Origin of the sequence: Flavobacterium algoritolerans (assembly GCF_030010385.1) — a bacterium.
Lineage (GTDB): Bacteria > Bacteroidota > Bacteroidia > Flavobacteriales > Flavobacteriaceae > Flavobacterium > Flavobacterium algoritolerans.
In genome coordinates, this window is record NZ_JASCRZ010000001.1 from 1 (window position 1) to 230686 (window position 230686).

At 34.4% G+C, this 230686-nt stretch carries 188 protein-coding genes and 1 tRNA gene (1 of these 189 cut by a window edge); 95 read left to right on the top strand and 94 right to left on the bottom strand.

Features of this window, described 5'->3' with window-relative positions:
• Nucleotides 1–597: 597 nt before the first annotated feature.
• Nucleotides 598–1179: a DNA polymerase ligase N-terminal domain-containing protein gene (locus QLS65_RS00005; protein ID WP_282714394.1), complete on the bottom strand. Its 582-nt coding sequence runs from the start codon at nucleotides 1177–1179 to the stop codon at nucleotides 598–600.
• Nucleotides 1180–1222: 43 nt separating this feature from the next.
• Nucleotides 1223–1588, bottom strand: a complete 366-nt coding sequence (locus QLS65_RS00010) for a hypothetical protein (protein WP_282714395.1) — start codon at nucleotides 1586–1588, stop codon at nucleotides 1223–1225.
• A gap of 162 nt (nucleotides 1589–1750) precedes the next feature.
• On the opposite strand from QLS65_RS00010, the gene QLS65_RS00015 reads away from it, so the two are divergent.
• The 8 genes from QLS65_RS00015 (at nucleotide 1751) to QLS65_RS00050 (ending at nucleotide 10071) form a co-directional block, all read left to right on the top strand.
• Complete coding sequence (locus tag QLS65_RS00015) at nucleotides 1751–2011, top strand: heavy-metal-associated domain-containing protein (protein WP_282714396.1); 261 nt, start codon at nucleotides 1751–1753, stop codon at nucleotides 2009–2011.
• Nucleotides 2012–2116: 105 nt separating this feature from the next.
• Nucleotides 2117–2500: a hypothetical protein gene (locus tag QLS65_RS00020; protein WP_282713592.1), complete on the top strand. Its 384-nt coding sequence runs from the start codon at nucleotides 2117–2119 to the stop codon at nucleotides 2498–2500.
• Between the two features lie 253 nt (nucleotides 2501–2753).
• A complete protein-coding gene (locus tag QLS65_RS00025) occupies nucleotides 2754–3086 on the top strand; it encodes an ArsR/SmtB family transcription factor (protein WP_282714398.1) in 333 nt (110 codons plus the stop codon).
• Nucleotides 3087–3195: 109 nt separating this feature from the next.
• A complete protein-coding gene (locus tag QLS65_RS00030) occupies nucleotides 3196–3666 on the top strand; it encodes a DUF6428 family protein (RefSeq protein ID WP_282714400.1) in 471 nt (156 codons plus the stop codon).
• 14 nt (nucleotides 3667–3680) lie between these two features.
• Nucleotides 3681–4316: an arsenate-mycothiol transferase ArsC gene (locus QLS65_RS00035; protein WP_282714402.1), complete on the top strand. Its 636-nt coding sequence runs from the start codon at nucleotides 3681–3683 to the stop codon at nucleotides 4314–4316.
• Nucleotides 4316–5365 (top strand): ACR3 family arsenite efflux transporter, encoded by a 1050-nt coding sequence (gene arsB / locus QLS65_RS00040; RefSeq protein ID WP_282713588.1) that lies wholly within the window; start codon nucleotides 4316–4318, stop codon nucleotides 5363–5365. Before QLS65_RS00035 ends, arsB begins: the two co-directional genes overlap by 1 nt.
• Nucleotides 5366–5680: 315 nt before the next feature.
• Nucleotides 5681–8668 carry a SusC/RagA family TonB-linked outer membrane protein gene (locus QLS65_RS00045; protein ID WP_282714404.1) on the top strand — a complete coding sequence of 996 codons (2988 nt, stop codon included), beginning with the start codon at nucleotides 5681–5683 and terminating at the stop codon, nucleotides 8666–8668.
• A gap of 11 nt (nucleotides 8669–8679) precedes the next feature.
• The gene (locus tag QLS65_RS00050; RefSeq protein ID WP_282714406.1) at nucleotides 8680–10071 is read left to right on the top strand and encodes a RagB/SusD family nutrient uptake outer membrane protein; all 1392 of its coding nucleotides are present in this window, start codon (nucleotides 8680–8682) and stop codon (nucleotides 10069–10071) included.
• Between the two features lie 93 nt (nucleotides 10072–10164).
• On the opposite strand, the gene QLS65_RS00055 is transcribed toward QLS65_RS00050, so the two are convergent.
• Nucleotides 10165–11127: an arginase gene (locus QLS65_RS00055; RefSeq protein WP_282714408.1), complete on the bottom strand. Its 963-nt coding sequence runs from the start codon at nucleotides 11125–11127 to the stop codon at nucleotides 10165–10167.
• 11 nt (nucleotides 11128–11138) lie between these two features.
• Nucleotides 11139–12422 carry an ornithine--oxo-acid transaminase gene (gene rocD / locus QLS65_RS00060; protein ID WP_282713584.1) on the bottom strand — a complete coding sequence of 428 codons (1284 nt, stop codon included), beginning with the start codon at nucleotides 12420–12422 and terminating at the stop codon, nucleotides 11139–11141.
• A gap of 229 nt (nucleotides 12423–12651) precedes the next feature.
• Here rocD and QLS65_RS00065 point away from each other — a divergent pair, with 229 nt between their 5' ends.
• The 5 genes from QLS65_RS00065 (at nucleotide 12652) to QLS65_RS00085 (ending at nucleotide 18337) form a co-directional block, all read left to right on the top strand.
• Nucleotides 12652–13104, top strand: a complete 453-nt coding sequence (locus QLS65_RS00065; RefSeq protein ID WP_282713583.1) for an Lrp/AsnC family transcriptional regulator — start codon at nucleotides 12652–12654, stop codon at nucleotides 13102–13104.
• Nucleotides 13105–13119: 15 nt separating this feature from the next.
• Nucleotides 13120–15321, top strand: coding sequence for a penicillin acylase family protein (locus tag QLS65_RS00070; protein ID WP_282714411.1), 2202 nt, complete (start codon nucleotides 13120–13122; stop codon nucleotides 15319–15321).
• A gap of 112 nt (nucleotides 15322–15433) precedes the next feature.
• Nucleotides 15434–16204, top strand: coding sequence for a dienelactone hydrolase family protein (locus QLS65_RS00075; RefSeq protein WP_282713581.1), 771 nt, complete (start codon nucleotides 15434–15436; stop codon nucleotides 16202–16204).
• 100 nt (nucleotides 16205–16304) lie between these two features.
• Nucleotides 16305–17318: a DUF3667 domain-containing protein gene (locus QLS65_RS00080; RefSeq protein WP_282714413.1), complete on the top strand. Its 1014-nt coding sequence runs from the start codon at nucleotides 16305–16307 to the stop codon at nucleotides 17316–17318.
• 5 nt (nucleotides 17319–17323) lie between these two features.
• The gene (locus QLS65_RS00085) at nucleotides 17324–18337 is read left to right on the top strand and encodes a M28 family metallopeptidase (RefSeq protein WP_282714415.1); all 1014 of its coding nucleotides are present in this window, start codon (nucleotides 17324–17326) and stop codon (nucleotides 18335–18337) included.
• A gap of 185 nt (nucleotides 18338–18522) precedes the next feature.
• On the opposite strand, the gene QLS65_RS00090 is transcribed toward QLS65_RS00085, so the two are convergent.
• The 5 genes from QLS65_RS00090 to QLS65_RS00110 all read right to left on the bottom strand — a co-directional run bounded on the left by QLS65_RS00090 (nucleotide 18523) and on the right by QLS65_RS00110 (nucleotide 22594).
• The gene (locus QLS65_RS00090; protein ID WP_282714417.1) at nucleotides 18523–19719 is read right to left on the bottom strand and encodes a PAS domain-containing sensor histidine kinase; all 1197 of its coding nucleotides are present in this window, start codon (nucleotides 19717–19719) and stop codon (nucleotides 18523–18525) included.
• Nucleotides 19720–20026: 307 nt separating this feature from the next.
• Nucleotides 20027–20102, bottom strand: a tRNA-His gene (locus QLS65_RS00095).
• Between the two features lie 74 nt (nucleotides 20103–20176).
• Nucleotides 20177–20893: a bacillithiol biosynthesis deacetylase BshB1 gene (gene bshB1, locus QLS65_RS00100; protein ID WP_282713577.1), complete on the bottom strand. Its 717-nt coding sequence runs from the start codon at nucleotides 20891–20893 to the stop codon at nucleotides 20177–20179.
• 48 nt (nucleotides 20894–20941) lie between these two features.
• The gene (locus QLS65_RS00105) at nucleotides 20942–22030 is read right to left on the bottom strand and encodes a chorismate-binding protein (protein WP_282713576.1); all 1089 of its coding nucleotides are present in this window, start codon (nucleotides 22028–22030) and stop codon (nucleotides 20942–20944) included.
• 126 nt (nucleotides 22031–22156) lie between these two features.
• Entirely contained in the window at nucleotides 22157–22594 is a 438-nt protein-coding gene (locus QLS65_RS00110; protein ID WP_282713575.1) for a PaaI family thioesterase, read from the bottom strand.
• 116 nt (nucleotides 22595–22710) lie between these two features.
• Here QLS65_RS00110 and QLS65_RS00115 point away from each other — a divergent pair, with 116 nt between their 5' ends.
• The 4 genes from QLS65_RS00115 to purL all read left to right on the top strand — a co-directional run bounded on the left by QLS65_RS00115 (nucleotide 22711) and on the right by purL (nucleotide 32805).
• The gene (locus QLS65_RS00115; protein WP_282714423.1) at nucleotides 22711–24237 is read left to right on the top strand and encodes a hypothetical protein; all 1527 of its coding nucleotides are present in this window, start codon (nucleotides 22711–22713) and stop codon (nucleotides 24235–24237) included.
• Between the two features lie 162 nt (nucleotides 24238–24399).
• Nucleotides 24400–26169: an endonuclease gene (locus tag QLS65_RS00120; RefSeq protein ID WP_282713573.1), complete on the top strand. Its 1770-nt coding sequence runs from the start codon at nucleotides 24400–24402 to the stop codon at nucleotides 26167–26169.
• 314 nt (nucleotides 26170–26483) lie between these two features.
• Nucleotides 26484–29039 (top strand): endonuclease, encoded by a 2556-nt coding sequence (locus QLS65_RS00125; protein WP_282714426.1) that lies wholly within the window; start codon nucleotides 26484–26486, stop codon nucleotides 29037–29039.
• A 91-nt stretch (nucleotides 29040–29130) separates the two neighbouring features.
• Complete coding sequence (gene purL / locus QLS65_RS00130) at nucleotides 29131–32805, top strand: phosphoribosylformylglycinamidine synthase (RefSeq protein ID WP_282714428.1); 3675 nt, start codon at nucleotides 29131–29133, stop codon at nucleotides 32803–32805.
• A 319-nt stretch (nucleotides 32806–33124) separates the two neighbouring features.
• Here purL and QLS65_RS00135 read toward each other — a convergent pair whose 3' ends face one another.
• Entirely contained in the window at nucleotides 33125–33292 is a 168-nt protein-coding gene (locus tag QLS65_RS00135; RefSeq protein WP_282714430.1) for a hypothetical protein, read from the bottom strand.
• A gap of 390 nt (nucleotides 33293–33682) precedes the next feature.
• Between QLS65_RS00135 and QLS65_RS00140 the strand changes: the two genes are divergently transcribed.
• From QLS65_RS00140 to QLS65_RS00175, 8 genes are all read left to right on the top strand, one after another.
• Entirely contained in the window at nucleotides 33683–34123 is a 441-nt protein-coding gene (locus QLS65_RS00140) for a hypothetical protein (protein WP_282714432.1), read from the top strand.
• A 185-nt stretch (nucleotides 34124–34308) separates the two neighbouring features.
• Nucleotides 34309–35403 carry a DUF695 domain-containing protein gene (locus QLS65_RS00145; protein WP_282714434.1) on the top strand — a complete coding sequence of 365 codons (1095 nt, stop codon included), beginning with the start codon at nucleotides 34309–34311 and terminating at the stop codon, nucleotides 35401–35403.
• Between the two features lie 163 nt (nucleotides 35404–35566).
• Nucleotides 35567–36088: a hypothetical protein gene (locus tag QLS65_RS00150; protein WP_282714436.1), complete on the top strand. Its 522-nt coding sequence runs from the start codon at nucleotides 35567–35569 to the stop codon at nucleotides 36086–36088.
• 149 nt (nucleotides 36089–36237) lie between these two features.
• The gene (locus QLS65_RS00155) at nucleotides 36238–36876 is read left to right on the top strand and encodes a hypothetical protein (protein WP_282714438.1); all 639 of its coding nucleotides are present in this window, start codon (nucleotides 36238–36240) and stop codon (nucleotides 36874–36876) included.
• Between the two features lie 188 nt (nucleotides 36877–37064).
• Complete coding sequence (locus QLS65_RS00160) at nucleotides 37065–37610, top strand: hypothetical protein (RefSeq protein WP_282714440.1); 546 nt, start codon at nucleotides 37065–37067, stop codon at nucleotides 37608–37610.
• Between the two features lie 161 nt (nucleotides 37611–37771).
• Nucleotides 37772–38170: an NUDIX hydrolase gene (locus QLS65_RS00165; protein ID WP_282714441.1), complete on the top strand. Its 399-nt coding sequence runs from the start codon at nucleotides 37772–37774 to the stop codon at nucleotides 38168–38170.
• 284 nt (nucleotides 38171–38454) lie between these two features.
• Nucleotides 38455–38904: a VOC family protein gene (locus QLS65_RS00170; RefSeq protein WP_282714443.1), complete on the top strand. Its 450-nt coding sequence runs from the start codon at nucleotides 38455–38457 to the stop codon at nucleotides 38902–38904.
• Between the two features lie 345 nt (nucleotides 38905–39249).
• Nucleotides 39250–41403, top strand: coding sequence for a PAS domain S-box protein (locus QLS65_RS00175; protein ID WP_282714444.1), 2154 nt, complete (start codon nucleotides 39250–39252; stop codon nucleotides 41401–41403).
• Nucleotides 41404–41418: 15 nt separating this feature from the next.
• Here the strand turns inward: QLS65_RS00175 and QLS65_RS00180 are convergent, their stop codons facing one another.
• Nucleotides 41419–42015, bottom strand: coding sequence for a GNAT family N-acetyltransferase (locus tag QLS65_RS00180; RefSeq protein ID WP_282714446.1), 597 nt, complete (start codon nucleotides 42013–42015; stop codon nucleotides 41419–41421).
• Nucleotides 42016–42254: 239 nt separating this feature from the next.
• On the opposite strand from QLS65_RS00180, the gene QLS65_RS00185 reads away from it, so the two are divergent.
• Complete coding sequence (locus QLS65_RS00185; protein WP_282714448.1) at nucleotides 42255–45095, top strand: M16 family metallopeptidase; 2841 nt, start codon at nucleotides 42255–42257, stop codon at nucleotides 45093–45095.
• Nucleotides 45096–45280: 185 nt separating this feature from the next.
• On the opposite strand, the gene QLS65_RS00190 is transcribed toward QLS65_RS00185, so the two are convergent.
• Both QLS65_RS00190 and QLS65_RS00195 read right to left on the bottom strand, forming a co-directional pair.
• Nucleotides 45281–45637, bottom strand: a complete 357-nt coding sequence (locus QLS65_RS00190) for a hypothetical protein (protein ID WP_282714450.1) — start codon at nucleotides 45635–45637, stop codon at nucleotides 45281–45283.
• A gap of 61 nt (nucleotides 45638–45698) precedes the next feature.
• Nucleotides 45699–46877 (bottom strand): AIR synthase related protein, encoded by a 1179-nt coding sequence (locus tag QLS65_RS00195; RefSeq protein WP_099716288.1) that lies wholly within the window; start codon nucleotides 46875–46877, stop codon nucleotides 45699–45701.
• A 386-nt stretch (nucleotides 46878–47263) separates the two neighbouring features.
• On the opposite strand from QLS65_RS00195, the gene QLS65_RS00200 reads away from it, so the two are divergent.
• Nucleotides 47264–47545: a DUF4242 domain-containing protein gene (locus tag QLS65_RS00200; protein ID WP_282714452.1), complete on the top strand. Its 282-nt coding sequence runs from the start codon at nucleotides 47264–47266 to the stop codon at nucleotides 47543–47545.
• 97 nt (nucleotides 47546–47642) lie between these two features.
• Here QLS65_RS00200 and QLS65_RS00205 read toward each other — a convergent pair whose 3' ends face one another.
• Nucleotides 47643–48485 carry an OmpA family protein gene (locus tag QLS65_RS00205; RefSeq protein WP_282710266.1) on the bottom strand — a complete coding sequence of 281 codons (843 nt, stop codon included), beginning with the start codon at nucleotides 48483–48485 and terminating at the stop codon, nucleotides 47643–47645.
• Nucleotides 48486–48594: 109 nt separating this feature from the next.
• Nucleotides 48595–50784, bottom strand: coding sequence for a glutamine synthetase III family protein (locus QLS65_RS00210; RefSeq protein WP_099714689.1), 2190 nt, complete (start codon nucleotides 50782–50784; stop codon nucleotides 48595–48597).
• 260 nt (nucleotides 50785–51044) lie between these two features.
• Here QLS65_RS00210 and QLS65_RS00215 point away from each other — a divergent pair, with 260 nt between their 5' ends.
• Both QLS65_RS00215 and QLS65_RS00220 read left to right on the top strand, forming a co-directional pair.
• A complete protein-coding gene (locus tag QLS65_RS00215; protein ID WP_282710268.1) occupies nucleotides 51045–52079 on the top strand; it encodes a glutamine synthetase beta-grasp domain-containing protein in 1035 nt (344 codons plus the stop codon).
• Between the two features lie 167 nt (nucleotides 52080–52246).
• Nucleotides 52247–53194, top strand: coding sequence for a TerC family protein (locus QLS65_RS00220; protein ID WP_282710270.1), 948 nt, complete (start codon nucleotides 52247–52249; stop codon nucleotides 53192–53194).
• 74 nt (nucleotides 53195–53268) lie between these two features.
• On the opposite strand, the gene QLS65_RS00225 is transcribed toward QLS65_RS00220, so the two are convergent.
• The 5 genes from QLS65_RS00225 to QLS65_RS00245 all read right to left on the bottom strand — a co-directional run bounded on the left by QLS65_RS00225 (nucleotide 53269) and on the right by QLS65_RS00245 (nucleotide 56855).
• Entirely contained in the window at nucleotides 53269–53769 is a 501-nt protein-coding gene (locus tag QLS65_RS00225) for a hypothetical protein (RefSeq protein ID WP_099714686.1), read from the bottom strand.
• A 497-nt stretch (nucleotides 53770–54266) separates the two neighbouring features.
• Complete coding sequence (locus QLS65_RS00230; RefSeq protein WP_282714456.1) at nucleotides 54267–54731, bottom strand: cyclophilin-like fold protein; 465 nt, start codon at nucleotides 54729–54731, stop codon at nucleotides 54267–54269.
• Between the two features lie 10 nt (nucleotides 54732–54741).
• A complete protein-coding gene (locus QLS65_RS00235; protein ID WP_282714458.1) occupies nucleotides 54742–55785 on the bottom strand; it encodes an alpha/beta hydrolase in 1044 nt (347 codons plus the stop codon).
• 4 nt (nucleotides 55786–55789) lie between these two features.
• Nucleotides 55790–56212: a cupin domain-containing protein gene (locus QLS65_RS00240; RefSeq protein ID WP_282714459.1), complete on the bottom strand. Its 423-nt coding sequence runs from the start codon at nucleotides 56210–56212 to the stop codon at nucleotides 55790–55792.
• 76 nt (nucleotides 56213–56288) lie between these two features.
• The gene (locus QLS65_RS00245; RefSeq protein ID WP_282714461.1) at nucleotides 56289–56855 is read right to left on the bottom strand and encodes a sugar O-acetyltransferase; all 567 of its coding nucleotides are present in this window, start codon (nucleotides 56853–56855) and stop codon (nucleotides 56289–56291) included.
• Between the two features lie 125 nt (nucleotides 56856–56980).
• Here QLS65_RS00245 and QLS65_RS00250 point away from each other — a divergent pair, with 125 nt between their 5' ends.
• Nucleotides 56981–57796 carry an AraC family transcriptional regulator gene (locus QLS65_RS00250; RefSeq protein WP_233550029.1) on the top strand — a complete coding sequence of 272 codons (816 nt, stop codon included), beginning with the start codon at nucleotides 56981–56983 and terminating at the stop codon, nucleotides 57794–57796.
• Nucleotides 57797–58277: 481 nt separating this feature from the next.
• Here the strand turns inward: QLS65_RS00250 and QLS65_RS00260 are convergent, their stop codons facing one another.
• From QLS65_RS00260 to QLS65_RS00270, 3 genes are all read right to left on the bottom strand, one after another.
• Nucleotides 58278–60812 carry a T9SS type A sorting domain-containing protein gene (locus QLS65_RS00260; protein ID WP_282714465.1) on the bottom strand — a complete coding sequence of 845 codons (2535 nt, stop codon included), beginning with the start codon at nucleotides 60810–60812 and terminating at the stop codon, nucleotides 58278–58280.
• 302 nt (nucleotides 60813–61114) lie between these two features.
• Entirely contained in the window at nucleotides 61115–67630 is a 6516-nt protein-coding gene (locus QLS65_RS00265; protein WP_282714467.1) for a T9SS type A sorting domain-containing protein, read from the bottom strand.
• Between the two features lie 947 nt (nucleotides 67631–68577).
• On the bottom strand, nucleotides 68578–69444 hold the full coding sequence (locus QLS65_RS00270) for an alpha/beta hydrolase (protein ID WP_099714683.1): 867 nt from the start codon (nucleotides 69442–69444) through the stop codon (nucleotides 68578–68580).
• 381 nt (nucleotides 69445–69825) lie between these two features.
• Between QLS65_RS00270 and QLS65_RS00275 the strand changes: the two genes are divergently transcribed.
• Nucleotides 69826–70224, top strand: a complete 399-nt coding sequence (locus QLS65_RS00275; protein ID WP_282714469.1) for a FimB/Mfa2 family fimbrial subunit — start codon at nucleotides 69826–69828, stop codon at nucleotides 70222–70224.
• 76 nt (nucleotides 70225–70300) lie between these two features.
• On the opposite strand, the gene QLS65_RS00280 is transcribed toward QLS65_RS00275, so the two are convergent.
• Nucleotides 70301–73753, bottom strand: a complete 3453-nt coding sequence (locus QLS65_RS00280) for a methylmalonyl-CoA mutase family protein (protein ID WP_282714471.1) — start codon at nucleotides 73751–73753, stop codon at nucleotides 70301–70303.
• 319 nt (nucleotides 73754–74072) lie between these two features.
• Here QLS65_RS00280 and QLS65_RS00285 point away from each other — a divergent pair, with 319 nt between their 5' ends.
• Nucleotides 74073–74780 carry a DUF4197 domain-containing protein gene (locus QLS65_RS00285; protein WP_282714473.1) on the top strand — a complete coding sequence of 236 codons (708 nt, stop codon included), beginning with the start codon at nucleotides 74073–74075 and terminating at the stop codon, nucleotides 74778–74780.
• Nucleotides 74781–74905: 125 nt separating this feature from the next.
• A complete protein-coding gene (gene purU, locus QLS65_RS00290; RefSeq protein ID WP_099714679.1) occupies nucleotides 74906–75760 on the top strand; it encodes a formyltetrahydrofolate deformylase in 855 nt (284 codons plus the stop codon).
• Nucleotides 75761–75862: 102 nt separating this feature from the next.
• Here the strand turns inward: purU and QLS65_RS00295 are convergent, their stop codons facing one another.
• From QLS65_RS00295 to pyrF, 4 genes are all read right to left on the bottom strand, one after another.
• Nucleotides 75863–76519, bottom strand: coding sequence for a VOC family protein (locus QLS65_RS00295; protein ID WP_282714476.1), 657 nt, complete (start codon nucleotides 76517–76519; stop codon nucleotides 75863–75865).
• Nucleotides 76520–76828: 309 nt separating this feature from the next.
• Complete coding sequence (locus tag QLS65_RS00300; protein ID WP_099714677.1) at nucleotides 76829–77614, bottom strand: alpha/beta fold hydrolase; 786 nt, start codon at nucleotides 77612–77614, stop codon at nucleotides 76829–76831.
• Between the two features lie 251 nt (nucleotides 77615–77865).
• Entirely contained in the window at nucleotides 77866–78666 is an 801-nt protein-coding gene (locus QLS65_RS00305; RefSeq protein ID WP_282714479.1) for an ABC transporter substrate-binding protein, read from the bottom strand.
• A gap of 192 nt (nucleotides 78667–78858) precedes the next feature.
• Complete coding sequence (pyrF, locus tag QLS65_RS00310) at nucleotides 78859–79689, bottom strand: orotidine-5'-phosphate decarboxylase (RefSeq protein ID WP_282714481.1); 831 nt, start codon at nucleotides 79687–79689, stop codon at nucleotides 78859–78861.
• Nucleotides 79690–79981: 292 nt separating this feature from the next.
• On the opposite strand from pyrF, the gene QLS65_RS00315 reads away from it, so the two are divergent.
• Nucleotides 79982–80251 carry a hypothetical protein gene (locus QLS65_RS00315; protein ID WP_282710299.1) on the top strand — a complete coding sequence of 90 codons (270 nt, stop codon included), beginning with the start codon at nucleotides 79982–79984 and terminating at the stop codon, nucleotides 80249–80251.
• A 107-nt stretch (nucleotides 80252–80358) separates the two neighbouring features.
• Here QLS65_RS00315 and prfA read toward each other — a convergent pair whose 3' ends face one another.
• Nucleotides 80359–81435, bottom strand: coding sequence for a peptide chain release factor 1 (gene prfA / locus QLS65_RS00320; RefSeq protein ID WP_282710301.1), 1077 nt, complete (start codon nucleotides 81433–81435; stop codon nucleotides 80359–80361).
• Nucleotides 81436–81945: 510 nt separating this feature from the next.
• Here prfA and QLS65_RS00325 point away from each other — a divergent pair.
• From QLS65_RS00325 to QLS65_RS00385, 13 genes are all read left to right on the top strand, one after another.
• Nucleotides 81946–82506, top strand: coding sequence for a hypothetical protein (locus QLS65_RS00325; RefSeq protein ID WP_282714484.1), 561 nt, complete (start codon nucleotides 81946–81948; stop codon nucleotides 82504–82506).
• A gap of 742 nt (nucleotides 82507–83248) precedes the next feature.
• On the top strand, nucleotides 83249–84598 hold the full coding sequence (locus QLS65_RS00330) for an ATP-binding protein (RefSeq protein ID WP_282714486.1): 1350 nt from the start codon (nucleotides 83249–83251) through the stop codon (nucleotides 84596–84598).
• 246 nt (nucleotides 84599–84844) lie between these two features.
• Complete coding sequence (locus tag QLS65_RS00335) at nucleotides 84845–85273, top strand: copper resistance protein NlpE N-terminal domain-containing protein (RefSeq protein WP_282714488.1); 429 nt, start codon at nucleotides 84845–84847, stop codon at nucleotides 85271–85273.
• Between the two features lie 243 nt (nucleotides 85274–85516).
• Nucleotides 85517–86101 (top strand): fasciclin domain-containing protein, encoded by a 585-nt coding sequence (locus QLS65_RS00340; RefSeq protein ID WP_282714490.1) that lies wholly within the window; start codon nucleotides 85517–85519, stop codon nucleotides 86099–86101.
• Between the two features lie 325 nt (nucleotides 86102–86426).
• Nucleotides 86427–88727, top strand: coding sequence for a DNA topoisomerase 3 (locus QLS65_RS00345; protein WP_282714492.1), 2301 nt, complete (start codon nucleotides 86427–86429; stop codon nucleotides 88725–88727).
• 124 nt (nucleotides 88728–88851) lie between these two features.
• Nucleotides 88852–89331 (top strand): DUF6265 family protein, encoded by a 480-nt coding sequence (locus tag QLS65_RS00350; RefSeq protein ID WP_282714494.1) that lies wholly within the window; start codon nucleotides 88852–88854, stop codon nucleotides 89329–89331.
• Between the two features lie 189 nt (nucleotides 89332–89520).
• Nucleotides 89521–91668 (top strand): TonB-dependent siderophore receptor, encoded by a 2148-nt coding sequence (locus QLS65_RS00355; RefSeq protein ID WP_282714495.1) that lies wholly within the window; start codon nucleotides 89521–89523, stop codon nucleotides 91666–91668.
• 63 nt (nucleotides 91669–91731) lie between these two features.
• Nucleotides 91732–92877: a PepSY-associated TM helix domain-containing protein gene (locus tag QLS65_RS00360; RefSeq protein WP_282710316.1), complete on the top strand. Its 1146-nt coding sequence runs from the start codon at nucleotides 91732–91734 to the stop codon at nucleotides 92875–92877.
• Between the two features lie 290 nt (nucleotides 92878–93167).
• Entirely contained in the window at nucleotides 93168–94673 is a 1506-nt protein-coding gene (locus QLS65_RS00365) for an ankyrin repeat domain-containing protein (protein WP_282714497.1), read from the top strand.
• A gap of 86 nt (nucleotides 94674–94759) precedes the next feature.
• Nucleotides 94760–95242, top strand: coding sequence for a DUF2271 domain-containing protein (locus tag QLS65_RS00370; RefSeq protein ID WP_121342626.1), 483 nt, complete (start codon nucleotides 94760–94762; stop codon nucleotides 95240–95242).
• A gap of 92 nt (nucleotides 95243–95334) precedes the next feature.
• Nucleotides 95335–97533: a PepSY domain-containing protein gene (locus tag QLS65_RS00375; RefSeq protein WP_282714500.1), complete on the top strand. Its 2199-nt coding sequence runs from the start codon at nucleotides 95335–95337 to the stop codon at nucleotides 97531–97533.
• Between the two features lie 117 nt (nucleotides 97534–97650).
• Nucleotides 97651–98646: an FAD:protein FMN transferase gene (locus QLS65_RS00380; RefSeq protein ID WP_282714502.1), complete on the top strand. Its 996-nt coding sequence runs from the start codon at nucleotides 97651–97653 to the stop codon at nucleotides 98644–98646.
• Between the two features lie 476 nt (nucleotides 98647–99122).
• Nucleotides 99123–101339: a TonB-dependent siderophore receptor gene (locus QLS65_RS00385; protein ID WP_282714504.1), complete on the top strand. Its 2217-nt coding sequence runs from the start codon at nucleotides 99123–99125 to the stop codon at nucleotides 101337–101339.
• 222 nt (nucleotides 101340–101561) lie between these two features.
• On the opposite strand, the gene QLS65_RS00390 is transcribed toward QLS65_RS00385, so the two are convergent.
• Nucleotides 101562–101939: a hypothetical protein gene (locus tag QLS65_RS00390; RefSeq protein ID WP_282710325.1), complete on the bottom strand. Its 378-nt coding sequence runs from the start codon at nucleotides 101937–101939 to the stop codon at nucleotides 101562–101564.
• Nucleotides 101940–102197: 258 nt separating this feature from the next.
• A complete protein-coding gene (locus QLS65_RS00395) occupies nucleotides 102198–104831 on the bottom strand; it encodes a valine--tRNA ligase (protein ID WP_282714506.1) in 2634 nt (877 codons plus the stop codon).
• 160 nt (nucleotides 104832–104991) lie between these two features.
• Between QLS65_RS00395 and QLS65_RS00400 the strand changes: the two genes are divergently transcribed.
• Nucleotides 104992–105378 carry a DUF1573 domain-containing protein gene (locus QLS65_RS00400; RefSeq protein ID WP_282710329.1) on the top strand — a complete coding sequence of 129 codons (387 nt, stop codon included), beginning with the start codon at nucleotides 104992–104994 and terminating at the stop codon, nucleotides 105376–105378.
• Between the two features lie 61 nt (nucleotides 105379–105439).
• Here the strand turns inward: QLS65_RS00400 and QLS65_RS00405 are convergent, their stop codons facing one another.
• Nucleotides 105440–106771: a PDZ domain-containing protein gene (locus tag QLS65_RS00405; protein ID WP_282714508.1), complete on the bottom strand. Its 1332-nt coding sequence runs from the start codon at nucleotides 106769–106771 to the stop codon at nucleotides 105440–105442.
• A gap of 127 nt (nucleotides 106772–106898) precedes the next feature.
• On the opposite strand from QLS65_RS00405, the gene QLS65_RS00410 reads away from it, so the two are divergent.
• From QLS65_RS00410 to lgt, 5 genes are all read left to right on the top strand, one after another.
• Entirely contained in the window at nucleotides 106899–108104 is a 1206-nt protein-coding gene (locus QLS65_RS00410; RefSeq protein WP_282714510.1) for a pyridoxal phosphate-dependent aminotransferase, read from the top strand.
• A gap of 226 nt (nucleotides 108105–108330) precedes the next feature.
• Nucleotides 108331–109002, top strand: a complete 672-nt coding sequence (folE, locus tag QLS65_RS00415; RefSeq protein WP_282710335.1) for a GTP cyclohydrolase I FolE — start codon at nucleotides 108331–108333, stop codon at nucleotides 109000–109002.
• 142 nt (nucleotides 109003–109144) lie between these two features.
• Complete coding sequence (cysS, locus tag QLS65_RS00420) at nucleotides 109145–110623, top strand: cysteine--tRNA ligase (protein ID WP_282714512.1); 1479 nt, start codon at nucleotides 109145–109147, stop codon at nucleotides 110621–110623.
• A gap of 88 nt (nucleotides 110624–110711) precedes the next feature.
• Entirely contained in the window at nucleotides 110712–110960 is a 249-nt protein-coding gene (gene yidD, locus QLS65_RS00425; protein WP_282714515.1) for a membrane protein insertion efficiency factor YidD, read from the top strand.
• Between the two features lie 68 nt (nucleotides 110961–111028).
• On the top strand, nucleotides 111029–111955 hold the full coding sequence (gene lgt / locus QLS65_RS00430) for a prolipoprotein diacylglyceryl transferase (RefSeq protein ID WP_282714517.1): 927 nt from the start codon (nucleotides 111029–111031) through the stop codon (nucleotides 111953–111955).
• 60 nt (nucleotides 111956–112015) lie between these two features.
• Here the strand turns inward: lgt and QLS65_RS00435 are convergent, their stop codons facing one another.
• From QLS65_RS00435 to QLS65_RS00490, 12 genes are all read right to left on the bottom strand, one after another.
• The gene (locus QLS65_RS00435; protein ID WP_282714519.1) at nucleotides 112016–114283 is read right to left on the bottom strand and encodes a T9SS type B sorting domain-containing protein; all 2268 of its coding nucleotides are present in this window, start codon (nucleotides 114281–114283) and stop codon (nucleotides 112016–112018) included.
• Between the two features lie 141 nt (nucleotides 114284–114424).
• Nucleotides 114425–115039, bottom strand: coding sequence for an acyloxyacyl hydrolase (locus QLS65_RS00440; protein ID WP_282714521.1), 615 nt, complete (start codon nucleotides 115037–115039; stop codon nucleotides 114425–114427).
• Between the two features lie 136 nt (nucleotides 115040–115175).
• Complete coding sequence (secDF, locus tag QLS65_RS00445; protein WP_282714523.1) at nucleotides 115176–118148, bottom strand: protein translocase subunit SecDF; 2973 nt, start codon at nucleotides 118146–118148, stop codon at nucleotides 115176–115178.
• Nucleotides 118149–118374: 226 nt separating this feature from the next.
• Nucleotides 118375–119310: a malate dehydrogenase gene (gene mdh / locus QLS65_RS00450; RefSeq protein ID WP_282714525.1), complete on the bottom strand. Its 936-nt coding sequence runs from the start codon at nucleotides 119308–119310 to the stop codon at nucleotides 118375–118377.
• 93 nt (nucleotides 119311–119403) lie between these two features.
• Nucleotides 119404–121347 (bottom strand): DNA topoisomerase (ATP-hydrolyzing) subunit B, encoded by a 1944-nt coding sequence (gyrB, locus tag QLS65_RS00455; RefSeq protein ID WP_282714527.1) that lies wholly within the window; start codon nucleotides 121345–121347, stop codon nucleotides 119404–119406.
• A gap of 181 nt (nucleotides 121348–121528) precedes the next feature.
• The gene (asnB, locus tag QLS65_RS00460) at nucleotides 121529–123145 is read right to left on the bottom strand and encodes an asparagine synthase B (RefSeq protein ID WP_282714529.1); all 1617 of its coding nucleotides are present in this window, start codon (nucleotides 123143–123145) and stop codon (nucleotides 121529–121531) included.
• A 194-nt stretch (nucleotides 123146–123339) separates the two neighbouring features.
• Nucleotides 123340–124965, bottom strand: coding sequence for an amidohydrolase (locus tag QLS65_RS00465; protein WP_282714531.1), 1626 nt, complete (start codon nucleotides 124963–124965; stop codon nucleotides 123340–123342).
• Between the two features lie 175 nt (nucleotides 124966–125140).
• Nucleotides 125141–126817 carry an asparagine synthase B gene (asnB, locus tag QLS65_RS00470; RefSeq protein WP_282714533.1) on the bottom strand — a complete coding sequence of 559 codons (1677 nt, stop codon included), beginning with the start codon at nucleotides 126815–126817 and terminating at the stop codon, nucleotides 125141–125143.
• A 221-nt stretch (nucleotides 126818–127038) separates the two neighbouring features.
• Nucleotides 127039–127488 (bottom strand): hypothetical protein, encoded by a 450-nt coding sequence (locus QLS65_RS00475; RefSeq protein WP_282714535.1) that lies wholly within the window; start codon nucleotides 127486–127488, stop codon nucleotides 127039–127041.
• Nucleotides 127489–127667: 179 nt separating this feature from the next.
• On the bottom strand, nucleotides 127668–129476 hold the full coding sequence (locus tag QLS65_RS00480) for a TonB-dependent receptor (RefSeq protein WP_282714537.1): 1809 nt from the start codon (nucleotides 129474–129476) through the stop codon (nucleotides 127668–127670).
• A gap of 47 nt (nucleotides 129477–129523) precedes the next feature.
• Nucleotides 129524–130387: a PhzF family phenazine biosynthesis protein gene (locus tag QLS65_RS00485; protein WP_282710361.1), complete on the bottom strand. Its 864-nt coding sequence runs from the start codon at nucleotides 130385–130387 to the stop codon at nucleotides 129524–129526.
• Nucleotides 130388–130469: 82 nt separating this feature from the next.
• Nucleotides 130470–133484, bottom strand: coding sequence for a tetratricopeptide repeat protein (locus tag QLS65_RS00490; protein ID WP_282714539.1), 3015 nt, complete (start codon nucleotides 133482–133484; stop codon nucleotides 130470–130472).
• A gap of 236 nt (nucleotides 133485–133720) precedes the next feature.
• On the opposite strand from QLS65_RS00490, the gene QLS65_RS00495 reads away from it, so the two are divergent.
• On the top strand, nucleotides 133721–134404 hold the full coding sequence (locus tag QLS65_RS00495) for a cell division ATP-binding protein FtsE (protein ID WP_099714636.1): 684 nt from the start codon (nucleotides 133721–133723) through the stop codon (nucleotides 134402–134404).
• Nucleotides 134404–135294, top strand: a complete 891-nt coding sequence (locus QLS65_RS00500; RefSeq protein ID WP_282714541.1) for a glycosyltransferase family 2 protein — start codon at nucleotides 134404–134406, stop codon at nucleotides 135292–135294. The genes QLS65_RS00495 and QLS65_RS00500 overlap by 1 nt, the downstream gene beginning before the upstream one ends.
• On the opposite strand, the gene QLS65_RS00505 is transcribed toward QLS65_RS00500, so the two are convergent.
• The 3 genes from QLS65_RS00505 to QLS65_RS00515 are packed head-to-tail and all read right to left on the bottom strand — an operon-like array spanning nucleotide 135291 to nucleotide 137616.
• Nucleotides 135291–136391 (bottom strand): glycosyltransferase family 4 protein, encoded by a 1101-nt coding sequence (locus QLS65_RS00505; protein WP_282714543.1) that lies wholly within the window; start codon nucleotides 136389–136391, stop codon nucleotides 135291–135293. The two genes, QLS65_RS00500 and QLS65_RS00505, sit on opposite strands and share 4 nt — an antisense overlap.
• Complete coding sequence (locus QLS65_RS00510) at nucleotides 136388–136795, bottom strand: sugar 3,4-ketoisomerase (RefSeq protein WP_282714545.1); 408 nt, start codon at nucleotides 136793–136795, stop codon at nucleotides 136388–136390. The genes QLS65_RS00505 and QLS65_RS00510 overlap by 4 nt, the downstream gene beginning before the upstream one ends.
• Nucleotides 136792–137616, bottom strand: coding sequence for a glycosyltransferase family 2 protein (locus QLS65_RS00515; RefSeq protein ID WP_282714547.1), 825 nt, complete (start codon nucleotides 137614–137616; stop codon nucleotides 136792–136794). Before QLS65_RS00515 ends, QLS65_RS00510 begins: the two co-directional genes overlap by 4 nt.
• Nucleotides 137617–137660: 44 nt before the next feature.
• Between QLS65_RS00515 and QLS65_RS00520 the strand changes: the two genes are divergently transcribed.
• On the top strand, nucleotides 137661–138812 hold the full coding sequence (locus QLS65_RS00520) for a glycosyltransferase family protein (protein ID WP_282714549.1): 1152 nt from the start codon (nucleotides 137661–137663) through the stop codon (nucleotides 138810–138812).
• Here the strand turns inward: QLS65_RS00520 and QLS65_RS00525 are convergent.
• Genes QLS65_RS00525 through QLS65_RS00545 form a run of 5 tightly spaced genes read right to left on the bottom strand, consistent with a single transcriptional unit; the run spans nucleotide 138760 to nucleotide 143325 of the window.
• Entirely contained in the window at nucleotides 138760–140058 is a 1299-nt protein-coding gene (locus QLS65_RS00525) for an O-antigen translocase (RefSeq protein ID WP_282714551.1), read from the bottom strand. The genes QLS65_RS00520 and QLS65_RS00525 overlap by 53 nt on opposite strands.
• Nucleotides 140058–140627 carry an acyltransferase gene (locus QLS65_RS00530; protein ID WP_099714629.1) on the bottom strand — a complete coding sequence of 190 codons (570 nt, stop codon included), beginning with the start codon at nucleotides 140625–140627 and terminating at the stop codon, nucleotides 140058–140060. The genes QLS65_RS00525 and QLS65_RS00530 overlap by 1 nt, the downstream gene beginning before the upstream one ends.
• Nucleotides 140628–141740 (bottom strand): DegT/DnrJ/EryC1/StrS family aminotransferase, encoded by a 1113-nt coding sequence (locus tag QLS65_RS00535; RefSeq protein ID WP_282714553.1) that lies wholly within the window; start codon nucleotides 141738–141740, stop codon nucleotides 140628–140630. It abuts the gene before it with no gap.
• The gene (locus tag QLS65_RS00540; RefSeq protein ID WP_282714555.1) at nucleotides 141737–142687 is read right to left on the bottom strand and encodes a FemAB family protein; all 951 of its coding nucleotides are present in this window, start codon (nucleotides 142685–142687) and stop codon (nucleotides 141737–141739) included. The genes QLS65_RS00535 and QLS65_RS00540 overlap by 4 nt, the downstream gene beginning before the upstream one ends.
• A gap of 35 nt (nucleotides 142688–142722) precedes the next feature.
• Nucleotides 142723–143325: a trimeric intracellular cation channel family protein gene (locus QLS65_RS00545; RefSeq protein WP_282714557.1), complete on the bottom strand. Its 603-nt coding sequence runs from the start codon at nucleotides 143323–143325 to the stop codon at nucleotides 142723–142725.
• Between the two features lie 209 nt (nucleotides 143326–143534).
• Between QLS65_RS00545 and QLS65_RS00550 the strand changes: the two genes are divergently transcribed.
• The 7 genes from QLS65_RS00550 (at nucleotide 143535) to QLS65_RS00580 (ending at nucleotide 151655) form a co-directional block, all read left to right on the top strand.
• Nucleotides 143535–144320: a TrmH family RNA methyltransferase gene (locus tag QLS65_RS00550; protein ID WP_282714559.1), complete on the top strand. Its 786-nt coding sequence runs from the start codon at nucleotides 143535–143537 to the stop codon at nucleotides 144318–144320.
• 48 nt (nucleotides 144321–144368) lie between these two features.
• Nucleotides 144369–145916, top strand: coding sequence for a serine hydrolase (locus QLS65_RS00555; RefSeq protein WP_282714560.1), 1548 nt, complete (start codon nucleotides 144369–144371; stop codon nucleotides 145914–145916).
• 91 nt (nucleotides 145917–146007) lie between these two features.
• Entirely contained in the window at nucleotides 146008–148227 is a 2220-nt protein-coding gene (locus QLS65_RS00560) for a RelA/SpoT family protein (RefSeq protein WP_282714562.1), read from the top strand.
• A gap of 118 nt (nucleotides 148228–148345) precedes the next feature.
• Nucleotides 148346–148801, top strand: a complete 456-nt coding sequence (locus tag QLS65_RS00565) for a Fur family transcriptional regulator (protein WP_035670620.1) — start codon at nucleotides 148346–148348, stop codon at nucleotides 148799–148801.
• A gap of 59 nt (nucleotides 148802–148860) precedes the next feature.
• Nucleotides 148861–150132, top strand: a complete 1272-nt coding sequence (locus QLS65_RS00570) for an adenylosuccinate synthase (protein WP_121364626.1) — start codon at nucleotides 148861–148863, stop codon at nucleotides 150130–150132.
• A 60-nt stretch (nucleotides 150133–150192) separates the two neighbouring features.
• Nucleotides 150193–150774 carry a GDP-mannose pyrophosphatase NudK gene (gene nudK, locus QLS65_RS00575; protein WP_282710391.1) on the top strand — a complete coding sequence of 194 codons (582 nt, stop codon included), beginning with the start codon at nucleotides 150193–150195 and terminating at the stop codon, nucleotides 150772–150774.
• Entirely contained in the window at nucleotides 150774–151655 is an 882-nt protein-coding gene (locus QLS65_RS00580; RefSeq protein ID WP_282714567.1) for a DMT family transporter, read from the top strand. The genes nudK and QLS65_RS00580 overlap by 1 nt, the downstream gene beginning before the upstream one ends.
• A gap of 83 nt (nucleotides 151656–151738) precedes the next feature.
• Here QLS65_RS00580 and QLS65_RS00585 read toward each other — a convergent pair whose 3' ends face one another.
• The 3 genes from QLS65_RS00585 to QLS65_RS00595 form a co-directional block, all read right to left on the bottom strand.
• A complete protein-coding gene (locus QLS65_RS00585) occupies nucleotides 151739–152377 on the bottom strand; it encodes a peroxiredoxin (RefSeq protein WP_099714621.1) in 639 nt (212 codons plus the stop codon).
• A 274-nt stretch (nucleotides 152378–152651) separates the two neighbouring features.
• Complete coding sequence (locus QLS65_RS00590) at nucleotides 152652–153863, bottom strand: MFS transporter (protein WP_282714570.1); 1212 nt, start codon at nucleotides 153861–153863, stop codon at nucleotides 152652–152654.
• Nucleotides 153864–153915: 52 nt separating this feature from the next.
• Nucleotides 153916–154827, bottom strand: coding sequence for an AEC family transporter (locus QLS65_RS00595; RefSeq protein WP_282714571.1), 912 nt, complete (start codon nucleotides 154825–154827; stop codon nucleotides 153916–153918).
• A gap of 144 nt (nucleotides 154828–154971) precedes the next feature.
• On the opposite strand from QLS65_RS00595, the gene QLS65_RS00600 reads away from it, so the two are divergent.
• From QLS65_RS00600 to meaB, 3 genes are all read left to right on the top strand, one after another.
• The gene (locus QLS65_RS00600) at nucleotides 154972–155379 is read left to right on the top strand and encodes an Rrf2 family transcriptional regulator (protein WP_282714573.1); all 408 of its coding nucleotides are present in this window, start codon (nucleotides 154972–154974) and stop codon (nucleotides 155377–155379) included.
• Nucleotides 155380–155436: 57 nt separating this feature from the next.
• Nucleotides 155437–156084, top strand: coding sequence for an NAD(P)-dependent oxidoreductase (locus QLS65_RS00605; RefSeq protein ID WP_282714575.1), 648 nt, complete (start codon nucleotides 155437–155439; stop codon nucleotides 156082–156084).
• Between the two features lie 95 nt (nucleotides 156085–156179).
• A complete protein-coding gene (gene meaB / locus QLS65_RS00610) occupies nucleotides 156180–157271 on the top strand; it encodes a methylmalonyl Co-A mutase-associated GTPase MeaB (protein WP_428831864.1) in 1092 nt (363 codons plus the stop codon).
• A gap of 1 nt (nucleotide 157272) precedes the next feature.
• Here the strand turns inward: meaB and QLS65_RS00615 are convergent, their stop codons facing one another.
• The 3 genes from QLS65_RS00615 to QLS65_RS00625 are packed head-to-tail and all read right to left on the bottom strand — an operon-like array spanning nucleotide 157273 to nucleotide 159176.
• Complete coding sequence (locus QLS65_RS00615) at nucleotides 157273–157506, bottom strand: hypothetical protein (protein ID WP_282714577.1); 234 nt, start codon at nucleotides 157504–157506, stop codon at nucleotides 157273–157275.
• A gap of 32 nt (nucleotides 157507–157538) precedes the next feature.
• Nucleotides 157539–157766, bottom strand: coding sequence for a hypothetical protein (locus tag QLS65_RS00620; protein WP_091204000.1), 228 nt, complete (start codon nucleotides 157764–157766; stop codon nucleotides 157539–157541).
• Between the two features lie 27 nt (nucleotides 157767–157793).
• Nucleotides 157794–159176 carry an MATE family efflux transporter gene (locus tag QLS65_RS00625; RefSeq protein WP_282714579.1) on the bottom strand — a complete coding sequence of 461 codons (1383 nt, stop codon included), beginning with the start codon at nucleotides 159174–159176 and terminating at the stop codon, nucleotides 157794–157796.
• Nucleotides 159177–159410: 234 nt separating this feature from the next.
• Here QLS65_RS00625 and QLS65_RS00630 point away from each other — a divergent pair, with 234 nt between their 5' ends.
• Entirely contained in the window at nucleotides 159411–159995 is a 585-nt protein-coding gene (locus QLS65_RS00630; RefSeq protein ID WP_282714581.1) for a hypothetical protein, read from the top strand.
• Between the two features lie 55 nt (nucleotides 159996–160050).
• Here the strand turns inward: QLS65_RS00630 and QLS65_RS00635 are convergent, their stop codons facing one another.
• The 3 genes from QLS65_RS00635 to QLS65_RS00645 form a co-directional block, all read right to left on the bottom strand.
• On the bottom strand, nucleotides 160051–161826 hold the full coding sequence (locus QLS65_RS00635) for a cytochrome-c peroxidase (RefSeq protein WP_282714584.1): 1776 nt from the start codon (nucleotides 161824–161826) through the stop codon (nucleotides 160051–160053).
• 94 nt (nucleotides 161827–161920) lie between these two features.
• The gene (locus QLS65_RS00640; protein WP_282714586.1) at nucleotides 161921–163369 is read right to left on the bottom strand and encodes a PhoX family protein; all 1449 of its coding nucleotides are present in this window, start codon (nucleotides 163367–163369) and stop codon (nucleotides 161921–161923) included.
• Nucleotides 163370–163555: 186 nt separating this feature from the next.
• Entirely contained in the window at nucleotides 163556–164437 is an 882-nt protein-coding gene (locus QLS65_RS00645; protein WP_282714588.1) for a PPK2 family polyphosphate kinase, read from the bottom strand.
• 151 nt (nucleotides 164438–164588) lie between these two features.
• Between QLS65_RS00645 and QLS65_RS00650 the strand changes: the two genes are divergently transcribed.
• Both QLS65_RS00650 and QLS65_RS00655 read left to right on the top strand, forming a co-directional pair.
• On the top strand, nucleotides 164589–165425 hold the full coding sequence (locus QLS65_RS00650) for a DUF6929 family protein (RefSeq protein ID WP_282710417.1): 837 nt from the start codon (nucleotides 164589–164591) through the stop codon (nucleotides 165423–165425).
• A 146-nt stretch (nucleotides 165426–165571) separates the two neighbouring features.
• Nucleotides 165572–166288, top strand: coding sequence for a 3-ketoacyl-ACP reductase (locus tag QLS65_RS00655; RefSeq protein ID WP_121342660.1), 717 nt, complete (start codon nucleotides 165572–165574; stop codon nucleotides 166286–166288).
• Between the two features lie 133 nt (nucleotides 166289–166421).
• Here the strand turns inward: QLS65_RS00655 and mtaB are convergent, their stop codons facing one another.
• Complete coding sequence (gene mtaB, locus QLS65_RS00660) at nucleotides 166422–167750, bottom strand: tRNA (N(6)-L-threonylcarbamoyladenosine(37)-C(2))-methylthiotransferase MtaB (protein WP_282714591.1); 1329 nt, start codon at nucleotides 167748–167750, stop codon at nucleotides 166422–166424.
• A gap of 131 nt (nucleotides 167751–167881) precedes the next feature.
• Here mtaB and QLS65_RS00665 point away from each other — a divergent pair, with 131 nt between their 5' ends.
• The gene (locus tag QLS65_RS00665; protein ID WP_282714592.1) at nucleotides 167882–168463 is read left to right on the top strand and encodes a hypothetical protein; all 582 of its coding nucleotides are present in this window, start codon (nucleotides 167882–167884) and stop codon (nucleotides 168461–168463) included.
• Nucleotides 168464–168650: 187 nt separating this feature from the next.
• On the opposite strand, the gene QLS65_RS00670 is transcribed toward QLS65_RS00665, so the two are convergent.
• From QLS65_RS00670 to hisS, 9 genes are all read right to left on the bottom strand, one after another.
• Complete coding sequence (locus QLS65_RS00670) at nucleotides 168651–169448, bottom strand: Cof-type HAD-IIB family hydrolase (RefSeq protein WP_282710423.1); 798 nt, start codon at nucleotides 169446–169448, stop codon at nucleotides 168651–168653.
• Between the two features lie 22 nt (nucleotides 169449–169470).
• Nucleotides 169471–169689 (bottom strand): putative signal transducing protein, encoded by a 219-nt coding sequence (locus QLS65_RS00675; protein WP_091164573.1) that lies wholly within the window; start codon nucleotides 169687–169689, stop codon nucleotides 169471–169473.
• A gap of 16 nt (nucleotides 169690–169705) precedes the next feature.
• Nucleotides 169706–170419 carry a DEAD/DEAH box helicase gene (locus QLS65_RS00680; protein WP_282710426.1) on the bottom strand — a complete coding sequence of 238 codons (714 nt, stop codon included), beginning with the start codon at nucleotides 170417–170419 and terminating at the stop codon, nucleotides 169706–169708.
• Between the two features lie 86 nt (nucleotides 170420–170505).
• A complete protein-coding gene (locus tag QLS65_RS00685; protein WP_099714603.1) occupies nucleotides 170506–171669 on the bottom strand; it encodes a sigma-54-dependent transcriptional regulator in 1164 nt (387 codons plus the stop codon).
• Nucleotides 171670–171742: 73 nt separating this feature from the next.
• Entirely contained in the window at nucleotides 171743–173059 is a 1317-nt protein-coding gene (locus QLS65_RS00690) for an ABC transporter permease (protein WP_282714597.1), read from the bottom strand.
• 86 nt (nucleotides 173060–173145) lie between these two features.
• Complete coding sequence (locus QLS65_RS00695) at nucleotides 173146–174066, bottom strand: ABC transporter ATP-binding protein (RefSeq protein ID WP_282714599.1); 921 nt, start codon at nucleotides 174064–174066, stop codon at nucleotides 173146–173148.
• Between the two features lie 281 nt (nucleotides 174067–174347).
• Nucleotides 174348–175463, bottom strand: a complete 1116-nt coding sequence (dnaJ, locus tag QLS65_RS00700) for a molecular chaperone DnaJ (RefSeq protein ID WP_099714600.1) — start codon at nucleotides 175461–175463, stop codon at nucleotides 174348–174350.
• A 78-nt stretch (nucleotides 175464–175541) separates the two neighbouring features.
• Nucleotides 175542–176120, bottom strand: a complete 579-nt coding sequence (locus tag QLS65_RS00705; RefSeq protein WP_282714601.1) for a nucleotide exchange factor GrpE — start codon at nucleotides 176118–176120, stop codon at nucleotides 175542–175544.
• Nucleotides 176121–176429: 309 nt separating this feature from the next.
• Nucleotides 176430–177800 carry a histidine--tRNA ligase gene (gene hisS, locus QLS65_RS00710; protein WP_282714603.1) on the bottom strand — a complete coding sequence of 457 codons (1371 nt, stop codon included), beginning with the start codon at nucleotides 177798–177800 and terminating at the stop codon, nucleotides 176430–176432.
• A 343-nt stretch (nucleotides 177801–178143) separates the two neighbouring features.
• Here hisS and QLS65_RS00715 point away from each other — a divergent pair, with 343 nt between their 5' ends.
• Nucleotides 178144–179388, top strand: a complete 1245-nt coding sequence (locus QLS65_RS00715) for an ABC transporter permease (RefSeq protein ID WP_199074771.1) — start codon at nucleotides 178144–178146, stop codon at nucleotides 179386–179388.
• Nucleotides 179389–179608: 220 nt separating this feature from the next.
• Here QLS65_RS00715 and prmC read toward each other — a convergent pair whose 3' ends face one another.
• A complete protein-coding gene (prmC, locus tag QLS65_RS00720) occupies nucleotides 179609–180499 on the bottom strand; it encodes a peptide chain release factor N(5)-glutamine methyltransferase (RefSeq protein ID WP_282714605.1) in 891 nt (296 codons plus the stop codon).
• A 21-nt stretch (nucleotides 180500–180520) separates the two neighbouring features.
• The gene (locus QLS65_RS00725) at nucleotides 180521–181006 is read right to left on the bottom strand and encodes a GNAT family N-acetyltransferase (protein WP_282714607.1); all 486 of its coding nucleotides are present in this window, start codon (nucleotides 181004–181006) and stop codon (nucleotides 180521–180523) included.
• A 139-nt stretch (nucleotides 181007–181145) separates the two neighbouring features.
• Here QLS65_RS00725 and ribD point away from each other — a divergent pair, with 139 nt between their 5' ends.
• From ribD to QLS65_RS00740, 3 genes are read left to right on the top strand one after another with little or no spacing between them, the layout of a single operon-like run.
• Nucleotides 181146–182189 carry a bifunctional diaminohydroxyphosphoribosylaminopyrimidine deaminase/5-amino-6-(5-phosphoribosylamino)uracil reductase RibD gene (gene ribD, locus QLS65_RS00730; RefSeq protein WP_282714608.1) on the top strand — a complete coding sequence of 348 codons (1044 nt, stop codon included), beginning with the start codon at nucleotides 181146–181148 and terminating at the stop codon, nucleotides 182187–182189.
• On the top strand, nucleotides 182182–182784 hold the full coding sequence (locus QLS65_RS00735; RefSeq protein WP_282710443.1) for an HAD family hydrolase: 603 nt from the start codon (nucleotides 182182–182184) through the stop codon (nucleotides 182782–182784). The genes ribD and QLS65_RS00735 overlap by 8 nt, the downstream gene beginning before the upstream one ends.
• 11 nt (nucleotides 182785–182795) lie before the next feature.
• Complete coding sequence (locus QLS65_RS00740; RefSeq protein WP_282714610.1) at nucleotides 182796–183425, top strand: IMPACT family protein; 630 nt, start codon at nucleotides 182796–182798, stop codon at nucleotides 183423–183425.
• A 29-nt stretch (nucleotides 183426–183454) separates the two neighbouring features.
• Here the strand turns inward: QLS65_RS00740 and QLS65_RS00745 are convergent, their stop codons facing one another.
• Entirely contained in the window at nucleotides 183455–183859 is a 405-nt protein-coding gene (locus QLS65_RS00745) for an acyl-CoA thioesterase (RefSeq protein WP_282710446.1), read from the bottom strand.
• Between the two features lie 184 nt (nucleotides 183860–184043).
• Between QLS65_RS00745 and dnaA the strand changes: the two genes are divergently transcribed.
• The 6 genes from dnaA (at nucleotide 184044) to QLS65_RS00775 (ending at nucleotide 190037) form a co-directional block, all read left to right on the top strand.
• Nucleotides 184044–185471: a chromosomal replication initiator protein DnaA gene (gene dnaA / locus QLS65_RS00750; protein WP_035674283.1), complete on the top strand. Its 1428-nt coding sequence runs from the start codon at nucleotides 184044–184046 to the stop codon at nucleotides 185469–185471.
• A gap of 7 nt (nucleotides 185472–185478) precedes the next feature.
• Nucleotides 185479–185946: a low molecular weight protein-tyrosine-phosphatase gene (locus QLS65_RS00755; RefSeq protein WP_099714590.1), complete on the top strand. Its 468-nt coding sequence runs from the start codon at nucleotides 185479–185481 to the stop codon at nucleotides 185944–185946.
• A gap of 67 nt (nucleotides 185947–186013) precedes the next feature.
• Nucleotides 186014–186736: an SAM-dependent methyltransferase gene (locus QLS65_RS00760; protein WP_121342674.1), complete on the top strand. Its 723-nt coding sequence runs from the start codon at nucleotides 186014–186016 to the stop codon at nucleotides 186734–186736.
• A gap of 507 nt (nucleotides 186737–187243) precedes the next feature.
• Complete coding sequence (locus QLS65_RS00765; protein ID WP_099714588.1) at nucleotides 187244–187777, top strand: hypothetical protein; 534 nt, start codon at nucleotides 187244–187246, stop codon at nucleotides 187775–187777.
• 174 nt (nucleotides 187778–187951) lie between these two features.
• The gene (locus QLS65_RS00770) at nucleotides 187952–189079 is read left to right on the top strand and encodes a methionine aminotransferase (RefSeq protein ID WP_282714614.1); all 1128 of its coding nucleotides are present in this window, start codon (nucleotides 187952–187954) and stop codon (nucleotides 189077–189079) included.
• Between the two features lie 76 nt (nucleotides 189080–189155).
• Nucleotides 189156–190037 carry an SDR family oxidoreductase gene (locus QLS65_RS00775; RefSeq protein WP_167547431.1) on the top strand — a complete coding sequence of 294 codons (882 nt, stop codon included), beginning with the start codon at nucleotides 189156–189158 and terminating at the stop codon, nucleotides 190035–190037.
• Nucleotides 190038–190166: 129 nt separating this feature from the next.
• Here the strand turns inward: QLS65_RS00775 and QLS65_RS00780 are convergent, their stop codons facing one another.
• From QLS65_RS00780 to QLS65_RS00795, 4 genes are all read right to left on the bottom strand, one after another.
• Entirely contained in the window at nucleotides 190167–190478 is a 312-nt protein-coding gene (locus QLS65_RS00780; protein ID WP_282714618.1) for a hypothetical protein, read from the bottom strand.
• Between the two features lie 73 nt (nucleotides 190479–190551).
• Nucleotides 190552–191082, bottom strand: coding sequence for a YceI family protein (locus tag QLS65_RS00785; RefSeq protein ID WP_282714620.1), 531 nt, complete (start codon nucleotides 191080–191082; stop codon nucleotides 190552–190554).
• A 48-nt stretch (nucleotides 191083–191130) separates the two neighbouring features.
• On the bottom strand, nucleotides 191131–191883 hold the full coding sequence (locus QLS65_RS00790) for a pirin family protein (RefSeq protein WP_282714622.1): 753 nt from the start codon (nucleotides 191881–191883) through the stop codon (nucleotides 191131–191133).
• A 90-nt stretch (nucleotides 191884–191973) separates the two neighbouring features.
• Nucleotides 191974–192555, bottom strand: coding sequence for a Crp/Fnr family transcriptional regulator (locus tag QLS65_RS00795; protein ID WP_282714624.1), 582 nt, complete (start codon nucleotides 192553–192555; stop codon nucleotides 191974–191976).
• Between the two features lie 151 nt (nucleotides 192556–192706).
• On the opposite strand from QLS65_RS00795, the gene udk reads away from it, so the two are divergent.
• From udk to QLS65_RS00820, 5 genes are all read left to right on the top strand, one after another.
• Nucleotides 192707–193315: a uridine kinase gene (gene udk / locus QLS65_RS00800; protein ID WP_282714625.1), complete on the top strand. Its 609-nt coding sequence runs from the start codon at nucleotides 192707–192709 to the stop codon at nucleotides 193313–193315.
• 140 nt (nucleotides 193316–193455) lie between these two features.
• Complete coding sequence (locus QLS65_RS00805; protein ID WP_099714581.1) at nucleotides 193456–193776, top strand: FtsB family cell division protein; 321 nt, start codon at nucleotides 193456–193458, stop codon at nucleotides 193774–193776.
• 62 nt (nucleotides 193777–193838) lie between these two features.
• Nucleotides 193839–195203, top strand: a complete 1365-nt coding sequence (locus tag QLS65_RS00810) for a methylmalonyl-CoA mutase subunit beta (RefSeq protein WP_282714628.1) — start codon at nucleotides 193839–193841, stop codon at nucleotides 195201–195203.
• 67 nt (nucleotides 195204–195270) lie between these two features.
• Nucleotides 195271–197409 carry a methylmalonyl-CoA mutase gene (gene scpA / locus QLS65_RS00815; protein WP_282714630.1) on the top strand — a complete coding sequence of 713 codons (2139 nt, stop codon included), beginning with the start codon at nucleotides 195271–195273 and terminating at the stop codon, nucleotides 197407–197409.
• A 341-nt stretch (nucleotides 197410–197750) separates the two neighbouring features.
• Nucleotides 197751–198269, top strand: a complete 519-nt coding sequence (locus QLS65_RS00820) for a hypothetical protein (protein ID WP_099714578.1) — start codon at nucleotides 197751–197753, stop codon at nucleotides 198267–198269.
• 70 nt (nucleotides 198270–198339) lie between these two features.
• Here QLS65_RS00820 and QLS65_RS00825 read toward each other — a convergent pair whose 3' ends face one another.
• The 5 genes from QLS65_RS00825 to dapF all read right to left on the bottom strand — a co-directional run bounded on the left by QLS65_RS00825 (nucleotide 198340) and on the right by dapF (nucleotide 202472).
• Entirely contained in the window at nucleotides 198340–198987 is a 648-nt protein-coding gene (locus tag QLS65_RS00825) for a peptidoglycan-binding protein LysM (RefSeq protein ID WP_099714577.1), read from the bottom strand.
• A 97-nt stretch (nucleotides 198988–199084) separates the two neighbouring features.
• On the bottom strand, nucleotides 199085–199963 hold the full coding sequence (locus QLS65_RS00830) for a DUF2279 domain-containing protein (protein ID WP_282715740.1): 879 nt from the start codon (nucleotides 199961–199963) through the stop codon (nucleotides 199085–199087).
• A 44-nt stretch (nucleotides 199964–200007) separates the two neighbouring features.
• A complete protein-coding gene (mltG, locus tag QLS65_RS00835) occupies nucleotides 200008–201048 on the bottom strand; it encodes an endolytic transglycosylase MltG (RefSeq protein ID WP_099714575.1) in 1041 nt (346 codons plus the stop codon).
• An 89-nt stretch (nucleotides 201049–201137) separates the two neighbouring features.
• Complete coding sequence (locus QLS65_RS00840; RefSeq protein ID WP_282714632.1) at nucleotides 201138–201671, bottom strand: GNAT family N-acetyltransferase; 534 nt, start codon at nucleotides 201669–201671, stop codon at nucleotides 201138–201140.
• A gap of 18 nt (nucleotides 201672–201689) precedes the next feature.
• On the bottom strand, nucleotides 201690–202472 hold the full coding sequence (gene dapF, locus QLS65_RS00845; RefSeq protein WP_282714633.1) for a diaminopimelate epimerase: 783 nt from the start codon (nucleotides 202470–202472) through the stop codon (nucleotides 201690–201692).
• Between the two features lie 137 nt (nucleotides 202473–202609).
• Between dapF and QLS65_RS00850 the strand changes: the two genes are divergently transcribed.
• Both QLS65_RS00850 and QLS65_RS00855 read left to right on the top strand, forming a co-directional pair.
• A complete protein-coding gene (locus QLS65_RS00850) occupies nucleotides 202610–204010 on the top strand; it encodes a S1C family serine protease (protein WP_282714634.1) in 1401 nt (466 codons plus the stop codon).
• Nucleotides 204011–204168: 158 nt separating this feature from the next.
• Complete coding sequence (locus QLS65_RS00855; protein ID WP_121342684.1) at nucleotides 204169–205617, top strand: glyceraldehyde-3-phosphate dehydrogenase; 1449 nt, start codon at nucleotides 204169–204171, stop codon at nucleotides 205615–205617.
• Nucleotides 205618–205884: 267 nt separating this feature from the next.
• Here the strand turns inward: QLS65_RS00855 and QLS65_RS00860 are convergent, their stop codons facing one another.
• Entirely contained in the window at nucleotides 205885–207291 is a 1407-nt protein-coding gene (locus QLS65_RS00860) for an APC family permease (protein WP_121342685.1), read from the bottom strand.
• 497 nt (nucleotides 207292–207788) lie between these two features.
• Here QLS65_RS00860 and QLS65_RS00865 point away from each other — a divergent pair, with 497 nt between their 5' ends.
• The 4 genes from QLS65_RS00865 to QLS65_RS00880 all read left to right on the top strand — a co-directional run bounded on the left by QLS65_RS00865 (nucleotide 207789) and on the right by QLS65_RS00880 (nucleotide 210812).
• Complete coding sequence (locus QLS65_RS00865) at nucleotides 207789–208358, top strand: hypothetical protein (protein WP_282714638.1); 570 nt, start codon at nucleotides 207789–207791, stop codon at nucleotides 208356–208358.
• A 109-nt stretch (nucleotides 208359–208467) separates the two neighbouring features.
• On the top strand, nucleotides 208468–209295 hold the full coding sequence (locus tag QLS65_RS00870; RefSeq protein ID WP_282710478.1) for a hypothetical protein: 828 nt from the start codon (nucleotides 208468–208470) through the stop codon (nucleotides 209293–209295).
• A 95-nt stretch (nucleotides 209296–209390) separates the two neighbouring features.
• On the top strand, nucleotides 209391–209786 hold the full coding sequence (locus QLS65_RS00875; RefSeq protein WP_282710480.1) for a hypothetical protein: 396 nt from the start codon (nucleotides 209391–209393) through the stop codon (nucleotides 209784–209786).
• A gap of 165 nt (nucleotides 209787–209951) precedes the next feature.
• Nucleotides 209952–210812, top strand: a complete 861-nt coding sequence (locus QLS65_RS00880) for an NAD(P)-dependent oxidoreductase (protein WP_282714640.1) — start codon at nucleotides 209952–209954, stop codon at nucleotides 210810–210812.
• 119 nt (nucleotides 210813–210931) lie between these two features.
• Here the strand turns inward: QLS65_RS00880 and QLS65_RS00885 are convergent, their stop codons facing one another.
• The gene (locus QLS65_RS00885) at nucleotides 210932–211159 is read right to left on the bottom strand and encodes a CDGSH iron-sulfur domain-containing protein (RefSeq protein ID WP_091164708.1); all 228 of its coding nucleotides are present in this window, start codon (nucleotides 211157–211159) and stop codon (nucleotides 210932–210934) included.
• 488 nt (nucleotides 211160–211647) lie between these two features.
• Between QLS65_RS00885 and QLS65_RS00890 the strand changes: the two genes are divergently transcribed.
• Both QLS65_RS00890 and QLS65_RS00895 read left to right on the top strand, forming a co-directional pair.
• The gene (locus QLS65_RS00890; RefSeq protein WP_282714643.1) at nucleotides 211648–212703 is read left to right on the top strand and encodes a glycosyltransferase family 9 protein; all 1056 of its coding nucleotides are present in this window, start codon (nucleotides 211648–211650) and stop codon (nucleotides 212701–212703) included.
• Nucleotides 212704–212769: 66 nt separating this feature from the next.
• The gene (locus tag QLS65_RS00895) at nucleotides 212770–213228 is read left to right on the top strand and encodes a VOC family protein (protein ID WP_282710485.1); all 459 of its coding nucleotides are present in this window, start codon (nucleotides 212770–212772) and stop codon (nucleotides 213226–213228) included.
• Nucleotides 213229–213319: 91 nt separating this feature from the next.
• Here the strand turns inward: QLS65_RS00895 and QLS65_RS00900 are convergent, their stop codons facing one another.
• From QLS65_RS00900 to QLS65_RS00925, 6 genes are all read right to left on the bottom strand, one after another.
• Nucleotides 213320–214819: a peptidoglycan endopeptidase gene (locus QLS65_RS00900; RefSeq protein WP_282714645.1), complete on the bottom strand. Its 1500-nt coding sequence runs from the start codon at nucleotides 214817–214819 to the stop codon at nucleotides 213320–213322.
• Nucleotides 214820–215522: 703 nt separating this feature from the next.
• Nucleotides 215523–215843, bottom strand: coding sequence for a panthothenate synthetase (locus QLS65_RS00905; RefSeq protein WP_099714555.1), 321 nt, complete (start codon nucleotides 215841–215843; stop codon nucleotides 215523–215525).
• A 201-nt stretch (nucleotides 215844–216044) separates the two neighbouring features.
• Nucleotides 216045–218312 (bottom strand): aconitate hydratase, encoded by a 2268-nt coding sequence (locus QLS65_RS00910; protein WP_282714647.1) that lies wholly within the window; start codon nucleotides 218310–218312, stop codon nucleotides 216045–216047.
• A gap of 121 nt (nucleotides 218313–218433) precedes the next feature.
• On the bottom strand, nucleotides 218434–221205 hold the full coding sequence (locus tag QLS65_RS00915; protein WP_282714649.1) for a bifunctional aconitate hydratase 2/2-methylisocitrate dehydratase: 2772 nt from the start codon (nucleotides 221203–221205) through the stop codon (nucleotides 218434–218436).
• A 397-nt stretch (nucleotides 221206–221602) separates the two neighbouring features.
• Nucleotides 221603–222556 (bottom strand): AAA family ATPase, encoded by a 954-nt coding sequence (locus tag QLS65_RS00920; protein ID WP_099714552.1) that lies wholly within the window; start codon nucleotides 222554–222556, stop codon nucleotides 221603–221605.
• A 118-nt stretch (nucleotides 222557–222674) separates the two neighbouring features.
• Entirely contained in the window at nucleotides 222675–224105 is a 1431-nt protein-coding gene (locus QLS65_RS00925; RefSeq protein ID WP_282710490.1) for a peptidylprolyl isomerase, read from the bottom strand.
• 760 nt (nucleotides 224106–224865) lie between these two features.
• Here QLS65_RS00925 and QLS65_RS00930 point away from each other — a divergent pair.
• Together QLS65_RS00930 and QLS65_RS00935 are read left to right on the top strand one after the other, a co-directional pair.
• Nucleotides 224866–226308 carry an alpha-amylase gene (locus QLS65_RS00930; RefSeq protein WP_282714652.1) on the top strand — a complete coding sequence of 481 codons (1443 nt, stop codon included), beginning with the start codon at nucleotides 224866–224868 and terminating at the stop codon, nucleotides 226306–226308.
• Between the two features lie 187 nt (nucleotides 226309–226495).
• Nucleotides 226496–228085 (top strand): peptide chain release factor 3, encoded by a 1590-nt coding sequence (locus QLS65_RS00935; RefSeq protein WP_099714549.1) that lies wholly within the window; start codon nucleotides 226496–226498, stop codon nucleotides 228083–228085.
• Nucleotides 228086–228169: 84 nt separating this feature from the next.
• Here QLS65_RS00935 and QLS65_RS00940 read toward each other — a convergent pair whose 3' ends face one another.
• From QLS65_RS00940 to rpoC, 3 genes are all read right to left on the bottom strand, one after another.
• The gene (locus QLS65_RS00940) at nucleotides 228170–228529 is read right to left on the bottom strand and encodes a hypothetical protein (protein ID WP_099714548.1); all 360 of its coding nucleotides are present in this window, start codon (nucleotides 228527–228529) and stop codon (nucleotides 228170–228172) included.
• Nucleotides 228530–228877: 348 nt separating this feature from the next.
• Entirely contained in the window at nucleotides 228878–229189 is a 312-nt protein-coding gene (locus QLS65_RS00945; RefSeq protein ID WP_073354716.1) for a DUF3467 domain-containing protein, read from the bottom strand.
• A 3-nt stretch (nucleotides 229190–229192) separates the two neighbouring features.
• A protein-coding gene (gene rpoC, locus QLS65_RS00950) for a DNA-directed RNA polymerase subunit beta' (RefSeq protein ID WP_282710496.1) crosses the window boundary here: on the bottom strand, nucleotides 229193–230686 show its end. 2820 nt of this gene lie beyond the right edge of the window; 1494 of the gene's 4314 nt are visible here — the last part of the coding sequence; its start codon lies off the right edge, out of view; its stop codon occupies nucleotides 229193–229195.

A 230686-nucleotide genomic window follows, 5' to 3' on the forward strand; every position in this document is an offset into this window, starting at 1 on the left:
AACTACATCCTTTATTCGCTTTTACAAGCTTTTCTAAACCTTTTTTTTCATGTTTTCTTAACCTATCCTTTAACTCGCTGAAAACATGATTCTTGAAACACAAAGTTTTTTATGATAAACTGCCTTTTAACTTCCGATGAATGTGATTTTAAATCAAAACCACCTATTCCAATAAGAATGGGCAACTTTCAACTGCCTTTCCCTTCTTTATAAAATCTTAGGAAATTATCGCTTTATTGCCTTTTATACAGCTTACAGCTTCGATTTGTGCACTAAAAAACAGCTCCACTTGCCAGAATACCTACAAAAGAACACAACAGGTTAAATATTTTGTCTCTTACCTTATATAGTATCAAACTTCACTTTCCCATTCTATCCTATATATAAGGTCACAAAATATACATCAAAACAACAAAAAGATCTACTTATCCAAAGTTCGCGTTAGGGATAGCAGCGAAAAGCCCACAGTCCCGCCTTTTTTTTTGGCGGAACGAGGACTTGTAGCACATAGCCCGACTCCATAATATAAAGAAAGGCGACTCTCCACTAAGAGAATCGCCTTTCTTTATATTATGGAGGAACGCACAAATTGTTTTATTAACCACTCTTCTTTTCCATGCTTTCTAATGTCTTATTAGAAAGTACAGATTTATCTTGTTGCAAAACATCTTCATCATTTGCATATTGATCTTTTGACTTTATCAAAAGCCATGTATTCTCCTGTTTGGTTTTTAATTTTACTAAAGCAAATTCACCTTTCAATTTTTTCCCATTAAGAATAAAACTAAGATGTCCTTTTTGTAAATCGGATTGTAATTTATGTTCGTCGATATCTAACCTATCTTCATCAGCTAAAATATACGTTCCATTGTCCCAAACAATAACATTCCCTGCGCCGTAATTTCCCTCCGGAATAGTACCCTCAAAATCTCTGTAACTGTAAGGATGATCTTCTACCATAATAGCCAATCTTTTATCAGCCGGATTCATAGACGGTCCTTTGGGTATCGTCCAACTTTTTAGCACTCCATCCATTTCCAATCTAAAATCATAATGCAAATGGGAGGCTGCATGCTTTTGTACTACGAAAATCAATTCGGTCGATGACTGCCTGATTTTTCCTTCAGGCTCTAAAGTGGAATTAAAATTACGCTTTTGATTGTATTCACTCAAAGACATGATTAATAGGATTAGTATTTAAAACTTACAACAAACGCTTTGATTACATTTTATCTTCAGAATTTTCCTCTAAATCATTATGATTATCTCCACCTATACTATAATGGTTGTTTTCTTCATCTTCATTTCCGGAGTTTTCCGTTTCCTCATCTAATTCTGAGCCAGGAATGTCTAAATCTCCTCCAGAAACATCCTCTTCGAAACTTTTCTCATTCAATTCCCGGATATTATTTATTTCAACAGGAGACTTTTTTTTCGAAAGATCTTCTGGATCTATTTCCATCTCTTTATGGAATTGGTTATAAATATCTTCACTTGGAGGATATAAAAGAGAATCCGGAATTGCATTTTTATCTTTCTTACCCGGTTTTCTTTTGTCAAAATTCAATTTATTGCTTCTATTATTCATATTACACTTATTTAATTGATTTTCAACACACTAAGTTAAACATTTTTAAATAAAACCAACCTAAATTATTTAAATTATTCAAGATAAATCACTAACTTTAAACTACTTAACCCATAAATACAACAATTTATTATCCTATTCCTAATCTTAAAAAATAAAAACATGAGTATACTAACTGATAATGTAATCCCAGGTAATCATGGTAAAATTTTTGGAACAAATGCTATTGAAGACATTGATTTAATAGAAATAAAATCCAGCTTACTAGAACTAGACGGAATAAAAGAGGTTTTATTGAATACTGAAATTTTTCCAAGAGAATTTACCGTTCACACTTCGAAAATGATACCTATAAGCGATATTGAAAATCGAGTTAAACTAGTCGGATTTCATGCTATTCCAAAAGAAATATTTAAACTTTGATGCTTTGTAATAAACTTCCATTAATACATTGCTTTTTGCTATTTCTATCAAATTAAAAATGACTCAAGCTCAATTAATTTCAAATTATTAAAAAAGACAGAAAAAATGGAAACTAAAAAAACAATTTATCAATTACACGAAGAACACAAAACGTGGTTAAACAAACTTTTGTTTTATAAAGACGAACTTAAAATTATGGGTAATCGGATTACAGAAGTCGCGGAAAAGAATACTTCTAAAGAGTTACGTTCCTTAGCCGATCATTTCCATAATCAACTGATTATTCAAAAGGAACAGATAGACATCTTAAATCATGATATTAAAAGTCACGAATCCTATCTTAAGGCTGCCGTGCGAAAAAATCCCAATGCTGTTGATCATGAAAAATTTTCAGACCATAAAAAACACCGAGAAAGCATCGCCGTATTTGAAAAATTATTTAGAGAATTAAGAGAAGACTTGATTGATTTTTTATCAAAATGGATGTGAATCAGATGATTTATAAAAATTAGAAGCTTATTTTTCGAAAACAAATTAGAAACCATTGCTTCATAGGATTTTATTATCCATTAAATTTCACTTAAAAACCATTTTCTATTGCAAGCATAAACTTCAGGATGACTGTTAAACTATCACCTTAACATAAACCAAAAAGGTAATTGAAGAACTTAAGCAAAAAATATACTCCAATATTTGGTTTTTATTTATCTATATCGTAATATTGCAATATAAATATATAACGATGGGAATTACTAAATCAGATCATTTTACAGACGAGCAAAACGAATTGGCAACTTTGGCGAAAGCCATAGGTCATCCCGCTCGAATTGCCATTATTCAGCACCTCATCAAAGTGAACAGTTGTATATGCGGTGACATCGTAAACGAGCTGCCTCTAGCCCAACCTACCGTTTCCCAACACTTGAAAGAGCTTAAAAATGCCGGACTTATAAAAGGTAATTTTGAAGGGAATGCTATTTGTTATTGCCTCAACGAAGAAGGTTTTAATAAAATTAAGGGCTTTTTTCAGCACATCAATACCTATTTAGAAAGCAAGAAGAATCAATGCTGTTAATTTTTAAATTGTAAGAATTATGAAATCGCCAGGACTCAAAAAAAAAAAAAACAATATAATTTAGGAATGGCGATACCATATTCCTTTAAAAAACAAATATTATACTCATATGAAACTATCAGAAATTAAAAAAGAGTTGAGCACGCTTGAAAACGTTGCTTTTGTATTACCAAACGGCAGTTATGTTCCAGAACATTTTCACGTAACTGAGGTGGGTTTAATCACCAAAAACTTTATTGACTGCGGTGGAAAAGTAAGAAAAGAAACTGTAGTAAATTTCCAATTATGGGATGCTAATGATTTCGAACACCGATTAAAGCCAAAAAAACTTTTGGATATTATCGCTCTTTCAGAGAAAGTATTAGGAATCGAAGATTACGAAATTGAAGTAGAATACCAAGCAGAAACGATTGGTAAATATGACTTAGGTTTCAATGGAAAAGTATTCACTCTTTTGAATAAACAAACAGCTTGTTTAGCCCAAGACCAATGTGGCATTCCAGTAGAAAAACAAAAAGTAAAATTATCTGAAATTTCAAGCCAAACTAATAGCTGTACTCCCGGCGGAGGCTGTTGCTAATTTTAAAACTATAAATGACACTAACCAAAACCATTCTATTTCCAGAAATTGAAAAAATAATCTCTGCTTTTGATTTTGAAAGTATATCATCAGAGCGAAAAATTATTTTGCAACCACTGATTGATTTTATTCAAGCAAAAACATCCAATCAGCAAGAAATCAGGCTAAACTTGATTTGCACCCATAATTCCAGAAGAAGTCATTTATCACAGGTTTGGGCACAAACTGCAGCCGCACATTTCAATATAAAAAATGTATTTTGTTATTCTGGCGGAACCGAAGCCACGGCATTATTTCCTATAGCTGCCAAAACATTGGAACAATCTGGCTTTAAAATCAAAATCATTGCAGCAGGTAATAATCCCATTTATGCCATAAAATATGCGGAGAATGAACATCCTATTATTGGTTTTTCAAAAACCTATGATGATGATTTTAATCCCCAAAGTGAATTTGCAGCGATATTGACTTGTTCGCAAGCAGACGGTGGTTGCCCATTTATTGCTGGTGCTGAAATACGTATTCCAATCACTTTTGAAGATCCAAAAGCTTTTGATAATACTCCTCAACAAGCAGAAAAATATCAGGAACGCAGTTTACAAATTGCAACCGAAATGTTTTATGTATTCTCCAAAATAAAATCATACTAATGGCATTACATAAAAAAAGATTAAACTTCCTTGATAGTTACTTGACACTTTGGATATTTCTGGCAATGATAATTGGGGTTTCCATTGGCTATTTTATACCTTCTAGCAGCGGCTTTATCAATTCCTTTTCAAGTGGAACGACCAATGTTCCTCTGGCAATTGGATTAATAGTGATGATGTATCCACCTTTGACTAAAATTGATTTTTCAAAAATTTCTTTAATGTTTGAAAAGCCAAAATTACTCACCGCCTCTTTCTTCATCACTTGGATTATTGGTCCGTTTTTAATGTTTTCATTGGCAACATTCTTTTTAAAAGATTATCCGGAATACATGACGGGTTTAATCATAATTGGGATTGCTCCTTGCATAGCCATGGTGATTGTCTGGAATGAATTAGCCGAAGGAAATAGGGAATTAACAGCGGGCTTAATCGGAATTAATAGTTTGCTTCAAGTGTTCTTTTTTGGATTGTATGCGTATTTTTATTTGGAAATCATGCTGCCATTATTTGGAATTAAAGGCCTGGAATTAAATATTACGGTTGCCCAAATTGCCACAACAGTTGGGATTTATTTAGGCATTCCATTTGCATTAGCGATAATTAGCCGCTTTGCCATCAAGAAATTCATTGGCGATAAATGGTTCAATCAAAAATTTATTCCGTTTGTTTCTCCCATTACTTTGATTGCTTTGCTTTTTACAATAGTTGTCATGTTCAGTCTAAAAGGCGAAATGATTGTTGATTTACCTTTGGATGTGGTTAGAATCGCCGTTCCACTTGTGATTTTCTTTGCTATTATGTTTTTCCTGATGTTTTTTGTTTCCAAAAAAATTGGAGCCAATTATAGAGATGCCGTTGCGCTTTCCTTCACCGCATCCGGAAATAATTTTGAATTGGCAATTGCAGTTTCTATTGGCGTTTTCGGAATCAATAGCGGACAGGCATTTGCAGGAGTTATTGGTCCATTAGTAGAAGTTCCAGCTTTGATTATTCTAGTAAATGTAGCCTTTTGGTTGAAGAAAAAATATTACACTAAAACTGCTTAACCAAAAATTGCAATACATAAAATCTTTCAAACTGAAATAATAATTCGTTTCAATAATTTTATACAAAGCTTAAACTTCTCATTTATTCTCACCTGATATTACAGTACACAAAATACCTTCAAATCTGATTTACTAAAAATAATGCAGTCCAATATTGAACGCACTAAACCGATATTTTTACGAATACCATTTTTTTAGATTTTAAATTTTAAATTATTGACAAAAAACATCAAAACAAGAGATTTTTAATACAAAAACTTCGTTAATTAACATTTTATTTAGATATTTGACTAACTAATCTTAAATAATCCAAAAATGAAAATTAATTTGAAGCATTTTTTGAGTTTACTCATTGTACTGACTGTACAATTGACATTTGCTCAAGAAAGTACATTGTCGGGTAAAGTTACTGACATGGGTGGACTGCCCGTTCCAGGTGCAAATATCATTGTAAAAGGGACCAACATTAGTACCCAAACTGGATTTGATGGTGATTTTACCATTACTGCTAAAAAAGGTCAACTATTGATTGTCAGTTTTGTAGGAATGAAAACTATTGAGGTTCCTGCATCTTCTTCGATGTTATTTAAATTGAGTGATGCCTCAAATCAATTAGAAACAGTTGTTGTAGTAGGTTACGGTACTCAAAGTAAAAAGAAATTAACCGATAATATTGCCCGCGTTACAGCAAAAGACATCCAACAAATTCCGGTATCCAATGTTCAAAATGCCTTAGTTGGTAAATTAGCCGGAGTACAAATCACACAGACAAATGGTAAAGTTGATGGAGGAATAAATATTCGTGTTCGTGGTGCTGCAAGTATCAGCGCTGGAACACAACCTTTATATGTATTAGATGGAATTCCTTTAGTTACTTCAAACGAATCAAGTAATGGAGCGCCAACTAACCCATTATTGACTTTAAGTACTAACGAAATTGAATCTATTGATGTCCTTAAAGACGCATCTTCTGCCGCAATTTACGGTGCTAGAGGTGCAAATGGAGTTGTTTTGATTACTACCAAAAGAGGAAAAGAAGGAAAAGGAACGTTTTCTATCAACCTTTCACAAGGCGTTAGTCAAGCTACTAACAAAAGAAAATGGTTGAATGCAGATCAATATGTAGAGTTATTCACTGAAGCATCTATTAATGGACTTGGTGATGCCGCTGAAGCTGAAGATACTTTTGATTTCTTAGCTCAAGGTACAGATTGGAGAAACAGAGAAGTAGATACTGACTGGCAAGAAACTGCATTCCAAGACGGATTCAACACCGATGCTGATTTTTCAGTATCCGGAGGTGATGCCAACACAAAATATTTCTTTTCTGGAGCTTATAACAATACAACTGGTATTATAAACAGTAATGCATTAGAAAGAGTTACCGCAAGAACAAACGTGTCACACAAAATATCGGATCGTTTTACTGCTGGTATGAATTTAAGTTTCTCCAGATCAGAAATTGATCGTGTGCAGGATGACAACTCCTTTACTACTCCTTTACAGGCTGTCGCACAATCCCCATTATCTCCTGCTCGTTTAGATGACGGAACGGCAAATCCAAATACATTGTACGCTAACTTTTTATTGGCTATTGACAATTCGTTCTGGAAAACAATTATGAGAAGAGTTACCGGTAAAGCATATGGAGAATTTAAAATCATTCCTTCTTTAAAAGTAAATTCTGATTTCTCCTATGACTTATTATCACAAACGGAGGATGCTTGGTATGGTAAAAACTCCCCTTTTATGGCAACTGACGGAGAAGTTTTTGCTACTTCTGTAAACAATGAAACTTATATTTACAGTAATTACCTGACTTTCGACAAAACCTTTGGTGAAAAACATGACGTAAATGCGGTTGCTGGTATGGAGTTTAATAAATTCAACCGTAGGTTTCAAAGTGTAACTAGTATCTATTTCCCAAATGATTCTTTCCAAACTGTTGATGGAGGTGCTGAAGTATCTGGTGGTTCCGGAAATGAAACTGATTATACATTTGTATCGCAATTTGGTAGAGTTACCTATTCATATGATGACAAATACATCTTCAAAGCGAGTATCCGTCGTGATGGTTCTTCCCGTTTTGGTAAAAACAATAGATTTGGTACTTTTCCGGCATTTTCTGCAGGATGGATCATGTCTGAAGAAAGCTTCTTAAAAGATAATCCTACTTTGACTTTCTTAAAATTAAAAGGAAGCTGGGGTAAATTAGGTAATGCCGAATTGGGTAATTTTGCTTCACGCCAATTGTACGGATCAAATCCTTATAACTTAAAATCAGGACTTTCTTTCTCTCAAGCTGGGAACGATGATCTTACTTGGGAAAAATCTACTCAAGTTGATTTTGGTGTTGAATTTGGTTTGCTAAACCGCATCAGCATTGAAGCCGATTATTACAAAAAAAATACGGATGGCTTACTTTTTAGTGTTCCATTATCAATAAGTTCCGGAGCAACTACAATCAACCAAAATATTGGAGAAGTACAAAGTAGCGGAGTTGAATTTACATTGAATACAAAAAATATTGATTCAGATAATTTAAAATGGAATACTAGCTTTAATGTAACTACCAACCAATCTGAAGTATTGTCAATGCCAAATAACAATCAAGATATTGTGAGCTCATTTACGATTAACAGAGTGGGAGAAAATATCTCTTCCTTTTACTTAGTAGAATATGCTGGAGTAGATCCTGCGAATGGAGATGCCCTTTTTGTAAAAAATACCGCTAACGCTGATGGATCTTTGGATAAATCAACAACTAACGATTACTCTGAAGCAAAAAGAGTGGTTTCAGGAAATCCTTTCCCTACATTGATGGCTGGTTTAACCAATACAATTAATTATAAAGGACTTGATTTTTCTTTTACATTCCAAGGAGAATGGGGAGCTAGTATTTACAACTCTGCAGGTAAATACCAATCGGTTGCAGCTGACTATTTTGACAATCAAACCATAGACCAATTAAACCGTTGGCAAAATCCGGGTGATATTACTAATGTTCCTCAAGCCAGATTATACGGAAGTAACGGAACACAAGAATCAACTCGATTTTTAGACAAATCTGATTTTGTTCGTTTAAGAAACTTAACAATAGGATATTCTTTACCAGGTAACACGGTAAAAGATTTAGGAATGAGTAGTGTACGCTTTTACGCTACAGGAGTTAACTTACTTACTTTTACAAATTATTCTGGTTATGACCCAGAAGCAAGAAGAGATGATACAGGTATTGGAGAAGAATTTTACTCAGCTCCACCATCCAGAACTATTGCTTTAGGAGTAAATATTAATTTTTAAAAATTAGAAAAATGAAATCAAATAAATTAATCCTATTTATTCTCTTCGCTACTTTTTTTGCAAGTTGTGACAATGAATTAGAAATAGATCCCAAACAAAATGAAGATGCTACAGTAACATTAACTACTGAAACCGGCATCATTAACATATTAACAGGTGCCTATGCTACAGCTGCAGATGGTGATGTATATGGCGGTAGAATATTGACCTCTGCCGATTTATTGGCACAAACTGGTATAACAGCGACAACTGATTTTAGATGGAGAGGTACTTTTGGCGAATGCCGACAAATGTATTCTAAAACAATTTTAGTTAACAATACTTTTGTTCAGCAAATTTATACTCGAAACTATCAAATAATCAATGCTGCCAATACAGTTATTGAAAACATAGATAAAGTTCAAGATCCCGAAAGACAAACTACAATGATTGCCGAGGCTACTTTTTTAAAGTCAATGGCATACTTTGATTTGGTTCGATTTTTTGCAAAACCATATGAAGCAGGTCAAGCTAATACCCAATTAGGTGTTGTTATCAGACCAAATGCAATTTATGATTTCACTATTGATTTAGCAAAAGAAAGAAGCACTGTAGATGAAGTTTATGCGCTAATAATTTCAGGTTTAAACTTGGCTTACAATGATCTTCCGGAAGACAATAGTTTTTATGCTGATAAATATGCAGCCAAAGCTTTATTGGCGAGAGTATATTTGCAACAAGGAAATTATCCTGCTGCCAGAGATGCTGCCCATGATGTAATTGAAAATAGCGGACGTACTTTATCTCCTAAATATGCAAATGCTTTCAATCATGATGTCAATCAAAGTGAGGATATTTTTGCTATACAAATCACTAAACAAACAGGAGAAAATGAAGTGACAAATTTATATGCTTCCGAAGACAATGGTGGACGTGGTGGCGATATCGAAATAAGATCTACTTATTTAGCAAAATTTACTGACCCAGCTGACGAAAGACGTAATTTTAATTACATCAACCCGGACAACGGAAGAAGATTGACTTCTAAATACACCGATCAATTTGGAGATGTTCCTTTAATTCGTTTGGCTGAGATGTACCTTATTAGAGCCGAAGCAAATTTCAGAGCTGGAACTTTTGTTGGTAACACTCCGGTGGCTGACATCAATTTACTGAGAACACGTGCAAGTGCGACAAATTTCATAACTGTTACCCTAGCTACTATTTTAAGAGAACGCGAATTGGAATTAGCAATGGAAGGCTTTGCAATTCATGATTTAAAAAGAACAAAAGGTTCTATTGATGTTTTTGCTGATGGATCAGAGTTGATTCCATATAATGATAACACTTTAGTATTCCCAATTCCATTAAGAGAAACGGATACAAATAGTAAAATCACGCAAAATCCTGGATATGGAAGTTAATCCTTTTAAAATATCCTTTTAAAAAACCATTAAATAAAAAGCCCGAAATCTAAAATTTGATTTCGGGCTTTTCTATGTATTAAAAAAAATAAACTATTCAATAGGAAGAACAAGTGTTGTTGTTATAGCTTCCAAAACCTCAAAAGCAGTTTCTGCCATTTTATTTCCTTTGGTGTCCAATAAAGGATTTACCTCCACAAATTCAATGCAAACAACTTTTTTTGTTTGGATAATTTGATTGATAATTGCTATGATTTCGTATTGATCAAAACCTTTGGGAACCGGTGTACCTGTTCCATAAGAAATCATATCACAATCCATGGAATCCACATCAAAAGAAATATACAAAACTTCACAATGCGTTAATTTTGACAAAGCTTCAGCGACACACGTTTCCAATCCTCTGTAACGCACTTCATCAACCTTATAATTCTTGATATTCAATTTTTCAATTTGCTTATCTTCCTCTTCTTCGGTATCACGAACTCCAAAATATATCAAGTTTTCTGCCAAAACTTTCGGTCCCTTATAGCCTATATTTTTCATGTCCTCCCAATGTTGTTGGGTTTCTGGAGCTACATCATTATTCTGACAACTCAAATTATCATCGCCAAGAGCCGCTGACAATGGCATTCCGTGAATATTTCCAGATGGTGAAGTGTAAGGCGAATGCAAATCAGCATGGGCATCAATCCAAAACACGCCAATATTTTGCTCCGGAAAAGTTGCTTTTATTCCACTTAAAGTCCCTAATGCAGAAGAATGATCTCCTGATAAAACAATTGGAAAATAATTCCCTGCTAAATTTTTCTTTACCGCATTACAAACTCTGGTGCACTGCTCTACAACATGCTCAATTCTTTTGGCAGACGTACTTCGATTTTTATCATAAATGGATTCGTTGTGTGTTTTTACATCTTCAAATTCAAATTGATTAAAATAATCACTATTGTTATTAATAGCAGCAATTTCGATAGCATCAATCCCTAGGTCAGATCCTCGCGTACCAGCACCTATGTCAGATCTATTTTTTATTAATTTTATCGCTTTTTCCATTATCGTTTAAATTACCTAAAATCGTTTAAAGCTCTCTCGATAATACCTAAACATTCCTGAATTTGAGATTCAGTAATTACTAATGGTGGTGCTAAACGAATTTTATTACCATGTGTTGGTTTTGCCAATAATCCGTATTCGCTGAATTTCATACAAATATTCCAAGCCAAATCAGATTCTTCATCACAATTGATAACAATGGCATTCAATAATCCTTTTCCTCTAACTAATGTAATCAAAGGATTTCTAGAGGCAATTTCATTAAGTCCTGTCCTTAAAACTTCGCCTAAGTAAGCCGCATTTTGTGCCAAATTTTCCTCTTTTACTACTTCAAGCGCAGCAATAGCAACAGCAGCAGCAATTGGATTTCCTCCAAAAGTAGAGCCGTGTTGTCCAGGCTTAATGACATTCATAATGTGATCATTCGCTAAAACTGCTGAAACAGGATACACACCACCAGAAATTGCTTTCCCTAGAATAAGGATATCGGGTTTAACTTCAGGATTATTTTCACATCCCTTTTTACACTCACAATTTCCGCAAGTTGCCAGTAATCTTCCGGTACGGGCAATTCCTGTTTGCACTTCATCAGCAATAAATAAAACATTGTGTGCTGCACAAAGTGCTTTAGTTCTTGCCAAATACCCTTCGGTAGGAACATAAACTCCAGCTTCTCCTTGAATAGGTTCCACTAAAAAACCTGCTATATTTTTAGTTGATTTTAATACGTTTTCCAAAGCTTCAACGTCATCATATGGAATTTTAATAAATCCGGCAGTGAATGGTCCAAAGCTTTTACGGGCGGTTTCATCATTTGAAAATGAAATGATTGTTGTTGTTCTTCCGTGGAAATTATTTTCACAAACGATGATTTGCGCTTGATTTTCAGGAATTCCTTTTACTTCATATGCCCATTTTCTACATAATTTCAAAGCAGTTTCCACTGCTTCTGCACCAGTATTCATGGGTAATACTTTATCAAAACCAAAATACTTGGTTACATATTCTTCATACGGTCCTAATTGATCATTATGGAAAGCACGTGAAGTCAAAGTCAATGTTTGCGCTTGTTTTATCATGGCTCCAACAATTTTTGGATGACAATGTCCTTGATTTACGGCAGAATATGCCGATAAAAAATCATAATATTTTTTTCCATCCACATCCCAAACATAAACACCTTCGCCTCTTTCTAAAACTACAGGTAAAGGATGGTAATTGTGAGCTCCGTATTGATTCTCTTTTGCTATCAACGCTTCAGATTTTGAAGAAAGATTTTGTTCTGTATGAGTCATGATATTTCTTTTTAATATAATAAAGTACAAAATTACTATTTTTTTTTAATTTACCAATAAAAATAATTTTTTTGACTTTTATAAAGATATTATTTGAAAATATTTTCTTAATTTAGATTAAAAATAAGTCATTTTTAAATTAACAATTCATTTTACAGATGCATTTCAAAATAAATAAAAATAAGTACTTTTATACAAATACAAAAGCATCATTTATAATTAAACCAACATGGATATATTAGACGAATTCGACATCAATATTATCAAAGAATTAGAAAAAGACGGAAGAATGGCCTATTCAGCCATTGCATCCAATTTAAAAATATCAAACACCATGGTGCATCAACGCATCAACCGATTAATAGAACAAGGAATACTCACTGGAATAAAACCGGTAATCAATGAAAAAAAAGTAGGTTACGATTGGGGATCATTTACCGGAATTACTTTAAATAAAGATCAAGATTCTGACAGGATTATTGAAGAACTCAAAAACATTCCAGAAATAACAGAATGCTACTACATCACAGGATCTTTTACCCTTTACATAAAAATTATTGCCAGGGATCATGAACACATGCGAAAAGTTCTATACGAAAAAATAGATACTATTCCAGGTATAGCCAAAACCGATTCTATAATCGAATTGGGTTGCGCATTTAAACGAAATGTAAGTCTCTAATATAATCTCAATAAAATGAAATATTTCAAGAATCATTTGCCGCTTACAATTTTAGTTTTTTGTTTTAGTTTTTCCATGTTTTCACAAAAGTTATCAAACCAAGAAATAGTCAGACTAAAAAAACTCTCACGACAAGTAACCATTATCAGAGACAATTGGGGAATTGCACACGTGTATGGCAAAACCGATGCAGATGCAGTTTTTGGAATGCTATACGCACAATGTGAAGACGATTTTAAACGGGTAGAACTAAATTACATTGAAAAACTAGGACGCCTTTCAGAAATTAAAGGACAGTCGGTTTTATATAATGACTTAGAAATTAAAATTTTAATTGACACCGAAGAAGCAAAAGCCGATTATAAAAAAGCAGCGCCTTGGTTGAAAAAATTATTAAACAGTTATGCGGACGGAATCAACTTTTACCTATACAATCACCCCGAAGTAAAACCCGCTTTATTGACTCATTTTGAACCTTGGTTTCCATTACTTTGGACAGACGGAAGTATCGGGGCAATCAGTACCGCTGATCTTTCAACCGGAGAATTGAAAGCTTTTTATTCCGGAAACACGGATAAAGTGGCCTACATAGAACGTGAAAAAGACGTACAAACTGGTTCCAACGGATTTGCAATTGCTCCTTCTAAAACAGCATCGGGAAGTGCAGTTTTATACATTAATCCACATACCTCGTTTTATTTTCGACCAGAAATACAAATGAGCAGTGAAGAAGGATTGAATGCCTACGGAGCAGTAACATGGGGACAATTTTTTATATACCAAGGATTTAATGAAAACTGCGGTTGGATGCATACCTCTTCAAATGTGGATGTAGCCGATATGTATGCCGAGAAAATCGTAACCAAAAACAACAAACTATTTTACGAATACGATAATAAATTAGTTCCGGTTATCGAAAAAAAAATAACCATCAAGTATCTTGAAAACGGGAAACTGGTCCCTAAAACATTCAACACCTATTACACCAATCACGGTCCAATCATGGCCAAAAGAGACGGAAAATGGATTAGCTTGAAATCGAATAATCGCTCGATGAAAAGTCTGGAACAAAGCTGGGTGAGAACAAAATCAAAAAGTTTTGAAGACTATAAAACGGCAATGAATTTGAAAGCCAATACCTCAAACAATACTGTTTATGCGGATAAAGAAGGGAATATTGCCTACTGGCATGGGAATTTTATTCCTATTCGAGACAAAAAACTGAATTGGTCAAAAGTGATGGACGGCACAACACCGGCAACGCAATGGAAAGGATTACACGAAGTTTCAGAAACAGTTCATTCCTATAATCCCATAAACGGCTGGTTACAAAACTGTAATTCGACGCCCTATACCGTGGCTGGTGACAATAGTCCAAAAGAGGAAAACTATTTGCCTTACATGGCGCCAGATGGAGAAAGTTTCAGAGGATTGAATGCGGTTCGATTATTAAGTAAAGGCAATACCTATACATTAGACAAAGTAATTACCGACGGTTATGACACGAAACTGACCGCTTTCGAATTTTTAATTCCAGCTTTAATTTCCAGCTTCGAAAAAAACATCAGTGCCAATAATCCGCTTTACACAGAACTGTCAGAACCAATAACGATATTGAAAAATTGGGATTATTATGCCAAAGAGAATTCTGTTGCGACAACCTTAGCTGTGGAATGGGCTTATAGATTAAACCCAATTATTCAAAAAGTATATACTAATGAAGGCGAAATGGACCAAGTGGAAAACACGCGTAATTTTGTAAAAAATGCAACACCAGACCAATTGCTTCCTCAACTACTAACAGTTATAAACGAATTGAAAATGAAATTTGGAACCTGGCAAATTCCTTGGGGAGAAATCAATCGTTTCCAGAGAACTTCCGGCGAGATTGCTATGAATTATAATGATGCCTTGGAGAGCTTACCTATTGGATACGGACCCGCACTTTGGGGAAGTTTACCCGCTTATAAAAGCAATTATCAAAAAGATACCAAAAAGCGCTACGGGACTAACGGTAATAGTTTTGTATGCGCAGTAGAATTTGGAACAAAAATAAAAGCAAAATCTTTACTGGCAGGCGGAAACAGTGGAGATCCAAAATCGAAACATTTTTATGATCAGGCTGAAATGTACCGAAAAGGACAATTTAAGGATGTATTATTTTATAAAGATGATGTTCAAAAAAATGCCGAAAAAACGTATCATCCCGGCGAATAGTTTTTTAACTCCTCATCATAAAGATTAAATATACAGTTATAAATTAAAAAAATCAAAGCCCTAATTTTTGGACTAATTAATTGAGACATTTGTAAAAATAAAAACACCCAATATGAAAAATATCTTCTTTGCTTTATTAGGATTTCTATTGCTTTCCAATGGCGCATTTGCACAATTGAAAGCAGTAAAGTACACGGATGGAAATCAAAAATTAAATGGTTTGTCAATTGCACCTAAAAAAGGAGGCAAAACTAAACCTGGAATCTTAATCCTTCCCGCTTGGAAAGGAATTGATACGCATTCCAAACAATCTGCAGAAAAATTGTCAAACATGGGCTATTATGCTTTTGTAGCTGATATTTATGGTGAAGGAAACTACCCAACAAACACGCAAGAAGCTGGAAAGCAAGCTGGTATTTACAAAAATAATGTAGCTGATTATCAAAGACGCATTCAACTTGCTTTAGACCAATTAGTGAAAGCAGGTGCAAATCCAGATAATATTGTTGTCATAGGTTATTGTTTTGGGGGAACTGGCGTACTTGAAGCTGCAAGAGCAGGAATGAAAATCCAAGGAGCAGTTTCTTTTCATGGTGGTTTAGGACGAGATGCTGCACGAGTAAACAACCCAATTGCTGCAAAAATTTTAGTGCTTCACGGTGCTGATGACCCTTATGTTCCAGCTGCAGAAGTAACTGCTTTTCAACAAGAAATGAGAGATACAAAAGCGGATTGGGAAATGATTTATTACGCTAATTCAGTACATGCTTTTACAGAACCTGAAGCTGGGAATGATAATTCTAAAGGAGCCGCTTACAACGAAAAAGCTGCTAAACGTTCATGGGAACGTATGAATTCTTTCTTAAAAGAAGTTTTGAAATAATTTTTTAAATATATTTTTTAAAAACAGTATAAGTTCGGTTTTTTTGTTAGTTTTATAGATTAAAATTTAACAAAATTCTAGAATTTATACTGTTTTTTTTATGTCAAAAAGTAAAATCAGAAACGACAAAACGTGTCTTAATTGCAGATATGTGGTTGAAAATAGATTCTGCCCTAATTGTGGGCAAGAAAATACTGATACCCGAAAGACGTTTCATCACCTCTTTGTTCATTTTTTTGAGGATTTAACACATTATGAAAACGCTTTTTGGAGAACCATAAAAAATCTTTTATTCAAGCCTTCTGCACTAACTAAAGAATACCTTTCCGGAAAACGATTGTCTTATTTGGCTCCTGTCAGATTGTACATTTTTATAAGTTTTATTACGTTTCTATTGATTGCCATTTTTCCTAGTGAAATCAATTCTTCAGAAAAAACTACCGAAAAGGAAGCTATCTTTACCACCAAAAACAAATCATTTCAAAATACTATATCCAAAAATGATTCCGTTAAAAAAAGTAAAACTGCTTCAAATGAAGAGGATGAATTGATCAATTTTGGATATGATTCCGTCGAACAATTAGACTCTATTCAAAAGCATGCTCCTGAGTCAGAAAAATTATCTGATTTTAGTTATTGGATGAATAAAAAAATCCAAATCGTTAAAGAAAATAATACCCAAAGCGAAATTATTGAAAAATTCATAAGTTCCTTTACCCATAATTTGCCCAAAGTTCTGTTTGTATTCATGCCAATTTTTGCTTTTTTTCTGTGGCTTTTCCACAACAAGAAACGCTGGTATTACTTTGATCATGGGATTTTCACCTTACATTACTTTTCCTTTTTGTTATTGCTGTTTTTGTTATTATTTCTTATGAACAAAGGATTGACTCCATTTTCAGAACTAGGTCTTGTAACTTTCATACAGGTAATCACTAATTTCGTAGGAATTGGCTGGATGGTTTATTATTTCTTTCCGGCGCACCATCGTTTTTATGGAGAAACCCGCTTTATCTCCTTTCTAAAAAGTAGTTTACTATTTTTCATCAACTTCATATTAATCATTATTATATTATCAATTTTTGCCATTTATACATTTATCAATTTACATTAAAAAACATGAAAAAAATCCCTTTATTAGGTCTAATGGTTGTTTTAACCATGAGCTGTACCACTCAAAAAGTCAGTATAGCAAATACCGACCCTACAAAATATATGAATACAATTACTGCTGACGAATTAAAAACACACCTTTACATTGTCGCTTCGGATGAAATGGAAGGCCGTGAAACAGGATCTTCAGGACAAAAGAAAGCAGGTGTTTACCTCATCGATCAATACAAGAAAAACGCCGTTCCTTTTCCAACTGCCGCTTCTGACTATTACCAAAAAATCCCGGCAGCTTTCTTAAATGCCAAACGCAATGAAAACTTACCGGATTCCGAAAACATTTGGGCCTATATCGAAGGTTCTGAAAAACCAAATGAAGTTATTGTAATTTCTGCCCATTACGATCACGTAGGTGCAAAAAATGGAGAAATTTACAACGGTGCTGATGATGATGGCTCAGGAACAGTTGCGCTACTTGAAATTGCACAAGCATTCCAAATCGCTAAAAAAGAAGGTCACGGTCCAAAACGCTCTATCCTGTTTCTTCACGTTACCGGCGAGGAACACGGTTTGCATGGTTCCAGATATTACTCAGAAAACCCTTTATTTCCATTAGCAAACACCATTACCGACATCAATATTGACATGATAGGCCGTCGTGATGAAGCACATGCGGGCAGCAACAATTATGTATACGTTATTGGCGCAAACCGCTTATCGACTGATTTAGATAATATTTGCACCATTGCAAACGCTAAATACACTAATTTGGATTTAGATTATAAATACAATGATCCTAAAGATCCAAACCATTTCTATGAGCGTTCTGACCATTACAATTTTGCTAAAAATGGCGTTCCGTCTGTATTCCTTTTCAACGGAGTTCATGCTGATTATCACAAACCAACAGATAGTCCTGACAAAATTGAATACGATGCGTTAACAAAAAGAGCCAAATTTGCATTTGTAACCGCTTGGGAACTGGCAAACCGTACCGAAAGACCTATTGTAGATAAAAAATAGATAGAGCATTTGGGCACATCCACGCTTTCGCTAGCGCTACAGTTTGGTCGGGCTATACGTTACAATCTTTATAGTCACGTTAAAAAACGAGACTATTAAGGATTTCTACTGCTATCCCTTGTGTAAACCTCATAAAAAAAGAGCTTCGAAGTAATTCGAAGCTCTTTTTTTTATCATTTAATCAATTAAACCCTTTCGTCAAATTCTATTTTATCAACGCTATCAATTTTATGCAAAGGTTCCTCAAGAGGCAATGTGAAATAAAAAGATGAACCAATTCCTTCCACACTTTCAACCCATATTTCCCCATCATTTTTCTCTACAAATCCTTTGACTAATAACAGCCCAATTCCAGCACCTTTGTTATCTTTCCTTGCTTTAGAAAGCGTACTCATTTGAGGTGTAAAGAGTTTGCTTTGCACGTCTTTTGACATTCCAATTCCAGAATCCTTTATTTGAATTAATACTCTTTCGGCTTCAATTTTTGCCAAAACAATAATTTCTCCTCCAGGTAAAGAATGCTTAATAGCATTAGAAATTATATTTTGAAAAACAGAAAGTAACATTTTACCATCTGCAAAAACACTGATATTAGGTCCTATTTCATTACGGAGATTTATGGAATTCAAAGCAGCTGCGTCATGCAATGATTCAAAAACTTTTTGTGCATAATCAAAAAGCTCAATTTTTGCTGGAGAGAACACTTCCGATGCATATTTTATTCTGGCCCATTCCACTAAATTGTCCAGCATGTTTAACTCATCTACTGCCGTTTTATGAAGTAAATCAAGCATTTCTTTTGCCTTTGTGGATTCCAATCTGTCCAGATTTGTTTTCAAATATTCTGCCGTTCCGATAATTCCGGATAACGGACTTCTTAAATCATGAGAAACAATTGCAAGAACATTCTCTTTATGTGTATTAAGGTCTTCCAGTTCTTTTACATATTTCTTTATGGCATCTTCTGATTTCTTTCTCTCAGTCAAATCTCGTAAGATTTTAACATAACCCAACATCTCACCATCAATTCCAGTAAGTGGAAAAACCAAACCATAAGCATAAAAAATACTTCTGTCTTTACAAATGTGCCATCTGTTATCCGTAGCTCTTCCCTCTACTAATGCAGCTTGAATTTCTGTTTGCGGAATACCATTTTGTATGTCTTCTTCCGTAAAAATCACATCAAAATGCTGTCCTATAATTTCGTCTGGTTCATATCCAAATATTTTGGTTGAACCTGAACTCCAGCTATTAATTACAAATTCATTGTCAAGAGTAAAAATTGAATAATCTTGTAAACTATCAATTATTTGGCTATAAAACTCGGCTGTTGGAATGTAATTACTTTTAAGAATTTTAGAATTGATCTTCTCGTTTTCCATTAAATTATATAAATAATATTTAAAATTTTGAAAGCTTACTTTAGGTTGATTTAATTATACAATGCGTCCAAAGATACACAAAAGAAAATACGATATATGTAAAACAAATAATATAACTCTTAACAGTAATTTATATCCGAAAAGTTATCTACTTAATTCGTTTAATCCTAAATTTCCAGATGACTTCTTCATTTCCTCTAATACGATTTCCCTTTTACAATTTTCAAGCCAATAAAATTGTGTTATAATCTCACGAAACTTTACCCCACAAAAAAAGCCTCGAATTTCTTCGAAGCTTTTGCTTTCTGGGTGGGAGACGGGGCTCGAACCCGCGACCCTCGGTACCACAAACCGATGCTCTAACCAACTGAGCTACAACCACCATTTGCTTAGCGGTGGCAAATATACGACATAAGTTTACTTCTGCAAATATTTTTTTTAAAAAATTACATGAAATTTACATCAAATCTCCTAAGCTATTGACTGCCAAATATCTTTCCACGGTAAAACCTTCAGCATGATCTATTCCTGTGAGCCTTCCTAAATCTCTAGAACGGTAATTCAGGCTTTCTAAGAAGTTTTTACTAGTTATAGGCGACTCCGGTTCATTTGAATTTGCATCATAAAACTGAGAACCGTAAGCCAAGATTGACTCGATTTTTTTATCGGTGAAACCTGTAATGTCAACCACAAAATCTGGCTCTATATTTTTCCACTGAATGTAATGGTAGACTAATTTCGGTCGCCAAGTCGTTTGTCGCTCTCCTTCTAAGGTAGTTTCAATTTTCATTAATCCAGATAAAAAACAAGCATCAGATACCAATTTACTTCCTTTTGCATGATCAATATGACGATCATCAATTGCATTACACAAAACAATTTCTGGCTGATACTTACGAATCATTTTTATGATCTCTAATTGGTGCTTTTCATCATTAACAAAAAAACCATCTCTCATTTCTAAGTTTTCACGCGCTGAAACACCTAGGATTTTTGCAGCAGCATTTGCTTCTTGATCTCTGATTTCGGCTGAACCGCGAGTTCCTAATTCGCCACGGGTCAAATCAATAATTCCAACTGTCTTCCCCAAAGAGATTTCTTTTAAAATAGTTCCTCCACAACCCAATTCCACATCATCAGGATGCGCACCAAAAGCAAGTATATCTAATTTCATCTATAATTCGTTAACTATATTTTTGTTTAATTTTTTAAGCTGCAAATACTACTGCAAATCTAATATTTTCTTCATTGTCACAGATTTATTGACACTTTCTTTCCACTCTTTTTCAGGAATACTATCTTTTGTAATACCACACCCCATATACAAATACGCTTTTGTCTTTTCAAGATTAGAATCAATCTTGATTTGCATACATCGCAAATTCACATACAAATCAGACTTCAATTCTTCTTTATTAAACCCTTCCTTGTTTAATTCCCCTAAAAAACCGGTATAATATTCTCTGTCGTAACCTTCATTTTCAATAATAAAATCCTGAGCTGCATCTTTTGGCAATCCGCATACGGCGGGCGTTGGATGCAAAACAGAAACGACTTCTTTCAAACTTGAATTATCATTTATTACCCCTTCAATATCAGTTTTAATGTGTGCTAAAGTTCCTGCTTGTAATGTATAAGGACTCGAAACAGCCACTTCTGAACTAAGATTCTTAAGATTATTTAAAATAAAATCAGTAACAAACTGCTGCTCTTCCATTTCTTTTTTCCCCCAAACCACTTCGGTCGTACCTTGAAGTTTTTGCGTTCCGGCTAATGCCATTGTATAAAAGGTGCTATTATTAGCCTTCAATAATCGCTCTGGTGTTGCGCCCATCCATAATCCTATTTTTGGATGAAACCAACAATAGCAGAAAGCAGTTGGGTAACTTTGAATTAATTTTTCGAAAATCGAAACTAAATCAAAATTTGATATATCCACTATTTCTTTCCTAGATAGAACTACTTTTTTCAAAGTCCCTTTTGCAATAGCATCAATCCCTTTTTGAACAAGAATTTCAAAATGTTCTTTAGCTTGTTTATCCTCTGAATCTGTAAAATCAGAACCTTCATTTTCTTTAAAAGAAGTGATTAGAGTTTTCCATTTAATAGATTCATTTTCAGGAATAAGAATCATTTGACTACCTTCAAATGGGGCAAAAACAAAACCTGTTTCTTCAAAGTTTTCAGCAAAATATAAATGATCATTATTCTGGAAAAAACCCACTAATTTGATATCATTCGGTTTTCTGTACAAGACAAAAGGTAAATTTTGAGCTTTTTGTTGCTTTACTTTTATAAAAAAGTCAATCATATTTAATTCATTTAAAATATAAATTTTATTAAAACATCAGGAAATTTTGCTAGTTTGGATTTTGTCAAAACCATGTTAGTCAATCTCCCTTGAACTCTGCAATGGATTTAGCTACAATTACTTCAATTATTTATCTCCGCTTTTTCTTTTTGGTAAAACCATATTCGTAAGCTTACAAAGCGAGATTAAATTATTGTTTTCATCAGTAATTCGTATTTCCCAAAGATGAATGCTTCGTCCTTTGTGAACAATCTTAGCGGTTGCAGTTACAATTCCGTCCCGTTTAGCTTTTAAATGATTCGCTGAAATCTCAATTCCGCGCACTTCACTTAGTTCAGAATTTACATAAAGCATAGAAGCTGCGCTTCCTACACTTTCTGCTAAAGCGACTGAGGCACCGCCATGTAACAAGCCCATTGGCTGATGTACAGAAGGGTTGACAGGCATTGTTGCAACAAGAAAATCTTCACCTGCGTCAGTATATTCAATATTCAACGTTTGCATTAAGGTATTTTTAGAAACGTGATTGCAATATTGTAGTATCTTTTCTTTGTCGAATGTCATGTTATTTAATTTTAAAATGTAAAAATAATTAAAAGATAAGTCACAAAACAGTAATTACAATTGTTATTCTGATTTCGAAAATAGATTTTCCCTATTTTTACAAAAAATATAACAAAATGCGTCTCAAAATATTTTTGCTTTTTATAGTAATTACAACTACTATTTGTTCCTGCCGCTCCGATTTTGAGACTGTAGCAAGCAGTGGTGATTTGACATTTTCGAAAGACACTATTTATTTAGATACCGTTTTCTCTAACATTGGTTCCAGTACATACCGACTCAAAGTCTACAACAAAAGTAAAAACGACATTACCATTCCAAGCATTAAATTAGGAAAAGGCTTGAATTCTAAATATAGAATGACCGTTGATGGAATGCAGGGAAGTGAAGGGAAAATTTTTAATAATGTGGATCTTTTGGCCAAAGACAGTTTGTATATTTTCATAGAAACAACCGCTAATATTACTGATGCAAACTCGAATGATTTTTTATACACGGATCAAATTCAGTTTGACAGTGGCGAAAATCTTCAAAATGTAGAGCTCGTAACACTGATTCAAGATGCTATCTTCTTGTATCCAAAACGTTTTGCTGACGGAACTACAGAAACACTTCCTATTGGAGACGAAAAAATAGATGGATTTTTTCTTGATGAAAACGATCCTGTTAATGGGAATGAATTACAATTTACCAATGACAAGCCCTATGTTATTTATGGTTACGCAGCGGTACCTTCGAATAAAACCGCCACTTTTGAAGCAGGAACCAGAGTTCATTTCCATGCTAATTCCGGGCTTATTGTGGCTAATAATGCCTCGATAAACATCAATGGAACATTATCAACAACGGATAAGCTTGAAAACGAAGTCATTTTTGAAGGCGACCGTTTAGAACCGGATTTTTCAGATGTACCGGGACAATGGGGTACCATTTGGCTTACTGATGGCAGTACAAACAATACATTGAATCACCTCACGATTAAAAATGCAACCATTGGTTTGTTAATTCAAAACAATGATGGCACAACAGTTTCTATCAAAAATACCCAAATATACAATAGCAGTAACTACGGAATTTTGGCGCAGACCGCAAAAATCAAAGGCGAAAATTTAGTTATCAATAATGCCGGACAAGCCAGTTTAGCGTGTTCTTATGGCGGAAATTATTCGTTTACACATTCCACCTTCAACAATAACTGGAACAGCTCACAACAAGTGGCGGTTTTGGTAAGCAATTATATTTTGGGAGCAGTTCCAGAAGTGAAAGATTTAACCGCAGCCACATTTAACAATTGTATCATTTATGGGTCGTACTCAAACGAAATGAGTTTAAACAAGAAAACGGGGGCTGCTTTTGAATACCAATTCAACAATTGCCTTATTAAATTTGATAACGTATCCAATCAATTTACGACGAATCCCAATTATCAATTTAATACTGACACCGCACATTACAATGCTATAATTTTGAATAAAGACCCGAAATTTTTCAACACATCACAGAACAAATTCAATATTGACGAAACTTCAGCAGCTTTCGCAAAAGGAAGCTCGGCGTATTTAATTCCGCTTGATATTATAGGAAACACGAGAACTGTACCGCCAGATTTGGGGGCGTATCAAAACAAAGTGTTCCCAAAATAAACGGGCCTGAATTATAACCTACCACATCAAAATATAAGAGAAAAACTTAATTTAATTAAACATTTAGTAACCTGAAACGATAATTAAAATAGTAGTTTTGTCCAAATTTTAGCTTAATAAATCCAATTCATTTTTAACACCTAATTAATTCATTATCAGACTATGAAACAAATCTACTCGCTGCTCTTTTTATTTCTTTTCACTTCAGGTTTTGCCCAAGCACCGGCGGGGTATTATACAACTGCCACAGGAACTGGCTACGCATTAAAAACACAATTATACAACATCATAAAAGACCATACTGTACAGACGTATGCTGGTTTATATGTTACCTACGAAACTTCTGATATTGATAATTTTTTTGAAAACGACGGTTCTGTATTAGACATGTACTCGGAGAATCCTGCAGGAACAGATCCTTATACCTATAATATTGCATCTACACAACGATGTGGAAACTATACAAATGAAGGAGATTGTTACAATAGAGAACACATTATACCGCAATCAATATTTAACGAAGCATCACCAATGGTTTCGGATGCGCATTTTATTACGCCTACAGATGGAAAAGTAAACGGAATCAGGTCTAATTACCCGCACTCAGTAGTAGCAACTGCTAGTCAAACTACTCTTAATGGAAGCAAACTTGGAGCAAGTACAACTGCAGGTTATACAGGTCCAGTTTTTGAACCAATAGATGAATTTAAAGGAGATATTGCTCGCATGTATTTCTATTTTGCCACTCGCTACGAAAATACAGTTGCCGGATACAATTACCCAATGTTCAATAATTCAACTAATAAAGTATTTACTACAGCATTTTTAAATCAATTGTTGGCTTGGCACAATCAAGATCCGGTAAGTGCCAGAGAAATTGCCCGTAACAATGCTATTTATGCGCGTCAAAACAATAGAAATCCTTATATTGATAATCCTACTTATGCAACAGATATTTGGAAAATAGAAGCAGTCGATACAGAAGTTCCTACAACGGTAACAAACTTAACAGTAACTGAAACAACTTCTAGCACAGCTACTTTGACTTGGAGCGCAGCAACAGATAACATTGGTGTTACCGGTTATGATTTGTATGTAAACGGCACTTTAAAATCTACAGAAACAGGATTAACTACCACAGTAAATGGTTTAGCAGCATCTACAACGTATTCCTTTTATATCATTGCTAGAGATGCTGAAAGAAATTCTTCAGTTGCCAGTAGTATTGTAGAAGGAGTTACTAAAGCTCCTGCAGCTGGTACAACTTCTTGTGCATCTGAAGATTTTCAAACGATTCCGGTAAATGCAAGTTCTTATGCTACACAAATATGGACTAACGCAGGAATAACATGGACAGCTACAGATTCTCGCACCGATCAAGTATTGAATTCAAGAGCATTAACAATAAGGAATGGTTCTCTAACCTCTTCTTCTGTTGGGAATGGAATCAAGGATTTAACAGTTACCACCCAACTTATTTTTTCTGGAACATCAGGAACTTTTAAACTTAATGTTAATGGAACTGAAGTTGGAACTATACCATATAGTGCTACTGCAACTACAACAACTATATCAGGAATAAATGTAACCGGAAACGTAATAATAAGTATTACAGGAAATAGCACAATTTCAAATCGTGTCCGATTTGACGATCTTTCATGGACTTGTTCCGCTTCACTTGGAGTTGATGAGTTAGAAGAAAAAAGTTTTAATATCTATCCAAATCCATCAAACGGAAATGTCAAAATAAATTTCGAAAATTCGAATGAAAAATATTCTGTTCAAGTATTTTCAATATTAGGACAAAAAGTTTTTGAAAAAGAATACACAAACAGTTCTTCTGCTGCGTTAAACAATCTTCAAAAAGGAGTTTATTTAGTTAAAATAACAAACGATAATAAATCGGTTACTAAAAAACTAATTGTAAACTAATTTTTAAAACAAACGAATTATTTATCTAAAGCGGCATCTATTGCCGCTTTTTTTTGTTTTACATTTTTTTCAAATAAAGACCATTGCTTTAGGTTCAATTCCAATTTTCATTTCTGTTTTCTTCTAAAGTAAGAGTATAACTACTTTCCCTGAAATCTTAATAATTATGTTAATAAAATCTTAATTAACTTCATAATTTCTTAACATAACCCATCATAAAAGTTATAAATTTGCGCGTCTTCAGTATTTTAAGATTTGAAAATCAAGTTTTTAAAAACTGAAACTAACCCCAATAACCAAAACAAATTTAAATTATGAAAAAAATCTACTCTGCATTATTATTACTGTTTGTCACAGCTGCGATAGCCCAAATACCAAGTGGCTATTACAACACCGCCTCGGGATCTGGCTACACCTTGAAAACACAATTATACAACATCATCAAAGGACATACTGATAACGGATATGCTGGTTTATATACAATATATCAAACATCCGACAGAGATTATTACTTTGAAAATGACGCCACAATTTTAGACATGTATTCTGAAAATCCAACCGGAACAGACCCCTATAATTACTCCGCAGGAACTACACAAAGATGTGGAACCTATAGCGTAGAGGGTGATTGTTACAATAGAGAGCACATTATTCCGCAATCTGTATTTAGTGAACAATCACCAATGGTTTCGGATGCGCATTTCATCACACCAACTGACGGAAAAGTAAATGGACAACGTTCTAATTATCCACACGGACCGGTAACTTCTCCTACTTGGACTTCATTAAACGGAGGTAAACTTGGAGCAAGTACAACTTCTGGTTACTCTGGACCCATTTTCGAACCTATCAACGAATTCAAAGGTGATATTGCACGTATGTATTTCTATTTTGCCACACGTTACGAGAATACTGTTGCTGGATATTCTTATGCAATGTTTAATGGTACCAGCAATCAAGTTTTCACTACTGCTTTTTTAAACCTATTGATCACTTGGCACAATCAAGATCCAGTTAGTACTCGAGAAATCGCTCGTAACAATGCTATTTATACGGCTCAAAACAATAGAAATCCATACATTGACCATCCAGAATATGTACAGTCGATTTGGAACCCAACCGCTGATGCACAAGCCCCTACTACTCCAACGAATTTAGTAGCTACCGGAACAACATCAAACTCCGTTTCATTAAGCTGGACGGCCTCAACTGACAATATTGGAGTGACTGGATATAATGTATACATGAACAGCGCTTTAAAAACAACAGTAACCGGAACAACAACTACTATCACTGGATTAACAGCTTCAACGGCCTATTCTTTTTATATTGTTGCCAAAGATGCAGCTGGAAATTCTTCGGCTTCAAGTAATGTAGTTAATGCTACAACTGCTACCGGAACATCAATTACGTATTGTGCTTCTCAAGGAAACAGTACTGCCGATGAAAAAATAGGAAAAGTTGTTTTTGGTTCTATAAATAACACCTCTACAGGAACTGCTGGTTATGAAAATTTCACAACATTAACTACAAATGCAACTTCTGGAACAGCAAATACCATTACCATTACCCCGTCATGGACAAGCTCTGTTTACAGTGAAGGATATGCGGTTTGGATTGATTATAACAAAAATGGATTATTTACAGATGCAGGAGAACTAGTTTGGTCGAAAACCACTTCAACAACAACTCCGGCAACAGGAACAATCACGATACCTGCTTCGGCAACATTAGGAACTACCAGAATGAGAGTTTCCATGAAATACAATGCCATTCCAACTTCTTGCGAAGCGATTCCGTATGGTCAAGTAGAGGATTATACGGTAAATATAGTTCCCGGAACTGCAGATACAACTGCTCCATCAGCACCTACAGCTTTGACAGCATCAGGAACAGCTCAAACCACCACAACTTTATCTTGGACTGCCGCAACGGACAATATTGGGGTTACCGGATACGATGTGTACAGAGGAACTACACTATTGGGAACCGTTTCAACCACAACATATAATGTTACTGGATTAACTGCTGCAACAGCCTATACTTTTTCAGTAAAAGCTAAGGATGCAGCCGGAAATATTTCAGCTTCAAGCAATGTTATCAATGTTACTACAACTAGCGGTGGCTCCACTGCAACCGATTTATTATTTTCTGAATATATTGAAGGTTCATCAAACAATAAAGCGTTGGAAATTTCAAATGCGACAGGCGGAGCGATTAATTTATCGATTTACAGCATCAAAAAACAAACCAACGGTGCCGGTGCTTGGAGTACTGGACTAGCCTTAACCGGAACGCTGAATAACGGAAGTAAATTCACGATTGTAAATAGTTTGATGGCATCCACTTGTTATCCTATAAGTTCGGCTAATCTTTCTACATCAGCAACTGAAATGGCTTTTAATGGAAATGATGCTGTAGGTTTATTCAAAAATGGAGTCCTAATTGACATCATTGGAACTTTTAACGGTGGAACAGCAAACTTTGCAGCTGATGAAACAATCAGAAGAAAAGCAACCGTTACGTCTCCAACGACCACTTTCAATAAAACAGCACAATGGGATTCTTACACTTCAGACACCTGTAACAATTTAGGAAGTCGTATGGTTGAAAAAACACCAAAAACCAGTGTTGCTCTTGACATAAATGATATTGCTATCTATCCAAATCCATCTAATGGAAATTTCTCTATCAACAATTCGAATAAAATATATGCTATCGAAATTTATTCTATAATTGGTCAGAAAATTTTTGGAGAAGAAAACAGTACCAAATCAGAAATTACGCTGCCAAATATTGCAAAAGGAACGTACTTAGTTCGAGTTACCATCGATTCAAATTCGGTCATCAAGAAATTAATAATCAACTAATTAAGAAAGCGGCAAATTGCCGCTTTTTTTTTACCCAAAATTTAATCTTAATTGACTAAATTTGCACCGCAATACAACAAACTACATAACAATGATCCATTTCTTTGAAAACCAAAGCAAAACTGTTTTTGCCGTACATACGCAAAACGAAATTTCGGCTCAAGACATTTCAAAACTTAACTGGCTTTTTGCCGATTCAAATAAAATAGAAAAATCCGTACTGACGGATTTTTTTGTTGGTCCTCGCGCCACTATGATAACTCCGTGGAGCACTAATGCTGTGGAAATCACCCAAAACATGGGAATTTCCGGAATCATTAGAATCGAGGAATTTCACAAAGCAACAGCTGATTTTTCGGATTTTGATCCGATGCTTTCGCAAAAATACGCTGAGTTAAATCAAGATATTTTTACTATCAACGTGCTTCCAGAAGCCATTTTGGATATCGATGATATTGCTGCTTACAATGCAAAAGAAGGATTGTCTTTAAGTCCGGATGAAGTAGAATATTTGGATAATCTAGCGCTTAAATTAGGACGAAAACTAACAGATTCTGAGATTTTTGGTTTTTCACAAGCCAATTCAGAACACTGTCGTCACAAGATTTTCAACGGAAAATTTATCATTGACGGAGAAGAAAAAGAATCTTCTTTATTCAAATTAATCAAGAAAACATCTCAGGAAAACCCGAACGATATTGTTTCGGCTTATAAAGACAACGTTGCTTTTGTAAAAGGACCACGAGTACAACAATTTGCACCAAAAAGTGCTGATAAACCTGATTTTTATGAAGTAAAAGAATTTGATTCGGTTATTTCATTAAAAGCAGAAACGCATAATTTCCCAACAACAGTAGAGCCTTTCAACGGAGCTGCAACTGGTTCTGGAGGAGAAATTCGCGACCGTTTAGCAGGTGGACAAGGTTCGTTGCCAATGGCAGGAACGGCAGTTTATATGACTTCATATTCTCGTTTAGAAGGCCCATTCGACTCCGCTCAGGGTAGCAGACCTTGGGAAAATGGTATGACCGAAAGAAAATGGTTGTATCAAACGCCAATGGATATTTTGATCAAAGCCTCTAACGGAGCTTCTGATTTTGGAAATAAATTTGGACAACCGTTAATTACAGGTTCTATCCTGACTTTCGAACACGAAGAAGACGCTCGCAAACTAGGTTTCGACAAAGTGATTATGCAAGCGGGTGGAATTGGTTACGGGAAATTAGACCAAGCGATTAAGAAAAAACCACAAACAGGGGATAAAATTGTTATCCTTGGTGGGGAAAATTATAGAATTGGAATGGGTGGAGCTGCAGTTTCTTCAGCAGATACCGGAGCTTTTAGTTCAGGAATTGAATTGAATGCTATTCAACGTTCGAACCCAGAAATGCAAAAACGTGCTGCCAATGCCATTCGTGGTTTGGTAGAAAGTGATATCAATCCAATTGTCTCTATTCACGATCACGGAGCTGGTGGACATTTAAACTGTCTTTCGGAATTAGTGGAAGATACTGGTGGATTAATTGATTTAGACAAATTGCCTGTGGGAGATCCTACCCTTTCGGCAAAAGAAATAATTGGTAACGAATCTCAGGAAAGAATGGGATTGGTTATTGGTAAGGAAAACATCGATTTATTGCAAAAAATTGCTGACCGTGAGCGTTCACCAATGTATCAAGTGGGAGACGTAACCGGAGATCACCGTTTTACTTTCGAATCAAAATCAACTGGTGCTAAGCCAATGGATTTTGCCTTGGAAGACTTTTTTGGAAGTTCTCCAAAAGTGGTCATGACGGACAAAACAATCGAAAGAAACTATACTGATTTAGTATACGACAAGAAAAACATTTCAACCTACTTAGAGCAAGTACTTCAACTGGAAGCAGTGGCTTGTAAAGACTGGTTGACCAATAAAGTAGACCGTTGTGTGGGTGGTAAAGTTGCCAAACAACAATGTGCGGGACCCTTGCAATTACCATTGAATAATTGTGGTGTAATGGCTTTGGATTACCAAGGAATAGAAGGAATTGCCACTTCGATTGGTCACTCTCCTGTTGCGGCATTAATCGATCCTGTTGCGGGAAGTAGAACTGCTATTGCAGAGGCATTGTCTAACATTGTTTGGGCTCCAATAAAAGATGGTTTAGCTGGACTTTCATTGTCAGCTAACTGGATGTGGGCTTGTAAAAACGAAGGGGAAGACGCTCGTTTGTATGCAGCTGTACAAGGTTGTTCGGATTTTGCAATCGAATTGGGAATCAATATTCCAACCGGAAAAGATTCCCTTTCCATGAAACAAAAATATCCAAATGAAGAAGTAATCGCACCGGGAACGGTAATTATTTCAGCAGGTGGAAATTGTACCGACATTAGAAAAGTAGTAGAGCCTGTGTTACAAAGAGACGGCGGTTCTATTTATTACATCAATTTATCGCAAGATGATTTCAAATTAGGTGGTTCTTCGTTTGCACAAACCTTGAACACTATTGGAAATGAAGTGCCAACTATTAAAGATGCTGCTTTTTTCAAAAGAGCTTTCAATACCATTCAGGAACTAATTTTAGACAACAATATCCTTGCAGGACACGACATTGGAAGTGGTGGTTTGATCACAACCTTATTGGAAATGTGTTTTGCCGATGTGAATTTGGGAGCTAAAATAGATTTCTCCGTTTTCGAAGAAAAAGACATTATCAAATACCTTTTTGCTGAAAATATCGGAATTGTTTTCCAAGCAAAATCAGATGCTGAAGTGGAATCTAAATTAAACGCAACTAACGTTTCTTTCTATAAATTAGGAACAGCTACAACTGAAGCGACTTTAGATTTTGGTCCTTGTACATTAGACATTGCTAAATACAGAGATGTTTGGTACAAAACTTCCTTCTTATTAGACCAAAAACAATCTAAAAACGGAACGGCTCAAGCGCGTTTTGACAATTACAAAAACCAAGCGTTACATTATACTTTTCCAACACATTTTACAGGAAAAAAACCAGTAATCGATACTTCTAAGCCAAAACCAAAAGCAGCTATTATCCGTGAAAAAGGAAGTAACTCCGAGCGTGAAATGGCAAATGCAATGTATTTAGCCGGATTTGATGTAAAAGACGTTCACATGACCGATTTGATTTCAGGTCGTGAGACTTTGGAAGACATTCAGTTCATTGGAGCTGTTGGTGGATTCTCCAATTCAGATGTATTGGGTTCTGCCAAAGGGTGGGCCGGAGCGTTTTTATACAATGAAAAAGCAAAAACAGCTTTAGACAATTTCTTCAAAAGAGACGATACGCTGTCAGTTGGAATTTGTAACGGTTGCCAATTGTTTATGGAGTTGGAAGTGATTAATCCGGAGCATGAAGTACACGGAAAAATGTTGCACAACGAAAGTAACAAACACGAAAGTATTTTTACATCAGTAACGGTACAGGAAAACAATTCGGTGATGCTTTCTTCATTAGCAGGAAGTACTCTTGGAGTTTGGGTTTCGCATGGTGAAGGAAAATTTAATTTACCAATGGGTGAAGAAAATTATAATATTGTTTCTAAATATGCCTATGAAGGCTATCCTGCTAATCCAAACGGTTCTCATTTTGACGTGGCAATGCTTTGCGACAAAACAGGACGTCACTTGGTTATGATGCCACACATTGAGCGTTCTACGTTCCAATGGAACTGGGCTCATTATCCAAAAGACCGAGATGATGAAGTTTCGCCTTGGCATGAAGCTTTTGTCAATGCCAGAAAATGGATGGATAAAAAATAATTTTTTGATTTACTATATGAAAGCGTTCCTGAAAAGGAGCGCTTTTTTTATGGAATGAATTTAAAAGCCATTTTGATGATTTGTAAGATAATAATTAAAGTGTATATTTGAAAGTAATACGCTACGCAGTAGCGCCTATCCACCCAAAATGAGATGTATATGGGCTATTTTGTAGCGCCTATATACAAGTTGGCAGTAATGAGCGCGCAGAACGAGAAAAACAATGAATTAACAAAATGAAAATTATTCAAAAAGAAAGTTATTTCGAATATATTAAAAGGAGTTTTAAAACTCTTTTTACTAAATCTACTAATCTAATTTATACTTTCTTAGCATTTCTTCTAGTAGCAGTTTGTTGGTATGAAGATGGATTTGAAAATATGCTCAGAATTGTTTTTCTTTTGATAAATGCATCCATAATTATGTTGTTTCTTGGAGAAATTTTAGCAACTTCAATTTCAAAAGAAATAGATAAAAACAGTTTCATTACTGAATTGATTGCGATAATTATTTTGGTTTTTATAAGTTTTGTTTTCTATGATGAAAATTTCAGATTTTGGTCATTTGCTTTAGGCTTCATATTATTTATTCCAATAATTTTAAATATTGTCTTAAATAGAATCAGAATATGGCTAAATATATAAAGGAAAATCACTACTGCCAACACACGCTACAAGCAATTTGGGTATTAGGCTTAATTTGAAATTGGTCTTGTATTTGGAAGATTTGGCAAATCCGAAAATAGGGCTTAAGTTAGTCCCAAACTGCTTGTAGCGCGGGAACGTTGTAGACAATTTATTCATAAACTTACGTAATGAAACATAGTTGGAAAATATTCGAACTTATCATATCAGGAATTCAAATTTGTTTTGGGTTAATGATATTATTTTTCGTAGCTAAAACAATCCTAGAATATTACAATATTCTATGGGTCAATCCATTGATAGACCATAAAAGTATTGTTGAAGTAGCGTTTAGAAAAAACTCTATTCAAGTTATTGTTGCACTAATCGCTATTTTATCAGGAATACTATTAATCAAAAACTTATCAAAAGGTTGGATTATGAGCATTATAACTTGGATTATGTTTACAATTTTGTTGACAATTAGCACTTACAGAATATACCAACGCAATCCTGCAGAATTGGATTTGGTTTCAAGAGTCTTTATAAGTTTTTTAGTAATTGTATTTATAACAATAACAGGAATGTTAAATAGTGCAGAATTGAGACAAAAATATAAACCAACGAGAAGTAGCTGGATTACTATAGCAATTACTATTACAGCACTTACGTCTGCAAAGTTTGTATATACCTAAACTGCCTACAACAGCTACTACAACGGATTTGGGCAATAGGCTTAATGGAGAATTGGTTTTGTATTTGAGATGATTTGGCAAATCCGAAGAATGGGCTTAATTTAATCCCAAACCCGCTGTAGTACCAGAACGTTGGTGGCAAGACTAAAAAAAAACGAATCTAAACAAATAACTATATATTAAAAATGAACATTTTCAAAAATATCTTCGGAAAGAAAACTGAATCAATTAAAACATACGAAGACTTTTGGTCGTGGTTTGAAAAAAACGAAAAAAACTTTTTTGAAGTAGTAAAAAATCATAGAAATATTGAAAAAAATTTCTTGAATAAAATTGCACCTAAACTTGAAGAACTAAAAGATGGTTTTTACTATTTGTCTGGTATGTATAATAACGATACAGCTGAATTAATTTTAACAGCTGATGGGAATACAAAAAATATTGTATTTATTGAAGAACTTATAAGTCATTCTCCAAATCTTGAACGTTGGAAATTTACAGCACTTAAACCTGCTACAGATATTAAAAGTGTTAATATAGAAATGGCAGGTTATCAATTCAATTCTGAAAATATTAGCTTTTATTCAAATGAATTTCCTGATTTCCCAGATGAAATTGACATTACTATTGTTCATAATGACTTAAACGAAAAAAATAAATCAGAAGTCGGAAATGGTACATACATATTTCTAGATAACTATTTAGGAGAACTTGACTTTTTAAATAATATCGACAACCTAACTATAGTTGGCAAACAAGAAACCCAGAATGAATTAATTCCTATTGAAAAACTAAAAGATTTTTTAACATGGAGACAAAAAGAATTTATAGAAAAATATGATGGTGTTCGTTACGAAACAGAAAATGATGAATATTCAGCTCTTGAAGCTAAACTTAAAAGTGGAAATGCATTGATTGCTGTTGTTAATGCTGAATTATTAAATTGGGACAGAAAAGCATCTCATCCTTGGATTTCTAAATTAACATTAAAATTTGATGGAAGTAAGAATAATGGAATGCCGAATAAAAATGACTACAGCAAGCTAAGCAATATTGAAGAAGAAATAATGCAAGAGTTAAAAGATTATGACGGTTATTTGAATATTGGTAGAGAAACCGCAAATGGAGAACGAGAAATATATTTTGCTTGTAAAGACTTCCGAAAACCTTCAAAAGTATTCTTTAAAATTCAACAAAATTATTCAAATGTTTTTGAAATTGAATATGATATTTTCAAAGATAAATACTGGCAATATTTTGATAGATATAAACAAAACTAACAAAAGTCCAGCCACCAACACACGCTACAAGCAATTTGGGTATTAAGCTTAATGGAAAGTTGGTTTTGTATTTGGAAGATTTGGCTAATCCGAAGAATGGGCTTAATTTAGCCCCAAACCCGCTGTAGTAGCGGGAGGTTAGTGGCAAGCTTAAACGAAAATTATGGAAAGAGAAAAATTTGAGTTGAATATCAATAAAAAAGATTCAATTGATTTTATTATGAAAATATTGTTTTGTTGTGTTGGTATTTCTATATCGATATATTTTATATATCTTTTTAATTCTATCCGAAATTTAAAATTTTCGTACGATGTTTTTTTTGTTTTTCTTCTTCTATTCTCATTTCTTATATTGTGTATTTATGGGTTATTTGAATTATTTAATCCACCAAAAATATTGTACTTGAAAAATAAATTAACTAAAGAAGAAAATTTAAACTTAACAGAAAATATCTGTAAAAACTTTAATGGTAAAGATTTAAAAATTATCGAAAATATAGTTGAGTTCACAATTCAAAGAAAAGTTTGGTCTTATAAATTTAACGTTCAAATATTTACAGAAAACGAAATAATAGCTATTTACACAAAGGTTATAAATTCTAATAATAAAAATGGCATTGATTTTGGATCAACAAAAAAATTAAGTAGAAAAATATACGAAATGTTTATACAAGCCTGCCACTAACCGCCGTTTGGCAATATGGCGGGTTTAGGCTTAATTTAAAGATGGTTTTGTACTTGATAAATTAGTCATTAACCGAAAGTTTAGGCTTCCTTAATCCGCAACATCGCCAAGCAGCCAAACGTTATAGGGCATTTTAAAAGACGACACACTTGAAATTTAACAACAAAATATTACGAATTACTCTGCTGACCATTATTGGAACTTGGTTTGCTTATAAATTATATCAGACAGCTCAAGACGACTTTTTTCTTGACGGAATAATTTTACTCGTAATTGCTTTCATAGGACTTTTAGTTTTTATATGGACAATTCTTAAAGACCGAAAAGAATTTAAGACTACACAAAAGTTAACAACCTATTTGCCGACAGCAGTTGGACTTTTATTTATCCTAGCAAACATTGCTCTATTCTACTTTCAAGACAGCAAAACAAATTCGCCAACTTTAATAAGTGGTTTTTATGACGGTGGCTTTAATGGTTTTTCGATTGATTTTAAAACAGACGGAAACTATGTTATGGCAAATGGAAGTGGACTCGGACAAAGTTATTTTTATGGTACATATACTTTGAAAGATAGCATTATTACAATTGACAAATCGAATATTGACAACTGCATAGAGTCGAACACACTTGTAATTCGAACAGAACAGTATTTTATACCTCTTGATACAATTTCAAAGATTGGACAAGCAAATTATATAACACAAATTGACAGAAAAGGAAATGAAATTGATAAAGAATTTAGATTCCGCATAACAAAAGACAATCGGAACAGACCAAACAATTAACAGAAAAAACGCCCTATAACAGCCACTACAACGGATTTGGGCAATTGGCTTAATGGAAAGTTAGTTTTGTATTTGGAAGATTTGGCTAATCCGAATAATGGGCTTAATTTAGTCCCAAACTGCTTGTAGCGCGAGAACGTTGTAGGCAATTTTAAAGAACATTGGAATAATTCAACCAAATAAGAAACATGAGAAATGTTATATACTTAATACTCTTAATTACTGTTTTTTCATGTTCAAAAAAACAAGAGTTGCCTAATGATGAAAACAACATTAATTCAACTGTTTTTTTTGATCCAATTCTATTAGGCGCGACTGGAGTTGATGCGAGTCTAAAAATAAATTCTAGATTTAGTGAGTGCGGAGAATGGGGTGGACATAATGAAAAAATAAAAATTTATTCAAAAGAAAGAAACTATAAAGACTATTTTCTAGACTATGAAAAAACTAAAATTGATTGCGACAAACGTGATAAAAATGGAGGAAATATTGAAACAGTAATCTTTCAAAAGACAATAAAATTAGATGATTCAGGAAAAAAGTCTATAACTGATTATATCAAAAGGATGATAACATCAAAAGTTGAAGAAAGATTTCCTGGAAATGCTGGTAATTCATTTACTGTGATTAATTGTGATTCAACTTTAGTAATTAAAGTTTATGATTCAAATTCACGTAATCTAAAAAGTTACAATACCCTTTTGGAAGAATTAGACTTGAAAAACGTTAAGTAAAAACTGCCTACAACAGCTACTACAACGGATTTGGGCAATTGGCTTAATGGGAAGTTGGTTTTGTATTTAGGATGATTTGGCAAATCCGAAGAATGGGCTTAATTTAGTCCCAAACCCGCTGTAGTACCAGAACGTTAGGCGTCAGTCAAAAGAAAAAACGGATGAAAGAAATTGATAAAATAGCATTAATAAAAATTGAAAATGGTCAAATTTTAAGCACAAAATCGAAAGGTAAAAACAAATATTATATTCCAGGAGGTAAAAGAGAAAATAATGAAACTGACCACCAAACTTTAAGCAGAGAAATTCAAGAAGAACTAAGTGTTCAAATAATAAATGAAACTATTCAATATGTTGGGACGTTTAAAGCCCAATCAGATGGAGCTATTGAAGGAGTAATTGTAAAAATGACTTGTTACAAAGCTAATTACATTGGAGAGCCGAAAGAGAATAATGAAATAGAAGAAATTAAGTGGTTAAATTATACAGATTTAGATATAATATCAGAAGTTGATAAAATAATATTTAAACATCTCAAAGAAAACGGATTATTAATCTGAAAGAAAATAAACTGAAAAATTGAATCGAAATCGAGAAACTAACTTGAAAAATGACCGAACCGCCAACAGCCACTCCTATGTAAAGCATCAAAAAGTTATTCACAACTTTTGAGAGGGTTATATGTTGGTTATTTTTCGAGTATAAAATTCCGTTCCAACAGCTTGTTGAAAAAGTTTAAAACCACTTTTAGGACTAAAACATTTAGTAGACATTGTCATACTCCTTGCCTCAGCGATTTCGAATAAAAGATTTTAGATAAGAGAACCAATTAAAAAATAATATTATGGCACTTATTAATCCTTATTTAAACTACAATGGCAATGCCGAAGAAGCATTCGTTTTTTACAAATCAGTATTTGGTGGAGAATTCGCCAAGATTATACGTTTAAAAGACATCTCATCCAGAAACTTAGGGACTGAATTTCCAATAGCAGAAAACGAAGCAGAAAAAATAATGCTCATTGCCTTGCCCATTGGCAAAAATATTTTAATGGCAAATGACGTTCCAGAAAGCATGGGTCGCGTAAATGAAAATGAAAATAGGTCAAAAATATCTATAAGTGCCGAAAATCGTGAAGAAGCTGACAAGTTATTTAACGGACTTTCAGTAGGCGGAAATATTGAAGTACCTATAAGCGAAAGTCCCTGGGGTTCCTATTTTGGTATGTTTAGAGACAAATTTGGTATTGAATGGATGGTAGATTTTGACCCGAATCATATAGGAGAAGTATGAGCCAAAAATAAATGAACACTTCAGAGCAGTTTTTATTAATCCGACCTCCAGGATATATCACAACCGTTAACGGAGTTTTGTAAAACATGACCACAATAGCGAACCCATAATACAAAAAGCCATGATTAATTCATGGCTTTTTGCTGTTTTAAATCCCTAATTTCATTCAAAAAAAGCGTACCTATTTACTCTTAATCCTAAAACAGATTAGCTCCATACTTGGCAACAAATATGAAAAAACCACTTGTTAATTCAATTTAATTAACTAACTTTCATACACTCATACTTAAATTATCAATTCTTGATAATGAGGTTACTACTATTTAATTTTTATACCGTACGACTATGAAAATTTCTTTAGAAAAAAAAATAATCATTGGATTCATCCTCAATTTATTCGTTGTTTTTGCTATTGCTTGGATTTTTATTCTAAGGATTGATAAACAAAGAGACCAAACTTTAGACTCCTCTTTGAATTGGATAGAAATTGCATTAATCATTCTTTCTGTTATATTATTGACTGTTGTTTATTTTATCATTCGGTCCCAACTTCGGGCTAAAAACGTTTCCCAAGATTTACTTTTAGAAAACAAACAATTACTACAATCGATTATCGACAATACTTTGAGCCCCATGTTTATAAAAAAAATAAATGGCGAATATCTGCTGATTAATAAACAATTTGAATCTTTATATAAAATCACAAATGAAGACATAATAGGCAAAACAGATCATGATTTTTTACCCGCATCAATAGCTGATGTCTATCGAAACTCCGATTTTGAGGTTGTAAAAGCATTAAAAGAGTTAAAAACCGAAGAAACAATTCAACAATCTGACGGAATGCACACGTATATCGCCGTGAAATTCCCCATCTATGACGCCACAAAAAGGATTTATGCTATTGGTGGCATTTTCACAGATATCTCCGAAAGAAAAAAACTGGAAGAATCTTCCAAAGCCGCCGATACATTCTTCAACATGTCAGTAGATATGATGATTATTTCCTCCATGAATAAATTCGTAAAAGTGAATCCGGCAGTCAGTAAAATTTTAGGATATTCAGAGGAAGAACTGCTAAGCAAAAGCTTTTTGGAATTTACTCATCCGGAGGATATTGAAATCACACAAAAAGAAGTTTCTAAACTTCAAACGGGAGCTCCCTCAATAAAATTCGAAAACAGATACATTTGTAAAGATGGTTCAATAAAATGGCTCATTTGGTCTGTATTTCCTGATGTCACAACTAGATTATTATATGCTGTAGCCAGTGATATTACCGCTCAGAAAGAAATTGAAACCGCATTAAATGTCGCTAATACATTTTTCTACATGTCCTTTGATATGTTTGTTGTCATAAAAAATGAGAAATTTGTAAAAGTAAATCCTGCTTTCACAAGAATACTTGGATACGATCAAAGAGAAATCATCAACAAACCTTTTTTAGATTTTATTCATCCTGAAGATGCTAAAATCTTTATGGATGGAATTAAAAAACTACAAATCAGCGACTCCGTTATCAGTCACAGAGTTCGAGAAAGACTAAAAGACGGTTCCTATAAATGGTTTGACTGGACTAGTACAATTGACATTCAAACAGGAATAATTTATGCCGTAGCAAGAGATGTTTCTGAGTTGATTAAAAATGAAGAATCCTTGAAGATAGCAAATATGTTTTTTGACATGGCATTTGATATTTTAACCGTAGCCAAAGACAATCATTTTATCAAAATCAATCAAGCGTTCACAAAAACCCTCGGGTATAATCAGGAAGATATGGATCGGATTAAATTTATGGATTTAATACACCCTGACGATAAGGAAACTGCTGAGAAAGTATTGGAAAAACATTTAAAAGGGGAATCAATTATTAATTTTAGAATACGGTTTTTGTGTAAAGACGGTTCTTATAAATGGCTGGATTGGAATAGCAATATGGATCTTCAAAACGGCATTTTTTATTCTGTTGGGCGAAACGTTACAGAACTTGTAGAACTCGAAAATGAACAGCAACAAGCCATAGACAATCTCTATGAAAATGAAGAAAAATTACGATTAATAGTCGAAAATATAAGTGAGGGAATTATTGTGGCAAACGCCGACAAAAAAATAATTATGGCCAATAATATGGCCAATGAAATTTTTGGAATCGAAGAAGACGATAAAATTTCCACTAATTTAAGTAATCATTTTGAACTCTATTTCCCTGATGAAAAAACCATTTTTCCTTCGCAAAACTTACCTATGGAACGCGCGCTGAGTGGCGAAGTGACTACTGATGTTGAAATAATTCTTTGGAATCCAATGGCACAGGAAAAGAAAAGAGTGCTGATTAGCGGCAGACCATTAGTCGATCAAAACAACAATGTGGTTGCAGCTGTTGTAACGATAAAAGACATCAGCAAATACAAACAAATGGAGGAAGATTTGAAAGAATCAGAATCTAAATACAGACAATTAATCGGATTCCGAAAAGGCAATACTGATACGCTGATATAAGCCTGAAACTATGCGCTATAATTTCCTTTTTAGATTCTCTTTAACGTCATCAAACCATTCATTTTTCAAGATGCTTAATATAATACTGTCACGCCGAGCATCACTTCCCAGAGTTGGCATGTGATTGCGTAACACTCCTTCTACTTTACAACCGATGCTTTTCATCGCTGCAATGCTTCGTTCGTTATTATTATCAGCGCGAAACTCAACACGTTCGACTCCTAATGTTTCGAATGCGAATTGCAACAGTAAAAATTTACAATGCTTGTTTAACCCAGTTCCACGAAACGCTCCTCCGTACCAAGTATACCCCAGTTGAAGTGTTTTGAATTCTAAATTGATATCGTAAAAACGGGTGCTTCCAGCATATTTTCCTGATTTTTTATCGAAAACTATAAAGGGAAATTCTACTCCGTTTTCTTTGGCTTTTAGAGCAATTTGAATGTATTTTTCTAAATTTTCCTTCCCATTTGCCTGAACAAGGGAATACTTCCAAGTTTCAGGTTCATTAATAGAAATTTCCATTAGATTCTCAACATCCCACTCCAATAACGGGCGCAGTAAAACAGTTTCGTCTTCTAGGATAGTATTTTGGAATAAAACTAAGCTCATATTTATATTCAGTTATGGGTAAAAAACAATCTATTTTAATCACTTAATTCAAGTATTAAAATCGAATTTTATGAAGATAGACTACATTAAATCAAGTCGTAAATTTAATGTAAAAATTGAAATTTAACTTCTTACGATTTAGAGATTTATTATTTTTATTTTCTTAATTTCGTTATCGGTAGCAAAAAATTAGTTTCACTAAATAAATAACTACGAAATCCAATTTTAAAAATTAATCTATGAAATCAATCCAGTTTTTAATCCTTCCTTTCGTTTTTTTTACTGCATTCAGTTCTTATTCCCAAAATCAAACTAAAACGGATAAATCAAAAGAATTTAAAGTAGCATTCGAACAGTTCACACTAGAAAATGGACTGCATGTAATCCTGCATATTGATCGATCTGACCCAGTAGTCGCTGTTGCTTTGACAAGCCACGTGGGATCTGCGAGAGAAAAAGCAGGTCGTACCGGATTTGCGCATTTATTTGAACATTTACTTTTCTTGGAATCTGAAAACTTAGGTAAAGGAGGTCTTGATAAAATGAGTGCCCGTATTGGTGGGGCTGGTGCCAATGGTTCTACAAGTAGAGATCGCACTAATTATTTTCAGACTGTTCCTAAAGACGCATTAGAAAAAATGATTTGGGCCGAAGCCGATAAATTAGGTTATTTCATCAACACGGTAACAGAACCGGTTTTAGCCAAAGAAAAACAGGTCGTTAAAAATGAAAAAAGACAGAGTTATGACAACAGACCTTATGGACACAATTTTTCTGTAATATCTAAAAATTTATACCCGGCAACGCATCCATATAGCTGGGATGTGATTGGCTCCTTAGAAGATTTACAAAATGCCACACTGGAAGATGTAAAAAGTTTTTACAACCGCTGGTATGTACCTAATAATGTCACCCTGACTATTGCTGGAGATTTCGATGTCAAACAAACCAAAGCTTGGGTCGAAAAATACTTTGGAGAAATAAAACGTGGGGAAGCAATTCCTAAAATGGAGAAACAATCTGTAACATTGGCAGCAACAAAAAAACTATATTATGAAGATAATTTTGCCAAATTACCGCAACTCACACTGACTTGGCCTTCGGTTTACGAATACCATCCTGACAGTTATGCCTTAGAGGTTTTGGCCAGTTATCTTTCAAAAGGTAAAAAGGCACCTTTGTACAAAGCCCTTGTTGAAGACAAAAAATTAACCGATGCCACTGACGTTTTCCAATATAATTCAGAAATAGCAGGTCAGTACATGTTGAGTGTTACTGCTTTTGAAAAAACAAATTTGAATGAAGTAATGAGTGGCGTAAACGAAGCTTTTAAAAACTTTGAAACCGAAGGAATTTCTCAACAGGATTTAAATCGGATTAAAGCCGGACAGGAAACCGCATTTTACACAAATCTATCCAGCGTATTAGGAAAAGGATTTCAACTGGCGCAATATGAAATTTTTGCAGGAACTCCAGATTATATTAATCAAGATGTGAAAAATATTCTAGCCGTAACTACCGAAGATGTGATGCGTGTGTATCAAAAATACATCAAAGGAAAACATTTTGTGGCCACAAGTTTTGTTCCAAAAGGTGAAACCAATTTAATCTTGGACGGTTCAGAATTAGCAGCCGTAGTTGAAGAAAAAATCATCGAAGGAAAAGAAGATGCATTTGATGCCAGCATTGCGGCAACGTATGAAAAAACGCCTTCTAAATTTGACCGAAGCGTAGAGCCAGCGTATGGAGAAAGCCCTGATGTAAAATTACCATCGGTGTGGAAAAGCAAATTGTCATCCGGTTTAAACGTTTTAGGGATTGAAAACCATGAAGTGCCTCTTGTTCAATTTCAGTTGCAGATTAAAGGCGGAATGTTACTTGAAAATACCGATAAAGTAGGTGTTTCAACCATGCTGGCTGAATTGATGACAAAAGGTACCAAAAACAAAACTCCGGAACAATTGGAAAATGCTATCGAAAGTCTGGGAGCAACCATTAGAGCATACGCAACTGACGAATCTATTTTTATCTCAGGAAATACCTTAGCAAAGAATTACAATGAAACTATGGCGTTAGTTCAAGAAATAATCCTGCAACCTCGCTGGGACACCAAAGAATTTGATTTGATTAAACAAAGTACTTTAAGCCAAATTCTACAACAAAAAGCGGATCCAAATAGTATTGCCAGAAATGAATTTAAGAAGTTAATTTATGGAACAGAATCTATTTTATCCAACAACCGCATCGGTAATGAAAATTCTGTAAACAGCATTACGATTGATGATTTGAAAAATTATTACTCTAAAAACATGGCTCCGTCTGTTGCTGATTTTCAGATTGTGGGTTCCATTTCAAAAACGGATGTGACTAATTCATTAGCGACTTTAAATAAAAACTGGGAAGCTAAAAAAGTTACGGTTCCTAAAATAACAACTACGAATACCGTAGCGTCATCCAAAATTTATTTTTACGATGTTCCCGGTGCAAAACAATCTGTAATCCGAATAGGATATCCTGCACTTGCCGCTACGGATGCTGATTTTTATCCCGCTCAAATCCTGAATTACCGTTTGGGTGGTGGTGGCTTTGCCTCCCAATTAACGCAAGAATTACGTGAAGGAAAAGGATATACGTATGGTATCAATTCTTCCTTTAATGGTTCTGTCAATAAAGGTCCGTTTACTATTTCCAGTGGCGTTCGCTCTAATGTAACATTTGAATCCGTTAGTCTAATCAAAGAAATTGTAGCGCAATATGGAAAAAATTTCAACGAGATTGATCTTGAGGTTACAAAAGGATATTTAATAAAAAGTAATGCCCGAGCATTTGAAACACTGTCATCTAAACTGGAAATGCTTTACGACATCAGTAACTACAAATACTCTGATGACTATGCAAAACAACAGGAAAACATTGTAAAGAAGATTACTATTGGAGAACTAAAAAAGCTTTCGGATACGTATTTGAATGCCGATAAAATGATTTATTTAGTGGTAGGCGATGCTGAAACGCAATTGAAAAAGCTGGAGCAAATTGGTTTTGGAGCGCCAATTCTTTTGAATAAAACGGCGATAAAATAACTGATTGTATTAGCCTGGATTTAATTAAAAATCCCGAACTGCAAAAAAATAATTTTTCTTGTCCTGAAAGAGCGACCAACGGAAGCTCCTTTCAGGATTTAGAAAAATATTTTTTTTAAGGGAGTCCCGAAATATCGGAATGTAACGAAGTGCTGTAGCGATTTTTGGGGATAGCTCCAAAAAAACTACTCGTTCATTTCGTCGTAACGCACCGGAATTTGCGGATCGTACAACGGACATTTGAATTCTTCCATAGTATCTGCTAGAAGGTTCATAGTTTTACCTTCGGTTCCGTAGCAATCAATTTGTATGCTTTGTGGTGTCGTTTTGATGTGAAAAGCACCTTTTCCAGTCGTGTTTTTCCAACTAAATTCGTCTACTTTTTCCCAGTTTGAAAATACCGAATTGATTCTATTGATGATAACCATCACAGGCAGTTCTTCTAATCCTTCGACGATTTCTTGCTCAACAAGAGCTTCATACACCAAGTGATGGTTGAGATAAATTCCGTCCTGATATCTCCAAAAAAGTAATTCGTACATTTAGAAAAATTAAAAGATTAGAGAATTGAAAGATTAAAAAATGAGCTTCATTTAAAGCTTTTTAATATTCGAAAGTCCCGTATTCGCTGGTAATAGTAAGTTTTTTTGTGTCGGCTGCTTCTACTCTACCCACGATTTGAGCATCAACATTGAATGATTTAGAAATCGCGATAATGTCTTGTGCAACAGCTTCCGGAACGTAAATTTCCATACGGTGACCGCAATTGAAAACTTGGTACATTTCTTTCCAATCCGTTTTAGATTGTTCTTGAATTAACTGGAACAATGGCGGAACCGGAAATAAATTGTCTTTTATAATGTGTAGCTTTTCTACGAAATGTAAAATTTTAGTTTGTGCTCCACCACTGCAATGTACCATTCCGTGAATTTCATCAGAAGAATATTTATCTAAAATTTTCTTGATAATTGGCGCATAGGTTCTGGTTGGCGAAAGCACTAATTGTCCGGCGTCGATTGGTGAATTTTCAACTGCATCCGTCAATTTTACTTGTCCGGAATAGATTAATTCCTCCGGCACTGCAGCATCAAAACTCTCTGGATATTTAGTTGCCAAATACTTCCCGAAAACATCATGACGCGCCGATGTTAATCCGTTACTTCCCATTCCGCCATTATAGCTTTTCTCATAAGTAGCCTGACCAAAAGAGGCTAATCCTACAATTACGTCACCCGCTTTAATATTAGCATTATCTATTACTTTAGAACGTTTCATGCGAGCTGTTACTGTTGAATCTACAATTATAGTTCGAACAATATCGCCTACATCTGCCGTTTCACCACCTGTTGAATGTATGGTCACGCCAAAAGAATCCAGTTCCTTAATCAACTCCTCAGTTCCATTGATAATTGCTGAAATAACTTCGGCCGGGATTAGGTTTTTGTTTCTTCCTATAGTTGAAGAAAGCAAAATATTATCGGTTGCTCCTACGCACAATAAATCATCAATATTCATGATTAAAGCATCTTGCGAAATGCCTTTCCAAACGGAAATATCTCCAGTTTCTTTCCAATACATATACGCCAGAGAAGATTTAGTTCCTGCTCCATCAGCATGCATAATAAGACAATAGTCTTCGTCTTGAGTTAGATAATCAGGGACTATTTTACAGAAAGCTTGTGGAAATAATCCTTTATCAATGTTTTTTATGGCATTATGAACATCTTCTTTGGATGCCGAAACACCGCGAAGCGCATATCTTTTTGAAGTATCTGAACTCATGTAGTATAGTTGTGAAGCCTGCATTATGGCAGGTAGTTGTGCGGCAAAGATAATTATTTTTTTGGGTTTTGCCTATGGGGTTTTCAAGTGTTTCGTTAAATCTACATTCCTTCCATAAAGTGTAGTTTTATTTCATTAAATTTGTTATAACATTTTAACTGTTAGATTATTACATTTAAAAATTAACACTGAAATGCCATTTATATTAATCGCTATAATCCTAAATTAATATTGATTCTAATTGAGTTTATCCAATAAACTACCTTTAAAAGTTCAACAAAATTTAAACACTGAATTAAACTTAGAAAAGTGGAAACCAGCAACCACTATAAAAAACGGGGCCATGCCGAAAAGCCATACGAGTAGGAAATTAAAACAACAATATCATGCCTAAATATGTAATTGAAAGAGAGATTCCTGGTGCCGGTAAATTAAATGCCGATCAACTGAAAGCTATTTCGCAAACATCTTGCGGAGTATTGGGTAAAATGGGACCGCAAATCCAATGGGTTAACAGTCAGGTTACCGCTGACAAAATTTATTGTACTTATATTGCTCCCAACGAAGAAATAATTCGCGAACATGCGAAACAAGGCGGGTTTCCTGCAAATTCAATAAGTCGAATATCTACAACCATTGACCCGACAACCGCAGAAGAAACCGTTTAGTAAGCTGAAATTAAATGTATTAAACTTAAAAATGCCTTTCCGAAATGGAAAGGCATTTTTTATAAAAACACGTTTGTCATTATTTTACAGTATTACACTATTTTTTCACGACCAATATTTCGACTCTTCTATTGGCAATTCGTTCTGCTTCATTTTTCTCCGGCAACGCATATATAGGTCTGCTGCTTCCGAATCCTCTATGCCCTAATCTTGAAGTGGCGATTCCGTTTCTTATTAAATAATCAAATACAAATTTTGATCTTCTATAGGAAAGCTTCACGTCATTTGGATTCTCATTACAACAAATATGTCCGTATATATAGATTTTCAATTGAGGATTCATTTTTAAAACCTGAAGGAGATCAGAAAGAATTGGTTCCGATTCTGTAATTATTCTTTCTGAATTAAAATAGAAATTTAGATTTTCGAGTTTTATCAAATCTCCTATTTTAGCATTATTTACTTTTTCAATCAGAGAAATATTATTTTTTGTTTCATTAACAGGAACTTCTTTGACTTGGTCCTTTTCAAAAACCAAATTCTCATTATCTGTTTTTTTGTTAATGGAAATCTTATCTTGATAATAAACTAAAACTTTTCGGTTATCGCTTTGATTTTTTAATTGCTCAAAGTCTTCTCCTAAACCGTATAATTCAAGTTTTTTGCTCAGAGGAACTTTATTAAATTCTAAAAGTGCGAGTACATTATTAGCTCTTCGAAAAGACAGTTCCTTGTTGTAAGAATTGGAATCTATACTATCACAATATCCTTGAATTTTTAAAATCTCTTTGCCTTTTGAATGTTCTAACCATTTGCAAAAATCTTGTTGTGATTTTTCATTAATTATATCTTGATTAAAATCAAAAAACAATACCAATTTATCTTGTGCAGACAAAGCAATTATATAAAAAAACAAAATAAAAAAAAGTCTTATTTTCATGTAAAACAATTGACTATTATTTTAAAATAACGCATAAATAAAAAAAATAGTATAAAAAAACCCGATAGGTTTTGAAACGTATCGGGTCTACTATTTTAGAGATTTTAGTTTATTTTGTAAACAACAATTCTCTATATTTAGTCAATGTCCAAAGTTCATTATCTACCAGTAACTCCAGTTTATCACAGTGGTTTCTGATGATTTCAAAATATGGTTTTACATTATTACAATATGCCTCAGCCATTGCTTGCGCATCAGTCAAATTGTTAGCTTTCTTTCTTTCGTTTGTCATCGCTTCCACTTTAGAGTTGATTCCTTCGATATGACTGGAAATTTCTCTGATTAAGATGATTTGTTCTTTAGCAATGGATTCAAATTCAGCTCCAAAAATATCTTTCAATCCTTTAACATTCTCAATTAAAGTATTTTGGTAACGAATAGCAGTAGGAATTACGTGATTTTTAGAAATATCACCTAAAACTCTACCTTCAATTTGAATTTTCTTAGTGTACTCTTCCAATTCAATTTCGTAACGCGCTTCAACCTCGATGTGATTCATGATATTCAACTCAGAAAACAAATCCAAAGCTTGTTTTGAAGCTCTTGCTTTTAATGCTTCAGGAGTTGTTTTGAAGTTGCTTAAACCTCTTTTCGCTGCTTCGATTTCCCAAGCATCGCTGTAACCGTCTCCTTCAAAAAGGATATTTTTAGAAACTTTGATATATTCTCTCAATACATTGAAGATAGCATCATCTTTCTTCATGTCTTTCGATTCAATCAAGCTATCCACTTCTTTTTTGAAATCTTTCAATTGTTTAGCAACAATGGCATTCAAAGTAGTCATTGCATTAGAACAGTTTGCAGTAGAACCTACGGCTCTGAACTCAAATTTATTTCCTGTAAAAGCAAATGGTGAAGTTCTGTTTCTATCCGTATTATCCAAAAGTACATCTGGAATTTTACCTACAACATTTAGTTTTAAATCTGTTTTTTCTTCCGGAGATAATTTCCCTGCAGTTACGCCTTCTAATTCAGCTAAAACTTTAGTTAATTGCTCACCAATAAATACCGAGATAATTGCCGGTGGCGCCTCATTTGCGCCTAATCTATGGTCATTACTTGCAGAAGCGATAGCTCCTCTTAATAATGCCTCATAATCATTTACCGCTTTGATTGTATTGATAAAGAAAGTCAAGAACTGTAAATTGCTCATAGGCGTTTTACTTGGACTCAACAAGTTTACTCCAGTATCTGTTGCTAATGACCAGTTATTGTGTTTTCCTGAACCATTAACGCCTTTGAACGGTTTTTCATGGAATAATACTTTCAAATCATGACGTTCTGCCACTTTTTGCATTACGTCCATTAACAAACAGTTGTGGTCTACCGCTAAGTTTGTCTCTTCAAAAATAGGTGCCAATTCAAATTGATTTGGAGCTACTTCATTGTGACGTGTTTTAACCGGAATTCCTAACAACATACATTCTTGCTCTAAATCTCTCATGTACGTTAAAGCACGAGTTGGAATAGAACCAAAATAGTGGTCGTCTAATTGTTGTCCTTTTGCAGAGGTATGTCCTAGCAAAGTTCTTCCAGTCATCACAAGATCCGGACGAGAATCAGCCAATGATTTATCAATCAAGAAATATTCTTGCTCCCATCCTAAGGTTGCAGTAACTTTCTTTACATTTTTATCAAAATATTTACATACTTCGGTAGCAGCATCATCCATTGCAGATAACGCTCTTAGCAAAGGAATTTTATTATCTAAAGCTTCCCCTGTGTACGAAATAAAAACTGTTGGGATACATAATGTAGTTCCAAAAATAAATGCTGGAGAAGTTGGGTCCCAAGCAGTATACCCTCTTGCTTCAAATGTGTTTCTGATTCCTCCATTTGGAAAACTGGATGCATCTGGTTCTTGTTGAACTAATTGAGCACCCCCAAATTTTTCTACTGGATCGCTACCATCATATGAAGTTTCAAAAAAAGCATCGTGTTTTTCAGCAGTTGTTCCTGTTAACGGTTGAAACCAGTGTGTGTAATGGGTAACTCCTTTTGATAGAGCCCATTCTTTCATACCCATTGCAATATAATCAGCTAATTTTCTATCAATTTTAGTTCCATGCTGAACAGCACCCTGGACTCCCTTATAAGCATCTGAAGTCAAATACTGCTTCATGGCTTTATCATTAAATACATTCGAACCAAAAATAACTGATTTTCTATCGGATTCTTCAAAATGAACCGGCTTTCTAGTGGAAGCTTCTCTCAAAGCTTGAAAACGTAATGTAGACATGTGAAAAAAATTAAATTATTAATATTTTTATTAGTAAATAGCAAATATAAGGAATAAAACGTAAAAAAAATAGAATCGTGGATTATGAAATTAATTTATATTCCCCTTTTAAATTATCATTTTTAAAATATACCCCACTGAAAATGCAGTTATGAGAAAAATAACAGGCTAACAAATAAAAACACCCCCTTATTTTTACTGGAGTTAAAATTTAATTTATTTTTGCATAAAATAAAAGTTACGAATAAATTTATATTGTTATGGCTAAAATAAAATTAGAATACATTTGGTTAGATGGTTATGAACCAACACAAAATCTTAGAAGTAAAACTAAAGTTGAAGAGCATGAAAATTTCCAAGGAACTTTGGAAGAAATCGGAAACTGGTCTTTTGATGGTTCATCAACTAGACAAGCAGAAGGTGGTTCATCAGATTGTTTATTAGTACCAATTGCTATTTATCCAGATCCAACACGTAAAAATGGATACTTAGTAATGACCGAAGTTATGCATGCAGACGGTACTCCTCACCCTTCAAACGGTAGAGCTACAATTGATGATGATGGTGACTTCTGGTTTGGTTTCGAACAAGAATATTTCATTATGGATACTAAAACTTTATTGCCTTTAGGATTTCCAATTGGAGGATACCCTGCACCACAAGGGATGTACTACTGTTCAGTAGGTGGTAAAAACACTCACGGAAGAAGTTTAGTAGAGGAGCATGCTGATTTATGTATCGCTGCCGGAATTAACTTTGAAGGCATCAATCAAGAAGTTGCTTGTGGTCAATGGGAATTTCAATTATTCGCTCAAGGGGCTAAAAAAGCTGGAGACGAAATATGGATTGCCAGATATTTACTAGATCGTTTGACTGAAAAATACGGTTACTATATTGATTACCATCCAAAACCATTAGGTGATACTGATTGGAACGGATCTGGAATGCATGCAAACTTCTCTAATGAAATATTAAGAACATGTGGTTCTCAAGAAGTTTACGAAAAAATATGTGAAGCCTTCAGACCTGTAACAAAAGAACACATTGCAGTTTATGGAGCATACAACGATCAACGTTTAACTGGTAAGCATGAAACTGCTTCTATCAATGATTTCTCTTATGGTGTTTCTGACAGAGGAGCTTCTATAAGAATCCCATTAATCACTGTTCAAAAAGGATGGAAAGGATGGTTGGAAGACAGAAGACCAGCTTCAAACGGAGATCCATACAAAATCGCTGCAAGAATTGTTAAAACTGTAAAATCTGCTTTAATAGAAGAACCAGCTTTAGTATAAAAATAAGTTTATATAAAATTTGATTTTGTTTATAAAAAAAGGTGTCATCAATTCTGATGACACCTTTTTTATTGTTAGACATTTTTAAAAATTGACTTTTGTTCAGAATAAATTTTAATCTTAAAAAATCAAAAAGTATCTTTGCTAATCTAAAAAAATAAACTGATATGATTGTCTGGATTTCTTTTTTAACAGCTGTTTTAATTTTTCTTGCACTCGATTTAGGAGTCTTCAATAAAACACCACACATTATAAGTTCAAAAGAGGCTGGTAAATGGACAGCAATATGGGTAACATTATCATTTATGTTTTCAGGAGTGGTCTATTGGCTTTACACCACGGATTATATTGCAAATCCAGATATTTTGAAACCTGCAGATGCGTCAATAAAATTCATTACAGGCTATTTAATAGAATTATCTCTGAGTATAGATAATATTTTTGTTATCGCTATTATTTTCTCTGCCTTTAAAATTCCACAAAAATACCAACATCGAGTATTATTTTGGGGAATATTAGGCGCTATCGTTTTTAGAGGTTTAATGATTTATTTTGGTGTTTTGCTTATCAACAAATTTTCATGGATGACCTATATTTTTGGAGGTTTTCTAATTTACACTGCTATGAAAATGTTGTTTAGTGGTGAAGATGAAAAATTTGAACCCAAAAAATCATTCATCTATAAGGCTCTTAAAAAAGTTATACCTATCTCGAATCACATCGACGGAGAACATTTCTTTGTAAAAAGAAGACATATTACAGCTGCAACACCTCTTTTTGTAGCGCTTATAGTAATTGAAGTAATGGATGTCGTATTTGCTATAGACAGTGTTCCTGCTATTTTAGCCATAACAAGTGATCCTTTTTTGGTTTTTAGTTCGAATATCTTTGCTATTTTAGGATTACGTTCTATGTATTTCTTTCTTGCCCACATGCTTGATAAATTTGCTCATTTAGAATACAGTCTTATTGCAATCTTGACTTTCGTAGGTATTAAAATGCTGCTTCACGATTATATTAAATTACCGGAATGGGTGTCGCTGGCTTTTATAGCGGTTTCACTTATAGCTGGAATTATTGCATCTTTAAGAAAAAGCAACAAAGAATTTGTCTAATTAATTCAAAAAAAAACGCATAAAAAAAAGGAAATCTCACGATTTCCTTTTTTTATTTTATTGAATATTGTAACCTACAAATTGATTTTTTGAATCTCAGTCTTCTCCACTTTTAATGCTGACATTACTGCGTCGATACTGTTTTTATTTACTGAAGTAGCAAAACTAGCCGGTATAATTACAATTCTAAAAGTTTGGTCTTGTGTCCAACTTGAAGGTAATGTAGTAAGACTAAAATTAGCAGAAAGAAAAATATTAACATTATATCTGGTGTAATCAAAATTGAAATCTAATTCTCCACCATCACTAAAATAATACGTTTGAGGCATTAGTTTCCAAATGTCTTCACCATTTACCGTATCATACAGGTGGTACACTAAAACTACATCCGATGAATAAATTGGCGGATTAAAAGTAACCAATCTACTGTAGTTATTATTGGAATTAAATGAAGTTGTAACTTCAAACACTTCACTAATGGTATCATTATCCACAGTATCGGTTATTTCTGTTACTTCGCAACTTTGTAGTGTCATCATCCCGATGAAAACTAAAAATAAGGTAATTTTTTTCATTAGTTATAGCTTTATAATTTATATTGAAAAACTGTATCCATTAATTGTGCCAAATTTTATTTTAAAAAATAATGCGCTTTTTAAAAACGAAAAAAAAACTTAAATTATACCTGATAATACTAGGCTCCACACCAAAATAAAGATTTAAAAAACAATACGATTTTTTTTTTAGAATAGTAATTTTTTGAAAGATTTGATTCCACATAGGAAAGATTTTTGGCTTGAAGCCAAAGGAAAATTTCTCATCGATGTTCTGAAATGCTGAACAACCCGTTTAAAGAAGGATATTGGTTGAAAATTACAAAATCTGTTAAATGTTTCATCTCAGTGGTATCTTTCTTGTCGTTACCGTCGGTTTGGCAAAATGGGGTAACGTTTACTACTCTACGATGGTGAAAAATTAGAATCACAAATACTCAATTAAGCACTTCAACCCCCACTATTGCAAAAACAGCTGTTATAGGAAGCTGTAGTTCTTGTAGATTTAGTTTTTCTCGTCATAGCAATTCAAAAGTAACGATTATGTTTCCCGAATCTAATGCAGATGCAAAACCTGCAACATCATCTATTGTTCCCAATTTTGTGTAAGTGTATGATGTTGAAAAAGTTTTGTAAAACAACACCAAAGTTTTTGAACTGTACAACATTAAGTCGCCATTTTTTATAGTTTCAGGGTTGGACGAATTTGTTGGAAGATCGTTTGGCAAATCATAATATTTCTCGTTGCTGTTCAGTTCAGTCATATTAATAGTTAGAGGTAACATTTCCTTAAAGGCCTTTGCTGAATTATTGTTAAAAAGTGTAGCTGTAAAGGTTTGTGAATTAACCGTTATTTTGATTTTACCGTTTATCATCGTATGGCTGTTTTCTGAATTGATATTGTCGTCTACTTTATTACAAGAAGATGCACTACTGATTAGAACAGACATAAAAGTTATGAGAATTAAAAATGAATGTTTCATAATATTGCATCTATTTTAAATACCCTTTGAAAAAAGTTTCCAATTTATCAAACGGAATAACATCTACTTTGTCATACAAATCCACGTGAACAGCATTAGGAACGATTACTAATTCCTTCGGTTCATTGACGTTTTGAAATGCAGTTTCACTGAAATATTTTGAATGTGCTTTTTCGCCTGCAATAATTAAAACTGGTCTTGGCGATATTTCTTTGATGTACGTTAATATGGGCATATTCATAAACGATAAAGGCGTAGTTGCAGTCCAAGAATTTCCCGAATTTACCGAACGCTTATGAAATCCTCTTTTAGTTCGGTAATAATCGTAATATTCTTTTAAAAATTGTGGCTCATCTCCTTTCAACGCTTTATTACCTTCTGGTCCATAAGTAAATGTGCCATTTTCTGCATCTTTCCAACGTTGTTGCCCTAATTGTTCCAGCATTTTTGTGCGTTGTTCTAAAGTTACGGCATCATTATATCCTTTTGACATCACTCTCGTCATATCGTACATTGTTGAAGTAGCAACAGCTTTTATACGTTTGTCGATAGCGGTAGCGTTTAGGGCAAAACCTCCAAAACCACAGATGCCGATAATCCCAATTTTTTCTCTATCCACATTTTTTTGAATTCCTAAAAAATCTACTGCCGCACTAAAATCTTCTGTGTTAATTTCTGGCGAAGCCAAATTTCTCGGTTCGCCACCACTTTCTCCAGTGTACGATGGGTCGAATGCCACAACAGCAAAACCTCTTTCTGCCATTTGATTGGCATACAAACCAGACGATTGTTCTTTCACAGCACCAAAAGGTCCGCTGATTGCCAAAGCCGATAATTTTTCGTTTCCTGAATTTTTTGGAAGATACAAATCGCCTGAAAGCATGATACCATAACGGTTTTTGAAAGATACTTTTTGTCTTGTAACCTTTTCGCTCAACTGAAATGTATATTGTTCTGTAGTTTCCATTTTTTTTGAATTTTCTTTTTTGTTTTGTGCAAATGCTTGTCCGAAAGTCATCAGAAATGCGATTACAATGATTGCTATATTTTTCATCTTTTTATTTATTTGAATTATTGATTGAATATTGTTCGGCCGTTACCGCTTCGTTCCATTCCACAATGCCTTTATCGGTATTTGGAATTATATATAATTGTTGTAAACCCACATCAGCACTTGCTCCGTGCCAATGTTTTACATTTGGCGGACATTTGACTACATCACCTTTTTTAATAATTTCAATTGGTTTTCCTTCAATTTGGTGATAGCCAATTCCATCGGTAATAATTAAAATTTGACCAGCAGGATGACTGTGCCAATTGCTTCTTGCTCCAGGTTCGAAATAAACGTTGCCAACCAAAGTGTTGTAAATGCTATCGGCATCTATCAAAGCCGTTGGATAAGCGTTTCCAGTGAATAAATCGTTTGACCCTTTTTCGCCTTTTGGAAAAATGGAGGTCAATTCTTGTGTTGTATTTTCCATTGTTGATTTGTTTTGATTGCAAGACAGTATCATTGTTGATAGGATGATTGCAAGTGTGATTTGAACTATTTTCATTTTATATTTTAATTTCTTTAATAATTTTTGCAGGAATCCCACCAACAACGACATTCTCTGGAACATCTTTAGAAACCACTGAGCCAGCCGCCACAACAGCGTTTTCGCCAATGGTGACACCTTGTAAAATGGTTGCATTGGCACCAATCCACGCATTTTTTTTGATGTGAATAGGTTTCGGAATTAACGATTGTCTTTCTTTAGGATTAAGAGGATGACTTTCGGTGAGCAAACTTACTTTTGGAGCAAGCAGCACGTTGTCTTCGATGGTAATTCCGCCTAAATCCAAAAACACACAATCAAAATTGATGAACACATTTTTACCTATTTTGGTATGCTTACCATAATTGATGTGCAAGGGTGTAAATACTGTTACACTTTCGTCAATTTCTGAAGATGTAATCTCACTCAATAATTCTCTAATTTCACTTGGGTTTGCTGTGTTGTTCATCTTTAGCAACAATGCTTTTGTAGCAAAAGAAGCTTCACGCATTTTGAATGCTTGAGCATCGTCTGGAATTATGGTTTCTCCGTTTCGTAATCTTTCAAAAATATCTTGTGTTTCCATTTTTTGCATTTTTTACGATACAAAATTAAAAATAAGCCACCTTACTTTTATTACAAATAGTACAGCAATAATGTCAAATAGTACCTATTTTAGCCGATGAATTAATTTGTACTAAAATGGAAGCGATGGAAAAGCCAAAAATCATATTATTAAAAGCTTCGGGAAGTGAAGAATTTCCAAAAGATTTTCAAAAAAAATACCATACACATATTTTTTGTCAGCGAGGAAGCACCCGATTTATTTTCAACAACCGCACATTTGATTGCAAACAAGGCGAATTTATTTTCTGGCTTGCAGATAATGCTATTTCTGAACTTAACTTTTCCAAAAACTTTAAGGCAACCATTTTATTTGTCGATAAACAATTGCTTTCGGATAATTATCCTAACCTTAATACGGCTACAGATGCCATTCTTCATCATAGAGTAAATCCGATTTTGCATCCTGATAAAATTAATAAGGAGCGGATTTTAAAGAATTTTCAATCGCTTTACTCAAAATCATTGGAAACAAATAATCGTTTTTATAATGAAATTTTGAAATTGCAAATGCAACTTTTTATTTTAGAAATGTGGGATATTTTCATGGATCAATTGGAAAGACGCAACCGAACTTTGCAAAGTGGCACCTTGTACGAACGCTTTGTTCATCTATTGGATCTCCATTGTATGAAAAATCGAGAAGTGCAATTTTACAGTGATCAACTACACATCACAGCAAAATATCTCAATCAAATTTGCAAAGCCAATACAGGAATCACAGCATCACAATGGATACAACGATATACCAAAGACCGAATTGTTTTGCTGCTAGAAAACAAAAAACTAAATATTTCAGAAATATCAGACGAAATGGGCTTTTCCAGTCATTCGTTTTTTACGAGGTATGTCAAAAAAGTCTTGGGTGTAAGTCCAAGTGAGTATAGAAATCTTGTGAAGTAGGGTTTGATTGATGGTTTTGCGGTCTGTTTGGTAGGGGTTTCGCTAACTTGTATAAGGTCTGACAAAATCATCACAATCAACCCTTATTTAGGTGGCTTTGTCTGACTGGATAATGTATTAAAAACAAAAGTATGATATCAGGAAACGTAAGCGTATGTATTTATCCAAAAGATGTACAGCGTATTACCGGTAAAACAGACAGGCAAGGTTGTATTTAAATACGATTAAAGACAACTTGAATAAAGAATCACATCAATTAATTTCTATAAAGGAATTTTGTAGTTATTCTGGCCTTCAGATTGAACATATTTTACGCTGTATAATCAGATAGGATCTAAGGAATTAAAAAACCCGTCACGCTTCTATAATCAATTTATAAATGTTCAGGAAGATGTTCAAATAATAGCGCATGCTGTTGAGTAATTAAATAAAAAAAGCATCTGCGAAAACAGATGCTTTTTAGTTAAAATTAGTTTTAAAACTATCTGGCAGAAATTACTTTTTTTATACTGCTTCCACGATTAGTAGTCACTTTTACAACATACACTTGGTCTCTTCCTCTATTCAATTTAAGATCAAGCGTTACTTCTTTATTCAAAAAACCATTAGCATCGGCTTTAGACAGCACTGAAATACCTTGTGAATCAAACACCTCTATTTTCACATCAGAAACGTAATCAAAATTGTATCTTACGGTGAGTTGGTCTTTGAAAGGAACAGGATAAGTAGTAAAACCTGCGGCTTCAGTTTTTGCTTCTATAGGCGCAATCACATCGGTAGTTTTAGCAGCTATTGGTGGTGATGGTGGTATTGGACAAATTTCTGGAAGAGAATCACAATCACTCAGTTCAACAGAGACCTTGTAACCTGATCCAGCCAGAATACTACTAAATGTAATTCCATCAGTAACATCCTGAGCGGTAGCAGTATGGGGTGATGTTGGAGAAAGTCCTGGAATAGGAGCTCCATTTTTATCCGTTACTGTATAAATAGCTCCAAGGATGACACCCGACGGAATGGTAATGCTGAAAGTGGTTTCATCACAGGCTGGCGGATTATAAGTTACGATTGGTTTACCCGGTATCAGATTTACTATTGCATTATGACTTACCGCGTTAGTACATCCGGCACCCCCAGCACCTGAAGTAACAGTCAAGGTCACATTAAATGTACCGATCGTAGCATAAGTATGTGTTGGAGTCGCTTCTGTAGAGGTACCACCATCTCCAAAAGTCCAACTATAAGTAAGATCATCACCCGTCGAATTATTTATAAAGACGGTGTCTGTACCCAGACAAACAGTAGGAGCACTAAAGGCCGCTACTGGCGGAACTTTATTTACCACCACAGTTACAGTATCTGTAGCTTCACAACCTTGGAAGCCCGTTGCCGAAACCACTACAGTATATACCCCAGCTTTTGTCACCAAACGATTTAAATCTGGTTCAGTAGTTTCTGCAAGAATTACAGCTCCCAAACCACCATTTTCCTCAGAAGCAGGTCCATAAAATGTAACGGTTGATCCAGAAGGCGAAACATTGGAAGCCGTAATAGTCGTAGTAGTATTGGTACAAGTAATGTCAGGACCAACTGCAAGTGTTACAGTAGGTTGAACTGCATTACCAAATGGGTAGGGTCCTGCAAAATCCTTTAACTCAGCAGTAAAGGAAGAAGAGGATCTGGTTTTCACTATTAATGTCCCTAATAAACTAGCGCAATCCGTAGATTGATCAGTCCTTTTATCAAGTCCAAAAGCGCTTAAATTGATCCCAAATTCAGAAAATTGTAATTTTTTGATGTCATCAAAATATTTAGAATTTTGTCCTTCCAAACTTCCCCAAGGCGCTCCAAAGGTATCAGCTGTTACGTTAACCACTGCAAATATGTCTGTATTCACAGCATTAGTTGGAAAACTTCCTTTTTTTGCAATTTCAGCATATCCGTACGTAGCTCCGCTGGTTCCGTCAAAAACACCTGTAATATCAAAAGGTCTGTTGGGATGAATCGCATCTGAATTAAAGGTGGCCACAACAACATCGGTTTTTTTCATCCAGACCCTAACACTTCCAAGGGGCTTTGTTCCGCCATTTTCAAAATCTACCGAAATCAGAATGTCTCCTGGCTTATTAGGTTTTCCATCAGCAAGAAAAGTCCAAGCAGTATGGCCTTCATCATCACCAGGATTAATCAAATTACTGCCATCAAAAGTGACATCTGTTCTGAAAAATTCAAAATCGTTGTGCGAATTTCCATCGGCCGAAATCGTTGTGGCACCACCAAATCCCCACAGTGTTGTAAAGGGTCTTGGGTCATCCTCAGTGGGAGTTTTAGGTCCATCCCCTCTTAAATGAGCATACACATCGACAATGTCATTTTTTGGTGGCGTACCACCGGTACCTAAATTCCAGGTTGTGGGATCTTGACCGTTTTTGTCTGTTGTTTTGGTAAAAACAGTGGCATCGACATAGCCTTGAGTCGCAATACCATCCCTGCCGTAAACCGCATCTAGCCAAAGGTAATTATTCCAGGTTGTCCCTTTGGGTTGCGACATCCTTCTTTCAAAAGGGAAATTCTTACCGGCCGATGTTTTAAGAAAAGCTATCAATTCCGTCAAAGTGGGATCTGGATTACCAGGGATTGGAAGTAGTGTACCAGCCAGATCAACATTGATAACTCCTAATCCTGTACTGCCGTTTGTTCCTGGAAAAAGTGCAGTATTTACAAACCAGTCGTCAGTATTAGGAAAGGTCACGGTACTTAATCCTCCAAAATGCAAGCGATTAGCATACACATCAGCATCTATTCCAAAGTTAGCTTTAACCGCGGCTCCCGAGACGGCTTGACCATAAAGTGAAATCTGACCAAACACTAAAAGAAATAATGGAGCATAAAAAAAGAGTTTTTTAGTAAACATATTCGTCCAAAAAAAACTTGTAAAACCTGCATTGTACCAGCAGGAAAAAGTAAGACAATACTCTTGTATACTTTTTATCGCATAAGAAATATTTTTTTTCATGATAATAGTAATTTTATGTCATAGGATATATTAAGTAGGAATTCAAGACTTGGAAAAAAACTTATAGAAAAATAAAGCATCTTCAAAAAATAGATTAATGAAGTAATCCATCATCAAAAAGAAATTCTATTGTAGGTAACAATAACTAAATTCTTTTTATCAACCGCCAAGTCGTTTTTATAAAACAGCTTAGATTTCAATTAAAAAGTATAAATAAACCTCGAAAGCAAAAACTTTCGAGGTTTAATTTTATACTCTAATCCTTCTCAATATTTTACAGGATCAAATGAATTATTTATAATTTATTTTGAAGAAATTACTTTTTTCACACTACTTCCTCTATTGGTAGTTACTTTTACAACATACACTTCTGATCTATCTACATAAGAATTAAGATTTAGTGTAACTTCTTTGTTCAGGTAACTATTATTATCCATTTTTGAAAGTACTGAAACACCTTGTGAATTAAGTACATCGATTTTTACATCAGATACATAATCAAAATTATATCTAATAGTAAGTTGGTCTTTGAAAGGAACTGGATAAGCATCAAAACTAGCTTTATCACCCAAACCATCTCCTTCGTTTGTAGCAGGAGTTCCTCCTAAAGGACATCCTGAATTATTAAGAATATCCAATTGAGTGGCTAATTTTCCAGGTGCACTTCCTCCTGATAAAAACGCATCATTAACGGCATCTATTACCGATTGAGTACTATCAGAATATGGTGCAGGATAATCAACTTCATCGCTGCAAGCATTCAATAAAGCGGCTACTCCTTGACGAGCTAAATTAAAAATACCTCCACCACCTAAATTAAGCGCTTGCAATAAAGTTAAATTAGCAAGATTGGACGGTGCATTTACAAACACATCGCCGAACAACATTGTAGGAGTATAGCTTGAACACCATCTATCAGTATGGTTTTTCCAGTATCCTAATGTACAACCTTCAACGATACAAATTTGATTAGTAACGAGAACTACATCAGAAGCAGTACATCCATTTATTGGATCTGTAACAGTTAATGTGTACGTTCCAGCTGCATTCACAGTTGGTGTAGCTGTATCTGCCCCAGAGACAATGTTACCACCATTACTGGCAACCCAAGAGTAGATTGCATTTTGAGTAGTTGAAGTTCCTGATAATAGTACAGTAGTTTCACCACATAATATCAGAACATCATCACCTGCAACTGCATTTGGTAGTGCTATATTAACCGTTACAGTCACCTCATCAGTATCACTACAACCAGAAGCTGTATGTGTTTTAGTAACTGTATACGTAGTAGTCACACTTGGATTAACTGTTGGATTTGCAGCAGTCGAAGTAAATCCGGCTGGAGATGAAATCCAAGAATAAGTAAATCCAGCTTCTGCTACTTCTCCAATAGAACCGCCATCAGGATTTGATATACAGGTTTTAGTGAAATCAGGTCCTGCTACCGCAACTACTGTTGGTTGATTAACTGTTACAATAACCTCATCAGTATCGCTACAACCAGAAGCTGTATGCGTTTTTGTAACTGTATACGTAGTAGTCACACTTGGATTAACGAATGGATTTGCATCAGTCGAAGTAAATCCGGCTGGAGATGAAGTCCAAGAATAAGTAAATCCGGCTTCTGCAACTTCTCCAATAGAACCACCTGATATGTTAATCAAGCAATTTTTAGTGAAATCAGATCCTGCATTCGCAACTACTGTTGGTTTATTAACCGTTACAGTAACCTCATCGGTATCACTACAACCAGAAGCTGTATGCGTTTTTGTAACTGTATACGTAGTAGTCACACTTGGATTAACTGTTGGATTTGCAGCAGTCGAAGTAAATCCGGCTGGAGATGAAATCCAAGAATAAGTAAATCCAGCTTGAGCTGCTTCTCCAATAGAACCACCATCAGGATTTGATATACAGGTTTTAGTAAAATCAGGTCCTGCTACCGCAACTACTGTTGGTTGATTTACCGTTACAGTAACCTCATCGGTATCGCTACAACCTGAAGCTGTATGCGTTTTAGTAACGGTATACGTAGTAGTCACACTTGGATTAACAAATGGATTTGCAGCAGTCGAAGTAAATCCAGCTGGAGATGATGTCCAAGAATAAGTAAATCCAGCTTCTGCAACTTCTCCAATAGAACCACCTGATATGTTAATCAAGCAATTTTTAGTGAAATCAGATCCTGCATTCGCAACTACTGTTGGTTTATTAACCGTTACAGTCACTTCATCAGTATCGCTACAACCAGAAGCTGTATGCGTTTTAGTAACAGTATAAGTAGTAGTCACACTTGGATTAACTGTTGGATTTGCAGCAGTCGAAGTAAATCCGGCTGGAGATGAAGTCCAAGAATAAGTAAATCCAGCTTGAGCCGCTTCTCCAATAGAACCGCCATCAGGATTTGATATACAGGTTTTAGTGAAATCAGATCCTGCTACCGCAACTACTGTTGGTTGATTAACCGTTACAGTAACCTCATCGGTATCGCTGCAACCAGAAGCTGTCTGTGTTTTAGTAACAGTGTAGGTAGTAGTCACACTTGGATTAACAAATGGATTTGCAGCAGTCGAAGTAAATCCAGCTGGAGATGATGTCCAAGAATAAGTAAATCCGGCTTCTGCAACTTCTCCAATAGAACCACCTGATATGTTAATCAAGCAATTTTTAGTGAAATCAGATCCTGCATTCGCAACTACTGTTGGTTTATTAACCGTTACAGTAACCTCATCGGTATCGCTACAACCAGAAGCTGTATGCGTTTTTGTAACTGTATACGTAGTAGTCACACTTGGATTAACTGTTGGATTTGCGGCAGTCGAAGTAAATCCGGCTGGAGATGAAGTCCAAGAATAAGTAAATCCGGCTTCAGCTGCTTCTCCAATAGAACCGCCATCAGGGTTTAATGTACAGGTTTTAGTGAAATCAGATCCTGCTACTGCAACTACTGTTGGTTGATTAACTGTTACAGTTACCTCATCAGTATCGCTACAACCTGAAGCTGTATGCGTTTTTGTAACTGTATAAGTAGTAGTCACACTTGGATTTACAAATGGATTTGCGACAGTCGAAGTAAATCCGGCTGGAGATGATGTCCAAGAATAAGTAAATCCGGCTTCTGCCACTTCTCCAATAGAACCACCTGATATATTAATCAAGCAATTTTTAGTGAAATCAGATCCTGCATTCGCAACTACTGTTGGTTTATTAACTGTTATAGTAACCTCATCGGTATCGCTACAGCCAGAAGCTGTATGCGTTTTCGTAACGGTATACGTAGTAGTCACACTTGGATTAACAAATGGATTTGCGGCAGTCGAAGTAAATCCAGCTGGAGATGATGTCCAAGAATAAGTAAATCCGGCTTCTGCAACTTCTCCAATAGAACCGCCATCAGGATTTGATATACAGGTTTTAGTGAAATCAGGTCCTGCTACCGCAACTACTATTGGTTTATTCACCGTTACAGTAACCTCATCGGTATCGCTACAACCTGAAGCTGTATGCGTTTTAGTAACGGTATACGTAGTAGTCACACTTGGATTAACTGTTGGATTTGCAGCAGTCGAAGTAAATCCGGCTGGAGATGAAGTCCAGGAATAAGTAAATCCAGCTTGAGCCGCTTCTCCAATAGAACCGCCATCAGGATTTGATATACAGGTTTTAGTAAAATCAGGTCCTGCTACCGCAACTACTGTTGGTTGATTAACCGTTACAGTAACCTCATCGGTATCGCTGCAACCAGAAGCTGTCTGTGTTTTAGTAACGGTATACGTAGTAGTCACACTTGGATTTACAAATGGATTTGCAGCAGTCGAAGTAAATCCGGCTGGAGATGAAGTCCAAGAATAAGTAAATCCGGCTTCTGCCACTTCTCCAATAGAACCACCTGATATATTAATCAAGCAATTTTTAGTGAAGTCAGATCCTGCATTTACCACTATCGTTGGTTTATTAACCGTTACAGTAACCTCATCGGTATCGCTACAACCAGAAGCTGTATGCGTTTTTGTAACGGTATACGTAGTAGTTACACTTGGATTAACTGTTGGATTTGCAGCAGTCGAAGTAAATCCGGCTGGAGATGAAGTCCAAGAATAAGTAAATCCGGCTTGAGCCACTTCACCAATAGAACCGCCATCAGGGTTTAATGTACAGGTTTTAGTGAAATCAGATCCTGCTACCGCAACTACTGTTGGTTGATTAACTGTTACAGTAACCTCATCAGTATCGCTACAACCTGAAGCGGTATGCGTTTTGGTAACGGTATACGTAGTAGTCACACTTGGATTAACTGTTGGATTTGCAGCAGTCGAAGTAAATCCGGCTGGAGATGAAGTCCAAGAATAAGTAAATCCAGCTTCTGCTACTTCTCCAATAGAACCACCTGATATATTAATCAAGCAATTTTTAGTAAAATCAGATCCTGCATTAGCAACTACTGTTGGTTTATTCACAGTTACAGTCACCTCATCAGTATCGCTACAACCAGAAGCGGTATGCGTTTTGGTAACGGTATACGTAGTAGTCACACTTGGATTAACTGTTGGATTTGCGGCAGTCGAAGTAAATCCGGCTGGAGATGAAGTCCAAGAATAAGTAAATCCAGCTTCTGCAACTTCTCCAATAGAACCGCCATCAGGATTTGATATACAGGTTTTAGTAAAATCAGGTCCTGCTACCGCAACTACTGTTGGTTTATTCACCGTTACAGTAACCTCATCAGTATCGCTGCAACCTGAAGCTGTATGCGTTTTGGTAACGGTATAAGTAGTAGTTACACTTGGATTAACTGTTGGATTTGCAGCAGTCGAAGTAAATCCGGCTGGAGATGAAGTCCAGGAATAAGTAAATCCGGCTTCTGCAACTTCTCCAATAGAACCGCCTGATATGTTAATCAAGCAATTTTTAGTAAAATCAGATCCTGCATTCGCAACTACCGTTGGTTTATTCACCGTTACAGTCACTTCATCAGTATCGCTACAACCATTAGCCGTATTCGTTTTAGTAACGGTATACGTAGTAGTTACACTTGGATTAACTGTTGGATTTGCGGCAGTCGAAGTAAATCCGGCTGGAGATGAAGTCCAAGAATAAGTAAATCCGGCTTCAGCTGCTTCTCCAATAGAACCGCCATCAGGATTTGATATACAGTTTTTAGTGAAATCAGGTCCTGCTACCGCTATTGGTGGTGTATTGTTTTTTTCTACAACTACTGTCGCTTGAGCAAAGCACCCTGTAAAACCTGGCGCATAGACTTTCACGGTATAGGTACCAGAGTCTGTTACCACTCTGTCAGGATCAAATGGATTATCACCAGGAATAAGTACATTAGAAGGATTATACCATTCTATAGTTGCTCCCGTTGGGGCTATGCCTGTAGCAGTAATAGTGGCATTGGTATTAATACAAGTAATCACTTGATTAACATTAGCAGCTACCGTTGGAGTTACTGTATCACCAAATGGGAATGGTCCTGCAAAATCTTTCTGCTCACTGGTAAAAGAATCAGACTGTCCACCTGCGGAACTACGGGTCTTAACCAATAAACTCCCCAATACATTGGCACATGGCCCAGAACCTTGTCCTTTTCTGTCCAAACCAAAAGCAGTAAGATTAATTCCAATTTCTACATGTTGAAGGATTTGGTAGTGATCAAAAAATGCTGCGTTTGGACCTTCAATAGTTCCCCAAGGCGGACCTAAAGTAGTATCTTCAGCATTTACCCTTCCAAAAATATTTTCAACATCGGCTGGGTCATTGGAAACAATACGCCCATAACCAAAATTACCGCTTTGCTCCCCTTTTTCAAAAGTTCCGGGAACTACGCTAAATGGCCTTAAGGCCGCTGAATTATTATATGTATTAAAAACAGTTTCATCCATCCATACTCTGATTCTAACTTCAGGTTTAGATCCTCCTCCTTCATAATCAATCGAAACGATTATAGTTCCAGGAACATTAACACTTCCGTCAGCATTAAAAGTAAATGCGGTACGACCTCCATCGTTGCCTGTATTCCCAAAAACTAAATCTCCTGGAGAATAGCTAACTAAAGTTCGGAAGAATTCAAAATCAATATGCTTGCTACCATCAGTAGATCGCAATGTTGCAGCAGCATAAGCCCAAAGTACATCAAAAGGTCTGTCGTCTACAGGAAAACCTGGATTTGTAGAGGGATCATGCGGATTTGTTCCTCGTAAATGTGCCATTACATCGATGATATCATCTTTTTGAGGAATACTTCCAGCTCCCAGACTCCAAGTAATTGGATTATCAGCATTTTTATCTGCTGTACCGGCAAAAATACTCGAATCACTATTCCCTTGAGCAGAATTAGTATCCCTGCCATATACAGAATCTATCCATAAAAACCCATCAACAATAGGATATGGAAAACCTGGAGCAGGAGTCGTTACTGACTGCCCTTTTGTAAAGGAATAATTATTGTTAGCCAGAATAGAAGTCCTCAATGCAGCAGCACCAGTTACATCTATGACTCCTTTGCCACTGCCTGGGTAGGTAGTATTAAACCAGTCATCTGTACCTGCCTGATTGGGAAGACTCCCAAACTGCAACAGGTTGGCATAAGCATCAGCTTCAATACCAAAATTGGCTTTGACAGCAGCACCTCCAACAAGTTGACCATAAATAGGAGCTTGGCCAAACACTAAAAGCAGTAAAGTGGCATAAAAAAAGAGCTTTTTAGCAAACGCACTCGTCCAAAAAAAGCTCGAAAAACCTGCGTTGAAGCGCCAGGAAAAAGTGCAACAATAATCTTGTACACTTTTTATCGTAGAAAATATAAATTTTTTCATAATAATTTGGTTTTAAGACCATATTATTAATAAGAAAGCACATGTAGAAGTGGGGTTTTCGAAGAGTTGAAAAGGTCCTGTTCCATAGATAGAGTGTAGTTTAATACCATAAATTAGAAAAAAAGGAAGTTACAGACTGAGGCTAAAAATTACTGAGCTACAAATCAACCTTCATAAACACATTCATGAAGTAATCCATCATTCAAAAGATTTTTATTGTGGGGAACAATAACTAAATTCTTTTATCTACCAGACAATTGCTATACAAAGCAATCTTTAAACTTTAATCTAAAACAATCAGTATTGAAATTAATAACTGGTTCAAACAAAAGATTTTTAACTCAAAGGAAAAACTTGCAACAAACGAAATATCTTCAAAAAATAAATTTAGGAAGCACTCCATCTAAAAAAGTCCATTTTATTGTAAAGAGTAAAAACACATCTGATAACCAAATAGTTACATTATAAAAAAACTTAAATAATTAACTTTTGTTGAATCAAAGTTAGCTATAACATCAAAAAAAGAAAAAGAAAGAGCGCTAAACAAGATAAAATTCTGTTATTCCCGACAAGAGACACTATTCGCTAAGAAAAGGTTTACAGCTACAAAATATTAATACTTAAAAACCTGTTAACTTACTGATAATCAATTAATTAGGTAATGTATTATTTAAATTTTGTTAATAAAAAAACAATGTTAAAAAATAGTAATATCCTTTAACATATGAATTAGTAATATCGATTCTTTATCCAACATTTATTAAAAAAATTATTTCTCTTAAAGTACTGAAAATGAATCCTTTTTTAAGGTTAAAAAAACCTCAGGAGGGTTTAAAAACATTGCTTTTTATTCATGAAAACAATATAGCAGTCTAAAAACGTCAAAAAAAAGACCCATCATTGCTGAAAGGTCTTTTGTGTTAAAAATTATAATCCAATTCTAATTCCTATTTCACGGCAACAGTGTTGTTTCTTAAAATTTTGCTAAAAAATAACACATGAGAAGGCAATGCATTTTCCCAATATTCCCAAGTGTGAGCTCCTGGACGTTCCGTATAATCATGAGAAACTTTATTATAAACGAGTCTTCGGTGTAATTCCCTGTTAGATTCTATCAAAAAATCATCTACTCCGCAATCTATAATCAATTCCAGTTTGTTACTTTTTATTTTATCAACCATATTTAAAACAGCATTTGAGGCATATACTTCTTGTGGTACTCCTTCAATTCCAAAAACAGGTTCCATTAATTTAGTCACTCTTTCCTTAGATTCTGGATTAATCATGCTCCCCATATCAACGGCTCCACTCATACTTCCTGCAGCACAAAATAGTTCCGGGTGTTTTGTCGAAAGATACAATGCCCCATGACCTCCCATAGAAAGTCCTGTAATTACACGTCCTTTTCTGTCATTTATTGTTCGATAGGTATTATCTACTTTCTGAATTACTTCTTTTGTGATATATGTTTCAAACTGACTTCCTTTATTAACAGGACTATCAAGATAAAAACTGAAAGTTTCTCCTTCCGGCATTACAATTATAATATTATACTGATCCGCTAAATTGTGCAATAAATTCTTATCCGGAGTTTTAGACAACCAATCATTAAAATGACCATAAGCACCGTGCAACAGATAAAGAACAGGATAGTTAACCTTGCTTTTAGCATAAGAACTGGGCAATACTACCGCAGCTTTATAGGTTTTATTCATAGCTGAACTCGGGATTTGCAACGTATCGGCTTTTGCACCATAAGATGATGCAGTGTGTCCAAGAAGGAAAAATAAAAATAGAATCTGAAGTTTCTTCATTTGATAGTTTTTTTGTTGATTGAAAAGTAAATATACACTTTTCCAGAAAAACTTGCTTTATCGTTCAAAAATCGAATACCCTTTACAAAAACAATTGATTCATTTAGAACAGCTTAATTCAATATTGATGTGTTTTTGTAAAAACAATTCAATAAATAATTAACTCCACATTAAACAAAAACCTCTTACTTTTTTTATTTCGAAATTAAACAATATATACTTTTTTAACACAAATGAATTTATAATTATTGAATTTTAACCATAATCGGCATTATGATGATAAAATAGCACCTAAATCAGAAAATATAGTTCTATTCCGTAAACGATTCTTATTCTAATTTTACAATAGAAATTTTAACTATTAATTTAAAAACTAGAATTATGAAAAACATTTTAAAATTGAGTTTATTGTTGATAGTAACAATGACTAGTATGAGTATGTATGCAATTGAAGACAATTTTTTACTTAACGTAAAAAAAGGAAAAGGAAATGAAATTAGCTTTACTCTAAACCAAATTAAACAAGCTAATGTATCTATTTATGATGATCAGAATAATTTAATCTACACCGAAAAAGCAAAAGGTGAAAAAGGAATCTCAAAGACCTATAATTTAGACGAATTTCCCGTGGGAACGTATTATTTGGTTGTCGAAAACAGCCTGAAAAAAGTAAAACACGAAATTATCATCTCGGAACAAAAAACATTTTTAACAACAAAAGCAATCTCGGAAGTTTATAAACCAACGATGAAAAATAGAAATTTGGCAACTATCAATTAGTGTCCTGCCGAATAGTATTAATAAAGGCTGTCTTTTGGGACAGCCTTTTTATTTTATTATAAATATGAATTACATACTACATATTTCTTCTATATTGCCCGCCTACTTCAAACAAAGCCGAAGTGATTTGTCCCAAAGAACAAACCTTGGTTGCTTCCATTAAATGTTCGAATAAGTTTTCGTTTTTAATGGCGGCTTCCTGAAGCGTATTTAAATGCTCATTTACTAAATCCTGATTCGATTGGTGTAAATGGTTCAACATATCAATTTGGTATTGTTTTTCTTCTTCGGTGGCACGAATTACTTCGGCTGGAATCACAGTTGGAGAACCTTTAGAACTCAAGAACGTATTCACACCAATAATTGGAAATTCACCCGTATGTTTCAAGGTCTCATAATACAAACTTTCTTCTTGAATTTTACTTCTTTGGTACATTGTTTCCATAGCACCAAGAACACCACCACGTTCTGTAATTCGGTCGAATTCCTGTAAAACCGCAGCTTCTACTAAATCTGTCAATTCTTCGATAATAAAAGCACCTTGAATTGGATTTTCATTTTTAGCCAAACCTAATTCTTTGTTGATAATCAACTGAATTGCCATTGCACGACGCACTGATTCTTCGGTAGGCGTGGTAATTGCTTCGTCATAAGCATTGGTATGCAACGAATTACAATTGTCATAAATAGCATACAACGCTTGCAAAGTCGTACGAATATCATTGAAATCAATTTCTTGAGCATGAAGTGAACGACCCGAAGTTTGAATGTGGTATTTCAACATTTGCGCACGCTCGTTAGCTCCGTATTTGTTTTTCATGGCTTTCGCCCAAATTTTACGTGCTACACGACCAATAACTGCATATTCAGGATCTACTCCATTCGAAAAGAAGAATGATAAGTTTGGTCCAAAATCATTGATGTTCATACCACGACTCAAATAATATTCCACATAAGTGAAACCATTAGAAAGTGTGAAGGCCAATTGCGTAATTGGATTGGCACCCGCTTCGGCAATGTGATAGCCTGAAATAGAAACCGAATAGAAGTTTCTAACATTTTTGGTAATGAAATATTCCTGTACGTCACCCATCAATCGGAGGGCAAATTCAGTAGAGAAAATACACGTATTTTGTGCTTGATCTTCTTTTAAAATATCAGCTTGAACCGTTCCACGAACTTGTGACAATGTTCTTGCTTTTATGTCGTTATATACTTCCAAAGGTAAAACCTCATCTCCGGTTACGCCCAAAAGCATCAACCCTAAACCGTTGTTTCCTTCAGGTAAATCGCCTTGGTAATGTGGTCTCTCGACTCCTTTTTTGGTATAGATTTGTTTGATTTTTTCGGCAACTTCACCTTCCAGGCCATTCTCTTTGATATAAAACTCACATTGCTGGTCAATAGCCGCATTCATAAAAAAACCTAACAGCATTGGCGCTGGACCATTGATAGTCATACTCACCGAAGTCATAGCGTGAACCAAATCGAAACCAGAATATAATTTTTTGGCATCGTCCAAACAACAAATAGAAACTCCGGCATTCCCGATTTTTCCATAAATATCAGGACGTACATGTGGATCGTTTCCGTATAAAGTTACGCTGTCAAAAGCAGTTGATAATCGTTTTGCCGGTAATCCTGCACTCACATAATGAAAACGTTTGTTGGTTCTTTCCGGTCCGCCTTCTCCTGCAAACATTCGGGAAGGATCTTCTCCTTCGCGTTTGAAAGGATACAATCCAGCGGTAAAAGGAAATTCTCCGGGAACATTTTCCTGCAAACACCAACGTAAAATATCTCCCCAAGCTTGATACTTTGGCAACGCTATTTTCGGAATTTGAGAATGTGAAAGTGACTCTGTATGCGTAGCCATTTTTATTTCCCTGTCACGAACTTTGAACGTATAAACTGGATTTTTGTACTTGTTTACTTTTTCGCTCCAAGTCAAAATGATTTCCCAATTGTACGGATCCAAATCCATTTTTACTTTATCAAATTGATTCAGTAAAAGGTTTAAAAAGATTTTGTCTTCAGCGGCACCTGGTTTTTCAGATTCCAAAGCAGTTGGTAAAACCGAATCGTCATTAATTCCTGCTTTGTTTATTTCAGGTATTTTCTTGGCAACTGTTTCAATCGTTTTGAAAATTCCGTATAATTTCTGGGCAACTTGTTCCTGACTAACCGCCGTAACATCATATTTTCTGTTACTTTCGGCAATTTCAGATAAATAACGCGTTCTGTGTGGCGGAATAACGAAAATCTTCTCACTCATTTCACGAGTGATTTGGAACGTTGATTTCAAATCAGAATTCGTTTTCTCATGGATTTTATCCATAATAGCTTTGTACAGCGTATTCATTCCCGGATCGTTAAACTGCGAAGCAATTGTCCCGAAAACTGGAAGTGTATCTAAATCTGCATCCCAAAGATTATGGTTGCGTTGGTATTGTTTTTTCACGTCTCTTAACGCATCCAGAGAACCGCGTTTGTCGAATTTGTTTATTGCTACCAAATCAGCAAAATCAAGCATGTCGATTTTTTCCAATTGGGTTGCAGCACCAAATTCAGGTGTCATTACATATAAAGAAACATCAGAGTGGTCCATGATTTCCGTATCAGATTGCCCGATTCCAGAAGTTTCCAAGATGATGATATCATAATTTGCCGCTTTAATCACTTGAATCGCATCGGCAACATATTTAGATAAAGCCAAATTCGATTGACGTGTGGCCAATGAACGCATGTAAACTCTAGGACTATTGATAGCATTCATTCGGATTCTATCTCCAAGCAATGCACCGCCTGTTTTACGTTTTGATGGATCAACAGATATTAATCCGATTGTTTTTTCCGGGAAATCGATTAGAAAACGACGCACCAGCTCATCTACTAACGATGATTTTCCTGCTCCTCCTGTTCCTGTAATCCCAAGAACCGGAATCGTGCAATTCTCATTCTTTTTTTGGATGGCTTCCAAAGTTTTGGCCGCAACATCAGGAAAATTCTCTGCTGATGAAATAATTCTGGCAATTGCTTTTGGATTTTTCTCTTCTAAATGATTGATTTCATCACTTAGTTGATCTCCAATAGCATAATCTGCACGTTGTACTAAATCATTTATCATTCCTTGTAAACCCAAAGCACGTCCGTCATCAGGAGAATAAATTCTCGTAATTCCGTACGCCTGTAACTCAGCAATTTCAGAAGGCAGAATTACACCTCCGCCACCGCCAAATATCTTAATTTGGCCCGCTCCTTTTTCCTGAAGCAAGTCATACATGTATTTGAAATATTCGTTATGCCCTCCTTGGTAGGAAGTTATTGCAATCGCATTGGCATCTTCTTGAATCGCTGTATTGACAACTTCTTCCACACTACGGTCATGGCCCAAATGGATTACCTCAACACCTGTAGACTGAATAATCCTACGCATAATGTTGATTGCGGCATCGTGACCGTCAAAAAGAGCTGCTGCGGTAACAATTCTTACTTTATTGTTAGGGATATATGGTTTTTGTTGTTCCATTTTATGAATATGATAATTTAAGCCTGCAATTTACGATTTTATTTTAAAAATTATTTGATGTTGTGGCTCGTTGTTAATAAATAACACAGAATTTTGTTATTTAGCCCCGATTGAAGCGGCATCTCCCGATTTAGAAAAACAAGGCTTTTATCAGCCGTAGTTTTTATTTATCGGGAATACAGCGGAAAGCGGGACAAATCCTGATTAATAAAACTAAAATTTGTGCTCCTAAAGAATAGTTGGCTTTGTTTTTGAATAAATAGTATTTTTACAAAAGCCAAATGGCAAACAGACGAAGTAAACTAATACTCTAATTACGATGAAGAAAATTTTAATGGTTATGATGGCGGTTTCGCTTTCGAGTTGTGCGGAAATGCAACAGGTGATGAATCAATTTCCACAAACGCAAGGAATTGGCAGCGTTGATATTGCCGGTGGATTGAAGGAAGCATTAAACAATGGGATTTCGAAACAGGTAACAAAACTGACTGCTACCGATGGTTTTTACAGAAATGAAGCCGTGAAAATTTTATTGCCGGAAGAATTGAGAAAAGTAGATACTGGTTTGAGAAGAATTGGATTGAGTTCTTTGGCTGACGAAGGTTTGAAAGTATTGAATCGTGCTGCCGAAGACGCGGTGAAAGAAGCGACTCCAATATTTGTTGATGCCGTTAGAAACATGACTTTTATGGATGCCAAAACGATTTTGATGGGAAATGAAAGTTCGGCTACCACTTATTTGCAAAACAGTACTTCGACAGCTTTGTACGGAAAATTTAATCCGGTGATTAAAAGTTCGTTTACAAAAGTTGGTGCCGATAAAGTATGGGCCAACATTATTACTAAATACAACAGCATTCCTCTTGTAAATAAAGTGAATCCTGATTTGACTGATTATGTTACAAACCAAGCGTTGAATGGCGTTTTCAAAATGGTTGCTGTTGAAGAAAAAAACATCAGAACGAATTTGAGTTCCAGAACTTCTGTTTTATTGCAAAAGGTTTTTGCTTTGCAGGATAACAAATAGATTGAAATTTGGCTGTTTTTTTTCAAACATAAAACAGCTAAATCCAACTTTTTTATAAAAACAAATACGTTTAGTTTTGAAAAATACTATTCATTACTACCAACAAAGCTGAAAACAGAACGCTAATGCAGAAAATTACAATCCTAATCCATTGCGAAGATCAAAAAGCAATTATTGCTTCCGTTACGAATTATATTTCCTCTATTGATGGTAATATTATTTATTTAGATCAACATGTAGATGCCGATGAAAATGTATTTTTCATGCGTTTAGAATGTGAATTCAGTGCCAAAAATTGGAATATTGAAGCCATTAAAACTGATTTTCAAGCTAAGTTAGCAGCTCCTTTTAATATGTCGTGGGAAATGTATACCCAAAACGAAAAACCAAGAATGGCTTTGTTTGTTTCTAAATACGACCATTGTTTGTATGATATTTTAGGACGCTACAGCGCTGGCGAATTGCCTCTTGAAATTCCTTTGATTATAAGCAATCATGAGGATTTGAAAGCAGTGGCAGAGCGTTTTTCTATTCCGTTTCATTATGTTCCTTTCACGAAAGACATTAAAACCGAAGGCGAACAAAAACAGTTGGATTTACTAAAAGAATACAATATTGATTTCATTGTTTTGGCACGCTACATGCAAATTATAACACCTAATTTGATTGCGCAATACAAGAATCAAATTATCAATATTCATCATTCCTTTCTTCCAGCATTTCCAGGGGCAAAACCATATCATTCAGCTTTTAAACGCGGTGTAAAAATCATTGGGGCAACCAGTCATTATGTTACCGAAGGATTAGATGAAGGTCCGATTATCGAGCAGGATATTGCCCGAGTTTCACACAGTCATTCTATAGAAGATTTTATTATGAAAGGGCGCGATCTGGAACGCATGGTTTTGGCTAGAGCCATAAAACTGCATGCCGAAAGAAAAACAATGGTTTATGACAATAAAACGGTAGTTTTTTTATAAATCCTCACCCCAACCCTCTCCTAAGAAAAGAGAACCAAACCCCATAGAATTAAAGAATATTGTCTATTATATATAAATGCTCACTTATTGGTGAGCATTTTTTTAACCTAAAATTTCAATTTCTTTAGTTTTGTCATTATTACTAAATACTACTTTAGTCCAAAACGATTTTGCTTTTTGATGCGTTGGATACCAATCCCGATTTTCTTCCACAAGAATAAAAAGCCCTGTATCAGTTCCTAAAACGATAAACTTTTCTAGTTTTGGTTGTTTTGAAAATACCGAAAGACCGTATTCCTTAAACATTTCATCACTGAACTTCGAAACATTTTTGGTCACAAAACCTATTTCGCTTACAGAAAGAATTGACAATCCATCAAATGGTTTTTCTGAAGCATTATCCAAGCTAAAACGAGCAATAAATTCTAAAATATTTCCATTATTGTCATAGAAATAAAAAGACTTTGCATTCCAGTTATAGAAATCGGCAATTTTTTCCGGTGGAACAACCTCCATAATTTCAGTTTTCTTTTCTATCCAAGCAAAGGCTTCCAACAATTTATTATTGGGTATATCAAAAGCAAAATGATACACTGGTTTTAAATTCTCAGAAGAACGGAAAGTTAGTTTTGTGGAACCAGCGGCAAATGAAACACTCGAATTGGTTTTCGAAATAGTTTTCAATCTGATAACGTCAGTGTAAAACAACTCCGTTTCAGTAATACTATCCGTCAATAATTCGAGTTCGAGAATATTCATCGTGTTTAAATAAAGTAATTTATCTTTTTAACAAATACACCTCAACGCCCAGCAACTAAATCATTATGAATTTCTAATGATACGTTAAACCTGCTGAAATTATATAGCCTCAGATGATGTCAAAATCCTTAAATAAATGCTCTGGAAATAAAGTTAAAAAACTTAACTTATGTACAACAAAGTAATAACAAAATCTTAACAGCAAAACGCCTGCTTATGTGTGATCTTTGCAGAGTAATAAACTGGTTATTTATTATTTTGGTTTTGGTTAGTTAAAGAATTGCCTGCATTTATAATGCAGGCATTTTTTTATTTAGCGGTATTTATAAAAGAAAGAACTGCATCATTGAAAGCATTAGGTTGCTCCACATTTACTACATGTCCACATTTTTCTATTACAAAGAGTTTTGACGATTTATAATGATTTTCGACCACTTTCCTAACCGATGGCAAAAACATATAATCCTCTTCGCCCATAACATAAAGCGTAGGAATATTCAATTCGACCTGGCGGAACCATTTCAGCACCGGATTTATTTCGGCAGTGAGTTTAAACCATTTGATGAATTCTTTTTGATATAATTTTTTAGCTTCGTTTATAAAAAGAACACGAGATTGCTTGTGACTTTTTTTAGGCATAATGACAAAGGCAAAAAACTTATATAAAACCAAATAAGGCAATACATATTTAAACATATTTCCCAATCGCATCAATACTTGAGAACGGAAATTCATTTTCAGGATTGCGCCGCCAAGAATCATGCTTTGCACGCGTTCCGGATACATTTCTGCCAATTGTCTGATGAGTATGGTACCCAAAGAAATGCCAACGAAATGTGATTTTTTAATTTTAAGAAAATCTAAGACTTCCAGAATATCATTGGCCAAAGCCGAAAAAGTATATTTCTGTTTGAAAGCTGTCTTTAAAGTAGGTTTTGACTCCCCGTGACCCCGCAAATCCAATAACAATACATTATACTGTTTTTTAAAATCACGTATTTGCTTAAACCAGATAGAAGAACTCCCACCGGCGCCATGAACAAAAGTTACCCACTGATCGGTATTTTTATTTTCGTAAATGGTATAATTAATCACTTGGTTTTTTTTGTAAAAATAGGACTTTAATTTTAAATCCCAATCTTAACAAAAAATAATGCTGGTTTTATAATTGTATACCGTAAATTTGCAAAAAATTTACACTCATGAAAGGATTATTGAAAGAGAAAAGTGAAATAGAAAAGCTTAAAAGAGAATACCAAATGCTCTCAGAACTAAATTTCAACTTCGACAAGACGACTGTTAAGTCTACCGTAACAACAGAAGAATTAATTTTAGAGGAATGCGAATTATAATTTTTGATGCATTTTTTTAAAATAGTCAAACGCTTTTAGCAGCCTGCTTCCATACCAAGAAAACATTTCGCCATCAACAAACACCGTTTTTGCATGATGCGTGTGTCTTCCTATTTCGAATGCATCTTCCTCCTTAAAAGGATATGGCTCTGAAGACAGAAAAACCAAATCCGGATCTCCTTCCAATCGCATTTTTTTGAGTTCGATTTCCGGATAACGTGATTTGTTATCATAAATATTCTGAAAGTGATTCAGCTTTAGTAATTCATTGATAAAATTATCCGAACCAGCGACCATAAAAGGGTTTTTCCAAATGAAATACGCTGCTTTTTTAACCGGTTTATCTTTGATGAAGTTTTTAAAATCGCTCAAGGCAAAAGCCAATTTGTCGTTCCATTTCTGGGCTTCGGTTCTACAATTGAAGAGCTGACCAAAGTCGGTAATCATTTGAAAATTGTCTTCAATCGTGATGATATTCGTCACCCAAACCGGACAAATTTTACGCAATTCTGCTACGATTTCTTCCGTATTTTCTTCTTTATTACAAATGATGATATCCGGCTCCAACAACCTGATTTTCTCATAATGTACTTTCTTGGTTCCTCCAACGATTTTTTTGACGGACTTAAAATGATACGGATGCACACAGAATTTGGTAATACCAACAATTCGGTCTTCCAAGCCCAAATCATACAGTAATTCCGTTTGAGAAGGAACCAGTGAAATAATGCGCTTGGGCGACGTTTCAAAAGAATGGGAAGTTCCTATTTGATCGATTAGATTTTTTTGTTTCAAGTTTAAAGTTTAAAGTTCATAGTATTAAAACATAAATTGGCAGCTTCTTAACCATTAAGAAATTAAGAAAATTAAGCTTTAAAAGTATTTCTTAACGGTTGTGAGAAACAAGCTTTAAAGTATTTCTTAATGAAACTTAATTTCTTAATGGTTTAAAAAAAGTCCCAGTTTAAAATTCTTTCACTTTAAGCCTTAAACCTTTTCAAACTTCAAACTAATAATTGCTGACATTTCTAGTTGCATTTTCAACGCTTCTTCTCTTGCTTTTTCAACAAAATCAGTTCCGTTTGAAGCATAAATAATGGCTCTGGAAGAATTGATCAATAATCCTACATTGGCATTCATACCGTATTTACAAACTTCAGCTAAACTTCCGCCTTGTGCGCCAACTCCTGGAACCAGCAAGAAACTGTCAGGGACAATTTTACGGATTTCAGTAAAATATTCGGCTTTCGTAGCACCTACAACATACATCAGGTTTTCACTGTTTTTCCACGTTTTAGACGTTTCTAATATGTGTTTGTACAATTCTTTTCCATCAACGTTTAAAGTCTGGAAATCGAACGCCCCTTCATTGGAAGTCAAAGCCAACATAATTGTATGCTTATTTTCGAAAGCAAGAAAAGGCTCCACCGAATCTTTCCCCATATAAGGAGCAACGGTAACGCTGTCAAAGTTTAAATCTTCAAAAAAAGCTTTGGCATACATCGAAGACGTATTTCCAATATCACCCCGTTTAGCATCTGCAATCGTGAAGATATCCGGATAAGTTGAGTTGATGTAATGAATTGTTTTTTGCAACGACATCCAACCTTTTATTCCGTAACCTTCATAAAAAGCGGTATTGGGCTTATACGCCACCGCTAAATCATGGGTTGCATCGATTATGGCTTTATTGAATTCGAAAATAGGATCTTCCAGTGCTAATAAATGTTGTGGAATTTTATTCAAATCAACATCTAATCCTACTGCTAGGAATGATTTCTTGATTCTGATTTGGTCAATAAGTTGTTGTGTAGTCATTGTTTTAATTATGTGCTACAAATTTATGAAAAAAACCTCGAAAGCATTGGCCGTTTTATAACTTAAAAATTCAGTGAATACGGTATATTTAATACAATCCATTTTCTTTTAAATCAATATCAAGATAAATTAGTGAGACAAAACTAAAGCATTATTTTCAAACCTAAAGAATTTGATTTCCAAACCGATATGAGTCAATTATATAAAAAAAATAAAAATTTATATAACAAACAAAATCTAAAAGTATGTTATCTTTGCAGTAATAATCTAACAATTTAAACCAGAAAAAAACATGAAAAACTTTATTTTATCAGCATCTTTACTTGCTACAACAATTTTGTTTGCAAACGCAAAAGAAAAAATTGATCAAAATACAATTACAAAACAACAAAAAATTGCAATTAGCAAAACTACAGATAAAACGGTCTATTTTTGGGAAGTAAACACGCCAACAGGTTATGCAAGCGGTTATACGCTTTCGGAAGCCAAAGCATTACAAGCAATAAAATTGATGGCTACAAATGACATAGTAACGTATAGAATCGTTGAAGCCTATAAATAGTTTTTAAAACTAAATATAGCTTCAATAGCTTATTTTTATAAAAATTACTACCCTCAGAGGTCCCGAAGAGTACAAAAAAAAGTGAAACGAATTTCACTTTTTTTTATTTAGAATACCTCGCTGGCTTCTTTCAATTTTTCCATGTTGTTGACTAACGCTAGCTCGTCAACAATTTTCTGAATGTCACCATTCATTATATTTCCTAAATCATACAAAGTCAATCCTACACGGTGATCCGTTACACGACCTTGTGCGTAATTGTAGGTACGGATTTTGGCAGAACGGTCACCAGAACTTACTTGAGACGTACGTTTGGTAGCATCTTCCGCTTGTTTTTTGGCTAATTCCTGTTCGTATAAACGGGAACGCAATACGCCAAAAGCCTTGTCTTTATTCTTGTGTTGTGATTTTTGATCCTGACATTGCGCCACTAATCCTGTTGGAATGTGCGTCAAACGAACCGCTGATTTGGTTGTATTTACGGATTGTCCACCTGGTCCTGACGAACAGAAGAAATCCACACGTACATCATTCATATCAATTTGCACATCAAATTCCTCTGCTTCCGGCAATACCATAACAGTCGCTGCTGATGTGTGAACACGTCCTTGCGTTTCTGTTTGCGGTACACGTTGCACTCGGTGAACACCCGCTTCAAACTTCAAAGTTCCATAAACATCTTCACCGGTAACTTCAAAAATCACCTCTTTAAATCCACCCGAAGTTCCTTCATTCATATCCACAACAGATGTTCTCCAACCTCTGTTCTCACAATATTTTGTGTACATACGGAATAAATCCCCTGCAAAAATACTCGCTTCATCCCCACCCGTTCCGGCACGAATCTCCACCATAACATTTTTAGCATCTTCGGGATCTTTAGGAATCAACATAAATTTGATTTCATCCTCCAGTTCCGGTAATCTTTCCTTTGCTTCTTCCAGTTGCATTTTGGCCATTTCGGTCATATCTGCATCACTATTATCGGCTATAATTTCGTTTGCTTCATCGATATTCGCCATCAAAATAACGTATTCATCGCGCTTTTCGGCCAAAGCTTTTAAACTTTTGTACTCTTGATTCAATTGCACATAACGTTTCTGATCAGAGATAACATCCGGCTGAATGATTAAATCCGATATCTCATCGAAACGTTGTTTTACTATTTGAAGTCTATCTAACATTTTCTTATTCCTTTTATTGGAGTGCAAAAATACGAAAAAAGTATTCAGTTTGCAAGGTTCCTAATTGAGATTGTCATTGCGAACAATGAGGAACGAATTGTGTGGCAATCAGGAGCTATTTCCTGCTATACGTTACAATCTTTTTTCGGCAAAAAAAGCTTTAAAAAAGGATTTTCACTGCTATCAGGGCTAGGGAATTTGAATAATTCAAGGTCGTTTAGGTTTTTCGTAGAGTTCTTGAATGAAAATGGTCAATTTAGAGGTACTATTTTTTATCAGATTTTTCAGATTTAAATTATATATTTGTGAAGGACAGCTGACCTTTATAATTATCAAATTAAAAATAACACTTGTAAAGTTCGTGGCAGAAAATTATCAGACTTTTAATAAATTATTGCTAATATTTTGAAACTACTTACTTATCTATTTTGTTTTTTCGCATTTCCTAACTTGTATTCCCAACAGGTGTATAAATTTGATTGTGAAGTTAGATACCAATTTAAATCTAAATTGAAAAACATCAGTGATACGAGAAGTTATCTAATCAATTCTAAAGACAATAGCTATTATGCTGTAAAAATTCCGATACGCAAGAAAAAATACAAACTAATACTCATAGATTATAACGGTTTAAGTGCCCAACAAATTTTCAAAACAGAAGAATTGGAAAAACCAGGTGTACTTATATCACTTTTTAACGCCTCCTCTTACAGTAATCACTACAAATACCAAATTAATAACTATGATTTTGAAAAACATAATGACTCTTTAATTGATGAAAAACGATTTAACAACATCTACTTAGTGAGTACAAATGACCAATTAAAGAAAAATAAAAACATTGGTCACTGTAAGTATTTGGTTGACCCAAGTTTCGATTTTTCACCCCTGTTAGAGCTTTCAACTGCATATGAAATTTGGAAAGCGCGGAACAATTTTCCAAATGGACTCCTTACACAATTTCACATGCATAATTCAAAAAATGAGATTGAGTATTCATTAGTTCTTGAGGAAATAAAATATCGGGACTTCAAAATTTCATATTACAATTATGTACCCCAAAAGCTGTAAAAAAGTTTAAAAATTTGGGTATTTAGACTAACACATCTGCCACAAAAATAACGAAATACCAACGAATAAAAAAACACTAAAAATAATTTCTACCTTATCAATTACATTATCTGTTATTTTATTAATTGTCAGTAAATGAAATCTGTTAAATGAGCTTAATTCATTTTACGCCAGAACTATAGTAATTCTTGTTAATTTAAATTTACTGATTTTTCAAAGAACAAATCTAAAGGCTGGCGCGAGCGTCCCGCTCGTGAATACAAATAAAAGTAAATACATTATCAATTGTAATTGGCACGAGGGGGACACGCGCGCTAACCTTTGAGTAACAAGCTAGAGGAAAAAAACGAAGAATGAAACCCCGCTCTGCGAAGTATAAACAAATCGCAACAACAAAATATAATCGTAATTGCTCTGCGAAGTCTCACGACTTCGTAGCAATTCCAATAATCAACAAAACGGATCGCTCGCATTTCTACAATCGTTAGCGTAGTTTTGCAAACTGTGACCACAACGAGAAGCAAGTAAAACAATAGACTAACTGAATGGGATTGCTTTGTTCCTCGCAATGACACACTAGATACACTTGCATTTAACTTCAGCACACAACCTCGCTCGGTCTGAAATAAACAATCACAAGCGAATTCTATGATAAAAATTAGTGAAACATTAAAAATTACACCAAATCATTTTAAAAATAATATACTAAATTTGAATCAAATAACGTTGTGAAAATTGACCTATGAAAACTAATAAAAATGTTGCTGTATTACTAGAGGAAATGGATTGGTTGCAAAAAGTAATAAATCAAGTAATCTGTAGTTATTTACTTCAGGATGGGCATGAAAATCATTGGAGAGATATTCCATCACCCGAAATTCATGCAGATGACAATACCTATCATAAAATCCTAAATAAATGGCAATTAAATCAATCCGAACGCCTTTGCCTTGCTTTAATCCTTGCTCCCCAAATTAAACCTGAACTATTAGATGTTTTTTTGAGCAAAAATGCGATGTATGATCGCGGTTTTACTGAATTTGGCGGAGTTACTAATACAAGTCATAGCGGATTTTTACCCACTGGTCAAACCTTTTGCTTCTTGATTACAGCTATTAATCCCGAATTAAGACCTGAAGTGTTTACAATACTTAACGCAAACCATATACTATCGAGGGAACAAGTCTTAATTATAGCGCCTACAGAAACACAATTACCTGTTTTGAGTAGTGTTCTCTCCCTTAATGAACGCTGGTTACAGTATTTCATGACAGGCACTTTACCGTCATTGGAACACAGTGCTTCGTTTCCTGCGAAACAAATTTCTACTGCTTTGAATTGGGAGGATTTGGTTTTAGAAAATTCTGTCATGGAAGAAGTATTGGAAATTAGTTCTTGGCTAAACCATGGTACAACTCTTATGACAGCATGGGGACTCGAAAACAAAATAAAACCCGGATACAGAGCTTTATTTTATGGACCTCCGGGCACTGGAAAAACACTGACTGCCGCTTTGCTGGGCAAAATGACCGCGACAGCAGTGTACCGAGTGGATCTCTCGATAATCGTGTCAAAATACATTGGAGAAACCGAAAAAAACCTATCCAAAATATTTGATATGGCGGAACATAAAAATTGGATTTTATTTTTTGATGAAGCAGATGCCCTTTTTGGCAAACGAACAGCAACCTCATCATCAAACGATAGGCATGCCAACCAACAAACGGTGTACTTGTTACAAAAAACAGAAGATTTTCCCGGAGTAGTCATTTTAGCCAGCAACCTAAAAGAAAATATCGATGATGCTTTTACAAGGAGATTTCAATCCATAATTCATTTTACGATGCCGGGTCCAGCAGAACGATTACAATTATGGAAAAATGCCTTTTCAGGAAAATGCGAATTGGACGCAAGTATTGATATAGAAAATATTGCCGAACAATTTGAACTGACTGGAGAAGCCATAATCAATATATTACGCTATTGTGCCTTAACTGTTATCCAAAAAAATGAAACAATGGTTAGTAAACAACAGCTACTCGAAGGTATCCGACGTGAATTAAAAAAAGAAAATAGAACATTAACAATATAAGATTAACACAATCTTGTCTCCGATAGCTCTGATTGCAAACAATCGTTAAGCAAGCCTAATGGTGATCGTTTGCAACTAGTGCCAATTTTAATCTAGATTACCATAGTAGTGTTCACAACGAAAAGCAAATAAAATATTAGCCAAACTGGATGGGATTGCTTCTTTCCTATCAATGACTTAAGCCTATCGCTAACAAATAAACCAAAAGCAGCAAATAAGTACGAACCCATTAAACAAACCAAACCAATGAAATTAATACTGATCACGTTACTTGTATTGTTCAACCTTACAACATTCGCACAATCGAATGGATTTTCCGGTGATTACAATCGTACTTTTAGCGCAGCAGGCGACCATTTAATTGAATACAAATTGACCTTGCATCAAGATGGAACATTCGTATTTCATTCGTATTCTAAAATCAAAAACGGATTTCCGCCTGAAGTAAATAAATACGGAAAAGGGAGATGGATAGCGAAAGACAATGTGATTACCTTCTCTTCGAACAAACAAGAAGACTTTGATGAAAAATACACGTTGGATTTCAATAATTCCAAGGCGAGATTTGTCACTAAAAATCCCAGAGATAAAAGTGACCGCATCATCAAGACCAAACTTACGTTTGTTGAATCAGAAATTCCCTGGATGCAACGACTGGATGTCTTTAAAATATAGGTACGCTTTACCAATCCCCTACTAGCGTTCATTTGCAGAGACTTCCAATTGTATTTTTTTATTTGATCTTTAAATAATTTGCAAAATTTGGTTGCAGCGCTCCATATTTATAAAAATAGAACTCATCTCTATTAATAATACTATTATTTTATTTTTTGTTTAATTATTTATTAAAAAGATTAAACAACAGTTTTTAATCTGTATATTTGAGATATAAATAATTTTAAACTTAAAACATTGACTATGAAATTAGTAAAAACAATTAGCGCATTTGTATTATTAGGAGTAATAACTACTTCTTGTGGAGAAAAAAAGCAAGCAGAATCTACTGAAATGACTGATTCTACTGCAGTAGCCATGGACACTACAGCTGTAGTGGAGCCATCAACGATTGTAGATGTAGCGGCAGGAAATGCAGATTTCTCAACATTAGTTACTGCTGTAAAAGCAGCAGGATTAGTAGAAACATTAAGTGGCGACGGCCCCTTTACAGTTTTTGCACCAAATAACGCAGCATTTGCAAAACTTCCTGAAGGAACTGTTGATGGCTTGTTGAAACCCGAAAGTTTAGACAAATTGAAAGCAGTATTGACCTATCATGTGGTAGCAGGTAAATTTGATGCCGCTACAGTAATTGATGCAATAAACAAAAACAACGGAAAATATACTGTTACAACTGTTCAAGGTGGCACTATTATTTTGAGCTTGAAAGACGGAAAAGTGATGTTGACAGACGCAAATGGAGGAACTTCAACAGTTGTTCTTGCAGATGTGTCAGCTTCTAACGGAGTGATTCATGCAATTGATAGTGTTATTATGCCAAAATAAATAAGGTTTTAATTCATTAATTCAGAAACCGTTACAAAATTGTAACGGTTTTTTTATGGATTGTTATCAATAAATAATAACTACATTTTATGCAGCGCAACTTTGTAGTTATCTGACTTTGTTGTTCAATATTTAGTTTGAACAGGATTTTAAGCTGAATTAAGTAAACTCTCCGCAAAAATAAACACCTAAAACAATGGACAAACTCGATATGATTGCTTCCCCCTTATAAAACCTAACTCTCCCCGTTGATAACTCCTACCGATTTCTTTTTAATACCAATTTCTAAATTCCTACTTTGCGGCTTCAAAATTAGAAGCAAAAAATGAAGGTTTGTATTGCCGAAAAACCCAGTGTCGCCCGTGAAATCGCATCCGTTTTGGGAGCCAATACCAAGCACGATGGCTATTTTGAAGGCAATGGCTATCAGGTAACCTACACTTTTGGGCATTTATGCACCCTAAAGGAACCCAACGATTACAAACCGCACTGGAAAAGTTGGGACCTCAACAACTTACCCATGCTTCCCGAGAAATTTGAGACCAAAGTGGTAGAGAATACAGGGATTCAAAAGCAATTCAGAATCATAAAAAGCTTGTTTGACAAAGCCGAATTAGTCATCAACTGCGGGGATGCCGGGCAAGAAGGAGAACTCATTCAGCGCTGGGTCATGAACGAAGCGCAGTACAAAGGCGAGGTAAAACGCTTGTGGATTTCGTCGCTGACCACCGAAGCCATAAAAGAAGGTTTTGAGAACTTAAAACCATCTGCCAACTACGATAATTTATACTACGCCGGATTTTCCAGAGCCATTGGCGACTGGTTACTCGGTATGAATGCCACGCGTTTGTACACTGTAAAACATGGCGGTTACAAACAAGTTTTGTCTATTGGAAGGGTGCAAACCCCAACATTGGCAATGGTCGTGGACCGATTCAAAGAAATTGAGAATTTCAAACCGCAACCGTATTGGGAATTGCAAACCTTGCATCGAGAGACACTTTTTAGCTATGAAGAGGGACGCTTTTTGAAAAAGGAAGATGGAGAACTTCTCGCCAATAAAGTAAAGGAAAGCGAATTCGAAATTGTTTCTGTCGAAAAAAAGAACGGTAATGAGTTTGCACCAAAACTATTCGATTTAACAGGTCTTCAGGTGTACTGCAATACCAAATTTGGTTTTACGGCAGACGAAACACTTAAAATTGTACAAACGTTATACGAACAAAAAGTAGTCACGTATCCGAGAGTTGATACCACGTTTTTACCTAATGATATTTATCCAAAAGTACCCGGGATTCTAAAAAACCTGACGAATTATGCCGCGTTGACGCAGCCGCTTTTGGAAAAAAAGATAAAAAAATCACCCAAGGTTTTCAATGATAAAAAAGTAACGGATCACCACGCGATTATTCCAACGGGAATTCAAAGCAATTTGCAATACAATCAGCAACAAGTGTATGATATTATTACAAAGCGATTTATTGCAGTCTTTTATGACGATTGTTTGGTTGCCAATACTACGGTAGTCGGGAAAGCTGCCAATGTTTTATTTAAAACCACGGGAAAAGAGATTTTAAAAAAAGGATTTCGAGTTGTTTTTGAAGATCCTAATACCAAAGAAAAAGAAGCCGATATCTTGCCGAGTTTTGTTGTAGGCGAAAAAGGACCGCACCAACCTTCGTTTTTGGAAAAGGAAACCAAACCACCAAATCAATTTACAGAAGCGACTTTATTGCGCGCCATGGAAACCGCGGGCAAGCAAGTTGATGATGAGGATTTACGCGAATTGATGAAAGAAAATGGTATCGGTCGCCCATCCACGCGAGCCAATATTATTGAAACGCTGTTCAGACGCCAATACATCGTAAGAAACAAAAAACAAGTATTGCCAACGCCAACAGGAATTCAACTGATTGACACTATTCAAAATGAGTTGGTCAAGTCAGCAGAACTGACGGGTTCTTGGGAAAAACAGTTGAAAGATATTGAAAAAGGAACCTTTACTGCCGGTTCCTTTATCAAAAACATGAAGCGCATGGTTGAGGTTTTGGTGTATGAAGTACGCAGTGAAACCAGACGCGCCAACATCTCACATGCAGGAAATGCTCAAAAGGAAGAAGCTAAAGTGGAGAAAAAGAAAGCCGCAGGAATTTTGGGGGAAGCCTGTCCGAAATGTAAAAAAGCAACGCTCATCAAAGGAAAATCCGCTTATGGCTGTGGCGAATACAAAGCAGGTTGCACGTTCCTATTACCCTATACTTTTGCGGAGAAAAAAATATCCGAGAACCAATACCTGCGATTGCTTCAAAAAGGATCTACCGTAAACTTGAAAGATTTCAAAACCGATGCCGGCGCTGTGGAAGGTTTACTTCGCTTTGACGAAAATTTCCAACTCAAATTAGAACCGAAGAAAACTTTGGTGAAAACCGGACCTGATGAATTAGCCTGTCCGAAATGTGAAAAAGGTACAGTTCTTAAAGGAAAAACTGCTTATGGTTGCAGTGATTATAAATTAGGTTGTGATTTCAAAGTGACTTTCGATGTGGTCAGAACGAATTTAAAAGATCAAAAACCGACCAAAGAATTGGTTTATACTATTTTGAAAGAAAGCGAAAATAATTTCTGATTAATGTTATCTGAAATGCTTCGCTGGTTCGCTATCGCTCGGGTCAAAAATCATTAATCAAAAATCTTTCTATTTTATTTTTTTATACTTTAGCGTTTCAAAATAACACCAAATACTTACACATATGTTTCGAAAAACAACTCTTATACTGCTTTTGCTAGTTATTGTTTCCTGCAAAAATTCTGATTACAATAAAAACGAAAAAATCAAAGCGGCAAGTTGGCTTTTGGGGAATTGGGAAAACAAATCAGCCGATGGTAATCTAACGGAAAATTGGGAGAAATTGAACGATAGCACCTTTCAAGCACAATCCTATTACATAAAAGAGAAAGATACAGTGCATTTTGAATCTATCATTTTACAACAAAAAGGAGAAAACTTAACGTATACTGCAACCGTAAAGGGACAAAATAATGACAAACCCGTTGTTTTCAAATTGACAACTGCAACCGATAAACAAGTATCATTTGAAAATTTGAAACACGATTATCCTCAAAAAATCAGTTACAGCCAAATTACTCCAGACAGTTTAGTCGCTAAAATTTCGGGAATCCAACAAGGAAAATCAAGTTCTGAACAGTTTTCGATGAAAAAAATCAAATAAAACTTTAACAATTAAGTTTCAATCAAAACCTTGCTCTAAATAAGCAAGGTTTTTTTTATGCCGTAAAATACTGACTTTCAAATTACTGTAAATTATTTTTTAATATTATTTATATTTAGTCTAAATAAGTTTTGTTAAAACAAAAAGCACTATTATATTTGCGGTATTATTTTTAATTAATCTAAATAAATGAAAACGATAAATACATTTTACCTGTCTGTTTTATTAATTGGCATAACAGTGAGTGCTCAAGAAAAAAAAGAGCAAGAAAAAGATTCTCTTAAAACCTTAAAGGAAGTTATTGTAAACACCAACAAATACAAGTACAAAAGAGAAAAAAGCACTACGGTTTCAAAAATGCCTTTGAACAATATCGAAAATCCTCAAGTGTACAATACCGTTACCAGCGAATTATTGAAAGAGCAAGTAGTGACTAATTTTAGTGATGCTTTGAAAAATGCAACTGGTATAACGCGTCTTTGGGAATCAACAGGACGTGGCGGTGATGGAGCAGAATATTTTTCTATGAGAGGATTTGCTGTTCAGCCTACCATGATTAATGGGCTTCCTGGAATCAATAACGGAAGTATCGATCCAGCAAATGTGGATAACATTGAAGTTATAAAAGGACCGTCGGGAACATTATTTGGAAGCAGCTTGATTTCTTACGGAGGTTTAATAAACACTGTCACTAAAAAGCCATACTCAACTTTTGGTGGAGAAATAAGTTATATTTCAGGATCGTATGGATTGGACCGAATCACTGCCGATGTAAACGTACCTTTAAATTCAGATGTTGCCGTTCGAATAAATACAGCGTATCAAAAAGAAAATTCGTTTCAAGATGCAGGTTTTGGCAAATCATTTTTCTTTGCGCCTTCGCTAAGTTATAAAGTGAATGATAAACTTTCATTCTTAATAAATACAGAATTCACCAACAGAAATTCTGCTAATACGCCCATGATTTTCTTGAGCAGATATTCTCCTTTATCTTTTAATTCAATCGAATTATTCGAAAGAAATTATAAAAAATCGTTTACTTCAAACGAATTATCAATCAGTAATCCAACGTATAGTTTACAAGCTCAAATGTTTTACAAGTTGTCTGACCAATGGACTTCCCAAACGGTATTATCCAGAAGTAACAGTAAAACCAGCGGATATTATTCGTATTTATTTGACGCATCAAATGGAAATGATTTTTCAAGATACATTTCTAAAAGAAACGGAGAAACTTTGGCAACTGATATTCAGCAGAATTTCATTGGCGACTTTAAAATTGGAAGTTTAAGAAACCGATTGGTCGCAGGTATTGATTATTATAAATCAAATATTATAAACGGAAGCACCGGTTGGTTAGGAAACGGAACTGTTTCCTTAATCGATGGATCAGATACGGGAGATTTGACCCAAGCAGGAGTTGACAACCTTTTAGTAGGTTCATTTGAAGGAAACTCAACTGCTGAAACGGAAGTTATTAGTGCTTATGCTTCGAATGTGTTGAATATTACGGATAAATTATCTGCCATGGCGAGTTTGAGAATTGATAACTTCAAATCTAAAACAGCAACCGAGGAAAACAGTCAAGCAGCCGTTTCTCCAAAATTCGGTTTGGTTTACATGCTGATTAAAGATAAAGTTTCTGTTTTCTCTAATTATATGAATGGCTTTGTAAATGTAACGCCACGAGAAGTTTCTGAAGTGGATGGTTCTAATCCGAGAATGGAATCTTTTGACCCAGAACAAGCCAATCAATATGAGTTTGGACTAAAAACAAACTTGTACAAGGATATTATTTCGGCATCGATTAGTTATTACAACATTGATGTAAAAAATAGAATAATGACTGATCCCAATAATATCAACAACTCCATTCAAGGCGGCGAAGTAAACAGTAAAGGTGTTGAGGTGAGTTTTACGGCAAATCCTGTCAAAGGATTTAACATCATTGCCGGATTCAGCAACAACAAAAGTGAAGTTACCAAAGACAATCCCGGAGATGGTTATTTAGGACAAAGACCCGAAGAAGCAGGACCGGAAACCCTGGTTAATTTCTGGGCTAATTACACGTTGACTTCAGGAAAATTAAAAGGTTTCGGAATTGGATTTGGCGGAAACTATGCCAGCGAGTACAAAACCTTAAACAGAGCGAATATTGGAACATTTGAGTTGCCAAGTTATACCGTTTTGAATTCGGCTTTATCTTATACGAGTGATAAATTTAATATCGCATTAAAATTGAATAATGCATTAAACGAAAAATACTATTCCGGTTGGTCCACTGTAACTCCTCAGCGTTTGAGAAGTGTAACTGCGGGTTTAACCTATAAATTTTAAGTTTCATAATTGGTTTTGTTTCACTAAACTCCCCATTTCGGTGGGGAGTTTTATCCTTTTTAAATGAAAAATAACAACTTCAAAAAAGCAATTCGAAAAATCCATCTTTGGCTTGGTTTGTCCTCTGGTTTAATTGTTTTTATAATCGCCATAACAGGATGTTTGTATGCCTTTCAAGAGGAAATACAGGACATCACAGAAGAATATCGTTTTGTGGAAACGCAAAATAAATCCTTTCTACCTCCATCTCAGCTGGAAATCATCGCACGAAAAGAAGTCCCTAATAAAGTGCTTCACGCCATCAAATACAATGAAAAAAATAATTCTGTTGAAGCTATATTCTTTCATTACGAACCCAGTTATCACTATACAACTTACATGAATCCTTATACAGGAAAAGTGCTGAAAACGATCAATAATGAGGACGGTTTTTTCCCTTTTATACTAGACGGACATTTCTATCTTTGGCTGCCTCATGAAATTGGGCAAACTATTGTAGCATCGGCGACATTACTATTTCTAATACTGCTCGTTTCGGGTTTAATTCTTTGGTATCCAAAAAATAAAAGTGCAGCAAAACAACGCTTTTGGTTCAAATGGAAAAAAGGTACGAAATGGAAAAGAAAAAATTATGATTTACATAATGTCACCGGTTTTTACATCTTGATAATCGGAATTATTTTTGCCATTACGGGATTAGTATGGGGATTTCAATGGTTTGCGTATTCGTATTATAAAGTGTCCGGCGGTGAAAAATCATTATTATATGAAGAACCTCTTTCGAAAAAAAATCAGAAAACTGCAACTACTACAATCGTAAAACCATTAGATGCTGTTTGGCTTAAAATGCAGAAAGAATATCCTCAAGCTAAATCCATTGAAATTCATCCGCCGGAAACGAATCTTTCACCAATAGCCGCCAATGCGAATAGTGACAAAGGAACGTATTGGAAAATTGACTACCGCTATTTTGATCAATACAGCTTGGAAGAAATGACTGTTTCCCATCTTTGGGGCAGAAAAACAGCTGATAAAGTTACTGATAACCTCATGAAAATGAATTATGATATTCACACCGGAGCCATATTAGGATTACCGGGGAAAATATTCGCCTTTCTTTGTAGTTTACTCATTGCAAGTCTGCCAATATCCGGATGCTATATTTGGTGGGGACGAAATAAAAAAAATAAAAACACAACAACAGTTTAAGTGTAAATCAAAATAAAAAAGCATAATTGAACTATTTAAAGCAATTGCATTAAACCTTTCAATTCATTTTATATCTAAATAGATAATTGAAAAAATTCTTATGCTTTTTGAATTAGATATAGTGCAAACAAGTATAAAAAAACACAATAAAAAATTTCTCTTTATAGGGTAAATAATAATTGCTATTATACTATTTATTTTTACATTTGCGTTATTTTTATTTATTCTAAATAACTAAACTATTAAATAAACAAACTTTCCCTATTAATAAGAACCTTGACAATACATTTATGAAAAAGAATCTTTTTATTTCATTTGCTTTAGTCGCTACTTTATTTGTGAGTGCGCAGCAAAAAAATACACTTTTGGAGCAGTCTTTCTGGAAAACAACACCAGATGTAAACGCAGTTAAAGCAGAAATAGCAAAAGGGAACAGCCCATCAGCATCAACACCAAATGCTTTTGATGTAACCGTTATGGCTATTAATAATGATGCACCTGAAGCTACAATAAAATTCTTATTGGAACAACCCGGAAATGAAGTCACTAAATCTACTCATGACAATCGTATTTATTTACATTGGGCCGCTAATAAAGGAAATACAGCAATCGTAGAATACCTTATAGCCAAAGGATCAGACATAAACCTAGAAGATAGCCAAGGTTTTACTCCAATTACATTTGCAGCCAATAACGGTCAAAATAATACTGCAGTTTATGACGCTCTTTTTAAAGCTGGAATAGATCCAAAGAAAAAATATAAAGACGGTCTAAACCTATTGTTTATGGCAATACCGTCGGACAAAAACCTGACACTTACTACCTATTTTGTTTCTAAAGGAATGTCTCTTAAAGACATTGATAATGATGGAAATACTGCCTTTAATTATGCAGCCAGGACTGGAAATGTAACCCTTTTAAAAACACTGTTAGAAAAAGGAGTGAAATACACTGATAATGCACTAATTATTGCTGCACAAGGTTCTCGTAGAGACGCAAACACAATTGAAACCTATAAATACTTGGTAGAGGAATTAAAACTAAAACCAACAGTAACCAGCAAAACAGGAGAGACTGTACTTCATTTTCTGGTAAGTAAATCCAACCAAACTGAAATCATCAATTACTTTTTAGCAAAAGGAGTAGACGCCAACAAAGCCGATAATGAAGGGAATACTGCATTAATGGCAGCAGCCGGGTCAAGAGAAATTGCCGCACTAGAACTGTTATTGCCAATTGTAAAAAACATCAATATACAAAATGGTAAAGGTGAGTCGGCATTAACGATGGCTGTGAAATCTGGGACACCAGAAGCAGTTGCACTACTATTGAGTAAAGGTGCCGCTGCAAACGTTCAAGACAAAGACGGAAACAATTTAGGATATTACTTAATACAGTCTTACAGACCAATAGGTCGTGGACCGGAAGCTGCTAATGGACCAAAACAAGATCCTTTTGAAGCTAAAATAAAACTACTTCAGGATAAAGGATTAAACGTAGTCACTCCTCAAAAAGACGGAAGCACGCTTTATCACTTTGCTATCGCAAAAAACGATTTAACTTTGCTAAAGAAAATTACTGATTTAAATGTCGATGTAAACGCAAAAAACAAAGATGGTTTAACAGCATTGCACAAAGCAGCTATGATCTCTAAAGACGATACTATCTTAAAATACCTGATCTCTATTGGTGCCAAAAAAGAAATCACCACTGATTTTGACGAAAGTGCCTATGCCTTGGCAAAAGAAAATGAGTCTTTAACAAAAAACAACGTATCTCTAGAATTTTTAAAATAACAATATGAAATTGCCGTGATAGAAAATCACAAACAATAATAAAGAATGGCGATACCATATTCCTTTAAAACAAATATTATCTACATATGAAATCAATCCTGAAAATTAGTTTATCTATAGCCTTTCTATTCCTTTTGTCCTTTCAAGCTGCCGCACAAACCAGTAAATACAAATGCATGCTCCAAATGTCCAACTACATGGGAGAAGGCGCTTATATTGTAGTTTCACTTGTAAACGCTAAAGGCGAATATGTGAAAACATTATATGTTATGGGTGACGATAAAAAATGGTACAAAACCCTAAAAGAATGGCATAAATTCTATTCTAAAAAACCAGAAAACATCAGCGCCAAAACTGGAGCTTCAGTAACTGGTGGCGACCGTAGCATCACTACACTAGAAATTGAAGATGCTAAAATCAACAAAGGATTTAAATTGCGATTTGAAACAGCTGTAGAAGATCATAAATATTACACCGCCGATTTAGAAATTCCGCTTACAACAGAAGGAATTGCTGCAAAAACTGAAGGTAAAGGTTATATTCGTTACGTAAGATTAAACAAAATATAAAATAAACAGCTTTTACATTAAACCATAATAAGTCATATATGCTTTTACAAAACGTAAAACTTATATGACTTATATGTTAAAATTTATTATCAATGACTCTTTCTTTTTGGCGTTACTCACATTTGGCTTTGGCTGTATTTTCTGCTGCATTTTTGATATTGGCATCCGTAACTGGTGTCATACTCGCAGTCGATGCCATACAAGAGAAAACACCGCCATACAAAGTAGAAAATTTCGACAAAATAACACTTGGAGAAACTTTGCCGATATTGCGCAAAACCTACGCTGAAATAACGGAATTAAGTGTTAACCACAATCAATTTGTAACACTGCAAGGTATCGACCAGGAAGATAATGATGTCAATGCTTATGTTGATCCAAGAACTGGAAAAATACTAGGAGATCCCATCAAAAAAAATGAGTTTATCCAATGGACAACAGCACTCCATCGTTCTTTATTTCTTAAAGAAACGGGGCGCTTTTTTGTTGGTTTTATTTCCTTTTTGTTAGTATTGATTTCCATTTCGGGTTTTGCTTTGATACTCAACCGACAAAGAAGTCTTCGCAGTTTGTTTTCTAAAATTGTAAAAGAAAATTTTGCCCAATATTACCATATTTTTCTAGGACGATTATCGCTGATTCCGATTCTGATTATCGCACTTTCAGGAACCTATTTAACCTTGGAAAAGTTTAATTTTTTCCTTGAAAAAACAGATTCAGAAGAAAAAACTGAAACGACTGTAACTACGCCTATTGCAGAAAAAAGTGCAGCTACTTCCGTTTTTAAAAATACGCTTCTGGCCGATGTTCAAAAAATCGAATTCCCTTTTTCGGATGATCCCGAAGAATATTATATCATTACACTAAAAGACCGAGAAATAGAAGTCAATCAGGTTTCCGGGGCAATTGTAAATGAAACTCCTTTTCCGATGAGAACTTTAATATCGGATTTGAGTCTTAACTTACATACCGGTCGAACCAATATTTTATGGGCGATAATTTTAGGAATAGCGAGTTTAAATATTCTCTTTTTTATCTACTCGGGATTTGCAATGACTTTGAAACGAAGATCGAGTCGCATTAAAAACAAATTCAAACCCGAAGACAGTACATTTATTTTACTTGTAGGTTCTGAAAATGGAAGTTCATTACGATTTGCTAATGCTATTCACACACAATTACTTGCTCACGGAAAAAAAGCTTTCCTTACTGAATTGAATAATTATTCGGTTTACCCAAAAGCAGAACATCTTATCGTATTTACTTCAACCCACGGATTAGGTGATGCTCCTTCTAATGCGAGCAAATTTATTTCGCTCATTAACAAAACCGAACAACAGCACAAAATCAATGTTTCGGTAGTCGGATTTGGTTCAAAAGCGTATCCTGATTTTTGTGGTTATGCACGTGACATTGACACTTTATTGGCGAAACAAAATTGGGCGGAGCACTTTTTAGAATTACAAACCGTAAATGACAAATCAGCTGAAGAATTTGTAGGTTGGGTAAAATTATGGAGTGCCAAAACAGGAATTTCTCTTTCCTCAACTCCATCAATATACAATGAGGTTCCAAAAGGTTTGGAAAAACTGGTCGTACTGGACAAGACCGCTATTTCTGATACGGAACACACTTTTTTACTGACGCTACGAGCTAGCAGGAGCGCTAAATTTACGTCGGGCGACCTCTTGGCTATTTATCCTGCAAATGACACCCGAGAACGCCTATACTCTATCGGAAATCATAATGGCAATATATTATTAGTGGTAAAACTGCATCCTTCTGGTTTGGGATCCGGCTTTTTATATGGTGTGGAACCTGGTTCGATTATAAAAGCCAGAATCCTCAAGAATGCTGCTTTTCACTTTCCGAAAAAAGCACCCAAAGTGGCACTAATTTCAAATGGAACCGGTATCGCTCCCTTTCTGGGAATGATAGAACAAAACAAGAAAAAAACCGAAATTCACTTGTATTCGGGCTTTCGAAAGGAAACCGAAACTGTTTTAGGATATAAAAAATTCGCCGATGAAATGATGGAGAAACAACAACTTCAAAGTTTTCATTTGGCTTTATCCCGTGAAGCAAACCATAATTATGTGATGGATTTAATCAAACGTGACGCTGATTTTTTCATGGATTTGTTAACACAAGGAGGCGTTGTAATGATTTGCGGTTCGCTTGCGATGCAAAAAGATGTAGAAGCTGTTCTTGATGAATTATGTCTTTCCAGAACAAGTATGGAAATTGCAGCTTATAAAGCGAATGGACAAGTGTTGACGGATTGTTATTAGTGGAATTATGTTACTTTGTAATTGCGAGGAACGAAGCAATCACATTAGTTGCTCAACTTATATACTTATGCTAGTGCGATTGCTTCGTTCCTCACAATGACTACTGATACTTTTATTATGAAATTCCAATTCCTATTTCTCCTTTTACTAATTTGCGCTTTCACAAGCCACAGCCAGGTCTTACGAAAAAGAACCACCTTACTTATGGGCGGTCGTTTTGATATTAGCATTGTTGCCAAAGATTCACTATCGGCAGAACAAAACATAGACGCCGTTATTTCAGAAATTACCCGAATCGAGAATTTAATTTCTGATTGGAAATCGGACTCACAAGTATCTGAAGTGAACCAAAATGCGGGTATTCGACCAGTAAAAGTGGATAGAGAAGTTTTTGAATTAACACAAAGAGCAATTCAATTTTCTGAAGTAACTCATGGCGGTTTTGACATCAGTTTTGCAGCGATGGATAAAATCTGGAAATTTGACGGTTCCATGACTGCGATGCCTTCGGCGGAAGCCATTAAAAAATCGGTTGAAAAAGTGGGCTATAAAAATATTATTTTGGATAGTGTTCAATCTACCATTTTCCTAAAACTAAAAGGAATGAAGATTGGATTTGGAGCATTAGGAGAAGGATATGCCACCGATAAATGCCGAGATATGATGCTTGCAAAAGGCATCAAAGCCGGAATTATAAACGGATCAGGCGATATGAGCACTTGGGGAAAGCAACCTAACGGGAAACCTTGGAATATAGGAATTACCAATCCCTTTCATCCCGAAAAACTTCTGGCTGTTGTTCCATTAAAACAAGATGCAGTAACCACTTCAGGGAGCTATGAGAAATTTGTTATTTTTGACGGCAAACGCTATTCGCATATCATCAATCCGGCAACGGGCTATCCAGCAACGGGCTTATGTAGTGTGACTGTTTTTGGACCAAATGCTGAAACGGCTAACGGTTTGAGTACTTCGCTAATGGTTTTAGGAAAAACGGCAGGACTGCTTTTACTCAACAAATATCCTGATTACAGCTGCATCATAATTACTGATGATGGAAAAGTTGTGAAATCAAAAAACTTCCGAATCAAGAAATTTAAGGCAAAGCTTTAATTACTCTAAGCATTAAAACACACCGAAATTAAATACTATTGCATCAAAGATAGGCTTCGTATTAGTGCTTATGAATGGTTATTACAATATTCCGTTTTGACACGAATTCCACAAATCAAGCATTCCCTTTCAAAAAAGGTGCTAATCCTTAAAATTTGCAGCACCGAAAATGTCCTCCTCAGCGATGGTATTTGCAAATTGCTTTAACAAAATTTAACATAAAAGATCTTCAAACACTTTTCAAAGAAAGAATTTCAGAATTTATAGGGCCAAAAAATAGACATTAACAAGACAAAGACTTCAAAAAATGAAGGATTAATATAAAAAGAGTGTTTAATTAATACGCAAAATTCTAAAAAACAGTACGTTAAACATATTTTAATTTTTTATTAATATTTAATCTAAATAAGTTTTGTTAAACCAAACTTGGGTTTTATATTTGCATCGTTATTTTTAATTATTCCAAATAAACAATCATGAAATATATTTTACTTCCAACTTTAACACTTTTATTCAGTTTATCCTGTCTAGCACAAGAATCAGCAAATGCTTCTGGTGATAAAAATTATGATGAGACTACTTCTTCAGAATTTGACACTATAAAAAACAAAAAGGGAGGGATACTAAAAGAAGTTATTATCACAGCCAACAAGGATAAAAAGCCAGTTTCTGCATTGAGATCAGGTTTAAAACCAATGGACACTCCACAAAGTGTACAAGTTATTGGATCTGAAATTATTGCACAACAACAAAGCATTCGTTTGAGTGAGGTACTAAAAAATGCCAATGGTGTTTATGTAGGTTCTGCACGTGGTGGCGCTCAAGAATCATTTTACTCTAGAGGATATGATATGTCAGCCAACAATATGTTTAAAAATGGTTTTCGCTATAATGCTGGATCTATTCCCGAGGTTTCTTCTTTGGAAAAAGTAGAATTTTTAAAAGGTAGTGCGGCTTTATTATTTGGTAACGTTGCTCCGGGAGGAATCTTAAATTTGGTTACCAAAACACCATCTTTCAAAAGTGGTGGAGAAATTTCTATGCAAGCAGGAAGTTTTGCTTACTATAAACCAGCTGTAGATTTTTACGGACCATTAAATAAACATATTGCATATCGTTTTACTGGTTCTTACGAAAATTCAGAAAGTTTTAGAGATGTTGTAAAAAACGAACGTTTATACATTAACCCATCTTTCCTTTTCAATGTGAGTGATAAAACTCAAATTACAGTACAAGGAGATTACTTGAAAAGCAATTGGACACCCGATTTTGGGACTGGAGTAATTGGTAAAGTAATTGTTGATGTACCACGCAGTAACTATTATGGTGCACTATGGTCAAACGGAAAAACAAAATCAGCAAGTGCTTCGGCATTACTTAATCACAGTTTCAATGAAAACTGGAAATTAAACTTCAATGCTTCTTTTCAAAATTATGACAGAGAATCAAAAGCTACCGAACGTATTGTAATATCACCTACAGCTAATCCTTATGGAAATTTTAATAGGCCATTAGGACAGAATAAAGGTACTGAGCAAATTTTTGGAGATCAATTAAGCATACAAGGAAACTTCAACACTGGAAAAATAAAACATCAATTATTTACAGGTGTAGATTTTGAAAACTCTTTTGCTCAAGCATATACTTTTGCCTTTAGTCCTACTAATTATGATACTGTAAATATCTTTACTTTCGACCCTGCTGCTCAGCGAACGGATGAGCCAAACTCTACGCTTACCCGAATCGTAAGTACTGATACAAACCGTTTTGGGGTTTATGCACAAGATTTAATCTCTTTTACAGAAAAAATTAAGCTTTTAGCAGGTATTCGTTGGTCTTGGCAAGAAGCAGAAGTAATCAACAGCAGCTTGACTACTCAAGCTCCACTACGTAAAGATGAGGCATTCTCTCCAAAATTTGGATTAGTATATCAACCAACAAAAGAGATATCTTTGTTTGCCAGCTACTCTAATTCATTTACACCAAATACAGGAACAACAGTTGATTTAAAACCAATAAAACCTTCAATCATAGACCAATATGAAGCAGGTATTAAAAAAGATTTTTGGAGAGGTATTTTGAGTACAAACATTACAGCGTATCAAATTACAAACAGCAATTTAGCACAAACAGCAGAATTTAAAGCTGATGGCTCAAATAATACTGACACAACTATAAAAGTCTTGAACGGAGAAACTATAAGTAAAGGAATTGAAATTGATATAACAGCTAGACCAACTGAAGGCTTAAACATCATTGCAGGTTACAGCTACAACGATATGCGTTTTACCAGAACATCCGGATTAAACGGAAGTACTATTGAAGGAGATCGAGTAGTAAGAACGCCAGCCAATACCGCTAATTTAAGCTTTTTCTATACCTTACCTTCTGGAGTATTAAAAGGTGTTTCTTTTGGAGCAATCGGAAACTACATTGGTGACCGTCTTGGAGGTTGGAATAATCTAGTTGTAATTAATCCTACTACTGGAGTTCAAACAATAAATGACAGAGAAATTCCAATGAGTGGTTATACTACAATCGATGTATCTGCTGGTTATACTTGGAAAAAAATATCAATCTTATGTAGGTTATCAAACATTACAAATGAATTGAATTATACAGTGCACGAAAACTACAGTATCAATCCAATTGCACCGCGTCAAATATTAACAAGTTTAAAATATAAATTCTAAAACCAAACCTTGGTTTTATTTCATCCAAAACTTTTTCTGCTAATTTCATTTTTTTGAAAAGCAGAAAAAGTTTTTGTTATTTTAACAAACTAAAAAATTGTGTTTATAAAAGAATAGAAATGTAATTCCCTCATTACATAAAATTTATAAAAAAATTAAAAAGCTTCCATAAAAAAATCTGTTTGAAAAACAGATTTTTTTATTTAAACATTCACAAAGAATTTAATTTATTTGAATGCCATTTTTTTCAAGCAATTCAAAAAGAGCGATACTATGATTTGGCTCGTATTTTTCTACACCACTTTGATACCATTTTGCAATTAAATCCATCTGATATGAAGTATAACCATCTGTATCAATGCTTAAGCCAAGCAAACCTGACAGAAGAAAATCTTCCAGAATTTTATTAGTTACAATACATTTCGGAATTCCATCACTAATACATCCGTTCATCCGTTCATAATCTGATCTCCCAGAATCAAATCCAGCAATAAAAGCTTCATTCCTTTTTGCATAATTAAATTCCAAAAATGGATTCAAACCAATTGAATATCCTTCAAAATAATGTTGTCTGTAAGCTGGACTATATATTTTTTTCATTTCTATACTAAAGTATTAATTGAAAATCTCAGTACAAACATATTAACAATATTTCAGTAAGCTCACAAAAACCGATTAAAGGAGAAAATACTCTTTAAATCACAATACAATTGACGTTAATCGATAAAAAATTACCAAATTATAATAAATCGCAAGTATTCCTCTTTTACCAAAGACGAATTATTTACTTGATTTTTCAAAAAAAAATCCCATTCGCCGAGACGAATGGGATTTTAAATTTTATAAATAAACTAACTCTTATTTCAATCCTGCCAAACTATGTTCGATAGTTTCAATTTTAGATAAGGCATCCGCTTCTTTTTGTCTTTCGTTTGCCAAAACTTTCTCTGGCGCACCAGCCACAAATTTCTCATTTGCTAGTTTGTTTTGAACTGATTCCAAGAAACCTTGTGTATAAACTAACTCAGCAGTCAGTTTTGCAATTTCCTCTTCAAGGTTTATATTTCCTGTAATCGGAATGAAATACTCATTTGATTTTACACGGAAAGATAACGCTCCTTCTACTTTATCCGAAACATATTCTAATGAAGTAATATTCCCTAATTTAGTTATAACAGTATCAAAATAAGTAGACACTTTATCATTGTTTACCGCTTTCAATTCGATTGTATCTTTAAACGGAATATTCTTGTCTTTACGAATCGTTCTAATTCCAGATATCACTTCAATTGTATTTTCGAAATCAGCAATTAGACCCGCATTAAAAGGTTTCATTTCCGGCCAAGTCGAAACGATTAATGCTTCCTCTTTAGTTCTTTCGGCAAGAATTTGCCAAATTTCCTCTGTCAAGAAAGGCATAAAAGGATGTAATAATTTCATGTTATTTTCCAGCATTTCGATGGCTTTCGCCAAAGTTACACTGTCAATTGGCTGTTGGTAAGCCGGTTTTATCATTTCGAGGAACCAAGAACAGAAATCGTCCCAAACCAATTTATAAATGGCCATTAAAGCATCCGAAATTCTGTATTTTTCAAAATTATCTTCGATTTCTAGAAGTGTTTGTTGCAATTTAGCTTCATACCATTCAATCGCCACTTTAGAGGATTCCGGTTGCGGAATAGCGTCCGAAACTTCCCATCCTTTTATCAGTTTGAACGCATTCCAGATTTTGTTGGTAAACGCTTTTCCTTGGTTACACAACTCTTCATCAAACATGATATCATTTCCTGCAGATGCGCTCAAAAGTAATCCAACACGAACTCCATCAGCACCAAATTTCTCAATCAAGTCCAAAGGATCTGGTGAATTTCCTAATGATTTAGACATTTTGCGTCTTTGTTTGTCACGAACCAAACCAGTCAAATACACGTTTGTAAATGGTTTTTCCCCTGTATATTCATAACCTGCAATAATCATTCTCGCTACCCAGAAAAACAAAATATCTGGACCAGTAACCAAATCATTGGTTGGATAATAGTATTTGAAATCTTCGCTTTCTGGATCCATAATTCCTCCAAAAACAGACATTGGCCACAGCCAAGAAGAAAACCAAGTGTCTAATGCATCAACATCTTGTTTCAAGTCAGAAGTTGTAAGTTGTAAGTTGTTGGTTCTTTCTTTAGCTAAAACTAAAGCTTCTTCGATAGATTCAGCAACTACGAAATCTTCTTTTCCGTCCCCATAGAAATAGGCTGGAATTTGTTGTCCCCACCATAATTGACGCGAGATATTCCAATCGCGGATATTATTTAACCAATGCGCATACGTATTATTAAAACGAGCTGGATGCAATTTGATTTCGCCGTCTTCCAAAACCGATTTAATAGCTGGTTTTACCAAATCTTCCATTTTCAAGAACCATTGGTCTGATAAACGAGGCTCGATAACTGCTTTAGTTCTTTCAGAAGTACCTACTTTATTCAAGTGTGTTTCTGTTTTTGCCAAAGAACCAATTGTTTCTAATTCTTTAGCAATTGCCTCACGAACCACAAAACGATCTTGTCCTTGGTAGTTCAATCCAAAACTATTCAAAGTAGCATCTTCATTGAAAATATCAATAATTTCAAGATTATGCTTCTCCCCTAATGCTTTGTCATTCATATCGTGCGCCGGAGTCACTTTTAAACAACCGGTCCCAAATTCGATATCTACATATTCATCTTCGATTATTGGAATTACTCTTCCGCAAATAGGTACAATTGCTTTTTTGCCTTTCAAATGATCAAAACGTTCATCATTTGGATTAATACAAATTGCAGTGTCTCCAAAAATAGTTTCCGGACGTGTGGTTGCAATAGTCAGAAAGTCTTCACTTCCTTCGATTTTATATTTTAGGAAATATAATTTTCCTTGTTGTTCTTCATAAATTACTTCTTCGTCAGACAAAGTAGTTTTTGCTTCGGGATCCCAGTTTACCATTCGGTATCCTCTATAAATCAAGCCTTTGTTGTATAAATCCACAAAAGAACGAATTACTGAGGCTGACATATCAGGGTCCATTGTAAACTTGGTTCTTTCCCAATCGCAAGAAGCACCCAGTTTTTTCAATTGGTCTAAAATTACACCTCCGTATTTGTCAGTCCATTCCCAAGCATGCGCCAAGAATTCTTCGCGTGTTAAATCATTTTTATTGATTCCTTCGGCTTTTAATTTCGCAACTACCTTAGCTTCAGTAGCTATGGAAGCATGATCCGTTCCTGGAACCCAACAAGCGTTGAATCCTTTAAGACGCGCTCTTCTGATTAATACATCCTGAATGGTATTATTCAACATGTGTCCCATGTGTAAAACTCCGGTAACATTAGGCGGAGGAATTACTATGGTATATGGTGTTCTATGGTCTGGTTCTGAGTGAAAATAATTGTTCTTCATCCAGTAGTCATACCACTTATTTTCAATGGTTTTAGCGTCAAATTGTGCAGGGATTGTCATAAAAAGCAACTGTTAAAACCAAAATTAAACTTTGGTCTGATATTTGTAATTCTAATTGGGAACAAAAGTAAATAATTAAGTACACTATAAAAAGAGAAATAAAAATTTGTACGTTAATTAAAAGAAAGTAAATTTACTAAATGAATTTAAATATCACAAAATGAAAAAAACAATAGCTTTATTCGCATTCGCATTAATCAGTAGTATCGGTTTTGCTCAGAATGGCCCAAAAATAGAATTTGCAGCCAAAGACAATACAATTGATTATGGAAAGGTTACTAAGAATGAAAATGGCTCTCGTGATTTTATCTTTACAAATACAGGAAATGCGCCATTAATTATCACTAATGTATTGTCTACTTGTGGATGCACAGTTCCTACAAAACCAGATGAACCTATTATGCCCGGGAAATCAGGAAAAATAACTGTAAAATACAATATGGCTCCAGGACCAATCAGAAAAACACTAACTGTTGAGTCAAATGCAGTAAACTATGAAGGCGGACGAGTACCTCTGAAAATTAAAGGAGAAGTTATTTCTAATTAATTCCAGAATCAAAAATAAATTAAAAACGCTTTTGGATATTATTTCCAAAAGCGTTTTTTGTTTATAAAATATTGTACAATTGAAACCTGAATTTTAAGATTTCGCTTTTACGTTCCACTTCTAAAGTAATCCATTTTTCTTCATCTCCCTTAAAAAGAGCATTGATTGCTTGCAAGGAAAATTTATGAATGGGATGGTTATTAATCGAAATGATTATGTCCCCTTTTTGCAATCCTGTCTTAGCTGCCAGAGAATTTTGTCTGACATAGGCAATTTCATAATTAGGCTTTAATCTGAATTTATATTTAAAGTCATTAGCAAATGCATTAGCAACTCCTGACTCATTATATTTTGTAGATAACGGAACCGTTTCCATTCGCACAGTTTCCTGAACCCACTGTAATCCGTTCTGTTGTATTTCTACTCCACTTTTATTGTAGCTAAAAGGAGCACTGTAATCACTATTCTTTTTTAAATATATTTGGCAGTTTTGGTAATCAAAAACAACTGCAAACCGCTTCATAATCTCTCCACCTACTGAGCCTTTACGATCTGGCACCATATTTACATTCCTAATTGATACCGAATCTGGAAAGGCCACCACAGGATTATTAAATTCAAAATCTCCCATCTCAAATTTTTTAATTATGGCTCTTTTACCTTTTACATCACCACTAAAACCTCTTCCTAAAAAGTCTTCGAAATTTTTAGCTGGAACTTTAATCAATTCTGATCGATCTTGGAACAACCATATTGCATCGCTGTTCCCTATATCTATCAATAATTTTACAGGAATTTCTTTATTATCCTGAACCACGGTACTTTTCAAATAGGGCTTGGATTTTTCAACGGTAATAGGAATTGTTTTGTAACTTTTCTCGATTCTTTTTCGATTTTTATCATTGTCTTTATAAACTATAACTCTCTTTTTCCTATAATTGACTTCTACTAAATTATTTCGAAAAAAATGATACCCAATAATTCCATTAACTGGAATTCCAACATGTGACGATAAATTAAATTCAGGGTCCAAAATAATATAGAGCATATGATCATCATACTTCATATTATTGAACTCTAAAATATTATTAGTAGATTTTAGTCCTTCAACAGCATCTTGGCTTCCTAATCCCCTCAGCAATATTTTTTCGGCATTAAAGAAACGAACTTCTTTTTTATCTTCTAAACTAAATAATATAGTTTCGGCAACACCAGTATCCAATAAAAAATTTAATTCTACTCCATTTACTTTGACAGGCACAAAGACTAAATTATTAATCAATTTAAAAGGGACAGTAATTTTATTTACGTTTTTTTCAAACTGAAATCCTTGTTGTGCAAAAACAGGGAAAACAAACAGGTAAATGAGAATAATAACTATTGTTTTTTTCATTGTTAATCTTTTACATAAAAATACTAAATAAATCATATCAAAAATGCAGATTTAACAATATATACGCTCATTGATTATAATAAATTCGAAAAAAAAATTGCAAATTTGCAATTCAATAATTAAGACTATGCCAAAAATATCAAACAAAGGCAAACAAATGCCGGAATCGCCAATACGAAAATTAGTTCCATACTCAGAAATAGCGAAGAAAAAAGGACATAAAGTATACCATTTAAACATTGGTCAACCAGATATTAAAACTCCTGAAGTTGCCATGAATGCAGTTAAAAATATTGACTTAACCATTCTGGAATACAGCCATTCAGCTGGAAATGAAAGCTATAGAAAAAAACTATCTTCCTACTATATCCATCAAGGGATTTCAGTAAATATTGAAGACATCATTATCACAACTGGTGGATCAGAAGCGCTTATGTTTGCGATGGGAAGCACTATGGACCAAGGAGATGAAATCATTATTCCAGAACCATTTTATGCTAATTACAATGGTTTTTCAACAGCGTCAGGCGTTACTGTTGTTCCTGTAATTTCGACTATTGAAACTGGTTTTGCTTTACCGGCTGTTGAAGATTTTGAAAAACTGATTACTCCAAAAACGAAAGCTATCCTTATTTGTAACCCAGGAAATCCAACAGGATATTTATATTCGAAAGAAGAAATTATGCAACTGGCTGCTTTAGTCAAAAAACATGATTTATTCTTAATTTCTGACGAGGTTTATCGTGAGTTTACCTATGATGGTGACATTCATTATTCAGTAATGAACGTTCCCGGACTTGAAGAACATGCTATTATGATTGATTCGGTTTCTAAGAGATACAGCATGTGTGGCGCAAGAATAGGATGTATTGTTTCTAAAAACAAGGAGGTCATAGCTACCGCTATGAAATTTGCACAAGCTAGATTAAGTCCTCCAACAATTGAACAAATAGCAAGTGAAGCTGCACTTGATACTCCAAAAAGTTATTTTGACGAAGTAATTTCAGAATACAGAGAACGCAGAGACACCTTGATTGAAGAATTAAATAAAATAGATGGTGTTATTGTAAGCAAACCAAAAGGTGCTTTTTATTGTATTGCACAACTTCCTGTTGACAATGCTGATAATTTTGCCCAATGGCTTTTAGAAAGCTATGACTTAGATGGTGAAACTGTAATGGTAGCTCCAGCTGCAGGGTTTTATTCTACTCCAGGAATGGGATTAAATCAGGTTCGAATCGCTTATGTTTTGAAGAAAGCTGACTTAATTAGCGCAGTAAGAATCTTAAAAGCAGCAATTCCTGTTTATAATGCATCCGTAACAAAATCATAATTAAACAAGAAATTTTACATTTACCACTACAGTAAATTGACTTCTATATATAAAGGCAATAGCGAACTCGTTATTGCCTTTCTTTTTACTTCCAAAAAAAGAAATGATAAAGGCCTATAGAAACCGATAAAGAAGTCTTAAATAGTGAGACCGATAGAAATTCTTAAATTTTTATTATTTATCTTTACCGCTTAAATATTTATACCAACAATAATAGTTGCTTTTAATGATAAAAAACGAAGAATTTCAAGACGAAATAGGAGATAATCATGTTAGTTTATCCGCAAAAAATCCAGTAAGAGATGATGCATTTGACATTTCTGATGATGATAAAATTGAAAAAATAAAAAAAGACGTTGAGAGCATTCTAATCACACTTGGAATGGACTTGACTGATGATAGTTTGAAAGGCACGCCCAATCGTGTTGCAAAAATGTTTGTAAAAGAAATTTTTGGCGGTTTAAACCCTGCAAAGAAACCAAAAGCGTCTACATTTGACAATAACTACAAATATGGCGAAATGTTAGTTGAGAAAAACATTATCGTTTACTCTACTTGCGAACATCATTTATTACCAATCATAGGAAGGGCTCATGTGGCTTACATTTCTAATGGAAGCGTAATTGGTTTATCCAAAATGAATCGTATTGTAGAATATTATGCCAAAAGACCTCAGGTTCAAGAGCGTTTGACTATGCAAATTGTTCAGGAATTACAAATCGCTTTGGGTACTGAAGATGTCGCTTGTGTGATTGATGCGAAACATCTTTGCGTTAATTCAAGAGGAATCAGTGATATAGAGAGTAGCACTGTGACATCAGAATTTGGTGGGAAATTTAAAGATAATGTAACTCGCAGAGAGTTTTTGGATTATATCAAATTAGAAACAAAGTTCTAGTCCTCTCCCCGACCCTCTCCAAAGGAGAGGGAGCCTGGTCTAGTAAAATCAAAACAAGATTATAACAATTATTAATAACACATTCACGTCTCAACTCCCTTCCCTTTGGGGAGGGCTGGGGTGGGGAAAACAATAATCTACAATGCCATTATATAGTAGCCAAACTCTAAAAATATATAATTCTCTTTCGGGAGAAAAAGAAATTTTCACACCAATACATGAAGAAAATGTAGGAATGTACGTTTGTGGGCCTACGGTTTACAGTAATGTGCATCTTGGAAATGTGCGAACATTCATGTCCTTTGACGTGATTTTCAGGTATTTTTTGCATTTGGATTACAAAGTGCGCTACGTTCGAAACATTACGGATGTAGGTCACATTGTGGATGATGTGGATGAAGGTGAAGATAAAATTGCAAAAAAAGCCCGTTTAGAGCAACTGGAACCTATGGAAGTGGTGCAACGCTATACGGTAGATTTTCATGATATATTGAATGAATTTAATTTTTTACCACCAAGTATTGAGCCAACAGCTACAGGTCATATTATTGAGCAAATTGAGATTATTAAAACCATAATCGACAAAGGAATTGGTTACGAAGCCAATGGATCGGTTTATTTTGATGTTGTAAAATTCAATCAAACTAATCATTACGGAAGATTAAGCGGCAGAAATATTGAGGATATGCTGGCTAATACCCGTGATCTTGATGGTCAAAGTGACAAGAGAAATCCACAGGATTTTGCGCTTTGGAAAAAAGCCGAACCACAACATATCATGCGTTGGCCTTCGCCATGGAGTGATGGATTTCCGGGTTGGCATCTTGAATGTACCGCTATGAGTACGAAATATTTAGGCAATCATTTTGACATTCACGGAGGTGGAATGGATTTGAAATTCCCGCATCATGAATGTGAAATTGCTCAAAATGAAGCATGTACTGGTCAAACTCCAGTCAATTACTGGATGCACGCCAATATGCTTACTTTAAACGGTAAAAAAATGGCCAAATCTACTGGTAATAATATTTTGCCAAGAGAAATTTTGACCGGAGAAAACACTATTCTAAGCAAAGCCTTTTCAGCATCGGTAGCACGATTTTTTATGTTACAAGCGCATTACCGAAGCATTCTTGATTTTTCTGATGATGCCATTGTCGCTGCCGAAAAAGGATACAAACGATTGATGGAAGCAATGATTTCATTAAAAGATATCACTGCTGACACAAAAAGTACGATTGATATTCCGGCATGGAAACAATTGTGTTACGACGCCATGAACGACGATTTTAACACTCCAATTCTAATTGCACAGTTATTTGAAGGTGTTCGTTTTATCAATTTGTTGAAAGATGGAAAAGAAACATTGAATACCGAGGATTTAAAATCTTTTGAAAAAGCAATGAACAGTTTTGTTTTTGAAGTCCTGGGACTGGAAGATGAAAAAGTTTCGGATAGCAGTAATGACAAATTAGAAGGGACGGTAAACATGCTTATTGAAATGAGAAAACAAGCTCGTGACAATAAGAATTTTGATTTATCAGACCAAATTAGAGATCAATTGATTGCATTGGGAATTCAGCTGAAAGATGGAAAAGAAGGAACTACTTTTAGTATTTAGTTTTCTACACCAAGTTGCAGATTAATACTGTGAAATAATTTTGATTAACAATAGTGAAGTTTTAAATTCTAATACTAAAGTTAAAGTCATGTTGTCAAAAATAGTTGTTTACCCATTTTTGCTATTGGTTCGGTTTTATCAAGTTGCTATTTCCCCTTTCACTCCAGCAGCATGTAGATTTGAGCCAACCTGCTCTTCCTATATGATTGAAGCATTACAAACCCATGGCTTATTTTATGGTGGATTTTTAGGAATGAAACGTATTTTAAGTTGCCATCCTTGGGGCAAAACAGGTTATGATCCTGTTCCCAAAAAAGTATGTCATCATAAACATTAACTTTTTTTAAATACGAAATTTTACTTTAAATCTATATTTTTACAACTAATAAACAAATTTAACACTAAATGACACACGCTTTAAACATCGTTTGGAATCCATCAGAAGGAATCGATTTAGGCTTTTTTATCATTCGATATTATAGCTTAATGTTTGTAATTGCCTTTGGATTAGGCTGGTACATAATGAAACATATATTTGAAAATGAAGGAGAATCTATAGAAAAATTAGATTCATTGTTTATCTGGACTGTGCTAGCCACTTTGATTGGCGCACGTTTAGGACACGTTTTCTTTTATGATTGGGAGTATTACCGCAATCATTTATTGGAAATCATTTTACCTTTCCGTTTTTCCCCAAATTTTGAATTTACAGGTTATCAAGGTTTAGCAAGTCACGGCGCTGCTATTTCAATCATAATAGCGATGTACTTTTACAGTAAAAATATACTTAAAAAGCCACAAATGTGGATTCTAGACCGGGTGGTAATTCCTGTTGCTAGTGGAGCTATTTTTGTTAGATTAGGAAATTTTTTCAATTCAGAAATTATAGGTCATGAAACCACATCTCCTTTTGGAATAAAATTCATCAAAGATCATTTCAGCCCAATGGATGCAGTTAATGCAACTCAAATAGCCAATCCTAAAGATGCCTATACAGCAATAGCAAGCGATCCAAAATTTGCCTCATTGCTGGAGCAGGTTCCTGTAAGGCATCCTACGCAGTTGTACGAAGCATTTTGTTACGTTTTTGTTTTTGCTATTTTATTTTTCTTGTATTGGAAAACTGAAAAAGGGAATAAAACAGGATATCTATTTGGTATGTTTCTAGTGCTTTTATTTTCTGTACGTTTTGTAGTGGAATCCGTTAAGGAAAGCCAAGGCGGCTTTGAAAGTGCTTTGGGATTATTTTCTACAGGACAATGGCTAAGTATTCCTTTCATTTTAATTGGGCTCTATTTTATTTTCACTGCCGAAAAACCTCTTAAAGTATAACATCATATTTACTTAACAAAACGAAAAAGCTCCCGTCGCAATGGGAGCTTTTTTGTTTTATTATCTTTTTAGTGAAAAATGGGATTTGAATTTCTTAGGAATATCTTGTTCAGTGTACTCAATACTGAACCAATAATCATTGGCTGGCATTGGCTGTCCAATATACGTTCCATCCCATCCCGTGCCATTTGGAAAAATTTCTTTTAAAAATTTACCATGACGATCAAATATTAGAATTTTTGAATTTAATTGGTCTTGCAAAGCAAAAACATTCCAAGTATCATTATACCCATCAGCATTTGGTGTGAAAAACTTAGGATAATTGATTACTAAAACATTAGTTCTAGTTATTGGCGGACTACAGCCATTTTTGTCTATAACAGTAACGGAATGAGTTCCTAAAGATACATATTCAAAAACAGGGCTTTCCTGAAATGGTCCATCATCTAATTGATACAAATAATCGCCAGTTCCTGTAGCGATAACTGTAACTATTTGATTTTTCGCAAAAGCCTCAGAAACTGTCCAATCTACATCTAAAAGGGTATTTGAGGGAGTCACAGTAACATTAATTGTTTGTGAAGTGGCACATTGATTTGAATTTGGAGAAAAAACATAAGCACCACTTGCCATATTGTTAACAATTGCAGGCAACCAAGTTCCTGAAATTCCATTTGGAGAAGTAGTATTCAAAATAGGCGGTATACCTCCCATACAGATTGAAAAATTAGAAAAATTAGGCTGAACAAGAGGAGTAACAGTAACTGCTAATGTTTGGCTATTGGCACATTCAGATGCATTTGGCGTAAAAACATAACTTCCGCTAGTTGTATTGCTAACTGTTGATGGCGACCAAGTTCCTGTGATTCCATTAGGAGAAGTTGTTGCTAATATTGGCGCAGTAGATCCTGAACAAAACGGGGCTATTGCGGGAAAATTAGGTGTTCCTTTTGGTATAATCGTCACACTTAATGTTTGTGTAGTCGCACATTGATTTGGATTTGGTGTAAAAACATAGTTCCTGCTAACAGTATTACTAATCGTTGATGGAGCCCATGTACCAACAATACCATTTGGAGATGTATTTGCCAAAAGTGGTGCAGTAGTTCCAGAACAAAACGGTGGAATACTTGCAAAATTTGGCGTAACAACCGGTACAATATCAATTGTGACTCTTATAGGTGTTGCTGAAGTACATTGTCCTGTATTAGGTGTAAAAGTATAAGTAACTGGACCTAAAACTGCCGTATTAACTGTAGCTGGACTCCAAGAACCTGAAATAGCCGGTGTATTATTTGAAGTTGTTGGCAAGATTGGTGCAGTCGCATTTTGACAAACTGTAGTTGGAATACCCGTAAAAATTGGTGTTACCAATGGGGTAACGATTACATTTAAAGTTTGTGTGGTAGCACATGGAAACAAAGTTGAATTTGGAGTAAATACATAACTTCCGCTAGTCGTATTGCTTATTATTGCTGGCAACCAAGTTCCTGTGATTCCATTTGGAGAAGTAGGACCTAGTAACGGTGCTGGAGTTCCAGTGCAAAAAGGAGCAATAGCAGGAAAATTAGGAGTTACTGTTGAAGTTCCGCAAGGCACACTACAAGTGATAGTTTGTGGAGGCACACAAGGATGTGTAGCTGAAGACAATGTTAATGTTGCAGATTGCCCTGGTAACATATTAAATACTTGAACATGAGAAACACCTGTACTTCCGGTTACAGGAGAACCACCTTGAATTGTATAGGTGTAATTATACGAATTAGAAATCAGAGGATTATTAGACCAATCAAAAAATACGGAAGAAGCTCTATCAGCTGGTAAAATCTGCGAAGCGTCACATCTGAAATTAAGAATAGTGGCGCCATTATTAGCAACCACAATAACATCAATTTTTGAACGAGTACTTTCAACACCTCCTACAGTTTCACTAACATAATAAGAAGTAGTTCCTACGGTAGCTGTTGAAGGAGTTGGCGCGGTAGCTGATGCCGTTCCCCCAGTTGCGTTTGTACCATACCAATTTAATGTTCCTCCGGAAGATGCTGTGGCCGTCAATGCAGTTGCTACAGCATTTTGACAATAATAAACAGGAGTAGTAACTGTTGGCGGGGAAGCTAAAATATCTAAATTTTCATTTCTGGATATAAGAAATAGTAAAGCATCCTTAGAATAAGAACTTGTTTTTAAAGTAAAAATCGAGCCACTCTTAACTGACCCAAGGCCCTTGTTTTCAAGACCAATGCTGCTATTTTTAGCATGAAGAATTGAATTAGACAAAATTGTAATTAAAAAAATAAAAACGAAAGACTTAATAAATTTTTCCATTATTAGTTAGGTTTTAATTTCATCAAAAAAACAGCGAGCTTTAACAAATATTTAGTAAATATATAAATTTTACACTTTCATAATCTATAAGTTCATAGATATTAATAGATTATACATAACATCGAAAATTCAGAAGTAATTCTATAAAGGAAATGAAAAACCAAAATCAATATTTTTAGTATTATAACCTGAATTTGAACCTTGCAATCCAGCATTGGACACATGACGAAAATTCGGTCTTATGTCAACTGTTATTTTATTTACTTTAAAAGTAAAACCTAAAGCTAATACATCTGAAAAAGCAAAACCTTTTGACAATCGCTCTGTCTCTGTGTCTGCAAACATAGGTCCAACACTACCAAGAACATAAATACTTGCAGTTTCAAAAACTGGTTTTCGCATCAAAAAACCAATATTTAAAACATATTCTTTTAAATCTTTTAACTTAGTATATCTTTCCCTTTTTTCAATATAATTAGGGTCATCAGGCTTAACAAAATAAAAATTCAATAGTTGATGCTTTGCAAAGTTTAGCTCTGGTTGCAATAAGATTTCATATTGAAAACGTTTTGTTTGTTTTACGCTATAGTATACTTGTAGTTTATAGTAACTGTTTGTATATGTATAGTCGCTATTTTTTAATTCAGTTCCAAAGCCATAACCCAAGCCTAATTTAACTTTACTCGATGAATCTTGCGCAAAAAATGTTTGATAACTAAAGACAAAAATTAAAATAAAAATTATTTTTTTACACATGAAATTTAGTTTATAGCCAATATATTTCTTTACCATTAAATTACAAATAAAAACTTAAAATTGGCATTAGAGCATAAAAAAAAAGAGATTCAACTTTCGCTGAATCTCTTTTTAAAAATTTATGTAAAAAGCTCATTTAGCTTTCTTGATGTGCTTTTTCTACCTTGCTTTTATCCTCTTTAGATATTGTATCCACAAGTACCGGAGTAGCAATAAACAATGAAGAATATGTTCCTACGATAATACCCACTAACATAGCAAATATAAATCCTCTGATAGATTCCCCTCCAAAAACAAACATGATTAATAAAACCACGATCATTGTTAATGAAGTATTGATTGTTCTGGACATTGTTGTATTAATAGATTGATTTACAATCTCAGCAAAAGTACCTTTAGTTTTTCCTGCTAAATACTCTCTAACTCTATCAAATACAATAACAGTATCATTCATAGAATACCCAATAACCGTTAGAATCGCAGCGATAAAGTGCTGATCGATTTCCATACCAAAAGGCATAAATTTATAACACAAAGAGTAAATCCCTAATACAAAAACAACATCATGCGCAATAGCTGCAATTGCACCTAAACTATATTGCCATTTTCTGTAACTGATCATTAAGTATAAAAATACGATAGCCATTGCTCCAAGTACTGCCCAGTATGCATTTGTTTTAATGTCTTCTGCAACTGTTGGACCAACTTTAGATGCTAATAAAATACCTGATTTTTTACCATCATAAGCATTTACAAATTTCTCATACGTCATATCTGCTGAGAAATGTTGTTTTAAAGTAGCAAACAACAATTTATTTACTTCTTCATCAGCTTTAATTCCTGGCTCCTGAACTTTATATTTTGTTGTGATTTTTAATTGATTATCACTACCAAAAACTTTTACTTCAGCGCTACCATCAAAAACTTTAGCTAACTCCGCTTTTACAGCTTCAGTTTCAATTGGTTTTTCAAAACGCACTTGGAATGTTCTTCCTCCTACAAAATCAACTCCTTGATCTAAACCATTTGTTGCCAATGAAATAATACTTATAACAACTACAACACTAGAGAACAAATACGTCCATTTTTTTACTCCTAAGAAATCAAAATGAAAGTTATTAAACATATTCTTAGAGAAATTTGTAACAAACGTCAAATTATTCTTTTTACTTATGTTCCAATCAATGAAGATTCTAGCAATGAAAATAGAGGTAAATAATGAAGTTACAATACCAATTAATAATGTAGTAGCAAAACCTTTAATTGGTCCTGAACCAAAAATAAACAATACCGCTCCTGTTAAAATATGCGTTACGTTAGCATCAGTAATTGATGACATTGCACCTCTCCAACTGTAAGAAGTTTTAATGGCTTCCTCTAATGTTTTACCTGAACGTAATTCTTCTTTTGCTCTTTCGTAAATAATGATATTCGCATCAACTGCTGTTCCCATTGTTAAAACAATACCTGCAATACCTGGCAATGTAAGAACTGCTCCGATACTTGCTAAAATTCCGAATAAGAAAAGTAAGTTAACCGCTAACGCTACATTAGCATACCAACCTGCTTTACCATAATATATCATCATCCAAAGTGATACTAAAAGCAATCCTATCAAAGCAGAATTAGTACCATTATCAATAGCTTCTTGTCCTAAGGATGGCCCTACCACTTCTGATTGAACAATATCTGCAGCAGCAGGAAGTTTACCTGCTCTTAAAACATTCGCTAAATCTTTAGTTTCTGTAACATCAAAAGCTCCTGAAATTTCAGATCTACCACCAGAAATTGGACCTGTAGACACTCCAGGTGCAGAATAAACTACATCATCCAAAACAATAGCAATATTGCTTTTTTGAGTATATGCTCTACCAGTCAATTCTTCCCAAGATTTTGCTCCTTGACCATTCATTTGCATTGAAACCGCTGGTTTACCCATTTGGTCAAATGTATCTTTTGCATCAGTAACAACACCACCACTCATAGAAGGAACATTGTCTCTGTTTCCTTTTAAAGCGTATAATTCTACAGCATCAACACTTTTTGCTTTAGCATCTTTAATAGTCATTGGTTTACCCCAAACAAATTTTGCATAACGTTGGTCACCTGCTAATAAAACTCTAATATCTGCTCTTTTCAAATATCCGTTTACTACGGCAGTATCTTTTGGAGAGAAAAGACCTAAAACTGGACCTCCACCTTGACCAATGATTTTATCAAATAAAGGATTTTCTCCTTTTTTAGTAGCAGTTGAATCTTTTTCATCTGTAAGTAATGCACTTAAAGAATCTTTTACAACTGGTTTTACTTCAGTAGTTTTATTTTCAGTTTTTTTCAATGACTCGTTAGCAGCCATTAAGAAATTACCAATTTCTTCAATTTTATACGTTTCCCAAAACTCTAATTGAGCTGTACTTTGTAATAATTTTTTAATTCTGTCTACATCTTTTGCACCAGGAAGTTCCACAAGGATTCTTCCAGATTCTCCTAATTTTTGAATATTAGGTTGTGTTACACCAAATTTATCGATACGTTTTCTTAAAACACCAAAAGCACTTTCTACAGACTCATCTACTTTTCTGGAGATAACCTTTTTTACTTGTGCATCTGTCATTTGAAAATCAACTCCACCTTCACCTTGCAAGCTTCTGTTTGCAAAAATATCAGGAGATGCTAATTTTACAGTTCCTTTTGAATTTTCATCAAAAGCATCATAAAAAGCATCTAGATACGATTGATTTCCTTTTTGATTTGCAGTAGCATCAGCCAAAGACTTATTGAAAATTGGATTTTTAGAATTATTCGATAATCCTTTTAAAATATCCTTTACAGATATTTGAAGTATAACATTGATACCACCTTCTAAGTCAAGACCTTTATTGATTTGTTTGTCACTAACTTCATTGAATGTAAAATCGGTAAAACCAAGATTAAATACTTTTTCTTTACCAATAGAATCTAAATATTTTACTTCTTTTTCAGGATTTCCACCTGCAAAAGATTTTGCATCACTTTTTACTTTGCTCGCGACAAAAGTGAAAGAAAGTTGGTAAATACTTACCAATGCAAATAGAATTGCGAAAAATTTAATAAGTCCTTTATTCTGCATTATTACTAAAAATTAATTATTTTTTATTTATTTATTTTTGCTTTAAACCTTATAGAATAAGACTTGACATCGATTTTTTAATTTCAAAAAAGAATATCTCGAACTACATCATTTTTTTAAACCGAGCAAATATATAATTAACGTTAAGATTAACCAATTTATTTATTAATTAATCTCAAGAAAAAGACTGCATATTAGCAGTCTTCCTTATTATATATGTATTTTTTTATGCTAAAATCGATTTTAAGGCATCATTCATTTGTCTAACAGCATCAGCACTTTTAGCAAACAAGGCTTTTTCTTGTTCATTGAGCTTAATATCAAGAATTTCTTCCACTCCATTTTTACCAATAATACAAGGAACACCTATACAGATATCATCTTGACCGTATTCTCCTTCAACAAAAACGGAACAAGCGATCATTTTCTTTTGGTCATTCAAAATACTGTCAACTAAGAAAGCAACTGAAGCACCTGGAGCATACCAAGCTGATGTTCCTAAAAGCCCCGTAAGTGTAGCTCCACCTACCATCGTATCTGCAGCTACTTTTTGCAATTCTTCTTCCGATAGAAATTGAGAAACCGGAATTCCATTATAAGAAGCTAATCTTGTCAAAGGAATCATAGTAGTATCACCATGCCCACCAATAACCATTGCTGAAATATCATTTGCAGGTTTATCTAAAGCCAAAGACAAATACGTTCTGAAACGAGAGCTGTCTAATGCTCCTCCCATACCTATTATTCTATTTTTTGGTAATCCAGTAGATTTCAATGCTAAATAAGTCATGGTATCCATAGGATTAGAAACTACAACTATTATAGTATCCGGTGAATGTTTCAGTACGTTTTCAGCAACCGTTTTCACGATTCCTGCATTAATACCTATTAATTCTTCACGAGTCATCCCTGGTTTTCTTGGAATTCCTGATGTAATCACAACTACATCACTTCCAGCGGTTTTAGAATAATCATTAGTAACGCCTGATATTTTGGTATTAAAACCCGTATTAGTAGCACACTGCATAATATCTAAAGCTTTACCTTCAGCAAAACCTTCTCTGATATCTAACAACACTACTTCGCTGGCAATTCCTCTATAAGAAATTACATCTGCACAGGTAGCACCTACATTTCCTGCTCCTACAATGGTAACTTTCATATTTTAAAGTTTATTCGGTTATTAGTTAATTTGGTTAATCTCTATGGTGTCAATCGTAATTTATTCTAACAAAAAGCAAACGATTAAACTACGTTATGCATCAATATTAGCATAAACTGCATTCTTCTCAATAAATTCTCTTCTTGGTGGTACCTCATCACCCATCAACATAGAGAAAACTCTATCGGCTTCCGCCAAACTATCAATAGTTACTTGACGTAACGTTCTGAAACTTGGATCCATTGTAGTTTCCCACAATTGCTCCGCGTTCATCTCCCCAAGACCTTTATAACGTTGAATTCCTGCGCTTCCGCCCATTCTTTCATTCGCTTGATCACGTTGTACGTCATTCCAGGCGTATTCTTTCTTGTTTCCTTTTTTAACTAAATATAAAGGTGGTGCTGCAATATATACGTGACCTTCTTCGATTAATTCTTTCATGAATCTAAAGAAGAATGTCAAGATTAAAGTAGAAATGTGGCTACCATCGACATCGGCATCACACATAATAATTACTTTATGGTAACGTAATTTTTCAATATTCAACGCTTTACTATCTTCGGCAGTTCCAATTGTAACACCAAGTGCAGTAAATATATTTCGAATCTCTTCGTTTTCAAAAACTTTGTGATGCATTGCTTTTTCTACGTTCAAAATCTTACCACGTAATGGTAAAATTGCTTGAAACGCACGATCACGACCTTGTTTTGCTGTTCCACCTGCCGAATCTCCCTCGACAAGATATACTTCGCATTTTGCAGGGTCTTGCTCTGAACAATCTGATAATTTTCCTGGCAATCCACCGCCACCCATTACGGTTTTGCGTTGTACCATTTCACGCGCTTTTTTGGCTGCGTGACGTGCTTGTGCTGCAAGAATTACTTTTTGAACAATGATACGAGCGTCATTTGGATTTTCTTCCAAATAATTTTCAATCATTTCACTCACCGCTTGACTTACTGGCGAAACAACTTCTCTGTTTCCAAGTTTTGTTTTAGTTTGCCCCTCAAATTGTGGTTCCGCAACTTTTACAGAAATAATAGCTGTCAATCCCTCACGAAAGTCATCACCAGAAATATCAAACTTCAACTTATCCAACATTCCAGAAGCATCTGCATATTTCTTTAAGGATCTGGTCAAACCAGTTCTAAAACCTTGCAAGTGCGTTCCTCCTTCGTGTGTATTGATATTATTCACATAAGAGAAAATATTTTCGGTATAACTTGTGTTATAAATTAACGCAACTTCAACCGGAATCTCTCCTTTTTCATGGTCCATAGAAATAACATGTGCAATAATTGGCTCACGATTTCCATCTAAATAACGGATGTATTCTTTTAAACCTTCATCAGAATGAAAAATTTCAGAAACAAAATTTCCGTCTTTATCTAATTCTCTTTTATCTGTAAAAGTGATTGTAATTCCTTTATTCAAAAAAGACAATTCACGCATACGAGCTGACAAAGTATCATATGAATACTCTATCGTTTGGGTAAAAATACTTGGATCAGGGTAAAAAGTTACAATCGTACCTCTTTTAGTCGTTTCTCCAATTTGCTTAACTGGATACAACGCCTTTCCTTTTTCATATTCTTGTTCGTACACTTTTCCATCACTACTATGAACAGTAGCTCTCAAATGGTTCGACAGCGCATTCACTACAGAAACCCCAACACCGTGAAGTCCTCCAGAAACTTTATAGGAATCTTTATCAAATTTACCTCCGGCACCAATTTTGGTCATTACAACCTCCAATGCCGAAACACCTTCTTTTTTATGAATACCAACTGGGATTCCACGTCCATTATCTTCAACAGAAATAGACCCATCTTCATTTATATCTACTCTAATGGTATCACAATGACCTCCCATTGCCTCATCAATAGAGTTATCTACAACCTCATAAACTAAATGGTGTAGTCCTCGAACACCTACATCTCCAATATACATTGATGGGCGCATTCTTACGTGCTCCATTCCTTCTAATGCCTGAATACTATCCGCTGAATAATTGTCCTTCTTGATTTCTTCGCTCATATATTTTATTCTAAAAAAATGTAATTTTTGTCTAACACGCAAATATATAAAAACGCAAATTATATAACCGTTAAAATCCCTTTTTAAGCTCTTAAGTTATTAACATTTGTTCATATAACTACAAAAAAAACGCTCTCAAAATCGAGAGCGTTTTCTATTCCTGCAAAATCAATTTAATATTTTAAACCGTAACTCCTGTTTTAGCAATTTCGGTATCTGCCTGAACGTGCGCTGCATTGGCTCTTCCGCTTGGATCTTGATTTTCTTGCCATTTCGGAATCCACTTTCTAACCGTTTGTGCAGCACTTACTTGCGGATAATATTTATTAAATATAGATCTGTAAAAATAAGCCTCTTTAGTAGCAGGAGAATTGTATGGAAATTCAGCTGCAGCTCTGGCTAATTGCTCATCCGTAACTTGCGTAGAGCAGTATTCAATCAATTGATCAATCCAGTTGTATCCTACTCCATCAGAGAATTGTTCTTTTTGTCTCCATAAAACTTCTTCTGGAAGATATGGATTATCCGGTGTGTCAAATGCTTTTCTCAGAATGTATTTTTCCTTTCCATCGTACGTTTTATGCATCTTTTCTTCTGCTTTGATACGAACTGCCATATCCAAGAAAGCTTTGTCTAAAAAGGGAACTCTAGTCTCTAATCCGTGAGCCATCGTTGATTTATCAGCTCTTAATAAATCGGCAGTAAATAATTTCTGCACTCTTTCGATTGTTTCCTTTTGAAAATCTTCTGTTGAAGGCGCATTTCTAAAATACAAATATCCTCCAAAAATCTCATCTGCTCCTTCGCCCGAAAGCACCACTTTTATTCCCATATCCGTAATCGCTTTAGATAAGAAATACATTGGAGTACTTGCTCTTACCGAAGTCACGTCATAGGTTTCTAAATGCCAGATTAGTTTGTCCAATATTTTAATTCCTTCTTCGATAGTGAAGTGAATTTCATGGTGTTCCGTTCCTAAATATTCCGCTACTTTTCTGGCAGCAGCAGCATCCGGAGCATCAGCATCTAAACCAATCGAGAATGAATATAATTTTTTACCGCTTTCCGCCAAGAGTCTGGAAGCAATTGCTGAAGTCAAGGAAGAATCCAATCCTCCAGAAAGCAACACCCCAATTGGCACATCACTCATCAATCGTTTACGAGTCGCTTCGGTCAAAGTTTCTCTGATTAATTCTAAATCTAATTCTTGGTCTGCTTTTAAATAATCTTCATATTCCGGCTTGTAATATTTTACAAAACCCGTTTTTTGAGTATAAAAATGTCCTGGAGGAAAAGTAGAAAATGTTTTACATTGATCTGCAATAGGTTTCATTTCCGATGAAAAATAGATTCTTCCTCTTTCATCCAAACCATAATACAACGGCTTTACTCCCATTGGGTCTCTACCGGCAATAAAATCATCCCCATCAACGACTACAAAAGCCCAATCTCCATCCAACATATTGCAAAAATCGTATCCAAACTCTTCGTACAAATGCACAATAACCTCTGAATCTGATTTAGTTCTAAAAGTATGTTCTTTCAAAACACCATCTCTTAATTCCTGATGATTGTATATTTCGCCATTATGGACCATATAGGCCGTTTTTGTGCCTTGTATCGGTTGTTTTCCGGAATGCAAATCGATTATAGACAACCGTTCATGGCTTAAAATATGTCCTTTTTCGGTAACATGCAAATCACTTTCATCCGGGCCACGATGCGACATTCTTTTCGAAAGCTCCCCAACTAGCTGTTCGTCTTTTGCTCTTCCAATAATGGCTAATATTCCGCACATACTATTAAATTTTTATTTTTTACCAATTCTAACTCAACAAATATGCGACAGTAGTTACAAATACAAAACACAAACACACTATTTAGTTTAAATTTGAAACAAAAAAATAATTTTACATTTAAAATGTAATTAAAATACTCAATTAATAAAATTATTCCATTACAATTGTAAATAATCAAAGAAGACCTACAAACTTATCTCACTTTCTGACCTTTTAAATACGTATTTGTTGGTTTCATTTTCACTATTTTATTCTCTTCTACTTTCATTAAATCCTGATCATACATTACAAAGTCAGCCCATTTCCCCACTTCCAGACTTCCTTTTTCTTTTTCTTCGAAATTAGAAAAAGCTGCCCAAATGGTCATCCCTCTTAAAGTTTCAGCTCTGGTTAAAGCATTTTCCATTTGAAAACCCCCTTTAGGATACTCCTTACTGTCTTTTCTTGCAACTGCAGCATGAAAAGTGAGCATCGGATTTACTTCCTCCACAGGGAAATCAGTTCCTAAAGCTACCATTCCCGCTTTCTGAAGTAATTTTTTATAAGCATAGGCATTTTTCATTCTTTCTTTGCCTAATCTGTCTTCAGCCCAATACATATCTGATGTTGCATGCGTCGGTTGAATCGAAGGAATAATTCCAAATTTAAAATAATCAAAATCCGCTTCACGCAAAACTTGTGCATGTTCAATTTTCCATCTTCGATCTTTAGTGCCGGTCAAAACTTCTCCATAAATTTTTAAAATCACCGTATTTGCCGAATCGCCAATAGCATGCGTATTCAACTGAAACTTTGAAGCCGCAATTTGTCTGGCAACTTCTTTTAATCCAGCAATAGGTGCCAACAAAGCACCATATTGGTCGGGTTTATCAGAATACGGTTTGTGCATGCAAGCGCCACGAGATCCCAAAGCACCATCGCCATACATTTTAAAAGACCGTACATTTAAATTATCTGTTTTATAAATTCCTATTTTTAGATACAAATCAATATTTTTTTGATTGGCAGTAACCATAGCATACACATTAAGCTTCATCACTTTTGCTTTTTGCAAACTATCCATCAAATGAATAATATCAGGATCCAATCCTGCATCATTTACGGTTGTCAATCCGTAATCAAACATCACTTTTTCAGCATCCAATAAAGCGGCTATTTGTATTTTACGAGTTGGTTTTGGAATTATTTTAAACACTAATTCCATTGGATTATCTACTAAAATTCCTGTTGGTTCCCCATTTGCAATTTCAATCTGACCGCCAACAGCTTTAGTGTCTTTTGTGATCCCAGCTAATTTTAATGCCTTACTATTTACGATAATCGCATGACCGTCAACTCTATTTAATACTACAGGAATGTCAGGAAATACAGCATCTAATTGTGCCTTTGTAGGATACTTTTTTACTTTCCAATCGTTTTGATCCCAACCGTTACCTACAATAAACGTTGGATTTTTATCTTTTCGAAAAGCCTTTAAACGCGTAATTATTTCGTCCATACTTTTGGTACCGCGCAAATCAGCTTCTTGTAAGCTTAATCCATAACTGTAAAAATGGCAATGTGCGTCAATCAAGCCAGGATAAATGAACTTTCCTTCCGCTTCTATAGTGTTTTTGGCTTCATATTGTTTTGTAATCTCACGATTTGTGCCAATAGCCACAATTTTTCCTTTATCAATTGCCATAGCCGAAGCCTCCGCAAAAGAGTTATTGACCGAGTAAATAGTTGCATCTGTAATAATGGTATCAACAGAAATCTTATTTTTTTGATCACAGGAAATCAATAAAAACAAAGCAAGGAATGATGTAATAAATCTCATAATAAACAATTTAATTGTGCTAATATAAAAAAACTCCACCTAATTATTTTAGACAATGCTACAATTATATATTTTTTAAAATTGTAACCTTCTCCATAAAAATAGTTCCCATAAAAAAACGCTCTCGAAATGGAGAGCGTTTTTATCTATTTATAAAATCTTATTTCAATACTGTTTAGGCTTTTGCATAAGCATCATCATGCACACTAGCTACTGCTCTTCCTGAAGGATCATTCATATTCTTGAATGCTTCATCCCATTCCAATGCAATTTTTGTACTACACGCCACACTTGCTTCTTGCGGAACACACAAAGCTGCGGCATCACTTGGAAAATGCTCATGGAAAATAGAACGGTAATAATATTCCTCTTTTGAAGTTGGCGTTTGCAGAGGGAACTTGTATTTAGCATTTGCTAATTGTTCATTCGAAATTTCAACAGCTACAACCTCTTTCAAAGTATCAATCCAACCGTATCCTACACCATCACTAAACTGTTCTTTTTGTCTCCAAGCAACACTTGGCGGAAGCATTTCTTCAAAAGCTTTACGAACTACCCATTTTTCCATAGGATGTTCCTTGTTGATCATTTTATCTTGTGGATTAACTCTCATCGCCACATCCATAAATTCTTTATCTAAAAACGGCACACGCCCTTCAATTCCCCATGCTGCTAAACTTTTGTTGGCACGCAAACAGTCATACATGTGTAATTTACCTAATTTACGTACGTTTTCTTCGTGGAATTCTCTTGCGTTTGGCGCTTTGTGGAAATACAAGTATCCTCCAAAAAGTTCATCTGCTCCTTCACCCGATAATACCATTTTAATTCCCATTGATTTGATAACTCTCGCCATTAACCACATAGGTGTTGATGCTCTAATTGTAGTCACATCATATGTTTCCAAGTTATAAATTACATCTTTAACTGCATCTAAACCTTCCTGAATAGTGAATTTTATTTCGTGGTGAATGGTTCCTATATGATCCGCCACGATTTGAGCCGCGGCTAAATCCGGAGAACCTTCCAATCCTACTGAGAAAGAGTGCAATTGTGGATACCAAGCATCAGCAACATCACCGGATTCGATACGTTTTTGTGCATATTTTTTGGCTACAGCCGAAGTTATAGAAGAATCTAACCCTCCCGAAAGCAATACTCCATAAGGCACATCACTCATCAATTGTCTGTGAACTGCTGCTTCTAAAGCAACTTTAATTTCATCAATGCTGGTTACGTTGTCTTTTACGGCATCATAATCTGTCCATTCTCTTTTGTACCATTGTACAAATTCACCGTCTTTGCTCGTCATGTAATGTCCCGGAGGAAACAATTGGATTTTAGTACAATATCCTTCTAATGCTTTCAATTCTGAAGCTACATAAAAAGTTCCGTGCTCATCCCAACCTATGTATAATGGAATAATTCCCATGTGATCACGAGCAACAAAATACTCATCTTTTTCTACATCATAAATGGCAAATCCAAAAATTCCGTTCATTTCATCTATAAAATGAGGTCCTTTTTCTTTGTAAAGTGCTAAAATAACTTCACAGTCACTTTCAGTTTGAAAGTTGTATTTCCCTTCAAATTGTTTACGCAATTCTCTGTGGTTATAGATTTCACCATTTGCAGCTAAAACAAGTTGTTTGTCTTCACTAAATAAAGGTTGTTTCCCTGAAGCAGGATCAACAATTGCCAAACGCTCGTGAGACAAAATAGCTTTTTCATTACTGAAAATTCCACTCCAGTCCGGTCCACGATGACGGATAATTTTAGACATTTCTAATACTTGCGGTCTTAAAACTTCCGCTTTTTGTTTTAAATCAAAGGCACATACTATTCCGCACATAACTATATATTTTTAATGTTTTGTTTATTTTGATAAGGCAAAGATGATATTATAGTTCTAATTGAAAAACACAAATGCTATTTTTAGTTATAAATAACAACCAAAAAACAGAATTTGTGTTTAAAATGTAATTAAAAGTGAACAAAAATAGAATCGAAGTTGAGGATTGTAAAATGGGATGCAGATAAGACGAATGCAAGCATCAGCAATTATAAGGGATTTTATTCAATAGTCTCCACCAAATACTTCGTACCGTTAATCTCAAAAGTAAACCCTTCTTGATGCCCCATGAGTTCATTTCCCAAAGGAGATTGCGGTGATAATGCGATAATATTGATTCCTTCGACATTGATTTTAGGAAGCGCCACACTCAGGTACAAATAGATTCCGTTTGCTTTTACCAAGCTCCCAACAATAATAGTCTCAGCAATTGCAGTAGCGTCAATTTTATCCAAAACTGTTTTTTGATCCAATACTTCTCTCAATTTACGATTGAGTTTTTCCTGTTCAATATGCATCATTGACAAAGCGGTTTCGTGTTTGTCTCCGGCAGAACCTTTGGCATCGTTCTTAGAATCTTCGGTAAGCGCTACAATCATGTCTTTGAAGACATCGATTCGATCCTGAACTAATTGTAAATAATGGGTATGTATTTTTTGCTTGAAAGTCATAATTTAAAGTTTAACCACAAAGTTCACAAAGAAAGCACATTGTTCACGAAGTTTTTTTATTATAGTTTCTGTATTTAGAAAAAGTTTAATCATAAAGAAGACAAAAGGCTGACTTCTTTATGATTAAACTTTCTGTAGTCTTTGTATCTTCTTTGTGAACTTTGTGGTTAAGTAAAAAATTAAAAATCAAATTTATAGTTCACTCCTAAAATTACCTGAAAACCTTGAACCGGATAATTCTGCCATTTTTGGTAGGCATTATTAGTGATATTATTGGCTCTTGCAAAAGCAGTCAATCGATCGCTGTATTTGAATCCTACATTTGCATTTACATCAAAATAAGATTTTAAAGTTACAGGAGCAGCATTAGCCGAAAAATCCGTATTTATCTGGATATCTTTACGCTCGCCTACATAAAACACATTTGCACCAGCGAACCATTTCTCAGTTATATTGAAATCAAGATTTGAATTTATTTTAATTGTTGGCATATTCCAAGCTTCTTGCTGAAAATCATTGGTGTAACTACTGAAAGTTCCGTTGATTCCAAAAGATACAGCTGAAGAAAAATCAGCTTTTAGTTCTCCATAAAAACGCAATGTTTTCATATCGTCATACACCACTTGAAAGGAATTTCCAAAAGCATAATCCTCGTTACCCGCATTTTCAGTATAATCATTGCTTCTAAACAAAGCTTTATTTCTCTCGTTTGCATACGAAGCTTTTATATTATAACTTACTGTATTGGTTAATTTTCCTTTTAATCCGGCAAAAATATCATACTGCTTATCTGTTGGCGCAATATTCAATGTTGGTGATAAAAACGGATTTTCGTTGACAAAATCCATATAGGAGTTTTGCTCTAAATCCCCTTCGGCTCCTGCATAGAAAATCATCAAATCACCAACAACTTTGTAAGAAGCATTGAATTGTGGATACACTAAAAAGGTATTGTTGCTGTTTTCATTATCCATACTATAAAACAAACCAGCTCCAATATTCAGCGTCCAATCATCTTCCTGCATTACAAAACTGGGAACAATTCCAAAATTTGTAAAACCATATTTTACGCGCTCTGTATTGGTATTTAAATAATTTTTATTGAAACTACCGCTTACATAATCAACTATTATATTTGTTTTTACTGCGCTTTCCATTACATCAAATTCTACTGTCGGCTTTGCATAAAAACGATTTTCAGAAGATCCAGAAGCATCCGAAAAATGATTGTATTTCAGACTTGCTTTATTCAAAATACTTTCGTTAAATGCTACATTTCCGCCTAACGATATCGTACCGTAAGTTTGCTGAGGATTAATTCCGTTAATCAAAACCATTCTGTCTTGAGGAGTCAAAGTGCTGCCAAAATTTGCAGGTAATCCGTACCAATTATAAATTTGGTTTTGATAACCCAAATCCAAATTCCAGGACACGTCTTTTTGATTGGAACCATACATCAAGTCCAACGATGTATCGTAAAAACCATCTTCTAATGCTATATTTTGGATTCCACCCTCAGACGAATGATGACGAAACATTCCACCAACATAATCCGTGTCATTAAGATCATGATTCACGAATAATTCTCCAATAAAGGTTCCGTAATTCCCCACTCCAAAAGTGGCGTAATTTTTAAACAAATGGGCTTGCTTTTCTTTTTCTACCCCTTCTGCTTTCCCTTTGGATGGTGTAAAAGTTGAAGCTACCGGAAAAGAGAAAATCGTGTATTTTATCTTTTCTTTTTTGGCATTTGCGTCTTCATCCAGTTCAGGAATTTCTTTTACTTTGAAAGCGTCCAAAATTTTTGGCGTATACGGTTTTACAACATTTACGGTCTCAGTTCCTATTTGCTCTTTCTTTTGTGCAAACGAAAATTGGAATACGAAGAAGAATAAAATCCCCAACCCAATTCTCCCCGAAGGAAAGGGAGCCGAAAAAGTTGCTGCCTTATTTGTGAATGATTTTATGTTTAATTGTTTAAATGTCATGTTTTATTTTTTTTACTTCTTATTTCTAACGCTAATAATCTTAATCTTTAAACTTCCCATTCGCCTTTTGCAATGAATTGCGTTTCTCCGCCTATTTTTATATCAAAATGATTTTCACTTAATTTTCCATCAAAATAAATTTGGGATGCTCTGTTTATAAAATCTCCCTGATGATTGGCCATTTTAATTTCTGGTGAATAATATTTTAAAAGAAAAGCCTGTAAACAAGTGCTGGCACTTCCCGTTGCTGCATCTTCAATAAGTTGATTGTTTTCAACACATAGCATTCTGCTAATGAGTTTTGCATCTTCTAAACAATAAAAATATAACGCTCTATGATTGGTTTTACAGTGTGCATGCAACCATTCGTTCATTTTATCCTTGTCAAGAATTAAATTCTCCAATGCTTTTTTATTTTTCAGAGGAACAATTACAAAGGCACTTCCGGTACTTACTTCCTGAATGGAAAATTTATCATCAAAATCAGCACTGCTTAAATTGCTGAAGGATAAAAAACCTTCTGCTGAAAAAGTATCCAAAAACTGAGGTTGAGCCGCCTGCAACCAAACCAAATCTCCCGATTGATGCACTGGGATTTCTCCAATTGGAACCGATAACGTAATCTTTTCTGGTTGGCCTTCAAATATGGTATTCATCAAAACCCACGATGTTCCTATTATTGGATGTCCAGCAAACTTCATTTCGTGCTCTGGAGTAAAAATTCTAATTGTTGCTGCTTTATTTTCAGGGTCAAGCTTTGTTATAAAAGTGCTTTCCGCAAAGTTGATTTCACGGGCAATTTTTTGCATCTGTTCGTCACTTAAGGCTTCAGCCTCTAAAAAAACAGCCAATTGATTGCCTGCATATTTTTGCTTTGTAAAAACATCAACGATGTAAAAAGGTAAATTCATTCTATTTGTTTTTTGACTTTCGATTATTCTAAAAATTTCATCCGTTTTTTTGTTATTTTCCAATATACAATCACAGCCTTCTTTATTTAGTTATCGATGAATTTGTTTTAGATTCCTCAGCTTTTATAGTATCCAATTCTCTTTGTGCATCTGAAACTACATCCGTAAAATCAGTAAAATTTTGGATTACATTTTCTAAAATGTAGGTTGCCTGATAACTGTCTTTTAGTCCGTAAAAGTTTTTCGCCATTAAGACTAATCCTTTCGCACCAAAATATTTATAGCTGGAATAATTTTTCGCTAATTTTTGAACAGCAGTATTAGAAGCTTCAAACTTTTCGTCTTTATTTTTAAAATAAGCGTCATAATACAAGGCTTCGGCAGCTAATTCTCCTTTAGCAATAATCATTAATTTTGCGTAGGCAACTTTCGCTTTCGCTTCATCACCTGTTTCAATTGCCGCACGCGCTATGATAATTTGCGCATCACTTTTTACATTATCATCCGTTTTAGGATTCATCAATACTTTCTCCGCATAAATAACTGAATTTGGATAATCCTTTTTGTCATAATACGATTTCATCAAATTAGATTGTGCAAAAGTTTTATTCTGAGAAATATCCGCTTCGTTTTCTAAACGGGATAAAACCGGAATTGCTTTCTCATACTCTTTATTTTTAAGGAAAATTTGAGCTAATCTTGATAACGATTGTTCTGTAAATTCACTTCTGGATTGCGCAATTACATATTCATAATTAGCAATAGATTTACTCTCCGAACCTTCAGAATAATACAATTGAGCAAGATAATAATTAGCTTTTAAAGCATGAATCCCACGAGGAAATTGGTTTATATAACCACTAAATCCTGCTATTGCTTGCTTAACATTATTTTGTTGAAATTGTTTTTCAGCAGCTTCATACGTGTCATTATCAAGCTCTGCATCTGTTACAGCAACAAAATCCAACGTACGAACCCAAGTTGCATATTCATCTACTCTGCCATTATCCACATAAATTAATCTAGCGGTGGCTACAGCTTCTAAAGCCTCCGGAGTTCTAGGGAAATCAGCTGCCACTTTCTTAAATTTCAACAATGCCTGCTCGTCTTTATCCGTATTATAATACACTAATCCCTGACGCAAAATAGATCTGGAAGTGAAAGAACCTTTTTTAAATTCCGTATTTAAACGGTCATACGTTTTAACGGCAAGATCATTTTGATTTTCGGCAACGTACGTATTGGCCAATTCAAAAAGTGCATCGTCTCTGTATTCTGATTTTGGATATAATTGTAAAAAAGCATTTAGCTCATCTATTTTCTTGTCATTTTTTGCTATAAATCCATAGCAAATCGCTTTTTGAAAATACGCATAATCTGCATCTACACTTTTAGATTCTATCACTTTACTGTACGCATCCATAGCCGGACCGTATTTTGAAGTTACAAAACGGCAATCCGCCAAACGCAAATACGAATCATTCAAACGTACTTTATCCGAAGGTGCTTTTTCTATTTGATTTTGGAAATAATTACCCGCTTGATCGTATTCTTTCAATTTAAAATACGTGTAAGCAATATTGTAATTGCTGTTTTTAAATTCTGGTGTTGTAGCCGCTTGGTTTGCACCAATGAATAGCTTGAAGCTTAATAACGCGTCTTTGAAATCATTCAAAACATATTCTGTTTCACCTTGCCAGAAAGTAGCACGAGCAGTAAAAACGGCATCTTTTTGTTCGCTCACAGATTTTGTGAACATCTTCAAGGCTTCCGGATAATTTCCATCGGTGTATAATTCTAAACCTCTGTAAAAAAGTACTTTTTGATACGCTAATTTGTTTTCTGGTGATTTATTTTTTTCCAATAAAACTAAGGCTTCTTTGTAGTTTTTAGACGAAATATAAGAATCTATCAATAATTTCTCCACCTCTGAACGGCTTGCATTATTTGGATATTTTTTCAAAAAAGCTTGTAAAACCGCTGGTACACTTTGATACGAATTTCCTAATTCATAACTTAATTTTGCATAATTCAGGCTCGCATCTTCTTGAATTGCCAAATCAAAATCCATTTCAGAAGCGTTTTTGAAAGCATTCAAAGCCTGCTGTTTTTTATCTGTATTCAGGTAACTTTCTCCCAAATGATAATAGGCATTTTGCGCTACAAAATCTTTCCCTCCAATGATTTTATTGAACTGAGAAATCGCGTTTTCGTAGTCTTTCTGTTTGTAATACGCATATCCCAATTGGTAAAAATCCGTATTATTCCATTTTCCTTTTTTTCCTTTATAATCTACTAAATATGGAATTGCTTTATCATATTGTTTCAAATTGAAGTAGCTTTCGCCAATGATTTTACTCAGTTCAGATTTTTCCAAAGGAGTTGATTTAGCCATTGCTTTCTGTCCTAAATCAATTGCTTTTTGGAAATTCCCCAACTTAAAATTCATATCAGCCTGATAATACGAAAGCTTTTCTTTGTACTTTTCTTCACCTGAAACTTCATCAAAATACTTTGTTGCCTGCTTGTAATCATCACCTTCATACGCCATAAATCCCAAGTAATATTTGGCTTGAGAACCATATTCGGCAGAGTTTACGACTTTATTCAAATACACTGTAGCTTCTTTTTTCTTTTTGGCATTAAAAAAACTATACCCTTTCTGAAAATTGAATTTATCTTGGTCGTTTCTGCTTAAACTGCTTTCGTCCACTTTATCAAACCATTGCAATGCTTGCGGATAATTCCCTTGGTTAAAATGATAATGTGCCACTTCAATGTACGCCTGATTTTGTTTTACACTCGTAGGATAATCCGAAACAAATTGCTCCATTAATTCATCCGCATTGGATTGATTGGTTCGAATGGCGCAATTAGCGGCATAATAGGCACAATCTGATTTTAGTTCTTCAGTAGTCGCTGTTTCCTTTACTTTATTAAAAATTAGTTGCGCCGATGCATATTGCGCATCTTTAAATAAAGAAACCGCTTTATTGAAATCTTTTGAATCGTGAGTGTAAATTGTTGATTTTTGTGCCGAAACAGAGGCAGTTATAATGAAAATTGGAATAAAGAAGAGCCAAGAAATTTTACGCATTGTGATTTTATTTTAATAATTCAAATGTATCATATTCTGAAGTCTATAACGAATCGTTATCGGCTTTTATTATGAACATTTTTTTTAACACTGAAGAATTTAACTTTATTCATCCCTTTAAACTCAGCCACTTTGACTTATTATTTATAATTATCAGAATTCTATCTAATTGAATAGAATTTATTTTGAATAGAACCGTTATCTTATTACTTTTACCCAATAAACAAATGCAAACTATGTCACAATCCGTACTGTCTCTAAAAAATGTAAATATTTACCAAGAAGGTAAATCTATTTTATCCCAAGTAAACTTGGAGGTAAAACATGGTGAATTCCTTTATATTATTGGAAAAACAGGCTCTGGAAAAAGTAGTTTAATGAAAACTTTATATGCTGATTTACCTTTAACAGAAGGAGAAGGAAATATTGTAGATTTTGATTTAGCCACTTTAAAAGAAGATGACATTCCGTTTTTGAGAAGAAAGATTGGAATCGTTTTTCAAGATTTCAAATTATTACCGGACAGAACTGTAAAAGACAATATGTTATTTGTCCTAAAAGCCACCGGCTGGATTGACAACGTAGAAATGCAAAACAAGATTGACGAGGTTTTAAATAAAGTAGGGATGAGAGAATTTGGCAATAAAATGCCGCATCAACTTTCTGGAGGAGAACAACAACGTGTTGCCATTGCCAGAGCTTTACTGAACGACCCTGAATTAATCCTTGCTGATGAACCAACAGGAAACCTTGATCCACAAACCAGTGCCGAAGTTTTAGAAGTATTAAAAAGCATCAATGCTAACGGAAAAACCATCATTATGGCCACACACGATTATGCATTATTGATGAAATTCCCATCTAAAACATTGAAATGTGAAGATGCAAAAATCTTTGAAGTGGTTCAGAGAACGGCATAATGCTCTCCATTCTTGTTCCAATATACAATTACAATGTTTATCCTCTTGTTTTAGAGTTGCACAAACAATGTATGGATTGCGGAATAGATTTTGAAATTCTATGCCAAGACGATGCTTCAAAATCAGGTTTGAATGTACTCAATGAAAATGTGAATGCATTATCAAATTGCAGTTTTGTCTCCTTAAAAGAAAATCTGGCACATCGTGAAAACAGAAATTCCCTTGCCGAACAAGCAAAATTTGATTATTTGCTTTTCATTGACGGAGATTCAATTATTATTCATGACCATTACATAAAAAAATACATTGACAACCTTCATGATTTTGATGTTGTTTATGGCGGTAGGTTACATCCTGAAAAATGTCCTTCCGACAACCAAAAACTACGTTGGAAATACGGAAGGTTTATTGAGGATAAGTCTGCAATAAACCGAAAGAAAAAACCGCACCAATCGTTACTTTTTAACAATACCGTAATTAGAAAAGACTGTTTCAATAAAGTAAAATTTGACAAAAACAGAAAGAAATACGGTCATGATGACACCCAACTTTCATATCAATTGAGTTTATTAAAATCTAAAGTAAATCACATTGAAAATCCTGTTGAACACGGAGATATTGATACCAATTTGGTTTATTTGAACAAAGCCAAAGAGTCTTTAGAAAATTTGATTTCGCTGTACAAAGAAGAAAAAATTGATATTGAATTTGTAAGACTGATTCAATTGTATCATTTTTTAAAAAGAACAAAATCCACTTTTATCATTTCAAAAATACATTCCATTTTTGAGAAACATCTATTGCAGAATTTGACCGGAAAGAATCCTAATTTATTCCTTTTTAATTGGTTTCGAGTTGGCTATTTATGCTCTATAAATGATAAAAATTAATCCTTTTTGAGTCCAATAAATAATTGATTCCAAGTTTGCATAATAGCATCTATATTGTATTTTTCGCTGGATATTTTTGCCTTTTTCCCCATTTCTTTTCTTAATGTCGTATTTTCGATTAAAGTTACTACAGCCTTTACATAATCTGATTCGTTGCCGTTTTCAATCAAAAAACCGTTTTCACCTTGAGAAATTATTCCTCTTGGCCCACACGGACAATCATAAGCAACACAAGGCAATCCGGAAGCCATAGACTCAATTAAAACCATCCCAAAACCTTCAAATCGAGACGTCATCAGATAAAATGAAGCTTCTAAATATTTTATATCAATATCCTGAACCGGTTCATAAAAAACAACATTGTCTGAAACATTTAGGTTTTCAGCCAACAATTTTAAATCGATATTTTTAGCTGATTTGCCGTAAATTTCCAAAGTCCAATCCGGCTGTTTTGCAACAACTTTTTTCCAGATTTGCAACATTCTATCAAATCCTTTTTCATACGTATGACGGCCAACAGCTATGACTTTTTTACTTTCTAAAGCACTCGATTTTTCTGAAGTAAACCACAAGGGATTTGGAATAACAATTGTATTATCTATATTCCATTCTGCAATGCTTTCGCTCGTTACAACAACAAATCGATTGTATTTCTTTATCCCGATTTTTTTTAAAGCATGAATACCATTAGACACCATTTTCGTCAAGAAATCATCCTTTAATTCTCTTTCTTCAACAAACTTAGAACTGTGCATTTCTAGAATAAGAGGAACTTTATTTTTTAAAATAAAAGGAATTGAATATGCCTTTAAACCATTATCACAAACAACAACAATATCGGGTTGAATTGCTTTAATTTTACTTTTTAACCCTTTCGCAAAAGAATTAAAAAACTGAAAAAAGTTACCTTTCAATGATAAATCGTGAAAAATAATATTGGAATTAAAAGAATAAAACAAAGGATAGAAACCCTCGTTTTGAGTCAGAATATGAACTTCATATCCCAATTTTTCAACCAGATAATTAGCTTTTATCGAAAGGACTCTGGCTACACCGCCTTCGTTATTTATGTTGGGAACTATATAAAGAAGCTTCATTTTTTTGATTCCAAAAATTCATCAAAATCCCTAATATAATCTTCTTCTTTGAAAACACCAGATGCCAAAACCAAACAAACGGCTCCAGAAGAAAAATTTTGCAATTCTCTCCAAATACCTGTTGGTATAAGCAATCCAACATTTGGTTTGTTCAATATAAATGATTTTTTTTCTAATCCATCCTGAAGAACAACCTCAAAACTTCCGCTCAAAGCAATCAGCGTTTCTTGCTGCGTAATGTGTGAATGCCCACCTCTGTAAGCATTACTAGGCACATCAAAAAGATAATACACACGTTTGAATTCAAATGGCAAAACATCCTCTTGAATAAATGCCAGATTTCCACGTGTATCTTCCACAACAGGAATTTTTATTAATTGTATAGCGTTAAGAGTTGTTTTCATTTCGTAATTTGTAAAAAATCTTCTTTTCCTTTGTTTGCGCTTGTTAGTGCTGAAAAAACTTGGTTTATTTTAATCTTGCTTTGTTTAATATCAAAAAACAGTTTCAAAAAAACCCCTTTAAGATAATTATAATTTGAAACTCTGGTCAAGAAAGCACCCAGTACATAATACCTTTGTTCCAAATTTAATTTATCATCTGTTGAAACCGCAGGATGAACTGCTATAACCTTGGGAACAATGATTATGTTTTGTTTTTGATTTTTCAAATCCGACAAAAAAATAGCTTCTTCTCCCATCATAAATGAACTTCCAAGTCCGAAATTAGTATCAAACTTAATCTTTAGTTGATCGAATAACGCTTTTTTTAAACTTATTTCAATCGACAAAATATTAAAAATATCTAGATTATTTAGTTGCAATTTTGTTTGAGAAGGATATTTTTTAAATAACAAACCATTTGAACCTTCAATTGCAAAACAAATGCTGGCTGCCTCAGGATAATTATTGTGGGCTTCCAGAATATTGCTTTCAAAATCTTCCTTGAAAACTTCATCGTCATCGGCTAATAAAACAATTTTTCTATGAGCATTTTGTAAGCCTAAATTCCTGCTTTTCGACAACCCTTTTTCAAATGAATTTACAACTCTAACGGAAGGAAAATCTGAAACCAACAGTTTATTTTCAGAGGTTTGATTGATAATTAAAATTGAAAATTCTGAAAAATGACAGAAAGGAAACATAGGAATCAAAAAATCCAAAGAATCCCTATTCATCGTAGCCATTACTATTTCAAGATCTCCTTTTTTAAATTCTTTTATCAATTTGTTACTATATTTACACAAATATAAATAATTCAGCTTTGTAAATGAAAATACTTTTGATTGGCGAATACAGTCGATTGCATAATTCTTTAAAAGAAGGATTGATAATGCTGGGACATGAAGTTATTTTGTTGTCATCAGGAGATCATTTCAAAAAATTCGATAGTGATTATTCGTTCCATCCAGCATTTTTATCGGGTTATTGGCTGCCTCGAAAAATCAAAAATATCCTTTATAAACTCACGGGCATCAATTTAGAGAAAGCTGAAAGAAGTCTTCGATTTTTCCTTTTATTACCACAATTAAAAAACTTTGATCACGTACAGCTCATTAATTCGGACGCAATTGAAACGTTCCCATTTTTGTCCCGAATACTCTATAAAAAGATATTCAAAAAAATTAAAAACAGGAGCTTATTAATCTGTGGTGACGAAACCCCGGTTATTGATTATTTACTCAAAAAAGAGTCTGCTTACAGTATTCTGACTCCTTATTTCGAGGATAATTCGTTAAAAGAACATTTTGAATATCCATTAAAGTACACCACAAAAGACTATCGAAAAACCTTTGATTGGTTGGTCGAAAACTGCCAAAACCTAGTTGCCTCCGATTTAGATTATAAAATTCCGATGGAGAAAATGGGATATTCCGTTCATTTCATTCCGAATCCGGTTAACACCCTAAAAATTGAGTTTCAAGAACAAAAAATTAACGATAAAATTGTTATTTTTCTTGGCATAAATCGTTCCAGCTACATCAAAAAAGGAATTGCTTATTTTGAAAAAGCGTTGCAAATTATTCAGGAAAAATATGCTAAAAAAGTAGCTGTGATTATCACTGAAAACCTTCCTTATGAAGATTATATACATTTATACAATAGCGCACAAATCGTTTTAGATCAAATCTATGCTAACGACCAAGGGTACAACGCCCTGGAAGCTATGGCAAAAGGAAAAGTAGTTTTTACAGGCGGTGGAAAAGAATTTATGGATCATTATAATTTAAAGGAACGAATCAATATAAATGCATTACCAGATGTAGATTCTTTGGTAAATGAACTTTCCTTTTTGATTGAAAATCCCGAAGCCATTATTACTATTGGAAAACGTGCCAGAGCATTTATCGAAAAAGAGCATGATTATATTAATATTGCGAATCAGTACTTGGCGTCTTGGAATTCAAAAACAATTTCCTAAACATAAATAAAATCAGAACGAACACTATTAAATTGGCAAAAAAATACGCCTGTAAAGCTCCTTCAAAAGAAAAAAGCGGCACTAAATAAAAAGACAATAAAAGATACGCTACATTAAACACTATTTCAAGAATAAAATATTTTTTAATACTTGCTTTAACAACGATTTGATACCCAAAAGCTAATGTCATTATCCTTAAAAAATCACCTAAAAGCTGCCAAATCAACACATCATTCACTTTTAAAAACGCTGAAGTAAAAGCTATATTCAATATAACTCCTTTCAACAAAAAAACAGCTACTAATGCCAATAAACATAACGGAACAAAAACTTTAAAATAGGATTTCAATTCCGCTTTAAACGCTGCATCTGTTGTCAAAGAAGCTAATTTAGGCATGTAGTACAATGATAATCCAGAACTAAAAACTAACATATAAAAACTGGAAAATTTATTCGTTGCATCCCAGATTCCAGCTTCTTGAATGGAATGTGTTTCAATAATAAAATTCCGTATCAGCATTAATGTTGCGGGAGCAATTATAGCACTCAATAATGCCATGGAAGAAAATCGCTTGATGACATCCAGGTATTTTTTTTCTAAAATTTTTTGGAGATTGAATTGAAAATAGCTTTTGTCTTTTATAACAAACCCAAACGTCACTAAAACCATTATTAATTCGCCCAAGGCGACAGCAAGTAATCCTCCATTTACAGCATGGTTCACAATTAAAAAAGCTGTAAAAACAAAAATCAACACATTGGAAACAATCTGTAGAATAACAATCCTTTTATACTTTTCTAAGGCGTTGTAGATTGCCATCCAAAATATATTGATAACAATTAAAGGGAGCAGCAATCCAAAAAAACGAATGGGATTGGTAAACGAATTGGTGAAAAATAAAAATTCGGAAATATTATTGGCAAAGAGTAAAATAAGCAACCCCATGACTGATGAAACCAGGAGGAAAAACCAAAAAAAAGTAGAATAAATAATGCCTATTTCTTTCTTGTCCTCTTTATTCTCAACGAATAACTTTATAAATGAATTGTTTATACCTAATGTAGTTACAGACTTCATCATTCCTGTAAAATTCCTGAAACTCCCCAATAATGCCATTCCTGAAGTTCCTAAATAAACGGACACAATCTTTGTAGAAATAATTCCCAAAACAAAACTCACCACTACGGAAATAGAATTAAGTGATACTACTTTTAGAAGTGTATTTTGTTTTATGAATTTCAACATTATAAATTTCTTATTACTTTAGCTGGATTCCCTGCTGCAACAACATTTTTGGGAATATTTTTAGTCACTACAGATCCATTTCCTATAACCGAGTTATCCCCTATTTCAACACCTTTCAAAATAGACACATTCGAACCAATGAAAACATTTTCACCAATGTACACTGGAAAGGAATCTGGATTTCCCTCATTCCTTTTATCAATATTCAAATCATGTCCATCATTATCAATAATAGTGCAATTACCGCCTATTAAAACATTGTCTTTGATGGTAACTTTAGAAAAACAAACAATAGAAAAAGCATTATTGATAGCAACATTGTTTCCAATGTTAATTTCGCTATTTTCATTTCTGGCTTCTAAATAGGTATAGCCTGAAAAAAAGTAAGGAGAGGAAACTACACCAATTTGAACATTGTTCCCAAAATGAATCTTTCCATTTCCTTTCAACAATAATGGATAGAAAAGATTTGGTTTACCAAAAACTCTTTTACAATCTGAAAGAAATTCATACTTTTTGATTCGAAAAGTAACAAAACACAATTGTTTAATTCTACTAAATAATCCCATCTAATATTTGTTTAAAACTGAAACAATATAACTCACTTCATCCATCGTCAAAACTGGGCTTATAGGCAAACTCAACACTTCATTATGAATTTTTTCGGTGATTGGAAAAGATAAATGATTCCATCCCGAAGCTTCGGAAGAAAATGCTTTTTGTTTGTGTGGCGGAACTGGATAATGTATTACGGTTTGAATACCATTTTGGTGTAAATAGTCTTGTAAATCGATTCTGTTTTGTGTTCGAATGACAAACAAATGAAACACATGGTTATTTGATAAATCCCAATTTGGCACTATTATTTTATCGTTTTTAATTTCAGACAAATAACGTCTGGCAATAGTTCTTCGCCATTCATTTTCAGTGTCTAAATTGGGTAATTTCACGTTAAGGAAAGCCGCTTGCAATTCATCTAATCTTGAATTTACTCCAATATAATCATTATAATATTTTGTTTCCGAACCATAATTACGAAGTGATCGAATGACTTCTGCTAAGTCCGAATCATTTGTGATAACGGCACCGGCATCGCCTAATGTTCCCAGATTTTTCCCAGGATAAAAACTATACGCTACGCTTGATTTTTGATTGCTGATTCTTGATTTCTGATTTCTGATTGCACCATGAGCCTGAGCCGCATCTTCGATAACCAACAAATCATTGGCAACAGCAATTTCATGTATCGCACTCATTTCAGCCAATTGACCATAAAGATGAACGACTAAAATTGCTTTGGTTTTCGAAGTGATTTTATCTGAAATTAAATCGGGATTGATGTTGTAGGTTTCCAACTTTGGCTCAACCAAAATAGGAATTAAATCTGCTTGTAAAATAGCCAAAATACTTGCAATATAGGTATTTGCAGGAACAATAACTTCGTCTCCTTTTTGTAATTTCCCTAATTGAATATACCCTTTAAAAATTAAAACTAAAGCGTCAAAACCATTTCCCGTACCAATGCAATGCTTTGTACCGCAATAATTGGCAAAACTGGTTTCAAATTCCTTGACTTCATTCCCTAAAATATACCAGCCATTGTCTAAAACCGCTTTCATTTTTTCCTGAAATGCAGTTTCATACGGTTCGTTAATTTTTTTCAAATCAAGAAATGGTATCATATGAGATTCATTTTATAAAAATCCTGACTGTAAACAGAGCATCCTAATTCTTCTTTTTGTTTCAAAAGTCCTGCATTATATCCTTTTTCATTGTCATCAGTAACGATACCCATGTCAAAAAAAAGCTTCCCTTCGCTCTTGTATTTTTGTATCAAACGAATGAATAAAAAATCCAATGCGCGCAGCTCCTCGCCTTTCTTGGTGGTAGCTCCATATTGCGATTTTACAACAGTTTCTGTTTCGAATAACGTAATACCAGCAATAATAACGCCCTCATAATACACTGAAAACTGTTTGATGTTATTGGGAAAAATTTCCTTTAATTTTGTGATTTCCTGTAGGGTATGAACCGGTTTTGCGTTATGTTTTTCGAATAGCCTTGGCGTTAAAACCAATTCCCAAAAAGATTCAAATCGATGTTCTTCCACCAATTCTAAATCGAGCGCTTCAATTTTTCTGAAATGCTTTAATTTACTTTTTGAAATCCTTAAAGGCATTGCCAAATTTATTGCGAGATTCATTTCTTTTTTATCTAAAAAAGTGCCTCTTTTAAGTAAAAAGAAGTCGGTTTCATGATTCCCGCCAGAAGAGTAGAAAAATGGAATTGGTTTACAATAAAAAGATTCTATCTCATTTTCTTTAAAAAAAGACAAAAGAGAATCTAAAATTATTTCTACTTTTTCTCCATTTATTTTAGCAGAATAAACCAATCCGCCGTACGTCAAACCTTGATGGGAAAAAACTTTTGCTCCAGCTTTATTTGCCGGCAAAACAGCTATCAGTTTTTCATCCTCAAAAACCATCAAGGAGAAATCCTCAAATCGCTCTTTGTGGTATTCCATAAAATCACGGTGAAATAAAAAGGTAGCGTTTTTGGCTTGACCAATAAAGGCATTCCAATTTGTATAATCGCTTTCCTGGTATTGTTTGACGGAATAATTTTTCACTATTTGATTTTAGACTTCGTGAAATTAAGCATTTTTTATTTATGTTCTAAAGTGGGCAAATACCATTTGAATTTCACCGCCATCAAACGAGCCGAAATGATAACTAAAGAGGTTGTCAGGTATAAAACATCATTTTCTAAATTAAATTCCCGAAGAATAAAGAAAACTATTCCACCCAAAATACAGATCGTAGCATAAATTTCCCTTCGAAAAATAACTGGGATTTCAGTACACAAAATATCTCGAATAACACCTCCAAAACAAGCTGTCATGGTTCCTAAAGCTACACAAATAACTGGATGAAGTCCAATATTTATTCCTTTTTCGAGACCTATCAAAGTAAAAACGCCCAACCCAATAGTATCAAATAAAAACAAAGAAGTTCGTAATCTGTCGAATTTTTTTCTAAAAATAATGGCCAATATAAATCCGATGATTATAACATAAACGTATTTTAAGTCCAGCATCCATCCCACCGGCGTTCTGCCAATCATGATGTCTCGCAAGGTTCCGCCACCCACGGCAGTTACAAATGCAATAATAAATACACCAAAAGGATCCATTTTTTTATTCATTGCCGTCAAAGCGCCAGACATGGCAAAAGCCATCGTACCGATGATGTCTAATAAATGGAACATACTGTTTTTTTGGATTTAAAAATGGATAAAAAGAATGCTTTTAATTGAATCTAATTCAGGCAAAATTAAAGAAAATACTCGTGTAACCAACTCCTATTGGCTACATTTAATCAACGTGTATTACAGCAGATAAATATTCGAATCCAAATATAGAAAACTGAATTTTCTCTATGTATCTTTGTTTTCTATAAATTAAATAGTTGTACCTCTTGAAACAAATCACTTCGATACAAAATCCATACATAAAATCTTTAGTGCAATTGCAGGAAAAAGCAAAAGCGCGTAAACAATCCGGAACCTTTTTAATTGAGGGAAAACGCGAAATTTCTATTGCCATCAAGGGCGGTTACGAAATGGAAACGCTGTTATTTTTACCTGAAATTTGTTCAGAAAACGAAGCCCGTCAATTATCTAAAAATGCCGAACTGATAGAAATCAATAAAGAAGTCTATCAAAAACTCGCTTATAGAGATACCACTGAAGGCATTTTGGCTGTAGCCAAAACCAAATCGATGCAATTATCTGATTTGAAATTATCTGAAAACCCATTGATTCTTATTTCCGAAGCGCCGGAAAAACCAGGGAATATTGGAGCTTTGCTTCGTACTGCCGATGCTGCTAATCTTGATGCAGTAATTATTGCTAATCCAAAAAGCGATTTATACAATCCAAATATTGTGCGTTCCAGCGTGGGTTGTTTGTTTACCAACCAAATTGCAACCGGAACAACATCCGAAATTATTGCGTTTTTGAAAGAAAGAAAAATCAATTTTTATTGTGCGACTTTACAAAATTCAACTTCATATCACACACAGGATTATACTACGTCAACAGCGTTGGTTGTAGGAACAGAAGCCACCGGATTGACGGAGGAATGGCGAAAAGAAGCAACCCAAAATATTATCATTCCAATGCAAGGCGAGATCGATTCCATGAATGTTTCGGTTGCAGCAGCCATCTTGATTTTTGAAGCCAAAAGACAGAGAGGGTTTTAGATTAACAATTTTTGATTGCATATTTTAAAACAATAAAATATAAATACTATGAAAAATAAACTCTTACTTGTAATCACTTTAATTACTACGACACTTTCTTTCGCGCAAATCAGTTCCACTCAAGTCGATGAATTAGTAAATCGCACCTTAAAAACATTTGATGTACCTGGAATTGCTGTCGCCATTGTAAAGGACGGAAAAATCATTCATGCCAAAGGATATGGCGTAAAATCAATTTTAACAAACGAAAAAGTGGATGCAAATACGCTTTTTGGAGTTGCATCCAATAGTAAAGCGTTTACGAGTGCCGCTTTGGCAATATTAGTAGATGAAGGAAAAGTGAAATGGGATGATAAAGTAATCAAATACCTTCCTAATTTCAAGATGTATAATGAGTACGTAACGAATGAATTTACGATTCGAGATTTATTGACACACCGTAGCGGATTGGGGCTTGGTGCAGGCGATTTAATGATGTGGCCTGGAGGCGGTAACTTTACACCAACAGATATTATTGAGAATTTACAATATTTGAAACCAACTTCGGCTTTTAGAACCAAATATGATTATGATAATTTACTTTATATCGTTGCCGGAGAAGTAATACAATCGGCAAGTGGAAAAAGCTGGTGCGATTTTATAGAAGAGCGTATTATAAAACCATTGGAAATGAATAATAGTGCCGCTTCTTTTGTTCGATTGAAAGACACGACAAATGTAATTGCACCGCATGTACCTCTTGATGGGAAACTGCATGTGATAAAACGCTATAAAGATCCAATTTTAGATGCAGCCGGCGGTATTTATTCCAGCGTTAACGACATGAGCAAATGGGTAATCATGCAAATGAACAGTGGAAAATATGGCTCTGCTAATAAGCAACTATTTTCAGAAAAAGAACACAATGAGATGTGGCAATTGCAAACTATAATTCCTGTAACTACGAGAGCACCATACAATACTCATTTTAGCGGATACGGATTAGGCTGGTTTTTGAGTGATGTAAAAGGCTACAAACAAGTAAGTCATACTGGAGGATTAGAGGGTATTGTTACCCAAGTAACACTTTTACCTGAATTAAACCTTGGAATTATTGTTCTAACCAATCAACAATCAGGAGCTGCATTTTCAGCGATTACCAACACTATAAAAGACAGTTTTTTAGGAATACAATCAGAAGATTATGTGACTAAATACAGCACTAGTTTAAAAGAATATGAAACCTCTGCTGATAAAGTAACCGATGATGTTTGGGCTACTGTATCAAAAAATAAAAAAGAGAAAATCAAAATTGATTTCAAAAGTTTCATTGGAACATACAAAGACAATTGGCTAGGTGAAGTAGTACTTTCAGAAAAAAAAGGAAGATTGTATTTTGTTTCAAAACGATCTCCACAACTTACTGGTGAAGTTTTTTTCTACAAAGACACAAATTATGTAGTAAAATGGGATAATACCTATTTTCATGCAGATGCACATTTGTTTTTTGAATGCGACACAACCGGAAAAGCAATTATGATAAAAATGAAGCCCATTTCTGAATTGACTGATTTTAGTTATGATTTTCAAGATTTAGATTTAAAAAGAATAAATTAGAGAGAAACCTTGTTTCTTTAGCCTTAAATTCAAATATACATTTGCATATCTCCCAACTTATTCTTATTTTTAGGAAATGAACAATGCCGTTATGACAGAAATAGATTTAGAAAAAGAAAACAAGGCAATTGCCCAAGAATATAAAGAATTACTTCGCATAAGTTACCAAACTTTAACACCTGAAGACAAAAAATTAATCCGGAAAGCATTTGATGTTTCCGTAGAAGCTCATAAAGAGCAACGCAGAAAATCAGGTGAAGCCTATATCTTCCACCCAATTGCTGTGGCAAAAATTGTTGCTTCCGAAATAGGTTTGGGAGCCACATCCATCGCTGCTGCATTATTGCATGATGTGGTTGAAGATACACCAACTACTATTCAAGATATCGAACGTTTGTTTAATCCTAAAGTGGCTCAAATCGTTGAGGGATTAACCAAAATATCCATGGTTCAAAAAGATTTGAATGCATCATTACAAGCCGAGAATTTCAGGAAAATGATTCTTACACTGAATGATGACGTTCGAGTGATTTTGATTAAACTAGCCGATCGTTTGCACAATATGCAGACTATGGAATCGATGCAGGAAGACAAACAAACTAAAATTGCATCGGAGACTTTATACATATACGCACCATTAGCGCATCGACTGGGGTTATATAACATAAAAACGAAGCTAGAAGATTTAGGATTAAAGTACACTGAACCCGCCGTTTACAATGACATTGTAAGTAAGATAAAAGAAACCAAAGAAGAGCAAGATGCTTACATCGATGATATTACTGCCGTTCTAAAAACAGCTTTGGATGAAGAAGGGATTGAGTACATTATAAAAGGTCGTCCAAAATCTATCTATTCTATTCGTCGAAAAATGAAAGCGCAAAACGTAAGCTTCGACGAAGTATATGATAAGTTTGCTTTGCGGATCGTTTACAAATCAAATCCCCACGACGAAAAATTTCTCGCCTGGAAGATTTATTCTATCGTAACGGATCATTACAGACCAAGCCCAAGTCGTTTACGTGACTGGATTTCGTCACCAAAATCTACTGGCTACGAAGCGTTACATATTACAGTAATGGGACCAAAAGGACGCTGGGTTGAAGTTCAGGTTCGAAGTGAACGCATGGATGAAATTGCTGAAAAAGGATACGCAGCGCACTACAAATATAAAAATGGTGCTACTGAAGAAAGCGGTCTGGATGTATGGCTTAATTTACTAAAAGAAGCTCTGGAAAATTCAGAAACTAATGCAGTAGATTTTGTGGAAGATTTCAAAATGAATTTATATTCTAAAGAAATCTTTGTGTTTACCCCAAAAGGAGAAATAAAATCATTGCCAAAAGGCGCCACTTCACTTGATTTTGCTTTCAGTATTCACTCTGAAATAGGAATTAGAACCAGAGGAACACGCGTCAATGGGAAATTAGTTCCTTTGAATTTCGAATTAAAAAGTGGTGACCAAATTGAAGTCATTACCTCACAACATCAAAAACCTACTGTCAACTGGCTGGATTACGTAACTACATCCAGAGCCAAAACGAAAATAAAAAATGTTTTAAACGAGAACACCAAGAAAATTGGCGAAGAAGGAAAAGAACTCCTAACTCGAAAACTAAAGCATTTAAAAATAACATTGAACGAATCAGTGGTTAACGAATTGGTTAACTTTTTCAAACTAAAAACCAGTTTAGATTTATTTTACAGAGTGGGAATTGGTGCCATTGAAAACCAACAACTGAAGGATTACGCAGCACAAAAAAGCAATACTTTCATTAATTTTTTCAAAAATAAAATGAAACGTTCGCCAAGCACCGCTGACGAAGACATCCATAAGCCAATCATTAGCAGCAGTTACGACATGCTTGTTTTTGGTAAAGAACACGACAAACTGGATTACAAATTATCGCCTTGTTGCAACCCAATACCCGGTGATGATGTATTTGGATTTGTAACCATCAACGAAGGAATAAAAGTGCATAAAAAAGATTGCCCGAACGCCATTGGGATGCAATCCAACTATGCCTACCGAATTATGACAGCCAAATGGATTGACTCTTCACAAGAAGAATTCAAAGCCATCATTAACATAACCGGAATGGATGTTTTAGGACTCACAAACCAGTTAACAAAGGTAATTTCAAACAATATGCATGTTAATATTCAGAGTATTTCTTTGAGTACCGATGCAGGAATTTTTCATGGTCAAGTTGCGGTAATTGTTCAAAACAATACCATTTTGAAAAAAATGATCAACAACATCAAAAAAATTGACGGAATCGATAAAGTAACAAGGGTTTATAAAACATAGAAAAAAATCCGGTTTTTAGTTTCAAATCTCAATTTGTTCAAGGCGAAACTAAAAAACTTGAAACTAAACAAACCTTAAACTTTATACTTTAAACTAAAAAATTTATCTTTGCCCGCATATGACACTCATTTCCACAGATAACACCAAAAACCAAGAAATTGTAAAAAATGTTTTTACAATGTATCTTGAAAAAAAAGGACATCGCAAAACTCCTGAACGTTATGCTATCCTTCAGGAAATTTACGATAGCGAAGAACATTTTGATGTAGAGAACCTTTATATCAAAATGAAAAATAAAAACTATCGTGTGAGTAGAGCAACTCTTTACAACACGATTGAATTGCTATTGGATTGTGCTTTAGTGCGTAAACACCAATTTGGACAAAATCAAGCACATTATGAAAAATCATATTTTGACAAACAGCACGATCATATTATAATGACGGATACTGGTGAAGTAATTGAGTTTTGTGATCCAAGAATTCAAAGTATCAAAAAAACAATCGAAGAAATATTCGACATAGAGATTACCAACCATTCCTTATATTTATATGGAATAAAAAAACAAAAATAGTACGGATAACTTACTAGTTGTCCCTTCAATATATCACTAACTACAAAATAACAGATAGAATGACCGTAGATTTATTACTAGGATTACAATGGGGAGATGAAGGAAAAGGAAAAATTGTTGATGTTCTAACTTCAAATTATGATATTATTGCTCGTTTTCAAGGAGGTCCAAATGCAGGACATACTTTGGAATTTGACGGAATAAAACATGTTCTTAGAACTATTCCTTCTGGTATTTTTCATAAAACTGCTGTAAATATCATTGGAAATGGAGTAGTAATTGATCCTGTTGTTTTTCAAAAAGAAATTGAAGGTCTTGAGAAATTTAATTTAGACATCAAAAGCAAATTAATCATTTCAAGAAAAGCACATTTAATTTTACCAACACACCGTTTATTAGACGCTGCTTCTGAGGCTTCTAAAGGAAAAGCAAAAATTGGTTCTACATTAAAAGGAATTGGCCCTACTTACATGGACAAAACCGGAAGAAACGGTCTTCGTGTAGGTGATATTGAATTAGAAGATTTTGCAGATCGTTACAGAGCTTTAGCTGACAAGCATGAAGCAATGATTAAATTCTACGATGTTGCTATCCAATACAATTTAGAGGAATTAGAAAAAGAATTTTTTGAAGCAATCGAAGAACTAAAAAAATTAGATTTCATCGATAGTGAAGAATATTTACACCAAGCCCAAAAAGCAGGTAAATCAATACTATGTGAAGGTGCTCAAGGTTCATTATTGGATGTTGATTTTGGAACGTATCCATTTGTAACTTCATCAAATACTACCGCTGCTGGTGCATGTACCGGTTTAGGGATTGCCCCAAACAAAATCAAGGAAGTATACGGAATTTTCAAAGCGTATGTAACACGCGTAGGAAGTGGTCCGTTCCCTACTGAACTTTTTGACGAAGATGGTGCAACTATGGCACGTGTAGGAAATGAATTTGGATCGGTAACCGGAAGACAAAGACGTTGTGGCTGGCTAGACTTAGTAGCACTTAAATATGCTGTTCAGGTTAATGGTGTAACGCAACTGATGATGATGAAAGGCGATGTACTTTCAGGATTTGAAACGTTGAAAGTATGTACGGAATACAATTATAAAGGAGAGAAAATTTCTCACTTCCCTTATAACATCGAACCAGAAAATGTAACTCCGGTTTATCAGGATTTCAAAGGTTGGAAACAAGATTTGACTGGTATGACTACGTATGATGAATTACCGACAGAGTTAAAAGAATACATTGCATTCATTGAAAAAGAAGTGGAAGTTCCTATCAAAATAGTTTCTGTAGGTCCAGACAGAAAGCAAACTATTCTAAAATAAGATTACTAAACGCTCTGAAATTCAGAGCGTTTTTTTTAGTTTAAAAATCAACACAACCGAATGAAAAATCCAGCTATTAAAATCCAAAAAACCGAATTGCTATCAGACAATTGGTACATCTTAAACAAAGTAACTTTTGACTATCAAAAAAAAGACGACTCCTGGATAACCCAAAGAAGAGAAGTTTATGATAGAGGAAATGGCGCCGCTATTTTGCTTTATAACACACAACAAAAAACAGTTATTCTAACGCGACAGTTTCGCCTCCCAACCTATCTTAACGGAAATGAAACCGGAATGATGATTGAGGTTTGTGCCGGACTTTTGGACGCAGACAATCCGGAGCAATGCATCATTAGAGAAACCGAAGAAGAAACAGGATACCGCATTTCTAAAGTAAAAAAGGTAATGGAAACGTATATGTCTCCGGGTGCAGTAACAGAAATTTTATATTTATTTGTAGGTGAATACGATGAATCCATGAAAGTGAGTGACGGTGGTGGAGTAGCACATGAAGAAGAAAATATAGATGTAATGGAAATGTCTTTTGACGAAGCCTATGCTATGATTGAATCCGGTAAAATGCAAGATGCAAAGACCATTATGTTGTTACAATATGCCAAAATAAACAGTCTTATTTAATGAACAACACAACTAAAGGGATTTTATTTGCCCTATTAGCTACTTTTCTATGGTCCGTAAATATGGTAATCGCCAGTGGGATAAAAGGTCATATTCCTCCTGTTGGATTGGCTTTTTGGCGCTGGACAGTTGCTTGTATTGTTTTGGCTCCATTTGCTATAAAAAACACTTATGAAAGTTTCAAAATTGTAAAGAAACACATTCGCTATCTTACGCTTACCGCTGTATTAGGCATCACTATTTTTAACACGCTGATTTATTTTGCAGGAAAAACAACAAGTGCAGTTAATTTATCATTAATCGCCATTTCGATTCCGTTATTTATTGTTGTACTCTCGAGAATTATTTTTAAAGAGAAAGTTTCCAATGTAAAAATAGTGGGAATTGCAACCATAATCACAGGAGTTTTAGTGCTTATTTCCAAAGGTTCCTTACAAGCATTACTCCATATCAACTTCACCATTGGGGATGTATTGATGCTAGTGGCTTGCTTCTTTTTTGCTTATTACACGATATTAGTTCGACAAAAACCAGATGAATTAAGTCCAAAAGTATTTTTGTTCAGTGTTTTTGTAATTGGTACAATTTTACTGTTCCCTTTTTATCTGTATGAACATATCTATTATAAAAAAGTGATTTTTGACACTAAAACAGTCTTGGTAACCACATACGTTGGCGTTTGCGCTTCCTTAATTTCTTTTTATTTATGGAACGAAGCCATTCGATTAATTGGAACCTCAAAAACAGCATTGATTTATTATTTGATTCCTGTATTCAGTGGGATTCTGGCGTATTTTTTTTTAAATCAAGCTATTTTGATAACCCAAATCATCAGTATGGGAATCATTATTTCCGGGTTATTAATTACCAATAAAAAATAAAAATCATGCTTTTTACAAAATAGAAAAGCAGAATAAAAATAAATTTATTCTGCTTTTCTATTTAAAAGATATAGTGAAAACTACTATTTATTAGGCTGTGGGGTCATTCTTAAATACGGTTTTACCCTCTCGTAGCCTTTTGGAAATTTAGCCGCAATATCTTCATCTTTAACTGCAGTCGAGATTACTACTTTATCACCATCTTTCCAGTTGGCCGGCGTTGCAACGCTGTAATTAGCCGTCAATTGCAAACTATCAACTACACGCAAAAGTTCATCAAAATTTCTACCGGTTGATGCAGGATAGGTCATCATTAATTTTATTTTCTTGTCTGGTCCAATTATAAAAACCGAACGAACCGTAAAACTCTCACTTGCGTTGGGATGAATCATATCGTATAATTCAGCAATACGCTTGTCTTCATCGGCAATTATAGGGAAATTTACAGTTGTATTTTGAGTTTCGTTGATGTCTTTGATCCACTCCATGTGCGAATCTACTCCATCAACACTCAATGCGATTACTTTTACATTTCGTTTTTCAAATTCAGGATAATAATTTGCAACTGTTCCTAACTCCGTGGTACAAACAGGTGTGAAATCAGCTGGATGAGAGAACAAAATACCCCAAGAATCTCCTAACCAATCATGAAATTTTATTTTTCCTTGTGACGTTTCTGCTTCAAAATCAGGAGCAATATCGCCTAATCGTAATGTTGCCATAGTAGTTTATTTTATTGATTAGTAACACTGTAAGTTATTGAAATAAAAGCAATAAAGGAGGAAACTAATCTTAAAATTGTACTAATTTTTGTAAAACCCAGAAAGCAATACTTCCCAAAAATGTCATTAGGACACCAAATGCCCTAGTCCTTATCGTCCCGAAGTTTCGGGAGCAATCCTTTTGTTTTTTTTCTTAAAAAAAACAAAAGATATAGTGTAGAGCAGGACACGAGCGAAGCGAACTGACGAAGTAAAAAGCTCCTGAAAAGACGTCTTATTTTTTCTTTAAATTTGGTAAAAAGAGCGCTATAATCCCTATCAAAGGCAAATACGCACAAAGATAATACACGTACGTTATGCTGGTGTGATCTGCAAGATTCCCCAATAAAGCGGAACCCAAACCACCCATTCCAAAAGCAAAACCATAGAAAAGACCAGAAACCATTCCGAGTTTTTTAGGCAATAATTCTTGTGCATAAACTAAGATTGCTGGAAATGCAGAGGAGATTATAATTCCTATTAAGACTGATAAGACGCCTGTCCAAAACAAATCGACATACGGCAACAATAAAGTAAAAGGTGCGGCTCCCAAAACCGAAAACCAAATCACATATTTTCTTCCGAATTTATCGCCTAACGGCCCTCCGATTAAGGTTCCAATGGCACAAGAAGCCAAAAATAAAACCAAATGAAATTGCGCTTCCTGAACCGATAATCCAAATTTTTCGATTAAATAAAACGTAAAATAGCTGGACATACTGGCCATGTAAAAGAATTTTGAAAATATCAGAACCAACAAAATTCCCACTGAGATTACAATCTTTTTTTGGGATAAATTAGGCAAATCGATTACGGCTTTCTTGGCACTTCTTAAACTTAAATGGTTTTGGTACCAAAGTGCAATTCTACTCAAAACTATCAATCCGATAATGGCAACTACCACAAACCAAATGATGTAATATTGTGAATTAGGAACCACAATTAAGGCTACTAACAAAGGTCCGATTGCCGTTCCTGCATTGCCTCCCAACTGAAAAATGGATTGTGCCAAACCACGCTTTCCACCAGATGCCAAAAAGGAGATTCGGGAAGCTTCAGGATGAAAAATCGAAGAACCTATACCAACCAAAACAACCGAAATTATAATCATTGAAAAACTGGAAGCATACGATAAACACACAATTCCGGATAAGGTAAACAGCATTCCGAAAATTTGAGAAAAAGGCTTTGGTCTTTTGTCCGTATACAAACCAACCAAAGGCTGTAATATAGAAGCCGCCAACTGATATGCCAAGGTGATTAACCCGATTTGTGTGAAGGTTAAATTGAAATTTTCTTTTAAAATAGGATACGCTGCCGGAATTACGGCTTGTAATAAATCATTCAATAAATGGGCGAATGCAATAGAAAATAATATAGAGTAAACGGTTTGCTGAGCAATAGGAGTTGTATCAATTTTTGATACAGTATCAAGAGATGAATTCATATTTTTAAAAAACTATATTACTAATTATTGATCCATATTCGATTAAAAAAAATTAAACAAACTGAACCACAAAATACCAAAATAACAAGGTGATAAACGACAATGGGATTCCAAAACCTATCATCATACTGCTTAAACGAGGTTTTAAACCGTGAGTAGAAGCTAAAATACAAGCGGTAATCATGGGCGCCATCGCTGACTCTAATATGGCAACTTGAATAATTTTAGAATGCTGTTGCAAAATTACGACATACAACACGTAAATGAGAGCCGGAGTCAATATTAATTTATACAAAAGTCCCAGTCCTAAAAACTTCCAATGCTGGCTTTTCCGGTCAAAACGCAGTTGCAAACCAACAGAAAGCAAAGCCAAAGGTGTCACTCCACTTCCCAGTTTTTGCAATAAAAGCTGAACGTAATCCTGAAAATCGAAATTAAAAACATTCATCAAACAAGCTATCAAAAAAGTTATAAATGGAGGAAAAAGAAGAATCTTTTTGGCGATTTGAAAACCGCTTGGGTTACCACTGGAATATAACGTTGCAACCAGAATTCCTAAGGTAGAAAGTACCACAAAAGAACCGGGCTGATCGACCAGAATAGCCGTTTTCAAACCTTCTTCTCCATATAATGCTTCAATTATTGGGTAACCTAAAAAGGAAGTATTCCCTAAACCGGCTGTTAAAATTAAGCAACCAATGAGTTTTTTAGACCAGCCAAATTTACTGCCTAGAAAACTAAAAAATAAATAGGATACAACAAATCCAATCCAAGCAACTCCAATTGGGAATAACAATTCAGTGCTCCATTTTATTTTTGGAATATAATACAAAGCCAACGCTGGGAGACAGATATAAATAACAATCTTGTTTAATAGCTTGTAAACAGTTACAGGAAACCCTTTTATATTTTGGAATACAATACCTAGGAATAAAAAAACAAAGATTAGGATGAAATTAGTCATAGCTTAATTTGATTACAAAAATACCATTTAAATTTATCTTGAGAAGTAGAAAAAACTGCTTTAGATGCTACAATATGTTAAAAAAGCAACAATAATTGGAAATTACAATTTTAGACGTATATTTGTAATATATTTTATTACAGTATGATTTCAGGTAAATTTGCAATAACATTACATATCCTCACCTTACTCACTAAATTTCCAGATGAATATTTATCTTCAGAGTTTATAGCGGGAAGCATGAACTTACATCCCGTTTTGGTAAGAAAAGAAATTGCAAACCTAAAAAAAAATAATATTGTAGAAAGTAAAGAAGGCAAAAACGGCGGTACAAAATTATTAAAATCGGCATCAAACATTTCGTTAGACACTATTTTCAAAATGACTTTTGACACTGTTACGTTGGGATTTTCAAAAAACACACCCAATCCAAACTGCCCTGTCGGAAAAAAAATAAATGAAAATTTAGAAGATTTATATGAAAATATCAATGAAAAAATCAGCTTACAATTAAGCGGTATTACATTGGAAAATTTTTCTAATCAATTTTAAAACTATTTTTTTTAATTAAACTGCAACATTTTTTATTACTTTTAAATACATATAATTATGAAAATCGCAATTATCGGAGCCACAGGATTTGTAGGTTCCGCAATTTTAAATGAATTAGCAAATCGCAATCACCAAATTACAGCAATAGCCAGAAATCCAAAAAAAGATGAAAACACAGCTGTCAAATGGGAAAAAGCAGATATCAATAACGTTGATGAACTGTCTAAAATTATTGCAGAAAATGATGTGATCGTAAATGCTTTCAGCGCAGGTTGGACTAATCCAAATTTATATACCGATTTCCTTGAAGGTTCAAAAGCGATTCAAGAAGCTGTTAAAAAATCTGGTGTAAAAAGATTCATCACCATTGGTGGCGGGGGAAGTTTGTTTATAGCTCCAAATCTACAAGCAGTAGACACTCCGGATTTTCCAAAGGAATACTACGCAGGAGCAACTGCAGCAAGAGATTATTTGAATATTATTAGAGAAGAAAAAGAATTAGATTGGGCATTTTTCAGTCCTGCTTTTGAAATGCATCAAGGCATCACAACAGGAAGAACAGGTAAATACCGTCTAGGGTTAGAAAACCCAGTTTTTGATGAAAATCAAAGAAGTATTTTATCCGTTGAAGATTTAGCAGTTGTTATAGCTGATGAAATTGAAACTCCAAAACACCATCAAGTGCGTTTTACAGCAGCATATTAATTCTGTATGTTTTCTAAAATAAAACAGTTTCATAAGGCAGTTGCTTTTTGAAACTGTTTTTGTTTTCACTACTTTTACTATTCTAAAAAATAGTTTTGCCAAATAAAAAACACCATCCAAGCGCGTTAAACGAAAAACCCGGAATTTCTGCTCCAGAAATTATCAGCACCGTTGCTGTTGGACATATTCAGCAATTTAGAAAGATACAACCTTCGGAAAAAGAACTCGTTAAAGGGATTTTAGAAGAAAATATAACTGCTCTGAGTCGTGCGATTACTTTAGTGGAAAGTACGAATGTAAGTCATTTGGCGAAAGCCAATGAAGTGATAAATGCTTGTTTGCCTTATGCCAACAAATCAGTTAGAATTGGCATTACAGGAGTTCCCGGCGTTGGAAAAAGTACCTTCATTGAAGCTTTTGGAAAATATTTGACTGGTTTAGGAAAAAAAGTAGCGGTGCTTGCCGTTGATCCCAGCAGTACGATTTCGCATGGAAGTATTTTGGGTGATAAAACCCGAATGGAAGAACTCGTTAAAGATGAAAATGCTTTTATACGACCTTCAGCTTCAGGGGAAACATTAGGTGGTGTGGCTCGAAAAACCCGTGAAACCATTACACTTTGTGAGGCTGCCGGTTTTGACACCATAATCATAGAAACGGTTGGCGTAGGCCAAAGTGAAACTGCCGTTCACAGCATGGTAGATTTTTTTCTTCTATTAAAAATTTCTGGTGCCGGCGATGAATTGCAAGGCATCAAACGCGGCATTATGGAAATGGCAGATGCTATTGTCATCAATAAAGCGGATGGTGACAATATCAAAAGAGCTCATCTTGCTAAACTGGAATTTAATAGAGCATTGCATCTTTTCCCTGCCAAAAAATCAGGTTGGACTCCTACAACTGCTGCCTGCAGCGCTATTACCCATGAAGGAATACCTGATGTTTGGGAAACCATTCAAAAATTCCTGGAACTGACTAAAGGCAATAATTACTTTTTTGAAAAACGAAAAGAACAGAATCAATATTGGATGCTAGAGACCATTAACGAGCAATTGAAAACCAATTTTTACAGCAATGCTGAAATTCAAAAATCATTGGATACAAGTAAAAAAGCGGTGCAAAATGATGAAATTTCACCCTTTGCAGCCGCTCAAAAATTATTAGAAAAGTATTTTAAAAAAGACTAATCTATTCTGTTCTTCTTTTCCCTTCTAAATAAGTTTGGTATCCATACTTTAACATTAAAACACCAAGAGCAATCTTACCAAATTTACCAATAACATATCCTACAATATGTCCAGAATTATAGGCTTCACTTGCGTTTATATTTGATTTAATTTCAAACGGAAAAAAGTTAAAAACCCCTTTAATTATGAGTATTGTGCCAAAAATAAACATGAAATACATAAATAAATTTTTCATTTGAATATCAATTAAGTAAAACAAAAAGTTAACTACTCCTCGTAAAGTTTAATTTCTCTATCATAAAACTCATTGGCAAGAACTATTAACCCTTCCATTTCTGCATTTAATTCTGCTTCGTCAAGATCTTCTGCTTCTTCCATAAACTCTACCTCATCATCTTTCAGATTGATTATAAATCTAGGGTAATCAAGGTGTATGATGAAAATATCCTCAGGGAAATCAGTATTATCGCCTAGTAAAAATTTTGGTAATTCCATGAATTTAATATTTAAGTATTTATTATTTTATTTGTTATGATTTTGCAACACCAACTTTCTTGTTAATCTCGCAAAGCGAATATACAAAAATAAAGCGGCAGCAGTTAATCCCGCCAAAAGTCCTATCCAGATTCCAACGGCTTTAAGTTCCGTATATTTTCCTAAATAATAGGAAATAGGAAAACCAATAACCCAATACGCCACAAAGGTAATGTACATAGGGATTTTTACATCTTGCAAACCACGTAATGCTCCCAAAACAACGACTTGAATTCCATCCGAGATTTGGAAAATAGCTGCAATTAATAGTAATTTTGAAGTGATTATGATGATTTCTTCGTTGTCTAGCATCTGAGCTGAATCGGTCATATTCAAGAATAAATGCGGTAAAAAATTATGGAATACCACAAAGATTATCGCAAAAAAAGTTTCAAGTATAATCGCCAATAGAAAAATAGATCGTGCTACAACAATCAACTTTTTAAAATCATTCATTCCTTTAGTATGACTCACTCGAATCATTGCCGTAACACTTAAACCCATTGCAACCATAAACGTGGAAGATGCCAGAATAAGTGCAATCTGATTGGCAGCCTGACTATTTTTACCCAAAGAACCAGAAAGCCAAATTGCAGCGGTAAACAAAGTTACTTCAAACAACATTTGCATAGCTGAAGGCATACCCAGATTGATAATCTTTTTCAAAATTGATTTTCTGATTTCTTTAAAACTGAAATTCTTAAAATATTTTTTCAATGCCGAATTCTTTTTCATCAGGTAATGCATGAAAACCACCATCATTATCCTTGACAAGACCGTTCCCAATGCAGCTCCCAGAATTCCTAATTTTGGAAAAAACCAAATTCCGTAAATTAGTACATAATTAAAAAAGACATGCACTACGTTAGCCATAAATATGGCGTACATGGAATATTTTGTTTTAGACAATCCATCGGCAAATTGTTTGTAACCCTGATACATAATCACCGGAATTAAAGAAAATGCAACCCAATCAATATAAGGAGCAGCCATTTCAGCCACTTCCTTGGGTTGGTGCATGAAATACATAATTTGTTTAGACAACACGGTCAAAATAAATAATGCAACTCCTAAAATCGTACATAAAAGCAATCCGTGATGAAAAGTAGTACGGATTTTTTGATCATTTTTTTCGGCATCAGCCTCAGCCACTAATGGAGTTATTGCAGTAGAAAAACCTATCCCTAAAGACAAAGCAATGAATATAAAGCTATTACCTAATGAAACTGCCGCCAACTCTGTAGAACCCAATTTTCCAACCATGAAATTATCAACGATTCCTATTAATGTATGTCCTAGCATTCCCAGAACTACAGGATACGCTAATTTAATATTATAAGAAAACTCTTTGAAGTATTTAGATAAATTCACTTTTGCTTTTTTTTGATGGCAAAGATAATTAGAAGCTTTCAATTGCATCAATACTATTACATATATAACACTTCTTTTTAGTGCATAATTTCACCCAACAAGGAATTCTATAACAAAACCAAGTAATTCTATAACAAAACAGGCTTATGAGGGCTATACATTTGTAACGTTGTTTAGAATTAAATAAAATCAAGACAACACCAAAAAAAATTATTAATAAAAAATATTACAATTATGAAAACGACAGGAAAAATCAAAATGTTATTTGTATTCGCAATAGCAATGATGTTTGCTAACAATGTACAAGCACAAGAAACAACAACTACAGCTACAAATTACGATCAAGGATTCCGTTTAGGATTTGGTGCAAATGCAGGATATTCAACTAGCGACCCATACAAATTAGCATTAGGAGCTGATGTAAGAGGTCAATACGATTTATCAAAAAGATACTCTTTAACTTTAACAACTGGTTACACTAATTTATTTGTAAGCAAAGCAGATGGGTTTGCTGGTCAAACAGAAGGAAAAGATTTAGGTATTATCCCAGCTAAAGCAGGTTTTAAAGCTTTCGTATGGAATGACCAATTTTACCTAATGGGAGAAGCTGGTGCAGCATTTGCAACAAGTAATGTAGAAAATACCAGAGATAAAACTTCTTTATTGTTATCTCCAAGTATAGGTTATGCAACGAAATACATAGATATTTCTTTGAACTATACACACTACAATCATTTTGATCGTTTAAACAGTAACGGTTCTCTTGGTAGAGGAGTAGGACAAGTTGGTGTACGTTTAGCTTATGGTTTTCAACTATAAAAAAATATTGAATTAGTTATAAAAATGCGCTGAATTTCAGCGCATTTTTTGTTTACTATCGGGAGTACTTTTTATCTGTCAATGTTTTCATAAAGGAGATAAGCTGTTTTTTTTCCAAGTCAGTAAGGTTCAGTTTGTCTTCGGGTAACGTTTGATTTTGTAAATTAAACCCCAATCCGTTTCCACCGCCGTCATTGTAAAAATCAATAACTTCTTCCATCGTTTTAAAAACACCATTGTGCATGTAAGGTGCCGTCAATTCTACATTTCTTATCGTTGGTGTTTTGAAAGAATTACGATGAATTTCGGCTTTCGTTAATTCAAATTTACCCAAATCAGCATCTAATTTTTTATATTTATCAGGAACGCCCAGTACTTCACTTTCTGATTTCATAAAACTTGGTGGTACGGTTCCGTTTGTTAATGGAATAAAATGACAGGTAGCACATTTTGCTTTTCCGGTGAATAAATTAAACCCTGCAATTTCATCTAAATCAAATTTTTCCTCACCTTGCATAAATCCATCAAACTTTGAATCATAATTACTCAATGATCTTATATAGGATGCTAATGCATTTTTTATTCCAAATTCATCTATTGCTGTTTTAAGAAACGCCTTTTTGAACTTGGCTACATAACTCGCATCTTTTTTTAAAGCTGCTACTGATTTTGCTAAAGAACCGTGCATTTCATTTTCATTGATAATTACCGCTACAGCCTGATCTTCTAGATAATTGACTCTGGAATCTGAAAAGAAAGCACGCTGAAATGCAATATGGGTAAGCGTAGGCGTATTTCTTTTTACCAAAGATTTACCATCCAATGAAACTGATTTCTCCAAACCATCCGTAAATGCTTTATCTGAATGGTGACAAGAAGCACAAGAACGAGCATTATTTCCCGATAAAACAGGATCATTAAACAATAACTTTCCCAATTCTATTTTTTCAGGCGTTGTTTCATAATCTGGAAACGCGGAGAAAGCTTCGGCATCAAAAGAGTTTTTATCAAAAAGTGTCTGTGCAGTTGTTTTCAGTCCTCTTGTTTCTTTTATAAAAGGAATTTTCAAGCTGACTTGTGTTTTATGCAAACCGATACTTAACGGATTGGCGATTACTCGAATAAAAAAAGCGCGGTCAAATGCATTAAAGTTGGTATTTGTTTTTAAATATTCCTTGCCTTTTTTAATCGTTTTTAAAACTTTCTGAAATGATTGATCGGTTGAATTATCCGCATAGATTTTATAATATTTCTCGATACTTTCTAATGCTGATACTGCTTCCGGAATAGATTTTTGAGCAATCGGGGAATCAAATCCGGTTATTCCCAAGGTTATTATTCTAAAAACTTCCAAACGCATCGCATCAAAAACATGGGAATCTGTGAATTCATTTGTCTGTGACACTTTGTTCAAACGCTTTAAATTTGCCGATAGAATACCCATTTCTTTCAGTAATTCCGCTTTTGATTTTGAATTATATGCCGGAAAAATAAATTCTTCAATCACTTGAAATCCTTCTGGAGACAAAGTCTTTCCATCATTTTCTTCAAATTCTGCCAAGGCTGGACCATTTATAGCTTTAGAAACAACCGGAAAATAATATTCACTGATTGTTTCCACTTGTTTGTAACTGCTGTGCGCCAGTAAAAATTGTTTCTGGAGTTGAACTGTTGAAGAATTTAACTTTATTAAATGCTCCAGTTTAGAAACCTCATCTATGACTTTTAGAATATCTGATTTGAATATATTATTTACCGTTTCATGCTTAGGAATAGCATTTTGGCAAGAGAACAATACAATTAGAACCAATAAAATGAAACAGTTTTTCATGATAAATGCGAGTAACTTTAAAAAATTATAAAAAACAAAAACCACGGTTCCTACTAAGAAACCGTGGATATTTGTAACTATTTGATTGGGTTTATTATCGTGCTAATCCTTTGATTAAAACAATTTGGCTTGCCTGATCTTCATTTGGACGATTTGTTCCTCCATCAACGCCTTTGTATTTTGTTCCTCTCCAAGTATGAGGTTGAACACTTAGTAAAAAGGTATCATCAATCCCTAATTGCTCTGAAACATCAATCATGGCTCCGTATTCCCAATCCCCTAATTTACTTGTTCCTCCTACATTATATTTATTAGCATCAGTAGCCGTACGACGGTGGTCTAACTCAACGACTACTTTCAATTGTTTTGTCGCTATATTGTATTGGTAGATGTAAGCATCATGCGTTTCATCACCATATCCATTCGCATCTTCCTGAACATAAACGTAGTTTTTTGTCACACAGATATTATCCGGATTTTGGAATTTTCCTGCAATTCCGGTACGGTCATCTCCGTCAAGAATTACTTCAAGAGTACCAGCCAAAGGATTATTTGCATCTAAGTTCAATTTGTAAACTCTACCGTATTTTGTTCTTGAAGCATCTGCATTTGCTCCGGAAGTATTCTGTCCTGTAACATTAAAATAAATTTCTCTTGCTCCGGCATCTGTACCTTTTTTATAATCCAAATCCTCTACTCTTCCAAATTTGATTCCTTTCAATGTATTTACAGATGCGTTTATAGCCGCTCCTGTCATTGTAGTGTGGTTCTCAATTTTCACAAAAGAAACACCGTACGATTGATTGACAACCATGTCTTTCTCTCTCTGATTGTTATCCGTTCTTTTCATCATGTACAAAGAACCGTTCGTTAAATCACCAACAGTGTTTGAAACATACATAAATACCTGACCACCATACGTTCCTGAATCATCATCTCCAATCACAACCACCGTTTTTCCTGCAAATGCAGACGCTTTTAACGGTAAAGCATTTTCAGCACTTATTCTTCCTAAAGCAGGTAATTCTTTAGAAACTGAAGCAGAAGCAACATCTCCAAAAGGATTTATGGCATGAGTACGCGATTCTTCACCAGATTCTCCACAAGTCAAATACAATGGACCAAAACCATTTTCGGCAACTGTTGCCATTGTAGCACCACATAACCTCCAAGTTCCACCATTAGAATTCAATAAATATTCTCCTTTTGTAGGTTTGAATGTTTTGTCAAAAGTTACTCTTGATACCGCAAAATTATCTTCGTGATTCACCAAAAAAGTAAAAGTACCATCAGCATTTTTCAATAATCCTGATCCATCTGCAGATCCTCCAAAAACAAAATTTGGGCTTCCTGCCAAAACATCGTCAGAACCAATCAATGAAAAAAGCTCTAAGCTTTCAAAACCAGCTTGCTTTTTCAATAACACTGGAGTCGCTGATTGATTTACTAAAACAACACTCGTTGTTTCATTAGAAGATTTAGCATCATTCTCACATGAGATTAAGGATACTAAAAATAACATTGGTAAAATAATTCTTTTCATCTGGGTTGCTTGTTTAAATTTCAAGCAAAGTAATGCCGTGAATTTAAACTCTGAATGAATTGAATATTAACAAAAAGCCAAGAGTTGGCTTTATTTTAAAGGCGAGAAAAACAATAATTTTACATACTAACAGTACCGTAATGCAATGATAAACTTCAAGTAACTTTCGCAAGAAAATCTATTACATTAATTCTCTTTCTTCAACATCTCTTTATACATTTCAAAATTAGCTTTAACTTTTTCGTCTAATTGCGGTTCTTTAATATCAGTACGTTTTTGCATTTCTTCCCAAATAATTTTGGCAACAATATAACGTGCCATTTCCTTATCATCCGCAGGAATAATATACCAAGGTGCATTTTCGGTAGCAGTTTTATTAATTGCCTCTTCATAATACTGCATGTATTCCTCCCAATGCTCGCGCTCTTTCAAATCTCCAGGTGAAAATTTCCAATGGTGCTCCACTTCTTCCAATCGGCGTAGTAACCTTTTGCGTTGTTCTTCCTTACTCATGTGAAAGTAAAACTTCAAAACAATCGTTCCGTTTTGCGTGATGTGTTTTTCAAAATTATTGATTTGCTCCATCCTATTTTCCCAAAACTGTGGTGTTATATCTTCCACTTTTTCGATTCCCGGCAAATTTTCATTCATAATATATTCCGGATGCACACGGGTAACCAAGACATTCTCATAATGCGTTCTGTTAAAAACAGCAAATTTCCCTTTTTCAGGCAAAGCCAAATAATGTCTCCACAAGTAATCATGCTCCAGCTCCGTAGAATTAGGTGTTTTAAAACTATGCACCACAACCCCACGCGGATTAAATTCCTTAAAAACTTCCCGAATCAGACTATCCTTCCCCGATGTGTCCATGCCTTGCAAACAAATCAAAACGCCGTATCGATTATGCGCATACATAACATCCTGCAACTCGCTCAATTTCGTCTGAACTTTATCCAGTTTTTCCTCTTTATCATCTTCACTGGCTCCATTAAACAAGTTCGTAGGGATTTTAGACAAATCAATTTTGCCAATCACTTTAAAATCATCGGGATTTATAGACTTCATAAGAAATATTTTATCTTTGTAAACTCAAATATAACAAATTATAAGGAGCATTTTCCAGCTATTCGTTGCAATCTTTTATTATTTAAAAGAAAAATAATAAAAGGATTTCCACTACTATCTGGGCTAGGCACTCGTTTTCAAAACAAAAACAATGGAAAAATTCACACTCGAATTACTATTTCAAATCATAGGCATTGGTTCAGCATCAGGACTCATTTACAAAGACAATTCCCTACTGATTATCGGTGACAACAGCGGTTTCCTTTATGAATATCAAATGGATTCCAAAGATTTAAAACGCCATCCATTACTCGAAAATCCAACAGAAAACACGCTAAAAAAAGACAAAGCTGATTTTGAAGCCATAACCCATTTTAGTGACAGTTTGTATGTTTTTGGATCCGGTTCCACCGATAAAAGGAACAAAATGATACAAGTCAATTCTATTGATAAAAAGATAATCGCCACAAATGACCTCGCCGATTTGTATGCAGTCATGCAAAATTTTGGAGAAATAAAACCCGAAGATTTCAACCTCGAAGGCGCTATCTATAATGGCGAAAGTTGGTTTTTATTGAATCGCGGCAACGGTAGTTCCAATAAAAATGTTCTTTTTACCATCGAAGGAAAAAACCTGACCAATGATTTTACTATTCTTTCTAACGCCTACAAACTCCCTAAAATAAAAGGAGTGCGCAGTAGTTTTACCGATGCCGTTTTAGTCGATAACAGCATTTATTTTTTGGCTACAGCCGAAGATACCGAATCTACTTATGATGATGGCGAAGTTTTAGGAAGTCTTATTGGGAGAATCGACCTGAAAACCATGAAAATAGATTTCACCCAAAAAATTAGCAGTACCCATAAATTCGAAGGATTGACTTTGTATACTGATTCAAAAGAAAAAATCGAATTCCTGCTTTGTGAAGACAAAGACAGCGAAGTTTTAGAAACAGATATTTATAAATTGAGTTTGGACAAAAAATAAAATCCATTCCTTTAAAGATGTTCCTTTTATCCAAAATAACAGAACGTTAAATTTAGATTAAATAGAAAATCAAAATAGATTTCAAATTTAAAACGAGGTACTTTTACAATAAACCAAGCCTTTTATTGGCTTAAATAATTTATAAAATGACAGATTTAAAAAATAAAAATGCCCTAATCACCGGCGCAGGAAAAGGAATTGGAAAAGCAATCGCGATTGCTTTAGCAAAAGAAGGTGTAAATGTAATTCTGGTAGCACGAACTCAGGAAGAAATAGACAGTGTAGCTGCCAAAGTGCGTTCGTTACGAGTAAAAGCACTGGCTATAACTGCTGATGTTGCTGATATTAATTCGGTAAACGCTGCCGTTGCTAAAGCCTTAGCAGAATTTGGAACCATTGATATTTTAATCAACAATGCCGGAATAGCCGCTTTTGGAAAATTCTTAGAATTAGAACCAACGGATTGGGAACGCATCATTCAGGTAAATTTAATGGGAACCTATTATGTAACGCGTGCCGTTTTGCCTAATATGATTGAAAGACAAACGGGTGATATCATCAATATTTCTTCAACAGCAGGATTAAGCGGAAACGCGTTAACAAGTGCTTATAGCGCTTCAAAATTTGCTGTTTTAGGATTAACGGAATCGTTGATGCAGGAAGTTCGCAAGCATAATATTCGTGTAACTGCTTTAACGCCAAGCACTGTTGCAACTGACATGGCCAAAGAATTAAACTTAACCGATGGCAATCCTGACAAAGTTATGCAAGCAGAAGACATGGCCGAATTAATCATCGCGCAACTCAAATTAAACCGACGCGTTTTTATCAAAAACAGCAGTATTTGGTCTACGAATCCGTAATTTTTTTATTTTTAAACTACAAGGCTTAAAAGATAAAACCATTAAGAAATTAAGTTTCATTAAGTTATTCGCTTAATTTTCTTAATCTCTTAATGGTTTAAAAACTTAAATGACTTATATGGTTGAAAAAAACTTACACCAAAGCCGAAGCAAATTCCATTCGTACGCTTCCGTCTTCATCAATTTTTGTCAAATTAATTTCGTGTAAGGTATTCACTAATTCTGGATTCCAAGGCGTTTTCACTTTTACGTAATTTTCGGTAAACCCGTGAATATAGCCTTCTTTATTTTCACTTTCGAACAAAACTGTTCTGTTTGTTCCCAATTGACTTTCATAAAAAGCACGGCGTTTTTTAACTGACAAACCGCGTAACATTTTGCTCCTTTTGGCGCGAACATTAGCAGGAACAACACCTTCCATAGAAGCTGCTTCCGTATTATCACGTTCTGAATACGTGAAAACATGCAAATAGGAGATATTCATTTCATTCAAGAAATGATAGGTTTCCAGAAAATGTTCATCTGTTTCACCCGGAAAACCCACAATCACATCCACACCAATACAAGCGTGTGGCATCACTTCCCGAATTTTATTTACTCTTTCGGTATAAACTTCACGTTGGTAACGACGTTTCATCAACTTCAAAATGTCATTGCTTCCAGATTGCAACGGAATATGAAAATGCGGTACAAAAGTTCTGCTTTTTGATACAAATTCTATGGTTTCGTTCTTTAATAAATTTGGTTCAATAGATGAAATTCGCAATCTTTCGATGCCTTCCACTTTGTCTAATTCTTGAACTAATTCCAGGAAAGTATGTTCGTGTTTTTTATTTCCAAATTCACCCTTTCCGTAATCTCCAATATTTACACCGGTAAGAACAATTTCTTTGATATTTTGTTTCGAGATTTCTGAAGCATTTTTCAATACATTTTCCAATTCATCACTTCTGGAAATTCCTCTTGCTAACGGAATCGTGCAATAGGTACATTTATAATCACAACCGTCCTGCACTTTCAAGAAAGCACGGGTTCTGTCTCCTATTGAGTAACTTCCCACATAAAAATCCGCTTCGGCGATTTCGCAGGAATGCACTTCTCCAAAATCATTTTTAGACAAATCATTAATATAATCAGCCAATTTAAATTTTTCTGTTGCCCCAAGAACTAAATCTACTCCATCTACACTCGCTAATTCTTCCGGTTTCAATTGCGCATAACAACCTACTGCCGCTACAAATGCTTTGTCATTCAATTTCATTGCTTTTCGCACCACTTGCTTGAACTGCTTATCTGCATTTTCAGTAACTGAACAGGTATTAATCACATACATATCAGCAACTTCCTCAAAATCTACCCGATCAAAACCTTCGTCTTGAAGATTACGCGCAATCGTAGAAGTTTCTGAAAAATTCAGTTTACAACCCAGCGTATAAAAAGCAACTTTTTTTCTATTTTCCATAAGATAACTCAATTAATGAAATCGTTGTCAAAAAATTGAGTGCGCAAATTTACAAACAATATTCTGGAAAATGAAATCAATAATTTTCTATATATTAGCATCTTGAAGGCAAATAATTTAGACTCTAAAAGATGAAAAAAATAATTTCAATTACATTCCTTTTGATTGCAATTCAAGCAAATGCTCAAAACACCATTGAATGGGATGGAAAATACCAATTACAACTTTCCGATTTTCAATCTAGCGCTACTCAAATTGGGAATGTGAAAATCAATAGTATTCATACCGCTTCAAGTCTTGATTTTGCATTTCAAATGAGTAATATTGAGTTCATGTTTACCAAGAATTTTAATTCAAAAGTGACTTCTACATTCAAGCGTGATGCCGCATCCATTATTTCAATTGATACTAATACAGCAAACTATTTAGTGAATTTCGCTCAATATGAATTTGATTTATCCGAACTCTATGCACGAAAATTGCGAAAAGAAATTTACGACCAAAAAGGGACTTTTTCTGACGCCAGTTTTTTACAAGTTCTTTATGATGCCGTTCAGAAACAATACGCGGAGGAACATGCAATAGCTTCAAAAACCACAGATCTTGGGCAAAATGAGAAAAAACTTTTAGAAATCCAAACAGATATCCTAAAAAGAATACAAGAATACCCTGATTTTTGTAAAAGTTGTAAACCTCCTAAAAAGAAATCTTAGTTCAAAATAAATCTTCTTGAAGTAGCGAAGGATTTGATCGAATACCAACATACTTCTATAAACAAGAAAAAGCGTTTGCAACTCGACTACTTTCTAAAAAACAAAAACCATTAAGAAATTAAGTGTATTAAGAACTGCTCTTAAATTACCTTAATTTCTTAATGGTTTTAATATAATTTGAAAAATATTAGTTCAAGATAAATCGTCTCACCACCTCCGCAACGCCATGATTATTATTTGAAGCAACAATAATATCTCCTTTATCTCTCAATTCAGGATCTACATTATCAACCCAAATACCCAATCCGGCATACTCAATCATAGTCAAATCATTTCCTGCATTTCCTACAGCAATAATTTCACTTTGAAGAATATTCAGTTTTTCGGCCAAAAATTTGATACTGGCACCTTTATCAATTCCGTTTTGCGCTACTTCCAGAAAGAAAGGTTTTGACATACTCACACTAAGATGAGGCATTACGGCTTTCAAGTCTTTTTCTACTTCTTTTAAATAGCTTGGCTCTTCCAATAAAATACATTTTACAGCTGAAGACTGAACTTCATCTTTAAAACTTACCACTTTATTATGTTCTAAACCAGTTATGTTTTTTTCGATTTCAATATATTCAGAATCCGTCTCACTTACAATTTTCCCATCAACATAAGTAATAATGTGTGTATTACTTTTTAAACTGTAATCATACAATTCATGGATTTGTTCTTGAGTTAACGTTTGCTCAAAAATGACTTTATCTTCCTTTAAATCTGTAATGACAGCGCCATTATACGATATCATATACGAATTGTCCAATTGTAATTCTTTGGCATAAGCAGTCATGGCTGGCGTTGGTCTTCCGGAAGCCAGAATAACATAAACACCCAATTCCTGTGCCTTAAACAACATTTCTCTATTCTCATTCGAAATTTTATGATCATCAGTCAACAAAGTGTCGTCCATGTCTAAAACCAACATTTTATATTTCATTCTATTTTTATTGTGAATATGTTTAAATACTCATTCTGAATTCTTCAATAACTGGATTCGCTTTAGAAAACTCTGTTTCCTGAATAAACAATTCCACCGCTTGACCTAATTCACCAAATCCTCCCAATCGAGCTGATTGTATATTATTTTTCAAAACAGTATCAACACCTATTGCTTCAATTCTCTCTTGTAACGCTAAAGCTAAAATTTCACTTCCCGAAAACACTTTCATTAATCCCATTTTACTCTTTATTTAATTATTTATTACCGTTCTTCTCATCGCCTTCTAATTCCTCAAAATCTTCATTTGCCTCAAAGTTTTCGTCCTCATCGAAATTTTCGTCCTCATCCTCTTCGGCTCCATCAAAATCGAATTCAAAAGGCTCCACAAGCATTTTTTCAGCAAGAATTTCTATTCGTTCAGTGAATTGTTCCGAAAAAATAATACGTTGGGTTCTGACAATGCTATTCGAAATACGCATGATTTTTGTTTCATGACGCAATTTCAAAATTGGATCTGCATCATCAAGGATAAACATTTTCAATCTGTTTACATTAAATCCAGCTGTGGTAAACATTTCACTTAACTTATTTGGCGTCCCAATCAACACATCAACTCCGCTGGAAATATAATTTTTATCATATTCCATATCTCCTTTATCATGAACACCGTAGACTTCTAAATTAGAATTCTTGCCGTATTTTTCAAAAAGTGATTCCATTTCCAATACTTTGGCTTTGTCTTCAACAATAATCAAAGCCCTAGGTGACTCTTCGTTTGCGCCTGACAATCTTTGAATTACATTCAGCACAATTGTTGTAGATTTTCCGCTTCCTTTTGGCGCAATAACAATACAATCCGAACCACTTTTCATGGTCGAAAATGTTTCTTTTTGCATCGCATTGGCTTCGATCAAACCGTTTTCAATTAAGGCTTGTTGTAACTCTTCGTTTATTTTTTTTAGTTTCATTTCTTATGATTGAAAGATTAAAAATTAAAAGATTTAAACTATTACCAAATCTTTTAATCTTTTAATTTTTAATCATTAAATTAATTTTATTTCGATGCAAACAACTTCACATCATTCTCGGAAATTTCGCTTCCGCCAAGGATAATCAAACGCTCCACTACATTTCTCAATTCGCGGATATTTCCAGTCCAATCGTATTCCTTCAATAAATTAATCGCTGCCGCAGAGAATTTTTTGACCGCATTTCCTTGCTCCGAAGCAATTTTATCTGCAAAATGTGAAATCAACATTGGGATGTCATCACGCCTCTCATTCAACGCTGGAACTTTTATCAAAATTACTGCCAAACGATGGTATAAATCTTCACGAAAACGACCTTCGGCAATTTCCTTTTTCAAATCTTTATTAGTAGCCGCAACCACACGAACATCAACTTTGATGTCTTTATCTGCTCCCACTCTGGTAATCATACTTTCTTGTAAAGCACGCAATACTTTGGCTTGCGCCGAAAGGCTCATATCCCCAATTTCATCCAAGAAAATAGTTCCTTTATCAGCCGCTTCAAATTTTCCTGCACGGTCTTTTACTGCCGATGTAAACGCTCCTTTTACGTGACCGAATAATTCGCTTTCTATCAGTTCAGAAGGAATAGCAGCGCAATTTACTTCTATTAAAGGAAAATTAGCGCGTTCGCTTTTTTCATGTAATTGATGCGCAACCAACTCTTTTCCTGTTCCGTTTGGACCTGTGATTAAAACTCTGGCTTCGGTTTGAGCAACCTTCTCAATCATCACTTTGATGTGATTGATAGCTTCGCTTTCGCCAATCATTTCGTAGTTCTTGCTGACTTTTTTCTTCAGAATTTTATTTTCAACTACAAGTTGTTTTTTGTCTAAAGCATTTCGAACCGTATTCAACAATCGGTTTAAATCCGGTGGTTTTGAGATGTAATCAAACGCTCCCAATCGCATAGTATTGATAGCCGTTTCCATATCGCCATGACCAGAGATCATCACCATAGGGATTTCGGGTTTGATTTTTTTGACTGCTTCCAGCACCTCAACACCGTCCATTTTTGGCATTTTGATATCGCACAAAACCAAATCGTAATCGTTGTTTTTTATTTTTTCAAAACCTGCAACACCATCTTCGGCTTCTTCGACTTGATAAGTATCGTTTTCTTCGGTGAGTATCTTTGTAAGTACTCTTCGAATTGCAGCTTCGTCTTCTATGATTAGTATTTTTGACATATTTTTTGATTCGATTATTTGTTCATTCGGTTAATCGGTTAAACAAATAACCAAAGCCACGAATTAACTTCTATTAATATTTTAACCAGCGGTACATTTCACCCCAAGTTGGTTTTTTGCCGTACATGAGTATTCCTATTCGGTATATTTTTGCGGCGAACCAAACTACAAAAAAGAAGGTTCCAAATAATAATGTTATTGATATTGCAATTTGCCACAAAGGTACGCCAAACGGAATTCGCATCAGCATCACGATTGGTGAGGTTAGTGGAATCATTGAAAAAACGACTGCTATTGTTCCATGCGGATCATTGATAACCGTAAAAAATCCAACGTAAACACTCAACATTAATGGCATAATGATAGGCAACAAAAATTGCTGTGAATCCGTTTGATTATCAACTGCAGCGCCAATTGCCGCGTAAAATGAACTGTATAAAAAATAACCACCTATGAAATAAATCACAAATCCAATAAGGATACTTGCAATGGGTAAATTCCATAATTCCTTAATATACATTTGCGCAGTTCCAGTCATTTCTTGCTGTGCAGAGTGCATCAATTCTGGCGAAACGCTGGCTGTTGGCCCCACATTTACACCAAAAAACACGGAGGCTGCAAACATTAAAGATAGTCCAATAATGGCCCAAATAAGGAATTGCAGTAATCCTGCCAATGAAGTCCCTATGATTTTCCCCATCATCAACTGAAATGGTTTAACCGAGGAAATTATAATTTCTACTATTCGGCTGGTTTTTTCTTCGATGACACTTCTCATCACCATGTTTCCGTAGATGATGATGAACATCATTATAAGATATCCAAATGCGCCACCAATCCCAATTTTGATTTCGTTAAGTCCTTTGACGCTTTCTTCACCAGATGCTTTTGTCAAGCTGATATTCACTTTTGACTGGGCATTTTTAATTGCCAGTGTATCCAAATGTGCTTTTTCTAAATTATTTTTGGTCAGTTTACTTGCAATTACATCCTGAACATTTTCAATGAATGAAATACTTGGGCTGCTGTTTGAAATAAACTGGATTTTACTTTCAAAATCCTTGGAATTACTCGCTTTTGGAATGTATAACAATCCTTCATAGCTTTCATTTGTAATACTGTCTTTAAGGAATTTTAAATCTATTAAAGACAAATCATGATATTTGTACGCTTTATCTTTATTGTTCTGGGAAGTAAATTCCTTTACAAACATACCCGATTCGTCATGAATAGCGATTCGTTTGGTGTCAGCTTTCATGGAACTTAAATATGCTACAAAAACGGCGATTCCCACAAATAGTAACGGACTTAAAAAAGTCATAACAATAAAAGATTTATTACGCACTTTGGCAATAAACTCTCTTTTTATAATTAATGATACTATAGACATTTTAGATGATTAGATGGTTAGACTACTTAGCCTTTTAGACTTCTTAGATTTTAGATTCGATCTAACCATCTAAGAAGTCTAAAAGGCTATTGTGTTACTGTTTGAATAAAAATATCATTGACACTTGGTATTTTCTCTACAAAGTGCGTTACCTGACCGCATTGTGTCAAGATATTCAATAACTCATTTGGCGTGGCATTCCAGAGTTGAATTTCCAGTTTTAATTCGTTATTCAGTGATTTAAAATTAGCTGGACTAACGGTGAATTTTTGTGTAATAGTATACATCAACCCTTCTACATTCTCCGATAAAATACCCACTTCAAAACTATTGGTTTTAAATTGTCTTTTAACATCGTCCAGTTTTCCTTCGATTAATTTATTGGATTTGTGAATCAAAGCGATGTGATCACATAATTCTTCTACGCTTTCCATTCGGTGTGTCGAAAAAATTATGGTTGCTCCCTCTTCTCGCAACGCCAGAATTTCATCTTTGATAATATTGGCATTTACGGGATCAAAACCAGAAAAAGGTTCGTCAAAAATCAACAGTTTTGGTTTGTGCAAAACGCAGACCACAAACTGAATTTTCTGAGCCATTCCTTTAGAAAGTTCCTGGATTTTCTTGTTCCACCAACCTTGAATTTCTAATCTTTCAAACCAATACTCTAATTGTTTTTTGGCTTCAGCCTTAGAAAGTCCTTTCATTTGTGCCAAATACAAGCATTGTTCCCCTACTTTCATAGTGTTGTACAATCCTCTTTCTTCCGGTAAATAGCCTATATATTGAACATGTTTGGGTTGTAATTTTTCACCATCCAAAATAATTTCACCACTGTCAGGCAATGTAATTTGATTTATAATTCGGATAAGTGATGTTTTTCCGGCTCCATTTGGACCTAAAAGCCCGTAGATACTTCCTTTTGGAACCATTAATGAAACCTCGTTAAGCGCAACATAATCACCGTATTGCTTGACAACTTTATTCACTTCAAGAATATTACTCATGCTCATTTTTTAATTGGTGTAAAAGTAAATAATTAGTATCGAAATACTTAGAATAGTTGCATATATGTAGCATTTAATTTTTTGAGGTCCTATATGTTATCGCCTTATATTTATTGGTGTTTATCTCACAATATTTTATTTTCATCGGAGTTCGATGATTTTCAATTATTTGCAACAAACAAATTGTTAGTGGCGATTTCATAAAAAACCCATCCTCATTTTAACAAGGATGGGAAATATATTTTTAAAACAGCATCGATAAATTGTATCGCTAATTTTTATTATGAAAACATGTCTTTCACTTTCTCAAAAAATGATTTGTCTGATTTTTCAGGATTTGGAATAAAATTCTCATCGGTAAGATTTTTTTCGAAAAACTGTTTTTGCTCTTTGCTCAGTGTTTTTGGAGTCCAAACATTTACATGTACCAATAAATCGCCGTTTCCGTACCCATTGATACTAGGAATTCCTTTTCCTTTTAATCTAAGAATTTTACCGGATTGAATTCCTTCTTCCAGTTTGATTCTAACTTTTCCGTTTATAGCTTCGATGTCTTTGGAAATTCCAAGAACAGCTTCAGCGAAACTGATGTATAAATCGTAGTGTAAATTCTCTCCTTCTCGTTTCAAGAACTCATGCTCCAATTCTTCAATAGCAACAATCAAATCTCCCGGAATACTGTTTCCCGGAGCATCGTTTCCTTTATTAGAAACTTTCAATTGCATTCCGTCTACAACACCCGCAGGTATTTTTATTGAAACCGTTTCATCTTCAAGAATCATTCCTTGTGAATCCGCTTCGGATGGTTTTCTATCTAAAATTTGACCTGAACCACTACATGTTGGACATGTAGAAGCAGATTGCATTCTACCCAAAATGGTATTCGTAACGCGCATAACTTGTCCTTGACCGTTACATGTAGAACATGTTTTATAGGTAACTCCAGGTGCTTGAACTTTACGTTTTACTTTTACTTTTTTCTCAACGCCATTGGCAATTTCTTCCAATGTCAATTTTACTTTGATACGAAGGTTGCTTCCTTTAGCACGACGAACGCCGCCGCCTCCACCGCCTCCGAAACCACCAAAACCGCCTCCGAAAATATCACCAAACTGACTGAAAATGTCATCCATATTCATTCCGCCGTGACCACCTCCGCCAAAACCGCCAGAACCATCAAAAGCTTGATGACCATATTGATCGTATTTTGCTTTTTTCTGAGGATCGCTTAATACTTCGTAAGCTTCAGCAGCCAATTTAAATTTATCTTCTGCCGATTTGTCTCCAGGATTTTTGTCAGGATGAAATTGTAGTGCGTTTTTTCGGTATGCTTTTTTAATTTCAGCAGCATCAGCATTTTTTGAAATGCCTAATATTTCGTAAAAATCTTTTTTCATTTTTATTTTTTCTTTTGTTGAGACGCACTGCTGTGCGTTTCTACGCGTGATATAAATACGCGATTAATCGCGAATTTATTACTGCCCAATAACAACTTTTGGAAAACGAATAATCTTGTCTCCTAATTTATATCCTTTTTCAAGAACGTCGACAATTTTACCCTTCATTTTATCTGATGTCGCAGGAATTTGAGTAATTGCTTCAGCAAAATCAGCATCAAAAGTGTCTCCCGCCTCAACCTCAACTTGCTCTAGTCCTTTAGAAACTAAAGTGCTTTTTAATTTTTCATGGATAAGTTCCACACCTTTAGTCAACAATTCGTCATCTGATTTGTTTATCTCAACCATAGCTCTGTCGAAATCGTCTAAAATAGGAAGCATCGCTAACAAAACTTCTTGATTTGCCGTTTTAAACAACTCGATACGCTCTTTAGTAGTTCTACGTTTGTAATTTTCAAATTCAGCAAATAATCGTAAATACTTGTCTTTCTCTTTGGCTAAGTCTTGAGTCAATTGCTCTTCCAGACTTAATTCCTCAATAATGATTTGCTCTCCATTTGCATTATTTTCTAATGTCACATCATCTATTTCTTGATCAATTTCTGTATTTTCAGTAGTCATATTACTAGTATTTTTAAAAATATTCTTAAACTTCATTTTTATTCTTTTCTATGGATTGCAAAAGTACTGCCAATTCTTTTAAAATGTCAAATTGTCACCTTTTTATCGAATTTATAATTCTTTTAAACTTTTACACATTTAAAACAAATTTCACCTACTCAAAATTTTAATATAATTTTAAGACTATCTCGATATAGTTTACATAAATTTGTTTCAATTATTTATCATTATTTTTCTGTAACTAAAAAAATAAAGAATCCCTACAAATTATTAATTCACCATTATTTTATATTAAAAAAAGCTTCGTTTAGTAGACGAAGCTTTTTTTATTATTTTAAAATAAAACTACAATAATGCGTTTTTCAAACCTTCAAAATCCACTGAAGTCTGCTCTCCGCTCACTAAATTTTTAAGAGAAAAAGAATTGGAAGCCATTTCCTGTTCCCCTACGATTACCGCAAAAGGAATGCCTCTTTTATCTGCATGTTGGAATTGTTTTGCTACTTTCGCATTATCCGGATACAATTCTACTTTTACACCTGAATTTCTTAATTCTTTTATCGCTTTCATCGCATAAAAAGCTTCTTTTTCGCCGTAATTAATAAACAACGCTTTAGAAGTTGCCGTTACAGTTTCAGGAAATAAATTTAATTCTTCTACAACCAAATAAATTCGATCCAATCCAAAAGAAATTCCCACGCCGCTCATATTTTTCAATCCGAAAATTCCGGTCAAATCATCATATCGTCCGCCACCGCCAATGGAACCCATCGAAACTGATTTTGGCGGAGCCACTTCAAAAATAGCACCCGTATAATAATTTAGTCCTCTGGCCAAAGTCACATCCAAATCTAGAATTGCTGTTGACAATCCGAGTTCCGTAACGTTGTCACAAATAAAACGTAGTTCTTCAACTCCTTTTATTCCTTCACTGGATTCCGCCAGCAAAACAGAAAGTTGGTTTATTTTCTCTGAAATAGTTCCTGTGAAATTAAATAGCGGCTGTACTTTTTCAATAGCTTTTTCCGAAATTCCTTTCTCCATCATTTCTTTTTTTACGCCGTCCTCGCCTATTTTATCGAGTTTGTCTAACGCAACAGTGAAATCTATTAATTTATCGGATGCGCCAATCACTTCAGCAATTCCAGATAATATTTTTCTGTTATTGATTTTGATGGTTACGCCTTCTAATCCTAAAGCAGTAAAAACAGTGTCATACAATTGAACCAATTCTACTTCCTGCCACAATGATTTAGAACCTACTACATCAGCATCACATTGAAAAAACTCCCTGAAACGTCCTTTTTGCGGGCGGTCAGCTCTCCAAACGGGTTGAATTTGGTATCTTTTGAATGGAAACTCTATATCGTTTTGGTGTTGTACCACATAACGTGCAAACGGAACGGTTAAGTCATAACGCAAGGCTTTCTCAGAAATACTTGACGTTAATTTAGTACTGTCTTTACTTTCTAAATGAGTTGCATTGGCTTTCGCCAAATAATCTCCTGAATTTAATATTTTAAAAATCAAACGATCGCCTTCTTCTCCGTATTTCCCCATTAAAGTTTCGGAGTTTTCAAACGAAGGAGTTTCTATCGGTTGAAAACCAAACTTCTCGAAATTACTTTTTATAATCTGAATGATATATTGACGTTTTGCCACCTCAGTTGGTGAAAAATCTCTGGTTCCTTTTGGAATGCTCGGTTTTGATGCCATTTTTTGATTATTGGATTTTTAGATTTTCAGATTTAGGAATTCTTGAAAAACTCCAAATTCTAATTCTTTGCAAATATCTTATTTTTAAAATAAATCTGTTTACAAATTTCATCATTTTATTGCCCGATGCCTAGCCCAGATTGCAGCGAAAACATGGAAGTGAAAAATAATATTGTTTTCTTGCCTGAAAGAGCGACCAAAGTAAGCTCCTTTTAGGCAATTAAAAACAAATTATTTTCACTGACAGGTTGTAGCGAAAAGCTGGAAAAAGCTCCTAAAAAATAAATTAGGATTTTTGAAAAGGAAATTTGTAACAAAAATTGTATTTTCGTGTCAAACTGCTATGATGTTAAAATTATTCAAAGAAAATATTCGAATTGCATTCGGTTCAATTAGGACACAATTGTTGAGAACCGTTCTTACTGTGTTGATTATCGCTATTGGAATCACAGCTTTAGTTAGTATTCTTACTGTTGTTTCTGCTTTGGAAAACACTATTTCCTCTGATTTTGCATCGATGGGAGCCAATACTTTTAACATTAATCAATACGAAAACACCACTCGAAATCGCGGTGGCGGAGAAAGAGAAATCATAAATCCTATCATTTCTTATCCTGAGGCAGTTGCTTTCAAAAACAAATACAAATATCCTTTTACCGAAACTTCGCTTTCTTTTACTGCAACTTCTGTTGCTGAAGTAAAATATGAGTCTTCTAAAACGGATCCCGAAAATACGGTTGTTGGTGTCGATGAATTTTTTGTTACTAATTCCGGATTAGAAACTAGTTCCGGACGTAATTTCACCAGATTTGACATCGATAATAATGCGTATGTATGTATTGTAGGTTCTGATTTTGAGAAAGGATTATTAAAAGACGTAAACCCTATTGATAAACTAATCTCGATTCGAGGAGCTAAATTTAAAGTTATCGGAGTACTGAAAGAAAAAGGATCAACCTTTGGGAACAGTCAGGACTTAAGGATTTTAATCCCTATTCAAGTGGCCCGTTCCATGTTTACCGCGCCAAGCATAAATTACACCATGAGTGTCATGGTTTCTAAAAAAGAATTATTAGACGAAGCGATAGACAATGCGACAAGCACCATGCGCCGCGTTCGTAAATTAAGCCCGGTAAAAGACAATAATTTTGGCGTAGTTCGCAGTGATGACCTTATCAACAGAATCCTTGGAATCACAAAATATCTTGGACTTGCCTCGTGGCTTATCGGTATCATTACCGTCCTTGGATCTTCAATTGCTTTGATGAATATTATGATTGTTTCGGTAACGGAACGCACACGGGAAATAGGCGTTCGAAAAGCCTTGGGAGCCAAAAAAACAACGATTGCCTTTCAATTTTTCATAGAAACATTACTTATAGGTCAATTGGGCGGATTAGTAGGAATAATTTTTGGGATCTTAATTGGTTTTGGTATTGCAACTGCCATGAGTTTTGCATTTGTAATTCCGTGGAGCGCAATTATGGCGGCATTCATAACCAGTTTTATGGTAGCTATCGCTTCGGGATTATATCCTGCGATAAAAGCAGCAATGCTGGACCCAATTGAAGCATTGCGATACGAGTAGTTTGCAGTAATCAACTTCATTGCGAGGAACAAAGCAATCACATTTAATGTTTTTCAAAACAATTTGGGCGTGACCACATTAAAAAAAGGGGCTAACTAATCATACGTGCTAGTTGCCCCTTTTTTAATGCGGTCGGGTCATCCGCGTTACAAGGTAACTTGCTTCTACCCCTCACGCAAACCCCGTAAATCCATAACTTTTGCAAACACAATAACCAAAGTTAAATGCGATTGCTTCGTTCCTCGCAATGACAACTAATCATCCTGTCATTTCCGTAAATATCTTTTCGTAATTCAATATTTTTGAAATTCATTTTTTCAAGTAAATCAACCGTTTCTTTGCCTAGATATTGATTAATTTCAAAATACAATTGTCCGTTTTCAGATAGATTTTTCTGAGCCAATTCAGCTATTTTTTTATAAAAAATCAACGCATCATTATCTTCTACAAAAAGCGCCAAATGCGGTTCATTGTCCAATACATTTTTCTTAATTTCCTCTTTTTCCAGATTTCGAACATAGGGCGGATTAGAAACAATAATATCAAATTGTTGCCTTAAATCTTCCGTTTCAAGAATGTTTTGATTGATAAAAGTAACTTCCACAGCATTGCGTTCAGCATTTTTTTTGGCTGTAGCCAAAGCCTTTTCAGAAACATCAATGGCAAAAACTGCTGCATTTGGAATATTTTTCGCCAACGAAATGGCAATACAACCGCTTCCGGTTCCAATATCCAAAATACGGATATTTTGACTTTCGACTTTCGACTTTTGACTTTCTAAAATCCATTCGACTAATTCTTCCGTTTCAGGTCTTGGAATTAAAACATTCTCATTGACTTCAAAATCCAATCCATAAAAACTCGTTTTTCCTAAAAGATATTGTACTGGAATTTCCTGTTTCAATTGTTCCAAAATCGAATTCCAAACTACCATTTCTGCTTCCGAAAAAACCAAATCAGGATGCAGCGCCAAGTCTATTCTTTTCAATTGATGCTTTTCTTCTAAAATTAAATAGAAAAAACTCTCTGCTTCACCCGCATCATAAATTGGAGTTAGTTCCTGAATAAATTGGGTTCTGTATTCTTTAATTTTAAAAGAGTTGTTTTTCATTTAAAATTCATGATTTAAAATTTATAGTTTTTTGAGCATCCAAATAGGACAACTGGTATGACCGGTGCTTCCCATAGGAGAACAAATGTATTCAAAACCTACTTTTTTGTACAGTTTTTGAGCATCAAGCATAAAAGGCATTGTTTCCAAATAGCATTTTTCGAAACCAAAATCTTTAGCACTTTGCAAACATTTTTCCATCATTTGACTTCCTATTCCTAACCCTCTGGTTTCTGGCAGAAAATACATTTTTTGGAGTTCACAGATGGTTTCCGCTTCATTCTCAAGTGGTGCAACACCGGCAGAACCAATGATTTTCCCATCCTTTTCTACAACATAATAAACTGATTTTGGCTTACTGTATTCCTCAAACATTAAATCCAAATACGGATCTTCATAAGCTGTTCCTACTTTTGGAATATTTAATTCGTCAAAAACGGCTCTTATTAATTGTGCAACCGCTTGATTGTCTTCTTTTTTTATTTTTCTAATGCTGTAATTTTCCATTTTTATCAAAAACTAATTTTATATACAAAAGTAGAAATTGTTTATTGTTATTTTAGAAAGTTTCAAAACTAATCTCGTCCCGATCCCGAAGTTTCGGGACGGGATTGGGACTAAACTCAAAAATAACTACTTTTGTGTTGTGAAAATACATGAAAAATACATCCGACGCTGCATCGAATTAGCCAAAAATGGGTTGGGAACAACGTATCCAAATCCTTTGGTAGGCAGTGTTATTGTTTATGACGACAAAATCATTGGCGAAGGCTGGCATAAAAAAGCTGGAGAACCACACGCCGAGGTAAACGCTGTGAATTCCGTAAAAGATAAATCGTTATTGAAAAAAGCGACTATTTATGTGAGTTTAGAGCCGTGTAGTCATTTTGGCAAAACGCCACCTTGTTGTGATTTGATTATCAAAAATAAAATTCCAAATGTAGTTATTGGAACTGTTGACCCCAATTTAAAAGTGGCAGGAAACGGAATCAAAAAACTAATGGAAGCCGGAATACAGGTTACCGTAGGGATTCTTGAAGAAGAATGCAATGAACTTAATAAAAGGTTCTTTACATTTCATGAAAAGAAAAGACCCTACATTATTTTGAAATGGGCCGAAAGTCAAGATGGTTTTATTGCGCCAAAGGAAAAATCAGAAAAAAAACCAGTCTGGATTACAAATCAGTATTCGAGACAATTGGTACATAAATGGAGAACGGAAGAACAAGCTATTTTGGTGGGAACTCAAACCGCCATTGATGACAATCCAAAATTAAACGCACGGGATTGGTTCGGAAACAATCCGATTAGAGTAGTTTTAGACCAAAACAATCGCATTCCAAAAGACAATCATGTATTTGACAATCAAGCTAAAACAATCCTATTTTCTAAATCGAACCAATCTATTGAGAAAGAAAACTGTATCTTTGAGTATATTGATTTTGAACAAAACATAGCAACACAAGTAATAGAATCGCTATATAAGCATCAAATTCAATCCATTATAATTGAAGGCGGACGGCAAACTTTACAGACATTTATTGATGCCAATCTTTGGGACGAAGCTAGAATATTTGTTGGAAGTATCGAATTTAAGCAAGGAACCAAGGCTCCAAATCTTGCTAAAAACCAGTTCAAAAAACAATCTATTGGTAATGATCAATTAATACTATCTAGAAACTATGATTAATACTATAATTTTTGATTTTGGAGATATTTTTATCAACTTAGACAAAGAAGCTCCTATTGTTGCCTTTACTAAATTGGGCTTAAAAGAATGGACTGAGGATTTAGATGGACTCAATCTATCATTTGAAAAAGGAAAAATTTCTGAGCGTCAATTCATTGAAGGCTTTCAGAAACACATGCCTAATGCTTCAATAGACGAGATTAGAAGCGCTTGGAATACCATTTTATTGGATTTCCCATTATACAGACTTGAATTTTTACAAATGCTTTCGCAAAAATACCGCTTGTTCTTACTAAGTAATACAGATGCAATTCATATCGATAAATTTCAGCACACAGCCGGAATGACCTTTTACAGAGAGTTTTATCAATGTTTTGAAAAAGTTTATTTTTCTTTTGAGTTAGGCATGCGAAAACCCGACGCTGAAATTTTCAATTATTTGGTAAAAAAACATGAGTTAACGCCAAAACGCACTTTGTTTATTGATGACAAAAAAGAAAATACCGATGCCGCACTTGCATTAGGATTTCAAGTATGGAATTTACAAGTAGGAGAAGAAGATGTTGTTCATTTATTTGACAAAAAAATAATTTAGAAAAGTAGCTTTTGGAATTTAAAGACACCTACAACACTATTGATTTTCCCTCTTCAGCAGTATTATTCAAAGAAAAAAATAGTAAATTTTTTGGTTATGCCTTTCCTATTCAATCAGAGGAAGACGTAAAACCAATCATCGAAACCTTACGAAAACAACACCCTAATGCTGGACATTTTTGTTATGCCTATCAAATAGGTGCTGACATCATAACCTACAGAGCAAATGATGATGGCGAACCCAGCAATAGTGCAGGAATGCCTATTTATGGACAAATTCAGTCTTTTTCAGTAACCAATGTGCTTATTGTTGTCGTTCGAATATTTGGTGGCGTGAAATTAGGCATTGGAGGATTAATCACCGCATACAAAACAACCGCACAAATGGTTCTTGAGACCTGTGAAATTATCGAAAAAACGATAGATATTCATTTTACAATCACATTTGATTATAAGAATATGAATAAAGTAATGCGGGTAATTAAGGAAAAAAAACTTGAAATTGTAAATCAAGAAATGGAAATAAATGAAGATTCAGGACTTCCTATAGGCAAAATTGAAATAAAAACCAGAAAAAAAAATGCCGAAATGGTATTCGACATTTTTAATTCAATGTTTGGAATCGATATAAAACAACTCTAATTTCTACTCAAAATTGCTTTTTTTATAATTTATTCTATTGTTTTTAAGAGTTCTAAAATATAATTCGGCGGAGCAATGGGACGACCTGTTTTTAAGGACACAAAAACAAGTATAAATTGGGCAGTTGTTAATAACTCATCAGACTCATTATAAATAGCACAATCAAATTCTATCTTCACAGAACTCTGACTTTTGAAAATCGTGTGAACGGTAAGCAACTCATCATAGCGAGCTGATTTTTTATAATTTATATTCATGGAAACTATAGGAAGCGCAATTCCACTTTCCTCCATGCTTTTATACGAAATCCCTTTGTTTCTTAGCCATTCCACTCTTCCTATCTCAAAATAAGGGATGTAATTCCCATGATAAACAACGCCCATTTGATCCGTTTCGGAGTAACGCACCCTAACTTGTATTTGATGATCTTTCATTAATTATGTATTAAAATTTTTAAATTTAAAAAGCTCCTTACAACAATAATTTGGAAAATTATTGTCCAATATATTTTTTTTTACAGAAATTTGTTCACATATTTGTTACCCCGATAAATAATAAAAAAACATCTTTTTTTTTGTAAGATAACAATTACCAATAAAAAACAATTTAACAGAATATATGAACAAAACTGCTCAATCAGTATGGGAAAACTGTTTGTCTTTCATAAAAGACAACATTCAGGATCAAGCTTACAAAACTTGGTTCGAACCAATCAAATCAGTTGAACTTACCGATAACGCATTATATATTCAAGTTCCAAGTAAATTTTTCTACGAATGGCTAGAAGAACACTATGTTAAACTATTAAAAGTGGCGCTTACCAAAGAACTGGGTAAAAACGCAAAGTTACTCTATAAAATCAGAATGGAAAACACTTATGGCAACAAACAACCGTTTACGGAGCAATTGCCAAGTGCCAACAGAGTTCCTATGAAGCCGCAAGAAGTAGATGCTCCATTCAAAAACTTAAACCCAGAATTAAAAAATCCTTTTGTAATCCCGGGAATCCGAAATTTAAAAATTGAATCTCAACTGAATGCAAATTACAGTTTTGATAATTTTCTGGAAGGAGATTCTAATAGATTAGCGCGTTCTGCAGGTATGGCTGTTGCCAATAAACCTGGAGGAACTTCGTTTAATCCGCTATTGATTTTTGGAGGAGTTGGACTAGGAAAAACACACTTAGCACATGCTATTGGTGTGGAAATAAAAGACAAATACCCTGAAAAAACAGTTTTATATATATCAGCTGAGATTTTCACACAACAATATATTGACTCGGTAAAGAAAAACAATCGAAATGATTTCATCCACTTCTATCAATTAATTGACGTTTTAATTATTGATGATGTCCAGTTCCTTTCCGGAAAATCTGGAACGCAGGATGTGTTTTTCCATATTTTCAATTATTTACATCAAAATGGCAAACAGGTAATCTTGACATCAGACAAGGCACCAGTTGACATGCAAGATATTGAACAACGATTGCTATCTCGTTTCAAATGGGGATTGTCTGCTGAATTGCACCAACCGGATTATGAAACCAGAATTTCTATCCTAAAAAATATATTGTACAGAGATGGTGTTGAAATCCCTGAAGAAATAATAGAATATGTTGCCCGTAACATCAAATCCAATGTAAGAGAACTCGAAGGAGCCATTATTTCCTTGATTGCACAATCTTCATTCAATAAAAAAGAAGTTACACTTGAACTTGCTAAAAGTGTTGTAGAAAAATTTGTTAAAAATGTAAAACGAGAAATTTCTATCGATTACATTCAAAAAATTGTTTCGGATTATTTCCAATTAGATTTAGAAACATTACAATCAAAAACCAGAAAAAGGCACGTTGTTCAGGCCAGACAATTGGCAATGTTTTTTGCAAAAAAATTCACAAAAGCATCTTTAGCAAATATTGGTTCTCAAATTGGGGACAGAGATCACGCTACCGTATTACATGCCTGTAAAACCGTTGATAATTTAGTTGCTACTGACAAACAATTCAAGAAATTTGTTGAGGATATCAATAAAAAATTAACGCTGTAAACGCATCATGCCCGTGAAAATTTTAATGGTTTGTTTAGGCAATATTTGCCGATCACCCTTGGCCGAAGGCATATTGGCCTCAAAGCTCCCAAAAAATAAATTCAAAGTTGATTCAGCAGGAACTGGTTCTTGGCATGTTGGCCATAAACCTGATGATCGATCCGTTGCTGTAGCAAAAAAAAATAAAATAAACATTTCAGATCAAAAGGGAAGACAATTCAGCAAATCTGATTTTGATTCATTTGATTACATCTATGTAATGGATAATTCTAATTACGACGATGTTATTGAACTTGCCGAAAGTCAAGAACATAAACAGAAAGTCCAACTCATTTTGGATGAATTATTTCCAAACGAGAAAGTAGATGTTCCAGATCCTTATTTTGGTTTACCCAATGGATTTGAAATAGTGTATAATATGCTTGATGAAGTTTGCGATGTAATTGCAAAAAAGCTAATAGACAAACATCAATAATCTTTGGATTTAAAATTTTCAGAAGAAATCAACAGGAAATTTACTTTAGAAACGTAAAAATACAGCAATGCAAACAACTACTTTATTAGGAAAACTGTACTTAATCCCTACTACAATGGGCGATTGCGATCCAATGGATGTGTTGCCTCAAACCGTAAAAAGAAGTATTGATTTCATTGATTATTATATTGTTGAAAACGAAAAAACAGCCCGAAAATCTATTAAAGGCGTACATCCTGAAAAGAAACAATCGGAGCTAAAACTTTTTGTATTAAACAAACATACCGAAACCAAAGAGCATTTAGATTTCATTAAACCTTTATTAGAAGGGAAAAATATGGGATTAATGAGCGAAGCAGGCTGCCCTGGTGTTGCTGATCCCGGTGCAGTTATTGTAAAATTAGCACATGAAAAAGGAATTCAAGTTATACCGTTAGTTGGACCTTCTTCAATTCTTTTGGCGATGATGGCTTCAGGAATGAATGGACAAAGTTTTACGTTTAATGGTTATTTACCAATAGAAAAAGGAGAAAAAAAGACAGCTCTGAAAAATTTGGAAAAATTATCTCAGGAGAAAAACCAATCTCAAATATTCATAGAAACTCCGTATCGAAATAATAAAATGCTGGAGGATATCTTACAGGCTATTAATCCCGCGACTCACCTTTGTATTGCTACTGACATTACTCTACCTACAGAATATATCAAAACCCTGAGAGCTTCTGATTGGAAAAAAGTAAAAGTAGATTTACACAACCGCCCTACTATTTTCATCATTCACAAAATGTAACTTTCCTCATTTTGAAATTTAAAAATTGGTTTTTAAATCTCATTTAAAGACCAATCGCTTTTCCAAATAGTATAAAAACACTTCTTTTTTAGTGCTGCAATTTCATTTCAAAATTAAATATTTTGAAAGGTTTTCTCATGTCAATTAGACAACCTAAAAAATTCCTTACTAAAAGATCCTTTTTTATATCGAAAGAGCAAATATGGCTTTGTTTCCTCGCTATTGCAAATGGATTTTCCTGCTAAAAAACTCCCATAAAACGGCTATTTATATTAACATTAATTACAAAAAAATTAACCTGCGTACCTATAAAAAAAAGCTAATTTTACTAATGCCCACAGTCATTTTTTGATTCAAAATTCAAAAAATAAAACTACTGATGTTATGAATTATAATGATCTAAATAAATTACAAACAACAAAAAGGGGAAGAAATGAATTAAGCCTTACTAATTATTTTTATCATTAATGTATTATGTATTAGACCATTAATTCAAAAAAAAGTATCATGAAATCATATATAATTGTTTTATTTTTTTTATGCATAAGCACACTATCTTATTCCCAAGATAAAGAAGTTAATTCAGGGCAAGGAAATATTAAAATGGAAAATTTACCAGGAGTTGTTATTAAAAGTGCCGGTAAGGATTTTTCCATATACTTACCTGATAGAAACCCAGATAAAAGTGTAAGAGCACTTGAAGAAAAATTCATAGCCTATGATTTAGGGAGAGATTATGAAGGATTTGAAAATTATTTGGTGATTATGGAAACCAGTAAAGGCACATTGACTGCAACATATAATGAAAATGGTAAATTGACTAGTGTAATTGAAAACTATAAAAATATAAAACTTCCTAATAGTGTAATTTATTCCATTTACAAAACATACCCAGGTTGGCAGATTATAAATGACAAGTATCTATATTCTCAAAAAGAAGGTGATATTATTAAAAAAGAGTACAATCTTAAGATAAAAAAAGGCAATGAAGTTCGAAAATTAATTGTCAAACCAGATGGTGAAATTGTCAAAGGAAATTAAACTACTAACAACCATAAAGAAAAAGCTACCAAATTGGTGGCTTTTTTTTTAGTATACGATTTAGCAAAAAAATACAAAACGCAATAACTTAAATTTTTGATAATTATCAGTTCCCAAAAAATTAAAATTAGGATTAAACTACTACTTTTATAAAGTAATCAACGTTATTTTTTTATGAGTAAACTACCAAATATCAGCACGAGTATTTTTACGGTTATGTCAAAAATGGCAGCTGAATATAACGCCATCAATCTTTCACAAGGTTTTCCAAACTTTCCTGTTGATGAAAGATTAACTGATATTATTTCCAAACTGGCGAAAGAAAATGTGCATCAATACACTCCAATGTCTGGTTATTCTCCATTATTATCAAAAATAGCGACACTCGTTAAACACTCCTATGGAAGAACTATTCTGCCCGAAACGGAATTGCTGGTTACTGCCGGAGCAACACAAGCTATTTTTACCACTATAATGGCTTTGGTGAAAAATAATGATGACGTAATTATCTTAGATCCAAGTTATGATTGCTATGAAGCACCCGTCTTATTGTGTAACGCAAATCCAGTTCGGGTAGCACTGAATGATGATTATACTCCAAATTGGGAAATTATCGAAAAGGCATCTACTCCAAAAACCAAAATGATTATCATTAATAATCCGCATAATCCAACGGGGAAAATCTTAGCGAATTCTGATTTTGAATCGTTGGAAATCCTGTTGGAAAAATATCCGGATATCGTACTTCTTTCTGATGAAGTCTATGAATACATCACTTTCGAAGAAAAACATATTTCGGCTCATACACGTGAGAAATTATTAAATCGTAGTGTGATGGTTTCCTCTTTTGGAAAATCGTTCCATGTTACGGGTTGGAAAGTTGGTTATTTAGTAGCGCCGGAATACCTAATGAAGGAAATCAAAAAAGTACATCAGTTTTTAGTTTTTAGCGTAAATAGTATTTCTCAAATTGCTATTAGCGAGTATCTAGACATCGTTTCTATTGCTGAAATCGGGAAATTATATCAGGAAAAACGGGATTACTTTAGACAATTATTAAAAAATAGTCGGTTCGAACTCATGCCTTGCGAGGGAACTTATTTTCAGGTGGCTTCTTATGCAGCTATATCAAATGAGAGCGATGTTGATTTCTGTAAACGCCTCATTACTGAACATGGCGTGGCTGCAATTCCTATTTCTACTTTTTATGCCGATGGGAAAGACTTGAAATTAATACGTTTCTGTTTTGCAAAAGACAATGCTACGCTGGAAGAAGCTGCTAAAAGATTGTGTGCAATTTAAAAGAAACGATTTTGTTTTTTATTATGCATGCATACTATTTAATTTATTATATTTACAATAAAAAAATATCAAAAATATGAGTTATACAGATAAAATGTTACGTGACGATGCCCTAAAAGGCAAAGTAATTGTCGTAACCGGAGGCGGAAGCGGTTTAGGAAAAGCAATGACTAAATATTTCTTGGAATTGGGTGCGCAAGTTGCCATTACTTCCAGAGATTTAGAAAAACTGAAAAATACTGCAGCAGAACTGGAAACGGAAACAGGCGGAACTTGTCTTCCTATTCAATGTGATGTACGCCATTATGAAGAAGTGGAAAATATGCTTCAAGAAGTTTTGAAAGCTTTTGGAAAAGTGGATGTTTTACTGAATAATGCTGCCGGAAACTTTATTTCTCCAACCGAAAGATTATCTGCAAATGCTTTTGATACAGTAATTGATATTGTTTTAAAAGGAACCAAAAACTGTACCCTTGCTTTTGGAAAACATTGGATTGACACCAAACAAAAATCATCTACCATCTTAAATATTGTTACGACTTACGCTTGGACAGGTTCTGCTTATGTGGTGCCAAGTGCTACTGCAAAAGCCGGAGTTCTTGCTATGACACGAAGTCTTGCGGTAGAATGGGCAAAATACGGAATTCGTTCTAATGCAATTGCTCCGGGACCGTTCCCAACTAAAGGAGCGTGGGACCGATTATTACCAGGAGATTTAGCCGAAAAATTTGATATGGCTAAAAAAGTGCCATTAAAGCGTGTAGGAGATCATCAGGAATTAGCCAATTTAGCGGCTTATTTAGTTTCTGATTTTTCAGCGTATGTAAATGGTGAAGTCGTTGTTATTGATGGTGGCGAATGGTTGAAAGGAGCCGGTCAATTCAATATTCTAGAAGCTATTCCTGAAGAACTTTGGGATCAGTTGGAAATGATGATTAAAGCAAAGAAGAACAAATAATAGTTTTATACAAAACAAAAAAGAGAGTCACTTGGCTCTCTTTTTTTAGTTGACACTACTAAATATTTTAGTAAACATCCTATTTTATAAATTTAACCATTAAGAAACTAAATGGTAAAAAAAGAGTTTTTAATTTTTATTGTTTTCCAAGGCCAGTAAAATTTCACTTTTCAGTAAACCACTTCCACCGCCATAATGCTGAACAATAATTATATTTGGATTCTGTTTATTGAAAAAAGTACACAAATTAGTTTCACTTTCTTCTTGAATTCCGGAACCTAACAATACAAGTGAAAAATCTTTTCTTATAAAAACCTCCTTAGCTTCCTCATCGTTCATAACGCCTACTCCATTCCAATTCTCGTTTGCATTTATTAATCGGATTACAGTTGCCAAGATTTCGAGATGTCTTCCTATGTATAAAATATTTATGGTTTCCATCATTCCAATTTTTAAAAAACACAAACCTCAAGAGAAATAATTCTTTGAGATTTGTGCTTAATTTATTTTAAAATTATTGTTGCAAAAATTGCAATTCGATATTCAAACGAACTTCTTCGCTTACTAAAACACCGCCAGTTTCAAGAGCCGAATTCCAGTTTAATCCCCAATCTTTTCTGTTGATTTTTCCTTCTAATGCAAGTGCCATTTTGGTATTTCCCCATGGATCTTTCATTAATCCGCCATATTCTGCAGCTAATTTCACTGATTTTGTGACACCGTGTAAGGTTAAATCTCCAACCAATTCATATTCGCCCTCATTGATTTTGGTAAAAGAAGTAGCGCTAAATTTAATTTCTGGAAACTGTGCAGCATCAAAAAAATCTGGGCTCAATAAATGAGTATCTCTATCTGCATTTCCTGTTGTTATCGAATCAATTGCACCTGTAAATTCAATTTTTGCGTTTTCAAAATCGTTATCTTCTTCTTCAATCGTTGCGTCGAATTTTGAAAATTTACCTGAAACATTAGTGAACATCATGTGTTTCACTTTAAAACCAATTTCTGAGTGTGTTGGGTCAATTACCCATTTTGTTGTTGACATAGTATTATTTTATTTATTATTAGTTATTTCTATTATTCATTTATTTAATTACAATTTCATCGGTACTTCCATCAAAAGGATTTCGGCATTGGCAGAATTAGCGGTAATTTTAATACTATTGGTATCCCAAATTCCTAATCCGTCACGTTCATTTAAAGCAATGTCCCCTATGGTGAAATCCCCTTTCAAAACAAAAGCATAGATTCCATTTCCTGGTTTTTTCAATTCATACGAAGTTGAAAAATCATTGTCAAACTTTCCAATATGAAACCAAGCATCCTGATGAATCCAAACGCCTTCATCTTCTGGATTTGGTGATAAAATTTGTTGTAATTTATTGTGACGATCGTTTAAATCTAAAGTAATTTGGTCATAACGAGGCGTTATATTTTTTTGATTTGGATAAATCCAAATCTGCAAAAACTTAACCAACTGATCTTTATTTTTATTGTATTCGCTGTGAAAAATCCCCGTACCGGCGCTCATCGCCTGAATATCACCTTCCTTGATTACGGTAGTATTTCCCATACTGTCTTGGTGTTCTAAATCACCTTCGAGCGGAATAGAAATAATTTCCATATTATCATGCGGATGTTTCCCAAAACCCATTCCCTGATTGACTCTGTCATCATTCAAAACGCGCAACACGCCAAAATTCATTCGTTCTGGATTGTGGTAATTTGCAAAACTAAAAGTGTGATAGGATTCTAACCAACCGTGATTGGCATGACCGCGAGTATCCGCTTTATGCAAAACGGAATGTGTAATTGCTCCTTCTATTATTTTATCTGTATTTTCCATTGTTCTGTTCTTTAATATTGTGGTACAAAGTTGCGTCAAAAAAAAAGCGCATGCATTGAACTAGGACAAGAAATGAAAAATAACTAGAATTTAGTGTTTCGCTATTTTAGTTCTTATTTTACTAAGAAACTCCGCCGAAATACCCAAATAAGAAGCAATATAATGCTGGGCAACGCGCTGTGAAAGTGTAGGATAATGGTCGAGAAATTCTAAATATTTCTCGGTGGCAGTTTTAGAAATGGTGTAAAACAAGCGTTCTTGGGTTACCGCAAGATTGCGTTGCATCAAGATGCGGAAAGCGCGTTCAAACTTTGGTGCTTTAACGAATAATTCTTCTTTACTGTCTGGACTGAACATAAAAAATTCGCAATCTTCCAATGTTTCGATATACACACGACTCGGTTTATCTTCATAAATACTAAAAGAAATATCGCTTATCCACGCATTTTCGATGGCAAATTGTAGAATGACTTCAAAACCATTGGCATCAATATAATATTTACGGACACAGCCTTTGATAACAAAGGCTTCAAAATTGCACATCTCGCCTTCATGAAGTAAAATTGTCTTCTTAGGAACCGTTTTATATTCCAATAAAGAATTGAAAATTTCTAATTCTTTCGGTTCAAAAGTGACATAGCGACTTATATTTTTATTGATTTGTGAATACAAAGCAGTCTGTTTTAGAAACTAAAGATAGAAAAAAATGTCAATTAATAACGAGCAATAAATATATTAAATTAGCAAGATTTCCTCAAAAAAAAAAATCCACTCCCAATTAAATTCCTATTTTTGTCGGGATAAAATACATAACAAAAAAATTATGCTCATTATAGGAATTGCAGGTGGTACAGGAAGCGGAAAAACAACCGTTGTACATCAAATCATGAATGAATTACCAGAAACCGAAGTAGGAATTATTTCGCAAGACTCGTATTATAAAGAAAATCACGGACTATCATTTGATGAAAGAGCATTAATTAATTTTGATCATCCGCGTGCCATTGATTTCGAATTATTGGTCACTCACCTTAAAGAATTAAAAGAAGGAAACAACATTCATCAGCCCGTTTATTCGTTTGTGACACACAATAGAACGGACGATACCGTTTTCACACATCCTCGAAAAGTGATGATTGTGGAAGGGATTTTAATTTTGGCAAACTCAGAATTAAGAGAATTATTTGATGTAAAAATATACGTTCATGCTGATTCTGACGAACGATTAATCCGTCGTATGAAACGCGATATCGCTGAACGTGGCCGAGATATGCATGAAGTAATCAACAGATATCAAACAACATTGAAGCCAATGCACGAGCAGTTTATAGAACCAACCAAAGCATTTGCAGACATTATTATACCAAACGATAAATACAACACGGTAGCCATTGATGTAGTTCGTGCGGTAATAAATCAAAAAATTCTATAATTTAATTGTAATTTTAGTGTAATAATTATTAGGAGCTATTTCCCGCTTTCCGTTTCAATCTTTTAGTAGGTGAATCTTCCTTCGTCATCATCACCTACTAAAAGGATTTTCACTGTAATCGGGGCTAAAAAAAATAAAAAATGACAAATCCGTATAAAGACAAACCTTGGTTTAAATTTTTAAGTAACAAATATGTCTGGGTGTTGTTATTTTTTGCTACTTGGATGATTTTTTTGGACAACTATTCCTATTTCGGGCATCGAGTTCTAGACAAACAAATCAACGAATTAGAAGACAATGCCAATTATTATAAGGAAGAAATAAAAAAGGACCAAGAGAACATCAAGCAATTAAAAAATTCAGAACAGATAGAAAAATACGCCCGAGAAAAATACTATATGAAAAAAGATAGTGAAGATATTTATATCATTGAATTCGAAGGTGACACGATTGAAAAATAAAACACCAAGTTTCAGCTCATTTCCAATAGGAAAAAGCTGGAATTAGGAAAACCATAAACAAAATGACAACAAATCTTTTCGATGATTTCAATCCCATTTCCTCCAAACAATGGAAACAAAAAATCCAATTTGAACTCAATGGAGCGGATTATAATGAAACGGTAGTTTGGAATTCTCCCGAAGACATCCAAGTGAAACCTTTTTATCACAAAGATGAGTTTGCCAAAGCTTTCTCAGTAACTACAAAAGCGACAAATTTCAAAATTTGCCAAAATATATTTGTTTATGATATTGAAAAATCTATCGAAAGAGCATTAGATTCTTTGAGTCGTGGTGCGGACAGCCTTCGTTTTACAATAGAAAACGAATCGATTGATGTTACCAATCTATTGGAGCAATTACCTTTAGAAAAAGTTATTGTTTATTTTAATCTGGGGTTTATTTCAATCGATTTCGTAAAAAAAATAGATGCATTTGCAAAGAAAAATAACACCGCCATTTTCTGTAATCTGGATCCAATTGGGCAATTAGCCAAAGACGGAAACTGGTTTACAACCAAAGAAAAAAATAATTTCGAAACACTGAATTTACTTTCGACTGCAACACCATCTGTATCGTTAATAAGCATTAATGCGGCATTGTATCAAAATGCCGGTGCCAACATGGTGCAGCAAATTGCCTATAGTTTAGGACATGCCAATGAATATTTCAACAGGGTTGAAGCTATAAACAAACCCATTGTTTTTGAAGTTGCCGTGGGGACAAATTACTTTTTTGAAATTGCAAAACTGCGTGCTTTACGATTACTTTTTAATCTGATTGCCAAAGAATACAACCACAACTTAGATTGCAACATCATTGTTTCGCCTACAAAACGAAACAAAACTTTATACGATTATAACGTGAATATGTTGCGTACCACAACCGAATGTATGAGCGCAATTATTGGCGGAGCGGATGCTATTGCTAATTTACCTTACGATGCATTATACCACAAAGACAACGAATTTGGTGACCGAATTGCCCGAAACCAATTGTTGATTCTCAAAAACGAAAGTTATTTTGATAAAGTTAATAATCCGGCTGACGGCAGTTATTACATCGAAAATCTTACTAATCAATTAGCTGAAAAATCATTGGCTTTATTCAAAGATATTGAGGCAAATGGAGGTTTCCTGAAACAACTTAATGATGGAATCATCAAAAGAAAAATTCAGGAAAGTGCTGATACCGCACAAGCATTATTTGATAACGGTAAAGAAATTTTATTGGGAACAAACAAACATCCCAACAAACAAGATAAAATGAAACACGATTTAGAGCTGTTCCCTTTTGTAAAAGTCAAACCAAGAAAAACATTGATTACACCAATAATCGAAAAACGTCTGGCAGAAAAAATAGAACAAGAGCGACTTGGTCTTGAATAAGATTCAGCAATTTCGACTAATCAAAATTAAAAATTCATCAGCATTCGTGTAATTCGGTACTAAACAAATGAAAAGAAAAGATTTACAACATATAAAATTAGAAAGTACACCGTTGAAAGTGGAGAATGAAAATTCTTTGGCTGATGCATTTCTAACCGCAGAAGGAATCGAACTAAAACCAACGTATTCGGAACAAGACATTGAAAATCTTACTCATCTTGATTTTGGAGCTGGTTTTGCACCAAATTTACGCGGACCTTATGCAACAATGTACGTACGCAGACCTTGGACCGTTCGCCAATATGCAGGATTTTCAACTGCTGAAGAAAGTAATGCTTTTTACAGAAGAAACCTAGCAGCGGGTCAAAAAGGACTTTCCATCGCTTTTGATTTACCTACTCATCGCGGCTACGATTCCGATCATGAACGTGTGGTAGGTGATGTAGGAAAAGCTGGAGTTGCAATTGATTCCGTGGAAGATATGAAAGTATTATTCGACCAAATTCCGCTAGATGAAATGTCCGTTTCTATGACGATGAATGGCGCTGTTTTACCTATTATGGCTTTCTATATTGTCGCCGCCGAAGAACAAGGTGTAAAACCCGAGTTACTTTCCGGAACGATACAAAATGACATATTGAAAGAGTTTATGGTGCGTAACACGTATATTTATCCGCCAACGCCTTCGATGAAAATCATTGCAGATATTTTTGAATTTACCAGCAAAAAAATGCCCAAATTCAACTCGATTTCCATTTCAGGATATCACATGCAAGAAGCGGGAGCCACTGCTGACATTGAATTGGCTTACACTTTGGCCGATGGATTGGAATACATTCGAACAGGATTAGCGACCGGAATGAAAATTGATGAGTTTGCACCAAGATTATCCTTTTTCTGGGCGATTGGAATGAACCATTTTATGGAAATTGCCAAAATGCGTGCCGGAAGGATGATATGGGCAAAACTGGTGAAACAATTCGAACCAAAAGACGATAAATCATTAGCCTTGCGAACCCATTGCCAAACTTCGGGTTGGAGTTTAACCGAGCAAGATCCTTTTAACAATGTGGCACGAACCTGTATTGAAGCAGCCGCAGCCGCTTTTGGAGGAACACAATCTTTGCATACCAATGCCTTGGACGAAGCCATAGCTTTACCTACGGATTTCTCGGCAAGAATTGCCAGAAACACGCAACTCTATTTACAAGAAGAAACTAAAATCACCAAAACTGTTGATCCTTGGGCCGGTAGTTATTACGTAGAAAGTTTGACGAATGAGATTGCCGAAAATGCTTGGAAACTAATCGAAGAAGTGGAAGAACTGGGCGGAATGACGAAAGCCATTGAATCTGGAATTCCGAAACTTAGAATCGAGGAAGCGGCCGCAAGAAAACAAGCAAGAATAGACAGCGGACAGGATATTATTGTCGGTGTGAATCAATATAGATTAGAAAAGGAAGATCCGTTACAGATTCTGGATGTGGATAACCAAATGGTTCGCAAGCAACAATTGGAACAATTAGACCGAATCAAAGCGACTCGAGATACTGAAAAAGTCCAAAATTCATTAAAAAAACTAACCCTTTGTGCGCAAACAGGAGAAGGTAATTTATTGGAAATTGCCGTTGAAGCCGCTAGAAACCGAACAACATTAGGAGAAATCAGTGATGCATTAGAAGCGGTTTTTGGAAGATACAAAGCACAAATTAAATCCTTTAGCGGTGTGTATAGTAAAGAAATAAAAGACGACAAGAGTTTTGAAAAAGCAAAACAATTAGCAGACGAATTTGCTAAAAAAGAAGGACGTCGCCCTCGAATAATGATTGCCAAAATGGGACAAGACGGGCACGATCGTGGTGCAAAAGTTGTGGCTACAGGTTATGCTGATGTTGGTTTTGATGTAGATATTGGCCCACTTTTTCAAACACCAGCCGAAGCTGCCAAACAAGCCGTAGAAAACGATGTACATATTTTAGGGGTTTCTTCTCTAGCGGCCGGACACAAAACTCTTGTGCCACAAGTAATTGAAGAGCTAAAAAAATACGGTCGAGAAGATATTATGGTGGTTGTAGGCGGAGTAATTCCTGCGCAAGATTACCAGTTTTTATTTGATTCTGGTGCTGTTGCCGTGTTTGGGCCAGGAACAAAAATTAGTGAAGCTGCCATTAAAATATTAGAAATTTTAATGGGCAGTTTCGAATAAAAAAGGACACTATAATTTTCAATTCTATCTAAAGCACTAATCAAAAGATTGGTGCTTTTTTTGTTTTTTATTAAAAAGGAAGAACATACTATTCCTATTAAAAAAGAAATGATTTAACTGATTTTATTAACATAAGTTATGGTATAAATTAACGCAAAAAACTGAATTAAAAAGCTAAATTTACATAAGCATATTCATTTTTGTTAAAAATTTAAAATTGTAAATTACTGATATATAGATAATTAAACAACTAAAGAAGGGGGAGTAAAACAGCAAGCCTTAGACTATATTAGTTTATTACAATTACGAAAAATCATTAATTAATTTAAAACTTAAATATTATGAAAGCACTTATTATTATACTCTTTTTAAGCGTTACTATAGCATCATACTCACAAGAAACTCCAAAGGGAAAAATTAAAATCGAAGAATTACCTGGCGTAGTTATTAAAAGAGTTGGCTCCGATTTTTCTGTTTATATTCCTGACAATAATCCTGACCAAAGAGTACGAACTGTAGAAGAAAAATTTATTGCCTTTGATTTAGGTAAAGATGCTGAAGGGTTTGAAGAATACCTTGTAGTAATGGAAGTAAAAAATGGCTCTTTGACCGCAACTTACAATGAAAACGGAAAACTAATACGCGTTGTGGAAGAATTCAAAAATGTAAAACTTCCCGGGGAGGTTATCTATTCTATTTACCGAGCATATCCCGGTTGGTCAATTGTAAATGACAGTTTCCTCTATTCACAGGCAGAAGGGGATATTATCAAAAAACAATATAATATTAAAATCAAAAAAGATAAGGAAACCATGAAATTAGTGGTGCGTCCGAATGGGGAAATTCTTAAAGCGAAATAAATTTGATTTAGAATCAAAAAAAGGCTGTCTAAAGTAATTTCAGACAGCCTTTTATATTTTGTTTAAACTATTAAATCTGTATGTTTTTTACATTTGCATTGCCATCAGCAACAATAAATGAAGTATCATAACCACCAAATAGCTTCATATACGTTCTTATGGAAGTTCCGTATGCATCTCTAAAATAGCGCTTACCCTTATTTTTAAAATACTTTTTTACTGATCCTGCACCGCCAAGATGAGCCGCAGCTAAAATTCCAGATTCAGTAACGTGTATTCCGTTGAGAATTGTTCCTTCGTATTTTTCAATCTCCTTTTTCAGTTCCCATTTATTTTTAGCCAAAAGTGCGATAAATGCTTTTTCCTGTAATTCAGGACTATTTAAAAAAGTAGAACTATTACGAACTCCAACAGACTTTAAAGTCTCAATACCAAATTGGTATTTCCCTAAATATCCTAAAGAATTGATTTTTCTATATTTACTTTCAGATTCTCTGTATCCGATTGCTTCCTTAAAGCCAACGAAAAAATTTCCAGTAAAAGGGATGTTCAAATTGATGTAATCTTCTTGCTTTTCAGAAGGAAATAAGTAGTGTGTTCCTTCTTCTTCATTGATAAGAAACCAAGGGCTGGTTTCTAAGTTAAACGGTTTAAAACCTGAGCTTAAAAAAACTGTAATTACAGTCAGACTAGTGTAAAAATACCACTTCTTTATCATAAATTGTTTTTCTTCAAAACGCTGTCCCGTTAAGAAATTTCTATGCGCAAAGATACAACAAAAATAATTATACTGATAATCAAGCAGTTAAACTTTTCTAAAAATAGATTAAGTGGTATTTTATATCGTTTAAGTGCACAAATTCAATTGTAGGTGCAGGTATCTTAACGGTATTAAGAACGGAGAAAACGGTCTTCAAAAAATGGGATTTGGTCTTAATTTTTGTCAAATCTACATCCAAACTCAGGTAAAATTGTCTGAATCTTTTTGGATTAGAGGTTAAAATAGGGGGTGTATCTTCTTTATTTCCGGTTATCATACCATCAGCCCCATAACCCAAGGCCAAGTTGAGCCATTTTGGTATTTTTGATCCTTTAGCGAAAGAATGTAAATTGACCGAGAGCCAATAGGTTTGTCCATTATAGTCTTTTAGAATCTGTTCTGTAAATGAACTTCCTAAAACTTCAGGTCTGTAACCGGCATATTTTGTAGTATGAAAAGAAAATTTAGGCATAATACGCTGTTCCTTCCATATTAATTCTTGTGAAACATATAAAGCTGTCCCGGAAGCATTTGCCACAACATCGCCTAATGAAGCGCCCCATTCAGAGGAATATCCATCTAAAACCTCGACTGCAGTTAAAAATGTGAAACCTAAACCTGCTCCATACAGCAATTGATTTTTTTTATTGGCACCACTCCATTGTAGCATTTCAGCACCAAATCGTCCCAAATGATACGACGAAAATACATGACCGGCTTTATCCATTTGTAGCCACTCAGCATTGTCATTTATAAAATGAAAATCAGATTTGGGATACTCGGCGTACCAAGCTTGATTCAAAGCTATTAAAGTTCCCGTAGTAAAAACTGCTTCGGAAATAATAACTGTATTTTGTCTTTTAATATCTAAAGAATCGGATGGTTTGAAGAAACTATCCGCTGTATTTTGAGCAAAACCAGTTTGGAAAATCATCCAAAACAGCAACAAAAAGACAACTTTTTTATTCCGCCCCAAAACTATCTTTTTACGCCTTGGCTGTTGATCCAATCCGAATATTTTTTGGCGTTTTTATTGTGTTCTTCTAATGTAGCGGCAAACTCGTGGTATCCAAAACGCTCTACACTGGCGCAGAAGTAAATGAAATTATTTTTCTCAGGATCTAAAACAGCTTCTAATGCTGTAATATCAGGCATCGCGATAGGTCCCGGAGGAAGTCCCACATTCATATACGTATTGTACGGATGACTCATTGTCAAATCATTGTAAAAAACCCTTTTGATGACTTGGTCAAAATCATTCGATTTCTTTTTCATCGCAAAAATAACGGTTGGATCTGCTTGCAATGGCATTTGCGCTCTTAAACGATTCAAATATACGCCTGCAATTCTTGGTCTCTCGTCTTTTTTAACGGATTCTTTGTGTACGATTGAAGCCAAAATAGTAGCTTCAATAGGAGTTAATCCTTGTTTTTGTGCTTTGGCAACTCTTTCTTTATTCCAGAAATTACGGTATTCCTTAATCATTTTATCGCGGAATTTTTCAGCAGTAGTATTCCAATAAATCTCATACGTATTAGGAATAAACATTACCAAAACATTTTCTTCGTTAAAACCGTTTTCTTTCAAGAAAATAGAATCTTTAAACGAAGTTAATAATGATAAACTGTCGGCTTCTATTTGAGAACCTACACGTCCCGCTAAATTCTCTACTCTTTCCTGATTATTGAATGCTAATTTCACAGGTGAATTAAGTCTTAAGGTTTTTACCAATTCATAACTGTTCATTCCTTTTGTAAATAGAAAACGACCCGGAATTACATTATCAGAATAGCCTCTTTTATTTGCAACCATTTCAAAACGGTCCATATTCTCGACATACGGCGCAATTATTTTTTTAACATCTTCGTATTTAGAATCTGTCGGAACATATACATAGACTTCTTTATCGGTAAATTTTGTATTGGCAGAAAAAATTTGTTTCAACAGTATTAATCCATAAATCATTAATATTGATATTAAAACAACAGAAGCAATGGTGATAATTTTCTTAATATTCATAAGTGGTATTGTTATTTTTTGGAATCAGAACCGTGTCATTCTTCCTATTTATTCGATTTTGAAACGATACTGATTCAAAACTAAAAAATTTAAAATTTAGTATTGATTAATTGAAAAATAGCTTCGTCTTTATAAACGCCGTTCATAAAAGTCCAGTCTTTCTTGACCCCTATAATTTCGAATCCAAATTTAGTAAAAAGTGCTTTACTAGCTTCATTTTCGGTTCCTATATTTGCATATAATTGGTGTAAATTAAGATTACAAAAAGCATATTCAATTAATAGCCCCAAAGCTTCTGAACCAATATTCTGTTTTCGGTTTTCGTTGTCTTGGATAACGATACCTACTCCTGCCCTGTTATTCTTTGGATCAAAATCAAATAAATCGATTAAACCTAAGGCCGGGAAATCCTGATCTTGACAAATAGCCAATCGCAATTGCTTGGCTTCATAAATATCCTGATGGGCATTTTCTAAATATTGTTTGACTAAAAACCGGCTGTAAGGCGTGTGCGTATTACTGACTTCCCAAATACTCTGGTCGTTTTCAATGGCATACACAAACTCTAAATCATTGGGTTCTAATGCACGAATATAGATATTGTCGCCTTTTAATGTTTTCATTTTTGATTTAGAATTTGTTTAAATCTCAATCGTTCCTTTAAATACAAATTCCGCTGGTCCTTTCAAGAAAACGTCTGTAAAATGTCCTTCTTTTTTATCAAAAGAAACGACTAATTTTCCGCCTTCAACATTCAAATCAATAGAAGAAGCATTCGTTTTTCCTAAAACATTCATTGCAATTGCAACTGCTGTAGCGCCTGTTCCACAAGAAAGGGTTTCATCCTCTACGCCTCTTTCATACGTTCGTAACGAAAAAGTAGTGTCGTCAATTTGTTTTACAAAATTGATATTACTTCCTGCTTTTCCATATAAATCTCCGTATCGAATGGCTGCTCCGTTTTCCTTTATATTGTAATTTTCTAAATCGTCTACCAGTTGCACATGGTGTGGTGAACCCGTATTTAGAAACACATGATCTGAACTCACTTTTACCTCATCAACATCTATCATTTGTAGCGAAACCAATCCGTCATCTTCAATAGTCGCGTGGTGCAAACCATCTGTAGCAATAAAAGTAGTATTGTTTTGGATTACGTTCAGCTTTTTGGCGAAAGCCACTAAACACCTGCCGCCGTTACCACACATAGAACTTTGGTTTCCGTCAGAGTTATAATAGACCATTTTGAAATTAGTTTCAGAGTCATTTTCCAATAAAATAAGACCATCGCCTCCTATTCCAAAACGTCTGTCACATAAGTGCGCGATGAGTTGTGTATTCTCCTTTGGAAAAAACTCCGAACGATTATCAATCATTACAAAATCATTTCCTGTTCCTTGGTATTTATAAAATTCTAGTTGCATTTTAATTGAATTGAGTTATACAAAATTACGAATTATTAATGAAATGTTAATCATTGTTAAAGAGCGTTAAACTGTATTTTGCGAAGCTAATTTAGTTTTATTTTTACGAGTAAATATCTTAAAAAACGAATTTAATTATGAAAAATTTTTCAACACTTTTTTTGGTTTCCCTGTTGAGCGGAGTAGTAACACTAGGTTCATACAAATTATTATTTGACACCAATGGATATTTTTCTAATGATAAAAATTCAGGAGTCACAATGGCATCCGATTCTTACGGAAAGAAAGTAGGATTATCATCGGAAGTACTTGATTTTACTGAAGCTGCAGAAAAAACAATCCATACGGTGGTACACGTAAAAAACGTTTCGCGAAGAACAATTACGAATCCCATTTTAGAATATTTTTATGGGTATAAAGGAGGGCAATCCCAGGAGCAAGTGGGAACGGGTTCTGGAGTTATCATTTCTGAGGACGGTTATATCGTAACCAATAATCACGTAATTAAAGGAGCATCAGAAATTGAAATTACCTTAAATAACAAAAAATCGTATCAGGCAAAACTCATTGGAACCGATTCTAAAATGGATATTGCCTTATTGAAAATTGATGCGAATGAGAAATTACCGTACACTGTTTTTGCCAATTCTGATTCGGTGAAGGTGGGTGAATGGGTTTTGGCTGTCGGTAATCCGTACAATTTAACGTCCACGGTAACAGCCGGAATTGTTTCGGCGAAAGCCAGAGATTTAGACACCAGCGGAATCCAATCTTTCATACAAACTGATGCTGCGGTAAATCCTGGAAACAGTGGTGGAGCCTTAGTAAACACACGTGGTGAGCTGATAGGAATAAACACGATGATTTCCTCCATGACAGGCTCATACGTAGGATATTCTTTTGCGGTTCCTTCGAATATTGCCCGAAAAATCATTGAAGATTTAATGGAATTTGGGAATGTACAACGTGGAATTCTTGGAGTTGAAGGAGGCGAATTGAACAGCATTAGTTCTAAAGAATTAGGCATAACACAAACACAAGGATTTTACATTAATAAAGTAACCAAAAATTCTGGTGCCGAGAAATCAGGACTTGGAAAAGGTGATGTCATCATCAAATTAGACGAGCAAAATGTGGCTACTTTTGCGGATCTTTCAGGATACATCAATACGAAAAGACCGAATGATAAAGTTCAGGTTACCTATATCAGAGATGGGAAAACCAGAGTAGTTCCCGTAATTTTGAGTAAAAATGAGTTTTTCAATGCTGAATTTAAAGGCATCGAATTAGAAAACATTGAAGCTGCTGACAAGAAGAAGTTCAAAATTGATTACGGTGTGCGAATCAAATCCATAAACAGTCAAAACTTAAAACAATACGAAGACGAGTTGATAGGAAATATTATCTTGAGTATTGACAATGTAAAAGCTACCGATGTGGAAACGGTATCCAAACTTTTAAGTAAAAAAGAGGAAAACCAAACCGTACGAATCGAAATGATTAATAAAAACGGAGAAATTATGCGTGTGATTCTTTAACACATCCGAGTTTTGAAAAAACAAAGCCATCTTGAAAAAAAAAGGTGGCTTTTTTATTTTATAAATAATTCATAAAATACGTTACGAAATCGATTGAAATGGGTACTTTTGCGCAAATTTTAAAAAATACAATCACTTATTTTCATTAAATTTTCAACATGGCAACCACAACTTTATACGAAAAAGAAGTTACTTTTCAAGCCGACAGGCGACGTGCAGGAGTAAAACTAATTAAAATCATCAGCGATTTATGGTATGATAAATCCATAGAAATGGTCTTATTCCGAAATCAATTAATTGATAGAAATGTCAGTGACATTATCAACCTGCATGAATATGCTGCCGAATTTGTAGGCAAACCCATTTCAGTATTTGACTCGGTTAAAATTGCAAAAGCTATTTTAGAATTGAATTTACCACCTGCAAAATTGGACATTGGTAAACTGACGTATGAATACGGTTTAGAAGAAGATAAATATCCGGATGCCAAGTATTTTGTAATTGACAAACTTAAAAACGCAAAAGACTCTGAAGAAATTCAGCCAAAAGATGTTGTGCTATATGGTTTTGGTCGAATTGGTCGATTATTAGCCCGAGAATTAATGTCTAAAACCGGAAAAGGAAGTCAAATGCGATTGCGCGCTATCGTGACACGCGATAAAAATGACGCCAATTCTCTTGAAAAAAGAGCTTCCTTATTGCGATATGATTCCATTCACGGCGATTTTCAAGGATCAGTAACTGCTGATACTGAAAATAATGCTTTGATTATCAACGGAACAACTGTTCACGTTATTACTGCAAACGGACCTGAAGAAATTGATTACACCCTTTTTGGAATCGATAATGCATTGGTAATTGACAACACAGGCGCTTTTACAACCCACGAAGCATTAAGCCGACATTTGGTTTCCAAAGGTGTGGATAAAGTATTGCTTACCGCTCCCGGAAAAGGAGTTCCAAATATTGTTCATGGCGTAAACCATAACGAATACAATCCGGATGAAATCAACATTTTTTCGGCTGCATCGTGTACTACCAATGCGATTACGCCAATATTGAAAGCTGTTGAAGATACTTTAGGAGTTGTCAAAGGACATTTAGAAACCATCCATGCCTACACAAACGACCAGAATCTTGTGGATAATATGCACAAAAAATACCGTCGTGGTAGAGCAGCAGCCTTAAATATGGTAATTACCGAAACGGGTGCCGGAAGTGCTGTTGCAAAAGCATTGCCAAGCCTTGCTGGAAAATTAACCTCAAATGCGATTCGGGTACCGGTACCTAACGGTTCATTGGTAGTCTTGAATCTTGAAGTGTCCAGAGAAACATCGCTGTTAGAAATCAATGCCATTATGAAAAAATATGCGTTGGAAGGCGAACTGGTAGAGCAAATCAAATATTCTTTGAATAACGAATTGGTTTCTTCGGATATCGTGGGAACATCGGCTCCTGCCATTTATGACAGTAACGCCACAATCGTTTCAACCGATGGTAAAAATATCGTGTTATACATTTGGTACGATAACGAATACGGATACAGCCACCAGGTAATCCGATTAGCAAAATACATTGCCAAAGTAAGACGCTTTACGTATTACTAGCCTATAGATTACAGGTTGATGGTTGCAGATTGTAATTTTTAGTTTTTTAGTTTTTAGATTTAGATTGAAGAAAGCAGCAACCCAGCCTGAATTAAATAGAAAATCCGTCGCGTTATCAAAACGAGACGGATTTTTTTTGTTATTCTACCGGATTTAGCCACAGATGACGCGGATTAAACGGATTTTAACTGATTTCCAAAAAGTTATATTTAAAAATTCGATTTAACATCCACAAATTAATAATTAATAACTTATAATTTAAAAAAACTATTCTTTGGCTTTAGTCAAATAATAAACTGGAATACCTATTAGCATAATCAAAACTCCCCAACCACTTGTACTCGTTTTAGTATACAACAAAGCAATACAAATAGCCGTGGCAATAATTAGGTATAATCCCGGCAAAAATGGATATCCAAAAGCTTTATATGGTCTTTCGGCATTTGGCATTTTCTTGCGCAGAATAAATATTCCCAAGATAGTAAGTATGTAAAATATCAAAACGATGATAACCACAAAATCCAGTAAATCCCCATATTTCCCTGTGAGACACAACGCCGATGCCCAAATACACTGCGCCCAAATAGACCAAGCCGGAACACTGGCATGATTCAATTCAGCAGCTTTCTTGAAGAAAACACCGTCTTGCGCCATTGTATAATACACTCTGGCACCCGCCATAATCAATCCGTTGTTGCAGGCAAAAGTCGAAATCATAATCATCACAGCGATAATTAATGTCCCCACTGAACCAAAAATACTTTGCGAAGCCACGACAGCAACACGATCAGATTCTGCCGTAGCAATTTCATACAAAGGCACTACTGCTAAGTACATAATATTAGCCAAAATATAAATTACACTCACGATTAAGGTTCCTAAGAACAAGCTCAATCCTACGTTGCGTTTTGGATTTTTTATTTCTCCGGCGATAAAAGTTACTCCTTCCCAAGCCACACTGGAGAACATCGAACCTACTAAGGCAGCCGAAATTCCAGATATCAAAGCTGTTCCGCTGATAGGCAACCAAGAACCCGTTTCCACATTTAGTGTTTGTGACGTCCAAGCGTTGGTCCAGTTTGCGTCCCAAACCTCTGCTTTGGCAGCCATAAAACCAAAAATAATCAAACCGGCCAACGATAAAATTTTGATAACCGTCAGAACCGTTTGTAAAATCTTCGAGTTTTTCACCCCGCGACTGTTCACATAACTCAACAAAATAATGGTGAAAATAGAAACAATCTGAGCCGCATTGAGTTTGAAATCCCCAATCTCGTATAAAATATTCTTATCACTCAAAGGCGCGTACAAATAGGCGGCAAATTTGGCAAAAGCCACACCCACGGCAGCAATGGTACCGGTTTGTATCACGGCAAAAAAGCTCCAACCGTATAAAAAACCCACCAGTTTCCCGTACGCTTCCTTAATGTACACATATTGACCACCCGCTTTAGGAAACATCGCGCTCAACTCGCCATAACTCACGGCGGCAATCACCGTAATAGCCCCCGTAAGCACCCACATAGCAATCAACCAACCGGCAGAACCCAACTGGCGAACCATATCTGAGCTTACAATAAATATCCCGGAACCTATCATAGAACCCACCACAAGCATGGTTCCGTCGAGTAATCCTAATTCTCTTTTAAAATCGTCTGGTTTTTGGTCTTCCATATTTTTTGGTTTTGGGGTTTTGGTTTTAGTTGGCTAAAGATATACTTTTTTTGGAAATTTCATAAATTGAAGGAGAAAAGTGAGAAATTCAAAATAAAGAGACAAGAGACAAGAGCAAAGAGTGAGAATTAACTAACCGATTGTTCATTTGGGCGTGACCCTGCAGTAGCTTTGTCGTTCCTCCTCGCCACTTTGGGTCGGGCGGTACGCTGTATCTTTATTTTCTTAAAGAAAGAAAATAAAGGATGCCGCTTCCCTCCCTCACGCAAACCGCAATAAAAATAACGTTTATTCTTTTCAAGAAAAATTGTAAGAAAAATTAAATATATTTGAGAAAATATTTATCGAAAAAAGTTTTGGCAATCCAACTAAATTTAGTGTGGTTTGCGAAAATTTGTTTCGTGTAAAAACATTATCAGCTAGCTTAACCAATCCGTATTGGAATTATGAACAACTTTTTTAAAAATTTATTTAATCAACCAAAGAATTTACCAAAAATGAGTACTAGTATTTTGCAATCTATATTACAGAAATCAAAAGAGAATAAAGAACTAATTTCTATTTGGCAATACAATACCGACAAAGGTTCACTTGTAGGCTATATCACTGAAATAAATGAAGAATATATTGGATTTAGGCACTTTACTAGATTTGGGAAACAGGATGGAATTATTTTTATAAAAGTCGCAAATATTAAAAATATTGATTTCAATGATGATTATGTCAAAGTAATGGAATGTCTAATAGAATATTCTGATATCATTGACAAACCTTCTGATTTTAATATTTGCTTAGATCAATCAGAAAATTGGCAGTTTAATGCGATTTTGCAACTTCATAAAGCAAAAGATCAAATGGCTAGTTTTGAAATAAATGGAAGTGAATTTTTTACAGGATTTGTAAAAGATATTTCTGATGAAGATTTCATTCTAAATTGTATTGCTAAAAATGGTGAAGATTTAGGAACTTCTCTTTTCAAAATAGAAGACGTTACAGAAGTTAGAGTAAATGATATTGATGACAGAAGGCGATTACTATTATATAAATGGAGAAAAGCTAGCTTATAACAGCCATTTCGTATGACGTTTTCGTTAAACATAAAATACTATGTTTCGAAATCTCTAACATCTCCAACTACCAAAATATTAAATACTATTTTAATACAAAATTTGTAAAATGAAATATAAAATAATGTTACTGATAATCTTCATTCCATTATTAGGAATATGCCAATCTAAGCCATTTTATAAACAAACTATCACGGCTTTTGAAATAAAGAAGAAAGATACAATCAGTAAAAAAGTAATGATAACATATCTTGATAGTATTAGAAACATTATCACAACAGAAAATAATATCCAAAATGCTATTTCAGCTAGTAAATATAAAAGTGACAAAACTCATTCTATAATTGAAGTTAATACTGATAGGTTATACATATCCTCTGATATAAATTCCAAAGGTGACACCATAGGAAAGATAATCTATGTATACGATGAAAAAAAGAATAGAACTGAAAATTATCAAATCAGAAATGGAGATACCCTAAATGGACAAAAACGTGTTTACAATAAATCAGGAAAATACACAAAATTATATAATAAGTATAAAGATAGTCATAAGTACTACTTGAGTAATAAATGGAAATATGATTCTAATGGCAATACTTTAAAGTCTAAAACTTATAACCAAAATGGCAAATTAGTGGGGATTGAAAAATACCAAAATATTTATAAAAAAGACGAGTTTATTTCAACTAAGTCTGAATCATTAAATGGTAAAGAATTTATCATAAAATCTAAAGAAATTAAAAAAGGAAATGTTCGAACGATTTATTTCTACTATAATAGTTTTGGTTTTAATTACGGGATAAAAATCAATCATGTTTATGGCGGTTATAGCATTGAAGAAGAAGATAGCGAAGGCAATATGAAAGAGTTAAGGATATACGATAATCAAAACAACATGACGGCATTTTTAAAAAATGTTGAAGTAAAAATTTAATTAATTGAACCATTTATTTTCGATAGCGCTGAAAACTTTTCCTTACTCAAAATTAGTACTTTACAAAAAACCTAAAAAATAATCCTATCGTACGGATGTATAATTTTTCGGATAACGATAATTTAGATTTGGAACATTATAAAAAACTCAAACCAAAAATGAAATACGCTGAATTTAACATTGACTCGAATAAAATAGAATTCTGGAACTCTATTTTTGGAATTGAAAGCGTTTTATTGAATGGAAAAATAATTTCTAAAAAGTTTTCTTTTTCTGGAATTACCCACGAAATAAAACTACACGCCAGAGATTTGATTTTGGAATCAAAATACAAACAATTCGACAAAAAAGAAATCAAACTTGAATTGAAAGAAAATGGCGTAGTACTCAAGGAACAAGTTGTAAAAATACACAAAAAACAACGATTTTTTTGGTTCCTAATTGGAGTAGGCTTGGGTTTTGCACTCTTTAGACTTCTAAATTTACTTTAGGAATACCTGAATTTATAAAACCCGTTCGCTTGGATGTTAATAATCCGTTCGACTCGCAATTTTATGTTTCTTTCCCAGAAATTAAACGTACTTTAGTGTCGCTTTCCTGATGACATTCTAGCATTAACACCAAAACAGGAAACGTATCATTTAGCACTAAAAATCATGAATACATTAAAATTAGGATGGACAGGCCTTGGCAACATGGGAAATCCAATGGTGATAAACCTGCTCAAAGCGGGTTTTGAAGTATCCGTTTTCAATCGCACCAAAGATAAAGAAGCGCCATTACTGGCTGCAGGAGCAAAATCAGCAAGCAGTTTACAAGAACTAATGGAAACTTGCGACGTCGTTTTGACCATGTTATCCAATGACGCAGCTGTCAAAGAAGTTTTTGAAGGACCAACGGGTTTATTGTCTAAAACCAATCCTGGCAAAACCATCATCAATATGAGTACAGTTGCTCCGGAAACTTCCCGTTATTTAAACACCATTTGTAACCAACATCACGTACATTTTATAGATGCTCCCGTTTCTGGAAGTGTAAAACCGGCACAGGACGGAACTTTAGTTATTCTCGTAGGCGCTTCGAGTGAAGACTACGAAGTAGCCAAACCGATATTTGACGTTTTGGGTAAAATTGCCATTCATGTAGGTGAACCTGGCGTGGCGAGTTCGGCTAAGTTAGCCATCAATTATCTATTAGGATTGAATCTTCAAGGAATAGCTGAAACGGTTTTATTTGCCGAGAAAAACGGCGTGAGCAAAGAAGATATGCTCAACATCATCAATCAAGGCGCTTGCGGCAACGGTATTACAAATATCAAAACACCTTCTATTCTTAACGACTCTTATCCGGCGGCATTTGCTTTGAAACATCTCGTTAAAGATTTGAGGCTGGCCAAAGAAGCCGGACTCGATTCCCCGCTAATTCATCCTTTGTATGACAGTTATGCCGTAGCTGAACAAGAAGGATTAGGTGATCAAGATGTGATGGCGATTATCAGCAGTTTAAAGAGCAAGTAATATTTGGATGTTATTTTGGGAATAAAACCCTTGCCAACAAATAAGTCACCCAAAAACATAAAAAAAGCTAAATCCATAAAGATTTAGCTTTTCTCATTTAATCGAATCAGAAAATGATATTACTTCGTTTTCATTGGTGGCAAGTCAAATGCAGCTGATTCATGCTCAAAACCATTGCGGTGTGAACCATCGCAAAAAGGTTTGTTTACTGATAATCCACAACGGCAAAGACCCAAAGCGGTTCTTCCTTCTAATCCGTATGTTTTTCCTTCACAGTCTGTTATTTCGAAATCGCCTTCTATTTTTATAGAACCATTGCGATTGATTGTTAGTTTAGTCTTGCTCATAATGCTTTTTAATTTTTTAGAGTTCAAAGATTGCAAAATATTTTAGGACCTTTCTTCATTGCTGCGCTTTTTTATGATTCCAAATCGTAATTTACATTAATTCTATTTTATGCTACCTTAAATTAGGAGCAATCACAGGCAAGTAAAAGAAATTAGAAATTGGAATTTTTTGAATATCTCAAAATTTGGCACAATCAAAAAAGAGCACATTATGCATTGAATTATCCAACTATTGAAGAACTTAAGAATCAAATTAATTGCAAAAATGCAGCGTAACTTTATGCGCCGTTTTTATTTGTGCATCCAATCCTTAAGATTAAAGTAATCTTGATAAGCTACAAATATTATTAGCTTCTATATTGTATATTTGCCCGTTAGGTAATCCGTTTTAGGTGGTGTTAATTATTTTATATTCTGTAAAAGAATAAAAACACCTTTTCAATTTTATAATTAAAAATAAATTCAATACCATATAATATTTTAAAAGCATGAGTATCTTAAAAAAAGTAAATGTATTCCGAAGGATTTTAACACGAAGCCTTACTAAAAATATCGGCAGTTCCCAGAAGAATCAACATATAGATTTGACTCAAAAAATTGAAATCAAAAGAGTATTAATTTCCAGACCCAATCATAGATTAGGAAACCTATTGCTAATTACACCGCTGGTACAAGACGTAATAGCCACTTTCCCAGAATGTAAAATTGATTTATTTGTAAAAGGAGGGCTTGCGCCAATTGTTTTTCAAAACTACGAAAACATCAATTATATTATTGAACTTCCAAAAAAGCCCTTTAAAAACCTAATCGCTTATTTTCAAGTTTGGATAAAAATCAAAAGACAGCGCTATGACATTGTTATAAATGTTGATAAAGGTTCTTCATCTGGACGATTATCGGCCCAGTTTGCAGATGCAAAATATAAGTTTTTTGGCGAAGTTGATGAAAACATTGCATTAAAATATAAAGATTACGAGCACATTGCCAAGTATCCGGTGTATGAATTCAGAAGTTTTTTAACCAAATTAGGATTTCAAGAAAAGGAAAATCCAGTTCCATCATTAGATCTTAAATTAAGTAATGCCGAGCTTGCCGAAGGCAAAAAAACAATAGACAAAATAGTTCCTAATGACAAAAAAACTATTGCTATTTTCACCTATGCAACAGATGACAAATGCTATTCAGAAACTTGGTGGGAAGAATTTTATGAGCAATTAAAAACAAAATATCAAGATTACAATATTATAGAAATTTTACCGGTAGAAAATATTTCACAAATAGGATTTAAAGCACCTACTTTTTATAGCAAAGACATTCGGGAAATTGGTTCAGTAATTGCAAATACAGAAATTTTCATTGGTGCCGACAGTGGAATTATGCATTTAGCCAGTGCTTCACTAACACCTACTGTAGGTTTATTTTCTCGTCTTAATCAAAACAAATATGCCCCTTACAACAATAACAGCGTGGCCATAAACACCAATACCAGCACAACCGAGGAATCAATCAAAGTAATCAACAACATTCTTCTTGGTAAGAATTAATTATAAATATAAAACAACAAATATTGTTCTAGTAAAATGAAAACTAAAATATAAATCAAAATATTTATGAAAAAAATAGCTGTATTCCTAATTGTATTTGTGTTCACGGGGACACTTTGTGCCCAGAATACCAACTCCTTTGCTTTAAAATTAGACCACATGGCACTTTCAGTAAAAGACTTGGATCGCTCCGTTGATTTCTATACTAATATTTTGAAACTTTCAGAAATTACCAATCTTACACGAAAAGAAGGAATTCGTTGGGTTTCATTGGGTGATGGTAAAGAATTACACTTAGTTTCCACTATTAAAGGACCTGTTACGATAAACAAAGCAGTACATCTTGCGTTTAAATCAGCTAATTTTGATGCATTGATTCAGTCACTTAAAGCTTTAAAAATTACATATTCTGACTGGCCGGGGAAACTTGACACCATCACCGTTAGAGCAGACGGAATCAAACAAATATACATACAGGATCCAGATGGCTATTGGATTGAAATAAATAGTGCCGAACAACACTAAACTGTACAACTAAAAAAAACGAAACTCCTCAGTTGCCTGAGGAGTTTCGTTTTTTTATTCCTTATATTTTTTTGAAATTCACCAATTAGAATTACTGTAAAACTCTATTTATTTGGGAGAAATTTTTCTCATAGTATTTTTCTTTGGTTGAGGAAATAATAACTCCATTACTCACTGAAGAGTGAATGAATTTTATTTCTCCTTCACAAACTTCTACCACCATACCTACATGATTAATTTGGCTTCTACCATTCGTTTTAAAGAAAATTAAATCTCCTTTTTGAGCTTCTTCAGTATTTATTTTAGTACCAATACCGGATTGTTCTCTTGATGTTCTTGGCAACTTTATATCGAATGCACCAAAAGTAGTACACATTAGGCCGGAACAGTCAAAACCTGCTTTTGAAGTTCCTCCAGAACGGTATCTTGTTCCTATGTTTTCTGAAGCGCGTTCTATCAATTGATCCAGAAAATCATGACTAAAAGTAGGCTTTAACGTATTGTTAAAATCAATTGTAGTGTTTTCAATTGTAGCTGTATTATCGCTATCGATGCTAACAACAGCATTATTTTCTACTGGTACATTATTTGCCCGAATGTTCAATTTAGCTCCTACACGAAGTCCGTTTTTAACTTCTGGATTTTGTTTTTCTAATTCCTGAACCGAAATTCCGTATTGTTTAGCAATACCATATTTGGTTTCTTTTGGCAACACTTCGCGAACAATATTATTTGAGATTGCGCTTGGCGTTTCATTTGATTGAGAAACAGCTATAACTTCTGATTTTGGTAAATCTATTTTTGGATGAGAAACTACTGGCTCTTCTGTTTTAGGTGTAATTGTAACGGGCTCTGCAATAACTACAGCTTCAGCAGTTGGTAATTCTTTGTTTGGCTGTGGCGCAACCGCTACTTCAGTCACTGGTATTCCATTTCCTGGAATCGTTATTTTTTGACCTACTCTAAGTGCTTTGGTGCCTATAGTTGGATTGGCTTTATCTAATTCTTTAACCGTAATTCCGTATTTTCTTGCGATAGAATATTTTGATTCTTTTGGCTGAACTTCTATCGTGGTTTGTTCCGTAGTGGATTTTTCAGTTTCGATTACTTGGGGAGTAACTACTAATTCTGGTTTTTGAGAAACCTTTTTGGCTTGAGGAGCAACAGCTACTTCCGTTGAAGATGCGTTTGCAGAAATTATAATTTTTTGACCTATTTTTAATCCTGTAGATTCTAACGTTGGATTAAGTTCATTTAATTCTTTTAGGGAGATTCCGTATTGTTTTGCAATTCCGTAAAGCGTTTCTTTGGCAAGTACTTCATGTTCTTTTGCGGAGTAATTTGCTGCAACCTTGGATTTAGTATTTGTCTTTTTTGTGGCTGCTACAGGAATTAATAAAATGGAATTGAGTTTTAATAGATTTTTTGCGTTTGGATTTAATTTGAAAATAGCGCTTTGTTTAACATCATATTTCTCAGCAATACTAGAAATTGTTTCTCCTTTTACGATGGTGTGCTTCGTGATATTTTCCTGAGAAAAAAGAACGATACTATTCAATAAAAACAATGTTACAATTAATCTTAAACTCATATTCATTTATTTCAAATTACTTACCCCATTTTTATTCTACACAGCGATTTCGGGATATAATTATTAAATCTCGCTATGGTTTGCTTTTTTACTTTTTTATTTAAAAAATTGTAAAAATAATCCTTATCTCTTTCAAAAAAAAAGGTTCAGAATGTGTTCATTTTAAATTCTAGTTGATTTTTTATTTCAATTGCAAAAGCAGGTGAAATAGTAACGCCGTACAATCCTATTGTATTGTTGGGCTGAAAATAAAAATTCTAAAGAAGGTTGATTTAAAAAAACTATCAAAAAAGCTCCTTTGAATATTTAATTTTTCAAAAAAGCTAATATAAGAGATTTAATCAAAAAACACAGCCTTTTTTTAAATTTTAACGTTCAAAAAATAAAATTTCGACTTGTTTTTTGAATTTTGCCCGTATTTTCGGCTTATAGCTCTTTTCTTTTTTAAAATAAAATTTTGTTTGAAATCAATAAATAGGAATTGAAATTCTGGTTCATGACTTGTAGCCCTGATGAAAGTGAAAAGCCTTTTGAAGCGGAATTGCCTATTTTTCCTGAGAAAAAAGAGCGACTAAAAGAAGCTCCTTTTTTATCTTGGAAAAAAGCAATTGCGCAAAAAAGCGGGAAACGGTCAGCGGGAAATAGCTCAAAGAAAAACCACCTCATTTTATTTGAAGTGGCGCTGTTAATTCTCTCGTTTGGTTTATACTACATGAATATCACTCCACTTTTCAGCAAGTTTAGAGAGGTTAGCTCGCATTAAATCATCAGGAGTCATCGCTATTCTAAATTCGCAATTGGCTTCAAAATTTAAAAACCAAGGTTCAGCAATAGATGGAATTGCAGACGCATCAGGGACTTCAACTACCATAATAGCGCCCCGATGACCGTCTTGTTCAGAAAAATAAATACTCTCTGGTTTGATATCATTAATCACTCGACTAATGATTTCGCCAGCTGTTCCATTTCTAGTCATTGAGTTGAAAGGCTCAATAGGAAAGATAACATTGACTAACATTCTCATAGCAATAAGATTTAAGATTAATAGTAACTAAAGATACAAAATAACACAATTCGCATCTCTAATAAAAATACTCATTATCAATATTTTAACTTAAATTAACATGCCATTAGAAAGCGAATATTGTTCTTCTGAAAAAACCCATGAAACAAAAAAAACTCCCAAGTTTCCTTGAGAGTTTTGAATATAAATATTTTAATTTACTTATGCCTTACTGGCAGCAGCAATTAAGTTTAATGCTGAACCAGCTACAAACCAGCCAATTTGCCCTTCGTTATAGGTATGGTTTGCCAAGATAATATCTTTGGTTCCATCTGCGTGAACGAATTCTAGAGTTAATGGCTTTCCTGGAGCAAAATCTACTAAATCTGTGAAGTTGATGGTGTCATCTTCCTGGATTTTATCGTAATCAGCTTCGTTAGCAAATGTCAATCCTAAAAGCCCTTGTTTTTTAAGGTTTGTTTCGTGGATACGAGCAAATGATTTTACTAATACTGCTTGAACCCCTAAGAAACGAGGCTCCATAGCCGCATGCTCACGAGAAGATCCTTCTCCATAATTGTGATCTCCCACAACAATAGATGGTACTCCAGCTGCTTTATAAGCACGTGCAACTGCAGGAACGGCATCATAGGTACCCGTTAATTGATTTTTAACCGAATTGGTTTTATCTGTGAAGGCATTAACTGCTCCAATCAACATATTGTTAGAAATGTTATCTAAGTGACCACGGAAACGCAACCATGGACCAGCCATAGAGATGTGATCTGTAGTACATTTTCCGAAAGCCTTAATCAATAATTTAGCTCCAGTAATATTTTTACCATCCCAAGGTTGGAATGGTGCCAATAATTGCAAACGATCTGAAGTTTCGCTAACTAGGATTTGAACACCTGATCCATCAGCTGCTGGTGCTTGAAAACCTGCATCTTCTACTGCGAAACCTTTTTTAGGCAATTCATCACCATAAGGAGCGGTTAGTTTTACTTCTTCCCCGTTATCGTTGATTAAAGTATCAGTAATAGGATTGAAATCCAAACGACCTGAAATTGCTAATGCAGCAACCATTTCTGGAGACGTTACAAAAGCGTGTGTGTTTGGGTTACCATCGGCACGTTTAGAGAAGTTACGGTTGAAAGAGTGAACAATTGTGTTTTTCTCTCCTTTATCAGCTCCTGCTCTATCCCATTGTCCAATACATGGTCCACAAGCATTAGTAAAGACTTTGGTCCCCATTTTTTCGAAAGTGGCGATGATTCCATCTCTTTCGATTGTATATCTAATTTGCTCAGAACCTGGGTTGATACCAAATTCAGCTTTTGGGCTGATTCCTAATTCAACTGCCTGATTTACGATAGATGCAGCACGAGCCATATCTTCGTAAGAAGAGTTGGTACAAGAACCGATTAATCCCCATTCTACTTTAATTGGCCAACCGTTTGCAGCAGCTTCAGCTTTCATTTGAGAAACTGGCGTACCACGGTCCGGAGTAAAAGGACCATTAATGTGTGGTTCTAATTCAGAAAGATTAATTTCGATTACTTGGTCAAAATATGTTTCCGGGTTTGCATACACTTCTGGATCAGCAGTTAAATAAGACGCTACCTTATCAGCAGCATCGACTACATCTTGACGACCTGTTGCAGAAAGGTATCGTCTCATGGACTCGTCATAACCAAATGTTGAAGTGGTAGCACCAATTTCGGCACCCATATTACAAATAGTTCCTTTTCCAGTACATGACATTGAAGTTGCGCCTTCTCCAAAATATTCAACGATAGCTCCTGTTCCACCTTTTACAGTAAGAATATCAGCTACTTTAAGGATAACATCTTTTGGTGCAGTCCAACCGGAAAGTTTTCCAGTTAATTTTACCCCTATTAATTTTGGAAATTTTAATTCCCATGACATTCCTGACATTACATCTACAGCATCAGCTCCACCAACACCTATAGCCAACATTCCTAATCCACCTGCATTTACAGTATGCGAATCGGTACCAATCATCAAACCTCCAGGGAAGGCATAATTCTCCAAAACGATTTGGTGAATAATTCCTGAACCTGGTTTCCAGAAACCAATTCCGTATTTATCAGACACTGAAGATAGGAAGTCAAAAACTTCTTTGGATTGTGTATTTGCTGCAGCTAAATCAAATTCAGCTCCATTTTTAGCCAAAATCAAGTGATCACAATGCACTGTTGTAGGAACTGCAACTTTCTTTTTACCAGCGTGCATAAATTGCAACAATGCCATTTGAGCCGTTGCATCTTGACAAGCAACTCTATCCGGGGCAAAATCCACATAATCAACACCTCTTCCAAAAGCAGTTGATGGCATTCCATCCCAAAGGTGATTGTACAAAATTTTCTCTGTTAAAGTAAGCGGACGGCCAACTATTTCGCGTGCCTTATCAACACGAGTTGTCATGTTGTAGTACACTTTTTTAATCATTTCAATATCAAAAGCCATAATATATAGGTGTTTTTTGTTATTCTATTTCTTCACCACAAGATACAAAAAAATAGAGTATAAAAAAAAGCCTGAGTCATTAGACTCAGGCTTTTAAATTATAATTAACTAATTATGTGAATTATTTAACTAATAACTTATGAGAAGGCGCAAACTTAGTTAGATTGATACCTTCTACCGCCGTTTTATATTCTTCTATTGTTGGAGTTCTACCAAGGATTGTTGACAAAACTACAACTGGTGTAGAAGAAAGTAAAGACTCTCCTTTTTTACCTTCAGTATCTTCTACAACTCTTCCTTGGAAAAGACGCGTAGATGTTGCCATAACGGTATCTCCTTTTGCCGCTTTTTCCTGGTTACCCATACAAAGGTTACAACCCGGACGCTCTAGATATAACATATTTTCATATGAAGTACGTGCTGCAGCTTTAGGAACATTATCGTCAAATTCGAAACCAGAATATTTTTGTAAAATTTCCCAGTCACCTTCTGCTTTTAATTCATCAACAATATTATAAGTAGGCGGAGCTACAACTAGTGGCGCTTTGAATTCTACTTTACCTTCTTGCTCATCAATGTTCTTAAGCATATGAGCTAGAATTTTCATATCACCCTTATGAACCATACAAGATCCAATAAATCCAAGATCTACTTTTTTAACCCCTCCATAGAAAGATAATGGTCTAATAGTATCATGCGTATATCTTTTAGAAACATCCGCATTATTCACATCAGGATCCGCAATCATTGGCTCAGCAATTACATCAAGATCTACAACAACTTCAGCGTAATACTTAGCGTTTGCATCCGGTCTTAGTGCTGGTTTCTCACCTGAAATAATCTCGGTAATTCTCTTATCAGCAATAGCAATCAATCCTTTCAGCACTTGATTTTTATTATCCATTCCCTTGTCAATCATAATCTGAATTCTTCCCTTTGCCATCTCAAGAGATTCAATCAAGGTATAATCTTCAGAAATACAGATAGAAGCTTTTGCTTTCATTTCTGCAGTCCAATCCGTAAAAGTAAATGCTTGATCCGCATTAAGAGTTCCTAAGTGAACCTCAATAATTCTTCCTTGGAATACATTCTCTCCACCAAATGTTTTAAGCATTTGAGATTGTGTAGCATGAACTACGTCACGGAAATCCATGTATCCTTTCATATCTCCTTTGAAAGTCACCTTCACAGATTCTGGAATTGGCATTGAAGCTTCACCAGTTGCTAATGCAAGAGCAACTGTTCCTGAGTCAGCACCAAAAGCAACCCCTTTTGACATTCTGGTATGAGAGTCACCACCAATGATGATAGCCCATTCATTTACAGTAATATCATTAAGTACTTTGTGAATTACATCCGTCATGGAATGATAAACGCCTTTCGGGTCACGAGCTGTGATCAATCCGAAGTCGTTCATAAATTTCATCAATCTCGGAATATTTGCTTTAGATTTATTATCCCAAACTGAAGCTGTATGACAACCTGATTGGTAAGCACCGTCAACGATTGGAGAAATCACAGTAGCAGCCATAGACTCTAACTCCTGAGAAGTCATCAAACCAGTCGTATCTTGTGAACCAACAATATTTACAGTAACACGTACATCTGAACCAGCATGTAAAATTTTACCTGGAGTTGAACCAACCGCATTGGCATTAAATATTTTTTCTACAGCTGTAAGACCTTGTCCTTCAATAGAAACTTCTTTTGACGGAGCATATACAGGTACAATAGCAATACCAAGAGTTTTTGATGCAAATGTTTGTAATTTTTTTCCAAACACAATTGCATAAGAACCTCCCGCTTTTATAAATTCAATTTTCTGAGGAGTGAATGCTTTAGAAATATCTATCAATTCTTTATCTCCACTATACAATTTCTTTGTCTTTGTATTGATTGTAAGAACCGTACCAGTAGCAACAGAGTAAACTTCTTCTAAAATAGGATCACCGCTTTCATTACGAACAGGGTTACCATTTTCATCTAATTTTTTTACCCAGTTTTTAAGGTCAAGACCAATACCACCAGTAACATCAACAGTTGTTAGGAAAATTGGAGAAATACCATTTGTTCCTGCAACGATTGGCGCAATATTAATAAATGGAACATAAGGACTTGCTTGTTTACCACTCCAAAGCGCCACGTTGTTTACACCTGACATTCTTGAAGAACCCACACCCATAGTACCTTTTTCAGCAATTAACATCACGCTCTTATCAGGATTCGCTTCTGCTAACGCTTTGATTTCAGCTTGTGCTTCTGGAGAAATTAAGCATTTACCGTGCAATTCACGATCTGAACGAGAGTGCGCTTGGTTTCCTGGAGAAAGTAAATCAGTTGAAATATCTCCTTCACCAGCAATAAAAGTAATTACCTTAATTTCTTCTGCAATTTCAGGTAATTTAGTAAAGAACTCTGCCTTAGCATAGCTTTCTAAAATATCCTTGGCAATTTCGTTACCGTTTTTGAAAGCCTCAGCTAAACGATCTGTATCTGCTTCATAAAGATAAACTTGTGTTTTTAAAACAGCTGCAGCATCTTTTGCAATAGCAACATCATCACCTAAAGCTAAATCAAGTAAAACGGCTATAGAAGTTCCACCTTTCATGTGTGATAATAACTCTAAAGCAAAAGCAGGCGTAATTTCAGCAACTACTGATTGACCTAAAACGATTTCCTTTAAAAACTTAGCTTTCACATTAGCCGCAGGAGTAGTTCCTGGAACAACATTGTAAATAAAGAATTTAAGAGAATCCTCTCTATACTCGTTACTCAAATCTTTAATTTGTTCAATGATTTCGCTTAATAATTCGGCTCCATCAATTGGCTTTGGGTTAAGTCCCTGGCCTTTTCGTTCTTCAATTTCTTGAATGTAATCCTTATAAGTATTCATAATAGAAGTCTTTTCTTGGTATTTTTATTTTTTGTACGCAAATTTAGGAATTAATGCCGAGAATTAAAAAAAATATAATAGATGTAGCTTTTTCAAAAATTATTATTACAAAATAAAGAGTTTCACTACTTTTTATTATCAAAAATTCAATTTTAAATTAAAATAATGAATTATCAACAATTTAAAATCTTTTCTTTGAGAAAGTTGAAATTTAACGATACTTAGGGAGCGAGATTTTACACCGTTTTCAGCTAAGAACCTTTCTAAATTATCACTTATAACGTTGTAGTTGTGTTTTCAAACGCTCTTTTTGGTCAAACTGTACTATTAAGTGAAAACAAAAAAGCCAAACAGATTTTAGAAATTTGTTTGGCTTTTTTCTCAATATTAAAGATTATTACATCAGCTTCTGAATAATAGCTTCTTCAGTAATTCCTTCGGCATCAGCTTTATAATTTTTAATAATTCTATGGCGTAAAATTCCGGTAGCCACAGCTTTCACATCTTCAATATCCGGAGAAAATTTACCATTAAAAGCAGCATTTGCCTTGGCAGCCAAAATCAAATTTTGAGAAGCCCTAGGTCCAGCTCCCCAATCTAAATAATTTTTCACAAACTCATTAGACAACGGATTATCCGGTCTTGTTTTACTGACTAATGTCACTGCATACTCAATTACATTATCTGCAACAGGTATTCTACGGATTAATTGTTGAAAATCAATTATTTCTTGAGCAGTAAATAATGGATTTATAGTGTTTTTTATATCAGAAGTAGTTTGCTTAACTACTTGGACTTCTTCTAAAAAAGAAGGATATTCTAATTTTATGGCAAACATGAAACGGTCTAACTGTGCTTCTGGCAAAGGATACGTTCCTTCCTGCTCAATTGGATTTTGAGTTGCCAAAACAAAATAAGGTAAATCTAATTTATAGTTTTCACCTGCAATAGTAACCGAACGCTCCTGCATCGCTTCCAACAAAGCAGCCTGAGTTTTTGGAGGCGTTCTGTTTATCTCGTCGGCCAGAATAATATTGGAAAAAATAGGTCCTTTTATGAACTTGAAATGACGGTTTTCATCTAGTATTTCACTTCCAAGTATATCTGAAGGCATCAGATCCGGAGTAAACTGAATTCTTTTGAAATCAAGCCCCAATGCTTGTGCAAGGGTATTTACCATCAATGTTTTGGCTAATCCTGGAACTCCTACCAATAATGCATGCCCGCCAGAAAATATACAAAGCAAAATTTGATCTACAACATCATTCTGACCTACAATGATTTTTGCTATCTCCGTTTTTAGCTCATTCCTTTTTTGAACCAAGTTATGTATTGCTGCTACGTCTGACATGTAATAAGTATTTTAAAATTAAAAAGAGTTAGCGTTATGAAATCATAAAACTAACTCTTTTTATTTATTTATTGAAAATTTTTATTCCTAATTCCAATCTGGTAAATGATTAAGAAAACTATTTTTTAAGCCAATTGTTTGTAAAATCACAATCTCTATATTCTCCAATGATTTTGATGTACGTTTCTTTAATCTTTTCATCAAACCATTTTCCAATAGTCGTAATTTGTTTGCTTTTTAAAGCCAAGTCTTTTATCTTGATGTAATCTTTGGCATAATCCGCCGCATGCTCATCAATTCTATTCGTAACGGTAATCAGTTTGAATGTTTTCTTTCCTTCTTCGCCTTGTTCTAATATTGGAGCAGAAACTTCACCCTCTTTTAAATTAGAAACTTGACTATAAAAAGCAGGATCCAGTTTAGTCAACTCAAAACGAGTATCTTGTGTTTTTGGATTGATTAAAGCTCCACCATTCGCTCTAGTTTCTTTCTCATCAGATAATGTTCTGGCTGCATCTGCAAAAGTGATTTCTTTATCTTCGATTCTTTTTTTAATCAAAGTAATTTTCTCTTTAGCTTCATTCAACGCTTCTTCAGTTACTGTTGGTGTCAATAATATATGACGCAATTCTATTTCTTGACCTTTAATTTTTTCTACATAAATGATATGATATCCAAAATCTGTTTGAAAAGGAGCAGAAATTTCTCCTTCAGCAAGACTAAACGCAACATCTTTAAACTCTTTTACAAATGCTGTTTTACGATTCATTTTATAAAACCCTCCATTCGATCTTGAACCCGGATCTTGAGAATATAAAACTGCTTTAGTAGAAAAACTCGAACCTTCTTCTATTTCCTTTTTAAAACCATTGAGTTTATCAATTACTTTTTGTTTATCTGCATCCGAAACTTTGGGAGTAACCACAATTTGTGCTACTTCTAATTCTACACCAAAAAAAGGAAGATCTGCAGTAGGTATTGTTTTGAAATAATTACGTACTTCTTCAGGAGTGATTTCTACAGCATCAACAATTTTCTTTTGCATTTCTGAACTCAACTTGCCTTCTTTTAAAATATCAGAGAAGTAAGTTCTAAATTCTTCCTCAGAATCTTTTTTGTAGTATTTAACCACTTTGTCCAAAGACCCTATTTGCTCTACCATATAGTTCAAACGATCTTCCATCATACCTTTCACTTCAGCATCTGTCACTACGATACTATCTTGAATAGCTTGATGTGCATATAATTTATCTTCCAATAATTTACCTAACATTTGACATCTTGTAATGTCTTTTACAGATCCACCTTGAGTAGAAATTTCAAGATACGACTTGTCAATATCTGAATCAAGTATGATATAATCCCCTACCGTGGCAATTACACCGTCAATTTTTTGTTTTTGATTGGATTGGATTTTTTTAACCGGAGTAATGACACTATCCTTAATAATTTCTTGAGCACTTGCTACAACACTGGAAAAAAGCAAAACAAAAAAAGTAAGTGCAATTCTATTATTAATGGATCTCATTTGTATTTTATTTATTGGCATTATTATAATTTGTATTTATTGTAAAACATCCCTATTCAACTGTCTTTAAACCTGTTTTATAAAGGCCAGAATAATTTTGGCAAATATACACTTTAAGAATCAAGAAGCGAATTGAATTTATAATACAATTTCTTACCATTCTTTAAATTTAAAACGAACAAAAATAACAATTCAATTACATAATACAAGTTTCCTACCTACTATTAACAAAAAATTATAAACGCATTTATTGATTGCGATATTCAGCTCCTAAATCGTAAAGAAACTGAACATTAGAAGTGGCGAAATTAAAATCACCATTGTGCATTATTAAATTGTAACAGTATCATTTTATTTCCCTTTTTCAAACATTCTAGTTTTTAGCAAAATCTACTTTTCTTTTTTTTACTGTTTCATTTGTTCCAAATCGAGTTTTGCTTTAAAAAACATTCCAAAAACAGAAAAAGCATTAAAATCAGGGTTTAAATTTCTCATTTTTAGCAGTATATTCAAAAAGTTGTAAACACTACAACGTTTTCGTTAAGAATTAAAAAAATTCGCATACTCATCACGTAAGAATTTGTATAAATTAGCTAAAAAAGTGATTTATTATTAAAAAATTAAACGTAAAAATAAATTTATAATAATTATTCCATTTATTTTTTTGATTTTAATAAAATGAGTTTTAATCTCTAACCTTAAAAAAAATCTAAAATTCATATTGCATACTATTTTCAATTAATACTCCAAAATCTATTATTTAACCTAATTTATTCCTTTTATGAAAAAACTAAATTTCAAAGCGTATCTTTTATCAGCCTTATTAGTTGGTATGTATTCGTGTAATTCGAATGACGATCTGGCAACTGATTCTGCTGCTGCAGCTTCACAATTCAAAGTAATCAATGTTACGCATCACGACGGAAAACCATTCAGCACCGGGAAATCAGCTAATTCCACAACTGGAAGATATGTTGCAAATCCTGGCGGTGGTGTTATGATGCAAGCATTCTATTGGGACGTTCCTGCCGGCGGTAACTGGTGGAATACTGTTAACGCCAAAATAACTGCTTGGTCAAATGCCGGGATTGGTTCTATATGGCTTCCTCCCGTATCCAAAGCACAAAATGGTGCTTTCTCAATGGGATATGATCCTACAGATTATTTTGATTTTGGTAATTACAATCAAAATGGAACTGTAGAAACAAGATTCGGTTCCCGTACAGAACTAGAAAGTCTGATAACAAAAGTGCACGCCGAAAACATGCAAGTTTATGCTGATATGGTATTAAATCACAATAGCGGCGGACAATTAGAAAACAATCCTTTTACAGGAACGCAAACCTATACTAATTTTACCGGTATCGCTTCTGGCAAATTCCCTAGAACCAGTGCTGATTTTTATAAAAATGCATACGGAAATAATGATGAAGGTGCTTTTGGAGGTTTTCCCGATTTAGCTCACGTGGTACCAAATGTTCAAGACTGGCTTTGGAAAAGAGCAGACGGAGTTGGTAAATATTATAAAAATACTATGAAATTTGACGGATGGAGATTTGATTACGTTAAAGGTTTTGCTCCTTGGGTCATAAAAGATTGGAATGCAAACGTGGGTGGATTCTCCGTAGGTGAGTTATGGGATTCTAACGTAAACATACTGAATGATTGGGCAAATAATGCCAATAGTTCTGTTTTTGATTTTGCTTGTTACTATAAAATGAATGATGCATTCGACGGAAACAATTTAAATCTTTTGAATGATGACATGATGTGGAAGAGAAATCCTTACAAAGCGGTTACTTTCGTTTCTAATCATGACACCGATGAAATTTGGAAAAAAGAGTTAGCGTATGCTTATATTTTAACCCATGAAGGATATCCAACTATTTTTTACAGAGATTATGAGGAATGGTTGAATAAAGCAAAAATGGATAATCTTATTTGGATACACAACAATAAAGGAACTGGAACAACTTCTATTTTATACACCGATACTGATGAATATATCGCTCGAAGAAATGGTTATAATGGAAATCCAGGTTTAGTGGTTTACATTAACAACTCATCAACTTGGCAAGAAAGATGGATTCAAACGAATTGGGCTAATGCACAAATCAAAGATTTTACAGGAAATTCAACTTGGTTTCCTACCACCCAAGGCGATAAATGGGTTAAAATTCAGTGTCCGCCAAATGGATATTCTGTTTGGTCAATCAATATGTAACACATAAACACCGTCAAGGCTGTCTGAAAAGGCAGCCTTTTTTTATCAGTTAGTAAATCTTCACAATACTAATATTGATTTAAAATCACATGAATTGCAACTTCAAAACTCACCTACTCCATTTAGAGTATACAATTTTTTTAATTGGCATTTATAAATAGTACTTTTGCAAACTATTTATACAAATATGGGCTTTTTAGAAGAAATACAACGCAGAAGAACTTTCGGGATTATCTCACATCCTGATGCCGGAAAAACAACACTTACTGAGAAACTCCTCCTTTTTGGTGGCGCAATTCAAGAAGCAGGTGCCGTAAAGAATAATAAAATTAAAAAAGGGGCTACCAGTGACTTTATGGAAATTGAACGCCAGAGAGGAATTTCGGTATCTACTTCGGTTTTAGCATTCAATTATAAAGACAAAAAAATAAATATTCTCGATACTCCCGGACACAAGGATTTTGCCGAGGACACTTTTAGAACATTAACTGCTGTTGACAGCGTTATTGTAGTAATTGACGTTGCCAAAGGTGTTGAGGAACAAACGGAAAAATTAGTAGCTGTTTGTAGAATGCGAAAAATTCCAATAATCGTATTCATCAACAAATTAGACCGTGAAGGAAAAGATGCTTTTGACTTGATGGATGAAGTGGAACAAAAACTGGGCTTAACCGTTACGCCATTAAGTTTCCCAATAGGAATGGGTTATGATTTTCAAGGTATTTATAATCTATGGGAACAAAACATCAACTTATTTAGTGGAGACAGCCGTAAAAATATTGAAGAAACTATCGCTTTCTCCGATGTTCAAAATCCAGAATTAGAGAAAATCATAGGGCAGAAACCTGCTGACAAACTACGTGAAGAACTAGAGCTGATCGACGAAGTATATCCAAAATTTGATCGTCAGGATTATTTAGACGGAAAACTACAACCTGTATTTTTTGGTTCGGCATTGAATAATTTTGGTGTAAGAGAATTATTGGACTGTTTTGTTCAAATTGCTCCATCGCCAAGACCAAAAGATTCTGAAACACGATTGGTAGATCCAAAAGAAGAAAAAATGACTGGATTTGTTTTTAAAATCCACGCCAATATGGATCCAAAACACAGAGACCGTCTGGCTTTTATAAAAATTGTTTCTGGAACTTTCGAAAGAAACAAACCGTATTATCACGTTCGCCAGAAGAAAAACTTAAAATTCTCGAGTCCGAATGCTTTTTTTGCAGAAAAAAAAGAAATTGTAGACATATCCTATCCTGGTGATATTGTAGGATTACATGATACTGGAAATTTTAAAATTGGAGATACATTGACCGAAGGGGAAATCATGAGTTTCAAGGGAATTCCAAGTTTCTCACCGGAACACTTTAGATATATTAATAATGCTGATCCAATGAAAGCCAAACAATTGGACAAAGGAATTGATCAGTTGATGGACGAAGGTGTTGCGCAGTTATTTACACTGGAAATGAACAACCGAAAAATCATTGGTACGGTTGGTGCACTTCAATATGAGGTGATTCAGTATCGTTTGGAACATGAATATGGCGCAAAATGTACCTATGAAAATTTCCCTGTTCACAAAGCATGTTGGGTAAAACCTAACGATCCAAAAAGCGATGAATTTAAAGAATTTAGAAGAATCAAACAAAAATTCTTAGCACATGATAAGTACGGACAATTAGTATTTCTAGCCGATTCTGATTTTACAATCCAGATGACACAAAATAAATATCCGAATGTAAAATTATACTTTACTTCAGAATTTGAATAAAACATATCTTTTAAAATAATTACAAAAAAAACGCTAATTAAAAATTAGCGTTTTTTTTATATACCTTTTAAAATAAACCTCCACTTAAGAAATCATACTGTCAGAATCTACGGCTTTCTTTAAAAAAGCTTTGATCAACAAACGGTTTGGAGCAGAACCAGATGTTATAACCTGTATTTTTGTATTTGTACTTTCTTTAGAGATTGTACCGTTTGGATCTTGTTTTGTCCCCATAAACCATAGTACAAAATTCATACTATTTGAAGATGAAACTGCTGAAACACTTTCTTTTTTTGAATTACTGTTAACTTCAACAGTATTACCATCAACTAGCTTTTGAGCAGATTGACCAAATACAGATACATTTGACATTAATACAAAAACAAACATTATCAAGAGATTAGAAATCCCTTTAGTGTCCGCTTTTAAAGAAAAATATTTCATAACAATTCGTTTTTTTATGATGGATCGGATTTAATTCCCTATCTCGAGAACGAAAGTATATCATTTATTTACGAGCAAAAAATATTTTCGATGAAGCACCTTAATAATCGTTTAAAACACAAACTTGTTATCAAGAGCCTGAATTTAATAGTTTCTTAATATCAATTTATCAAATAAAAAGTATTGTTAGATTTTTTTCAGAAGTACAAAATTTCAAGAACGATTGCTGGAGAATATTGAAATTGTTCCGAAATACATATTTAAATCAAAACGTATAGTTGCTAATTAAGTGACTAATATATAAACAAAAAAAGGCCCCATTTCTGGAGCCTTTTTTTTCTTTATAATTTATGCTTGTCCTGCCGGACCGAAGTTAAGCGGTATTGGTGCTTGTTCAGTGTCTTTTATTTCGCCATGAGCGACTTCAAAACGGTGAATATTTTCTCCTATTGCTTTCAACAATCTTTTAGCATGTTGTGGTGTCAAGACAATTCTTGATTTCACCTTAGCTTTAGGAATACCAGGCATGATGCTTACAAAATCTAAAACAAACTCTGATGAGGAGTGATTTATTATTGCCAAGTTGGAATAAATTCCTTCAGCAATTTTTTCATCTAACTCGATATTAATTTGCTCTTGTTGTTGATTAGAATTACTCATATTTTAATAAATATACTCTTCTTTGTTAGCCATCATGTCGTTATAATCTTCTTTTGAACCTACAATTGTATTGTCATATTCTCTCATACCTGTTCCGGCAGGGATTCTATGTCCAACAATTACATTTTCTTTCAATCCTTCTAAGTAATCGATTTTACCTGCAACAGCAGCTTCATTCAATACTTTAGTAGTTTCTTGGAAAGATGCAGCAGAAATAAACGATTTAGTTTGAAGCGATGCTCTTGTAATACCTTGTAAAACTGGTGTTGCCGTTGCAGTAACAACATCACGAGCTACAACAAGATTTTTATCTGTACGTTTCAATAAAGAGTTTTCATCACGCAACTCACGAGGCGTAATAATTTGACCTTCTTTCAATGCACTAGAATCTCCAGCATCTTCAACTACTTTCATACCATATAATTTATCATTTTGAACGATAAAATCTTTAGTGTGAATTAATTGATCTTCTAAGAATAAAGTATCACCTGGATCCTGAACTCTTACTTTACGCATCATTTGACGTATTACTACTTCAAAGTGTTTGTCGTTGATTTTTACCCCTTGTAAACGGTATACTTCTTGAATTTCATTTACCAAATACTGTTGAACAGCTGCTGGACCTTGGATTCTTAAAATATCATCCGGAGTAATTGCACCATCAGATAAAGGCACCCCTGCTCTTACGAAGTCATTTTCTTGAACTAGAATTTGGCTTGATAATTTAACCAAGTATTTTCTAACGTCACCAAATTTAGATTCGATAACAATCTCACGGTTACCTCTTTTGATTTTTCCAAAAGAAACAACACCATCGATTTCAGAAACAACAGCTGGGTTTGAAGGATTACGAGCTTCTAACAACTCTGTAATTCTAGGTAAACCTCCTGTAATATCTCCTGATTTAGAAGAACGACGTGGGATTTTTACCAATACTTTACCTGCTTTAATTTTTTCACCATTTTCAACCATCAAGTGAGCTCCAACTGGTAAGTTATAAGAACGAATTAGTTCCCCCTCTTTACCGTAAACCAATAAAGTTGGAATTAATTTTTTAGCTCTAGATTCAGAAATTACTTTTTCTTGGAAACCAGTTTGCTCATCAATTTCAACCATGAATGATTGACCTTGCTCTAAATCTTCGTAAGCAATTTTACCGGTAAATTCAGAAACGATAACTCCATTATATGGATCCCATTTACAAATCACATCTCCTTTAGCAACAGATTGACCGTCTTTAACGAAAATACTTGAACCGTAAGGAATATTATTTGTACTTAATAAGATACCTGTTCTTTCATCAATTAATTTTAATTCCGTTGAGCGAGATACAACAATATCAACTGCATTACCTTCACTATCTTCACCTTTAACAGTTTTTAAATCTTCGATTTCAAGTTTACCATTAAATTTTGTAACGATACTTGATTCTTCAGAAATACCACCCGCAACTCCACCAACGTGGAATGTACGTAATGTTAACTGTGTTCCAGGTTC

What these genes read in the sequence shown, in the direction of transcription:
- QLS65_RS00900 (WP_282714645.1), bottom strand. Translation starts at nt 214,819, where the DNA reads ATGAGTTTAAGATTAATTGTAACATTGTTTTTATTGAATAGTATCGTT.
- QLS65_RS00825 (WP_099714577.1), bottom strand. Translation starts at nt 198,987, where the DNA reads ATGATAAAGAAGTGGTATTTTTACACTAGTCTGACTGTAATTACAGTT.
- QLS65_RS00560 (WP_282714562.1), top strand. Translation starts at nt 146,008, where the DNA reads ATGACAGAAATAGATTTAGAAAAAGAAAACAAGGCAATTGCCCAAGAA.
- asnB (WP_282714533.1), bottom strand. Translation starts at nt 126,817, where the DNA reads ATGTGCGGAATAGTATGTGCCTTTGATTTAAAACAAAAAGCGGAAGTT.
- QLS65_RS00655 (WP_121342660.1), top strand. Translation starts at nt 165,572, where the DNA reads ATGACAGATTTAAAAAATAAAAATGCCCTAATCACCGGCGCAGGAAAA.
- QLS65_RS00015 (WP_282714396.1), top strand. Translation starts at nt 1,751, where the DNA reads ATGAGTATACTAACTGATAATGTAATCCCAGGTAATCATGGTAAAATT.
- QLS65_RS00555 (WP_282714560.1), top strand. Translation starts at nt 144,369, where the DNA reads ATGAAAAATAAACTCTTACTTGTAATCACTTTAATTACTACGACACTT.
- QLS65_RS00860 (WP_121342685.1), bottom strand. Translation starts at nt 207,291, where the DNA reads ATGGAAGACCAAAAACCAGACGATTTTAAAAGAGAATTAGGATTACTC.
- QLS65_RS00680 (WP_282710426.1), bottom strand. Translation starts at nt 170,419, where the DNA reads ATGAAACTAAAAAAAATAAACGAAGAGTTACAACAAGCCTTAATTGAA.
- QLS65_RS00175 (WP_282714444.1), top strand. Translation starts at nt 39,250, where the DNA reads ATGAAAATTTCTTTAGAAAAAAAAATAATCATTGGATTCATCCTCAAT.
- prmC (WP_282714605.1), bottom strand. Translation starts at nt 180,499, where the DNA reads ATGAAAAACAACTCTTTTAAAATTAAAGAATACAGAACCCAATTTATT.
- QLS65_RS00520 (WP_282714549.1), top strand. Translation starts at nt 137,661, where the DNA reads ATGAAAATACTTTTGATTGGCGAATACAGTCGATTGCATAATTCTTTA.
- QLS65_RS00790 (WP_282714622.1), bottom strand. Translation starts at nt 191,883, where the DNA reads ATGGAAAATACAGATAAAATAATAGAAGGAGCAATTACACATTCCGTT.
- dnaA (WP_035674283.1), top strand. Translation starts at nt 184,044, where the DNA reads ATGAACAAAACTGCTCAATCAGTATGGGAAAACTGTTTGTCTTTCATA.
- QLS65_RS00235 (WP_282714458.1), bottom strand. Translation starts at nt 55,785, where the DNA reads ATGAAAAATATAGCAATCATTGTAATCGCATTTCTGATGACTTTCGGA.
- QLS65_RS00165 (WP_282714441.1), top strand. Translation starts at nt 37,772, where the DNA reads ATGAAAGAAATTGATAAAATAGCATTAATAAAAATTGAAAATGGTCAA.
- QLS65_RS00285 (WP_282714473.1), top strand. Translation starts at nt 74,073, where the DNA reads ATGAAGAAAATTTTAATGGTTATGATGGCGGTTTCGCTTTCGAGTTGT.
- QLS65_RS00315 (WP_282710299.1), top strand. Translation starts at nt 79,982, where the DNA reads ATGAAAAACTTTATTTTATCAGCATCTTTACTTGCTACAACAATTTTG.
- QLS65_RS00510 (WP_282714545.1), bottom strand. Translation starts at nt 136,795, where the DNA reads ATGAAAACAACTCTTAACGCTATACAATTAATAAAAATTCCTGTTGTG.
- QLS65_RS00805 (WP_099714581.1), top strand. Translation starts at nt 193,456, where the DNA reads ATGACAAATCCGTATAAAGACAAACCTTGGTTTAAATTTTTAAGTAAC.
- QLS65_RS00865 (WP_282714638.1), top strand. Translation starts at nt 207,789, where the DNA reads ATGAGTACTAGTATTTTGCAATCTATATTACAGAAATCAAAAGAGAAT.
- QLS65_RS00180 (WP_282714446.1), bottom strand. Translation starts at nt 42,015, where the DNA reads ATGAGCTTAGTTTTATTCCAAAATACTATCCTAGAAGACGAAACTGTT.
- QLS65_RS00355 (WP_282714495.1), top strand. Translation starts at nt 89,521, where the DNA reads ATGAAAACGATAAATACATTTTACCTGTCTGTTTTATTAATTGGCATA.
- QLS65_RS00895 (WP_282710485.1), top strand. Translation starts at nt 212,770, where the DNA reads ATGAAAAAAATAGCTGTATTCCTAATTGTATTTGTGTTCACGGGGACA.
- QLS65_RS00685 (WP_099714603.1), bottom strand. Translation starts at nt 171,669, where the DNA reads ATGTCAAAAATACTAATCATAGAAGACGAAGCTGCAATTCGAAGAGTA.
- QLS65_RS00715 (WP_199074771.1), top strand. Translation starts at nt 178,144, where the DNA reads ATGATGTTAAAATTATTCAAAGAAAATATTCGAATTGCATTCGGTTCA.
- QLS65_RS00410 (WP_282714510.1), top strand. Translation starts at nt 106,899, where the DNA reads ATGCCAAAAATATCAAACAAAGGCAAACAAATGCCGGAATCGCCAATA.
- QLS65_RS00570 (WP_121364626.1), top strand. Translation starts at nt 148,861, where the DNA reads ATGACCGTAGATTTATTACTAGGATTACAATGGGGAGATGAAGGAAAA.
- QLS65_RS00160 (WP_282714440.1), top strand. Translation starts at nt 37,065, where the DNA reads ATGAGAAATGTTATATACTTAATACTCTTAATTACTGTTTTTTCATGT.
- QLS65_RS00075 (WP_282713581.1), top strand. Translation starts at nt 15,434, where the DNA reads ATGAAAAATATCTTCTTTGCTTTATTAGGATTTCTATTGCTTTCCAAT.
- QLS65_RS00705 (WP_282714601.1), bottom strand. Translation starts at nt 176,120, where the DNA reads ATGAAGTTTAAGAATATTTTTAAAAATACTAGTAATATGACTACTGAA.
- QLS65_RS00745 (WP_282710446.1), bottom strand. Translation starts at nt 183,859, where the DNA reads ATGAAAGATCATCAAATACAAGTTAGGGTGCGTTACTCCGAAACGGAT.
- QLS65_RS00630 (WP_282714581.1), top strand. Translation starts at nt 159,411, where the DNA reads ATGAAAACGACAGGAAAAATCAAAATGTTATTTGTATTCGCAATAGCA.
- QLS65_RS00820 (WP_099714578.1), top strand. Translation starts at nt 197,751, where the DNA reads ATGAAAGCACTTATTATTATACTCTTTTTAAGCGTTACTATAGCATCA.
- QLS65_RS00905 (WP_099714555.1), bottom strand. Translation starts at nt 215,843, where the DNA reads ATGAGAATGTTAGTCAATGTTATCTTTCCTATTGAGCCTTTCAACTCA.
- QLS65_RS00945 (WP_073354716.1), bottom strand. Translation starts at nt 229,189, where the DNA reads ATGAGTAATTCTAATCAACAACAAGAGCAAATTAATATCGAGTTAGAT.
- QLS65_RS00340 (WP_282714490.1), top strand. Translation starts at nt 85,517, where the DNA reads ATGAAATTAGTAAAAACAATTAGCGCATTTGTATTATTAGGAGTAATA.
- QLS65_RS00495 (WP_099714636.1), top strand. Translation starts at nt 133,721, where the DNA reads ATGTCACAATCCGTACTGTCTCTAAAAAATGTAAATATTTACCAAGAA.
- scpA (WP_282714630.1), top strand. Translation starts at nt 195,271, where the DNA reads ATGAAAAGAAAAGATTTACAACATATAAAATTAGAAAGTACACCGTTG.
- QLS65_RS00500 (WP_282714541.1), top strand. Translation starts at nt 134,404, where the DNA reads ATGCTCTCCATTCTTGTTCCAATATACAATTACAATGTTTATCCTCTT.
- QLS65_RS00055 (WP_282714408.1), bottom strand. Translation starts at nt 11,127, where the DNA reads ATGGAAAAAGCGATAAAATTAATAAAAAATAGATCTGACATAGGTGCT.
- udk (WP_282714625.1), top strand. Translation starts at nt 192,707, where the DNA reads ATGCTCATTATAGGAATTGCAGGTGGTACAGGAAGCGGAAAAACAACC.
- QLS65_RS00595 (WP_282714571.1), bottom strand. Translation starts at nt 154,827, where the DNA reads ATGACTAATTTCATCCTAATCTTTGTTTTTTTATTCCTAGGTATTGTA.
- QLS65_RS00585 (WP_099714621.1), bottom strand. Translation starts at nt 152,377, where the DNA reads ATGGCAACATTACGATTAGGCGATATTGCTCCTGATTTTGAAGCAGAA.
- dapF (WP_282714633.1), bottom strand. Translation starts at nt 202,472, where the DNA reads ATGCAACTAGAATTTTATAAATACCAAGGAACAGGAAATGATTTTGTA.
- QLS65_RS00225 (WP_099714686.1), bottom strand. Translation starts at nt 53,769, where the DNA reads ATGAAAAAAATTACCTTATTTTTAGTTTTCATCGGGATGATGACACTA.
- QLS65_RS00205 (WP_282710266.1), bottom strand. Translation starts at nt 48,485, where the DNA reads ATGAAAATAAGACTTTTTTTTATTTTGTTTTTTTATATAATTGCTTTG.
- QLS65_RS00140 (WP_282714432.1), top strand. Translation starts at nt 33,683, where the DNA reads ATGATATTATTTTTCGTAGCTAAAACAATCCTAGAATATTACAATATT.
- QLS65_RS00590 (WP_282714570.1), bottom strand. Translation starts at nt 153,863, where the DNA reads ATGAATTCATCTCTTGATACTGTATCAAAAATTGATACAACTCCTATT.
- QLS65_RS00070 (WP_282714411.1), top strand. Translation starts at nt 13,120, where the DNA reads ATGAAATATTTCAAGAATCATTTGCCGCTTACAATTTTAGTTTTTTGT.
- QLS65_RS00375 (WP_282714500.1), top strand. Translation starts at nt 95,335, where the DNA reads ATGACTCTTTCTTTTTGGCGTTACTCACATTTGGCTTTGGCTGTATTT.
- QLS65_RS00870 (WP_282710478.1), top strand. Translation starts at nt 208,468, where the DNA reads ATGAAATATAAAATAATGTTACTGATAATCTTCATTCCATTATTAGGA.
- QLS65_RS00765 (WP_099714588.1), top strand. Translation starts at nt 187,244, where the DNA reads ATGAAATCATATATAATTGTTTTATTTTTTTTATGCATAAGCACACTA.
- QLS65_RS00855 (WP_121342684.1), top strand. Translation starts at nt 204,169, where the DNA reads ATGGCAACCACAACTTTATACGAAAAAGAAGTTACTTTTCAAGCCGAC.
- QLS65_RS00650 (WP_282710417.1), top strand. Translation starts at nt 164,589, where the DNA reads ATGGAAAAATTCACACTCGAATTACTATTTCAAATCATAGGCATTGGT.
- QLS65_RS00050 (WP_282714406.1), top strand. Translation starts at nt 8,680, where the DNA reads ATGAAATCAAATAAATTAATCCTATTTATTCTCTTCGCTACTTTTTTT.
- QLS65_RS00440 (WP_282714521.1), bottom strand. Translation starts at nt 115,039, where the DNA reads ATGTGTAAAAAAATAATTTTTATTTTAATTTTTGTCTTTAGTTATCAA.
- QLS65_RS00620 (WP_091204000.1), bottom strand. Translation starts at nt 157,766, where the DNA reads ATGGAATTACCAAAATTTTTACTAGGCGATAATACTGATTTCCCTGAG.
- QLS65_RS00115 (WP_282714423.1), top strand. Translation starts at nt 22,711, where the DNA reads ATGCGTCTCAAAATATTTTTGCTTTTTATAGTAATTACAACTACTATT.
- QLS65_RS00920 (WP_099714552.1), bottom strand. Translation starts at nt 222,556, where the DNA reads ATGTCAGACGTAGCAGCAATACATAACTTGGTTCAAAAAAGGAATGAG.
- QLS65_RS00850 (WP_282714634.1), top strand. Translation starts at nt 202,610, where the DNA reads ATGAAAAATTTTTCAACACTTTTTTTGGTTTCCCTGTTGAGCGGAGTA.
- QLS65_RS00475 (WP_282714535.1), bottom strand. Translation starts at nt 127,488, where the DNA reads ATGACTTTCAAGCAAAAAATACATACCCATTATTTACAATTAGTTCAG.
- QLS65_RS00185 (WP_282714448.1), top strand. Translation starts at nt 42,255, where the DNA reads ATGAAATCAATCCAGTTTTTAATCCTTCCTTTCGTTTTTTTTACTGCA.
- QLS65_RS00365 (WP_282714497.1), top strand. Translation starts at nt 93,168, where the DNA reads ATGAAAAAGAATCTTTTTATTTCATTTGCTTTAGTCGCTACTTTATTT.
- nudK (WP_282710391.1), top strand. Translation starts at nt 150,193, where the DNA reads ATGAAAAATCCAGCTATTAAAATCCAAAAAACCGAATTGCTATCAGAC.
- QLS65_RS00810 (WP_282714628.1), top strand. Translation starts at nt 193,839, where the DNA reads ATGACAACAAATCTTTTCGATGATTTCAATCCCATTTCCTCCAAACAA.
- purL (WP_282714428.1), top strand. Translation starts at nt 29,131, where the DNA reads ATGATCCATTTCTTTGAAAACCAAAGCAAAACTGTTTTTGCCGTACAT.
- rocD (WP_282713584.1), bottom strand. Translation starts at nt 12,422, where the DNA reads ATGACTCATACAGAACAAAATCTTTCTTCAAAATCTGAAGCGTTGATA.
- QLS65_RS00220 (WP_282710270.1), top strand. Translation starts at nt 52,247, where the DNA reads ATGATTGTCTGGATTTCTTTTTTAACAGCTGTTTTAATTTTTCTTGCA.
- QLS65_RS00830 (WP_282715740.1), bottom strand. Translation starts at nt 199,963, where the DNA reads ATGATTTTCCAAACTGGTTTTGCTCAAAATACAGCGGATAGTTTCTTC.
- QLS65_RS00085 (WP_282714415.1), top strand. Translation starts at nt 17,324, where the DNA reads ATGAAAAAAATCCCTTTATTAGGTCTAATGGTTGTTTTAACCATGAGC.
- QLS65_RS00120 (WP_282713573.1), top strand. Translation starts at nt 24,400, where the DNA reads ATGAAACAAATCTACTCGCTGCTCTTTTTATTTCTTTTCACTTCAGGT.
- QLS65_RS00405 (WP_282714508.1), bottom strand. Translation starts at nt 106,771, where the DNA reads ATGAAAAAAACAATAGTTATTATTCTCATTTACCTGTTTGTTTTCCCT.
- mdh (WP_282714525.1), bottom strand. Translation starts at nt 119,310, where the DNA reads ATGAAAGTTACCATTGTAGGAGCAGGAAATGTAGGTGCTACCTGTGCA.
- QLS65_RS00465 (WP_282714531.1), bottom strand. Translation starts at nt 124,965, where the DNA reads ATGAGATTTATTACATCATTCCTTGCTTTGTTTTTATTGATTTCCTGT.
- QLS65_RS00735 (WP_282710443.1), top strand. Translation starts at nt 182,182, where the DNA reads ATGATTAATACTATAATTTTTGATTTTGGAGATATTTTTATCAACTTA.
- QLS65_RS00065 (WP_282713583.1), top strand. Translation starts at nt 12,652, where the DNA reads ATGGATATATTAGACGAATTCGACATCAATATTATCAAAGAATTAGAA.
- QLS65_RS00135 (WP_282714430.1), bottom strand. Translation starts at nt 33,292, where the DNA reads ATGAAACTGTTTTTATCTATTTCTTTTGAAATTGAAGTTGCTAAAATT.
- QLS65_RS00145 (WP_282714434.1), top strand. Translation starts at nt 34,309, where the DNA reads ATGAACATTTTCAAAAATATCTTCGGAAAGAAAACTGAATCAATTAAA.
- QLS65_RS00335 (WP_282714488.1), top strand. Translation starts at nt 84,845, where the DNA reads ATGAAATTAATACTGATCACGTTACTTGTATTGTTCAACCTTACAACA.
- QLS65_RS00760 (WP_121342674.1), top strand. Translation starts at nt 186,014, where the DNA reads ATGCAAACAACTACTTTATTAGGAAAACTGTACTTAATCCCTACTACA.
- QLS65_RS00490 (WP_282714539.1), bottom strand. Translation starts at nt 133,484, where the DNA reads ATGCGTAAAATTTCTTGGCTCTTCTTTATTCCAATTTTCATTATAACT.
- QLS65_RS00780 (WP_282714618.1), bottom strand. Translation starts at nt 190,478, where the DNA reads ATGGAAACCATAAATATTTTATACATAGGAAGACATCTCGAAATCTTG.
- QLS65_RS00025 (WP_282714398.1), top strand. Translation starts at nt 2,754, where the DNA reads ATGGGAATTACTAAATCAGATCATTTTACAGACGAGCAAAACGAATTG.
- prfA (WP_282710301.1), bottom strand. Translation starts at nt 81,435, where the DNA reads ATGTTAGATAGACTTCAAATAGTAAAACAACGTTTCGATGAGATATCG.
- purU (WP_099714679.1), top strand. Translation starts at nt 74,906, where the DNA reads ATGCAGAAAATTACAATCCTAATCCATTGCGAAGATCAAAAAGCAATT.
- QLS65_RS00105 (WP_282713576.1), bottom strand. Translation starts at nt 22,030, where the DNA reads ATGATTGACTTTTTTATAAAAGTAAAGCAACAAAAAGCTCAAAATTTA.
- QLS65_RS00090 (WP_282714417.1), bottom strand. Translation starts at nt 19,719, where the DNA reads ATGGAAAACGAGAAGATCAATTCTAAAATTCTTAAAAGTAATTACATT.
- QLS65_RS00725 (WP_282714607.1), bottom strand. Translation starts at nt 181,006, where the DNA reads ATGGAAAATTACAGCATTAGAAAAATAAAAAAAGAAGACAATCAAGCG.
- QLS65_RS00045 (WP_282714404.1), top strand. Translation starts at nt 5,681, where the DNA reads ATGAAAATTAATTTGAAGCATTTTTTGAGTTTACTCATTGTACTGACT.
- QLS65_RS00035 (WP_282714402.1), top strand. Translation starts at nt 3,681, where the DNA reads ATGACACTAACCAAAACCATTCTATTTCCAGAAATTGAAAAAATAATC.
- QLS65_RS00330 (WP_282714486.1), top strand. Translation starts at nt 83,249, where the DNA reads ATGAAAACTAATAAAAATGTTGCTGTATTACTAGAGGAAATGGATTGG.
- dnaJ (WP_099714600.1), bottom strand. Translation starts at nt 175,463, where the DNA reads ATGAAAAAAGATTTTTACGAAATATTAGGCATTTCAAAAAATGCTGAT.
- QLS65_RS00030 (WP_282714400.1), top strand. Translation starts at nt 3,196, where the DNA reads ATGAAACTATCAGAAATTAAAAAAGAGTTGAGCACGCTTGAAAACGTT.
- QLS65_RS00170 (WP_282714443.1), top strand. Translation starts at nt 38,455, where the DNA reads ATGGCACTTATTAATCCTTATTTAAACTACAATGGCAATGCCGAAGAA.
- QLS65_RS00915 (WP_282714649.1), bottom strand. Translation starts at nt 221,205, where the DNA reads ATGAATACTTATAAGGATTACATTCAAGAAATTGAAGAACGAAAAGGC.
- QLS65_RS00525 (WP_282714551.1), bottom strand. Translation starts at nt 140,058, where the DNA reads ATGTTGAAATTCATAAAACAAAATACACTTCTAAAAGTAGTATCACTT.
- QLS65_RS00380 (WP_282714502.1), top strand. Translation starts at nt 97,651, where the DNA reads ATGAAATTCCAATTCCTATTTCTCCTTTTACTAATTTGCGCTTTCACA.
- QLS65_RS00080 (WP_282714413.1), top strand. Translation starts at nt 16,305, where the DNA reads ATGTCAAAAAGTAAAATCAGAAACGACAAAACGTGTCTTAATTGCAGA.
- arsB (WP_282713588.1), top strand. Translation starts at nt 4,316, where the DNA reads ATGGCATTACATAAAAAAAGATTAAACTTCCTTGATAGTTACTTGACA.
- QLS65_RS00360 (WP_282710316.1), top strand. Translation starts at nt 91,732, where the DNA reads ATGAAAAATAACAACTTCAAAAAAGCAATTCGAAAAATCCATCTTTGG.
- QLS65_RS00880 (WP_282714640.1), top strand. Translation starts at nt 209,952, where the DNA reads ATGAATACATTAAAATTAGGATGGACAGGCCTTGGCAACATGGGAAAT.
- QLS65_RS00245 (WP_282714461.1), bottom strand. Translation starts at nt 56,855, where the DNA reads ATGGAAACACAAGATATTTTTGAAAGATTACGAAACGGAGAAACCATA.
- QLS65_RS00505 (WP_282714543.1), bottom strand. Translation starts at nt 136,391, where the DNA reads ATGAAGCTTCTTTATATAGTTCCCAACATAAATAACGAAGGCGGTGTA.
- QLS65_RS00605 (WP_282714575.1), top strand. Translation starts at nt 155,437, where the DNA reads ATGAAAATCGCAATTATCGGAGCCACAGGATTTGTAGGTTCCGCAATT.
- QLS65_RS00005 (WP_282714394.1), bottom strand. Translation starts at nt 1,179, where the DNA reads ATGTCTTTGAGTGAATACAATCAAAAGCGTAATTTTAATTCCACTTTA.
- QLS65_RS00890 (WP_282714643.1), top strand. Translation starts at nt 211,648, where the DNA reads ATGAGTATCTTAAAAAAAGTAAATGTATTCCGAAGGATTTTAACACGA.
- QLS65_RS00665 (WP_282714592.1), top strand. Translation starts at nt 167,882, where the DNA reads ATGAAAAAAATAATTTCAATTACATTCCTTTTGATTGCAATTCAAGCA.
- QLS65_RS00600 (WP_282714573.1), top strand. Translation starts at nt 154,972, where the DNA reads ATGATTTCAGGTAAATTTGCAATAACATTACATATCCTCACCTTACTC.
- QLS65_RS00930 (WP_282714652.1), top strand. Translation starts at nt 224,866, where the DNA reads ATGAAAAAACTAAATTTCAAAGCGTATCTTTTATCAGCCTTATTAGTT.
- QLS65_RS00210 (WP_099714689.1), bottom strand. Translation starts at nt 50,784, where the DNA reads ATGTCTACATTACGTTTTCAAGCTTTGAGAGAAGCTTCCACTAGAAAG.
- QLS65_RS00260 (WP_282714465.1), bottom strand. Translation starts at nt 60,812, where the DNA reads ATGAAAAAAAATATTTCTTATGCGATAAAAAGTATACAAGAGTATTGT.
- QLS65_RS00615 (WP_282714577.1), bottom strand. Translation starts at nt 157,506, where the DNA reads ATGAAAAATTTATTTATGTATTTCATGTTTATTTTTGGCACAATACTC.
- QLS65_RS00910 (WP_282714647.1), bottom strand. Translation starts at nt 218,312, where the DNA reads ATGGCTTTTGATATTGAAATGATTAAAAAAGTGTACTACAACATGACA.
- QLS65_RS00345 (WP_282714492.1), top strand. Translation starts at nt 86,427, where the DNA reads ATGAAGGTTTGTATTGCCGAAAAACCCAGTGTCGCCCGTGAAATCGCA.
- QLS65_RS00395 (WP_282714506.1), bottom strand. Translation starts at nt 104,831, where the DNA reads ATGACAATCCCTGCACAATTTGACGCTAAAACCATTGAAAATAAGTGG.
- QLS65_RS00400 (WP_282710329.1), top strand. Translation starts at nt 104,992, where the DNA reads ATGAAAAAAACAATAGCTTTATTCGCATTCGCATTAATCAGTAGTATC.
- QLS65_RS00370 (WP_121342626.1), top strand. Translation starts at nt 94,760, where the DNA reads ATGAAATCAATCCTGAAAATTAGTTTATCTATAGCCTTTCTATTCCTT.
- mltG (WP_099714575.1), bottom strand. Translation starts at nt 201,048, where the DNA reads ATGAATATTAAGAAAATTATCACCATTGCTTCTGTTGTTTTAATATCA.
- QLS65_RS00565 (WP_035670620.1), top strand. Translation starts at nt 148,346, where the DNA reads ATGACACTCATTTCCACAGATAACACCAAAAACCAAGAAATTGTAAAA.
- QLS65_RS00885 (WP_091164708.1), bottom strand. Translation starts at nt 211,159, where the DNA reads ATGAGCAAGACTAAACTAACAATCAATCGCAATGGTTCTATAAAAATA.
- QLS65_RS00935 (WP_099714549.1), top strand. Translation starts at nt 226,496, where the DNA reads ATGGGCTTTTTAGAAGAAATACAACGCAGAAGAACTTTCGGGATTATC.
- QLS65_RS00775 (WP_167547431.1), top strand. Translation starts at nt 189,156, where the DNA reads ATGAGTTATACAGATAAAATGTTACGTGACGATGCCCTAAAAGGCAAA.
- mtaB (WP_282714591.1), bottom strand. Translation starts at nt 167,750, where the DNA reads ATGGAAAATAGAAAAAAAGTTGCTTTTTATACGCTGGGTTGTAAACTG.
- QLS65_RS00110 (WP_282713575.1), bottom strand. Translation starts at nt 22,594, where the DNA reads ATGACATTCGACAAAGAAAAGATACTACAATATTGCAATCACGTTTCT.
- lgt (WP_282714517.1), top strand. Translation starts at nt 111,029, where the DNA reads ATGACACACGCTTTAAACATCGTTTGGAATCCATCAGAAGGAATCGAT.
- QLS65_RS00350 (WP_282714494.1), top strand. Translation starts at nt 88,852, where the DNA reads ATGTTTCGAAAAACAACTCTTATACTGCTTTTGCTAGTTATTGTTTCC.
- QLS65_RS00195 (WP_099716288.1), bottom strand. Translation starts at nt 46,877, where the DNA reads ATGAGTTCAGATACTTCAAAAAGATATGCGCTTCGCGGTGTTTCGGCA.
- QLS65_RS00485 (WP_282710361.1), bottom strand. Translation starts at nt 130,387, where the DNA reads ATGAATTTACCTTTTTACATCGTTGATGTTTTTACAAAGCAAAAATAT.
- QLS65_RS00770 (WP_282714614.1), top strand. Translation starts at nt 187,952, where the DNA reads ATGAGTAAACTACCAAATATCAGCACGAGTATTTTTACGGTTATGTCA.
- QLS65_RS00295 (WP_282714476.1), bottom strand. Translation starts at nt 76,519, where the DNA reads ATGAATATTCTCGAACTCGAATTATTGACGGATAGTATTACTGAAACG.
- hisS (WP_282714603.1), bottom strand. Translation starts at nt 177,800, where the DNA reads ATGGCATCAAAACCGAGCATTCCAAAAGGAACCAGAGATTTTTCACCA.
- QLS65_RS00785 (WP_282714620.1), bottom strand. Translation starts at nt 191,082, where the DNA reads ATGTCAACAACAAAATGGGTAATTGACCCAACACACTCAGAAATTGGT.
- QLS65_RS00545 (WP_282714557.1), bottom strand. Translation starts at nt 143,325, where the DNA reads ATGTTCCATTTATTAGACATCATCGGTACGATGGCTTTTGCCATGTCT.
- QLS65_RS00385 (WP_282714504.1), top strand. Translation starts at nt 99,123, where the DNA reads ATGAAATATATTTTACTTCCAACTTTAACACTTTTATTCAGTTTATCC.
- QLS65_RS00690 (WP_282714597.1), bottom strand. Translation starts at nt 173,059, where the DNA reads ATGTCTATAGTATCATTAATTATAAAAAGAGAGTTTATTGCCAAAGTG.
- QLS65_RS00250 (WP_233550029.1), top strand. Translation starts at nt 56,981, where the DNA reads ATGGAAAAGCCAAAAATCATATTATTAAAAGCTTCGGGAAGTGAAGAA.
- QLS65_RS00275 (WP_282714469.1), top strand. Translation starts at nt 69,826, where the DNA reads ATGAAAAACATTTTAAAATTGAGTTTATTGTTGATAGTAACAATGACT.
- asnB (WP_282714529.1), bottom strand. Translation starts at nt 123,145, where the DNA reads ATGTGCGGAATATTAGCCATTATTGGAAGAGCAAAAGACGAACAGCTA.
- QLS65_RS00240 (WP_282714459.1), bottom strand. Translation starts at nt 56,212, where the DNA reads ATGGAAAATACAACACAAGAATTGACCTCCATTTTTCCAAAAGGCGAA.
- secDF (WP_282714523.1), bottom strand. Translation starts at nt 118,148, where the DNA reads ATGCAGAATAAAGGACTTATTAAATTTTTCGCAATTCTATTTGCATTG.
- QLS65_RS00875 (WP_282710480.1), top strand. Translation starts at nt 209,391, where the DNA reads ATGTATAATTTTTCGGATAACGATAATTTAGATTTGGAACATTATAAA.
- QLS65_RS00530 (WP_099714629.1), bottom strand. Translation starts at nt 140,627, where the DNA reads ATGGGATTATTTAGTAGAATTAAACAATTGTGTTTTGTTACTTTTCGA.
- QLS65_RS00675 (WP_091164573.1), bottom strand. Translation starts at nt 169,689, where the DNA reads ATGGGATTAATGAAAGTGTTTTCGGGAAGTGAAATTTTAGCTTTAGCG.
- folE (WP_282710335.1), top strand. Translation starts at nt 108,331, where the DNA reads ATGATAAAAAACGAAGAATTTCAAGACGAAATAGGAGATAATCATGTT.
- QLS65_RS00480 (WP_282714537.1), bottom strand. Translation starts at nt 129,476, where the DNA reads ATGACATTTAAACAATTAAACATAAAATCATTCACAAATAAGGCAGCA.
- QLS65_RS00755 (WP_099714590.1), top strand. Translation starts at nt 185,479, where the DNA reads ATGCCCGTGAAAATTTTAATGGTTTGTTTAGGCAATATTTGCCGATCA.
- yidD (WP_282714515.1), top strand. Translation starts at nt 110,712, where the DNA reads ATGTTGTCAAAAATAGTTGTTTACCCATTTTTGCTATTGGTTCGGTTT.
- QLS65_RS00280 (WP_282714471.1), bottom strand. Translation starts at nt 73,753, where the DNA reads ATGGAACAACAAAAACCATATATCCCTAACAATAAAGTAAGAATTGTT.
- QLS65_RS00635 (WP_282714584.1), bottom strand. Translation starts at nt 161,826, where the DNA reads ATGAAAAACTGTTTCATTTTATTGGTTCTAATTGTATTGTTCTCTTGC.
- QLS65_RS00215 (WP_282710268.1), top strand. Translation starts at nt 51,045, where the DNA reads ATGGCTAAAATAAAATTAGAATACATTTGGTTAGATGGTTATGAACCA.
- QLS65_RS00580 (WP_282714567.1), top strand. Translation starts at nt 150,774, where the DNA reads ATGAACAACACAACTAAAGGGATTTTATTTGCCCTATTAGCTACTTTT.
- QLS65_RS00940 (WP_099714548.1), bottom strand. Translation starts at nt 228,529, where the DNA reads ATGAAATATTTTTCTTTAAAAGCGGACACTAAAGGGATTTCTAATCTC.
- QLS65_RS00010 (WP_282714395.1), bottom strand. Translation starts at nt 1,588, where the DNA reads ATGAATAATAGAAGCAATAAATTGAATTTTGACAAAAGAAAACCGGGT.
- QLS65_RS00535 (WP_282714553.1), bottom strand. Translation starts at nt 141,740, where the DNA reads ATGATACCATTTCTTGATTTGAAAAAAATTAACGAACCGTATGAAACT.
- QLS65_RS00150 (WP_282714436.1), top strand. Translation starts at nt 35,567, where the DNA reads ATGGAAAGAGAAAAATTTGAGTTGAATATCAATAAAAAAGATTCAATT.
- QLS65_RS00230 (WP_282714456.1), bottom strand. Translation starts at nt 54,731, where the DNA reads ATGAAACATTCATTTTTAATTCTCATAACTTTTATGTCTGTTCTAATC.
- QLS65_RS00200 (WP_282714452.1), top strand. Translation starts at nt 47,264, where the DNA reads ATGCCTAAATATGTAATTGAAAGAGAGATTCCTGGTGCCGGTAAATTA.
- QLS65_RS00925 (WP_282710490.1), bottom strand. Translation starts at nt 224,105, where the DNA reads ATGCCAATAAATAAAATACAAATGAGATCCATTAATAATAGAATTGCA.
- gyrB (WP_282714527.1), bottom strand. Translation starts at nt 121,347, where the DNA reads ATGAGCGAAGAAATCAAGAAGGACAATTATTCAGCGGATAGTATTCAG.
- QLS65_RS00020 (WP_282713592.1), top strand. Translation starts at nt 2,117, where the DNA reads ATGGAAACTAAAAAAACAATTTATCAATTACACGAAGAACACAAAACG.
- QLS65_RS00270 (WP_099714683.1), bottom strand. Translation starts at nt 69,444, where the DNA reads ATGAAGAAACTTCAGATTCTATTTTTATTTTTCCTTCTTGGACACACT.
- pyrF (WP_282714481.1), bottom strand. Translation starts at nt 79,689, where the DNA reads ATGACTACACAACAACTTATTGACCAAATCAGAATCAAGAAATCATTC.
- QLS65_RS00190 (WP_282714450.1), bottom strand. Translation starts at nt 45,637, where the DNA reads ATGTACGAATTACTTTTTTGGAGATATCAGGACGGAATTTATCTCAAC.
- QLS65_RS00435 (WP_282714519.1), bottom strand. Translation starts at nt 114,283, where the DNA reads ATGGAAAAATTTATTAAGTCTTTCGTTTTTATTTTTTTAATTACAATT.
- bshB1 (WP_282713577.1), bottom strand. Translation starts at nt 20,893, where the DNA reads ATGAAATTAGATATACTTGCTTTTGGTGCGCATCCTGATGATGTGGAA.
- QLS65_RS00840 (WP_282714632.1), bottom strand. Translation starts at nt 201,671, where the DNA reads ATGAAAACATTAAAAGGCGACAATATCTATATTCGTGCATTAGAACCC.
- QLS65_RS00125 (WP_282714426.1), top strand. Translation starts at nt 26,484, where the DNA reads ATGAAAAAAATCTACTCTGCATTATTATTACTGTTTGTCACAGCTGCG.
- QLS65_RS00695 (WP_282714599.1), bottom strand. Translation starts at nt 174,066, where the DNA reads ATGAGTAATATTCTTGAAGTGAATAAAGTTGTCAAGCAATACGGTGAT.
- QLS65_RS00640 (WP_282714586.1), bottom strand. Translation starts at nt 163,369, where the DNA reads ATGAAAAGAATTATTTTACCAATGTTATTTTTAGTATCCTTAATCTCA.
- QLS65_RS00390 (WP_282710325.1), bottom strand. Translation starts at nt 101,939, where the DNA reads ATGAAAAAAATATATAGTCCAGCTTACAGACAACATTATTTTGAAGGA.
- QLS65_RS00265 (WP_282714467.1), bottom strand. Translation starts at nt 67,630, where the DNA reads ATGAAAAAATTTATATTTTCTACGATAAAAAGTGTACAAGATTATTGT.
- QLS65_RS00645 (WP_282714588.1), bottom strand. Translation starts at nt 164,437, where the DNA reads ATGAAGTCTATAAATCCCGATGATTTTAAAGTGATTGGCAAAATTGAT.
- cysS (WP_282714512.1), top strand. Translation starts at nt 109,145, where the DNA reads ATGCCATTATATAGTAGCCAAACTCTAAAAATATATAATTCTCTTTCG.
- QLS65_RS00670 (WP_282710423.1), bottom strand. Translation starts at nt 169,448, where the DNA reads ATGAAATATAAAATGTTGGTTTTAGACATGGACGACACTTTGTTGACT.